Consider the following 225707-nt stretch of genomic DNA (forward strand, 5'->3'; position numbering starts at 1 on the left):
AGGTGTACAGCAGTGATGCCTAGCCGACCGGTACTAATAGGCCGAGGGCTTGTCCCACACTCATTCAACACAACCTGCAAAGGCTGTTGTTGACAGCGATTGTGTGTCTACACGCCGCACGTTTTAGCGTATGTTCGCGTCCACGAACCAGTCATGATCAGTGACATTCATAGTCTTGGAGCCCCCAAGACCGCCCTCGACGTGTGTGTTGTCGGGGTGTGTGGTGTGGGGGTGTCCGTCAGAGTTACGGCGGCCATGGCGAAAGGGAAACACCCGGTCCCATCCCGAACCCGGAAGTTAAGCCTTTCAGCGCCGATGGTACTGCAACCGAGAGGTTGTGGGAGAGTAGGACGCCGCCGGACCTACACTACGTAGAGGCCACCTTCGGGTGGCCTCTACGGCATTTCAGACCAGTTGCACCATGTGGGGCCGTGCGCCGGCCCGGAGGAGAGTGACCTCGTGGCCGAGGACCGACGCGGAAACCAGCGACCTGCCCGGAGCGGCAGCCGTCCGCAGGACCAGCGAGGCGCGTCCGCGAGCGGGTCGCGCGACGGGCGTCCCGCCCGCGGTGGCTCGTCGACCGGCGGCCGATCCGGTGCGCCTGCGAAGGCCGCGGGCAGCCGGGGCCGCTCGGACGACCGTCCCGGCCGCAAGAGCGACTGGAAGCGTCCCGCGGAGAAGCAGCAGGTGCCGCGCACCGCGACGCAGGAGGAGTACGACGGCCCGGAGCTGCCCGAGGAGGTCACCGGTCGCGAGCTCGACCGGTCGGTGGCCGCCCAGCTGAAGGGACTGCCGGAGAAGCTGGCCGCCCGGGTGGCCCGCCACCTCGCTGCCGCCGGGATGCTGCTCGACGACGACCCGGAGACCGCCTACCGGCACACCGTGGCCGCGCGTGCCCGCGCCCCGCGCATCGCGGTGGTGCGCGAGGCGTCGGGTGAGGCGGCCTACGCCGCCGGCCACTACGCCGAGGCCCTGGCCGAGCTGCGTGCCGCGAAGCGGATGAACGGCGCGACGGCGTACCTGCCGATCATGGCCGACTGCCACCGCGCCCTGGGCCACCCGGAGCAGGCCCTCAAGCTGGCCAAGAGCCCGTCGGTGGTCAACTTCTCCCCGGAGGCGAAGGCCGAGATGACGATCGTCGAGGCCGGTGCCCGTCGTGACATGGGTCAGCTCGACGCTGCCCTGCGCACCCTCGAGCTCGCCCCGCTGAACAACAAGACCCGCGCGTCGTGGGTGGTGCGGCTGCGCTACGCGTACGCCGACACGTTGGTGACCGCGGGGCGTCAGCAGGACGCGCTGCAGTGGTTCCACCGCACCCACGCCATCGACGCCGACGAGCTGACCGACGCTGCGGCCCGCGCCGACGCGCTCGAGGCCTCGCTCGGCGACTGACCACTTCGTACGCCCGGGGCCTGCCCGCCGCCTGCCGGTCAGGGCGCGACGACCTCGACCAGCACGGAGACACCGGCCGGCTGGGTGGCCCAGCGCACGCCCTCGCGGTAGGACACCCGCACCGTGTCGACGTCCACGCGGCCTGCTGCCTCGGCGGTGACGCGCAGGACGAGCGAGTCGCCGGGGCGCATCACCTCATCGTCCGGCTCGCGCAGGTCGGCGCAGAACGGCTCGGCGTCACCGGTGACCCCGACGCCGCCACCCACGCACAGCAGGGGCTCGAGGTCCACCGCCGTGGTCGCCTCCGCCCGCACGTGCACACCCGCGAGCTCCAGGGTGCGGTCGGGAGGTGCTTCGAAGAGGCCCAGGTACACCGTCTCGCCGGGGGCGGTGGTGCCGCGCACCTCCCCGCCGGTCGAGAGTGCCGGGGGACGGGTGAGGTACCACGCCACCAGCGCTGCGGCCCCGGCCACGGCGAGCACCACCAGGACGACGGCCCACCGCCGGTCGAGGCGTCCCAGGCGCAGCGCCGGTGTCGCCGGCGCAGCCGTGTCGGGTCCGGCGGGGTGCGTGGGCATGACCGGCAGCCTAGGCCAGGACGGGCGCGCCCACGCCGGAGTCCGGCAGGCCTGGTGCGGCGGTTCCCCTGGTGCTCAGGCGCCCCGTGCGCCACAATGGGACCACAACTGACACCTGTGTCATTCGTGCACCGACATCTCCTGACGAGACCGCTGGGGAAGGCGTAGCTCGCGCCGGAGATGAAGGAGACCACGGTGACCGCACACACTGCCACCCGTTCCACGACGAGGGGCGTGCTCTACGTGCACTCAGCGCCCTCGGCGCTGTGCCCGCACGTCGAGTGGGCCGTCGCCGGGGTCCTGGGATCCGAGGTGAGCCTCGACTGGACGCCGCAGCCGGCGCAGTCGGGGACCTACCGCGCGGAGCTGTCCTGGGCGGCCTCGCCCGGCTCGGCCGCGTCGATGACCTCCGCGCTCAGAGGCTGGAACCAGCTCCGCTTCGAGGCCACGGAGGAGCCGACGTCGGCCTCCGAGGGCACGCGGTTCTCCTACACCCCCGAGCTCGGCGTCTTCCACGCCGTCACCGGGCTGCACGGTGACCTGATGATCCCCGAGGACCGCCTGAAGGCCGCGGTGGTGAAGGCGGCGCTGGGGGAGACCACGGTGCTGAACGAGATCGACAAGCTCCTCGGCAAGCCCTGGGACGACGAGCTCGAGACGTTCCGCCACGCCGGGGACGGCGCTCCTGTGCGCTGGCTGCACCAGGTGGTCTGAGCACCCGCACCCGCCCGTACAGCGACGGCCGGTCTCCCCGCGAGGGGAGACCGGCCGTCGTCGTACGCGCTGTGCCGTGCCTGTCGTCAGAGCGGGATGTTGCCGTGGGCGCCGTGGCGCACCCCGACGGTCTGCACGGCCTCGTCGATCGCGCGCGCGATGGCGCTGCGGGTGCGCGAGGGCTCCACGACTTCGTCGACCACCCCGATCTCGACGGCCCTGTCGACACCGCCGGCGATGCGCTCGTGCTCGGCGGCGAGCTCGGCCTCGACGCGGGGGCGGATGTCGGGCGGCACCTCGGCCAGCTTGCGGCGGTGCAGGATGCGCACCGCAGCGACCGCGCCCATCACCGCGACCTCGGCCCCGGGCCAGGCGAACACCTTGGTGGCGCCCAGCGAGCGGGCGTTCATCGCGATGTAGGCGCCGCCGTAGGTCTTGCGCGTCACCAGCGTCACCCGTGGCACGACGGACTCACCGAACGCGTGCAGCAGCTTCGCCCCGCGCCGCACGACGCCGTCCCACTCCTGGCCGACACCGGGCAGGTAGCCGGGCACGTCGACCAGGACGACCAGCGGCACACCGAACGCGTCGCACATCCGCACGAACCGGCTGGCCTTCTCGGCCGACAGCGAGTCGAGGCAGCCTCCGAGGCGCAGCGGGTTGTTGGCGACCACGCCGACGGTGCGGCCACCGAGGCGGCCCAGGGCGGTGACGATGTTGGGCGCCCAGCGCGCGTGCAGCTCCTGGGTGGTGCCCTCGTCGAGCACCGCCTCGACCAGCGGGTGCACGTCGTAGGCCCGCTTGCGCGACTCCGGCAGCAGCGCCTCGAGGTCCTGGTCGGCGACGTCGTCGACCACCAGGCTGCCCTGGGCGCCGAGCAGCGAGGCCACGCCGCGGGCGCGCTGGAGCGCCTCGGCCTCGGAGTCGGTGAGGATGTGCACGACACCAGAGCGGCGTCCGTGGGGCTCGGGACCGCCCAGGCGGAGCATGTCGACGTCCTCGCCCGTCACCGAGCGCACGACGTCGGGGCCGGTGACGAAGATGCGCCCCTCGGGCCCGAGGATCACCACGTCGGTCAGCGCGGGGCCGTACGCGGCGCCGCCGGCGGCCGGGCCCAGCACGACCGAGACCTGCGGGATGGTGCCCGAGGCCTGCGTCATGGCGTGGAAGATGCGGCCCACGGCGTGCAGCGACAGCACGCCCTCGGCCAGCCGGGCGCCGCCGGAGTGCCAGAGCCCGACGATCGGCACCCGGTCGGTGAGCGCGCGGTGGTAGGCGTCGACCACCACGCGGCAGCCGACGTCGCCCATGGCGCCGCCCATCACGGTGGCGTCGGAGCAGAACGCCACGACCGGTGAGCCGTCGACGGTGCCGAGCGCGGACAGCATCCCGCTGTCGTCGTCGGGGCTGAGCAGCTGCATGGAGTCGTCGTCGAAGAAGGCGCGCAGCCGCAGCGCCGGGTGGCGCGGGTCCTCCTCGCGCGGGAGCCGGGCCGGGCGGGCCGGGGGCGCCTCGACGCTCACCGGTAGGTCCCGAACGCCACGGCGACGTTGGCGCCGCCGAAGCCGAAGGAGTTGTTCAGCGCCACCAGGTCGCCGTCGGGCAGCGAGCGTGCCGACGTGGCGATGTCGAGCTCGACGGCGGGGTCCTGGTCGTCGAGGTTGATCGTCGGCGGCACGGTGCGGTGGTGCAGCGCCAGGACGGTCGCGATCGACTCCAGCGCACCCGCCCCGCCGAGGAGGTGGCCGGTCATCGACTTGGTGCTGGTGACGACGACGTCGGTGGCGTGGGAGCCCATCACGGCGTGCAGCATCAGCCCCTCGGCGATGTCGCCCTGCGGCGTGGAGGTGGCGTGGGCGTTGACGTGCACGATGTCGCTCGCGCTGATGTCGGACTCGAGCACCGCGCGCTTGATGGCGCGGGTGCCGCCGCGGCCCTCGGGGTCGGGCTGGGCGATGTCGTGGGAGTCGGCGGTGATGCCGGCGCCGAGCACCTCGGCGTAGATCCGGGCGCCGCGCGCGAGCGCGTGCTCCTCCGACTCCAGCACCAGGACGCCGGCGCCCTCGCCGAGCACGAACCCGTCGCGGCCGGTGTCCCAGGGCCGCGAGACCGTGGTGGGGTCGCCACCCTCCTCGCTGCCGGTCTTCGACAGCGCCATCATGTTGGCGAACGCGGCCATCGGCAGCGGGTGGATCGCCGCCTCGGTGCCGCCGGCGACGACGACGTCGACGCGGCCGAGCCGGATCTGGTCGATGGCCAGCGCGATCGACTCGCTGCCGGAGGCGCACGCGGAGATGGGGGTGTTCACCGCGCCGCGCGCGCCGACGTACAGGCTGATGTTGGCGGCGGGGGCGTTGGGCATGAGCATGGGCACGGCGAGGGGGGAGACCCGGCGCGGGCCCTTCTCCTTGAGCACGTCGTAGTTCGACAGCAGGGTGGTGACCCCGCCGATGCCGGAGGCCATGGCCACGCCGAGGCGGTCGCGGTCGACCTCGACGGCGTCGAGGCCGGAGTCCTTCCAGGCCTCCATGGCGGCGACCATCGCGAACTGCGAGGAGCGGTCGAGACGGCGCGCCTTGACGCGCTCGAGCACCTCGGTGGGCTCGACGGCGACGCGGCCGGCGATCTTGACCGGCATCTCCGCGGCCCAGTCGTCGGTGAGGGCGCGGACGCCGGAGCGTCCGTCGACCAGGGCGGCCCACGTGCTGGCGACGTCGCCGCCGACGGGGCTGGTGGTGCCGAGACCGGTCACCACGACTCGGGTACGGGCTGTTGACATGGACGAGCCATCCTCACGTGCAGGTGGTGGACGCGCCGGGCGGGGATCGCCCGCCCGGCGCGGGGTGCTGCGGGAGTGCCGCCGGGAGCCCGGCGGCGGGGGGTCAGGCGGAGGCGCGCTCGATGAAGGCGACGGCGTCGCCGACGGTCTTCAGGTTCTTCACCTCGTCGTCGGGGATGGACACGCCGAACTTCTCCTCGGCGGCCACCACGACCTCGACCATCGACAGGGAGTCGACCTCGAGGTCGTCGACGAAGGACTTGTCGAGCTGCACGTCGTCGGCGTCCACGCCGGCGACCTCGTTGACGATCTCGGCGAGGTCGGAGCGGATCTCTTCGGTGGTGGGCATCGTGTGCTTCCTTCTTTCTGGGTGGGTCCTCGGGGGATGACCCGAGGGGGGTGCGGGTCGGTCTGGGGGCCGGGCGGCCGGGGCGGCCCGGGGTCAGGGGACGACGACGACCTGGGCGGCGTACGACAGCCCGGCGCCGAACGCGATGACCAGGGCGAGGTCGCCGGAGCGGGCGTCGCCCTCGGCGACCATGCGGTCGAGGGCCAGCGGGATCGAGGCCGCGGAGGTGTTGCCCTGCTCGGCGATGTCGCGGGCGATGCGCACCGTGCCGGGCAGCTTCATCGCCCGTGCCATCGCGTCGGTGATGCGCATGTTGGCCTGGTGGGGCACGAAGCAGTCCAGGTCGTCGACGGTGATGCCGGCGCGCTCGACGGCCTCCAGACCGGTCTTGGCCATCTGGAAGGAGGCCCAGCGGAAGACGGCGTTGCCCTGCATGACCAGGTGCGGCGTGCGGGGCTCGTCGGAGGCCAGCACGTCGCGCCAGTCCTGGCGGGTGCGGATCAGGTCGTACTGCTCGCCGTCGGAGCCCCAGACGACCGGGCCGATGCCGGGGGTCTCGCTCGGCCCCACGACGACCGCGCCGGCGCCGTCGGCGAAGATGAAGGCGGTGCCGCGGTCGGTGGGGTCGGTGATCTCCGAGAGCTTCTCGACGCCGATCACCAGGACCTGGGTGGCGCTGCCGCCGCGCACCAGGTCGGAGGCCAGGGCGATCCCGTGGCAGAAGCCGGCGCAGGCCGCCGAGATGTCGAACGCCGGGGCGTGGTCGGTGCCGAGCTCGTGGGCCACGGCGGTGGCCAGCGACGGGGTGGCCAGGTGGTGGCTCACGGTCGCGACGATGACGCAGTCGACGTCGGTGGCCTGCAGGCCGGAGCGCTCGATCGCGGTGCGGGCCGCGGCGACCGCCATGACCTGCACGGTCTCCTCGTCGGTGGCCCAGCGGCGCTCCTTGATGCCCGAGCGCTGCTGGATCCACTCGTCGGAGGAGTCGATGCCGCCGACGACCTCGGAGTTGGGCACCACGCGGGAGGGCCGGTAGCTGCCGACGGAGCGGATGGCGGCGTGGGCGGCGCCCTGGGGGGTCACCAGCGGCATCAGGAGCCGCCTCCCTCGGGGTGCAGGCGCACCAGCGGCTGGCCGGGGGAGACCAGGTCGCCGTCCTCGACGAGCCACTCGACGACCTGGCCGCCGTGGGCCGCGGTGACGCCGACCTTGTCGCGCGAGCTGGCGACGTCGCCGATGGGGGCGCCGGCCGCGAGCACGGCGGAGTCGGCGGCCTGGGCGTCGAGGTGGAACGTGCCCTTGCTCGGCGAGACCACGAGGCGCCACGTCGGGCTGGTGTCCATCTGCGACGACTCGCCGTGCTTGTCGCAGAACGCGCGGGCCTCGTCGAGCTGGTCGAAGGTCTTCAGCGCGAAGGTCTCGACGCCCTTCAGCGCCCGCTTCGCGATGCCGGTGAGCGTGCCGGCCGGCGGCATCTCGAGGATGCCGGTGACGCCGAGGTCCTCCATGGTGTCGAGGCACAGGTCCCAACGCACGGGGTGGGCGATCTGGCCCACGAGGCGACGCAGCACCTCGCGGCCGTCGTGCACGACCTGGCCGTCGCGGTTGGAGATCACGCGGGTACGCGGGTCGTGGGTCGACACCGCACGGGCGAGGTGGGCCAGGCGCCCGACGGCGGGCTCCATGTGGTGGGTGTGGAAGGCGCCGGCCACCGGCAGCGGGATCAGCCGGGCCTTGGCGGGCGGGGCGTCGCGGAACGCCGCGAGCTGCTCGAGCGTGCCCGCCGCGACGACCTGGCCCGGGCCGTTGTCGTTGGCCGCGGTGAGGCCGTGCGCGACCAGCGAGGCCAGCACCTCCTCGCGGTCACCACCCAGGACCGCGGTCATCCCGGTCGGGGTGGTCGCGGCGGCGTCGGCCATGGCGTTGCCTCGCTCGCGCACCAGCACCATCGCCTGCTCGGCGGTGATCACCCGGGCGCCCGCGGCCGCGGCGATCTCGCCGACCGAGTGCCCGGCGACGGCCCCGATGCGCTCGAAGCCGTCGGACGGGTGGGGGAAGAGGGCCAGCGCCGTCACCAGGCCGGTGGCGACCAGCAGCGGCTGCGCCACCTTGGTGTCACGGATGGTCTCGGCGTCCGAGGTGGTGCCGTGGGCGACCAGGTCGATGTCGGCGACCGTCGAGAGCCACTCGAAACGAGCGGCGAACGCGGGGTCCTCCAACCAGGGGGTGAGGAATCCGGGCGACTGGGCTCCCTGACCGGGAGCGACGATGACGAGCACGGGCTCCACTGTGCCGTGGTCGGCGCCCCGACCCCACCACAGGCGCGCACGAGAAGACCCGGGGAACTTTGTCGGGTTCCTACAAGTTCGGTCGTGGCTCGGGGGGGCGGGTGCGACCCGACTGGCGACCCAGGACCAGGGCCACCTCGAGGGTGAAGGCGTCGCGCGGCTCGGAGGGGGAGTAGCCAGTCAGGTCGCCCACCTGGCGCAGGCGGTAGCGCACCGTGTTGGGGTGCACGAACAGGGCCCGCGCCGCGCCCTCCACCGACCCGCCGCCGGCCAGGAACGCCGCGAGGGTCTCGATCAGGGTGCCGCGCGCGCCGACGAGGCGCAGGTAGACGTCCTCGACGAGGTGGCGGCGAGCGTGGCCGTCACCGACCAGCACCCGCTCGGGCAGCAGGTCCTGGGCCAGCACGGGACGCGGGGCGTCGGGCCAGCCGCTCGCGGCGCGCTGGCCGGAGACGGCCGCGCGCGCCGAGACGTGGGCCCCGCCGAGGCTGTCGGTGGCCGGGCCGACCACCACGGGGCCGTCCCCGAACAGGTCGACGACCGCGTCGGCCGCACGTCGTGGCTCGGTGACGCCACCGAGGATCACCACCAGCCGGTCGCCCTGCACCGCGCACAGCGCGTCCATGCCCGCGGCCCGGGCACCGCGGCGGGCCTCCTCGAACAGGTCGGTCTCCGCGCGGCGTGCGGGGGCGGGGCCGAGCACCACGACCACCTGGCCGCGCGCGGTCCAGCCCAGCGCGCTGGCGCGCGACAGCACGGTCTCGTCGGCCTCGGCGCGCAGCACCGAGTCGACGACGAGGGCCTCGAGCCGCGCGTCCCAGGCACCGCGCACCTCCGCGGCGCGGGCGTACACCTCGGCGGTGGCGAAGGCGATCTCGCGGGCGTAGCGCAGCAGCGCCGCGTGGACGTCGGCGGCCTCCTCGGGCTCGAGCACCGAGTCGACGTTGCTCTCGACGACCTCGATGGAGAGCCGCACGAGGTCGACGGTCTGGCCCAGCGTGATCACCCCGGCCAGCGTGCGGGGCGCGGCCTCGAACACCGACCCCGCCAGCGCGGGCCCCGAGCCCGGCGTGCCGCCGTCCTGGCCGTACCACTCCACGAAGCCGCGGACGCCGGCCTGCACGATCAGGCCCACCCAGGACCGGTCCTCGGCGCTGAGCTCGCGGAACCACGGCACGGTGTCGTCCATGCTCGTGGTGGCGGCCGTGGCCAGGGTGCCGGTGGCCCGCAGCAGACGGGCCGCGGCCCGGGCGCGGGGCGTCTCGTCGGGGGGCACGCCACGAGGCTAGGACATGACGAGCCGCGCACGGATCCGGCCGGTCGCCCGCGCCGCGGCCCGGGGTCTGCTTCAATCAGTGACAGGTCCGCGACGTCGGGAGGCACCGGTGACAGCACCGCACGAGGTCCAGCACCTCACCATCCACGGCTACCGCCGGGCGTTCGTCAAGGTCGGCCAGGGGCCTGTGGTCCTGCTGCTGCACGGCCTGGGCTGCGACCACACCACGTGGTCGGGGGTCATCGACGAGCTCGCCGAGCGCTACACCGTGCTCGCGCCCGACCTGCTCGGCCACGGGGCCTCCGACAAGCCGCGCGCCGACTACAGCGTCGGCGGCTACGCCAACGGGATGCGCGACCTGCTCACCCTGCTCGGCATCGACAAGGTGACCGTGGTCGGCCACAGCTTCGGCGGCGGGGTGGCGATGCAGTTCGCCTACCAGTTCCCCGAGCGCACCGAGCGGCTGGTGCTGGTGGCCTCCGGCGGCCTCGGCCCCGAGGTGTCGCCGGCGATCCGCGCCGTGAGCACCCCGGGCTTCCACCAGCTGATGGGCGTGCTGACCCTTCCCGGCGTGCGGCACGTCGGGGTCGTCGGCCTGCGGGCCGTCGCGGCCACGCCGCTGCGGGCCACCCGCGACCTCGACGAGGTCGCGGCCATCTTCGACTCGTTCAAGGACCCGCACACCCGTTCCGCGATCCAGCAGGTCGTGCGGGCCGTGGTCGACTGGCGCGGCCAGCTGGTCACGATGGCCGACCGCGCCTACCTCACCGACGCGATGCCGATGTGCGTGATCTGGGGCGCCGACGACCGGGTCATCCCGGTCTCCCACGCCGCCAACGCCGCCGAGCTGGCACCCAAGGCCCGGGTGGAGGTGCTGGAGCGGGCGGGGCACTTCCCGCACAAGGACGACCCGGTGCGGGTCGCCGCCGTCCTCGACGAGTTCGTGCGCACCACCCGCCCGGCGGTCTACAGCCGCGCCCGCTGGCGCCGGCTGCTCGACGCCGGGCCGGTCACCCCGTCGGGCCGGGCCCGCCCGGTGCCGGCCCCGGTGGCCGCCGACGCCACCGCCTGACCGACGTCACCCGCGCGACGACGAACGCCCCGGCTCGACCGCACGAGGTGCGGCCGCGCCGGGGCGTCGTGGCGTCGAGGCGGGGCCTCAGGCGTCGCCGCCCTCCTGCTTGCGTCCGGCGACCGCGGTCGGGTCGTCGATGCGGTACTGCGCGAACGCCTTCTCGACCTGCGCCGGCTCGATCTCACCGGCGTCGGCGAGCGCCTGGAGCGTGCGCACCACCAGCGACTCGGCGTCGATGTTGAAGAAGCGGCGTGCGGCCGGGCGGGTGTCGGCGAAGCCGAACCCGTCGGCGCCCAGCACGCAGTAGTCACCGGGCACCCAGCGCGCGATCTGCAGCGGCACCGCGGCCATGAAGTCCGAGACGGCGAGGAACGGGCCCTCGGCGCCGGCGAGCTTGTCGGTGACGTACGGCGTGCGCGGCGTCTCGCCCGGGTGCAGCAGGTTCCACTGCTCGGCGGCGAGGGCGTCGCGGGACAGCTCGTTCCACGAGGTGACCGACCAGGTGTCGGCCTGCACGCCCCACTCCTCGCGCAGCATCCGCGCGGCCTCGGTGACCCAGGGGAAGCCGACGCCGGAGCCGAGCAGCTGCACCCGGGGACCCTCGCCCTCGGAGCTGTCGACGCGGTGGATGCCCTTGAGGATGCCCTCCACGTCGACGTCGGCGGGCTCGGCGGGCTGCTTGACCGGCTCGTTGTAGACGGTGAGGTAGTAGATGACGTCCTCGCCGTGCGGGTGCTCCTCGGTGGAGCCGTACATCTGCTGCAGACCGGTCTGCATGATGTGGCTGAGCTCGTAGGCGAACGCGGGGTCGTAGTGCTTGACCGCCGGGTTGCTGCTGGCCAGCAGCGGGGAGTGCCCGTCGGCGTGCTGCAGGCCCTCGCCGGTCAGCGTGGTGCGTCCGGCGGTGGCGCCGATGAGGAACCCGCGCGCCAGCTGGTCGGCCATCGCCCAGATGGAGTCGCCCGTGCGCTGGAAGCCGAACATCGAGTAGAAGATGTAGAACGGGATCATGTGCTCGCCGTGGGTCGAGTACGCCGATCCCGCGGCGGTCGCCGAGGCCATCGCGCCGGCCTCGGAGATGCCCTCGTGCAGCATCTGGCCCTGGGTCGACTCCTTGTAGGAGAGCAACAACTTGCGGTCGACCGACTCGTACTGCTGGCCGCCCGGGTTGTACACCTTCGCGCTCGGGAACATCGCGTCCATGCCGAAGGTGCGGTACTCGTCGGGCGCGATCGGCACGAGGCGCTGGCCGATCTCCGGGTCCTTCATCCAGTCCTTGAGCAGGCGCACGACGGCCATCGTGGTGGCCACCGAGTTCTTGCCCGAGCCCTTCTTCAGGTCGGCGTAGAGCTTGTCGGCCGGCAGCGTGAGCGGCTTCGCGCGCACCAGGCGGCGCGGCACCGAGCCACCGAGCTGGCGACGGCGCTCGAGCATGTACTCGATCTCCGGGGACTTCTCGCCGGGGTGGAAGAACGGCGCGGCGCCGGTCTCCTCGTAGGACCGCTCGAGGTCGCGGTCGGAGATCGGCAGGTAGAGCCGGTCGCGGAACTTCTTGAGGTCCTCGGGGGTCAGCTTCTTCATCTGGTGGGTGGCGTTCTTGCCCTCGAGGGCGTCGATCGTCCAGCCCTTGACGGTCTTGGCCAGGATCACCGTCGGCTGGCCGACGTGCTTGGTGGCGGCGTCGAAGGCGGCGTACACCTTGCGGTAGTCGTGACCGCCGCGCGGCAGCTTCTGGATCTGCTGGTCGCTCATGTGCTCGACCATCTTGCGCAGGCGCGGGTCGCCGCCGAAGAAGCTCTCCCGCACGTAGCCGCCGTCCTCGACGGAGTAGGTCTGGAACGCGCCGTCGGGGGTGGCGTTCATCTTGTTGACCAGGACGCCGTCGACGTCGCGGGCGAGCAGCTGGTCCCACTCGCGGCCCCAGACGACCTTGATCACGTTCCACCCGGCGCCGCGGAAGTTGGCCTCGAGCTCCTGGATGATCTTGCCGTTGCCGGTGACCGGGCCGTCGAGCTGCTGGAGGTTGCAGTTGATGACCCAGGTGAGGTTATCGAGCTCCTCACGTGCGGCGATGCGGATGGCGCCGAGCGACTCGGGCTCGGCCATCTCGCCGTCGCCGAGGAACGCCCACACGTGCTGGTTGCTGGTGTCCTTTACGCCGCGGTTGTGCAGGTAGCGGTTGAACCGGGCCTGGTAGATCGAGTTGATGCCGGTCAGGCCCATCGAGACGGTGGGGAACTCCCAGAACTCGGGCATCAGGCGCGGGTGGGGGTAGGACGGCAGGCCCTTGCCGGCGCCGTGCTGCACCTCCTGGCGGAAGCGGTAGAGCTGCTCCTCGCTCAGCCGGCCCTCGAGGAAGGCACGCGAGTAGATGCCGGGGGAGGCGTGGCCCTGGATGTAGATCTGGTCGCCGCCGCCGGGGGCGTCCTTGCCCTGGAAGAAGTGGTTGAAGCCGACCTCGTAGAGGCTGGCCGACGACTGGTAGGTCGCGATGTGCCCGCCGACCTCGAGGCCCTTGCGGTTGGCGCTGGACACCATCACCGCGGCGTTCCAGCGGATGAAGGCGCGGATGCGGCGCTCGGCCTCCTCGTCGCCGGGGAACCACGGCTCTCGCTCGGGCGGGATCGTGTTGATGTAGTCGGTGCTGCGCAGCGCGGGCACACCGACGTTCATCTCGCGGGCGCGCTCGAGCAGGCGCAGCATCACGTAGCGCGCGCGCTCGCGGCCGCGCTCGTCGACGAGGGAGTCGAACGACTCGATCCAGTCGTGGGTCTCGTCCGGGTCGATGTCGGGCAGCTGGGTGGGCAGCCCCTCGTGGATCACCGCAGGAGCAGGGCCCGAGCGTGCGGCGCCGGTGGTGGTGGCGCCGGCCGCGTCGGGGGACTTGTCGGCGGTCCCGTCAGCGGTCGAGGTGGTGCCGGACGGGGTGGATGAGTCATCGGTCACTCCCTCATCGTGGCACGCGCTCCCGGCCCACGGAATCTACCCGCGGGTAGCGTGCGGAAGGGTTCGCTGAGCGCCGCCGGGCGTCCGATCACCGGACCGACGACGCTCCCGGGGTGGGCATCGGCTTGCGCCGGGGCCGGTACTCCGCTGGACTATCCACAGCCGAGGTCCGTCCGAGGACCCTGGTGCACGGCGACTGGAGGACTCAGTGAGCTCGACCGCGGGTGGCGGGTCCACCCAGACAGGCCCCACGACCACCACCGATCCCGACCGCCCGAGCGGCGCGGCCGCCACCCCGGCGGGGCGGCTCGGCCTCACCGCGGGCATGGTCGTGCAGGAGCTGGGCTGGGACGACGACACCGACGACGACCTGCGCGTCTCCATCGAGGACACCATCGACGCCGACATGGTCGACGGTGACCACGGCAACGTGGTCGACGCGGTCCTGCTCTGGTGGCGTGCCGACGACGGCGACCTCGTCGACGGCCTGGTCGACTCCCTCACCGACCTCGTCGGCGGCGGCTCCATCTGGGTGCTGACGCCGAAGGTGGGACGCCCCGGTGCGGTCGACGCCGCCGACATCGCCGAGGCCGCGCCGGTCGCCGGGCTCGCGCTGACGACCACCGCCGCGGTGAGCAAGGACTGGGCGGCCACGCGGCTGCTCGCCCCGAAGACCCCGGCCTGAGGGCCGCACCCTCCGGTCCACCGGCCGGTGGGGTGACCCGGGGGCGCGACCTGACGTCGTACGGTGCCCCCCATCCGCCCGCCGGCACGGCGCCGGCCGGGGCCTCGACGCAGACAGGAACCGCCCGTGCTCCAGAAGATCCTCACCGGCGTCTCGGCCGCCGGCACCTCCGTGAAGGTCCTCGGGCGCGCAGGCGTCATCCGCCCCTACTCCCCGCGCGTGCTGGCCGGCCTCGCCCTCACCCTGCGCCGGTGGGGCCCGGGTCCCGCGGGCGGCTTCGCCTCGGTGGCCCTGCGCGACCCCGACGGCACCGGGATCGTCGACGAGCTCGGCAGCCTCACCTGGAGCCAGATGCACCGCCGCTCCAACGCCCTGGCCCGGGCGTTGTCCGAGCGCGGGGTCGGCGAGGGCGACGCCGTGGCGATCATGTGCCGCAACCACCGCTTCTTCCTCGACGCCACGGTCGCCGCGGCCAAGCTCGGCGCCGACGCGCTCTACCTCAACACCGCCTTCGCCGGTCCGCAGCTCGTCGAGGTGCTCGAGCGCGACCGGCCCGCGGCGCTGGTGCACGACGAGGAGTTCACCGGCCTGGTCGCCGACGCCGACGTCGACCTCACGGTGGTGGCCTGGACCGAGCCCGACGGGCCGGACGACAGCCCCGTCGACCCCGCCACCCCCACCGTGGAGGGCCTGCTGGCCGGCGCCGACGACACCGACCTCGACCCGCCGGGGCGCCACGGCCGCATCGTCATCCTCACCTCGGGCACCACCGGCACCCCGAAGGGCGCCCCGCGTAGCGAGGCCGGCATCGACGCCGGTGTCTCGCTGCTGTCGGGCCTGCCCCTGCGCAGCGCCTGGCGCACCCACATCGCCGCGCCGCTGTTCCACACCTGGGGCTACGGCCACATGGCGATGGCGATGCTGCTCGGCACCACGATGGTGCTCACCCGCCGCTTCGACCCCGAGGCGGCGCTGGCCACCCTGGAGCGCGAGCGCTGCGAGACGTTCGTGGTGATCCCGGTGATGCTGCAGCGCATCCTGGCCCTGCCCGCCGACGTGCTCGAGCGCCACGACCTGCGCCACGTCGAGGTGGTGGCGTCGTCGGGCTCCGCGCTGCCCGGCGACCTCGCGCTGACCTGGATGGACCGCTTCGGCGACAACCTCTACAGCACCTACGGCTCGACCGAGGTGGCCTACGCCAGCATCGCCGGCCCCCGCGACCTGCGCGCGGCGCCGTCGTCGGCCGGCCACCCGCCGTACGGCACGGTGGTGCGGATCCTCGACGACAAGGGCGCGGCGGTGGCGCCGGGAGAGGCCGGGCGCATCTTCGTGGGCAACGGGCTGCTGTTCGAGGGCTACACCGGCGGCGGGCACAAGGAGGTCGTCGACGGCCTGATGTCCACCGGCGACGTCGGGCGCTTCGGTGACGACGGCCGGCTCTACGTCGAGGGCCGCGACGACGAGATGATCGTCTCCGGCGGCGAGAACGTCTTCCCCAAGGAGGTCGAGGACTGCCTCGCGCGCCACCAGCACGTGGTGGAGGCCGCTGCCGTCGGCGTGGACGACGACGACTTCGGCACCCGGCTGCGGGCCTTCGTGGTCGTCGATGACGACAGCGTCGGCGCCGACGACCTCAAGGACTGGGTCAAGCAGAACCTGGCGCGCTACAAGGTGCCGCGCGAGGTGGTGCTCCTCGACGAGCTGCCGCGCAACGCCACCGGCAAGGTCCTCAAGCGCGAGCTCGCCGAGCGGGAGTCGTGAGCACCGGCGAGACCCAGGTGACGGGGACGTGCGGCCTGGCCCTCGGCTCCGCCGCGCCCGACTTCACCTTGCGCGACCAGTTCGGCCAGGACATCACGCTGTCGCACTACCGCGGCTCCAAGGCCGTGGCGATCCTGTTCTACCCCTACGCGTTCTCGGGGGTGTGCACCGGCGAGATGGCCGGCGTGCGCGACCGCCTCGCCGAGTTCATGACCTTCGACACCGACGTCGTGGCCGTCTCCTGCGACCCGACGTACGCCCTGCGCGCCTTCGCCGACGCCGACGGCCTGAACTTCCCGCTGCTCTCCGACTTCTGGCCCCACGGCGCGGTCACCCGCGCCTACGGCGTCTTCGACGAGCGGAAGGGCTGCCCCCGGCGCTCGTCGTACGTCGTCGACAAGCAGGGCGTGGTGCGTTGGGCGGTGCACAACGCCGACCCCGAGGGCCGCGACCTCGACGAGCACCTGCGCCGGCTGCAGGCCCACGCCTGAGCGTGCGCGGCCCCCGTGGGGCGGTCGCGCACCTGACGGGAGGGCAGGGTGGTGGGCGCAGAGGGGTTCGAACCCCCGACCACCTCGTTGTAAGCGAGGTGCTCTACCGCTGAGCTATGCGCCCGCGCCTCGGTGTCGCGAGGCGGGCACAGACTAGACGAGGCGGGGCCGCGCCCGTCCCCGGCGGTCCCGGGAAAAAAGTCGTCGTGTCGTGCCATCCGTCGCAGCGAGCCCTCCGAACACCCTGTGGTCCGCCTCACACGAGGTGGCTTGACCCTATGGAGGGGTACACGAGCATGAGCGACACCAGCAGAAGGAAGTTCATCGCGGCTGCCGGCGCCGGCACCGCAGCGACCGCCGTCGCGGGCACCGTCAGCCTCGCGACCGGCGCCAGCGCCGCCAGCGCGGCGCAGCCCAGGCCCGGCACGGCCCGCGAGGCCGTCGTCGCGCACGTCGCGGACCACCGCACCGACCAGGTCACGCTGCTCGTCGGCGAGCGCGAGGTCGTCGTGCGCGACCGCGACCTGGTGACCCGCATCCTCAACGCAGCAGGGGGCAACTGATGTCGTCACACCGCGAAGCACCGGAGATCGCCAAGGACCCGGTGGCCGACGGCACCGACACCTACGCGTTCGTGAGCAAGGAGAACCCCAACAAGGTCGTCCTGATCGCGAACTTCATCCCCCTCCAGCAGCCCAACGGCGGCCCGAACTTCTACGAGTTCGCCGACGACGTGCTGTACGAGATCCACATCTCCAACAAGGGCACCGCGCAGCCCGACATCACCTACCGGTTCCGGTTCCGCACGCAGATCCGCAACCCCAAGACGTTCCTGTACAACACCGGGCCGATCAACGACATCTCCGACCAGGCCTGGAACCGGCCGCAGTTCTACACCGTCACCAAGGTCGTCGACGGCAACGAGAAGATGATCGGCCGCAACCTGCCGGTGCCGCCGGTCAACGTCGGCGTCCGCAGCACCCCGAACTACGCCAAGCTCGGGGACCAGGCCGTCCACCGCCTCGCCAACGGCCGCAAGGTGTTCGCGGGCCAGCGCGCCGACGCGTTCCACGTGGACCTCGGCAGCATCTTCGACCTCGGCGCCCTGCGCCCGTTCAACGAGAACCACCTGATCCCGATGGCCAACATGGACGGCATCAACTCGGTGCAGTCCTACAACGTGCACTCCATCGCGCTGCAGGTGAACATCAGCGAGCTCACCCGCGACGGCTCCAAGCCCGACGACGTGATGGACCCCAAGTCCGTCATCGGCGTCTGGGCCACTGCGAGCCGCCGCAAGTCGCGGATGTGGAACAAGGAGCAGGGCCGCTACACCGGCATGGGCCCGTGGCAGCAGGTCTCGCGCCTGGGCAACCCGCTGTTCAACGAGGTCATCGTGCCGATGGCCGAGAAGGACGAGTGGAACGCCCTGCCGGTCTCGGCCGACAAGCGCTTCGCCAAGTACGTCGACAAGCCCGAGCTCGCCGGTCTGCTGCCGGTGCTCTACCCCGACGTGTTCCCGAACCTCGCGGCCTACGACAAGCCGCGCGCCGACCTCAACGCGATCCTGCTGACCGGGATCCCGGAAGGTGTCGTCGACGGCTTCCAGAACTACACGGGCCCGGTGGAGGCCGACATGCTCCGCCTGAACGTGGCGGTGCCGCCCTCGCAGCGGGAGAACCCGATCGGCCTGGTCGCCGGCGACGCCGCGGGCTTCCCGAACGGACGCCGCATCGGCGACGACGTGGTGGCCATCGAGCTCAAGGCGGTCGCCGGAGCGACCATCCCGCTGGTCGACCCGTCGTACACCCCCGACGGCGCCGCCGGTCAGCTGACCGACGGCACCAGCAACACCAACGCCCCGCTGCTCGACACGTTCCCGTTCCTCGGGCTGCCGGGCGGGGGCTACCAGACCGTCCCGGGCACCACCGAGGCGTCGTGACCACCCCCGCGTCGGTCGAGAACCCGCACGCCGGGCAGGGCGCGGTCCTGCTCGACATCGGGGGCGACGTCGGCGCGCTGGTCGTGACCATGCCGGCGGCGATGCTCGACACCGAGGTGGAGATCAAGCCCCTCGGGGCCGACTTCGACACCGCTCCGGCCGGCGAGCACGGGCACGGCCACGGGCACGGGCACGACCACGGGCACGACCACGGTCACCACTCCCACCACCCGCACGTCGCGGTGGTGAACCGGCCTGTGGGCCCGGAGATGGTGCCGTCGCTGGTCTACCCCGAGCTCACCGAGGGCTCCTACGAGCTCTACGTCAAGGAGACCACCGACGTCCGGCTGACCGTGCAGGTCACCGGCGGCGAGGTCACCACGACGCAGTGGCCCGAGGCCGCCGCCGGCTGAGCCCGGCACCGCACCACGCACACCGACGACGGTCGTCCCGGCACAGCCCGGGGCGGCCGTCGTCGTCGTGCGCAGGGCGACCCCCGATGGCCCTGCCGTCGCCGCACGGTGCACAATCGCCACCCAGGACGGCCGGTCACGGCCGGTCACGCACCCGCCGCCCGGCGCCGCCGGCCACTGAGGAGGACGCATGGTGAACGCCGCACCGGGACCTGGTGTCGCCGCCCGCCTCGCCGGGCAGCGGGTCCTGCTGACCGGCGTCACGGGGTTCGTCGGCGAGGCGCTGCTGCACCTGCTGCTGGCGCGCGTGCCCGACGTACGGGTGGTGCTGCTGGTGCGGCCGAAGGGGTCGACCACGGCCGCCACCCGGGTGGCCCGCCAGCTCGGCAAGCCCCTGATGGCGCAGGTCGTGGAGGCCGCCGGTGGCGTGGAGCGGCTGATGGCCGAGCGCGTCGAGGTGCTCGAGGGCGACCTGTCCGACGTGCCGGTGCTGCCGCTGGGGCTCGACGCCGTGGTGCACTGCGCCGGCGACGTGTCGTTCGACCCGCCGGTGGACGCCGCGTTCACCACCAACGTGCTCGGTGTGCGCGAGCTGCTGGCCCGCGTCGTGGAGGCCGAGGAGGCCGAGGGCCGGGCCGGGGTGCGCCCGATCCACTACGTGCACATCTCCACCGCCTACGTGTCGGGGCGCCGCAGCGGTGTCGTCCCGGAGGCGCCGGTGGAGCACGCCGTCGACCTCGAGGCCGAGCTGGCCTGGGGCCTGGCCCAGCGCCACGACGTCGAGCACCGCTCCCGCAGCAGCGACCGGCTCGAGGCGGAGCGGCGCAAGGCCGAGCGCGAGCACGGCCGTGCCGGCCTGCTCACGGCCGCCGCCGCCAGCGAGACGGCGCGCGTGAAGTGGGCCAAGGACGAGCTGGTGCGGGTCGGCCTGGAGCGGGCCCGCAGCCTCGGCTGGACCGACTGCTACACCTTCACCAAGGCGCTCGGCGAGCGGGTGGTGGAGGCCCACGCCCGCACCCACCCGGTGTCGGTGGTGCGCCCGAGCATCATCGAGTCGGCCCTGGTCACGCCCCACCCGGGCTGGATCGAGGGCTTCAAGATGGCCGAGCCGCTGATCCTGGCCTACGGCCGCGGCGAGCTGCCGGAGTTCCCCGCCTCCGCCGACACGGTGGTCGACATCGTCCCGATCGACCACGTCGTGGCCGCGATCGTGGCGGTGCTGGCCCACCCGCCGGAGCCGGGGGAGGCGGCGTTCTTCCACGTCGCCTCGGGCTACCGCAACCCGCTGACGTTCCGCGAGCTCTACGGCCACGTGCGCGGCTACTTCGACGAGCACCCCTTCCGCGGCACCGACCGGGGCGCGCACCGCCTGCCCGACTGGCGCTTCCCCGGCGCCGGCGCGGTGGAGCGCCTGCTCACCACCTCCGAGCGCGCCCACCGCGTCGCCGAGACCGTGGTGGGTCACGCCCCGCGCAGCGACCGCGCCCGGGAGGTGGCCCGCCGCCTGGAGCGGCAGGGGCGCCGCCTGGAGTTCCTGCGCCGCTACCTCGACCTCTACCAGGAGTACGCCCGGGCCGACCTGCGCTTCGCCGACGACCGCACGAGTGCCCTGCGCACGTCGCTGTCGGCCGAGGACCAGGAGCAGTTCGCCTTCGACACCGCCGCGGTCGACTGGGCGGTCTACCTGCGCGACATCCACTGCCCGGCCGTCACCCAGCCGATCCGCGACCTCGACGACGTGCGTGCCCAGCGCAAGCGGACGTCGTCCACCGGGCTGCGCACCGTGGTCGCCCCGGACGACGGCGCCGCGCCGGTCGCGGCGTTCTTCGACATGGACGGCACGCTGCTGTCGTCGAACGTGATCGAGACCTACCTGTGGATGCGCCTGCAGGACCTCTCCGGCACCGAGCGGGCCGCCGAGCTGGGGCGGGTGCTGGGCCGGGTCCCGGGGCTGCTGCGCGCCGAGCGGCGCCAGCGCAGCGACTTCCTGCGCGCGGTCTACCGCGACTACGAGGGCGCCGACCGCGCCGCGCTCGACCAGGTGGCCGACGAGCTGCTCACCGACCACGTGCTGGCGCGCCTGGCCCCCGACGCCGTGCGCCGCATCCGGGAGCACCGCCGCGCCGGGCACCGCACGGTGCTGATCACGGGTGCCGTACGGCCGCTGACCCGTCCGCTGGCACCGCTGTTCGACCACGTGGAGGCCGCCGACCTCGGCGTCGACGAGCACGGCCGCTGCACGGGCCACCTGTCGTCGTCGCCGCTGGTGGGGGAGTCGCGCGCGGCCTGGATGCGCGCCTACGCCCGCGACCACGGCATCGACCTGACCCGCTCCTACGCCTACGCCGACTCGCTGTCCGACCTGCCGCTGCTCGCGGCCGTCGGCAACCCGGTCGCGGTGCGACCCGACGTCCCGCTGTTCCGCCACGCCCGGCGCCAGCGCTGGACCATCGTCGACTGGGCCAGCCCCGACTCCGCCAGCCGCACCCTGAACCCCGCCGGGAGCCGACGATGATGCTCGCGCTCGAGATGTTCCGCTCGCTGCCCCGCCACGTCGCGGGACGCGCGGTCGGCGGACGCTGGCCGGGCGTGCTGTCGGGCTTCGCCGCGCCGCTGCGCCTGGTGAGCCGCGAGGCGCCGCGCGTCGACCGCCCGGGCTGGGTGCGCCTGCGCACCCGCACCTCCGGTATCTGCGGCTCCGACCTCGGCGCGCTCTCCGGACGCACCAGCCTGTACTTCTCGGCGCTCACGTCACTGCCGTTCGTGCCGGGCCACGAGGTCGTCGCCGACCTGCTCGACGACTGCGAGGACCTGCCCGCCGGCACCCGCGTGGTCGTCGACCCCGTGCTGGCCTGCGCCGCGCGCGGGCTCGAGCCGTGCGCGGCGTGCGCGGTCGGCGCGACCAACCGCTGCGCCCACGTCACGGTCGGCCACCTCTCGCCGGGGCTGCAGACCGGCTTCTGCCGCGACACCGGCGGCGGCTGGGGTCAGCAGCTGGTCGCCCACCGCAGCCAGCTGCACGTCGTGCCTGCCGGGCTCACCGACGAGCAGGCGCTGCTGCTGGAGCCGCTGGCGTGCGCCGTGCACACCGCCCTGCGCGCCGGCGTCACGCCCGGCGACCGGGTGCTGGTCAGCGGGGCCGGTGCGGTGGGCCTGCTCGCGACGCTGGCGCTGCGCCGGATGACCCCGGCCGGCGACATCACCGTCGTGGCCAAGCACCCCCTGCAGCGCGAGCTCGCCGCCGCGGCCGGGGCGACCGACGTGGTGGCGCCCGGTGAGGTGCTGCGCCGCGTGCGCCGCACGACCGGCGCCCTGACCGTGCGTCCCGAGATGCACTCGCCGTTCCTGCTCGGGGGCGTCGACGTCGCCCTCGACGCCGTCGGCAGCCGCTCGTCGCTGGAGACCGCGCTGCAGGCGACCCGCGCCGGCGGGCGGGTGCTGCTCTCGGGCATGCCCGCGCCCGCCGACCTGTCGGCCGCCTGGTTCCGCGAGCTCGAGGTGGTCGGCACCTACGCCTCCGCCCACCGCGAGCCGGTCGCCGACGGCCGCCCGGCGTTCGCGATCGCCGCCGAGCTGGCCGCCGAGCTGGCCGCCGAGCCCGACGGGGTGATCGCCCGCCTCGCCGGTGCGGTCGCGACGTACCCGCTCCACCGTTGGCGCGAGGCCCTCGACCACGCCCACTCCGCCGGCCGCCTCGGAACCGTCAAGGTGGCCTTCGACCCGAGGAGAACTGACTAGTGCCACGCCCTGGATTCGTCCTGGAGGTCGACGACCGCACGCCGCCCCTGCTCGTCCACGAGGGCCTCGGCTTCCGGCTCGAGGACTTCCCGCAGGGCACCCGCGTCATCTACCCGCCGGAGTCGCTGCCGGCGGTGCCGGACGCCGACGCGGCGATCCTCGACGCCCTGCTGCACCCGGTGGACTCCGACCCGCTGCCCGAGCGGCTGTTCCCCGGCATGCGCCTGACGATCGCCTTCGACGACGTGTCGCTGCCGCTGCCGCCGATGCGGGCGCCCGACGTGCGCCAGCGGGTCATCGAGCAGGTCCTGACGATGGCCGCGGAGGCCGGCGTCGACGACGTCGAGATCATCGCCGCCAACGCGCTGCACCGCCGGATGACGCCCGCCGAGCTGCGCCACATCGTCGGCGAGCGGGTGTTCCGGTCGTTCCACCCGCAGGGCAAGCTCTACAACTTCGACGCCGAGGACCGCGACAACCTCACCCACCTCGGCACGACCGACCAGGGCGAGGACATCGAGATCAGCAAGCGGGCCGCGGAGTCCGACCTGCTGGTCTACGTCAACGTCAACCTCGTGGCGATGGACGGCGGCCACAAGTCGGTGGGCATCGGGCTGGCGTCGTACCGCTCGCTGCGCCACCACCACAACCCGCACACGATGGTGCACTCGCGCTCGTTCATGGACCACAAGAAGTCGGCGATGCACCAGTCGGCGTGGCGCATCGGGCGGGTCATCAAGGACCACGTGGCGGTGTTCCAGGTGGAGACCACCCTCGACAACGCGGTGTTCCCCAAGCCCTACGACTTCCTGATGAAGCGCGAGTGGGAGTGGTCGCTGCGCGACCAGGCCTCGATGCTGGCCGCCCGGCGCGGCCTGGCGCTGGCGCCGCAGAAGCTGCGCCACCGGCTCTTCCACGACATGCGCGCGCCGTACGGCCTGACCGGCATCACCGCCGGCGAGGTCGAGGCCGTGCACGAGCAGACCCTGGAGCGGGTGCACCGCCAGCAGCTGGTCGAGGTCGACGGTGCCTCCGACGTGCTGGTGATGGGGGTGCCGTTCCTGGGGCCCTACAACGTGAACAGCTCGATGAACCCGATCCTGGCGACCTGCATGGGGCTGGGCTACTACTTCAACTCCTACCGCAACCACCCGGTGGTGCGGCGCGGGGGAGCGGTGATCCTCTACCACCCCCTCGACGAGGGCTTCAACCAGCTGCACCACCCCTCGTACGTCGACTTCTACGAGGAGGTGCTGGCCGAGACCACCGACCCGGCGGTGATCGCCCAGACCTACGAGAAGCAGTTCGCCGAGGACCCGTGGTACCGCCACCTCTACCGCACCTCGCACGCCTACCACGGCGTCCACCCGTTCTACATGTGGTACTGGGCGGCGCACGCGATGGACCACGTCGGTGACGTGGTGTGGGTGGGCGGCGACCGGCGGGCCGCGGCGCGGCTCGGCTTCCGCGCGGCGTCCACGCTGGCCGACGCGCTGGAGATGGTGTCGGGATCGGTGGGCTCCAGCCCGTCGATCACCTACCTGCACAACCCGCCGCACCTCGTCGCCGACGTGCGGGTCTGAGGGGCCGGGACGTGGGGTTCTTCAGCGAGGGCGCCGACGACGTGCGCCGCGTCTCGCGCGGGTGGCGCTGGGGACGGCGAGCGCAGGTGCCGCGCTCGGCGGAGGCGTTCGTGCCGCCGCCGCGCCCGCGGACGATGGGATCGGACTGGGCGCGCCGGCCCGCCGGCGTGGCCGCGCGGGAGGTGGCCCAGAAGGCCGCCCTGGAGCCGCTGTTCCGCTCGCAGGTGCGCACCCGGGTCGAGGGCCTCGACGTGCTGGAGCGGGTGCAGGGGCCGGTCATCTTCGTGGCCAACCACGCCTCCCACCTCGACACCCCGCTCATCCTGCTGTCGCTGCCCGACGCGTGGCGGCGGCGTACGGCGGTCGCCGCGGCGGCCGACTACTTCTTCGACACGTGGTGGCGCGCGGTGGGCTCGTCGCTGGTGTTCAACACGTTCCCGATCGACCGTCGCGGCGGCACGATGACGGCGACGCCCGGCGAGGTGCTGGCCGACGGCTGGAGCCTGGTGATCTACCCCGAGGGGACCCGGTCGACCGACGGCTGGACGTCGGGGTTCCGCATGGGCGCCGCCTGGCTGGCCCACGAGCACCGCGTGCCGGTCGTGCCGGTGGCCCACCGCGGCACGTTCGCGGCGATGCCACGGGGCCAGGGGTGGCCGGGGCGCGGGCGCCGGCAGCTGACCGTGCGCTTCGGCGAGCCGGTGGTGCCGCGCGAGGGCGAGACCGTGCGCGAGCTGGCGCCGCGGGTGCGTGACGCCGTGGCCGCGCTGCTCGACGAGGACTCCTCCACGTGGTGGGAGGCCCGGCGTCGCGCCGCGCAGGGGCGCACGCCCGACCCCGCCGGCCCCGACGTGGCGGTGTGGCGCCGGGTGTGGGCGCAGACCGAGTCGCCCCCGGCGCGGTCGTCGGCGGAGCGCCGCCCGGCGGTGTGGCGGCGCTGACCCGCGTCGCGCGCCGGCGTACCTAAGGGGGCTCTCACGCCGGGCTCACCCGGGGCTCACCCGGGGCCGTCAGAGTCCTTCTCGTCACCCCCACGGCCGCCGCCCGGCGGCCAACGACGAGAGGTCATCCCATGCACAAGATCGCCACCATCGCCTCCCTCGGTCTCGCCAGCGCCCTCACCGGCGGCCTCCTGGCGCTGCAGGCGCCGGCCACCGCCGACGACGTGTTCGCCAAGCGCGACGACGACACCTCCGACGTCGTGACGACCGTCGACGACGAGGACGACGACGACACCGGCGCCCGTGACGACGACGACACCAACGACGACACGACCAACACCGGAGTCAGCCGCTCCACCAACGACGGCACCAACAGCCGGTTCACCAAGGTCACCCGCGACCGCGACGCCAGCCGCTCGGACCTGACCCGCGACATGACCCGCGACGGCAAGGGCGGCCCGCAGCGCGACCTGTCGGCCAACCTCACCAACGACCGCTCGCGCAACGACACGCGTCGCTGAGCGACGAGCCCGGACGAGACGGCGGCGGTGGAACGATGACGAGCACGAGCTGGGACCTGCACGAGGGCGACGCGATCACCCCTGAGCTGACCGCGATGCGACTGCTCGGCGGCGGGTCGTCGTACGAGGCCTACCTGGCCTTCGACGAGCTCACCTACGGCCCGGTGGTGGTCAAAGTGGTGCGGCCCGCGATGGTCGAGGACCGCTCGAGCCTGCGCGGGCTGCGCCGCGAGGTCGAGGCGCTCGCCACGGTCAACCACCCCGCCGTCGTCCGGGGGCTGCGCCACGAGCTGGACGGCCCGCGGCCCCACCTGGTGCTGGAGCACCTCGACGGGCCGCGGCTCTCGACGCTCGTGCGGCGCCACGGACCGCTGCAGGAGGCGCAGTACCTGCCGCTGGCCATCGAGGTGGCCTCGGCACTGCACTACCTGCGCCACCTCGGCTGGACCCACCTCGACGTGAAGCCCAGCAACATCATCATGGGCGCTCCGGCCCGCCTGATCGACCTGTCGGTGGCGCGCCCGGTCGAGGACGCCGCCCGCCTCGACCACGTCATCGGCACCGACGCCTACCTGTCCCCGGAGCAGGCCGACCCGGGCGCAGGCCACGCCCCGGGCCACGCCAGCGACGTGTGGGGGCTGTGCGCCACGCTGTTCGAGGCCGTCGCGGGCTACCGCGCCTTCGACAGCGGCGACGTCGACGCCCCCGACGCCGCTGCCCGCCACCCGCAGGTCGCCGAGGACCCCTACCGGTTGCCCGACCGCGTACCGGCCGACGTCGCCAAGGTCGTGTACGCCGGTCTCGAGAAGCGCCCCGACGACCGGCCCCTGCCCCACGAGGTCGCCGAGGCCCTCGAGCCGGTCCTCGCCCGCCAGGCCCGCCCCAAGCTCGCCGGCTGGAAGGTCCGCTGACCCTGCCCGTCGGGCCCTGTGCTCCGGTGGGTGAGGTGTGCCGAGACCGCGCGGCTGTCCGCTGGGACTCGACGGAGGCAAGTCCCACGCGGGCTGCGGGGGTTCCGACACGGGCCCCAGCGCGCCCTGCCGACCAACGAACCTCGCCTCGGCGATCGAGTGCCGAGGAGCGCCAGCGACGAGGTGTATCGAGACCACGGAACCCTCCGCTGGGACGCGCCCAGGACAGGTCCCAGCGCGGGCTGCGGGGGTTTCGACACGGGCGCTAGCGCGCCCTGCCGACCAACGAGCTGACTTCGGTGGTCGAGTGCCGAGGAGCGCCAGCGACGAGGTGTATCGAGACCACCCGACCCTCCGCGGGGGCTGTCCCCAGGCAGGTACCAGCGCCGGCTGCGGGGGTTTCGACACGGGCGCTAGCGCGCCCTACCGACCAACGAGCTGACTTCGGTGGTCGAGTGCCGAGGAGCGCTAGCGACGAGGTGTATCGAGACCACCCGACCCTCCGCGGGGGCTGTCCCCAGGCAGGTATAAGCGCTGGCGGCGGGGGTTTCGACACGGGCGCTAGCGCGCCCTGCTCAACCAACGGGTCGGACCGTCTCGGTGGACGAGGTGTATCGAGACCACGGAACCGTGCGCTCGTACACGCCTCGGGGCAGGTTCCTGCGCGGGCGGCGGGGGTTTCGACACGGGCGCTGCGCGCCCTGCGGACCAACGATCGGCGGAGGGCGCGGTCAGGTGAGGTGGGCGGTGCCGCGCTGGTCGACGGCGTACCGGTGCCCGTGGGGGCTGATCCATTCGTACGCAGCTGCGGCGGTGCGGGTGTAGGTCCAGCCGTCGTGGGTCTTGGCCCGGTGGTGGCGTCTGCACAAGCAGGCGAGGTTGGCAGTGGACGTCTGGCCGGGTGGGCCGCCGTCGGCGCGTGCTCGGTACGGGGTGATGTGGTCGACGTCGGATGACCGGGCTGGGCGGGTGCAGTGGGGGAAGCGGCAGGTGTCGTCGCGCTGCACAATTTGCTCGCGCATTCGGTCGGGGACCTCGTAGGCGTCGGTGTGCCGCTGCTCGGTGAGGTCGAGGACGGGCCGGACCGTCACGCCGGTGGCGCTGCTGGCGCACCAGGTCTTGACCTGGTCGGCGGAGACGAAGCTTCGGGTCCTCTCGACCCGGGCCAGGTGCAGGTCCGACGTGGCTTCGGTGAGGGCGGCTTCGCTGAGGTGGACGTGCAGCACGACCTGCCGGGCCGGACGCCGCCGCTGCGGCATGGGCTCGGGCTCGGGCTCGGTGTCGTCGCGGGTCAGGTCGAGGGCGGTCTGGGCACGGGCGATCTCCCCGACCGCCATCGCCCGACGCGCGTCCAGCGACACGGCGCACCCCAGCTCGGCCAGCTGCGCCGCACAGTGCGCGACCGCGGCATCCAGGTCCAACGCGTCAGCGCGGTCGAGGTCGCCCTGCACGTGCATCGTTCCGAACACCGACACCTGCGAGGTGTCCACGTCGAAGCACCGGTCGTCCGCGGCCTTCGCCGCTCGTGCTCGCGCCTGCTGCGGGTCGTGACGGGCGATCGCCTCATCGATGAGCCGATCGAGCGCACGGAAGCCGATCTTCGAGGCCACCGGGGCCACGTGGCGGTCCACGAACGCCGCCGCGTCCGGGCTCAGCGCCAGCGTCTGCTCGGCTACCCGACGGGCGCGCCACACCTGCACCTCGCCCGCGGTGACCCGCGACCACAGCCGCGGCAGACGGTGGGCGATCTCGAGAGCGTGACCGACATACCGCATCCCGGCGTCGCTGCCCATCCCCAAGACGGCGGCGAGCTCCACCACCGCGAACTCCGAGACCAGTGGCGAGCCATCGCCGGCGACCACCAGCTGGCGGTCGGTGCCCGGCACGGTCGCTGCGTCCTCGAGGACGTCGTCGTACGGCGGCAGCTCGTTGGCTGCCGCCCACTTCACCGTGGTCACCATCAGGGCCGTCTCTGCCGCGTCCGCGGCCCGGCGGTGGCCCAGCGCCTCGGTCAGGAGCGCGTCGGTCGACACGTCCTGACGGCGGTGGCGGAGGGGGATGGGCATGCCCTCATCCTACTCGAACATATGTTCGAGTGCAGTGGTTCTCCACCGGCCGACCGGCCCGGTTGCGGGGTCTCGATACACCTCGTCGCTGGCGCTCCTCGGCACTCGACCAGCGAGGGGCCGGGCGCTCCTCGGCACTAGACCAACGATCGGTCGGGCGGGTCCCAGCGCTGGCTGCGGGGGTCTCGATACACCTCGTCGCTGGCGCTCCTCGGCACTCGACCAGCGAAGGCTCGGCGCTCCTCGGCACTCGACCGACGAGGGGCTGGGCACTCCTCGGCACTCGACCAGCGAAGGCTCGGCGCTCCTCGGCACTCGGCCAGCGAGGGGCCGGGCGCTCCTCGGCACTCGACCAGCGAGCCGGGTCAGGGCTGGAAGCGGTAGCCCATGCCGCGGACGGTCTCGATGGCGTCGGCGCCGAACTTGCGGCGCAGGTAGCCGACGTAGACGTCGACGACGTTCGAGCCGGGGTCGAAGTCGAAGCCCCAGACGTGGTCGAGGAGCTGCTCGCGGGAGAGCACCTGGCCGGCGTTGAGCATGAAGATCTCGGCGAGGGCGAACTCGCGGGCCGACAGGTCGACCTGCTGGTGGCCCACGCGGGCGCGGCGGGTGCGGATGTCGAGGGAGACCCCGCCGGCCTCCACCACGTCGCCGGTGGGGCCGGCGCCCTCGTTGCCCGGGGCCTGGCGCAGCCGCAGCCGGATGCGGGCCTGCAGCTCGGCGAAGCGGAAGGGCTTGGGCATGTAGTCGTCGGCCCCGCCCTCGAGTGCCGTGACGGTGTCGCCGACGGAGTCGCGGGCGGTGAGCACGATGACGGGCATCCGCGAGCCCTGCGAGCGCAGGGCGTCGAGCACCTCGAAGCCGTCCATGCCGCCGGGCAGGCCGATGTCGAGCACCATCAGCTCGTAGTCGCCGCTCAGGGCGTGGTCGAGCCCGCCGGGCCCGTCGCCGACGACGGTGGCCTGGTGGCCGTCGGCCTTGAGGCCCTTGGCGACGAACGACGCGATGCGCGCCTCGTCCTCGACGATCAGGATGCGGGCCACGGGTCCTCCTGGTGGACGGGGTCGACGGGCTGCACGGGCTGCCCGGGGTGGACGGGGTGGGCGGGCAGGGTCAGCACGAACAGGGCGCCGGGGGGGTCGGCGTCGGACACCGAGGCGGTCCCGCCGTGGGCCTCCGCGATCGCGGTGACGATGGAGAGACCCAGCCCGAAGCCCTCGTCGCCCTCCGGCACGGCGCTGCGCCCGAACCTGCGGAACACCAGCTCGCGGTCGGCGGCCGGCACCCCGGGCCCGGTGTCGCGCACCCACAGCCGCACGCTGCCGCCGTCGTACGACGAGCCGATCGCGACCTCGTCGCCGGGCTGGGTGTGCTTCACGGCGTTGTCGGCGAGCTGCAGCACCGCTTGGGTGACGCGCTGCTCGTCGAGCTCGACGGCGACGGCTGCGGCGACGTCGAGCAGCCAGGTGCGGTCGCCGAGCGCGGCGGCCTTGGTCAGCAGGTCCTCGGTGAGGCGGCCGAGGTCGACGGGGCCCGGGGAGACGAAGTCGGGGCGGTCGCTCTTGGCCAGCAGCAGCAGCTCGCCCACCAGCCGCGCCATCCGGTCGATCTCGTCGAGCAGGAGCTTCCTGGTCTCCTCGACGTCGTCGGTGTCGTGCGGGTCGAGGAGCTCGAGGTGCCCGCGCAGCACGGTGAGCGGCGTCTTGAGCTCGTGGCCGGCGTCGTCGAGGAAGCGCCGCTGCTCGGCGAACGACCCCTCGAGCCGGTCGAGCATCCCGTTGACCGTGAGGGTCAGGGCGGTGATGTCGTCGTTGCCCTGCACCGGCACCCGGCGCGAGAGGTCGGAGTCGCCGATCTCGTCGGCGGTGCGACGCAGGACGCGCAGGGGTGCCAGCAGGCGCCCCGACTGCCAGGAGGCGAAGCCGATGACCACGAGCAGCGACAGCACGGCCACGACCGCGTAGGTGCGCATGGTGTCGAGGAGCAGCGCACGGTCCTCGGCGAGGAAGACGACCACGACGAGGGCACCGGTCGCGTCCCCGTCGTCGAGGCGCACCGGCTGGGCCGCGACGAGGAGGGGCCCGCGTGGGCTGTCCACCACCTGCGACCCGCCGTCGCGCACGAGCGGGGCGGCGGCCTCCAGGAACGCGGGGTCCTCGGGGAGCGGGTCCTCGCGTGGCGACTGCAGCTTCGGCGCCGCGTCGAGCCAGGCGACCAGCAGCTCGTCGTCGTCGGGCACGTTGCGGTCGAGGAAGAGACGCAGCAGGCGTCGGATGGAGGTGAACGGCTCACCGGTCGCGGGGTCGAGGCCGCTCTCCAGCGCGACGAACTCGTCGAGCTCCTGGTCGACCTCCTGCATGGTCTGGGCGTCGATGCGGGCGCTCTCGACGGCGTGGACGATGAACCCGGCGCCGGTCAGGGCCAGCGCGACCAGCAGCGCCATCGCCGCGGTGATCCGCACCCGCACCGAGAGGCCGGAGCGGCGCGTCCGCCGGGGGGCGGGGACGGGACGCACGTCAGTCGTCGTCGTCTCCGTCGTCCCCGTCGTCCCCGTCGTCGTCACCGTCGTCCCCGCCCTCGTCGTCGTCCTCCCCGTCGCTGTCGTCATCATCGTCGTCGTCGTACACCGGCGCACCACCGCCACCCACGTCACCCGGACGTGGCACGACGACCTCGACCCCGTCGTCGTCCCCGACGTCGCTGTCGTTCCCGTCGTCCCGGTCGTCGCGCTCGTCGTCGTCCCGCACGGGGCGGTCGTCGCGCACCGGTCGGTCGGTGGGCGACGGCGCGGGCGTCGGTGACGGCGCCTCGATGACGATGGGCGCGCGCGGCGCCGGGTCGTCGGGCGAGCCGCCGGCGGCCAGCGAGCCCGCGACGAAGCCGCCCATCGGCAGCAGGAGCGCGAGGGCGGCGACGACCTTCAGCAGGGTGCGCATGCGCCCACGGTGCGCCACGTACATGGACGTGGTGTGAGACCCGCGTGAGAGGACTCTCATGTGGCTCGGACCGGCACGGGCTGCCCGGCGCGGCGGCCGGCCTGCTCGACGAGCTCGGCGGTGCGGCGCCCGTCCTCCTCCTCGCCCGTCGCAGAGGTCACCGAGGCCGGCGAGCCGGGCCGGGCCGGGCGAGCTGCTCGTCGGAGGTCTCGGGCTGGCGGTGCAGGGCGGCGGGGTCGGTGGTCTCGGGCTGGTGGTCGCTCGCGGCGTGGCCGCTCCGGGGTGGGGTGAAGGTCGGCGGTGCGCCGGTGCCCCCGGCGCCTGGTGCCGGCGCGCCCGGCACGGGCGTCACTACAGTGGCCCAGGTCACCGCCCCCAGGAGGTCAGATGTTCGTCCCGTTCAGCGCTGCCGACTTCATCCAGCGAGCCGAGGCGGTGTACGCCGACCGCGTCGGTGTGGTCGACGAGCCCGACCAGCCCGCGTCCCCGCTCGGCACCGACGGGCGGCTGACGTACGGCGAGATGGCCGACCTCGCCCGCCGCCAGGCCGCCCACCTCGACACCCTCGGCATCGCGCCGGGCGACCGGGTGGCGGTGGTCAGCCACAACAGCGCGCGGCTGCTGACCAGCTTCTTCGGGGTGGCCGGGCACGGCCGGGTGCTGGTGCCGGTGAACTTCCGGCTGCGCCCGGACGAGGTGGCCTACATCGTCGAGCACTCCGGGGCCCGGGTGCTGTACGTCGACCCCGAGCTCGACGAGCAGCTCGCCGGGGTGCACGCCGAGCACCGCTTCGTGCTGGGAGTCGACGAGCACCTGTACGCCCCGCCCGGAGCCGCGCCGGTGCCGTGGGAGCACGACGAGTCGGCCACGGCCTGCATCAACTACACCTCCGGCACGACCGCGCGGCCCAAGGGCGTACAGATCACCCACCGCAACCTGTGGACCAACGCGGTGACCTTCGCGATGCACGTGACGCTCAGCGACCGCGACGTCTACCTGCACACCCTCCCCATGTTCCACGCCAACGGCTGGGGGATGCCGTTCGCCACCACCGGCCTCGGCGTCCCGCAGGTGGTGCTGCGCAAGGTCGACGGCGCCGAGATCCTGCGCCGGGTGGCCGAGCACGGGGTGACCGTGATGTGCGCGGCCCCGGCGGTGGCGGCGGCGGTGCTCGACGCCGCGCAGGACTGGGAGGGCGAGATCCCCGGACGCGACCGGGTGCGGATCATCATGGCCGGCGCCCCTCCGCCGACCCGCACGGTGGCGCGGGTCGAGGAGGAGCTGGGCTGGGAGTTCATCCAGATCTACGGGCTCACCGAGACCTCCCCGCTGCTCACCGTCAACCGCTCGCGCGCCGAGTGGGACCACCTCGACGCCCAGGAGCGAGCCGGGCTGCTGACCCGCGCCGGTGCGCCGGCGCTCGGGGTGACCCTGCGGGTCGACGCCCCCGGTGAGGGGTCCGGCGAGGGAGCCGGCGGAACCTCGGGCGAGGTGCTGGCCCGCTCGAACGTCGTGCTCGAGGGCTACTGGGAGCAGCCGGAGGAGTCGGCGCGGGCGCTGGCCGACGGCTGGTTCCACACCGGTGACGGCGGGGTGATCGGCGACGACGGCTACCTGACGATCAGCGACCGGAAGAAGGACGTGATCATCACCGGCGGCGAGAACGTGTCGTCGATCGAGGTGGAGGACGTGCTGTTCTCCCACCCGGCGGTCGCGGAGGTCGCCGTGATCGGGGTGCCGAGCGAGAGGTGGGGCGAGACGATCACGGCCCTGGTCGTGCTCGCTCCCGGGCAGCAGGCCACCGAGGCCGAGCTGGTGGCGTGGTGCAAGGACAAGGCGGCCGGCTACAAGGCGCCGACCTCGATCGAGTTCCGCGACGAGCTGGCCCGCACGGCCACGGGCAAGCTGCAGAAGTACAAGCTGCGGGCGCCGTACTGGGAGGGCCGCGACCGGCAGGTCAACTGACCGGCAGGCCAGCTCGGTCCCCTCAGACCGACGGCCACACGTCGAGCACGAGCTCGAACTCCAGCAGGTCGGCCCCCGACGACACGGGGTCGCGCCGCTCGCCGCCGTGCACGGCGGCCGCCGAGCCCTCCCGCCACGCGGTGAACGACAGGTCGTCGAGCCAGTGGGTGACCACGAAGTAGCGTTCCTCGCCGGCCACCGGCCGCAGCAGCTGGAAGCCGAGGAAGCCCGGCGTGCCGTCCATGCGGTGGGCGGCGGCGCCGAAGCGCTTCTCGAGCTCGGGGCCGGCCTGCGGCGGGACGCTGATGGCGTTGATCTTCACGACGGACATGCCGCGAGCCTAGACGCGCCCGTCGGCGTCGACGCCGGGCTCCGGCCGGGAGCGGCTGCTCACGGCCCGGACGAGCAGTCGCCACGTGACGGCGTGCAGCACGACGTTGCCGGCCGCGGAGGCGACGACGAGGGCGACCGTGCCGGGGTCGGTCACGTCGCCGGCACCCCACGAGACCCACGACCAGGGACTGCCGAGGGCGCCGAGGGCCGCCAGGGCGATCGCCGCGCCGAGCAGGGTGTCGGGCATGCCGGGGTCGGCGCCGACGAGGGCGACGACGAACCAGCAGGCCAGCAGCACGACGAGGCCGGCGTGGACGCCGACGACGGCGCGGGCGGTGGAGCGGAGGGTGACGCCGGGGGAGGAGGTCATGCTCCGAGCCTGGCGGCGCGGGCGCCGCGGCGGATGCGTCGTCGTACTCAGGTCGGCGCCGGGTTAATCTCGCGGCCATGCCCACGCCCGTGCCTCCGACGCCAGCACCACCGCCGCACGCACCGACGACGTTGGGTGACGTGGTCGACCTGGTCCACGGGTGGTACCCGCCGGGCACCGCCGACGACTGGGACGCCGTGGGGCTCGTGCACGGCGACCTCGAGGCGCCGGTGCGGCGGGTGATGCTGGCCGTCGACGCCACCGGGGCCGTGGCCGACGAGGCCGCAGCGTGGGGCGCCGACCTGCTGCTGGTGCACCACCCGCTGTTCCTGAAGCCGGTGCACGGGTTCACCACCGCGACCCCCAAGGGCCGCACGCTCACGACGCTGGCGCGCGCGGGCTGTGCGCTGCTCACCGCCCACACCAACGCCGACCAGGCGGAGGGCGGGGTGTCGGAGGCGCTGGCCGCCGCCATCGGCCTCACCGGCTGCGCCCCCCTGCGCCCGGCCCCCTCGACGCCGCTCGACAAGCTCACCGTCTACGTGCCGGCCGACGACGCCGACCGCGTGCGGGCCGCGCTGGCCGCGGCCGGCGCGGGTTCGGTGGGCGACTACGAGCACGCGTCGTTCTCCTCGGTGGGCGAGGGACGCTTCCGGCCGTTGCCGGGGGCCAACCCGGCGATCGGCACGGTGGGGGAGTTCGAGATGACCTCCGAGGTCAACATCGAGGTGGTGATGCCCCGCGAGCTGCGCACCCCCGTGGTGCGGGCGATGCTCGCGGTGCACCCCTACGAGGAGGTGGCCTTCGACGTCGCCGAGATCGCCGACGCCGGTGTCGCCACCACCGGCACCGGGCGCATCGGGTCCCTCGCCCCGACGACGCTGGCCGACCTGGCCCGCGCGGTGGCCTCGGCGCTGCCCCCCACTGCGCAGGGCGTGCGGGTGGCCGGCGACCCCGACCGCGTCGTACGACGGGTGGCGGTGTGCGGCGGCTCGGGCGACTTCCTGCTCGACGACGTGCGCCGCACCGACGCCGACGCCTACCTCACCAGTGACCTGCGCCACCACCCCGCGTCGGAGTTCGTGGAGCACGGCGGCCCCGCGCTGCTCGACGTCGCCCACTGGGCCGCGGAGTGGACGTGGCTGCCCGTGGTGGAGGAGCGTCTGCGCACGGCGCTGGGCGATAGGATCACCACCCGCGTCAGCACCACCTCGACCGACCCCTGGACGTTCCGCAGCGACCGTCCCGACCCCACCGGGAGCACCCCCTGAAAGCCGACCCGTCCGCCCAGCTCCGGCTCCTCGACGTCCAGGAGCTCGACTCCCGGGCCGACCTGCTGCGCCACCAGCGCGACCACCTCCCCGAGCTCGCCCAGATCGACCTGCTGCGCGCCCAGCGCAAGGAGGTCGACGACCAGGCCCGCGACGCCCGCATCCTGGTCAGCGACCTCACCACCGAGCAGGTGAAGGTCGACGCCGACGTGGAGCAGGTGAAGGCCCGCCGCACCCGCGACCGCGACCGGATGGACCAGGGCCTGGTCGGTGCCAAGGACCTGGAGCGGATGAGCCAGGAGCTGGTCTCCCTCGAGCGGCGCATCACCAGCCTCGAGGACGACGAGCTCGAGGTGATGGAGCGGCTCGAGGCCGCCCAGGGCATGCTCGACGCCTTCACCGCGCAGCTCGACGAGATGGACGGCCGGCTCGCCGGGCTCGGTGCCACCGCCCAGGAGAAGACCGGCGCGATCGAGGCCCAGCTCGTCGACGTCGAGGCCCAGCGCGGTCCCTCGCTCGACGGCATCCCCGAGGACCTGCTGGCCCTCTACGAGAAGCTGCGGGGGCAGAAGAACGGCGTGGGCGCGGCCGCGCTGCGCCAGCGACGCTGCACCGGCTGCCAGCTCGGCATCGACAACGCCGAGCTCGCCGTGATCGCCTCCTCACCGGCCGACACCGTGGTGCGCTGCGAGGAGTGCTCGCGCATCCTCGTGCGCACCCCCGAGTCGGGGCTGTGAGCACCGAGCCCGAGACGGGCTCCGGCACGGCGCCGCGACGCGTCGTCGTCGAGGCCGACGGCGGCTCGCGGGGCAACCCCGGCCCGTCGGCGTACGGCGCGGTGCTGAAGGACGCCGAGACCGGCGCGGTGATCGCCGAGGACGGCACGGCCATCGGTCACGCCACCAACAACGTGGCGGAGTACTCCGGGCTCATCGCCGGGCTCCGCCTGGTGGCCGACCTGGCGCCGGGCGCCGAGGTCGAGGTGCGGATGGACTCCAAGCTGGTGGTCGAGCAGATGTCGGGGCGCTGGAAGATCAAGCACCCCGACATGCGACCGCTGGCCGCCGAGGCCGGGCGGCTGGCACCGGCGGGCACGACGTACACGTGGGTGCCGCGCGAGCGCAACGGGCACGCCGACCGGCTGGCGAACGAGGCGCTCGACGGGCTCCGCGACGGGGTCACCTCCGCGGACGGCGCCGGCAGCGGCGACTCGCTGGTGGAGGAGCTGGAGAGCCCGGCGCCGCCGGCGCGCGGGTGGGCCGGGGCCGGTGGCCCGCCGACCACGCTCGTGCTGGTGCGCCACGGGGTGACCGTGCACACCGCGGCCAAGCGGTTCTCCGGCGGGCTCGGTGGCGACAACCCGGGGCTGAGCGACGAGGGCCGCGCGCAGGTGCGCGCCGCCGCCGACTGGCTGGCCGCCCTGGGCGACCGCGTCGACGCCGTCGTGGCCTCGCCGGTGCGACGCACGCAGGAGTCGGCCGCGATCGTCGCGGAGCGGCTGGGCCTGGCTGTCGAGGACGAGCCGGGCTTCGCCGAGATGGAGTTCGGCGCCTGGGACGGGCTGACGTTCGCCGAGGTGGCGCAGCGCGACCAGGTCGGGCTCGACGCCTGGCTCGGGTCGCTCGACGTCCCGCCGCCGGGCGGGGAGTCGTTCGCCGCGGTGCAGGAGCGGGTGCTGGCCGGGCTCGGCCGGGTGCTGGCGCGGCACGCCGGTCGCACGGTGGTGGTGGTCAGCCACGTGACGCCGATCAAGACGCTGGTGGCCCACGCCCTCGACGCGCCGCTGGGTGCGGTGTTCCGCATGGAGCTCTCGCCCGCGTCGGTCTCGGTCGTCTCGTTCTACCCCGGTGACGCCCCGGGGGCCGCGCCCCGCGGCTCGATGCGCCTCTACAACACGCTGCCGCCCGGTGACGGCGGCGGGGCGCTCGACCCCGCGCACTGGTAGCCCCACGGTTCCGCCCGCAGCGGACGGACACCCCGGCGGCGTCGGCGGCCCCTACGGTGACGGGCATGAGGATCGACGACGTCCGCCGTCTCCCGCTGGGCACCTTCGTGCGTCCCGCCGAGGAGACCGGCACCGGCCGGCCCCGCGTCGAGGCCGTGCTCGCCTACGTCGTCCGCACGTCGGCCGGGGTGCTGCTGCTCGACACCGGGATGGGCGAGGCCGGGGCCGAGGTCGAGGCGCACTACCGCCCGCGGCGGGTGCCCCTGCCGCAGGCCCTGGGGCGCGTCGGGCTGAGCGTGGCGGACGTCGACCTGGTCGTGAACTGCCACCTGCACTTCGACCACGTCGGCGGCAACCGCCAGCTGGCCGGACGTCCGGTGCTCTGCCAGCGCGCCGAGCTCGAGGCGGCCCGCACGGAGGGCTACACGGTGCCGGCCCTCGTCGACTTCCCGGGCGCCACCTACGAGCTGCTCGACGGTGAGGCGGAGCCGGCCCCTGGGGTCCTGGTGGTCCCGACGCCGGGTCACGTGGCGGGCCACCAGAGCGTGGTGCTGGTCTGCGACGACGGCACGGTGGTGCTGGCCGGGCAGTCGCACGACGCGGCGTCGGACTGGTCGGCCGACGTCCTGGCCGCCCGTGCCGTGGCCCTGGGCCACCAGGAGCCGCTGCCCCGCCCGAGCCCGTGGATGACGCGCCTGCTCGAGCTCGACCCGCGGCGGGTGCTCTTCGCCCACGACGCCGCGGTGTGGGTGCCCTAGGTCTCAGGTCTGTGACACCACGACGTCGAGCCGGGTGCCCTGGGCGCCCGGGTCGGCCACCTCGACGGTCCAGCCGAGGTCGCGCAGCGCCTCGGCGAGGCGGGCCGGGGTGCGGGGGCGGGCGCCGTCCTCGAGCAGGGCGCGCACGAGGCGGCCCTTGGTGGCCTTGTTGAAGTGGCTCACCACCGTGCGGACGCCGCCGCCCGACTCGTGCAGCACCCGCACGGTCGCCACGCGGGGGGCGAGGTCGGCGCCCGGGCGCCAGAAGGCGGCGTAGGTGGAGGAGCGCAGGTCGACCAGCAGCCCGCCGCCGACCGCCTCGGTGACCGCGGGCCCGAGGGCCGCACGCCAGGTGGCGGCGATCGACCCGAGGCCCGGCAGGGTGGCGTCGCCGGAGAGCCGGTACGCCGGGATGCGGTCGGTCGGGCGCACCATGCCGAAGACGCTGGAGACCACCGCGAGGCGGGTGGCGGAGCGGCGTCGGGCGGCCGACGACAGGGTGGCGACGTCGAGGGCGTCGTACACGACCCCGGCGTAGACCCGGTCGGCGCGCGCGGTGGGGGAGTCGCGCAGGCGGCGGTCGAGGTCGACGAGGTCGAGCTGGGTGGGGCCGAGGCCGAGCACGCCGGCGGCCACGGCGGGGTCGCCGGAGCACAGGTCGACCACGGCGTCGACGACCCGGCGGCGGGTCTCGGTCAGCGAGGGTGACGACAGCCCGGAGAGGTCGAGCGGGGCGCCACGGCGCGGGGCGGTCTTGCCCTCGCTGGGCGGCAGCAGCATCAGCACGCCGCTATGGTGCACGCATGCCGAGCAACCGCGTGGTCCGGGTCCGATCCAGCGACGACGGGGTGGCCGCCGCCCAGCTGCGCAGCGGCATCGAGCAGGTGCGCGCCGAGCTCGAGGTGGTCGCCGAGTTCCCGCCCGAGGTCGAGGCGGCCGCCGTGGCCGCCGCCGCCGCGCCCCGCCTGCCCACGCTCGACCGCACCGACCTCCCGTTCGTCACCATCGACCCCGAGGGGTCGCGCGACCTCGACCAGGCGCTCCACCTCGAGCGCGGCGACGACGGCGGCTTCGTCGTGCACTACGCGATCGCCGACGTCGCCGCGTTCGTCACCCCCGGCGACCCGGTCGACCTCGAGGCCCACCGCCGCGGCGAGACGCTCTACGGCGCCGACTCCAAGATCCCGCTGCACCCCAAGGCGATCAGCGAGGACGCCGGCTCGCTGCTGGCCGACCAGGTGCGCCCGGCGCTGCTGTGGACGATCCGGCTGACCGCCGAGGGCGAGCGCACCGACGTGGTGGTGGAGCGGGCGCTGGTGCGCTCGACCGCCCAGCTCACCTACGAGCAGGCCCAGACGATGATCGACGACGGCAGCGGCGTGGAGTCGCTGCGGCTGCTCGCCGAGCTGGGTCCGCTGCGCCTCGCGCGCGAGGCCGCCCGCGGCGGGGTGTCGCTGCCGCTGCCCGAGCAGGAGATCGACGTCGACGGCGACACGTGGCGCCTGGAGTTCCGCGAGCTGCTGCCGGTGGAGGAGTGGAACGCCCAGCTGTCGCTGCTCACCGGCTTCGCGGCGGCCGCCCTGATGGTCTACGGCCGCGTCGGGCTGCTGCGCACCCTCCCGCCGCCCGACCCGCGGGACGTGCAGCGGCTCCACCGCACCGCTCGGGCGCTCGGGATCGCCTGGCCGGCCGAGCAGCTCTACCCCGACTTCATCCGCTCGCTCGACCCGTCGGTGCCGGCGCACGCCGCGATGGTGGTGGCGAGCACCCGGCTGCTGCGCGGCAGCGGCTACGTCGGCTTCGACGGCGAGGTGCCGGCGATGCCGCAGCACGCCGCGCTGGCCTCGGAGTACGCCCACGTCACGGCGCCGCTGCGCCGCCTCGGTGACCGGTACGCCGGCGAGGTGTGCGTCGCGCTGTGCGCGGGTGAGGACGTGCCGGAGTGGGTGCTGGCCCGCCTCCGCGAGCTGCCCGCCACCCTGAAGCGCTCGGCGACGCAGGCCAACCGCTACGAGCGGGCACTGGTCGACCTGGTCGAGGCCGGGGTGCTGGCCGGCCGCGTGGGCGAGGAGCTCGCCGGTGTCGTGGTGGCCGTCGACGAGGAGCAACCGACCCGCGGCACGGTCGTCGTGGCCGACCCCGCCGTGGAGGCGCGGGTCACCGCGACCGGGCCGCTGCCGCTGGGCGCCGACGTCCGCGTGCGGTTGGTCGAGGCCGACCTGGCGACGCGGCGGGTGGCCTTCGAGCTGGTGGAGTGACGCGGCCGGGGTCCGGGCCCGCGGCGGGCTGACGTGCGCCGACCCCCGGGGCCCGCGGCGGCCATGGCCGGGGGGTGCTGGGCCGCGCGGCGGGCCCCTGGGGGTCGTCGCCCCCACGATGGCGCGGCGCGGCGTGGCCGCGGAATCCTCCGATCGGACATTTCCGGGCGTGGTCGGGCCAGGGGTGCACCGGCCCGCCCCGGGTCACGCCCGGGGCGGGCTGCTCGGTGTCCGGCCAGGACCGGTCAGGGCCGCACCGGGGTCACACCTCGCGCGGGGGGCGGGTGTAGTCGTCCGGCTCGCTGTCGATCATGAACGACCGGTCGGCCTTGAGCTTCTCGATCATCCGCTCGAGCCAGGCCTCGTCGGCGGTCTCGATGTCGCGCTCGGCCAGCTCGTTGCGCAGGTAGGTCAGCAGGTCGGTCTCGCCGATCGCGTGGGCGACGGACGTCGCGTCCACGGCTGCCTGCAGGTCGGCGTCGTAGGTGGCCACGGTGGGGTTCCTCTCGTCGGTGGGGCCGTCGGACGACGGCTCCGGGGGGTGGTGCACGGGCTGGTCGGTGCTGATCGGGGGTGGTGCGGGGGCGTGGTGCTCAGGCGGTGGTGCCGGGTTCGAGCCGCGACCCGGGCTCCAGGGTGACGCCGGGCCCGACCGTGCAGTCGCGGCCGATGAGCGTGACGTGGTCGGGGTGGGGGTCACCGGGCCGGGGGGTGCCGACGACGGCGTCGGCGCCGACGATGGTGCCGGTGTCGACGATGGCGCGGTGCACCTGGGCGCCGGCCTCGACGGTGACGTCGCGGAAGACGACGCTGTCGGCCACCAGGGCGCCGGCCTCGACGACGACGCCGGGGCCGAGCACGCTGCGGTGCACGGCACCGGCGACCCGGGCACCGGGGCTGACCAGGCTGTCGCGGACGTCGCAGCCCTCCAGCAGGCGGGCGGGGGAGCGCTGGGGCTGCCGGGTGAGGATCGGCCAGTCGTCGCGGCCGAGCACGTCGAGGTCGTCGGTCAGCAGGTCCTGGTGGACCTGCAGGTACTTGTGCGGCTTGCCGAGGTCGCGCCAGTAGCCGTCGAGGGCGAACGCGCGCGTGCGGCCGCGCTCCACCAGGCGGGGCACGAGGTGGTCGCCGAAGTCGTCGAGCCCGCTGTCGCCGGCGGGGCTGTCGGCGCCGACCTCGCGGTGCAGCTCCTCCAGCACCTCCACGAGCACCACGGGGTCGTAGGCCACCACCTCGGTGGCGACCACGTCGCAGGCCGGCTCGTCGGGCTTGTAGGCGAAGCCGGTGACCAGGCCGTCGTCGTCGGCCTCGACCACCGCGTGGTCGCCGGCCTCCTCGATCGGCACCGTGCTGGTCACCAGGGTGCACTCCGCGCCGGCGGCGAGGTGGGCGTCGACGACGTCCATGTAGTCGAGGGTGTAGACGTGGTCGGCGCTCATCACCAGCACGACGTCGGCGCCGAAGTCGGCCACCTGACGGCGGATGCGGAAGAGCCCGTCGGCGTTGCCGCGGGCGAAGCCCTCCTCGTCGAGGCTGCCGGTGCCCTCCTCGGGCAGCAGCAGGCGCAGCCCGCCCTTGCTGCGGTCGAGGTCCCAGGGGCGGCCGTTGGCCACCTCCTCCTCGAGCGTGGAGCCCTGGAACTGCAGCGAGAGCCACACGTCGCTGATGCCGCTGTGGGTGAGGTTCGACAGCGGGAAGTCGACGAGCTGGAAGACGCCCCCGACGGGCAGCGCGGGCTTGGCGCGCTCCCGCGTGAGGACGTCCATGCGACCGCCGGCTCCACCGGCCTGGACGATCGCGAGGACCCGGCGCCTGCTCATGCCTCATCCAAGCACGTCGTGGGCCCGGTCACGGGGGCGGGCGCGGGGGGAAGCAAGGTCACGGGGTCTCCCTGGACGTGCGTCGGTGGGCCGGTGGTCCACCGGCGGCGCCCCGGTACCCCGCGCGGCTGCTCGCCACCGCGGACACCGTGGTCGTCGTGGTCGTTGCCCCCGGGGCCGGACCCGGGCTCAGTCGACGTCGTCGGGGTCCGCCGGCCTCGGCAGCTGCGGCAACGAGCCGTCGTTGACCAGGGCCTCGGCCACGTCGCGCACCTTGGTCTCCGTCTGCCCCGCGAGGCGCACGAGGACGCCGAACGCACGGTCGGGCGAGAGCCGGTAGCGCTCCATGACGATCCCGGTGGCCTGACCGAGGACGGTGCGCGAGGCCAGCGCGGAGCTGAGGTTGTCGAGCTTGTGCACCGCCGTCACCGCGATCGCCATGTGGGCCGCCAGCGCCAGCCCGTCGAGCCGGTCCTCCTCGGCGAAGGCGTCCTTGGGCCGGCCGAACAGGTTCAGCACCCCGAGGACGTCCTTGTGGGTGAACAGCTGGAACGACAGGGCGCTGCGCATCCCCGTCTCCTCGACGACGCGGGGACCCCAGACCGGCCACCGGGCGTCGTGGGCGAGGCTGGGGCTGTAGATGGTCGTGCGGTCCCACAGGGAGTCGAGGACCGGGCCCTCCTTGAGCTCCTGCTGCAAGTTGTCGGCGACCAGCACCGCGGGGTCGCTCGGCGCGTGCGACTCCACCCGGCCGCGGCGACGCGCGATGGTCAGCCCGGCGGCGTCGCAGCCGGGGATGTGGGTCAGCGCCAACGAGACGGCGGTCTCGTAGGTCTCCTCGGGAGCCTGCTGGTCCTCGAGGTCGCGGGCGGCTGCCGACATCCACTCCGAGATGTTCTCGCTGTCGAGTCCGTCAGTCATGGCGCCAGCATCCCACTGCGCGGCCCGGACGTGGCACACCCGGCCGAGGGGGACCCGGGCGCGGCCGCGGCCGCACGGCGCGGACCCCTGACACCTGTCACCCCGAGACCGTGACGCGCGAGCGAGGTGCCGGCCACGCGTCGCGGCCACGGTGGAGGCATGACGACCACCACCCCGGCCGACGCCCGACGGCCCTCCCTCGCGCCCGGCCCACCCGCCCTGCTCCTCTCCGGCGTCACCCGCAGCTTCGGCGGCGTCCAGGCCGTGCGCGGCATCGACCTGCGGGTCGAGCCCGGCGAGGTCGTGGCGTTCCTCGGGCCCAACGGGGCCGGCAAGACCACGACCCTCGACCTGGTCCTCGGGCTGGGCCGCCCCACGAGCGGCACGGTCGAGGTGGTGGGCCTCCAGCCGCGCGACGCGGTGGCCCGCGGGCTGGTGTCGGCGGTCATGCAGTCCGGCGGCCTGCTGAGCGACCTCACCGTGCGCGAGACCGTGCAGTACGTCGCGAGCCTCTTCCCGCACGCGCTGCCGGTCGAGGCCGTGATGGCGGACGCCGGCGTCACCGCCCTCGCCGACCGCGTCGTCGCCACGTGCTCGGGCGGCGAGCAGCAGCGGCTGCGCGTGGCCCTGGCCCTGCTGCCCGACCCGGCCCTGCTGCTGCTGGACGAGCCGACCACCGGGATGGACGTCGAGGCCCGGCGGTCGTTCTGGTCCACCGTGCGCCGCGACGCCGAGCGCGGCCGCACCGTGGTCTTCGCGACCCACTACCTCGAGGAGGCCGACCAGTACGCCGACCGCATCGTGCTGGTGAGCCAGGGGCTGGTCGTCGCCGACGGCACCAGCGCCGAGGTCAGGGCGCTGGCCTCGGGGCGCGTCGTCCGCGCCACCCTGCCGGCCCCGTCGTCCGCCGTGCTCGCGGCCATCGCGGACGTGCCCGGCGTCGAGTCCGTGGAGGTCCGCGGCGAGCACGTCCTGGTCGGCACCGACGACAGCGACGCCGTCGCCCGTCACCTCTACACCCGCACCACCGCCCACGACCTCGAGATCACCGCGCGTGGCCTCGAGGACGCCTTCCTCGACCTCACCACGGAGCGTGCCCGATGACGACCGCCACCAGCCCCCGCCCGACCGGCGACCCGACCGGAGACCCGACCGGGCGCCGGGCTGATCGTGACGTCCCCTCGATGGGCGGGTTCAGCCCGACCGTCCTGCGCCTGGAGCTGCGTCGGATGCTGCGCAACAAGCGCACCCTGTTCTTCAGCCTGGTCTTCCCCGCGGCGCTGTTCCTCTCCTTCGGCAGCCAGTCTGACTGGGACCACTCGGTCGGCAACGGCAACGTCGCCGCGTACGTCATGGTGTCGATGGCCCTGTACGGCGCTGCGCTGATCGCGGCGACCGCCGGCGCGTCGGTGGCCACGGAGCGGGCGCTGGGCTGGTCGCGCCAGCTGCGGCTGACGCCGCTGCACCCAGCGGCGTACGTCGTGACCAAGGCGCTGGTCGCCCTCGCCCTCGGCACCGTCGCGATCACCGCGGTCAACCTCGTGGGGGTGGTGCAGGGCAAGCCCTCGATGTCGCTCGGCACGTGGCTCGCGTGCGCCGTGCTCACGTCGTCGTGCGTCCTGGTGTTCGCGGCGCTGGGGGTGTTCGTCGGCTACCTGGTGCCCGGGGAGAACGCGATGCAGGTGCTCAGCCCCGGGCTGGCGATCCTGGCCTTCCTCGGCAACGTGTTCGTCCCGATGGACGAGGGCTCGGTCGTCCACCGGATCGCGGAGTGGACGCCGATGTTCGGGGTGGCCGAGATCAGCCGCGCCCCGCTGACCGGCGACCTGGCGTGGGGCGCGGTGCCGAACGCGGTGGCGTGGCTGGTGGTCTTCCTGCTCGGCGCCGCGTGGTGCCTGAGCCGCGACACCGACCGCGTCTGAGCGGCACTACGGTGACCAGCGTGAGCAGCAGGACCGACCAGGCGCCCCCCGGCGGCACCGTGGCCCGGGCCGCGCCGTTCCTGGCCGGCATCTGGCTGTTCTTCCTCCTCGAGCCCCTCACCGACGCCTGGGCCGACCGTGCCGAGCTGCGCGGGCTGCTCGGGATCGCGACGACGCTGGTGTTCGCCTGCGTGTACCTGTCGTTGTGGCTCGGCGAGCGTGGGCGGGAGATGCGGGACCGTCCTGAGCGGTCCCGGGCGCTCGCCCACCTCGGGGTGCAGACCGCGCTCGGCGCGGCGACGGTCGTGCTCGTCGGCCCCTCCGGTGCCGCGTGCTCGCCCTTCATCGCGGTCGGCGCGGTGATGGTGCTGCCGGTGCGGCTGGCAGGGCCCGTGGTCGCCGTGCTCGTCGCGGCCGACGTGGTGCTCTACCGGGCCACCGGCTCCGGCAGCCCCGTCGGCCTCGTCTTCGCCGTGCTGGCCGCGTCGGTGGCGGTGCTCAGCGTGCGCGCCGTCGTCTCGCGCAACCACGAGCTGCTGCGGGCCGAGGAGGAGAACGCCGACCTCGCGGTCGAGAACGAGCGCAGCCGCTTCGCACGCGACCTGCACGACATCCTGGGCCACTCCCTGACCGTGATCACCGTGAAGGCCGAGCTCGCCGGGCGGCTGCTCGACGCCGGAACGCCCGAGGCCGCCGCGCGCGCCCGGGGGGAGGTCGCCGACCTCGAGCGGCTCAGCCGCGACGCGCTCGCCGACGTGCGCCGCGCGGTGACGGGCTACCGCACCGTCACCCTGCCCGAGGAGCTGGTCCGCGCGCGGATGGTGCTGGAGGCCGCCGGCATCTCGGCCGTGCTGCCCGGCTCGGTCGACGATGCGCCCTCCGAGGCCCGCGAGCTGTTCGCCTGGACGGTGCGCGAGGGCGTCACCAACGTCGTGCGGCACTCCCGCGCCCGCACGTGCGAGGTGCGGCTCTCCGCGGTGGCCGCGGAGGTGCGCGACGACGGCGTCGGCGCGGGGTCGGCGTCCGACGACCTCGGGTCGGGGCTGCTGGGCCTGCGGGAGCGCGCGGCCGCAGCGGGTGCGACGGTCGTGACCGAGCGGCTCTCACCCGGCTTCTCGCTGCGGGTGGTGCTCGGATGAGCGCCGGCCCGATCCGGCTGCTGCTCGCCGACGACCAGGCACTGGTGCGCGGCGCGCTGTCGGCCCTGCTCGGCCTCGAGCCCGACCTGACGGTGGTCGCCGAGGTGGGCGCGGGCGACGAGGTCGTCCCCGCCGCCCTGGCGCACCTGCCCGATGTCGCCCTGATCGACGTGGAGATGCCGCGCATGGACGGCATCGCCGCCACGGCCGCCCTGCGTGCCGCCCTGCCGGCCACGCGGGTGCTCGTCGTGACGACGTTCGGGCGGCCCGGCTACCTGCGGCGGGCGATGCAGGCCGGCGCCTCCGGGTTCGTCGTCAAGGACACCCCCGCGGCGCAGCTGGCCGACGCCGTACGGCGGGTGCACGCCGGCCTGCGCGTGGTCGACCCGACGCTCGCGGCCGACAGCCTGGCCGCAGGGGAGTCGCCGCTGAGCCCCCGCGAGACCGAGGTGCTGCGAGCGGCCCGCGGCGGCGCGCCGGTGGCCGCACTGGCGCGGCAGCTGAGCCTGTCGGAGGGCACGGTCCGCAACCACCTCTCCGCGGCCATCGGCAAGACCCTCGCTGCCAACCGGGCCGAGGCGCTCCGGGTCGCCGAGGACAACGGCTGGCTCTAGTCGGTCGACTGCCGCGCGGCTCGCCGCAGCAGTTGTCGCCAGTTTCGCACCCACAGCGGGGAGGGGGCGAGAGCATCCTCCGCCCCGCCGCCCGTGCGGTCGTCCAAGCTTCGCGTCACCGGCTCGTCATCCGCTTGAGTGGCGCGGGTGTCGATGCCCAGGTACCACCGCCCCGAGCAGGGGCGGGGTCGTCGCACTCACGGCGATCGCCCTCTCCTTGCCTGGCAGACTCACGCCGACAGGCGGCGCAGTGACGCACCTACTCTCGATGAGGCCTGCTTGTGAGTGATCGGTTGGCAGCCTCGCATTCGACCGAGGCCGTTGCTATGTCATTGAGGCGACCTTCCCGGGCCGCGGCCCGGATGGTGGATCTGAGCCGCCGAATGTAGAACTCGGAGTCCTCTGAGAACATCCAGAAGCCGAGGTCGACGCTTCCTCGCCACCGACTGGTGCTTCGTTCCCATCGATCGAGGTCTCCGTGCAGATACGAGCCGTAAATCAGGTCTTCGAGGACTTCGGTCAGACTTCGCCGCGCGTCGCCGCCCTCATCAACCTGCACTTTGGTGCCGATCGCTCGAAAGTCATCAGACCACCGCTCGAGGGCAACCGCGTCCACTGGGTCCCTTAGGCAGTTCCGGAACGCGACCAGCACCTTGTCGGCTCGGACGTGATCGTGCCGTCCGAGCACGAACTTGCGGAGCGCCATCGCTCTGACAATGCGGTGCCATCGCTCGGTATCGTTAGCAGGGTTCTCCGGGAGCAACTCGAACGAGGTAACCGAGACTGGGAACGCGGCACCCAGACGGTCGTACTCCTCTACGAGTTGGCAAAACAAGCCGAGCAGTTGGGGGTCTGGAGGCGTTGGCCGCCCAGCGCTGGCGGTGCTTCGGTCAGCCATCAGCGAATCCTCCTTACTCCCTCAGCGGATAGTCGGCTCGTGGTGACGCTCGGAGCCAATCACTTGCCCTGCGAGGATCGGCAGTTCGATCCGCAGCCCCTCAACGTTATTCTTCACGCAAGCCTTCACGACGAGCAGTCCGGCGCTACCGTGCGCCAGCTCGCGGAGGAAGTACGCTACAGCGACTTTGCCGAGGGTGCGGTCGCTACTGGACTCGCCATCTACGAAGCATCAATCGGCGCGTGCGTTAGCGCGACGGACGCGGCCACTCGGTCCGATGCGGAATACCTTCTGCGCTGATGAACGAGACGGACGCAGTCGTCGCATGGAGGTTGCCGTCTGCGTCGGCGTATCGCATGCGCAGGGTCCGCCCCCAACGTCGCTGGTCGGCTCCCGCTAGCACCGGATGGACCATCTCGAGATGACGCGTGGGCCCTTCGAGATGTTGGCCACGAACCCGCCGCACGTCGACTGGAAAGACAACATCCAGTTCGATCGAACTGATTGGGAAACGGCCAGGATTGTCGACGAAGAAGTCGTACCGCCAGAGGGCGAATCCGTCGGAATCAGCTTCGCCCGGCCTAGGAGCTTCTAATGGATGCCAGGACGCACATACTCCGGCGCTCTCCAGTTTGCGTTGCTGAGCGGCATCCACGCTGCCCTGTCGCAACTGCCATGCCGTGGCCATGAGGCCGACTCCAGCGAATGCGGCGGAAGCGGTTGCTGGCCAGTCCGTCATCGTGGCTCCTCCGTGTTTGCGCCAACAGACCGTAGCGTGCTCGAGGGAGGCACGCGCCCGCCGGTCGTTCTCGCCCTATCTCACTCGCGGCGGAATGTCCCGCTGGAAGATGCGGCGGCGACTCGCCCCCTGCGGTCCGGTCCGCGGGGCGATCTCGCGCAGTTGTGGCCCTCATCCATCGCGACCCGACGCGTCTTCCGCGTCTTCCGCGTGGAGTTTGTTTCTGATCCTCTGCATGGGGTCCGCCTCGGCGATGCCCCACGCCTGGAAGATGGGTCGGTACGACATCAGCGCCATCTGGTCATACGGCTCGTATTCCGGCTCCCCTATGACGATCGCGCCGTCGGCGTCGCGTGTGAAGGGCGCGAGGGCTGTCAGGGTGCGCCCATCGCGCGTGAGGCCCGTGACCTGAAGAGCCTCGCCGCGGTCGGGCTGGTTGCGGGCAGCCACATACTCGCCGGAGAGAAACTGCTCCTTCGTGGGGCCCTTGCCCGTCCACATCTCGCTGATGTACAGGAAGCCGTCCGCGTTGCGCATCCGTACGCGGTTCGCCATCTCGCGCATCGAGAGCATCTTCCCGGCCTGATCGCCGTACGACGTTGCCTGCATGTCGACCACATCCTTGCCACGGAAGAACCAGGCAACCTGCGCCGCATCGCCGTCCTTCACCAGCATGCGAGAGGCCAGCCGGAAAAGTCCGGGCACACGCGCGATAGCGTCACCATCCGGGTGGTCCTTCAGGTCCACCCCGTACTTCTCCGCGGCCTTCTCCGCCTTTTCGCGATTGAGCTCGATGCGTCGGAACTCGCGCGTGTAGGGCGTCAAGGAGCCGAGGTCAAAGTCAGCGCTCCGAGTGTCGACGCCCGTCCAGGTGCAGTCGAGCGGGTACTCCAGGGCGGCGACGACGCAATCGCGCTTACGGGCGTCGAGGTTGCATTCGGTGACCCCTGCGGCAGCGTGCGCGGCGCCGAGCACCTCCACGAGTTCGCCGTACGCATGATCCGCGGCGTCCAGCAGTTCCCAGTCCGGGAGCAGCCGGTCGACCCAACGACGCTCGATCGTGAGTGTCGATTCGCCTTCCGGGTAGGGCGGCACGCCCTTGCGAAGCAGCATCGCCGCGATGTCCACGGGGCGCTCACGGGGTGGGACGTGGAGGACCTGCTCCCCGCCATTCAGCCAGTCGAAGGTCATGGTCAGTCGCGCAGTTGAGAGCAGTTCGAGGTCCGCCTCTTTAACAATCCGGTTGCGTGCCTTGACGACCCAGCCCATGACCGGGTCCGGCTTCACCGCGGCCTGCCACTTCGGGTACCAGGCGTCGAAGTCTGGGAGGTCGGCCTTCTGCTTCTGAAGGAGCCACGTGACGTTGCGGAGGGCTTGGATCAGGGCGTTCAACGCGAGGCGAAAGCCCTCGGGCTCCATGTAGTCGTCGAGCGCCGCGTGCCAGTGATCGTGACAGTCCATCAGCCGTCGGTGTGCTGAGGGCACCGGGCAAGAGGAGGAAAAGGAACTCACCGAGCGACCCTACGCCGTCGGCCGGCGTACGACCTCGCGGGTTTCTTCTCGCTCGGTAAGGCTGGGTTGAGACTTGTCGTCGTCCAACTAGTTCCCAATGTTCGGCGCCTAAGTCATCGGGGCCCGAAGGCAATCTGTGCGTGGCGAGTCGTAGAGGGGGGATGCGGCGCTCGCTGCGTGACCGGCACGCCGGAGGGCGTCCGTACACCGTTGGCGGTGCGCGCGCGGCCCGAGCCCACCGTATCGGCGCCGGGCTTCTTGGCGGATCAGGGTGTGACCCGGAACCACGGTTGATTCGCGATGAGGCTTGAGCTGCGGACCCGGCGCGGACGCGGACTGCGGCGATGTCACAACCTCGCATCTGCAGGCCTAGCCCGGGTGCGGACGGGCTGGCCTGTAGGCCGGGTTCTGTCCCGGAGCCTCGCGGCCCCGGGGGCGACCATCCATCTACGACTGCCGTTGCCGACAGCCTCCAGCGGTCTACCCGCGCACTCGGGCGGGTCACCCTCGAACGTGCGCGCATGCGGGGCCGTGGCCCTGCACTTCTTGACCTTGCTCCAGGTGGGGTTTGCCGAGCCAGCCCGGTCGCCCGGGCCGCTGGTGGTCTCTTGCACCACCGTTTCACCCTTGCTCCGCCCGGCCGAGGCCGGTCGGGGCGGTCTGTTCTCTGTGGCACTGTCCCGCGGGTCACCCCGGGTGGGCGTTACCCACCACCTCGCCCTGTGGAGCCCGGACCTTCCTCGGCGCCTCCCGGAGGAGACGACGCGGTCGCCCGGCCAGCCCGTCCGCGAGGAGAACGTACCGTGGCGGGGTGCCCGACGACGAGCTGAAGCCCCCACCCCTCGTGTTCCCCGGCCAGACCGGCGCCGAGTCCGCCTACCGCGTCGCCCACGACCTGCTCGCGCGCCGAGCGCCGGTCGAGGCGCTCGCGGTGCTCGAGCCGGCGCTGGAGCTCGACCCGCGCAGCTCCGGCCTGCGGTCGCTGCGGGCGTGGGCGTACCTGATCCGCGCCCAGCTCGGCCGGGCCGAGGCCGACCTGCGCGAGCTGGTGGAGGAGACACCCGACGACATCTGGGCGCGCCACGCCCTCGGCCGGGCGCTCGAGCGGCAGAGCCGGCTCTCCGACGCGCTGCCCCACCTGCGGCTCGCGGCGGTGATGTCGGGCGACCCCGAGCACGAGGTCGCCGTGCTCCGCGTCGAGCGGCGCCTCGCCGAGACCGGCGAGCGGTCCTTCGACGACCTCACCTGACCTCGTCGAGCCCCTGGCCGCAGGGGTGGGTGGGCCGGTGAGGGTGGTCTCGACGACGCTCGCTGGCGCTCGCTGCTCGACCGGCGGGCGGCGCGGACGGCGCTCGCTGCTCGACCAACGGGGCGGCGCCCGACCGGCGGGTGGGTCAGGGGTGGGTGAGCACCTCGGCGCCGTCGGGGGTGACCAGCAGGGTGTGCTCGAACTGCGCGCTGCGGCGCTTGTCGCGGGTGGTGACCGTCCAGCCGTCGTCCCACATGTCCCACTCGTGGGTGCCGAGGTTGAGCATCGGCTCGATGGTGAAGGTCATCCCGACGTTGATCACGTCGTCGTGGTGGGGGTCGTCGTAGTGGGGGACCACTAGGCCGGAGTGGAAGTGGGTGCCGATGCCGTGGCCGGTGAACTCCCGCACCACGCCGTAGCCGAACCGGCGGGCGTAGGTCTCCACCACGCGGCCGACCACGTTGATCCGGCGTCCGGGCCGCACCGCCGCGATCGCCCGGTCGAGGGCCTCGCGCGTGCGCTCCACCAGCAGTCGCGACTCCTCGTCGACGTCGCCGGCGAGGAACGTGGCGTTGGTGTCGCCGTGCACGCCGTCGAGGAAGGCGGTGATGTCGATGTTGACGATGTCGCCGTCCTCGACGACGCGGGAGTCGGGGATGCCGTGGCACACGACCTCGTTGACGCTCGAGCACAGCGACTTCGGGAACCCGCGGTAGCCCAGCGTCGAGGGGTAGGCGCCGTGGTCGCAGAGGAACTCGTGACCGAGGCGGTCGAGCTCGTCGGTGGTCACCCCCGGCGCCACCGCGGCGCCCACGACCTCCCGGGCCTGCGCGGCGAGCCGGCAGGCCGCACGCATCCGCTCGATGGTGTCGGCGTCCTTGACCTCGCTGCCCTCGAACGGTGCCGGGGCCGGCCGGTCGACGTACTCCGGGCGGGGGATCGACGCCGGGACGGCGCGGCGGGGGCTGATGGACGCGGGAGCCACGGGAGTCACGGGGGACGAGTGTAGTTTCGCCCCCATGGCCGACGAGGAGTACTGGTACAACGTCAAGCAGCGCCGGGTCGAGACGTCCGCGGACCTCAGCCCCAGCAAGGACCGGCTCGGGCCGTTCGCCAGCCGGGCCGAGGCCGAGCGGGCCCTGGAGCGGGCCCAGGAGCGCAACGAGGCCTGGGACGGCGACCCCGCCTGGAACGACGACGCCCCGGGCGCCGCACCCGACGCGGACCGCTGAGCGTGGTCCGGCCGGGCCGGCCGGTGCGCCGCGACGACGCCGCCTCGCCGTGGCCCTTCGTCGGCATGGCCGGCATGGCCGCGGTGTTCTTCCTGTACGCCGCCTCGGGCCCCGTCACGCCGTGGTGGGCGCAGGTGCTGCTGCTGGGCGTCTGGGCCCTCCTGCTGCTGGTGGCCGCCGCGTGGTGGACCCTCCACCCCACCTGGGTGCCGTGGGTGCCGGTGGTGGGGTTCGTGGTGCTGTTCCTCACCGTCGTCGCCGGGGCGGCCTGGTGGGGCTGGGCCGACTGACCGGCCGGCTCAGCCCGCAGCGGGCCGCACCCGCAGCACGACGTCGCGACCGTCGCCGTTGTCGGTGGTGAGCAGCAGCGCGCCGCCCGGCGCCTGCACCACCTGACGGATGCGGCCGTGGCGCTGCAGCGACTCAGGGGCACGCACCCGCTGCAGCCGTCCGTCGGCGTCGAAGGTCAGGAACAGCACCTCGGTGTCCTTGAGGACGCCGACCGCGAGGGCGCCGCGCAGGGCGCCCCACTGCTGCCCGGCCACGAACGACGCGCCGCTGGTGGCCACGGTCGACGACCCCGAGCGCCAGCGTGCCGCGACCTGGCGCCCCGGCAGCGACCGGTCGGTCATCGGCACGCTCTCGTCGTAGCCCGGCACCGGGTTCCAGCCGTAGTCGCCGCCGGCGCGCAGCCGGTTGACCTCGTCGTCGCGGTAGCTGCCCTGCTCCACCGACCACAGCGAGCCGTCGCGGCGCTGGGCCAGGCCCTGCACGTTGCGGTGGCCGTAGGTCAGGAGGTAGCGCTTGCGCACCGAGTCGCTGCGCACGAAGGGGTTGGCGGGCCACGGCTCGCCGGTCATCCGGTCGAGGCGCAGCGTCTTGCCGCCCAGGGAGCGCAGGTCGCGCGGGTTGGTGCCGACCGCGGCGTCGCCGGTGCCGACGACCAGGGAGCCGTCGCGGGCCACCAGCAGCCGGCAGCCGCCGTGGCGACCCGACGTCGCGGGCAGCCCCCGCAGCAGCACCCGGGCCCGGGTCGCGGTGGTGGCGGCGTCGTCGAGGCGCCACGCCACCACCCGCACGTCGTGCCCGCCGTCGCCGGTGGTGCCGCCCTGGCAGGTGTAGAACCGGCCGTTGTCGGCGAACCCGGGGTCGACCTCGAGGCCCATCAGGCCGGTCTCGCCGGAGACCCACACGTCCTCGGAGGGGAAGTCGACGTCGCGGGTGACGCCGTCCTCGACCACCGTCAGGGCCGCCCGGTCGCGCTGGGTGACCAGCAGCCGCCCCTGGCCGATCGAGCGCACGTCCCAGGGGTGGTCGAGGCCGCCGGCCACCTCGGTGACCCGGAGCCGCGGCACGGCCCGCGCCGGCGCCGTGTCGGTGTCCGGCGCCGCGGTGCGGACGTCGGTCGCCGATCCGGTCGGCACGTGGGTGGCGGCGCCGGCCGGGCCGGCAGGGCCTGTCGGCCCGACCAGCGTGGCGGCGAGCAGGGCGGTGGCGCCGGTGGCGAGCAGCCGTCGGGCGCGGGGGGTGCGGGGTCCGGTGCGCATGCGGCCACGCTACGTCGGCGCGTCGACTTCGAGGAGGGGCCGGTCGGCCAGAACCGGCCGGCTCAGAACGTGTGCTCGGGCCCCGGGAACGCGCCGGACCGCACGTCGTCGGCGTACGCCCGCGCGGCCTGCAGCATCACGTCGTGCAGGTCGGCGTACTGCTTGACGAAGCGCGGCATCCGCCCGGTGCGCAGGCCCATGGCGTCCTGCCAGACCAGCACCTGGCCGTCGCAGCCGGCGCCCGCGCCGATGCCGATGGTCGGGATGCGCAACGTGCGGGTCACCTCGGCGGCGACGTCCCCGGGCACCATCTCCATCACCACCGCGAACGCGCCGGCATCCTCGACCGCGCGGGCGTCGGCCAGCACCCGGGCGGCGGTGTCGCCGCGGCCCTGCACGCGGTAGCCGCCGAGGGTGTGCTCGCTCTGGGGCGTGAAGCCGATGTGGGCCATCACCGGCACCCCGCCACGGGTCAGCAGCTCGATCTGGGGCGCCATCTCGGCGCCGCCCTCGAGCTTCACGCAGTGGGCGCCACCCTCCTTCATGAAGCGCACCGCGGTGTCGTAGGCCTGCTGCGGCGAGCCCTGGTAGGACCCGAACGGGAGGTCGCCGACCACGAGCGCGCGCCGCGTGGAGCGCGCGACCGCGCGGGTCAGCGGCAGCAGCTCGTCGACGGTCACCGGCAGCGAGGTCTCGTTGCCGAAGACGTTGTTCGAGGCGCTGTCACCGACGAGCAGCACCTCGATGCCGGCCTCGTCGAAGGTCTGCGCGGCGTACTGCTCGTAGGCGGTGAGCATGCTGAAGCGCTCGCCGCGCTCCTTCATCTCGCGCAGGTGGTGGGTGCGCACCCGCCGCGCGGGGGCCGGCGCGGGGGCGGTGGGGCCGGCGCCGTACGGCGCGGGCTCCTCGGGGGTCGGCTGCGTGCTCATGGTCGAGCTCCTGGTGACGGGATCTCGCGGCTCCCTGGTGGAGTCCACGGACTGCTCCCAGGCTAGGGCCGGGCGGGGGTGCCGGCGGTGTGGCGGTCCTCACCCGCCGGCGGTCCCGGCAGGGGCGTCGGCGGAGGCACCGGCAGGGGTGCCGGTCGCGGCGTCGGCGGCGGCCTCGAGGTCGGCGACCACGATGCGGCGCATGCCGAGCATCGCCTGCGTGGCCGCCGCGGCACGCGCCGGGTCGGGGTCGGTGACCAGCTCGTAGAGCCGGTCGGGGACCACCTGCCACGACAGGCCGAACCGGTCGCGCAGCCACCCGCACATCGACTCCTGGCCCCCCTCGGCGAGCCGGTCCCAGTAGTGGTCGACCTCGGCCTGGTCGCGGCAGGCGATCGCGAACGACACCGACTCGGTGAAGCCGGCGTGGGCGGGGCCGCCGTTGATGCCGCGGAAGGTGAGGCCGTCGAGCACGAACTCGCCGGCCATCACCGCGCCGGGCTGCCCGGGACCGGCGTCGGGGTAGCGGGCGAGGTGGCCGATGCGCGAGCGCGGGAAGACGTCGACGTAGAAGGTCGCGGCCTCCTCGAGGTCGTCGTCGAACCACAGGCAGGGGCTGATCGATCCGCTGGCGGATCCGGGGGAGAGGGTCATGCTGCTCCGACCGGCCCGGCGCCTCGGACTCATCGCCCGGCGCCGATAAGGTCGCCGCCATGCGCGTCCTCGTCTCCGGCGGTGCCGGCTACATCGGGTCCCACACCGTCCTCGCCGTGGTGGAGGCCGGCCACGACGTGGTGGTGGTCGACGACTTCTCCAACTCCAAGCCCACGGTGGTGGCGCGGCTCGAGGCGCTGACCGGGCGGCACGTGCCGGTGCACGCCTTCGACCTCACCGACGTCGACAAGACCAGCCACCTCTTCGAGCTCGAGCACATCGACGCCGTCATCCACTTCGCCGGGTTCAAGGCGGTGGGGGAGAGCGTCGAGAAGCCGCTGGAGTACTACCGCAACAACCTCGACTCCACCTTCGCGCTGGCCGAGGCGATGCGCCGCCACGACGTGCGCCGGCTGGTGTTCTCCTCCTCGGCCACCGTGTACGGCGACCGCGCCACCCTGCCGTTCCGCGAGGACCACCCCGACATCTCCTGGGTCAGCCCCTACGGCAACACCAAGATCATGATCGAGCAGGTGCTCACCGACGTCGCGCGGGCGACCCCGGGCCAGAAGGTGGCGCTGCTGCGCTACTTCAACCCCGTGGGGGCGCACCCCTCGGGCACCCTCGGCGAGGACCCCCAGGGCATCCCGAACAACCTGATGCCGTTCATCGCGCAGGTCGCGGTCGGGCGGCGCGACAAGCTCAGCGTCTTCGGCGACGACTACCCCACCGCCGACGGCACCTGCGAGCGCGACTACATCCACGTGATGGACCTCGCCGCGGGCCACGTGGCCGCGCTCGAGCACCTCGACGACATGGCCGAGCCCGCCCGGGCCTTCAACCTCGGCACCGGCACCGGCACCAGCGTGCTGGACCTCTTCCACGCCTTCGAGCGCGCGGTGGGCCACGAGCTGCCCTACGAGGTGGTGGGCCGGCGCGCCGGCGACCTGCCCCGCATGTACGCCGACCCCACCCGCGCCCGCGAGGAGCTCGGCTGGGAGGCGACGCGCACGGTCGAGGAGATGTGCGCCGACACCTGGCACTGGCAGCAGCTCAACCCGCACGGCTACCCCGACGGCACCGAGGCCTGAGCGCCCGCGCCGCCGGGGTGCGGCGTCCCTAGACTGGCGGCGTGGACTTCTACTCCGCCTACGCCCACGGCTTCGCCCGGGTCGCGGCCTGCACCCTCCCGGTCGCGCTCGCCGACCCGGCCGCGAACGCCGCGCGGGTGGTGGAGCAGGTGCGTGCGTGCCACGACGACGCCGTGGCCGTGGCGGTGTTCCCCGAGCTCTGCCTGACCGGCTACTCCCTCGACGACCTGTTCCTCCAGGACACCCTCCTCGACGCCGCGCGCGCCGCCCTCGAGACGGTGGTGGCGGCCACCGCCGACCTGACGCCGGTCGTCGTGGTCGGCCTGCCGCTGGAGCACGGCGGCCGGGTGCTGAACGCCGCCGCCGTCGTGCACCGCGGCCGGGTGCTGGGCATCGCGCCCAAGGCGCACCTGCCGACGTACCGGGAGTTCTACGAGCGCCGGTGGTTCGCCCCCGGTGACGACGTGACGGGCACGGTGGTGCTCGGCGGGGCGCTGGGCGACGACGAGGTGCCGATCGGTGTCGACCTGCTCTTCGAGGCCACCGACGTGCGGGGGCTGGTGCTCCACGTCGAGGTCTGCGAGGACATGTGGGTGCCGGTGCCGCCCCACGCGCGCGCCGCGCTGGCCGGCGCGACCGTGCTGGCCAACCTCTCGGGCAGCCCGATCACCGTCGGCCGTGCCGACGACCGGCGGCTGCTGGCGAGCTCGGCGTCGTCGCGCTGCCTCGCCGCCCACGTGTACGCCGCGGCCGGCCAGGGCGAGTCGACCACCGACCTGTCGTGGGACGGCCAGACGATGGTGCACGAGATGGGCGAGCTGCTCGCCGAGACCGAGCGCTTCCCCGACGGCCCGCGCCTCGCGGTGGCCGACGTCGACCTCGACCGGCTGCGCCTCGAGCGGCTGCGCACCGGCACCTTCGACGACAACCGGCGCGCCGAGGCCGGTGTGCGCCCCGGGGCCGCGGCGGCCCGGCGGGTGCGGTTCCGCCTCGAGCCGCCGTCCGGCGACGTCGGGCTGCGGCGCAAGGTCGACCGCTTCCCGTTCGTGCCCGACGACCCGGCCCGCCTGGCCCAGGACTGCTACGAGGCCTACCACATCCAGGTCGCCGGCCTGGAGCAGCGGCTGCGCGCGATCGGCGGCGGGACCTGGCACCCGAAGGTCGTCATCGGCGTCTCGGGCGGGCTCGACTCGACCCACGCCCTGCTGGTCGCGGCCCGGGCGATGGACCGTCTCGGTCGGCCCCGCAGCGACATCCTGGCCTTCACGCTGCCCGGCTTCGCGACCACCGAGACCACCAAGGGCAACGCCGTCGCGCTGATGGAGGCGCTCGGCACCACCCACGAGACCATCGACATCACCCCGGCCGCCCGGCAGATGCTCGCCGACCTCGGCCACCCCTTCGCCCGCGGCGAGGAGGTCTACGACGTGACGTTCGAGAACGTGCAGGCCGGGCTGCGCACCGACTACCTGTTCCGCGCCGCCAACCAGCGTGGCGGCATCGTGCTCGGCACCGGCGACCTCTCCGAGCTCGCGCTGGGCTGGTGCACCTACGGCGTGGGCGACCAGATGTCGCACTACACCGTCAACTCGGGCGTGCCGAAGACGCTGATGCAGCACCTCATCCGGTGGGTGGTGGCCAGCGGCCAGCACGACGACGAGACCAACGGCGTGCTGCTGGAGATCCTGGCCCAGGAGATCAGCCCCGAGCTGGTGCCGGCCCGCGAGGGCGAGCGGCCGCAGAGCACCGAGGACGCCGTGGGGCCCTACGCCCTGCAGGACTTCACGCTCTTCCAGGTGCTGCGCTACGGGCTCGGCCCGGCCCGCGCCGCGTTCCTGGCGTGGCACGCCTGGCGCGACGCCGACGCCGGCGAGTGGCCCGTGGGGCTGCCCGAGGACAAGATGGTGGCCTACGACCTGCCGCAGGTGCGGCACTGGCTCGAGGTGTTCGTGCGCCGCTTCTTCGCCAGCCAGTTCAAGCGCTCCGCGCTGCCCAACGGGCCGAAGGTGAGCGCCGGCGGCACGCTGTCGCCGCGCGGTGACTGGCGGATGCCCTCCGACGCCTCGCCCGCGGCCTGGCTGGCCGAGATCGAGGCGAAGGTCCCGCGCTGAGCCCCACGGGGCGCTCCTGGGCTCGTCCTGCTGGTGCGGCTAGTGCACCGCGCCGAGCTCGACCAGCAGCACGCCGCTGATGATGAGGGCGATGCCACCACCCATCAACGGGGTGAGCGGCTCCCCGAACAGGACCCGGGAGGCGACGGCGGTCAGCGCCACCCCGGCCGCGGCCCAGGTGCCGTAGGCGACGCCCAGGCCGAGACCGCCGTCGAGAGCGAGGGCCAGGCACCCGAAGGCCAGGAGGTAGCCGACGGCGACAGGGACGTAGAAGGCGCGCCGCCCGGCGGCGGTCATGCGCAGGGAGAGCGTGCCGATCACCTCGAAGACGATGGCGCCGGCCAGGAACAGCCACGGCGTCACCCGGCCTCCTCCTGCCTCGCGTGGGCCCGTTGCGAGCCGAGCTCGACGGTCAGCACGCCGGCGACGATGAGCCCGATGCCGACGCCCATGACGGCGGTCAGCGCCTCCTCGAACAGCAGCGACGACAGCACCGCGGTGGCCGCGACCCCTGACGCCCCCCAGATGCCGTACGCGACGCCGAGGGGCATCCCGCGGCGCAGGACCATCGAGAGGAGGACGAACGACACGACGTAGCCCACGGCGACCACGGCGTACAGGGCCGGTCGGTCGAGCGCGCCCTTGAGCGACAACGAGGCGGTCACCTCGCTGGCGATGGCGACCACCAGCAGCAGCCACCTCGTCACGGGCGCCGACCCTACCGACCGGGGCGGGCGCTCGCCCGGTGCGCGCCGCCGCCACCGGCCACCCGTCGCCGGTGGGCCGGTCCCCACGCCCTGCCGCGCGGCACTAGGCTCCGCTGCATGGGCAAGCAAGAGGACTTCGTACTCCGCGCTCTCGAGGAGCGCGACGTCCGCTTCGTGCGGCTGTGGTTCACCGACGTGCTGGGCTCGCTGAAGTCCGTCGCGGTGGCGCCCGCCGAGCTGGAGGGCGCCTTCGCCGAGGGCATCGGCTTCGACGGCTCCGCGATCGAGGGGTTCGCCCGGGTCTACGAGGCCGACATGCTCGCCAGGCCGGACGCCTCGACGTTCCAGATCCTGCCGTGGCGCACCGGTGACGGCCCGGCCACCGCACGGATGTTCTGCGACATCCTGATGCCCGACGACTCCCCGTCGTACGCCGACCCGCGGTTCGTGCTGAAGCGCACCCTGGGCAAGGCCGCCGACAAGGGCTTCACCTTCTACACCCACCCCGAGATCGAGTTCTACCTGTTCAAGGACATGCCGGGCCGCGGCGAGGAGCCCGTGCCGGTCGACCGCAGCGGGTACTTCGACCACACCGCCCAGTCGGAGGGCGCCGACTTCCGCCGCGAGGCGATCACGATGCTCGAGGCGATGGGGATCTCGGTGGAGTTCAGCCACCACGAGGCCGGCCCGGGCCAGCAGGAGATCGACCTGCGCTACGCCGACGCGCTCTCGACGGCCGACAACATCATGACGTTCCGCACCGTGATCCGTGAGGTCGCGCTGGGCCAGGGCATCTGGGCCACGTTCATGCCCAAGCCGTTCACCACCCACCCCGGCTCGGGGATGCACACCCACGTCTCGCTCTTCGAGGGCGACGAGAACGCCTTCTACGAGGCCGGCGCGCAGTACCAGCTCTCGCGCACCGGGCGGCAGTTCATCGCCGGCGTGCTGCGCCACGCCCCGGAGATCTCGGTGATCACCAACCAGTGGGTCAACTCCTACAAGCGGATGATGTTCGGCGGCGAGGCGCCCTCCTACATCTGCTGGGGCCACAACAACCGCTCGGCGATGATCCGGGTGCCGATGTACAAGCCCAACAAGGGCCCGTCGACCCGCATCGAGCTGCGCACCGTCGACGCCGCCTGCAACCCCTACCTCGCCTACGCGGTGGTGCTGGCGGCCGGCATGAAGGGCATCGAGCACGACTACGAGCTGCCCCGCGAGGCCGAGGACGACGTCTGGTCGCTCACCGAGCGCGAGCGCACCAGCCTCGGCATCGCCCCGCTGCCGAAGAACCTCAACGACGCCATCTCGATCGCCGAGGACTCCGAGCTGCTCGCCGAGACGCTGGGGGAGACCGTCTTCGACTTCTTCCTGCGCAACAAGCGCGCGGAGTGGGACGAGTACCGCGGCCAGGTGTCGGCCTTCGAGCGCGACCGGATGCTGCCGGTCATCTGAGCCCGATGACCCCCGCCACCGCGCCCGGCCCAGCCGGGGACCCGTCGGCGCCCCGCGCACCGCGCGGGGCCCGGGTGCTCGTCGTGCAGCACCAGGACGACTGTCCGCCGGCCCACGTCGGCACGTGGCTGGAGGAGGCCGGCGCGGAGCTCGACGTGCGCCGGCCGTACGCCGGTGACGCGCTGCCCGAGGGGCTCGACGACCACGACGCGCTGCTGGTGCTGGGCGGCTCGATGGGCGCCGACGACGACGCCGAGCACGCGTGGCTCGGGCCCACCAAGGCGCTGGTGCGCGCGGGCGCCGAGGACGGCACGGCGGTGCTCGGCATCTGCCTGGGCCACCAGCTCGTCGCCGCGGCCCTCGGCGGCGCCGTGGACCGCAACCCGCGGGGCCAGCAGCTCGGCCTGCTCCCCACCGGCTGGACCGACGCCGCGGGCGCCGACCCCGTCTTCGCCGAGGTGGCGCCGGGCGCCGGGCGCGGCGTGCACTGGAACGACGACCTGGTGGTGCGGCTGCCCCCTGGCGCGGTCGTGCTGGCCCGCACCCCCGCCGACGAGCCGCAGGTGGTGCGGCACGCGCCCCGCGTGTGGGGCGTGCAGCTGCACCCCGAGGTGGACGCCGGGCACGTGCGGGCCTGGGCGGTCGGCGACGCCGAGCGCCACGCCGCAGCCGGCATCGACCAGCCCGCGGTGCTCGCACAGGTGGACGCCGCCCGCGCCGAGCTGGACGCCGCCTGGCGCCCGCTCGCCGTCGCCTGGGCCCGGGTCGCCGCCGACGGGGGCGCGGGCGCGTGAGCCGCACCCCCGTGACCACCGGGATGCTCACCCGGCTGGGGTTCCTCGACGCGCCGGCGGCCCTGGAGCGGCTCGGCCGGCTCGGTGAGGCCGGCGAGCCGCTGCTCGCGCTGCTCTCGCGCACCGCCGACCCCGACGAGGCCCTCGACGGGCTGCTGCGTCTCGTGGAGGCCCAGGACGACCCCGCGCCGCTGCTGGGCGAGCTCGTCGACGACGAGGGCACCGCGATGCGCCTGCTCAGCGTGCTGGGCGCCAGCCCCGCCCTGGGCGACCACCTCGTGCGCCACCCCGAGCAGTGGGTCGAGCTGACCGATCCCGCGCTGGGGTGCACGCGGCCGCCGGCGTACCTGCTGCGCCACGACATGCTGCGCGTGGTGGGCGCCGACCCCGACGACCCCGAGCCGACGGCCACGGTGGCCGACGCCGCGGCCGTCGACGCGCTGCGGGTGGAGTACCGCCGGGTGCTGGTGCGCCTGGCCGCCCGAGACCTGTCGCACCACCTCGGCGTCGACGACGTCGCCGCCGAGCTCGCCGACCTCGCCGCGGCCACCCTCGAGGGCGCGCTCGCCGTGGCCCGCCAGCGCGTGGGCGAGGCGGCGGGACGCTGCCGGCTCGCGGTGGTGGCGATGGGCAAGTGCGGCGGTCACGAGCTCAACTACGTCTCCGACGTCGACGTCGTGTTCGTCTACGAGCCCGCGGAGACCGCGTCCGGCCCGGCCTCCGACACCGCCGCCAACCGGGCGGCCACCCAGCTGGCCTCCCACCTGATGCGCATCTGCTCCGACCCCACCGGCGAGGGAGAGATCTGGCCGGTCGACGCCGGCCTGCGGCCCGAGGGCAAGTCGGGCCCGCTGGTGCGCACCCTGGCCAGCCACGAGGGCTACTACCAGCGCTGGGCCCGCACCTGGGAGTTCCAGGCGCTGCTCAAGGCCCGCCCGGTGGCCGGCGACGCCGCGCTGGGCGCGGCCTACGTCGCCGCCATGGCGCCGCTGGTGTGGACGGCCGTGGAGCGCGACGGGTTCGTGGAGGAGACCCAGACCATGCGCCGCCGCGTGGTTGAGCACATCCCGGCCCGCGAGGCCGAGCGCCAGCTCAAGCTCGGCTCGGGCGGCCTGCGCGACGTGGAGTTCGCCGTGCAGCTGCTGCAGATGGTGCACGGGCGCAGCGACGAGGCGATCCGCCCGCCGACCACGCTCAGCGCGCTGGCCGAGCTCGCCCGCGGCGGCTACATCGGCCGCGAGGACGGCGAGGCGCTGCACGAGGCGTACACGTTCCTGCGCACCCTCGAGCACCGCATGCAGCTGCACCGGCTGCGCCGCCTGCACGTCGTGCCCGACGACGAGGCGTCGCTGCGCCGCCTCGGGCGCAGCATGGGCTACTACAAGGACTCCGCGCGCGCCCTCGACAAGGAGTGGCAGCACCACCGCCGCGAGGTGCGCCGGCTGCACCAGAAGCTGTTCTACCGGCCGCTGCTGGCGGCCGTCGCCCAGCTGCCCGGGTCGGAGGCACGGCTCTCGCCGCAGGCCGCGCGGGTGCGGCTCGCCGCGCTCGGGTACGCCGACGCCGAGGCCGCGCTGCGCCACCTGGAGGCGCTGACCGGCGGGGTCTCCCGCGCCGCCACGATCCAGCGCACCCTGCTGCCGGTGATGCTGCAGTGGTTCGCCGAGGGCCCCGACCCCGACGCCGGCCTGTTCGGCTTCCGCCGCATCAGCGAGCGGCTGGGGGAGTCGCCGTGGTACCTCAAGACGCTGCGCGACGAGGGCCAGGTCGCCGAGCGCCTCGCCAGCGTGCTCTCCACCTCCCGCTACGCCACCTCGCTGCTCGAGCGGGAGCCGCAGGGGGTGCGGATGCTGGGGGAGCCGCTGGTGCCGCTCGACGCCGAGGCGCTGACCGAGGAGATGCTCTCCGCGGAGGGGCGCCGCGACGACGCCGACCGGGCGGTGCGGGCGGTGCGGGCCATCCGCCGTCGCGAGCTGTTCCGCATCGCCGCCGGCGACCTGCTCGGCCTCACCGACGTCTCCGACGTGGGTGCCGCGCTCTCCCGGCTCACCGACGCCACCCTGGAGGCCACGCTCGCCGCAGCCGGCGCCGCCGTACGCCGCCAGCGGCACCTCGAGGCCGCCCCGACCCGCCTGGCCGTGGTCGCGATGGGCCGCTACGGCGGCTTCGAGCTGTCCTACGGCAGCGACGCCGACGTGATGTTCGTGCACGAGCCGGAGCCCGGCGCCGACCCGCACACCGCGGCGTCGTACGCCCAGGCGGTGGCCCACGAGGTGCGCCGACTGCTGGCCGCGCCCGGGCACGACCCCGCCCTGGTCGTCGACGCCGACCTGCGCCCCGAGGGCAAGCAGGGCGCGCTGGTGCGCACGCTGTCGTCGTACGCCGCCTACTACGCGAAGTGGTCGGCGGTGTGGGAGTTCCAGGCGCTGCTGCGCGCCGACGCCGTCGTGGGCGACCTCGACCTGCGCACCCGCTTCGAGGCGCTGGTCGACCCGCTGCGCTACCCCGCCGACGGCCTGTCGCCCGAGGACGTGCTGGAGGTGCGCCGGATCAAGGCGCGCGTCGACCAGGAGCGGCTGCCTCGCGGCGCCGACCCGTCGACCCACCTCAAGCTGGGCCGCGGCGGGCTCGCCGACATCGAGTGGACCGTGCAGCTGCTGCAGATGCGCTGGGCCGGCCAGGTGCCGGGGCTGCGCACCTCCCGCACCCTGCCGGCGCTGGCCGCCGCGCGCGCCGCAGGTCTGGTCGCCGCCGACGACGCGGCCGTGCTCGACGCCGGCTGGCGCCGGGTCAGCCGGGTGCGCAACGCCGTGACGCTGGTGCGCGGCACCCCCTCGGACCAGCTGCCGCGCGACCCCCGCGAGCGCGCCGCCGTCGCCAGCATCCTGGGCTACCCGCCGGGCGGCTCGGAGGAGATGCTCAACGACCACCTGCGCGCCACCCGCCTGTCGCGCGCGGTCGTCGACCGGGTGTTCTGGGAGGACCCGGTCGCACCCCCTGGCTAGCGTCGGGTCCATGACCTCCGACACCAGCACCTCCGACACGGGCACCGGCGGCACCGCCGACCGGGCCACCCGCCTCCTCGACCTGCACCGCGACCCCGAGCTCCTGACCGTGGTCAACGTGTGGGACGCGATCACCGCCACCGTCGTCGCGCAGACCCCCGGCACCCGCGCGCTGGCCACCGCCAGCCACTCCATCGCGGCCTCCCACGGCTACGCCGACGGCGAGAACATCCCCCTCGACCTGATGCTGACCGCCGTCGGCCGCATCGTGGCCGCCACCGACCTGCCGGTGAGCGCCGACCTCGAGGGCGGGTACGGCGACGCCGCCGAGACCGTGCGGCGCGCGATCGGCGTCGGCGTGGTCGGTGCCAACCTCGAGGACCAGCTGCGCCCGGCGGCCGAGGCCGCCGCGCAGGTGGAGGCCGTGGTGGCGGCGGCCGCGGCCGAGGGCGTCGACGACTTCGTGCTGAACGCCCGCACCGACGCGTTCGTGCTCGGCGGCGACCGCGACCCCGCCGAGGTGCTGCGCGACGCCGTGGAGCGCAGCCGGGCCTACCTCGACGCCGGCGCGCCGGTGGTCTTCGTGCCCGGCCCGCTCACCGAGGAGCAGGTCGTCACCCTCGTCGACGCCCTGGGCCCGCAGCGGCTCACCACGATCGGCCTGCCCGGCACGCCGCCGCTGGCCCGGCTCGCCGAGCTCGGCGTCGCCCGGGTCTCCTACGGCCCGCTCTCGCAGCGGGTCGCGCTCACCGCGCTGCAGGAGCTCGTGGAGGAGGTGCACCGCGGCGGTGGCGTGCCGGCGTCGGTGCGCCCGCTGAACTGAGCCCTTCCCGGGCCGTCGTCACCGACGGCCCGGGGCCGGGGCAGCGCGGGTCAGCGCGGGTCAGCGCAGGGTGTCGGCGGAGCCGACGCGCCACACCGCGACGCCGTGCAGGCCGAGGTCAGTGGCGAGGTCGCGACGCAGGTCGTAGGAGCGGGCGTCGGACCACCACAGCCGGGTGCCGTTCGACAGCCGCGCGGTCCACTCGCCCTCTTCGGCGCGCCACTGCGCCGTGGCGCCGTCGTCGGCCACCAGCGCGCGGGCCCGGCGCACCGGCACCGAGTGGCCGGTGCCGCGGCGGGGCCAGGTGTAGCCGTACCCCGCGACGCCGAGGTCGAGCTGGGCGGCCGGCACGGCCTCCAGGGCGGCCGCGACGCTGCGCCGCTGCGACTCGAGTGCGCCGATCGGTCCGGGGCCCGACCAGGTGGGGCCGTGCTGGTCGTAGGTCATCAGCTGCACCAGGTCGACGCTGGCGGCGATGCCGCGCAGCCGGTAGCCGCCCTCGCGGTAGGCCTCCAGCGACCCGCGGGCCGACACGTCGATCGACAGCGCCGCCGTGGGGGGCAGCACGCGGTCGAGCTCCTGCAGCAGGGCCACCATGCCGGCGCCGTCGCGGCGCGACATGGACTCCAGGTCGACGTTCACGCCGTCCCAGCCCTCCTCCTTGACCACCTCGGCGAGGCGACCGGCGACGCGGCGGATGTTGTCGGCGCTGGCCAGCAGCCGGCTCGCGGCGCGGGGGTCGAACCCGCCGACGGCATCGCGGTAGTTGCTGAGCAGGATCTCGGCGCGCAGGCCCTCGGCGTGGGCGGTGGCGAGCAGCCGCCGGGCCTCGGCGGTCGGCCGGGCCACCCGGCGTCCGTCGCCGCTGATGGGGACCGCCGCCACCGTGAGGGTGTCGAGGCCGGGGGCGTTGCGCTCCAGGACGCGGTCGGAGGTGCCCTGCAGCGCGTAGCCGGTGATCACCAGCGGCTCGGCGCGGGGCGCCGCGTCGTTGGCGGGGGAGGCCCCGGCGGGGGTCAGGGTCAGCAGCCCCGCGGCGAGGGCGGCGGTCAGACCGGCGGTCAGGCCGGCGGTCAGGCCGGCGGTCAGGGTGGTCAGGGGCACGAGGGCGTGGGGACGGCGCACCCTGGAAGCCTCCCACGTGGCTAGGTTGGGTCCGTGAAGCGATTCGGCTGCGTCGTGCCCGTCGACCGCCGGGGCCGCCTGCTGCTGCAGGAGCGCGACGAGCACCCGGTCATCGACCCCGGGAAGTGGGGCATGTGCGGGGGCCACCTCGAGGACGGTGAGGACTTCCTCGACGGCGCGCTGCGTGAGCTCGAGGAGGAGACCGGCATCCGCTGCGAGCCCGGCGACCTGCGGCTGCTGCGCGTGCTCGACGTCGTGCACGCCGCCTACGGCACCCTCGACCAGGTCGCGGTGTTCCTCACCGCGGTCGACCTCACCGACGACGACGTGGTGTGCGGCGAGGGCCGGCGCATCGTGTTCGTCGAGCCCGCGGTGGCCCGTGGCCTGCCGCTGACCGGGTCGCTGGACCTGGTGCTGTCCGACCTGCTCGACTCCGACCTCTACCAGGAGCTGCTCCCGTGACCCGACCCCCGACCCGGCCCGCCACCCGCCCCGCGCCCGTCGTCCACCCCGTGCCCGGCCCCGGCGCCGAGGACGTCGTCGTCGTGCCCGACGGGCCCCGCGCCGGCGGGGTCTACACCGGCACCGCCGACGGCGCGGTGTGGTGGGTCTCCCACGACGGCGCCCGCCTCGAGCGGGTGGCCCGCACCGGCGGTCGCCCGCTGGGCATCGAGCTGGAGGCCGACGGCCGGCTGCTGGTGTGCGACGCCCACCGGGGTCTGCTGCGCATCGACCCCGCGAGCGGCGGCGTCGAGCCCGTCGTGGACACCGTGGACGGGCGCCGCATGGTGTTCTGCAACAACGCCGCGGTCGCCGCCGACGGCACGGTCTGGTTCACCGACTCCTCCACCCGCTTCGGCATCGAGCGCTGGAAGGACGACCTGGTGCAGGACACCCGCACCGGTCGCCTGCTGCGCCTGGCCACCGACGGCACGCTGAGCGTCGTCGAGCAGGGCCTCGCCTTCGCCAACGGCGTCGCCCTGGCCGCCGACGAGTCGTACGTCGCCGTCGCCCAGACCGCCGGGCGCAGCGTCGTGCGGCACTGGCTCACCGGCCCCCGCGCCGGCACGCGCGACGACCTGGTCAGCGACCTGCCCGGCTACCCCGACAACATCTCCCGAGGCAGCGACGGCCTGGTGTGGGTGAGCATCGCCAGCCCCACCGACCCCGTGGTGACCCGGCTGCAGGGCGGACCGGGATGGCTGCAGCGCGGCGTGACGCGGGTCCCGGACGCCGTGCAGCCCCGGCCCAAGCGCACCGTGCGGGTGCAGGCCTACGCCGACGACGGCCGCCTGGTGCACGACCTCGACGCCGACGCGTCGGGCTACCACATGGTCACCGGTGTGCGGGAGCACGAGGGCCGGGTGTGGCTGGGCAGCCTGCACGAGGCGGCGGTGGCGGTGCTCGACTTGTGACCGCTGGCGCGGGGTCGGGCCGTAAACTGCCCGGCATGGCCATCCTCGAGTCGATCCACGGCCCCCGTGACCTGCGCGGCCTCGCCGACGACCAGCTCGACGCCCTGGCCACCGAGATCCGCGACGTGCTGGTGGCGACCTGCTCCCGCACCGGCGGCCACCTCGGCCCCAACCTCGGCGTCGTCGAGCTGACCCTCGCCATCCACCGCGTCTTCGACAGCCCGCGCGACCGGGTGGTCCTCGACACCGGCCACCAGAGCTACGTGCACAAGATGCTCACCGGCCGCGCCGGCGACTTCGCCGGGCTGCGCCAGGAGGGGGGCCTGTCCGGCTACCCCAGCCAGGCCGAGTCGGAGCACGACATCGTCGAGAACTCCCACGCCTCGACCGCGCTGTCCTACGCCGACGGCCTCGCCAAGGCCTACGCCATCCGCGGCGAGGAGCGCCACGTGGTGGCCGTGATCGGCGACGGCGCCCTGACCGGCGGGATGGCCTGGGAGGCGCTGAACAACATCGCGGTCGCGCGCGACAGCCGCCTGGTGATCGTGGTCAACGACAACGGCCGCTCCTACACCCCGACCATCGGCGGGCTGGCCACGGCCCTCACGTCGCTGCGCACCGACCCCCGCTACGAGCAGGTGCTCGACCTGGTGAAGAAGCGGCTCAACGCCGTGCCGGGCGTCGGGGCGCCGGCGTACGACGCGCTGCACGCGATGAAGAAGGGCGTCAAGGACGCGCTGGCGCCGCAGGGCCTGTTCGAGGACCTCGGCCTGAAGTACGTCGGCCCCGTCGACGGCCACGACCGCGCCGCGATGGAGCACGCGCTCGGCCAGGCCAAGAAGTTCGGCGGCCCGGTCATCGTGCACGCGCTGACCCGCAAGGGCTTCGGGTACGACGCCGCCGAGCGCCACGAGGCCGACCAGTTCCACTCCCCGGGGCCCTTCGACGTCGACACCGGCGAGGAGACCCCCAAGGGCCGCATCTGGACCGACGTGTTCGCCGACGAGATGGTGCACGTGGGCCGGCGCCGCAAGGACGTCGTCGCGATCACCGCGGCGATGATGCACCCGGTCGGCCTCGACCACTTCCAGGCCCACTTCCCCGAGCGCACGTTCGACGTCGGCATCGCCGAGCAGCACGCCGCCACCTCCGCGGCGGGGCTGGCCATGGGCGGGCTGCACCCGGTCTTCGCGGTCTACGCCACCTTCCTCAACCGGGCCTTCGACCAGGTGCTGATGGACGTGGCGCTGCACCGCTGCGGCGTGACGTTCGTCCTCGACCGCGCCGGGGTGACCGGCGACGACGGCGCAAGCCACAACGGCATGTGGGACATGTCGATGCTCCAGCTCGTGCCGGGGCTGCGCCTGGCCGCGCCCCGCGACGCCACCCGCCTGCGCGAGCTGCTGAACGAGGCCGTCGAGGTCGACGACGCCCCCACGGTGGTGCGCTACCCGAAGGGCCCGCCGCCCGAGGACCTGGAGGCCGTCGACACCGTCGGCGGCGTCGACGTGCTGGTGCGCGAGGGCCGCCGCGACGTGCTGGTCGTCGGCGTCGGGTCGATGGCCACCACCGCCGTGCAGGTCGCCGACCGGCTGGTCGCCCAGGGCATCGGCGTGACCGTGGTCGACCCGCGCTGGGTCAAGCCGGTCGCCCCCGCCCTGCTCGACCTCGCCCGCGAGCACCGGCTCGTGGTGAGCGTGGAGGACAACGGTGTCGTCGGCGGCTGCGGGGCGGTGCTGCAGCAGACGCTGGCCGCGGCCGGGGTCGAGACGCCGGTGCGGGTGCACGGCGTGCCGCAGGAGTTCCTCGGCCACGCCAAGCGCGCGGTGATCCTGGAGCGCATCGGGCTCACCCCGCAGGCGCTGGCCCTCGGCATCGTGGAGAGCATCTCGGCCCTCGACGGGTCCCCACCGGTGGACCAGCCCGTTGAGCGGCAGCGCTAGGCGCCCTGGGGAGGGAGCAGCGCCCACCGCACGACCGGCACGAGGAGCACCGCAGCACCAGCACGGCCCGGGGAGGGGCCGTCGCGCACGGCTGGCCGCCGTCGTGCTCACCGTGCTCACCGTGGTGGTCGCCGGCTGCTCCGGCGCCGACGAGCCGCCCGCACCCGAGCGCCGCGGCGAGCGGCGAGCGGCGGACGCCGGCGGTAGCGGTGGCAGCGCCGGGGCAGCCGGTGGCGGCCAGGGGAGCGCAGGCGGTGGTGCCCGTGGCAGCGACGCCGCTGCCTCGGCGCGGCTGCTGGTCGCGCTCGAGCGCACCCTCGACGACCGGGAGGCGGCGCTGCGGGCGGGCGACCGGGCGGCGTTCGCGCGCACCGTCGGCGGCGGCCGGGTGTCGCGGGCGCGGCAGCTGACGACGTACGACAACCTGCAGCGGCTCCCGGTGGGCGAGCTCACGCTGGGCCTGGACGCCGGCGCCCTCGTGCGCGACGGGCGCGGCTACCGGGTGGTGGTGCGCACCGACCTGCGCCTCGACGGCTACGACCGGGCCCCGGTGACCACCCACGACCGGTGGCTCCTGGTGCCGGTGGCGGCCGGTCATGGTGACGACCGGCGCTGGGTGGTGGCCTCGGCGCGCGACGCCGCGTGGGAGCGACGTGCGGAGGTCACCCCGCCGCCGTGGGAGACCGGGCCGCTGGTGGTGCACGAGGGCGACGGCGTCCTGGTCGTCACCTCCGGCGCCGACGGGCCCGGCACGGCGCAGGCGCTGGTGCGCGAGGCCGCGCAGGCGCGCGACGAGGTGGCGGGCGTGGTGCCGTACGCCTGGGACGGCACGGTGGTGCTGTGGGCCCTGCCCGACACCCGGGTGCTCGACGGGCTGGCCCGCACCGGCGACCTGCCGGGCGGTGACCCCGACGACGTCGACGCGGTCACCGTGCGGCTCGGGGCGCCCGACGACCCCGCCGCCGTGCGGGTGGTGCTCCACCCGCGGGTGGTCGAGGCCGTGACGGCCGGGGGCGACGGGGGCGACGACGCGGACGGGCGTGCGCGGCTGCTGCGCCACGAGCTCACCCACGCCGCGCTGAGCGGCCACGACGCCGGTGGGCCCGCCTGGCTCACCGAGGGCGTGGCCGAGTGGGTGGCGGTACGGTCGCTGGCCCCGCTGGAGCGGCGGCTGCCCGCGGGCGCGGTGGAGCAGGCCCGCGCCGGCCTCGACGGCGTGCCCCGTCGCGCCGACCTGGCGGGCGAGGGCGCCGAGGCGGCGTACGGCGTGGCGTGGTGGGTGTGCGAGCACCTGGCCGCGACGTACGGGGAGGCGGAGCTGTGGCGCCTGCTCGACGCCTGGGAGGGCGGACCCCGGGCCGGGGAGGCGCGGCTGCGGGCGCTCACCGGCGGCCCCGCCGACGCCCTCGCCCGCCCCGCCGGCCGGCTGCTGCTGGCCGCGGCCGCCGAGCAGCAACGGGCGGAGGCGCGGGCAGGAGCGCGGGCAGAGGCGCGGGCGGAGCGGGCCGCGGAGCGCGCCGAGCGGGCCGAGGACCGGCGGTCCGACGCGCGGGCGGAGCGGCGCCGGGGGAGCCGTGGGGACGGCCCCGGCGACCGGCGGCAGTGACCGACCGGTGACCGCACGGTGGACGTCGGCCGCCGGGGTCGCCGTCCGGGGCCCCGGTGCCTTAGGTTCGCCCGATGAGCCGGTCCACAGGTCTCCTGCGCACGAAGTCCGTCGAGCAGTCGCTGGCCTCGGGTGACGACCCCGAGTTCGCGCTGAAGCGCAACCTCAGCGCCCTCGACCTCACCGTCTTCGGGGTCGGGGTGGTGATCGGTGCGGGCATCTTCACCCTCACCGGCCGGGTGGCCGCCGAGTACGCCGGCCCGGGTGTGGTGTTCTCCTTCGCGATCGCCGCCCTCTGCTGCGCCCTCGCGGCGCTGTGCTACGCCGAGTTCGCCTCCACGCTGCCGATGTCGGGCTCGGCCTACACGTTCTCCTACGCCACCCTCGGCGAGCTGGTGGCCTGGATCATCGGGTGGGACCTGCTGCTCGAGCTGATGCTCGGCGCGAGCGTGGTGGCGCAGGGGTGGAGCACCTACTTCGTGACGCTGCTCGACCAGCTGGGGGTGACCTGGCCCGAGCAGCTCGGCCCCGACGCGACGTTCAACCTGGCGGCGTTCCTGCTGGTCGCCGTGCTCGGCGCCCTGATCGCGTTCGGCATCAAGGAGAGCCTGCGGGTCAACCTGGTGCTGGTGGCGGTCAAGCTGTTCGTGGTGCTGTTCGTCATCGTGGCCGGGCTGTTCTACGTCGACGGGTCGAACTACAGCCCGTTCCTGCCCGAGTCGGCCGGCACCGCCGGCGGCGAGGGCGGCTGGCTCACCGCGCCCCTGGTGCAGCTGATGTTCGGCATCGAGCCCCAGGTGTACGGCGTGCTGGGCGTGGTCTCGGCCGCGTCGGTGGTGTTCTTCGCCTACATCGGCTTCGACGTGGTGGCCACCACCGCCGAGGAGGCCCGCAACCCGCAGCGCGACCTGCCGCGCGGCATCCTGGGCTCGTTGGCCATCTGCACGGTGCTCTACATCGCGGTGGCCCTGGTGATCACCGGGATGGTCAACTACCGCGACATCGACCCCGAGGCGGCGCTGGCGCGGGCCTTCATCGACCGCGGCCAGGACGGCATCGGCACCCTGATCTCCGCCGGCGCGGTGGCCGGGCTGACCACCGTGGTCATGACGCTGATGATCGGCGCCGTGCGGGTGTTCTTCGCGATGGCGCGCGACGGGCTGCTGCCGGTGCGCCTGGCCCGGGTCAACCCCCGCACGGGCACGCCGCTGACCCTCACCGTCGGCATCGTCGTGGTGGTGGCGCTGGTGGCGTCGCTGACGCCGATCGGCAAGCTCGAGGAGATGGTGAACATCGGCACGCTGACGGCATTCCTGCTGGTCTCGCTGGCCGTGCCGGTGCTGCGGCGTCGGCGTCCGGACCTCGAGCGGTCGTTCCGGGTGCCGCTGTCGCCGGTGCTGCCGGTGGTCTCGGCGCTGATCTGCTTCTACCTGATGCTCAACCTCAGCGTCGAGACGTGGCTGCGGTTCCTGGTGTGGATGGCCCTGGGCTTCACGCTCTACTTCGTCTACGGCCGGCGCCACGCCCGGCTGGGGGCCGAGCCCGCCGGGTCCGCCGCGCGCGACTGACGGCCCGGCTGCGGGGTCGACTGCGGGGTCGACTGAGCGGTCGGCTGGGCGGTCGGCGGGGCGTCGAGGCGCCCGGCGGCGCGGGAGGCCACCGCGGCGGTGGCCACGCCGGCGAGCGCGAACAGCGCGGCCAGCGCCGCCCAGCCGGGGGTGCCGTGGTCGACGGCGGTGGCGGTGACCACGAGCGGCGCGAGCATCGAGGCGACGGCGTACCCGGTCTGTGACACGCCCTGGTAGGCACCCGCGCTGCGGGGGTCGGCGAGCTCGAAGGACAGGCCCCAGCCGCCGGCCTCCGACAGCACCTCGCCGGCGGCCCCGGCCACGGCGCCGAGCAGCAGCACGACGACGGCGGTGGTGGCGTCGCCGTACGCCGCCGCGGCGAACAGCCCGCACGACAGCGCGAGCAGCGCGCCGGCGCGTCGTACGGCCCGACCGGCCGCGCGCACCTCGTGGGTGCCGCGGGCGGCGGGCACCTGCAGCAGCGCGACCAGGACGGTGTTGACCACCATCAGCGCCGAGATGACGACGGTGGGCGCCTCGGTGTGCCCGGCGACCCACAGCGGCACGCCCACGGTCTGCAGGCCGAACTGCATGGCGAGCACCGCGCTCATCGCGGTGGAGGCCAGGTAGGTCGGGTCGGTCAGCGGCGAGCGCCCGGCCGGCTCACCGGGTGCGCCGACGGGCCGGGCCCGCACCCGCGCGGCCAGCTCCGGCCGGGCGCGCCCGAGGCGCAGCAGCGGCACGACGGCGACCAGCACCAGCAGTCCCGAGAGCAGCATCGTCGTGCGGTAGGCCGCGGCCGAGCCGACGAGCAGGGCCGCGCCGGCCAGCACCGTGCCGAGGCCGATGAACACGTTGGTCACCACGCGCAGCCGGGCGCGCACCCCGACCCGCTCGGGGCCGGTGTACCAACGGGCCAGCAGTGCCTGGCGCGCCGTGCCCTGCACCGAGCGCAGGGCCACCGCGACGCAGGCGACCGCGACGAACCAGCCGACCCCCTGCACCAGCGCGTAGGCGAGCAGCGCCGCGCCCCAGCCGAGCAGCGCGACCACCTGCACGCGGTCGGCGCCGAGCCGGTCGCTGGCGCGGCCGGCGGCGTACGACGCCACGACGCCGCAGGCGCCGGCGACCGTGAGCCCGAGGCCCACGGTGGTGGCGGAGAGGCCGACGACGCGGGTGAAGTAGAGGGCGCTGACGCTGTAGAAGAGACCGGTCGACAGCGAGGCCGCCATCGTGGCCACGGTGAGGGCCCGGGTGACCGGGTCTCGGGGCAGCAGGGTCTCGCGCACCGCCCCAGTGCAGCGCACCGGCAGCGACAGGGCCAATCAGGCGCCGTGGTGCCGCGGCCCCCTCGCCGTCCACCCAGGCGCGTCGGCGTCGACGCCGGGGAATATCGTGGGCGCTCGCGGTGGTGAACCACCGTGCGCGGGCGCCCGCCCGCCGCGAACGAGAGGATCCGCGTGGCTGCCGAACGTCTGGTGCACATCGTCGACGACGTGCCCGAGCTCGACGGCTCGCAGGAGCGCGCCCTGACCATGGTGCTGGTGCTCGACGGGTTCCTCGACGCCGGCAACGCCGCGGCCCGCGCCGCGCGCCACCTCGTCGACGTCGCCGTGCAGGGCACCGACACCCCGGTCGAGCGGTCCCTCGACGGCGCTGACGGTGACGAGACCCCCGCCGAGGTCACCGCCGGCGACGGCGACGGCACCGGCCGGGTCGTGGCGACGTTCGACGTCGACCAGTTCCACGACTACCGCGCCCGGCGTCCCGCCATCTCGTTCGTGCGCGACCACTACGCCTCCTACGACGCCCCGCGGCTCGTCGTGCGGCTGCTGCGCGACGGCGGCGGCACGCCGTACCTGCTGCTGCAGGGCCCCGAGCCCGACAACCGGTGGGAGGCCTTCGCCCGCGCCGTGCGCGAGGTCGTCGAGCGCTTCCGCGTCACCCGCGTGGTCTCGATGGGCTCGGTGCCGATGGCCGTGCCGCACACCCGCCCGGTCGCGGTCACCCACCACGCCAACGACCCCGAGCTGCTGCTGGGCGCCACCAGCCCCTGGCGCGGCGAGCTGCGGGTGCCGAGCAGCGCCCAGGCGCTGCTCGAGGTGCGGCTGGGGGAGTGGGGACACCCCGCGCAGGGGTTCGTCGCCCACATCCCGCACTACCTGGCGCAGATGGACTACCCCCGCGCCGCCGCGGCGCTGCTCGAGCAGGTCGAGCTGGCCGGCCGGCTCACCGTCGACCTCTCGGTGCTGCACCGCGAGGCGGAGCGCGGCGAGGAGGAGGTGCGGCGCTACCTCGCCGACAACGACGAGGTCGACGACGTGGTGCAGGCCCTCGAGCGGCAGTACGACGCCTTCGAGCGCTCCGAGGAGTCCGGCAGCAACCTGCTCGCCCAGGACCAGCCGCTGCCCACCGGCGAGGAGCTCGGCCAGGAGTTCGAGCAGTTCCTCGCCGGGCTCGAGGGCGACGGTCCAGGCGACGAGCCGACCGGGCTCGGTGACGGGCCGGGCGGGCCCGACGGCCCGCGCGGCGGCTGAGCCCCGTGCCTCGCGACGCCGACGAGCTCGGCGCCCTCCTCGACCTCGAGACCATCGACGACAACCTGTTCCGCGGTGCCGTCGAGCCCTCCGCGCTGCCCCGGGTGTTCGGCGGACAGGTCGCCGCCCAGGCGCTGGTCGCGGCGCGACGCACCGTCGACCCGGCGTACGTCGTGCACTCGCTGCACAGCTACTTCCTGCAGCCCGGTGACACCGGCGCGCCGATCGTCTACGACGCCGAGACGCTGCGCGACGGCCGGTCGTTCGCGACCCGGCGGGTGCTGGCGCGTCAGCACGGCCGCCCGGTGTTCGCCCTGACCGCCGACTTCCACCGCCCCGAGCCCGGGCGTGAGCACCAGTCGCGGATGCCCGACGCGCCTCCGCCCGAGGACTGCCTCGACCCGCGCACGCTGCTGCGCGACGGGGACACCAGCCTCGACCAGTTCCGCGTCGCGGAGATCCGCTACGTCGGCAGCTCGCAGGACCTGCTCCCGCACGACCCCGCCCACCCGGCCCGGCAGCGGATGTGGATGCGGGTGGCCGGCACGCTGCCCGAGGACCCGTTCGCCCACGCCGCGGCGTTCACCTACCTCTCCGACATGAGCCTGATGGGTGCAGCGCTCGCGCCCCACGGGCTGCGCCTCGGCGGGCCCGGCACGCTCGTGGCCTCCCTCGACCACGCCGTGTGGTTCCACCGCCCGTTCCGGGCCGACCAGTGGTGGCTGTTCGACCAGGTCTCGCCGGTGGCGAACGCCGGTCGCGGGCTGGTCACCGCCCAGGTGTTCACCCCCGACGGCGCCCTGGTGGCCTCGGTCGCGCAGGAGGCGCTGCTGCGACCGACGTCCGACGACCGGGCCGGGTCGTGAGCGACCCCGACGCCGTGACGGGGCGCGACACCGAGGCGCTGGTCGGTGAGCTGCTCGGGCTGCTCGACCTCGAGACGATCGACGTCGACCTGTTCCGCGGCTCCACGATCGACTACGGGCGCCCTCGGGTGTTCGGCGGGCAGGTGGCCGCGCAGGCGCTGATCGCCGGCACCCGCACCGTGGGCGAGGAGTTCCACGTGCACTCGCTGCACTCCTACTTCCTGCTGCCGGGCGACCCGCTGGCCCCGATCGTCTTCGACGTCGAGCGCATCCGCGACGGCCGGTCGTTCCTCACCCGCCGGGTCGCCGCACGCCAGCACGGTCGGCCGATCTACTACCTCACCGCCAACTTCCACCGCGAGGAGGACGGCTTCGACCACCAGGACGCGATGCCGGTGGTGCCGCCTCCGGAGGCCGGGACCGACCTCCTGGCTCGGATGGCCACCGACGGCGTGGGGGAGGGCACCCAGCTGGCCCGCGAGTGGGGTGCCCTGGACGCCCGGGCGCTCGGCACCTCCCGCGAGGGGCTGCCCGACGACCCGGCGCACCCGGCGCGGGCGCAGCTGTGGTTCCGCATCGCGGCGCGGCTGCCCGACGACCCCCGGCTGCACCTCGCGGCGTTCACCTGGGCCAGCGACGTGAGCCTGCTCGGGGCCACCATGGCCGCCCACGAACGTCCCGACGAGCTGCAGATGGCGTCGCTCGACCACACCGTGTGGTTCCACCGGCCCTTCCGGGCCGACGAGTGGTGGCTCTTCGACCAGTGGTCGCCGTCGGCGCACGGCGCCCGCGGGCTGGCGATCGGGCGGGTGTTCACCGCCGGGGGCCTGCTCGCCGCGACCGTGGCGCAGGAGGGGCTGATCCGGCCCCCGCGCCGGTGACCGACCCCGGCGATCCGGTGGGCTTGTAGCACTACACCGGTGTAGTTCGTGACAGACACGCCGGTGGCGTGGTTACGTGTGCTCACTCGTGTGACGCAAGTGTCCTCGTGTTGTCGATGAGCCGGCTGGTGCTGTGCGCCCCGGTGGTCCGACGACCGAGGGTGGCCGGCCGTCCTCGGGCGCACCCGACCCAGCCGACCCAGCCACCAGGATCTCCTTCATGTCCCGTGCTCCCTCGCGCCGCCGTACGTCCCGCACCACCTCCGCCGTGCTCGTCCGTGGCCTCGCCGCCGGGCTCGGCCTCACCCTCGCGACCGGGCTCGCCGCCGGTGCCACGCCCGCCGCGGCCGCGCCGTCCGACCGGGACGACCGGGACGGCCGGGTCACCCGGATCGACCACGGCGACGGGCCCGCACCGGTCGAGCTGACCCCGCGGCAGGAGCGGCGCGAGGCCGCCCGGGCCGCCGTGGCGCCGGTGACGCCGTTCGAGGTGCCGTTCCCCTGCGGGCAGACCTGGACGGGCACCACCCGCTCCACCCACAGCCCCAGCGTGCGCTCGGTCGACTGGAACCGCACCGACGACGTCGACGACCCGGTGGTGGCCGCTGCGGCCGGCACCGTGACCACCGCGGTGACCAACGGCACCTCCGGCTACGGCCGCTACGTCGTCATCGACCACGGCAACAGCGAGTCGACCCTCTACGCCCACCTCAACTCGGTGGTGGTGCGTGTGGGTCAGCGGGTCGACGGGGGCGTGCAGATCGGCACCCTGGGCTCCACCGGCAACTCGACCGGGCCCCACCTGCACTTCGAGGAGCGCCGCTCCGGCACGGTGCTCGAGGCCTACTTCCACGGCAAGCCGTTCGTCTACGGCAGCACGGTGGCCTCCCAGAACTGCGCCGACGAGCCGGAGGTGCCCGAGGTTCCGGCGGAGCCGGACGTGCCGCTCGCAGGCAACTTCGCCGGTGAGGCACCCGCCGAGCTGGCGATGTACCAGCGCTCGGAGCCCTCGCAGTTCCGCATCCAGCGGCCGAACGCCAAGCCCCGCGTCGTGGAGCTCGGGACGCCCACCGACGACCCCGTGGTGGGCGACTGGGACGGCGACGGCCGGGTCAGCCCCGGCGTGCGCACCTCCTCCACCAAGACCTTCGCCCTGAAGACCGGCACCACGACGACCTCGGTCGTCTTCGGCTGGGTCAAGGACGAGCCCGTGGCCGGCGACTGGGACGGCGACGGCGTCTGGGAGATCGGGGTGTGGCGCGCACGCGCCGCCGAGTTCCGCCTGCGCGCTGCTGACGGCAGCGTCACCGTCGTACCGGTCGGCGACCTCGACGACCTGCCGGTCACCGGCGACTGGAACGGCGACGGCACCACCGACCTCGGTGTCTACGACCAGGAGACCGCGACGTTCACCCTGCACCGCATCGACGAGGACGGGCTCGCCTGGACCGCGCAGGTGCAGTTCGGGGAGCCCGGCGACCTGCCCGTCGTCGGTGACTGGGACGGCAACCTGCGCACCGACCTCGGCGCCTGGGACCCCGAGACCGAGACGCTGTCGCAGCGCCGGGCCGCCCGCCCCGCGGCGGAGCGCTCCACCACCCTGGACGTCGACCACGACCGGTCGCTGCGCAGCAGCAGCTGACCTGCAGCACCGTCGCACGCCACGACGCCGGCCCCGTTGGACGGGGCCGGCGTCGTGGCGTTCGTGGTGTCCGGGCGTGGACCTGCCAGGACGGTCAGAGCGCGGTGGCGCGGCCCGCGAGGTGCGGGGCGCCGGTGCGCGGGTCGCTCAGGGCGAACGCGATGCCGTCGTCGAGCACGCTGGTGCCGAGCTCGACCTTCCCGGGCAGCACGATCGGCTTCTTGAACGAGGCGTCGACGCGTACGGCGTCGGGCAGCCGGTTCTCCACAGCGGCCACCGTGCGGGCCAGGCTCCACATCCCGTGCGCGATCTGGCGCGGGAACCCGAGGGCCTTGGCGGTCAGCGGGTAGAGGTGGATCGGGTTGTGGTCGCCCGAGACCGCGGCGTAGCGACGTCCGAGGTCGCCGGGCAGCGCCCACACGGTGCCGCGGGGCGGCGCCTCGGGGTAGGTCTCGCCGGCCGGGGCCGAGGCGTCGCCGCGCCCACGGCGCAGGTACGTCGAGGTGCTCTCCCACACGACCTCGTCACCGACGCGGGCCTCGGCCACGAAGTCGTACAGGCTGCCCTTGGGGTGGGGGCGGGCGGCGCCGACCCGCACGCCCACCGCCAGGCTCTCCCCGATCGCCACCGGCCGGTGGCTGGTGATCGAGTTGGCCAGGTGCACCGTGCCGACCGCCGGGGCCGGGAACGCGGGCTCCGTCATGATCGCGAGGTGCAGGGGGAAGGCCAACAGGTGCGGGTAGGGCAGGGGCGCGACGTCCTTGGTCGGGAAGCCGCAGACGGCGGCGTACGCCTCGACGTGCTCGCGGCGCACCTCCATCGGCGGCCGGCTCAGCGCGAGACCGGTGAACCCGTCGGCAGGGGCCTTGCGGATGCCCGGCAGCAGCCCCACGACCGGCAGGGAGGGCAGGGCCGCGCGCAGCAGCGTCGCGGGCCCGCCCCCGGGGGTGACCTCGGTGGGAGCCGGCACGTCAGGCCCCCAGCATCATCTGGCCGCAGACGCGGACCACGTTGCCGTTGACGGCGCTGGAGGCGGGGTCGGCGTACCAGGCGACGGTCTCGGCCACGTCGACGGGCAGGCCGCCCTGCGACATGGCGTTGAGCCGCTGGCCGACCTCGCGGGTCGCGAACGGCACGGCCGCCGTCATCTGGGTGACGATGAACCCCGGGGCGACGGCGTTGACGGTGATGCCGTCGGTCAGCTCGTCCTTGAGGGAGTCGACGAGGCCGATGACACCGGCCTTCGAGGCGGCGTAGTTGGTCTGGCCGACGTTGCCGGCGATGCCGGCGATGCTGGCCACCCCGATGATCGAGCCGTTGGCGTTCACCACCCCCTGGTCGAGGAGCTCGCGGGTGATCCGCTCGGGGGCGGTGAGGTTGACCGCGATGACGGAGTCCCAGCGGTCCTCGCCCATGTTGGCCAGCTTCTTGTCGCGGGTGATGCCGGCGTTGTGCACCACGACGTCGACGCCGCCGTGCTTGTCGGCGAGGTGCTGCGCGATGCGCTGCGGGGCGTCCTTGGCGGTGATGTCGAGGGTCAGCCAGTCGCCCTCGAGCTCGCCCATGAGCGTGACCAGCGCGTCGGCGGCCTGGGGCACGTCGACCCCGACCACGGTGGCCCCGTCGCGGTGCAGCACGCGGGCGATCTGCTCACCGATGCCGCGGCTGGCGCCGGTGACGAGGGCGACCTTGCCGGCCAGTGGCGACGCGACGCTTCCGACCGACGGCGCCTCGAGGGTGCCGGTCGCTCCGATGCGCACGACCTGGCCCGAGACGTAGGCCGACTTCGGCGACAGCAGGAAGCCCAGGGTGCTGGCGAGGCTCGCCTCCGCGCCCTCGGCGACGTACGCGAGCTGGACGGTGCCGCCGCGGCCGATCTCCTTGCCGAGGCTGCGGGTGAAGCCCTCCAGTGCGCGCTGGGCGACCCGCTCGGATCCCTCGAGCAGCTCCGGGGGCGTGCCGACCACCACGACATGGGGGCACGGCAGCAGGCTGCGCATCAGCGGCGTGAAGAACTCGCGCAGGGCGGAGAGCTGCTCGGAGGAGGTGAGGCCGGTGGCGTCGAAGACGAGGCCCTTGGCGCGCTCGCCGTCAGCGAGGGTGTCGGTGGTGGCGATGCCGAGCTGGTCGAGCAGGCCGGGCAGCGACTCCACGACCCGGCCGGTGCCGCCGACGACGACGGAACCGGTCACCAGGGGAGCTCCCTCGGTGTACCGGTCGAGCCTCATCGGGGCGGGCAGGCCGAGGTTCTTGACCAGCAGCTTGCCGAGCGGCGAGGTGGTGAAGCTCTGGTACTTGTCGCTCATGCGGGTGCGTCCTCCGTGGTGGGTGGTGCGGGGTGGGCCTCGTTCATGTAACAAGAGGTGTAACTCAGTGTCCACCTTTCGTGACGTGGCCCTCACAGCCTTCCCGTGCTGCCGCTCGGGCGCAAGGATGGGGGTATGCAATCCACCACACGGCGCGTCGCTGTCATCGGCGGCAACCGCATCCCGTTCGCCCGGTCCAACACCGTCTACTCCACGGCGTCGAACCAGGACATGCTCACCGCGGCCATCGACGGCCTGGTCACCCGCTACGGCCTCGAGGGCGAGCGCCTCGGCGAGGTCGTGGCCGGGGCCGTCCTCAAGCACAGCCGCGACTTCAACCTGACCCGCGAGTCGGTGCTCGGCTCGAAGCTGTCACCGGAGACCCCGGCCACCGACATCCAGCAGGCCTGCGGCACCGGCCTGCAGGCGGCCATCCAGGTCGCCAACAAGATCGCGCTCGGGCAGATCGAGGTGGGCATCGCCGGCGGCACCGACACGACGTCCGACGCCCCGATCGCCGTGGGCGAGGGCCTGCGCAAGGTGCTGCTCGAGGCCAACCGCGCCAAGGACCTGAAGGGCCGGCTGACCGCCCTGGCCAAGGTGCGCCCCGCCGACCTGGTGCCGAGCATCCCCCAGAACGGCGAGCCCCGCACCGGGCTGGCGATGGGTGACCACGCCGCGCTGACCGCGCTGGAGTGGCAGGTCGGCCGCGAGGAGCAGGACGAGCTCGCGGCGACGTCGCACCGCAACCTGGCCAAGGCCTACGACACCGGGTTCCTCGACGACCAGGTGACGCCGTTCCGCGGCCTCGAGCGCGACCAGAACCTGCGCCCTGACTCGTCGGTGGAGAAGCTGGGCAAGCTCAAGCCGGTCTTCGGCAAGGGCGCCGCGGCCACGATGACCGCGGGCAACTCCACGCCGCTGACCGACGGCGCATCGGTGGTGCTGCTGGCCTCGGAGGAGTGGGCGGCCGAGAGGGGCCTGCCCGTGCTCGCGTACCTCACGGCCTACGAGACCGCAGCCGTCGACTACGTGCACGGCGGCGAGGGCCTGCTGATGGCGCCGGCGTACGCCATGGCGCGCATGCTGCAGCGCGAGGGCCTGTCGCTGCAGGACTTCGACTACTACGAGATCCACGAGGCGTTCGCCTCGCAGGTGCTGTCGACCCTGAAGGCCTGGGAGGACCCGGTGTTCTGCAAGGAGCGGCTCGGTCTGGACGCACCGCTGGGTTCCATCGACCGCAGCAAGCTGAACGTCAACGGCTCGTCGCTGGCCGCGGGTCACCCGTTCGCCGCGACCGGTGGGCGCATCGTCAACGTGCTCGCCAAGCTCCTGGCGGAGAAGGGCAGCGGCCGGGGCGTCATCTCCGTCTGCGCGGCCGGCGGGCAGGGCGTCACCGCCATCCTCGAGCGTCCCTGACCCGGAGCCCGACCTCGACGGGTCCCGCCCGGCCGTCGGCCGAGCGGGGCCCGTCGTCGTACGTGCGGCCGGTGGTTGCTAGCCCCGGGTGACCGCCATCGCCAGCGCGGAGGCGACGAGGTACTCACGGACCTGCTCGCTGGAGATGGCCCCGACCGTCGGGATGCCCGGCGCGGCCTCCTTGACCAGGATGCCGACTCGGGCCAGCTGGAGCGCACCGAGCCCGCTGGCGTAGAGCGTGTTGGCCAGCAGGTCGGGATCGCCGACAGCGAAGGCGCCGCGGTCGTTGCCGTCCTGGAGGGCCTGCGCGAGCACGGCGAGGCAGCTCGAGATGCCTCGGCCCAGCCGGAACAGGGCGCCTTCCGAGATCTCGTCGAGCAGCTCGGGGCCCGAACGGCGCATCAGTGACTGGGCGCAGTCGACGAACGCCGGGTGGGCCAGGCCGTAGTCGACGAATGCGCCCACGATGGCCTCGATGCGCCGTGCAGGGTCGTCCTCGCCGGCAGCAGCGGCCTCGAGGTCGGCCCGCAGCTCGTCGAGGTAGCCGACCAGGGTGAGTGCGAACAGCTCTTCCTTGCCGGTGAAGTGCCGGTAGACGATGGCGCGGTTGATGCCGACCGCCTTCGCGATGTCCTCGATCTGGGCGTCTCGCACCCCGCGCTGGTCGAAGAGCGCGCGGGTGGCAGCGATGATGTCCTTCTCGCGGGCACGGCGACGTGCCGCCGCCGCCGATCGGCGCCCGTCGGTCTGCGTGGTCGATGCCATGGCGTCATCGTACGACTGTGCAACTCACAGTTGCACGGATGTGACGCACCTGTCGTCGACGTGCTCAGCCGCCCGGCGGGCCCGCACCGACCCGAGGGTCCCGCTCCGGCGACCCGCGTCGCGGCCGGTGGCGCACCCACGATCCGTCGTCGTCCTCCTCGGCCGTGGGCGGCAGGAACTCGGGTCGCCCGTCGGTAGCCGTGAGGCGGATGCGCCACGGGCTGTCGTGCACCCGCCGGTGGTGGATGCCGCACAGCAGGGCCAGGTTGTCCAGGGACGTCGACCCGCCGTCGGCCCAGTGCACGACGTGGTGGGCGTGGCACATCACCGGCGGCCGTCCGCAGCCCGGGAACGTGCAGCTGGTGTCCCGGGCGACCAGCGCTCGCCAGATCCCCGCGGTGACCAGCCGCGACTCGCGCCCGACGTCGAGCACCGTGCTGTCGGCGCCGAGGACGACCGGGACCACCGACGCGTCGCACGCCAGGCGGCGCACCGCTCCCGCGGTGAGCGGCAGCCCGTCGTCCGTGGCGCCGCCGCCGGTCGCCGCGTCGCCAGCAGTGAGCTGCTCGAGCGGGACGGTCACCGTCACCCGGGTCGGTTCCGCGTGGGAGTGCGGCGGGAGCGAGGTGTCCAGGGCGTGCTGCCCGACGCGCACCAGCGCGTCCCACATGCGTACGCCGTGGTCGCGGGGGTCGGGCAGCGGCGCACCCGTGTCGGTGTCGACCCCGGCGGCCGGTGCGGTGAGCGGCAGCAGGGCCTGCCGGAGCACCGCGGCGTCCTCGATGCTGCCGCGACCTCGCAGCCTGACCCCGCCGGCGCCGTCCTCGCTGATCGTCAGGAAGCGGCGCAGGTGTGCGGCGCGGGCCAACCGGTCGCGACGCCGCTCGCGCAGCCGAGCGCCCCCGTCGGGGTCGACCTCGTCGATCACCCGCTCGGCGGAACGGGCCAGGTCGGTGGCGTGCAGCCGGCCGGCCTGCTCGACCAGCAGCACCTCGGCGCGCTCACGCAGCCCGGCGTCACCGGGGAGGTCGTCGACGCCGTCGAGGACCACCACCGCCTGCTCGGGGCTCACGTCGCCCCGGGCCAGCGCGGCGAGGGTGACGGGCCGTTGCTCGACCAGGTCGCGCGACTGCTCCACCGTGCGCCGCCCGTGGCCCACCCGGACCCCGGCGAGGTGGGTGTACCAGTCGGCCGTGGAGGCCCAGCCGAGGGTGCGCCGGGGCAGGTCCCGGTCGTCGACGGCGACGAGGGCGCCGGCCTCGACCGCCCGCAGCGCCGCCCGGGCGGCCTGCACCTGCGCCACGACCTCGAGCAGCTCGCCGTCGCCCACCGCCGCCCAGTCGTGGGCCGTCAGCCCGCCCAGGAGCGAGGTCACCTCGCCCAGCACCGAGCACGCCCGGGGGAGGACCGGGGGCAGGTCGGGGATCGCCGTCATCACCATGCCCCCACCCAACCCCGCCGCCGGCCGGCGGCGGGCGGCTCGACCCGGCGGCTGTGGACAACCACGCGGGCGGGCCGCCCTGTGGACGGCACGTGGCCGCGGCCGCCGCCGTCAGGTGGGGAAGAGGCGTCGCACCGTCTCGAGGGTGTCCGCCTCGGCTGCGGACTTGTCGTCGCGGTAGCGCAGCACGCGGGCGAAGCGCAGCGCCAGGCCGCCGGGGTAGCGCGTCGAGCGCTGCACCCCGTCGAGCGCGATCTCGACGACCTGCTCCGGGCGCACCTCGACGACGTGGCCGTCGCGGCCCGTCTGCAGGCCCAGGAAGCGCTCGGTCTGCCAGGCCAGCACCTCGTCGGTCATGCCCTTGAACGTCTTGCCCAGCATCACGAACCCGTCGCCGTCACGCGCGCCGAGGTGGATGTTGGAGAGCAGGCCCTGTCGCCGCCCGGAGCCCCACTCGACGCCCAGCACCACCAGGTCGAGGGTGTGCACGGGCTTCACCTTCACCCACGCGGCACCGCGCCGCCCGGCGTCGTACGGCGACGCGAGCGACTTCACCACCACGCCCTCGTGGCCGTCGGCGACCACCTGCCGCGCGAACGCCTCGGCCTCCGCCACCCCCGGGTCGACCAGCCGCGCCACCCGGTGCGCCGCCGGCACCAGCGCGTCGAGCCGGTCGAGCCGCTCGGCGAGCGGCACCTCGAGCAGGTCGTCGCCGTCGAGGTGCAGCACGTCGAAGAAGTACGGCGTGACCCGGACGCCGTCGGCCTGCGCCGCGGAGGCCGTGCGTGACGCGGTCTCCTGGAACGGTCGCGGCCGACCCCGCTCGTCGAGCGCCAGCGCCTCGCCGTCGAGGACGAAGCGGCTGGCCGACAGCGCCAGCGCCACCTCCACGACCTCGGGCAGCCGTGCGGTGATGTCCTCCAGGGTGCGGGTGGCGACGAGCACCTGGTCGCCGTCGCGGTGCACCTGCACCCGGATGCCGTCGAGCTTCGTGTCGACCGCCACCGCGACGCCGTCGGCACCTGCGGCGCGCACCAGGCCCGCGGCGACGTCGGGAGCCGACGACGCCAGCATCGGCAGCACCGGACGTCCGACCTCGAGACCGAACGCGCCGAGCGCCTCCTCGCCGCCGGTGAGCGCGGCCACCGCGACCGCCACCGTCGACCCGGCGAGCATCGCGGCGCGACGCACCGCGGCCAGGGGGACGCCGGCCGCCGCCGCGACGGCCTCCTGCACCAGGGCGTCGAGGGCGCCCTGCCGCACCTCGCCGGTCACCGCCGCCCGGAGCCACGCCTGCTCCGCCGCGGTGGCCCGCGCGAACAGCTCGGCGACGGCCCGCGCGCGGGCGGCCTGCGACCCGGCCCCGGCCAGGCCGGCGAGGTCGGTGAACGCCGCGTCGACCTCGGCCACGCCGAGGGCGGCCTCCTCGGCCGGCTCGGGCAGGTCGGTGAGCGAGCGCCACCCCAGGCCCGTGCGGCGCTGTCGCAGCGACCCCGCGACGTAGGAGGTCACCGTCTCCACCAGCGCCGGGTCGTCGCCGCGCACCTCGCCCAGCAGCGCCGCGATCGCGGCCACCTTGGCCTTGCGCGAGCGGGTCGCGGCGACGGCCTGCGAGGTGGTGACGACGTCGGCGAGCAGCATGCGCCCATCCTGCAGCAGACCACCGACGCCGCACCGCCGCGCGCTGTCCACCGACGGGGGGCCGCTGCCGCGCTCCCGGTACGTCGGCACGCTCACGTACCGTCTGGACCATGAGCGACGGCGGGGGAGCAGGCGCGAGCCGCGCCTGGCGGCCCGACTGGCCGTGCCCGGCGGCGCGCATCCTGCGGCTGCACAAGCGCGGCGGCGGCGACCCCACCTACCGCGTGGACGGCGAGCGGCTGTGGCGCGGCATCCGCACCCCGGAGGGGCCGGCGACCATGCTGCTCGAGCCGCGACCGCACCTGGGCGAGGTGCACGCCGAGGCGTGGGGGCCCGGTTCCTCCTGGGTGCTCGACGCGGTGCCGGCCATGCTCGGCGCCCACGACGACTGGTCCGGCTTCGACCCGCGCCACCCCGTCGTCGCCGAGGCCCACCGCCACCACCCCCACCTGCGGCTGGGGCGCACCGGCCTGGTGATGGAGGCGCTGGTGCCTGCGGTCCTGGAGCAGAAGGTGACCGGTCAGGAGGCCTTCGGGGGGTTCCGGATGCTGGTGCACCGCTACGGCGAGCGCGCGCCCGGACCGGGCGCCGCGCTGGGGCTCTGGGTCCAGCCGACCGCGCAGACGGTGCGCAACGTCCCGTCGTGGGAGTGGCTCGCCATGCACGTCGACCCGCAGCGCTCGCGCACCGTGGTCACCGCGGCGAGGGTCGCCGACGCCCTCGAGCGCACCGCGGCGCTCCCGCCCGAGGAGGCCGACCGGCGCCTGCGCAGCCTGCCCGGCATCGGGGTGTGGACCAGCGCCGAGGTGCGCCAGCGCGCCCACGGCGACGCCGACGCGGTGTCGTTCGGCGACTACCACGTGGCCAAGGACGTCGGGTGGGCGCTGACCGGCACCCCGTTCGACGACGCCGAGATGGAGGCCTACCTCGAGCCCTGGCGGCCCCACCGCGGCCGGGTCACCGCGCTCCTCGCGGCGGCGGGCCTGCGCCGCCCGCGCCACGGTCCGCGGATGGCCCCCCGCACCCACCTGCCGGCCCGGGTCACCCGGCCCTGACCGGGGCGGTCTCGTCAGAGCAGCGGCCGCAACGGCCGCAGCACCAGCTCGGTGAACTTGCGGTGCAGGTCCCGGGCCTCCCACTCACCCCGGGTGAGCTCCAGGGAGTTCGACTCGTCGACCATCCAGATCTCCTCGAGGGTCTTGGCCAGCGCCTCGTCGATGACCTCGACGTTGATCTCGAAGTTGCCCGACAGGCTGAGCCGGTCGATGTTGGCGGTGCCGACCGTGGTCCAGGTGCCGTCGACGGTGGCGGTCTTGGCGTGCACCATCGCGTCGCGGAAGCGGAAGATGCGCACCCCCGCGTCGAGCAGCTGGGAGTAGTAGCCGCGCGAGAGCCAGTCGGCCACGATGTGGTTGGACTTCAGCGGGACCAGCAGCCGGACGTCGACGCCGCGGCCGGCCGCGAACACCAGGGAGTCGACGAAGTCCTGGTCGGGGATGAAGTAGGCCTGCGTGATCCACACGTTGCGGCTGGCCCGGTTGATCGCCTCGAGGTACATCGAGCGGATGGGGAACATCCACAGCCGCGGGACGTTGCGGTGGATCCGGATCCGCGGCTCCCACACCGAGCTGGTCTCCAGCAGCAGGGGCCGCTCGCTGGGCCCCAGCAACCGGCGACGGTTGAGGTTCCAGAAGTCGGCGAACGCGCGCTGCAGGTCCCACACGCCGGGCCCGGTGATCCGCACGTGGGTGTCGCGCCACTCGGTCTCGTAGGCGTCGCCGATGTTGTAGCCGCCGACGAAGCCCACGGTGCTGTCGACGACGAGGATCTTGCGGTGGTCGCGGCCGTAGCGGCGCAGGTCGAAGAACCGCCAGCCGGCGGCGTACACGGGGTAGCGCAGGACCTTCATGCCGCGCGGGAAGCGCTTGAAGACCGGCGAGACCACGAGGTTCGCGAACCCGTCGTAGATGCAGTAGACCTCCACGCCGCGGTCGGCGGCCGAGGCGAGCGCGCGCTTGAACCGCTCGCCGGTGCGGTCGCCCTTCCAGATGTAGGTCTCGAACAGGACCTGGCGCTGGGCGCCCTCGACGGCGGCCACCATGTCGTCGTAGAGGTCCTGGCCGTAGGTGTAGGTGGTGACCGTGCCGTCGCCCACCCGCACCTCGCGCGGCGGGGTGGTCGGGAACGGCTTCGACTGCTTGCCGCGACGGCGGTAGGAGTCGACGACCGACATCGCCACCGCGATCAGCACAGGGATGCCGAACACGGTCATCACGACCCGGCGCACCAGGGTGACCGTGCGGTCGGCGACGCTGGGCGGGCGCGGTCTCACGTGCACAACCTAGCGCCCCTGCGCTGCCCGTGCCGGTTGTCGGTGGAGCGCCGTACGCTCGAGTCATGCGCCCCGTCACCGATCTCGAGCGCCGTGTCGCGCCGTTCACGGTGGTCTCCGACTACCAGCCCTCGGGCGACCAGCCGAGCGCGATCAAGGAGATCACCAAGCGGATCCGCGGCGGCGTCGAGGACGTCGTGCTCCTCGGCGCCACCGGCACCGGTAAGACCGCCACCGTCGCCTGGGTGGCCGAGCAGGTGCAGCGCCCGCTGCTGGTGCTGCAGCCCAACAAGACGTTGGCCGCGCAGTTCGCCAACGAGCTGCGCCAGCTGTTCCCCGACAACGCCGTCGAGTACTTCGTGAGCTACTACGACTACTACCAGCCCGAGGCCTACGTCCCGCAGACCGACACCTACATCGAGAAGGACTCCTCGATCAACGAGGAGGTGGAGCGGCTGCGCCACTCCGCGACCAACTCGCTGCTCACCCGGCGCGACGTCATCGTGGTCTCCACGGTCTCGTGCATCTACGGCCTCGGCACCCCGCAGGAGTACGTCGACCGCATGCTGCGGCTCAAGGTGGGCGAGGAGCGCGACCGCGACTCGATCCTGCGCCAGCTCGTCGAGATCCAGTACACGCGCAACGACATGTCCTTCACCCGCGGCACGTTCCGGGTGCGCGGCGACACCCTCGAGATCTTCCCGGTCTACGAGGAGCACGCCATCCGCATCGAGTTCTTCGGCGACGAGATCGAGCGGCTGATGAGCCTGCACGCCGTCACCGGCGAGGTGCTCACCGAGGACACCGAGCTCTACGTCTTCCCCGCCACCCACTACGTCGCCGGCCCCGAGCGCATGGAGCGGGCGATCAAGGGCATCGAGCTCGAGCTGGAGGACCAGCTGGCCGCCTTCGAGAAGCAGGGCAAGCTGCTGGAGGCGCAGCGGCTCCGGATGCGCACCACCTACGACGTCGAGATGATGCGCCAGGTGGGCTCCTGCTCGGGCATCGAGAACTACTCGATGCACATGGACGGGCGCACCCACGGCTCTGCGCCGAACTGCCTGCTCGACTACTTCCCCGAGGACTACCTGCTCGTCGTCGACGAGTCCCACGTCGCGGTGCCGCAGATCGGCGGCATGTACGAGGGCGACATGTCCCGCAAGCGCAACCTGGTCGACCACGGCTTCCGGCTGCCCAGCGCGATGGACAACCGCCCGCTGACGTGGGAGGAGTTCCTGGAGCGCGTCGGGCAGACGATCTACCTCTCGGCGACGCCGGGCAACTACGAGCTCGACAAGGTCGGCGGCGACACCGTCGAGCAGATCATCCGCCCGACCGGCCTGATCGACCCCGAGGTCGTGGTGAAGCCCACCAAGGGCCAGATCGACGACCTGATCCACGAGATCCGGCTGCGCGCGGAGAAGGACGAGCGCGTCCTGGTCACGACGCTGACCAAGAAGATGTCGGAGGACCTCACCGACTACCTCCTCGACGCCGGCATCCGCACCCGCTACCTGCACTCCGAGATCGACACGCTCAAGCGCATCGAGCTGCTGCGCGACCTGCGCCTGGGCGACTACGACGTGCTGGTCGGGATCAACCTGCTGCGCGAGGGCCTCGACCTGCCGGAGGTGTCGCTGGTCTCGATCCTCGACGCCGACAAGGAGGGGTTCCTGCGCTCCGACAAGTCGCTCATCCAGACCATCGGCCGTGCCGCACGCAACGTGTCGGGCCAGGTGCACATGTACGCCGACAAGATCACCCCGTCGATGGAGTCGGCCATCGAGGAGACCAACCGGCGCCGTGAGAAGCAGGTGGCCTACAACACCGCCCACGGCGTCGACCCGCAGCCGCTGCGCAAGAAGATCGCCGACATCACCGAGATGCTGGCCCGCGAGGACGAGAACACCCAAGCGCTGCTGGAGACCTGGGCCGGCACCGCCGCCAAGGGACGCGCGGGTGGCGCCAAGGCCCGCCAGCCCACCCCGGTGCTGGGGGAGAAGGCCGCGGGCCACCACGCCCCCGACGTCTCTGGCATGCCCAGCGCCGACCTCGCCCAGCTCATCCAGGACCTCACCGAGCAGATGCGCAACGCCGCCGCCGAGCTGCAGTTCGAGGTCGCCGCCCGCATGCGCGACGAGATCTCCGACCTCAAGAAGGAGCTGCGCCAGATGATGGAAGCGACGAAGTGAGGAGCGTCGCACGCCGAGGAACGAGGCGGTGCGTGAGGGACGAGCGAGGAGCTCCGCGAGCGCAGCGAGCGGTGGCGACCAAGTGAGCGGCAGCGCCGAGCGAGGGTGGGAACTCGCTACCCGGCCCTTCACCTGCCGTGGAGCGTCTAGCGGGCCACGCCGCGGCCAGCTCGGAACCGGTCCCGGCGAGCGTCGGCCTCGCGGGACTGCCGCGAACCGGCACCGGAACGTGTCTGCTCGTGCCGAAGTGCGTGCGCAGTGGGGGAACCAGGTCGAGCGGCACTGCGTCTGACGGGGGTGCGCATGACATGTCTGCTGGCTGCTGCATCCGCCGCCGTGCTGTTCGGATGTGCGTCCGGGCCCGGCGCGGTGGAGGAACCAGGGCCGTGGCCGGCCTCGTCATCGCCCGGCGAAGCAGTGTCGATGACACCGGCGCAGGGAGAAGACGTGACGCTGAGCGTCGGGCACTGCTTCGTCGAGCCGGTTCGCGCGGCGGGCCGTGCGTGGGTGACTCGGCGCACGTATGTGGGCTACGGCGGCGGACTTCCCAGAGGATTCACCGAGGAGGGCGACTTCTTCGTGGTGTCTGGGACTGAGGCCGAGTTCGTCGCCGATGGAGGGGCCAACCTGCGATTCAAGGTCGCGCCTGATCCTCTGCGCCTGCACGTCTGTCGTTAGGGACGAACCCGTCCGCTCGTGCCGCCAGCGTGCACCGACCAGCACCGCAGGCGGCCGGTGCGCGCGCGCCGACCTACCCTGGTGCGATGAGCAGCCCCCACCACACCGTCGGCGAGGTGGCGGTGCTGCTGGTGCTCGTCGTCGCGACGGCCGCGGCGGTGTTCCTGGCCGTCACGGCCCTGGTGACCGACGTCGAGCTGGACCTCCTCGGCGTGGGTGCCGCGGCGCTGGTGCTCGGGGCCTGCACGGCCGTGGTGTGGGGCGACGGCCCGGCGGCGCCGCTGGCCCGGCTGGTGGGCCTGCTGGCGGTGGTGGTGACCGCGGCCGACGTCGGTGCCGTCGTGCTGGCGGTGCCCGGTGCGGTGCTGCTGCTGCACGAGGTGGTCGTCCAGGCCCGTGGCGCGTGGGCTGCCGGACCCGGCGCGTCGGCACCGCCCCCCACGACGGGCCGGGCGGCACGACGCGGGACGATAGGGGAGTGAGCACCACCCTCGCGCCGTCGTTGCGCGCCGCCCTCCCGGTCTGGCTGGTGGGTCTCGCCATCTACGTGCTCGCGGTGTTCCACCGCTCCTCGCTGGCGGTGGCCGGCCTCGTGGCCACCGAGCGCTTCGACATCACCGCCTCCCAGCTGGCGGCGTTCACCATGCTCCAGCTGCTGGTGTACGCCGGCATGCAGGTGCCGGTGGGCCTGCTCATCGACCGCTTCGGCTCGCGCAGCGTGCTGCTGGTCGGCGTGTTCCTGATCTCGGGTGCACAGATCGCCTTCGCGCTGGCCGAGACGTACCCCGTGGCGCTGCTCGCCCGGGTCTTCGTCGGCCTGGGCGACGCGATGACGTTCATCTGCGTGCTCCGCATCCTGGCGGCGTGGTTCCCGGCTCGCCGGGTCCCGCTGTTCACCCAGCTCACCGGCACCCTGGGCCAGCTCGGGTCGGTGGCCGCCGCGGTGCCGATGACGTGGGCGCTGGGAACCTTCGGCTGGACCCGCTCCTACCTCGCCACGGCGCTGCTCGGCCTCCTGCTCGGCCTGGTGGGGCTCGTGGTCCTGCGCGACGGCCCGGGGGTGCGCCACCTGCGCGGCACCACCTTGTCGTTCACGGCGGTGCGGGCGAGCCTGGCGGCGTCGTGGGCCCACCCCGGCACGCGGCTGGGGTTCTGGATGCACTTCTCGAGCCAGTTCAGCGCCACCACGCTGGGGCTGCTGTGGGGCTACCCCTTCTTCGTGCGCGGCGAGGGCCGTACGCCGACCGAGGCCGGGCTGCTGCTGACCCTGGTGGTCGTCGCGGTGGTCGCGTCGGGGCCCGTGCTGGGGTGGCTGATCGGGCGCCACCCGTGGCACCGCTCGACGATGGTCATCGGCGTCGTCGTGGCGATCGTGTCGGCGTGGACGGTCGTCCTTGCGTGGCCGGGCCCGGCGCCGTTCGGGCTGCTGGTCGTGCTGGCGCTGGTGTGCGGCGTCGGTGGCCCGGCGTCGATGATCGGGTTCGACGTCGGTCGCACCTCCAACCCCGCCGAACGCCTGGCGAGCTCCACCGGGATCATCAACGTGGCAGGCTTCGTGGCGTCGCTGGCCCTGGTCGTGGCCATCGGCCTGGTGCTGGACTGGCGCACCCCGGGCGACAGCACCGCCTACTCGCCGAGCGCCTTCCGCTGGGCGATGTGCACCCAGTACGTGCTGTGGGCCCTCGGCCTGGTGCAGCTGTTCCGCTACCGGGCGCGGGCCCGCCGCGTCATCGACCGCGCCGCCCTGCAGGCAGGGGTGCCGGCATGACCCGCGACACCCCGCCGGAGCTGACCCCCGACGGCCACCACGTCGTCATCGACGGTCGACGCTGGCGGGCCACCGACCCCGCCATCCCGCCGGAGCGGCGCGCCGAGCTGCAGAAGGTGCTGATGGCATGGCGCCGCGACGTACGACGCACCCGCGGCAGCGACGAGGAGGCCACGTCGCGCGCCGGTGTGCAGGCCGCCAAGGTCGCCCTCGGGGAGCGCGGCGACCCCTGGTGGGAGCAGGACGACGAGACGCGCCGCCGCCGGTGGGAGGCCGAGGTGTCCGGGCCGGGGTGACCCGCCCGGCTCAGGCCCAGGCACGGGCCCGTGCCCAGGCCCGGGCCCCACGGGGGGACAGGCTCAGCGCAACCAGGGCGGACGCATGCGGCGACGCCGCACCGACAGCGCGACGGCGGCCGCCGCGAGGACCACGACCAGGGTGGCGAGCACGCCGAGGGCCAGCGGCGGCACCCCGCCCTGGTCGCCGGCCGCGGCCTCCTGGCCGCCGTCGTCGCCGGAGGTGCCCGGGTCGGCGGCGTCCAGCGACGACCCCGCCGACGGCGACGCCCCCGACGGACCGATCCCCTCGACCGGGGCGACGGTGAACGAGCCGGCCTCCAGGTCGTCGACGTAGGCCCGCGACAGCGCAGGCGTGCGGCTGATCCGCCAGTCCACGGGGGCGCCGGTCTCCGACTCGTCGCGACGCCGCTCCAGCCACATCACGGCGGCCAGGCGCGGTCGCTCGACGGGGGCGGCGAGCACCTGGCGCCACCAGGCGCGCTTGACCGCCAGCTCGGCGGCACCGCCGGCACCCGGGGTCCACAGCGCACCCGTGGTCAGCAGGAACGGCTTCTTGCTCGGACCGGAGAACCGGACGTAGAACGTCTTGCGGAACACGTCGTCGCCGTAGCCGAAGCGCTCCTTGAAGCGCTCCTCGAGCTCGTCGGCCGGCGGCACGGTGTTCTCGCCGAACCGCTCCTGGCTGGTGCCGAAGCGGTAGATCGTCAGCCCCACCCAGTCGGCGGCCTCGTCGCCGGGGTAGTACGGCCCGTAGGGGTCGTCGGTGTCGGTGACCCGGCCGTCGCCGTCGGTGTCGAGCAGCCGGCGGGTCGCCCCGGAGATGCGCTGCGGTGCGAGCCGGGTCGTCGTCGTGTCGTCCACGACCTGGCCGAAGGGGTAGCCCGCGCCGTAAGAGGGCGCCCACACCATGGCCGCCTCGTCGGTGGCCTCGTGCACGGCGTCGGCCACCGTGCGGAAGGCCTCCACGTACTCGCGCGGCTGCTGCCCCCACAGCGTCCAGTTGCCGTTCATCTCCGGCCCGAAGCGTACGGCGAAGTAGCTGCCGTCGACCATGGCGAGCTCGGCGAGGTCGCCGGCCAGCATCGCGGCGTCGTCGTCGGTGAGCGCGTCGAGGTCGGCGGGCTCGAGGGTCACCACGGCCAGGGCGCCGGCGCCGGCGGCCTGGTCGGAGAGGTCGGCGAGCGCCTCGCGGCCCTCGGTGTCGAGCGGGTAGGCGAAGGAGCGGCCGAACAGCGAGGCGTCGGCACCCAGCCGGTCGGCGTACGCCGACGCGGAGTCGTCGCTCCAGTCGAGGTCGGGCCCCCACCAGGGCGACCCGGGCACCGGCTCGGGCACGGAGACGGCCGGGGCGGCGGGCCCAGCGGACCGGGCGGAGGCGGACTCCGCGCCGACCAGGGGCAGCGCCAGGGCCGCGACGAGGGTCACCAGCGAGGTGCGACCGCGCCCGGCCGAGGTCAGCCGAGGTCGCATCGCATGCTCCAGTGGTTGCGCCCGTCGACGCGCTCGAAGGTCAGGTCGCTGAGCGAGGCCAGCGCGAGCGCCAGGCCGCGCCCGGTCTCCGCCTCGTCGTCGTCGGGCATGGTCACGCTGCCGAGGTCGATCGCCACGGGCTGGCCGTTGTCGGCGAGGTGCACGTGCACGGCGCTGTCGGAGACGCCGAGCCCGATGCAGAACCGTCGCCCGCGGGCGGCCTGGTCGGCGGCGAAGGCGTGCTCGATGACGTTGGCCACGATCTCGATGACCGACAGCTCGACACGCATCCGCTCGGCCGGCGGCACCTGCTCGTGCTGCAGCCACAGGTTCTCCAGCAGCACGTGCACGAGGTCCAGCATCTGCTCGTCGGCGGGCGCCGAGAGCTCGAGCCGGTCGGGCAGCTCGGCCAGGGCGGCCTCAGTCATCGAACGCGCCCTCCACGTCGTCGCGCGGGCGCAGGATGCGGGTGAGGTTGGTCAGGTCCAGCACCGTGAGCACGGCCTCGGTCGGGCGGGCGATCCGCAGGTCGCCGCCCTGCTGCCGGGTCGACTTGACGCCCCCGATGAGCGCGCCGAGGCCGGAGGAGTCGATGAACGCGGTGTCGACGAGGTCGACCACGATGCGGTGGGTGCCGCCCGCCACGAGCTCGGCGAGCACCTGCTTGAGCTGGCGCGCGGCCACCATGTTCAGCCTGCCCTCGGGGCGGACGACACCGATGCCGGCGGCGGTGGTGTCGACGTGGAACTCGGTCATGCTGCTCCCTCTGCGTGGTCCCTGCCGGTGGCCGTGCGGTCACCGGGGGTGTCGGTCGTGGTGGGTGGTGCGGCGTCCGGCTCGAAGCCGCGGTAGCGGGCGGCCTTGATGATGACGGAGAAGATCGCCAGGTCGAACGCCACCCAGGCGATGTTCAGGACCGTACCGACCCCGTCGGCGTACCCCAGGGTGAGGCGCACGACGCCGATGATGCTCGCCACGACCAAGGTGGCCATCGCGAACAGCTGCGGGCGCACGAGGTGCCAGGCAGGTCCGGTGGGGCTGCGCTTCTCCTTGGGGGTGACGGCGAAGTCGAGGGGGCGGCCGAGCACGACGTTGCCGAACGCCGAGGTGAACGCCCTGATCCACGTCGGGAACAGCGCCAGGGAGTACTGCTGGCCCCGCCAGGTCCGGCGGCCGTTGGCAACCACCAGGAACAGCAGCTGGTTGACCACCAGGAACGGCACGAGGCGGATGAAGAACTCCGAGCTGAGCGCCTCCACCGGCAGCACCCCGAACACCAGGTAGATCACCGGCGCGGCGAGGTAGACGATCGCGGCGAAGCCCGAGAGGTAGCTCCACATCGTGGAGAAGTACATGAGGCGCTGGCCCCAGGAGAGCCGCTTCTGGGTCAGCGGGTTCTCCCGCAGCATCACCTGCATGGTGCCCTGGGCCCAGCGCAGCCGCTGGGTGAGCATGGTCTCCAGGTCCTCCGGCGCGAGGCCGAAGGCCAGGTTCTCGTCGTGGTACGCCGACTTCCAGCCCAGCCCGTGCATCCGCATGCAGGTGGCCATGTCCTCGGTGACCGAGATCGTCGCCATCGGCATCACCGCCTGGGCCTCCCCGCGCCGGTCGACGTTGACGGAGTCGACGAGCGCCTGCACCGAGTCGATGGCGCCCAACGGCGACCAGTCGCGCCCGGCCATGTGCTCGAGCACCTCGGTGTGGTCGACCAGGCTGCCGTCCCCGGCGTCCGACTCCGCCTCGAGCTCGGCGATGGCCTGCAGGTCGGCGGCCATCACCTCGAGGTCGGCGGCGACCAGGCGTCGGCGCACGGCGTCGACGGTCTGCTGGAAGTCGTAGGTGACGTCGAACATCGCCTCGCCGACCCCGAGGCGCTCGCGCGCCGCGATGACGGCCTGCTCGACCTCGAGCAGCGCGGCACGCACCACCACCTCGTCCTTGGGCGTGCGGCGCCGCGCCTTGCGGATCACCGACTGGCCGAAGTACAGGTTGCGCCAGACCTTCAGCGCCATCTCGTCGGCGTAGCGCACCACGCCGATCTGCATCAGGGCGTCGCGCCGCAGCACGGCGTTGGAGCCGCAGAAGAACGCCGCGTTCCAGCCGTCCTTGCCGGCCTGGATGGGGCCGTAGAACAGCGGGGCCTGGCTGCCCAGCGGGTCGTCGTCGGGCACGTTGACGAAGAACTGGTTGGTCTGCACCAGCCCCATCCGCTCGTCGCGGAAGTAGCCCAGGGTGCGGTCGAGGATCTGCGGCTCGGGGATCTGGTCGGCGTCGAGGATGAGGATGAACTCGCCCTCGATCTGCTCCAGCGCGTTGTTCAGGTTGCCGGCCTTGGCGTGACGGGGCATGTCGACCCAGTCGGTGGAGCGGGTGATCCAGCCGATCTGCGCGGCCTCGGCGGCCGCGCGCATCTCGGGGCGGTTGCCGTCGTCGAGGATCCAGGTCTGGTGGGGGTAGCGGATGCGCTGGGCCGCGAGCGCGGTGGCCATCACCAGCTCGATCGGCTCGTTGTACGTCGTGATGAGGACGTCGACCGTGAGGCCCTCCTCCGGCTCCGGCGGGTCCCCGCGCTCCTTGAGCCGCCACATCCCGATGCCGAACAGCAGGGAGTCGACCAGGCTGTAGGTCTCCGCCAGCACCAGCGGGACCGCCAGCCACCAGGCGTCCCAGTTGATCGAGACCAGCCAGCGCCAGGCGACGTAGTTGATGCCCAGGATGGCCGTGACGAGCACCACCGTGCGCACCAGCAGCAGGCGACGCGTCACCGCAGGCCTTCCTCGGGGCGGCGGTAGACCGCGACGGCCGTGACGTCGTCGAGCGCGGTGCGGGCCCGGGTCAGGTCGGCGATCGCGGCGAGCAGCGAGGTGGGGTCGGGGTGCGCGGCGACGAGCGCCCCGATCGGCTTCCACCACTCCACCTGCTCGTCGACGAGGTCGAGGAGACCGTCGCTGAACATCAGCACCCGGTCGCCCGGCGCGACCGCCGCCTCCAGCTCGTCCCAGTGGTCGTCGGGCAGCACGCCGATGGGGGTGCCGGGGCCGTTGAGCCGTTCGATCTCGCCGTTCGAACGCACCAGCAGGCACAGGCCGCTGCCGGCGTCGACGTAGCGCAGGAAGCCGTCCTCGAGGTCGACGGCCGCCTCCATCAGCGTCACGAACGACTCGGTGCGCTCGAGGTCGGCCATCAGGCTGCGCGCCACCTGGGTGACGGTCACGCCGAGGTCGACCCCGGCGACCACCGCGGAGTGGGTGCCGCGCACGGCGGCGCGCACGCCGGCGCCCACCAGGGCGGCACCGGTGCCCTTGCCCATCACGTCGCCCAGGGTGAGGTGGGCGACGTCCTGGTCGACGGCGAAGTCGTAGAAGTCGCCGCCGACGCCGAGCGAGGGCAGGCAGATGCCGTTGATCTCCCAGCCGCCCGTCGAGACGGCCTGGTCGGGCAGCATCGAGGCCTGCACCCAGGTGGCCTGGGTCATCTCCGAGTTCGACACCAGCTCCTGCTGCGCCCACGCGGCCATGTCGTCGAAGGCGCCCGCCAGCTCGCCGTCGAGGGTGCGCGGGCGGGTGTCGTAGATGGCGAAGACACCGACGGCGTTGCCGGCGGCGTCGAGCAGGGGGCTGGCGGCGTAGAACCTGAGGCCGAGGGCGCTCACGGACTCCAGGTCGCGGTAGCGGACGTCGGTGGTCATGTCCTCGACCACGACGCCGGTCCCGGTGGTGATGCACTGGTCGCAGGGCACCTGGTCCCGCACCGACTCGCGCAGGGCACCGAGGCCGTACTGGCCGACGTGCAGGGCACGGTCCTCGTCCATCACCGTGATCGTGGCGGCAGGCACGTCGAAGACCAGGTGGGCCAGGCGGGTGATCCGGTCGAAGCGCTCCTCGGGCCGGTCGACCTGCACGCCGAGGGACTCGACGGCGCGTTGCCGGCGCTCCTCGCGGGTGGCGGCGGACAGGGTCGGGCCGTCCGGGTCGGTCCCCACGTCGATCCCCATGTCGCTGTCGCCTTCCGCCGCGGTGTCGTGTGCTGTGGCGCAGTCGTCTCGACGGGGTGCCGTCAGACGCCGGGGAAAGCCTCGCACGTCCCAGCCGCCCCGCGGACCACAACCGGGGAAGAGGCCGGCCCCGCCGCGCCCGGCCGGGATCGCCACGAGCGGTCCACAGCCGTGCCACAGGGGGGCCACGCGACGTCCACGTACGGCGCGATAGCGTGGCGGCGACTCCAGGAGGGGACGACGTGACAGCTGCACAGCGCGTGGTGGTCGTCGAGGACGACCCCGACATCCGCGAGACCCTCGTGCTGGTCCTGCAGCGCACGGGGCTCGAGGTGCACGCCACCGACAGCGGCACCGACGCGATCGAGCTGGTGCGCGAGCTGTCACCCGACCTGGTGACCCTGGACCTGACGCTGCCCGACCTCGACGGCACCGAGGTGTGCCGCAGGCTGCGGGAGTTCAGCGACTCATACATCATGATGATCACCGGGCGCAGCGAGGAGATCGACCGCCTGGTCGGGCTCGAGGTGGGCGCCGACGACTACATGGCCAAGCCGTTCTCCGCGCAGGAGGTGCGGGCCCGGGTGGCCGCCCTGCTGCGCCGTCCGCGGGCCTCGGCCGCCGCCCCGCCGCCGCCGGTCGACGCCGGCGGCGGGCTGACGCTGCTGCCCGGTGAGCACACCGCGGAGCTCGACGGCGTGCCGCTGCCGTTCACCCCGGCCGAGGTCGACCTGATGGCCGCCTTCGCCGGTCGCCCGGGCCAGACCTGGACGCGGGCCGACCTGGTCCGCACCGTGTGGCAGGGCGAGTTCATGGAGTCCGACTTCCTCGTCGACGTCCACGTCGGCAACCTGCGGCGCAAGCTCCGCCGCGCCGGGAGCGCCCGCGCCTGGATCCGCACGGTGGAGGGCTCGGGCTACGTCTTCGACCCGTCCTGACCGCGCACGGTGAGCCCCACCAGGCGGGCCACCACCAGCGCGACGTAGAGGACGCCGGCGACCATCTCCACCATCACCACCGAGCGGGCGTGCGGCTCCACGGGCACCACGTCGGAGAGCCCGACGCTGGTGAGGGTGGAGAACGACAGGTAGAGCAGCTCGAACCAGGCCCGGTCCTGGTCGGGACCGGTGCCGACGAACGACCCCGGCACGGCGACCTGCACGGCGGCGAAGAGGTAGGCGAAGCCCCAGGCCACCACCGTGAACGCCGCGCCGGTGGCGAACAGCTCGTCGCGGGTGACCCGGTCGTCGTGGAACAGGTAGCGGATCATGCTGTAGGAGACGTAGAAGTAGAACGGCGCGTGCGCCATCGCCGAGGCGAGCACGATCCACCCGGTGTCCGGGGACGTCGCCTCCAGCACGGTGAACACGATCGCGGGGCCGCCCAGCAGCAGGGCCAGCCAGCTGAGCGCCGGGGTGCGCCGCACCGCCCACAGCGCCAGGCCCACCACCCCGATCTGCACGACACCGAGCACCGCCCGGCCGGGCACGCTGTCGTCGAGGAACGGGTAGGCCAGCACGGCCACCAGCTGCGCACCCAGCAGGACGGCCGAGGGCTGGCGGCCGAGCACGGGTCGCAGCCGCTGCTGGTGACCGCGCTCGTGGTCGCCGTGCCGGCCGGTGGGCGACACCGGTGGCACCGGAGCGCCCGCGGGAGTGGCAGCGTCGGTCATGCGCCGCATCCTAGGGACACCGCAGGGGGCTGGGGCACCAGGCGCGGCGCACGCGGTGCGGTGGGCCGACGAGTCCCGACCGGACGACGCACCCGCCCGGGCCGACGGGGGGAGGCCGCGGTGCGACCCTTAGGCTACCGACGCGTAGCCCACCCGGGCTGCCTCGACGTGGAGAAGGGTGCGGACCACCGATGCGGGTCGCGATGCTGTCCTACCGCTCCAAGCCCCACTGCGGCGGACAGGGCGTCTACGTGCGTCACCTCTCTCGCGAGCTGGTGGCCCTGGGGCACCAGGTCGAGGTGTTCTCCGGCCAGCCCTACCCCGAGCTCGACGAGGGGGTCGGGCTGACGAAGGTGCCGAGCCTCGACCTCTACCGCGAGCCCGACCCGTTCCGGGTCCCGGGCCTGCGCGAGTTCCGCAACCTCGTCGACGTCGAGGAGTTCGCGACGATGTGCACGGCGGGCTTCCCGGAGCCCAAGACGTTCAGCACCCGGGTGGCCCGGCTGCTGCGCGAGCGCGCCGACGAGTTCGACGTCGCCCACGACAACCAGGTGCTCGGCTACGGCATGCTCGAGGTCGAGCAGCTGATGCCGCTGGTCACCACGGTCCACCACCCCATCACCTTCGACCGCCGCATCGACCTGGGCAGCGCCACCGGCCTGCGCCGGCGGGCCGCGCTGCGCCGGTGGTACGGCTTCCTGCGCATGCAGGGCCGCGTCGCGCGCAGCGCCCGACGCATCGTGACGCCGTCCGACGCCTCGCGCCGCGACATCGCCACCGACTTCGGGGTCGACCCCGCGCGCATGCAGACGATCCTGCTCGGCGTCGACGACGTGTTCGTGCCGCCCACCGAGCCGCGGGTGCCGGGAAGGATGCTGGCCATGGCCAGCGCCGACGCCCCGGTCAAGGGCATCTCCACCCTGCTGGAGGCCTTCGCCAAGCTGCGCACCGAGCGCGACCTCGAGCTGGTGCTGGTCACCCGCCCGCAGCCCGGGGGGCGCACCGAGCAGCTCATCGAGCGCCTCTCCATCGGTGACGCGGTGCGCTTCGTGCACGGCGTCAGCGACGAGGAGCTGGTGCGCCTGATGGGCTCCGCCGAGCTGGCCTGCGTGCCGTCGCTCTACGAGGGCTTCTCGCTGCCGACCGCCGAGCTGATGGCGTGCGCCACCCCGCTCGTCGTGTCGCGCGCCGGCGCCATCCCGGAGGTCGTCGGCCCCGACGGCGAGTGCGCCGACCTGGTCACCCCCGGCGACGTGGGGCAGCTGGAGGCCGCGTTGGCCTCGCTGCTCGACGACCCCGAGCGTCGCGCCCGCATGGGCGCCGCCGGTCGGCGCCGCGTGGAGGAGCTGTTCAGCTGGCGGGCGGTCGCCGTCGCGGTGGCCGCCGTGTACGACGAGGTCGTCACCAGCTGGCGGGCCGAGGGGCCCATGCCGTCCGCCGGCCGCAAGGGCCGCCGCAGCAGGAGGAGCACGAGTGCTGACCGTTGACTTCGACCGCCTGGGCCTGGTGCCCGGCGACCGGGTGCTCGACATGGGGTGCGGCGCGGGTCGCCACGCCTTCGAGATGTACCGCCGCGGGGGTGACGTCGTCGCCTTCGACCAGGACGCCGACGAGCTCGCCGGGGTGCGCGAGCTGTTCGCGGCGATGCGCGAGGCCGGTGAGGTGCCGGCCGGCGCGGAGGCCGACGTCAAGGAGGGCGACGCGCTCGCGCTGCCCTTCGCCGACGGCGAGTTCGACCGGGTGGTGGCCGCCGAGATCCTCGAGCACGTCCCGGCCGACATCCAGGCCATCGGCGAGCTCGTCCGGGTCCTGCGACCCGGCGGGACGCTCGCGGTGTCGGTGCCGCGGTGGTTCCCCGAGCTGGTGAACTGGAAGCTGTCGGAGGACTACCACGACGTGCCCGGTGGCCACATCCGCATCTACTCCGACAAGGAGCTGATCGGCAAGCTCACCACCGCCGGCCTGGAGCTGGAGGGCAAGGACTACGCCCACGGGCTGCACTCGCCGTACTGGTGGATCAAGTGCGCGGTCGGCGTGCGCAACGACGACCACCCGCTGGCCAAGGCCTACCACCGGCTGCTGGTGTGGGAGATCGTGGAGCAGCCGCGCGCCCTGCGCCTGGCCGGCAAGGTGCTCGACCCGCTGATCGGCAAGAGCATGGTGCTGTACCTGCGCAAGCCCGTGGCGGCGCATGTCTGAGCGGCCGGCGCCGGCCCAGCCGTCGGTCCTGCCGTCGGTGGCCGGCGTCCTGAGCGCCGCGCAGGTCGCCCGCACCGCCGCGGCGATCGCGGCGATGCAGGAGCCCAGCGGGGCGGTGCCGTGGACGACCGGGGAGCACGTCGACGTGTGGAACCACGTCGAGGCGGCGATGGCCCTGCTGGTCGGGGGCGAGGTCGAGGCCGCCGAGGCGGCGTACGCGTGGGTGCCGACGGTGCAGCACGCCGACGGGTCGTGGCCGATGAAGGTCGTCGGCGGCGTGGTCGAGGACGACCGCCCCGAGGTCAACATGAGCGCCTACCTCGCCGTCGGGGTCTGGCACCACTGGCTGGTGCGCCACGACCACGGGTTCGTCGCCCGGATGTGGCCCTCGGTGCGCGCCGGCCTCGACTGGGTGGTGTCCCAGCAGCTGCCCTTCGGCGGGATCAACTGGACCCCCGGCGACGACGGTGCGCTGCTGGCGGGCTCCTCCAGCATCTACCAGTCGCTGCGCGCCGGCATCGCGCTGGCCGACCTGCTCGACGAGCCCCAGCCGGGCTGGGAGCTGGCCGGCGGGCGCCTCGGCCATGCGCTGCGCCACCACCGCGACCTGTTCCTGGACAAGTCGACCTTCTCGATGGACTGGTACTACCCGGTGCTGGGCGGGGCCGTGCGCGGCGACGCGGCCCGGGCGCTGCTCGACTCCCGCTGGGACGACTTCGTGGTGCCGGGCCTCGGCATCCGCTGCGTCGACACCAACCCGTGGGTGACCGGGGCCGAGACCTGCGAGCTGGTGCTGGCCCTCGACGCGATCGGTGACCACGACCGCGCGCTCGCGCTGCTGCGCGACGTGCAGCACCTGCGCCACGACGGCGACGGCTACTGGACGGGCTGGGTCTTCGGCGACGACGTGTTCTGGCCCGGTGAGCAGACCACCTACACCGCCGCGGCCGTCGTGCTCGCCGTGGACGCGCTGGGGGAGGAGCACGGCACCGCCACCCCCGGCTCCGGCATCATGCGTGGCACGTCGCTGGCGCCCCACCCCGCCGAGCTGGGCCTGGAGTGCGGCTGCCCGTCGCCGTCAGCCGACCGGGTCGCCGGCCCCGCCTGAGGTACGGCGCAGCACCCGCATCGAGCCCACGGTCTCCACCTCGCTGAACGCGCCACCGGCCAGCGCGCGCTGCCAGACGTGGTACGGCGCCTGGCCGCCGTCGGCGGGGTCGGGGAACACGTCGTGCACCAGCAGCACCCCCCCGGGCCGCACCCAGGGCGCCCACCCGGCGTAGTCGGCCTGGGCGTGCTCCTCGGCGTGCCCGCCGTCGATGAACAGCAGGGCCAGCGGCGTGCGCCAGTGCCGCGAGACGGTGGTGCTGGCGCCGACCACGGCGACGACGTGCTCCTCGAGGCCCGACTCCTCCAGCGTGCGGCGGAACACCGGCAGGGTGTCCATCCGCCCGGTGCGCGGGTCGACCAGCGAGGTGTCGTGGTGCTCCCAGCCGGCCTGGTTCTCCTCCGAGCCACGGTGGTGGTCGACGGTGAACACGACGGCCTGGGGACCGCCCACCTCGCGCGCCGCGGCGGCGAGGTGGAGCGCCGACTTCCCGCAGTAGGTGCCGACCTCGAGCGCAGGGCCCTCCGCCAGCGCGGCGAGCGCGTGGCGGTGGAGCAGGAGGCCCTCGTCGGTGGGCAGGAAGCCCTTCGCCGCCCGGGCGTGGGCCTGCCAGTCGGTGCGCTCGCTCGTGGTCACGGCGCCGACCCTAGGTGCACCCGGCCGGGGCGCGGGTCGCCGGTGTCGGTCGCCGGTGTCGGTGGCCGGTGGTGGCGGGGTGGTCAGGCCGGTGCGGCGAGCATCTCCTCGACGCGCTGGCTGAGCTCGCCGATGCTGAACGGCTTGGTGACGTAGGCGTCGGCGCCGGCCGCGAGACCGGCCTCGATGTCGGCACGCGACGAGCGCGCGGAGACCATGAGGATGCGGGGCGCGGGGCTGGGCTGCTGCTTGAGCAGCCGGGCCAGCTCGAGGCCGTTGAGCCCGGGCATGCTGACGTCCATCACCACCAGGTCGAAGGAGCGCTCGGTCACCTCGACCATGGCGTTCCACGACTCCGGCACCGACTCCACGTGGTGCCCTGCCATCTCCAGCACCGTCGCGAGCAGCTCGCGCACGTCGTTCTCGTCCTCGACCACCAGCACCTTGGCCATGCAGCCCTCCTCGTACGTCGATCCGGCGGAAGACCGCCCCCTGCACCAGCATGACACCCCCACCCCGGCCCGGGCGACCAACCCCGCGTCGAGCTGTGAAGACGTCGTGAAGACCCGGCCGGTGCCCGAGCGGACGGTCAGGGCCCGGCCGCGACGCCCACCGTGCCCGCCTGCGCGTCGAGCCCGGCGCGGTAGCGGCCCCAGTGCCAGTGCAGGTAGCGGTCGACGGCGCGCACGACGTGCACGGAGCGGATCGAGGGCAGCACGTCGAAGGCGTGCTGGGCGCCGGGCAGCTCGGCGTAGACCACGCTGCGGCGCGACACCCGGCGCAGCGCGTCGACGAACTGCCGGGCCTGGTCGAGCTCGACCACCGTGTCGCGGGTGCCGTGCACGACGAAGAAGTCGGGGGCGTCGGGGCCCACCCGCAGCAGCGGGGAGGCCGCCTCGAACGCGTCGGGGTCGCGGCGCCAGCGCCGGCGCAGCACGACCGGGCCGAGGAACCGGTCGCGCATCTGCACGGCGCTGCGCAGGCCGGTGGCGCCGGTGAAGTCGTAGACGCCGTAGTGGGGCACGGCGACCTGCACCGAGGTGTCGGCGTCCTCGAACCCGGGCTGCCACACGGGGTCGCCCGGGGTCAGCGCCGCCAGGGCGGCGAGGTGGCCGCCGGCCGAGCCGCCGGTGATCACGACGTACCCGGGGTCGCCGCCGTAGGCCGCGACGTGCTCCTTGACCCAGGCCAGCACCTTCTTCACGTCGACGACCTGCGCCGGGAACGGGTGGCGCGGGGCGAGGCGGTAGTTGGGGGCGACGCAGACCCAGCCCTTGGCGGCGAGGTGCTGCATCAGCGGGATGCCCTGGGTGTCCTTGGCGCCGAGCGTCCACCCGCCGCCGTGCACCTGCACCAGCACGGGCGCGCCGCCCGCGGGTCGCTCGCGGGGGGAGTACACGTCGAGCAGGCCGCGGCGGCCGGTGGCGTCGTCGTAGGCGATGTCGCGCTCCACGTGCACCTGCGGGTCGCTCATCCGCAGCGGGTTGGCCAGCCGCCGCCACGGCACCGCCACGTCGGCCGGTGCGGGCGCCTGGAGCTGGTCGGCGTCGACGCCGAGCCCGTCGCGCAGCGCCTGGTCGACGACCCGGCGCGCGGACAGGCTCTCGCGCACCAGGACCGCCAGGCCGGCGGCGCCGAGGCCGGCGAGGGCCAGCCCCACGGGGTCGCGGCGGCGTCCGCGGCTGTGGGCCGCGGCGTCGAGGGCGGTGAGGGCGAGCAGGTGGGGCGCGAGCTCGCCGACGCCCCACCCCGCGGCGAACGACGGCAGGCCGGCACCGATGCCCGGCACCGGACGCAGCGCGTTGGCGACGAGGGCGGTCGTGGCGACCTGACGCAGCCGGAAGAACATGGCCCCCATGTTAACCGGTCGGTAACCTTCCGGGGGTGTGTGAGCGCGGCCGGTTCGCCGACCGGTGCCGACGGGGCCTCGGGTGCGGCCCGGCTGTCTAGGCTCGCCGGCATGGCCACCACGACGCAGGACGAGGCGCGGCCGGTGCGTCTCGTGCTGCCCCACCAGCTCTTCCTCGCCCACCTGCAGGCCGAGGCCGGCACGGTGTTCGTGCTGCTCGAGCACGACCTGCTGTTCCGCCAGTACCGCTTCCACACCCAGAAGCTCGTCCTCCACCGCGCCTCGATGGTGCGCTTCGCCGAGCGGTTGCGCGAGGCCGGCTTCGCCGTCGAGCACCTGGAGACCTCCGCCGAGCGCCGCAGCCACGACCTGCTGGTGGAGTGCCTCGACCGGCTGCGGCCGAGCCGGGTCACCGTGTACGACGTCGTCGACGACTGGCTCTCCCGCGACCTCACCGCGGCGCTGGCCGCCCACGGCTACCGGCTCAGCGCCGACGACGTGCTCGAGACGCCGATGTTCCTCACCACCCGTGCGCAGGTGGCCGAGCAGATCGGCGGCGGCGGGCGCACCGCGCGCATGCAGCACTTCTACTCCTGGCAGCGCCGGCGCCTCGACGTCCTGATGGACGGCGACCAGCCGCAGGGCGGCAAGTGGTCCTTCGACGAGGACAACCGCAAGAAGCTGCCCCGCGCCCACCCGGTGCCGGCGGTGCCGCGCCCGGGCGACGACGGCCGGCAGCACCCGGCGGTCGCCGCGGCGGTGGCGTGGGTCGGCGGGGAGTTCCCCGACAACCCCGGCGACGCGGCCGGCTTCGCGTGGCCCACCGCCCACGAGGAGGCCGAGGAGATGCTCGAGGTCTTCCTCGCCGAGCGGTTCCACGAGTTCGGGCCCTTCGAGGACGCCATCTCCGCCGAGCACCCGTGGGTCTACCACTCGCTGATGACCCCGGGGCTCAACACCGGGCTGCTGACGCCCGAGCACGTGCTCACCCGGGCCCTCGCGGTCGGCGCCGCCGACGACGTGCCGCTGGCGTCCCTCGAGGGGTACGTGCGCCAGGTGATCGGCTGGCGGGAGTACATGCGCGCCACCTACGTCGTCCACGGGCGGCGGATGCGCACCGGCAATCGGCTCGAGCACGCCCGCCCGCTGGCCGAGGGGTGGTGGACCGCCGAGACCGGGCTGGCGCCGGTCGACCTGGTGCTGCGCCGGGTGCTGGCCCACGGCTACGCCCACCACATCGAGCGGCTGATGGTGCTCGGCAACGCGATGTGCCTGCTGCGCACCGACCCCGACGCGTCCTACGAGTGGTTCATGGAGATGTTCGTCGACGCCTACGACTGGGTGATGGTGCCCAACGTCTACGCGATGAGCCAGTTCGCCGCCGGCGAGGCGGTCACCACCAAGCCGTACGTGTCGGGGTCGAACTACCTGCGCAAGATGTCCGACCTGCCCGCCGGGGAGTGGCGCGACGACTGGGACGCCCTCTACTGGACGTTCGTGCGCGACCACCAGGAGGTGTTCGCCGGCAACCCGCGCTCGCGGATGATCGCCAACCTCTACGACGCCATGGAGCCGCCGAAGAAGGCCGCCCACAGCCGCCGCGCCGCTCGGTGGCTCGCCTGATGCCGCGCCTCCACGCGCTCGAGCTGGTGCCCGACGACGCCGGGCAGGCCGCCCTGCGCGCCCAGTGGCAGGCGCTGCGCGACGCCGGGTTGCCCTCCCAGCTCGACCACCGCGGCGCCACCAACACCCCCCACGTCAGCGTCGTGGAGGCGCCCGCCATGCCGTCGGAGGCCCTCGACGTCGCCACCGCACGGCTCGGCCCGCTGCTGCCGGTGACCGCGCTCGTCGGCGGCGTCCTGCTGCTGGGGGCCGGCCGGGTCACCCTGGCGCGACCGGTGCAGCTCGCCGACGACGTCGTACGACGGGTGCTGGCCGTGCGGGTGCAGGTGCCCGAGCGGCGCCACCTCGGCTGGGTGCCCCACCTGACGCTGGCGCGTCGCCTGGAGGCCGCCGACGTCCCCCGCGCGCTGGAGGCCCTCGCCGCGCACGACGCCGACGGCCTGGAGCTGCGCCTCACCGGGCTGCGGCACTGGGACCCCGAGGCCGAGACGGTCACCGCCCTGGTGCCCTGAGGCTGGTGCCGCCGCCGACCGGTCATCTGGTGCGGTGCCGCCGTACTGGTGCGGTGCTGCGGCACCGCACCAGCACGGTGGACACCGCGTGACAGGGGCTAGAGGACGGCGCCGGGGTTGAGCAGGCCCTGGGGGTCGAGGGTGCGGCGCAGCGAGCGCTGCACCTCCAGCGACACCGGGTCGAGCTCGCGGGCGAGCCAGTCGGCCTTGAGCCGGCCCACGCCGTGCTCACCGGTGACGGTGCCGCCGAGGTCGAGCGCGGCGGCGGTGACGGCGTCGAACGCCCGCCGGGCGGCGGCGCGGCCGGCGTCGTCGTCCGGGTGGAGGATCGTCGGGTGGAGGTTGCCGTCGCCGGCGTGGCCGAAGACGCCGATGGTCAGGCCCACCTCCTCGGCCACCGCCTCCACCGCGGCCACCAGGTCGACCACCCGGGCGCGCGGCACGCACACGTCGTCGAGCAGCCAGCCGCCCCCGCGCTCGGTGGCGAGGCGCTCCAGGGCCGGCAGCGCCTGCCGGCGGGCCTCCATCAGCGCAGCGGCCTCGGTGGCGTCGTCGCTGCGGGCGACGTCGACAGCCCCGGCCCGCTCGCAGGCGGCGGCCACCAGGTCGAGGGTGGCGGTGGCGTCGGCGTCGTCGGCCTGCACCAGCAGCAGGGCCGCCACCCCGCCCAGGCCCATGCCGGTCGCGGCGTCGACGGCGGCCACGGTGGTGCGGTCGAGCAGCTCCAGCAGCGACGGCACCACGCCGGCCGCCACCAACGCCTGCACGGTGGCCCCGGCCGCGGCGAGGTCGTCGTAGGACGCCACCAGGGTCTGCGCCGGGGGAGGGGCGGGCAGCAGCCGCACCGTGACCTCCGTGACCACGCCGAGGGTGCCCTCGGAGCCCACGAACAGGCTGGTCAGGTCGTAGCCGGCCACGCCTTTGACGGTGCGGGTGCCGGTGCGCAGCACCCGGCCGTCGGCCAGCACGACCTCGAGGGCCTCCACGAAGTCGCCGGTCACGCCGTACTTCACGCAGCACATGCCCCCGGCGTCGGTGGCGACGTTGCCGCCGACCGTGCACCACGCCAGGGAGCCCGGGTCGGGCGGGTAGAACAGCCCGGCCTCCGCCGCCACCTCACGCAGCCGGGCGGTCACCACGCCGGGCTGCACCACCGCGAGCCGCTCGACGGGGTCGACCTCCAGCACCCCGTCCATCCGGTGCAGGGAGAGCACCGCGCTGCCGGCCGGCGCGTTGGCCCCGCCGGCCAGGCCGCTCCCGGCCCCACGGGGCACCACCGGCACGCCCGCGGCCGACGCGGCCCGCAGGCAGGCCTGCACCTCCGCCGTGGAGCGGGGCGCCAGCACCACCGCGGGCAGGGCCCGGTCGGTGAGCCGGGACTCGTCGTGGGCCAGGCCCGCGACCAGGTCGGGGTCGTCGATCACCACACCGGCCGGCAGCTGCTCCCAGGGCGACATGACCGCGACGCTACCCCCGGTTCGGGTGCGGCGCGTGACCCCGCGGGCCGGGCCCGCACCTGACTAGGGTCGCCCCATGGCCGACCCGTCCCACCCGCTGACCGACCCGCTGACCGACCTGCCGTCGCCGACGTCCGGCCCCGCCCTGGACCCGCCGCTGACCCCGGAGGAGCAGCGGGTGCTCGGGTCGCTGCTGGAGAAGCAGGTGACCGTGCCGGCGTCGTACCCGCTCTCGCTGCACGCGCTGCGCACCGCCTGCACCCAGACCAGCAGCCGCCACCCGGTCCTCGACCTCGACGAGCAGACGGTGGAGGGGACGGCGCGCGGGCTCAAGGACCGCGGCCTGCTGCGCGTGGTGTGGACCGACACCGGTCGCCGCACCCTGCGCTACCACCAGCTGCTCGACGAGCACCTCGGGCTCGCCCCCGACGAGCGGGCGCTGCTCACGGTGCTGCTGCTGCGCGGGCCCCAGGCGCCCGGCGAGCTGCGCACCCGCACCGAGCGGCTGCACGCCTTCGCCGACCGCGACGCCGTGGACGCCTGCCTGGCTGGGCTCGCCGCGCGCGAGGTGCCGCTGGTCGAGGAGGTCTCGCCGCGCGCCGGCCGGCACGACAGCCGCTGGGCCCACCGCCTCGGGGAGCCGGCGCCTGCCGCTCCCGCTGCGGCGGTGGCCGCGACGCCACCGGCCGACCGCGAGCGCACGCTGGTCGACGGCCCCGCTGCCCGTGACGCGCGGGTGCGGGCGGCGTACGACACCGTCGCGACCTCGTACGCCGCGGCGCTGGCCGGCGAGTTCGACGGCGACGGGCCCGAGCAGGGGCTCGGCTTCGAGCGGTGGCTGCTCGACCGGGTGGCCGCACTGTCCGGCGGGGCGCCCGTGGTGGAGGTGGGCTGCGGCCCGGGCCACACCACCGCCTACCTGGCCGCGGCGGGCGCCGACGCCCACGGTCTGGACCAGTCGCCCGCGATGGTCGCCGAGGCCCGGCGGCGCTTCCCGGGGGGCAGCTACGAGGTGGGTGACCTGCGACGGCTGGTGCGCCCCGCCGCCGGCCCCGGCTGGGCCGCGGTGCTGGCGTGGTACTCGCTCATCCACCTCGCCGCCTCCGAGCTGCCCGACGCGGTGGCCGCGCTCACGCGCCCGCTGGTGCCCGGTGGCCACCTCGTGGTGGCCCTGCAGGCCGGCGCCGGCACCCGCCGCCACGAGCGGTGGTTCGACCACGACATCGAGCTCGACTTCGTGCTGCACGACCCCGACGAGGTGCGCGCCGCGGTGGAGGCGGCGGGGCTGGTCGACGTGGAGACCTACCTGCGCAGCCCCCACCGGCACCGCGGTGAGACCACCGAGCGGTGCTACGTGCTGGCCCGCCGTCCGGGGTAGCCGCCCGGGCGGCTCGGCGGTGGGTGGGCTGGTTAGCGTGGGGGCATGGCCGGTGCACCCCTCGACCCCGACGCCGGCCCGCCCGGGCCGGTGGTGCCGGCCCGCGAGCCCGACCTGGAGTACCACCTCGCCGACGCGGCGCGGGACGTCGACGTCCCGCTCAGCACCGGCGACGGGCCGGCGCCGTTCACCGCGGGGGCGTTCCGCGACGTGCTGGGCCGCTTCGCCTCCGGCCTGACGGTCGTAGCCGCGGTGGGCCCCGACGGACCGGTCGGGCTGACCTGCCAGTCGTTCGCCAGCGTCTCGCTGGAGCCGCCGCTGGTGCTGTTCGTGGTGGCGCGCACGTCGCGGTCGTGGCCCACGATCCGCACCGCCGGCGTCTTCTGCGCCAACGTGCTCGCCGACGACCAGGTGGCCCTGTCGCACCGGATGGCCACCCGTGGCGCCGACAAGTTCACCGGCCTCGACTGGCACCCCGTCGGGTCCGGGTCGCCGCGGCTGCCCGGGGTGCTCGCCTGGGTCGACTGCGCGGTCGAGTCGGTGCAGCAGGCCGGTGACCACGACGTGGTGGTCGGGCGGGTCCTCGACCTCGGCCCGGGCGACGGCGGCGCGCCGCTGCTGTTCTACCGCGGCCGCTACCGCTCGCTCACCGACGCGGGGCCTGCCCCGGACGAGCGGCCGGGCCGGGCCTAGAAGGCGTAGCGCACCCGGCAGTACGGCAGCTCGCGGGCCACCATCTTGGTGAGCTGGTCGACCCACCGCCGCTTCCACGGCGTGCGGTAGCGCAGGTTGACCTGACCGCTCTCGCTGCGCTTGACCTCCTGCAGGTCGGGGCGCCACAGCTGCTCCTCGCCGCGGGGGTGCCAGCCCAGGTTGACCTGGTGCAGGGCCTCGTTGTGGGTGAGGAAGACGATCTCGCAGGCCAGCTGGGCCTTGGCCGCCGCGCCGATGCCGGCGTCCACCTGGCGCAGCAGCTCGGTCCACTCCTCCACCCAGCCCTCGTGCACGATCACCGGGCTGAAGTTGAGGTGCACCTCGTAGCCGGCCTCGACGAAGTCGTCGATGGCGGCGATGCGCTCGGCGACCCGCGACGTGCGCAGGTCGACCACCTTCGCCATCGGCTCGGGCATCAGCGAGAACCGCACGCGCGTGCCGCCCCGGGGGTCGAGGTCGAGCAGGCCGCGGTTGACCAGCTTGGTGGCGAAGCTGGCCTTGGCGTGGGGGAGCCGGGCGTAGAGGTCGACCAGGTCGCGCACGTTGTCGGAGACCAGCGCGTCGACCGAGCAGTCGCCGTTCTCGCCGAGGTCGTAGACCCAGTCGACGGGGTCGACCTGGTCGGGGCGCGGCTTGACGCCCTGCCGGCCGGCGTGGCGCTCGAGGTAGCCCAGGATCTTCTCGATGTTGACGTGGACGGTGATCGGGTTCGCGTAGCCCTTGCGGCGCGGGACGTAGCAGTAGGAGCAGGCCATCGCGCAGCCGTTGGAGGTGGAGGGCGCGATGAAGTCGGCGGACCGGCCGTTGGGCCGGGCGGTGAGGCTCTTCTTGACGCCCAGCACCAGCACCTCGCGCTTCAGGCGCACCCAGTCGGCGACGTTGTCGGCATCGCCGTGCAGCGCCGGCACCGCCTGGTGGCTGAGGATCTCGACGAGCTCGGCGTCGGGGTGGCGGGCCAGGATCTCGGCGCCGCGGGCGTGGGAGGCAACGTCGGGCTCGTGGTAGATGCGGGCGACGTCGAGCAGCCGCTCGGCCCGGGTCGGCCGGTGGGCGGGGGCGATGGTGTCGGGGTCGGCCACGCCCTGAGGCTAGGTGCCGCCACCGACAGCGCGGAGCGGGTAGGTTCTCCCACGATGATCGCCCTGCCCGGCCACGGCTTCGTGATGCTCTCGATGCCCAAGTGCGCCTCCACCACGCTGGTGACGAGCCTGATGGGTCGCGCCGAGGTCGTGATGCGGGTCAACCCCCGCCTCAAGCACATGACCGCGCGCACCTTCACCAACCGCATGGTGCCGGTGCTGCAGAGCGCCGGCTACGAGCGCGACGACTACGAGCTGGTCTCGCTGTTCCGCGAGCCGGTGGCGTGGCTGGAGTCGTGGTGGCGCTACCGCCAGCGCCCGGCCCTGCAGGACGGCGAGAACAGCCGGGCGGCCAACTCCACGGCCGACGTCTCGTTCGAGGAGTTCGTGGGCGCCTACCTCGACGGTGCCCCGGGCGCGCTCAAGGGCCGCCAGGCGCGCTTCGTGTCGCTCTCCCCGCGCCTCGACATCGGGGTCGACCGGATCTTCGCCCTCGAGCGCCCCGACGTGTGGGAGGGCTGGATCGCCGAGCGGATGGGCGAGCCGCTCAAGGTCACCACGAAGAACTGGTCCACCTCGCGGGTGGCACCGGAGCTGAGCGCGACCATGCGCGCCCGCCTCGACGAGCACTACCGCCCCGAGCACGACATCTACGAGCACCTGCGCGCCGAGGGCCAGTGGACCCCGCCGCGCGGGTACGTGCCGGGCGGCGGCTGACCGACGCGCACCGCCGGCCGGCCCCCGGCGGCGCTGGGCGGCGTCGGGCGGGCCCCGGTCAGCCCCGGGCGGTGAGGACGACGGGGCCGTCGTCGGTGATCGCCACGGTGTGCTCCATGTGCGCCCCGCGCGAGCCGTCGACGCTGCGCAGCGTCCACCCGTCGGGGTCGGTGACGATCGTGTCGGTGGTGTGCAGGAACCACGGCTCGATGGCGATCACCAGGCCGGCGCGCAGCTTGACGCCCCGTCCGGCGCGGCCGTCGTTGGCGATGTGGGGCTCGCCGTGCATGGTGCGCCCGACGCCGTGGCCGCCGAACTGGGTGTTGATCGACAGCCCGGCGCCGCGGGCGACCGCGGCGATCGCGGCGGAGATGTCACCGACCCGGCCGCCCACGCGGGCGGCGTCGATGCCGGCCTCGAGCGCCTGGCCCGTGACGTCGATGAGGCGCAGGTCCTCGGGCCGCGGGGTGCCGACCACCAGGCTGAGGGCGGAGTCGGAGACCCAGCCGTCGACGCTGGCCGCGAAGTCGACGCTCAGCAGGTCGCCGTCGGCCAGCGTGTAGTCGTGGGGGAGCCCGTGCAGCACGGCGTCGTTGACCGACGTGCACAGCACCTTGCCGAACGGCGAGGCGCCGAACGAGGGGTGGTAGTCGAGGTAGCAGGACTCCGCGCCGCGCTCGCGTATCATCTCGTGCGCCACCGCGTCGAGCTCGAGCAGGTTGACGCCCACGTCGGCCACCTCGGCCAGGCGCGTGACGACATCGGCGACGAAGCGCCCCGCCGGGCGCATCTGCTCGATCTGGGTGGGGGTGCGCAGCTCGATCACACCGCCCAGCCTAGGCGGCGGCGCCGGGGAGCGACCGAGCGCCCTCAGGCGGCCCGGCAGAGCGGGTCCGCCGTGCGCGGCAGCGGGGCGGCCACGGGGGCGGGCACCACCGGCGGCACCGGCGCGGCGGGCGTGGCGGTCGCGGCGAGGCTGCGGGTGGCGCGGGCGGTGAGGTCGACCAGCCGCAGGCCCAGGGTGCCGGTGACGGCACCGAGGATCTCCGAGCTGGGCTCCTTCAGCCCACGCTCCACCTCCGACAGGTGCTGCACCGAGACCCCCGCACGCCGCGCGACGTGGGCCAGCGTGCGCTGCTGGGCGTGCCGCTCCGTGCGCAGCTCGCGCCCCACCACCTCACGCCACAGCGGCTCGGGGCCGGTCGTCGCAGGTCTTCCCGGCAGCCGTGCCACGTCACCCATGACCCGAGGCCAGGTCGCGCACGGCACCTGCGGAACGGCGTTCGCGGAGGGCGAACGACGCGGTGGGGCGGGCCGTGGGGGTCCGGTACCGTGGGAGACCGGCGCCGCGACCTCCTCGTCGCCGGGCACGTCGCGCCGTCCAGGCGCCGACGGCCCCGGCGAGGACGGAGACGACGTGGTGGACCAGGTGCGAGGCTCAGCCGGCGTGACGGCACGACCCGCGGGTCGGCCGGTGGCCCCGGTGCGACCGGTGGTCGAGCCGACCAGGACGCGGGCGCGGGCCGCCGCCCCGAGTCGTACGTCGCCGCCCGCCACGGGCGTGCGGCGCGACGTGTGGCTCCACACGGTGTCGGCCGACCCGTCGGGCATGGGTCAGCACCTGCTCGACCTCGCCGAGGTGCTGGCGCGGCAGGGCTGCCGGCTGACCCTCAGCTACTGGCCCACCGCGAAGGCCGAGCACCTGCTGGCGCGCGCCGCCGACCACGGCGTCCGCCTGGTGCGCACCCCCCACCCGCGTGACCCCGCCTACTCCTCGGCGCTCGTGGAGGCGTTCACGCGCGCCCGCCCCGACGTCGTGCACCTGCACACCGGCACCGGTCGCGAGGACTTCGACGGCGCGCGCGCCGCGGCCGCCGCCGGGGTGCCGGCGATCGTGCAGACCCTCCACCTGCCGTGGCTGCTGCGCAGCAAGCACAAGCGGGTCTCGCTGGTGCACGCCCTGAAGCCGGTGCACCGCGTCGTGACCGTATCGGCGGCCCAGCGCGCGACCTACGAGCGGATCGGCCTCGACCCGGCCCGGCTGGTGACCGTGCCGAACGGCGTGCGCCCGCGCACCGACCGACCGGGCCGGCGGGCAGCGCGCGCGGCCCTGGGCCTCGACGCCGAGCAGCCCGTGGTGAGCACCGTGGGCCGGCTCACGGTGATGAAGGGGCAGCGCCACCTCGTCGACGCCCTGCCGACGCTGCTCGAGCGCTTCCCCGACCTCGTGGTCGTGGTCGTGGGCGACGGGCACCTGCGCGCCACCCTGACCCGCCAGGCCGCCGACCTCGGGGTGGGTGGCGCGCTGCGGCTCGTGGGCCACCGCGCCGACGCCCGGGCCCTGCTCGACGCCGCCGACGTGTTCGTCCTCCCGTCGCTGCACGAGGGCATGCCCCTGGCGCTCCTCGAGGCGATGGAGGCGGGGCTGCCCGTGGTCGCCACCCGGGTGATCGGCAGCAGCGAGGTCGTCGTGGACGGCGAGACCGGCCTGCTGGTGCCGCCCGCCGACCCGGCCGCGCTGGCCGACGCGCTGGGGCGGCTGCTCGCCGATCCCGACGCCCGCAGCGAGGCCGGCCGCGCTGGTCACCGCCGCTTCCTGGCACGCCACACCGCCGCCCTCATGGGCGAGCAGACCCGGGCGGTCTACGAGGACGTGCTGGCCGCCTCCGCGCTGGGGGGACCGGGCGCCGCGGGTCGGGGTGCGCCCCGGCGTGCCGTCCCGGCGACGGACGCGTCCGGCGGCGAGAGCGGCACGGACTGAGCCCGCGTCGTCGGGCCCGGGGTCAGAGCACCAGCTTCATCCGCGGGGCGGTGGTCAGCACGAACCCCAGGCCGGCGTAGAGGCGCTGCCCGTCGGCGCTCGCGCTCAGGTCGACCCGGTCGGCCCCGGCGCGACGCGCCCAGGCGACGACGTCGGAGGTGAGGGCCGTCGCGCAGCCGTGCCCCCGGTGAGCGGGCCGGGTGTAGACGTTGGCGAGCCGCACGGTCCGCCCGTGCGGGCAGTGCGGGTTGGGGACGCCGGTCTCGAGGGTGCCGACGGCCGTGGCGACGAGCCCGCCGTCGACCTCGACCACGACCAGACGGGTGGTGTCGACCTCGTCCACGGCGCGCACGAACCACTCCTGAGCACGACGGCGCCACGACGGGTCGGCCGTGGCGTCGCCCTCGAAGAGGTCGGACCAGAGCCCGAGGACCTCGACGGCGTCGTCGGGCCGCGCGGTCCGGACCTGCTCGACCGGGCTCGTCACCAGCCCCGCTCGCGCCACTCGTCGAGGTGGGGGCGCTCGGCGCCCAGCGTCGAGTCGCCGCCGTGGCCGGGGTAGAACCAGGTGTCGTCGGGCAGCCGGCCGAAGACCTTCGTGGTCACCTCGTCGTGCAGCTGCACGAAGGCCGCGGCGTCGCCGAAGGTGTTGCCGACGCCGCCGGGGAACAGCGAGTCGCCGGTGAAGAGGTGGGGGTGCCCGCCGTGGGGGCGGTCGTCGTAGAGCAGCGCCACCGAGCCCGGCGTGTGGCCGGCCAGGGGCACCACCTCGAGGGTGCAGCGACCCACGGCCACGGTGTCGCCGGCGCCCACCCGGCGGGTGACCGGCACGCCCGTCTGCTCGGCCACGGCGTCGGCGTCGGGCGCCCCGACCACCACGTCGGCGCCGGTGGCGGCGACCACGTCGGCCAGCGCGCGGTGGTGGTCCCAGTGCTGGTGGGTGGTCACCACGGTGGCGAGGCCCCCGGCACCGACCAGGTCCAGGAGCGCGGGGGCGTCGGCCGCGGCGTCGACGAGCAGCTGCTCGCCGGTGCTCCGGCAGCACAGCAGGTAGCAGTCGTTCGACATCTCGGGGTCGACGGCGACCTTGGTGATCGTGAGGTGGGCCAGCTCGCGGGTCTGCGCGGGCCCGCCGGGCCGCACGTCGCCGTCGTAGGTGTCGGTGGTCATGGCGCCATCCTGCCCGGCGCCATCCTGCCTGGCGCCGTCCGGCCCGGCGCCGGCGTCCGCGGCGGCGCCACTGTCGGTGGTGCGTGGCAGGGTGGACGGTGACGTCTGGGATTGCCGGCGCGCCGGGCCGGCGCCGTACGATCGCGAACGTCTGTTCGACCTCGCCGGGCGCCGCAGCCGCCCATTCTCCAGCCGACCAGGACGGGATCACGTGCAGGACCAGCTCATCATCCGGGGTGCCCGCGAGCACAACCTGAAGGACGTGTCGCTCGACCTGCCCCGCGACTCGCTGATCGTCTTCACCGGCCTGTCCGGGTCGGGCAAGTCGTCGCTCGCCTTCGACACGATCTTCGCCGAGGGCCAGCGTCGCTACGTCGAGTCGCTGTCGGCGTACGCGCGTCAGTTCCTCGGCCAGATGGACAAGCCCGACGTCGACTTCATCGAGGGCCTCTCGCCCGCGGTCTCGATCGACCAGAAGTCGACCTCGAAGAACCCCCGCTCCACCGTCGGCACCATCACCGAGGTCTACGACTACCTGCGCCTGCTCTACGCGCGCGCCGGGCGCCCGCACTGCCCGACCTGCGGCGCCCCGATCGAGCGGCAGACGCCCCAGCAGATCGTCGACCGCGTGCTGGGCCTCGAGGAGGGCCGGCGCTTCCAGGTGCTCGCCCCCGTCGTGCGCGGTCGCAAGGGGGAGTACCTCGAGCTGTTCCGCCAGCTGCAGACCCAGGGGTTCTCCCGCGCCCGCATCGACGGCGAGACCCACGCCCTCGACGCGGTGATCGCCGACGGCCCCCGCCTCGACAAGCAGAAGAAGCACACCATCGAGGTGGTCATCGACCGCCTCGCCGTGAAGGAGTCCTCGAAGCGGCGGCTGACCGACTCGGTCGAGACCGCCCTCGGCCTGGCCGGTGGCCTGGTCGTGCTCGACTTCGTCGACCTCGACGCCGGCGACCCCGGGCGCGAGATGCGCTTCAGCGAGAAGATGTCGTGCCCCAACGACCACCCCATCGACACCGACGACCTCGAGCCGCGCTCGTTCTCGTTCAACTCCCCGTTCGGTGCCTGCCCGGCCTGCAGCGGTCTCGGCACCAAGCTGGAGGTGGACGCCGAGCTGGTCGTGCCAAACCCCTCGGCCACCCTCGGCGAGGGGGCGATCTCGCCGTGGGGCGCCGCCCACGTCGCCGACTACTTCCTGCGCCTCATGGGGGCCCTCGGCGAGGAGCTCGGGTTCGACCTGAACACCCCGTGGGAGGACCTCGCCCCGCGCGCCCAGAAGGCGCTGCTCGAGGGCCACGGCACCAAGGTGCACGTCGTCACCCGCAACCGCTACGGCCGCGAGCGGGCCTACTACGCCGACTTCGAGGGCGTGCGGCCCTACGTCGAGCGCCGCCACCGCGAGGCCGAGTCCGACACCAGCCGCGACCGCTTCGAGGGCTTCATGCGCGAGGTGCCCTGCCCGACCTGCAAGGGCAGTCGCCTCAAGCCGGTCTCGATGGCCGTGCTGCTGGGCGGGCGCAACATCGCCGAGGTCTGCGCGCTGCCGATCAACGAGGCCTCCGAGTTCCTCGGCCACCTCGAGCTGTCGGAGCGCGAGCGCCAGATCGGTGAGCGGGTGCTCAAGGAGATCCAGGAGCGCCTGCAGTTCCTGCTCGACGTCGGCCTCGACTACCTCTCCCTCAACCGCCCCTCGGGGTCGCTGTCGGGCGGGGAGGCCCAGCGCATCCGGCTGGCCACCCAGATCGGCGCCGGCCTGGTCGGCGTCCTCTACGTGCTCGACGAGCCGTCGATCGGCCTCCACCAGCGCGACAACCAGCGGCTCATCGAGACGCTGGTGCGGCTCAAGGAGCTCGGCAACACCCTCATCGTCGTCGAGCACGACGAGGACACCATCAAGGTGGCCGACTGGGTGGTCGACATCGGCCCCGGGGCCGGTGAGCACGGCGGTCAGGTGGTGCACAGCGGCACCGTCGCCGACCTCTACACCCACCCCGACTCGATGACGGGCCAGTACCTCTCCGGCCGGCGCGAGATCGCCGTGCCGGCGGTGCGCCGTCCGCGCACCGTGGGTCGCGAGCTGACGGTGCTCGGCGCGCGCGAGCACAACCTGCGCAACGTCGACGTGACCTTCCCGCTGGGGGTCTTCGTGGCCGTCACGGGCGTCTCCGGCTCGGGCAAGTCGACGCTGGTCAACGACATCCTCTACACCTCGCTGGCCAAGCAGCTCTACAACGCCCGCACCCTGCCGGGCCGTCACCGCGCCATCACCGGCCTCGAGCACGTCGACAAGGTCATCCACGTCGACCAGTCACCGATCGGGCGCACCCCGCGGTCCAACCCGGCCACCTACACCGGGGTCTTCGACCACGTCCGCAAGCTGTTCGCCTCGACCCCCGAGGCCAAGATGCGCGGCTACCTGCAGGGCCGGTTCTCGTTCAACGTCAAGGGCGGGCGCTGCGAGGCGTGCTCCGGCGACGGCACCATCAAGATCGAGATGAACTTCCTGCCCGACGTCTACGTGCCGTGCGAGGTGTGCCACGGCGCCCGCTACAACCGCGAGACGCTCGAGGTGCACTACAAGGGCAAGACCATCGCCGAGGTCCTCGACATGCCGATCGAGGAGGCCGTCGACTTCTTCGCCGCGGTGCCCGCGATCGCGCGGCACATGAAGACGCTGGTCGAGGTCGGGCTCGGGTACGTGCGCCTGGGCCAGCCGGCCACCACGCTGTCGGGGGGCGAGGCCCAGCGCGTCAAGCTGTCGGCGGAGCTGCAGAAGCGCTCCACCGGCCGCACCGTGTACGTGCTCGACGAGCCGACGACCGGGCTGCACTTCGAGGACATCCGCAAGCTGCTGCTGGTGCTCGGCCGGCTGGTCGACCAGGGCAACACCGTGCTCGTCATCGAGCACAACCTCGACGTCATCAAGACCGCCGACTGGCTGGTCGACATGGGCCCGGAGGGCGGCTCGCGCGGCGGGGTCGTCGTCGCCCAGGGCACCCCGGAGAAGGTGGCCACCGTGGCCGAGAGCCACACCGGCCGCTACCTCGCTCCGCTGCTCGAGGGCAAGCACGCCCGCCAGCCCAAGGGCCGCCTCGCGGCGTCCGAGGCGCCGGCGCCGGCGCGGGCCACCCGCCGCCAGGCCGCCACCCAGCAGGCCAACGACCGGGCCGCCGCCCGGTCGACCCCGGCCCGCCGCAAGGCCGCGGCGAAGACCCGGAAGTCCTAGGGGCCACCGCCGGCGTCCGCCCACGGGTCGGGCGCCGGTGGTGTTCTCAGGCCCCTCTCACCCGCGTGGGCAAGGCTGCGGGGGAGCGGTCGCTACTGTCGCACCCGACGACCGCCGTCACCCCCGAGAGGACGACGTCATGACCGCCACGCCCGCCCCCACCCCTGCCCCCGAGGGCACCACCGACGGCACGACCGCCGGACGTGCCCTGACCGACGCGAGGTCGGGCCTGTCCCGGCGCCGGGCCCTGACCGGGTTCGCCGGCCTGGGCGTGGCCCTGCCCGTCCTCGCCGCCTGCAGCGGTGGCGACGAGACCGCAGCCGACACGGGCGGCACCGGCGGGTCCTCGAGCGGCTCGCCCGACGCCGGCGGCTCGGGCGGGGCGTCGGCCGGACCGCTCACCACCACCGCCGACGTGCCGGTGGGCCAGGGGGTCATCCTCGCCGACCAGGAGGTCGTGGTGACCCAGCCGACCGAGGGCGAGTTCAAGGCGTTCTCCTCGATCTGCACCCACCAGTCGTGCGCGGTCTCGCAGGTCAGCACCGACGGCATCCTGTGCGCCTGCCACGGCAGCGTGTTCGCCCTCGACACCGGCGAGCCGACCTCCGGCCCGGCCACCGCACCGCTCGGCGAGGTCGCCATCGACGTCTCCGGCGACTCCATCACCCTGGCCTGAGCACCCGGCCCCCGACGGGTCCGGCCGGGCGCCGGAGCGTCGGTGGCCGACCGTAGGGTTGAGGGGTGCCGTCGCGATCCGCCCGGGCCGCCCGGGGCCCGCTGTCCTACCGTCCGGAGCCGGGGTCCATCCCGACCCGTCCGGGGGTCTACCGGTTCCGCGACGCCGCTGGACGCGTCATCTACGTCGGCAAGGCCAAGAACCTGCGGGCCCGGCTGTCGTCGTACTTCCAGGACATCGGCAACCTCCACCAGCGCACCGCCACGATGGTCACCACCGCCGCCGGGGTCGAGTGGACGGTGGTCAACACCGAGGTCGAGGCGCTGCAGCTGGAGTACTCCTGGATCAAGGAGTTCGACCCCCGGTTCAACGTCAAGTACCGCGACGACAAGTCCTACCCCTGGCTGGCGGTCACCGTCGGCGACGAGTTCCCGCGGGTGATGGTGGGCCGCGGGGCCAAGCGGCGCGGCACCCGCTACTTCGGCCCCTACAGCCACGCCTGGGCCATCCGCGAGACCGTCGACATCTTGCTGCGGGTCTTCCCGATGCGCTCGTGCAGCAACGGCGTCTTCAAGCGCTCCTCCCAGATCGGGAGGCCCTGCCTGCTCGGCTACATCGACAAGTGCGCCGCGCCGTGCGTCGGCAACGTCTCGCCCGAGGACCACCGCGCGATCGTCGACGACTTCTGCGACTTCATGGGCGGCCAGACCCGCCCCTTCATGCGCCGCATCGAGAAGGAGATGTACGCCGCCTCCGAGGCGATGGACTTCGAGAAGGCCGCCCGCCTGCGCGACGACCTCGGCGCCATGGAGCGGGCGCTGGAGAAGCAGGCCGTCGTGCTCGGCGACGGCGCCGACGCCGACGTGATCGCGCTGGCCGAGGACCCCCTCGAGGTGGCGGTGCAGATCTTCTACGTGCGCGGGGGGCGCATCCGCGGCCAGCGCGGGTGGGTGGCCGACCGCGTCGACGAGGGCGGCACCCCCGAGCTGGTCGAGGACTTCCTGCTGCAGCTGTACGCCGGCACCGACCGCGACTCCCAGGGCGACTCGATCCCGCGGGAGATCCTGGTGCCGGCGCTGCCGCCCGACGTCGACACCTTCGAGGAGCTGCTCGGCGACCTGCGCGGCAGCCGGGTGCAGATCCGGGTGCCGCAGCGGGGCGACAAGAAGACGCTGCAGGAGACCGTGGCCAGCAACGCCGCGCAGTCGCTGGCGCTGCACAAGACCAAGCGCGCCAGCGACCTGACCACCCGCAACCGCGCGCTGGAGGAGATCCAGGACGCCCTCGACCTCGACGACGTGCCGCTGCGCATCGAGTGCTACGACGTCTCCAACCTCCAGGGCACCGAGGTGGTCGCCTCGATGGTGGTCTTCGAGGACGGCCTGAGCCGCAAGGGGGAGTACCGCCGCTTCGTGATCAAGGGCGTGGACGGGCAGAACGACGTCGCGTCCATGCACGAGGTGATCACCCGGCGCTTCCGCCGGCTCCTCGACGAGCAGGCCCGCTCCACGCTGAAGCCCGGCGACCCCGGCGACCCGTCGAGCGGCCCGATGCTGGTCGACCCCGAGACCGGTCGCCCGCGCAAGTTCGCCTACGCCCCGGGGCTGGTCGTCGTCGACGGTGGCCCGCCCCAGGTGGCCGCCGCCCAGCGCGCCCTCGACGAGCTGGGCATCGTCGACATCCCGGTGTGCGGCCTGGCCAAGCGGCTCGAGGAGGTGTGGCTGCCCGCCCAGGAGGACCCCGTCATCCTCGCCCGCTCCTCCGAGGGCCTCTACCTGCTCCAGCGCATCCGCGACGAGGCCCACCGCTTCGCGATCAACCACCACCGGTCGCGCCGCTCGAAGTCGATGGTGGAGAGCACCCTCGACGAGGTGCCCGGGCTGGGCGAGGTGCGCCGCAAGACGCTGCTCAAGCACTTCGGGTCGCTGAAGAAGCTGCGTGACGCCACCGTGGAGGAGATCGCCACCGTGCCGGGCATCGGCACCCGCACCGCCACCTCGATCAAGGACGCGGTCACCGCGGCCAGCCCGGGGTCGACCACCCGCACGCCCACCTTCACCGTCAACACCGCCACCGGAGAGATCGAGGAGTCCTGACGTGGATGACGAGACCGCATCCCCGCTCGAGGCCTCGCCCGCCGCGCCCCGCGAGGGCGAGCTGGTGGTCGTCACCGGCATGACCGGTGCCGGCCGCAGCACCGTGGCCAAGGAGCTCGAGGACCTCGGCTACTACGTCGTGGACAACCTCCCGCCCAGCCTGGTGCGCGAGGTCGTGCGCCTCGTCGACGAGAGCCGCGGGACCGACCAGCCAATCGCGGTCGTCGTCGACGTCCGCTCGGGCTCGTTCTTCCAGTCGCTGCAGGCCAACCTCGCCCGGGGCGCGGTGGGCCGGCGCACCACCCTGGTGTTCCTCGAGGCCACCGACGAGGTGCTCGTGCGCCGCCAGGAGGCCGCCCGGCGTCCCCACCCGCTCCAGGGCAGCGGGCGCCTCCTCGACGGCCTGCAGCGCGAGCGGAGGGTGCTGGCCGAGCTGCGCGGCGAGGCCGACCTGCTCATCGACACCTCCACCCTCAACGTCCACCAGCTCACCGACCGCGTCGCCGACGCGTTCGGTCGTCCCGACACGACTGCGCTGCGCATCCGCGTGATCAGCTTCGGCTTCAAGTACGGCATCCCGGTCGACGCCGACTTCCTTGCCGACATGCGGTTCCTGCCCAACCCGCACTGGATCCCCGAGCTCCGCCCCCGCACCGGGCAGGACGGCGAGGTCTCGCAGTACGTGCTGTCCCGCGACGGCGCCGCCGAGTTCGTGGACGCCTACGTCCCCCTGCTCGACGGCGTCGCCGCCGGCTACCTGCGCCAGGGCAAGCGGTTCATGCGCGTCGCGATCGGCTGCACCGGCGGCAAGCACCGCAGCGTCGCGATGACCGAGGAGATCGTGGCGCGCCTCGTCGCGCTCGGCCACGACGCCTCGCCCACCCACCGCGACCTGGGCCGCGAGTGACCCCGCCGCCCCCGCCGCCCGTGGCGCCGGCCCCGCCCGAGCAGCACCGCGACCTCGACCGCGCCCAGTCCGTGGTCGCCCTGGGCGGCGGTCACGGGCTGAGCGCCACGCTGCGGGCCCTGCGGCGGCTGCTGGCCGACCTCGTGCTCGACGACCTCACCGCGGTGGTCACCGTCGCCGACAACGGCGGCTCGTCCGGACGGCTGCGCGGCGAGTTCGGCGTGCTCCCGCCCGGTGACCTGCGGATGGCCCTGGCCGCGCTGTGCGGCGACGACGAGTGGGGCGTGACCTGGTCGAAGGTGCTGCAGCACCGCTACGCCGGCGACGGCGACATGCGGGGCCACGTCACCGGCAACCTGCTGATCGTGACCCTGTGGGAGCTGCTGGGCGACCACGTGCAGGCCCTCGACTGGGTCGGTCGACTGCTGGGTGCCTCGGGGCGGGTGCTGCCGATGGCGCTGACGCCGATGGACATCACCGCCCGGGTGCGGGGGCACGACCCCGCCGACCCCGAGGCGGTGTCGCTGGTGCGCGGGCAGGTCGAGGTCGCCACGACCCCCGGCGTGATCACCTCCGTCGACCTCGACCCGCCGGCCCCGCAGGCCTGCCCTGAGGCCGTCGCCGCCGTGCGCGCCGCCGACTGGGTGGTGCTCGGCCCCGGGTCGTGGTTCACCTCGGTGATCCCGCACCTGATGGTGCCCGACCTGCGCCTGGCCCTGGTGGAGACCGAGGCCAAGGTCGTGGTGGTGCTCAACCTGGCCGAGCAGCCGGGGGAGACCGGCGGCTTCGGGCCGGCCGACCACCTCGCCGTCCTCACCGAGCACGCCCCCGAGCTGCGCATCCACACCGTGGTGGCCGACACCGCGACCGTGCAGCGCGGCGGCGACGACGGCACGGAGCAGGCCCTGCGCCGAGCGGTGGCGGCCCACGGCGCCCGCCTGGTGGTCGCCGACGTCGCCGACGACGACGGCTCGCCGCGCCACGACGCCGCCAAGCTCGCGGCCTGCTTCGAGGCGGTCGTGGCGGGCTCCTGACCACACCCGCACCGTGCGTCACGGACGTGCGACGGGCCCGCGGCGGGCCCACAGGGAGCCCACAGCAGGGCCCGATCCCGGTTCGATCGGTGATTGACTCGCGTGCGAAGATCCCTCTCATGGCGATGACGGCACAGGTGAAGGCGGAGCTGTCCAGCACCCAGATCACCAAGACCTGCTGCCGCAAGTCCGAGGTCGCCTCGATGCTCCGCTTCGCCGGCGGCCTGCACATCGTCAGCGGCCGCATCGTGGTGGAGGCCGAGCTCGACACCGGCGCCGCCGCGCGCCGGCTGCGCAAGGACATCGCCGAGGTCTACGGCCACGCCTCCGACGTCGTGATGGTGCAGGGCAACGGCATCCGCAAGGGCAGCCGCTACATCGTGCGGGTGGTCCGCGACGGCGAGTCGCTGGCCCGCCAGACCGGGCTGCTCGACCAGCGCGGGCGTCCCGTGCGCGGCCTGCCGCCCGCGGTCGTCGCCGGCGGGGGCTGCGACGCCGTGGCGTCGTGGCGCGGGGCGTTCCTGGCCCACGGCTCGCTCACCGAGCCGGGCCGCTCGTCGTCGCTCGAGGTGACCTGTCCCGGCCCCGAGGCCGCGCTGGCGCTCGTCGGGGTGGCCCGCCGCCTCGGGATCCAGGCCAAGGCGCGCGAGGTGCGCGGCGTCGACCGCGTGGTCATCCGCGACGGCGACGCGATCGGCCAGCTGCTCACCCGTCTCGGCGCCCACGAGTCGCTGATGGCGTGGGAGGAGCGCCGGATGCGCCGCGAGGTGCGTGCCACCGCCAACCGACTGGCCAACTTCGACGACGCCAACCTGCGCCGCTCCGCGCGCGCCGCGGTGGCCGCCGGCGCCCGCGTCGACCGGGCGATGGAGATCCTCGGCGACGAGGTGCCCGACCACCTGAAGATGGCCGGCACGCTGCGCCTGGAGCACAAGCAGGCCTCGCTGGAGGAGCTCGGGCAGCTGCACGAGCCGGTGCTCACCAAGGACGCCATCGCGGGCCGCATCCGGCGCCTCCTGGCGATGGCCGACAAGCGCGCCGAGGAGCTCGGCATCCCCGACACCGAGGCGTCGCTGACGCCCGACATGCTGGCCGACGAGGCCTGAGCCGGCTCCTCGCGGGGCCGGTCCGACCACGGTTGCGGCCGTGACGCCCGTTACCGGCACGTACGCCGGGACGAGCCTCGGCAGCGGTCGGCGCACCCGCTAGGGTCGGTCGCGGCCGTCGTCCCACGGGACGGGCCGTGCCCCCAACGACCTCTCCAGAGCAGGAGCACCACTCGTGACCGTTCGCGTAGGCATCAACGGTTTCGGCCGCATCGGCCGCAACTTCTTCCGCGCCGTCCGCGCCTCGGGCGCCGACGTCGAGATCGTGGGCGTCAACGACCTCACCGACAACGCGGTGCTGGCCCACCTGCTGAAGTACGACTCGATCCTCGGCCGCCTCGACGCCGACGTGTCCAGCTCCGAGAGCGCCATCCTCGTCGGCGGCCAGGAGATCAAGGCGTTCTCCGAGCGCGACCCCGCCGCGCTGCCCTGGGGCGAGCTCGGCGTCGACGTCGTCGTCGAGTCCACCGGGTTCTTCACCGACGCCACCAAGGCGCGCGCCCACCTCGACGCGGGCGCCAAGAAGGTCATCATCTCGGCGCCGGCCTCGAACGAGGACATCACCGTGGTGATGGGGGTCAACCACACCGACTACGACCCCGCGCAGCACCACGTCATCTCCAACGCCTCCTGCACCACCAACTGCCTCGGCCCCATGGCGAAGGCGCTCAACGACGACCTCGGCATCGTCAAGGGCCTGATGACCACGATCCACGCCTACACCGCCGACCAGAACCTGCAGGACAACATCCACAAGGACCTGCGTCGCGCCCGCGCCGCCGCGCTCAACGTCGTCCCGACCTCCACCGGTGCGGCCAAGGCCATCGGCCTGGTGCTGCCCGAGCTCAAGGGCAAGCTCGACGGCTACGCGCTGCGGGTGCCGGTGCCGACCGGCTCGGCCACCGACCTGACCTTCGAGGCGGGTCGCGAGACCACCGTCGAGGAGGTCAACGCGATCATCGAGAAGGCCGCCGACGGCCGCTTCCTCAAGTACTCCACCGACCCGATCGTCTCCTCCGACATCGTCACCGACCCGGCGTCCTGCATCTTCGACGCGCCGCTGACCAAGGTCATCGGCAACCAGGTGAAGGTCGTCGGCTGGTACGACAACGAGTGGGGCTACTCCAACCGCCTCGTCGACCTCATCGCCCACGTCGGCGAGACCCTCTGACGTGGCCGACTCCTCCACGGTGGCGACCCTCGTCGAGCAGGGGGTGGCCGGGAAGCGCGTGCTGGTCCGCTCCGACCTGAACGTCCCGCTCGACGGCACCACGATCACCGACGACGGGCGCATCCGCGCCAGCGTCCCGACCATCCGGGCGCTGGCGCAGGCCGGTGCCCGGGTGGTCGTCACCGCCCACCTCGGCCGCCCGAAGGGCGCCCCCGAGGAGCGCTACTCGCTGCGTCCGGTGGCCGACCGCCTCGGTGAGCTGCTCGGCGCCGACGTGGCGTTCGCCACCGACACCGTCGGCGAGAGCGCGCGCAGCACCGTCGAGGGGCTCGCCGACGGCGACGTCGCCGTGCTGGAGAACGTCCGCTTCAACTCCGGCGAGACCAGCGAGGACGACGCCGAGCGGGCGGAGTTCGCCCGGCAGCTGGCCGACCTCGCCGACGTCTTCGTCAGCGACGGCTTCGGCGTGGTGCACCGCAAGCAGGCCAGCGTGTACGACGTGGCCACGCTGCTGCCGCACGCCATGGGCGACCTCGTCGCCACCGAGATCGGGGTGCTGCGCCGCCTCACCGAGTCGCCCGAGCGGCCGTACGTCGTCGTGCTGGGCGGCTCGAAGGTCTCCGACAAGCTCGGCGTCATCGACAACCTGCTCGGCAAGGCCGACACGCTGCTGATCGGCGGCGGCATGGTGTTCACCTTCCTCGCGGCCCAGGGCCACGAGGTGGGCCGCAGCCTGCTCGAGGAGGACCAGCTCGACACCTGCCGGGAGTACCTCGCCCGCGCGGCGGAGACCGGGGTCACCATCCTGCTGCCGGGCGACGTCGTGGTCGACACGACGTTCCCCTCCGGTGACGCCGAGCCGCAGCCGCGGGTGGTGCCCGCCACCGAGATCCCGGCCGACTGCCTGGGTCTCGACATCGGTCCGGCCTCGGCCGCCGACTTCGCCGCGGCCCTCGCCGGGGCCCGCACCGTGTTCTGGAACGGCCCGATGGGCGTCTTCGAGGTGCCGCAGTTCGCCGACGGCACCCGCACCGTCGCCGAGGCCCTCACCCGCGTCGACGGCCTCACCGTCGTCGGCGGCGGCGACTCCGCCGCCGCGGTGCGCCGGCTCGGCTTCGACGACGAGGCGTTCGGACACATCTCCACCGGAGGCGGGGCCAGCCTGGAGTACCTCGAGGGCAGGACCCTGCCCGGCATCGACGTCCTGGAGGACTGACCCATGGCCACGACCCGCACGCCTGCCCGCACGCCGCTGATGGCGGGCAACTGGAAGATGAACCTGAACCACCAGGAGGCGGTGGTCCTGGTGCAGAAGCTCGCCTGGACCCTGCAGGACAAGCGCCACGACCCCGCGCGCGCCGAGGTCGTCGTCGTGCCGCCGTTCACCGACCTGCGCTCGGTGCAGACCCTGGTCGACGGCGACCGGCTGTCGGTGCGCTACGGCGCCCAGGACGTCTCCACCGAGGAGTCCGGCGCGTTCACCGGCGAGGTCTCGGCCACGATGCTGGCGAAGCTCGGGTGCTCCTACGTCGTCGTCGGCCACTCCGAGCGTCGTCAGCACCACGCTGAGACCGACGAGGTCGTCAACGCCAAGGCCCACCGCGCGCACGCCGCCGGCATGGTGCCGATCGTGTGCGTGGGCGAGGGCCTCGAGGTGCGCCAGGCCGGGGAGCACGTCGCCCACACGCTGGCGCAGGTCGACGGCTCCCTGGCCGGCTTCACCGCCGAGCAGGTCGCCGGGCTGGTGGTCGCCTACGAGCCGGTGTGGGCCATCGGCACCGGCGAGGTCGCCACCCCCGACGACGCGCAGGAGGTCTGCGCCGCCGTGCGGGCCCGGGTGCGCGAGGTGCACGGTGACGCCGCCGCAGACGGCGTCCGGGTCCTGTACGGCGGCTCGGTCAAGGCCTCCAACGTCGCCGGCATCATGGCGAAGGACGACGTGGACGGCGCTCTTGTGGGCGGCGCGAGCCTGCAGGTCGAGGAGTTCAGCGGTATCTGCCGCTTCTACGACATGCCTGTCCTGTGAGCGGGCGGGCGTGACGTAGGATCCCGCCTGTGGATCTAGTCTTCACCATCGTCCTGGTCGTCACGAGCGCGCTGATGATCCTGCTCGTCCTGCTGCACAAGGGACGGGGAGGCGGCATGTCCGACATGTTCGGCGGCGGCGTCTCCAGCTCCCTGGGCGGGTCGTCGGTCGCCGAGCGCAACCTCGACCGGCTCACGGTCGGCATCGGTGTCATCTGGTTCGCCACGGTGATCGCCCTCGGCCTGCTCCTGGCCTACCAGGGCTGACGAGCGAGAGACGAGAGGACACGACATGGCTGGAGCAGGAAACGCCATCCGCGGCAGCAGGGTCGGCGCCGGACCCATGGGCGAGGCCGAGCGGGGCGAGGCGGCACCGCGACAGGCGGTGACATACTTCTGCTCCCACGCCCACAGCTCGGTGGTCACGTTCTCGGTCGAGGCCACCGTGCCCGACTCGTGGGACTGCCCGAAGTGCGGGCTGCCCGCGGGCCGCGACTCCGAGAACGCCCCGCCGGCGACCAAGGTGGAGCCGTACAAGACCCACCTGGCCTACGTGAAGGAGCGGCGCTCCGACAAGGAGGCCACCGAGATCCTCGACGAGGCGCTGGCGCTGCTGCGGCGGCGTCGCAAGTCGGGCGACCTGATCTTCTGACGGGCCGCGGCCCGCGACGCACGACGGCCGGTCACCTCCACTGAGGTGACCGGCCGTCGTGCTCTCGTCCCGGCAGGGACGGACGGGTCAGAGCCGCGAGGCGGCGTCGCGGTCGAGGAACCAGGTGGTCTCCTCGCGCCCGGCCACCCCGGCGGCCGGGACGTCGTGCACGTCTGCGCCGCCGAGGGCCCGGCCCACGGCGTCGGCCTTGCCCTCGCCGCTGACCATGAACCACACGGCGCGCGCGCGGTTGAGCGCCGGGAAGGTGAGCGAGATGCGCTCGGGCGGCGGCTTGGGCGAGTCGTGCACCGCGACGGTCAGCACGTCGTCGACGTCGAGCTCGGGGCGCCCGGGGAACAGCGACGCCACGTGGCCGTCGGGGCCGAGGCCCAGCATCACCACGTCGAGGTCGTCGGCGCCGTGGCGGCGCAGCTCCTCGGCGTAGGTGACCGCCCCGGCCTCCACCGTCTCGGTGTCGGCGGCCGAGGCCATCTCGTGCACGTGGTCAGCGGGCACGCCGACGGCGTCGAGGACGTCGCGACGCACCGCACCGGCGTTGCGGTCGGGGGAGCCGGGCGCCACGAAGCGCTCGTCGCCCCACCACACGTGCACCCGGGTCCAGTCGACCGGCGAGGCCGCGGCCTGGCGGGCCAGCACCTCGTGCACGGCCTCCGCGATGCCACCGCCGGTCAGCACGACGTGCGGCTCGCGCCCGGCGTCCTGCGCCTCGGCCAGGCGCTGCAGCAGCGCACCGGCGACGGTCGCCGCCAGCGTCTCGGCGTCGGGGTGCACCTCGACGCGCGGCTCCGGGCTCACCGCAGCGCCTCGAGCACGTCGGCGAGCCGGTCGGGCCCGGTGACGTGGAGCCGCAGCACCGGACGGCCCTTGTCGGCCAGCACGCTGGCGTCGCCGACGGCCTGGGCGGTGAGGAACTCGTGGAACGTGAACGGCCGGTCGGGCACCGCGAGGTCGGCCAGCGGGTCGCCGGTGACCTGGAGGTAGATCCCGGTGTCGGGCCCGCCCTTGTGGTACTGACCGGTGGAGTGCAGGAACCGCGGTCCCCACCCGAAGGTCACCGGTCGCCCGGTGCGCTCGGCGAGAGCGTCGCGCGCACCACCCAGGGCGGCGTCGCGGTGGCGGTCGAGGTAGGCCTGCACGGCGAGGTAGCCGTGGGCGTCGTCGAGCTGGTCGAGCAGCGCGGCCACGGCCTGGGCGACCGAGGTGGTGCCGGCCGGCAGCCAGCCCTCGGAGGCGTAGACGGTGACGCCGCCGGCGACGAAGACCGGCGTCGGCGAGGAGCCGCCGCCGTCGAGCATCTCGCGGGCCGCGGCCTTGGCGCTCTCGACGTCGGGCTGGTCGAAGGGGTTGATGCCGATCAGGCGACCGGCGACCGCGGTGGCGTACTCCCACAGCAGCACCTGACCGCCCAGCGTGCCGTCGACCCGCGCGCCCCAGCCGGAGGCCGGGACGACCCCGTCGCCGAGCACGTGGTCGGGGCCGATGGTCACCAGCACCTCGTCGGCGCTCGAGGCGGCGAAGTTGGGCGAGCCGGGACCGGCGACGACCACGGGCAGGATGCCGCGGCCCTGCTTGCCGGTCGACTCCGCGACCAGCTGCTCGGCCCAGTCGCCGAACCCGGGGAAGGGCGACCCGCCGTCGGCGAGCACCATCTTGTCCGCACCCGCGAGGTTGGCGGCCCCGAGCAGCGCGCCCAGGCGCAGCCCGGGGTTGTCCACGTCGTCGGCCTCGAGCGCGGGGCGCAGGGCCTCGGCCTCGTCGAGGAGCCGGGCCACGTCGGCACCGGCCAGCCCGCTCGGCACCAGGCCGAACGCCGTGAGCGCGGAGTAGCGCCCGCCCACGGCGGGGTCGGCGAGGAACACGCGGTAGCCGGCGTCGCGGGCCGACTGCTCGAGCGGGGAGCCCGGGTCGGTGACGACGACGAACCGCTCGGCGGGATCGATGCCGGCGTCGCGGAACGCCTTCTCGAAGGCGCGGCGCTGGCTGTCGGTCTCCACGGTGCCGCCGGACTTCGACGACACCACGACGACGGTCTCGGCCAGGCGGTCCTCCAGCGCGGTGCGCACGAAGTCGGGGTCGGAGGAGTCGAGGACGACCAGCTCGACGCCGGCCGCGCCGCAGACGACCTCGGGTGCGAGGGACGAGCCGCCCATGCCGCACAGCACGACGCGACCGAGCCCGGCCTCCTGGTGGGCCGCGCGCAGGGCGGCCACCTCGTCGACCAGCGGGCGCGAGGCGCTCGACAGCGCCACCCAGGCGAGCCGCTTGGCGGACTCCTCCTCGGCCTCAGAACCCCACAGGGTCGGGTCCTGGCGGGCGATCGCCCCGGCCACGCCGTCGGCCACCAGCTGCTCGACGGTGGCGGCGTACGCCTGCTCGTCGGGCACCAGCAGCGTCAGGTCGTGGCCCTCGCCGGACACCGCGCCCCAGGACGTCACTTCGAGGCCGCCTGCCGGGCCTGCTCCATCTGGCCCTCGACGGTCTCGACCAGCTCGAACCACGACTTCTTGAACTTGTCGACGCCCTCGTGCTCCAGCACCTGCAGCACGTCGAGGAAGTCGATGCCGACGCCGGCGAGGTCCTCGAAGACCTGCTGGGCGTCGGGCACCCGGCCGCTGACCTGGTCGCCGTGCACCTCGCCGTGGTCGGCGAAGGCGTCCATGGTCTTCTCCGGCATGGTGTTGACCGTGCCGGCCACCACCAGGTCGGTGACGTAGAGGGTGTCGGGGTAGTCGGGGTTCTTCACCCCGGTCGAGGCCCACAGCGGGCGCTGCGTGGTGGCGCCGGCCGCCGCGAGCTGCGTCCAGCGGTCCTCGGCGTGCACCTCCTCGAAGGCGCCGTAGGCCAGGCGGGCGTTGGCCACGGCGGCCTTGCCGCGCAGGGCCAGGGCCTCGTCGGTGCCGATGGCCTCGAGCCGCTTGTCGACCTCGCCGTCGACCCGGGAGACGAAGAACGACGCCACCGACTGGATCTGCGACAGGTCGAGCCCGGCGTCGCGGGCCTGCTCCAGGCCGGTGAGGTAGGCGTCCATGACCTCGCGGTAGCGCTGCTCGCCGAAGATCAGCGTCACGTTGACGCTGATGCCCTGGGCGACCACGGCGGTGATCGCGGGCAGGCCCTCGAGGGTGGCCGGGATCTTGACCAGGGCGTTCGGGCGGTCGACGGCCGCCCAGAGCGCCTGGGCCGAGGCGATGGTGCCGGCGGTGTCGTTGGCGAGGTCGGGCTCGACCTCGATCGAGACGCGGCCGTCGGCGCCGGTGCCGTCGGCCACGGGGGCCAGCACGTCGCAGGCGTTGCGCACGTCGTCGGTGGTGAGGGCGAAGATGACGTCGTCGACGGGGGTGTCGTCGGCCACCAGGCCACGCACCTGCGCGTCGTAGCGCTCGCCGTCGGCGATGGCGCCGGCGAAGATGGTCGGGTTGGTGGTGACCCCGACCACCGAGCGCTCGGCGACGAGCTCGGCCAGGTTGCCGGACTCGATCCGCTCCCGCGAGAGGTCGTCGAGCCAGATGGACACCCCTGCGTCGGCGAGGGCCTTCAGACGGTCACTCATGTTCTCTCCCTGCTGTGGGTCGTGCGGCGGGTGCAGCGGCGTGGGGCCGGTGCTGGTGGTCGTGCGAGCGGTGGCTCAGGAGCCGGTGACCGTGCGGAAGCTGTCGCGGGCCGCGTTGGCCACGGCCTCGCCGGTGATCCCGTACTCCTGGTAGATGCGCTGGTAGTCGGCGGAGGCGCCGTACCGGTCGATGGAGACCATGCGGCCGTGGTCGCCGACGTACTCGCGCCAGCCCTGTTTGACGCCGGCCTCGACCGAGACGCGCGCCTTGACCGTGGTCGGCAGGACCTTCTCGCGGTAGGCGGGGTCCTGCTCCTCGAACCACTCGATGCACGGCATCGAGACCACGCGGGCCTTGATGCCGTCGGCGGCGAGCAGGTCGCGGGCGGCGACGGCCACCTGCACCTCCGAGCCGGTGCCGATGAGCACGACGTCGGGGACGCCGCCCTCGGCCTCGAGCAGCACGTAGCCACCGCGGGCGACGCCCTCGGCGCTGCCGTAGCCGTCCTCGCCGCGGGGGAAGACCGGCACGTTCTGCCGGGTCAGCGCCAGCGCGGCCGGGGTGTCGGTGCGGGTGAGGATGTGGGCCCAGGCGGCCGCGGTCTCGTTCGCGTCGGCCGGTCGGACGACGTCGAGGCCGGGCATGGCGCGCAGCGCGGCGAGGTGCTCGATCGGCTGGTGGGTCGGGCCGTCCTCGCCGAGGCCGATGGAGTCGTGGGTCCACACGTAGGTGACGGGCAGGCCGCTCAGGGCCGCGACGCGCACGGCACCGCGCATGTAGTCGGAGAACGTGAGGAACGTGCCGCCGAAGACGCGGGTGAGCCGGTCGGCCGCGATGCCGTTCATGATCGCGCCCATGCCGTGCTCGCGGATGCCGAAGTGGAGCACCCGGCCCTGGTAGGGGTCGGCGGTCCAGTCGTCGGTGCCGCGGTCGGCCGGCAGGAACGACGGCGCGTCGGTGATCGTGGTGTTGTTGGAGCCGGCGAGGTCGGCCGAGCCGCCCCACAGCTCCGGCATCACTGCGGCCACGGCGTTGATGACCTTGCCGGACGCCGATCGGGTGGCCACGCCTTTGGGGTCGGCCGGGAACGTCGGGATGGCCTCGACGAGGCCGTCGGGCAGGCTGCGCGACTTCAGCCGGTGGAGCAGGGCGGCCGACTCCGGGTGGGTGGTCGACCAGGCGTCGTAGGCCTCGTCCCACTCCGCACCCCAGGCCGCCCCGCGCTCGCGCAGCGACCGGGTGTGGGCCAGCACGTCGGCCGGCACCTGGAAGCGCTGCTCGGGGTCCCAGCCGAGGATGCGCTTGGTGGCGGCGACCTCGTCGTCGCCCAGCGCGCTGCCGTGGGCCTTCTCGGTGCCCTGCGCCGACGGGGCAGGCCAGGCGATGATGGTGTTCAGCACGATCAGGGACGGCTGGTCGGTGACCTCGCGGGCCGCGACGACCGCGTCGTGCAGCGCCGGCACGTCCTCGACGTACTCCGCGCCGTCATTGGTCCAGTCGACGGTCTGCACGTGCCAGCCGTACGCCTCGTAGCGCTTGGCGACGTCCTCGGTGAACGCGATGTCGGTGTCGCCCTCGATCGAGATGCGGTTGCGGTCGTAGATGACCGTGAGGTTGCCGAGCTTCTGGGTGCCGGCGATCGAGGAGGCCTCGCCGCTGACGCCCTCCTGCAGGTCGCCGTCGCTGCACACGGCGTAGACGTGGTGGTCGAAAAGGCCCTCGCCCGGGGCCGCGTCGGCGTCGAGGAGGCCGTGGATGCGGCGACCCGACATCGCCATGCCGACGGCGTTGGCCACGCCCTGGCCCAGCGGGCCGGTGGTGACCTCGACGCCGGCGGTGTGGCCCAGCTCGGGGTGGCCCGGGGTCTTCGAGCCCCAGGTGCGCAGCGCCTTCAGGTCCTCGATCTCGAGGCCGAAGCCGCCGAGGAAGAGCTGCGTGTAGAGGGTGATGGAGGAGTGGCCGCAGGAGAGCACGAAGCGGTCGCGGGCCACCCACTCGGGGTCGGCGGGGTCGTGGCGCATGACCTTCTGGAACAGCAGGTACGCCACCGGGGCCAGGCTCATCGCCGTGCCGGGGTGACCGTTGCCCACCTTCTGCACCGCGTCCATCGCGAGGACCCGCGCGGTGTCGACCGCCTTCTCGTCCAGCTCGTTCCAGTCCAGGGCGGGGGAGGTGCTCACAGGGGTCCTTCCGGTGGGGAGAAGAGGGCGTCCACGGCACAACAGCACCGGCGGGCGGGCGATTCCGAGCCTACTCATGCCCGGCGCTAGACTCGCAGTGGCTCCAGCGCCGGTGGACCAGTAGCCCGTGGGCCCCGACCCACACACCGCGTACCCACCCACTTCGAGGACGTCCCTTGACCCATGTCGGCCAGTCGGCCTCCGCTGCCGGGCAGCAGGGGTCCGGCCCCGGGACGGGGTCCGACGAGCGCGCGACCTGGCGCGACGTGGTGGCGGCGTACGTCGGCCTCACCAAGCCGCGCGTCATCGAGCTGCTGCTGCTCACCACCGTGCCGGTGATGTTCTTCGCCGCGCGCGGGGTGCCCGAGCTCGGTCTCGTGGTCGCCACGGTCGTCGGCGGGACGTTCTCCGCCGGCTCGGCGTCGGTGTTCAACTGCGTCTATGACCGCGACATCGACGAGCAGATGCGCCGCACCCGGCGCCGCGCCCTCCCGCGCCACATCGTCAGCCCCGTCTCCGCCCTCGTCTTCGGCGTCGTCCTGGGCGTGCTGTCCACGGTGGTGCTGGCCGTCTGGGTCAACCCGCTGTCGGCGGCCCTGGCAGTGGGCGCCAACGCGTTCTACGTGTTCGTCTACACGATCCTGCTCAAGCGCCGCACCACCCAGAACATCGTGTGGGGCGGCCTCGCCGGCTGCTTCCCGGCCCTGATCGGGTGGACGGCGGTCACCGGCGAGCTGGCGTGGACCCCGGTCGTGCTGTTCGCGGTCGTCTTCTTCTGGACGCCGCCGCACACCTGGGCGCTGGCCATGCGCTACCGCGAGGACTACGCCAACGTCGACGTGCCGATGCTGCCGGTCGTGGCCTCCGCCGCCGAGGTGGGCCGCCAGATCGTCCTCTACAGCTGGGTGATGGTCGCGACGTCGCTGCTGCTGTGGCCGGTCGCCGGCACCGGCCCGGTCTACCCCGTCGCCGCGGTCGTGCTCGGTGCGGTGTTCCTCGTCGAGGCCCACCGCATGTGGGGCCGGGCCCGCGGCACCGAGGACCTCAGCGTCATCCAGCCGATGCGGCTGTTCCACTCCTCGAACCTCTACCTGTCGCTGCTCTTCGTCGCCGTCGCGCTCGACCCGCTGCTCACCCGCTGACGCTGCCCCGCTCGCTCCCGTCGCCGAGCCGGGGGAGCGAGCGCCGGCGGGTCTCTGGGTCGCTGGCCGTGGCCGGGACTCAGCCGACCGTCCCCGCGGTGCGTCCCGGTGGCCCCTCCGTTCCGGGCCTGCCAGGGGTCAGCGGTCGGAGGCGACGGGGTGGCGGACGGCGGGAGCGGCGCCGTCGGCGGCGTCACCGGGGGTGCCGGGGTGGCGCACGGTGAGCAGCGCCCAGGTGGCCGAGGCGGCGATCAGGCCGGCGCCGAGCACGTGCAGCGCGACGAGCACGACCGGCAGGTCGGTGAAGTACTGGACGAACCCGATCAGCCCCTGGGCCAGCTCGACCACCAGCAGCGCGGCCACCGCGCGGCGCACCCGGGCGGGGGCGTGGGTGGCGAGCACGGCCACGAGCAGGCCGACGGTGAGGCCGATGAGCAGGAACACCAGGTCGGCGTGAAGCTGGCTCACCGACTCGGGGTCGAGGCCGTTGCGCTCGGCGTCCAGGTCGCCGGCGTGCGGGCCGGAGCCGGTGACGACGGTGCCGACGTACAGGGTCGCCCAGGCCGCGGCGAACGTCGCCCAGGCGAGTCCCACCACCGGACCGCGGGCCACGGGGGCGACGCCGTCGACGACCTGGAGGAAGCGGACCGCCAGGCACACGATGGCCAGCGACAGCAGCAGGTGGAGGGAGACGATCCACGGGTTCAGGCCGGTCAGCACCGTGATGCCGCCGATGACGGCCTGGGCGGGGATGGCCAGCCCCATGACCAGGGCGAGGTTGCGCAGCCGACGGTCGCCGCTCTGCAGCGCGGCCACGAAGGTGGCGATCGCGATGCCGGCCAGCACGAACGTGAGCAGGCGGTTGCCGAACTCGATCGCGGCGTGCAGCGTCAGCTCGCCGTGGGGGCTGTAGGAGCCCTCGAAGCACTCGGGCCACGTGGGGCAGCCCAGCCCGGAGGCGGTGAGGCGCACGGCGGCGCCGGTCACCACGAGCACGATGTTGGCCACCAGCGAGGCCCAGCCGAGCGCGCGGACGTGGCGGCCCAGACCGCGGGGACGGGGCGGTGCGGCGGTCTCGGTCATGCCTGGCTCACTCCCACGTGAAGGTCCTAGCGGTGGCCACGGTGCCGACCGCGGCCCAGGCCGCGAGCACCAGCAGGGCGGGCCAGTCGACCCGGCCGTCGATCAGGGCGGCGCGCATGGCCTCGCCGAGCGCCCCGGAGGGCAGCCATCGCACGACGTCCTCGAGGGAACCGTACGCGGTGGCCGGGAGGACGACGGCTCCGCCGGCCATCAGCAGCAGGTAGACCAGGTTGGCCGCCGCGAGGGTCGCCTCGGCGCGCAGGACGCCGGCGACGAACAGCCCGAGCGCGGCGAATGCGGCGGTGCCGAGCGCCACGGCCAGCACGGCGCCGACGAGGGTGCCGACAGGCGTGCCGGGCACGCCGGTGGCAGGACGCCAGCCGAGCGCCAGGGCCACCGCGCCGATCACCACGACCTGCAGCGCCTCCACCAGCAGCAGGGCGAGCACCTTGCCGGCCAGCAGCCCCGAGCGGGGCAGGGGGGAGGTGCCGAGGCGCTTGATGACGCCGTAGCGGCGCTCGAAGCCGGTGGCGATGGCCAGCGAGGTGAACGCCGTCGACATCACCGCCAGCGCCAGCACCCCGGGGGTGAACACGTCGACGGCGCGGTGGTCGAGGTCGAGACCGACGCGGTCGGCGGCCAGGACGCCGCCGACCAGCACCAGCACGGGGATCACCACCGCCAGCAGCAGCTGCTCGCCGTTGCGCAGCGTGAGCCTGGCCTCCATGCGGGCCTGGGCCAGCACCTGCCGGTGCAGCGGGGCCGCGCCGGGGCGGGGGGCGAAGGCGCCGGTGCCGACGGCGGGAGTGGTGCTCACGAGGCCAGCTCGCGGCCGGTGAGGTCGAGGAAGACGTCCTCCAGCGAGCGGGTGCCGAGGGTGAGCGACTCGGGCAGCACGCCGTTCTCCTCGCACCACCGGGAGACCCGGGCGAGCGTGGAGGCGTCGGCCGGGCCGGTCACCTGCAGGCTGAGGGAGTCGAGGAGGCGCACCTCGGTGCCGGGGCCGAGCGCGGCGGTCAGCGACTCCGGTGCGCCGGGCGGGAACGGCCGGGTCACCACCAGGCGGATGGTCGACACGGTGCCGCCGCGGGTGAGCTGCAGCGGTGAGCCGGAGACGACGAGGCGGCCGTGGTCGATGATGTGCACCAGGTCGGCGAGGCGCTCGGCCTCCTCCATGTAGTGGGTGGTCAGCACCACCGTCACCCCGTCGCGGCGCAGCTCGTCGAGCAGCTCCCACACCGTGCGGCGCACCGCGGGGTCCATGCCGGCCGTGGGCTCGTCGACGAACACCAGCTCCGGGCGGCCGACGAGCGCCATCGCCAGCCCGAGGCGCTGCTGCTGGCCACCGGAGAGCCGCCGGTACGGCGTGCGCCCGCAGTCGTGCAGGCCGAGCCGGTCGGCGAGCACGCCGACGTCGAGGGGGTGGGCGTGCAGCGCCGCGACGTGGCCGAGCATCTCCAGGGCGCGCACGCTGCTCCAGGCGCCGCCGCCCTGCAGCATCACGCCGATGCGGGGGAGCAGGTCGCGCCGGTCGGCGACCGGGTCGAGCCCCAGCACCCGCACGGAGCCCGCCTGCGGCCGCCGGTAGCCCTCGCAGGTCTCGAGCGTGGTTGTCTTGCCGGCGCCGTTGGGGCCGAGGACCGCGGTGATCGTGCCACGCGGCACCACCAGCGAGAGCCCGTCGACCGCCACCTTGCGGCCGTAGCGCATCACCAGGCCGTCGACCTCGACAGCCGGGGCGTCGAGGGGGTCGGCGACGGGCACGCGCCCAGTCTAGGAAGGCGGGCCGCACGGCGACGAGCCGAGGTCGTCGTGCGACCGGCGGGGCCCTACCGTGGACCGCTGTGAACCCCCTCGTCCTCGGTGCGGTCGTCGTGCTGTGCCTCGCCGTCGCCGCGCTCGGCGCCCTGCTCGTGGTGCGCGACGTGCCGGTGCGCGACAGCGACCTGCTCTTCGGCCTGGTCGCGCTGCTCGAGGTCGCCCTCGTGGTGCGCCTGGTGACCGGCTCGGTCGCGCTGGCCGGCACCGAGCGCGACGTGGAGGGGGTCACCTTCGTGGCCTACCTGCTGACCAACGTGCTGGCGGTGCCGGTGGGTGCGCTGTGGGCGCTCACCGACAAGACCCGCGTGGGCGGTGCCGTCGTCCTGGTCACCATGCTCACCGTGCTGGGCCTCGAGCTGCGCCTGCACACGATCTGGGCCGGCACCGGTGCCTGACTCCCGGCTCTCCAGCGGTCCGGGGCGGGTGCTGGTGGCGGTGTACGCCGTGTTCGCGGTGGCCGCCACCGGGCGCTCGCTGCTGCAGCTGCTCACCGAGCCCGGCCGCGCCCCGCTGGCCTACTCCCTGTCGCTGCTCGCCGCGGTGCTCTACGTCGTCGCCACCGCCTGCCTCGTGGTCGGCGGCGACCGGGCCTGGCGCCTCGCCGTGGCCGCCTGCTCGGCGGAGGCGGTGGGCGTGGTCACGGTGGGCGTGCTGAGCCTGGTGGCCACCGACCTCTTCCCCGACCGCACCGTGTGGTCGCACTTCGGGCAGGGCTACGGGTTCCTGCCGCTGGTGCTGCCGTTCGTCGGCCTGGCCTGGCTGCGCACCACCCGGCCCGGGGTCGCCGGGGGCCGCCCGCGCGCGTGAGCCCGGGCCGTGCGCGCAGGTAAGGGTGGCCTTGCTTGAAGGGCGCTCGGCAATAACGGCACACTGGTGTTGTGGAAATCGAGAGCACGGTGCGCAGCGGCGATCAGCCGCGCGCCGCCGACAGCACGACGCGCCAGCGCGTCGTGCGCTCGATCCTGGTCAACGGGCCCTCCACCGCCGCCGCACTGGCCGAGCGGCTCGACCTGACGCCTGCCGCGGTGCGCCGCCACCTCGACCAGCTGGCCGAGGAAGGTGCCGTGGAGCCTCGCGACGCCCGACCGGCCACCCGCGGTCGCGGCCGGCCCGCCAAGGCCTTCGCCCTCACCGAGCGCGGCCGCGACGGCTTCGACCAGCAGTACGACGACCTCGCCGTGCAGGCGCTGCGCTTCCTGGCCGAGACCGGCGGCGACGACGCCGTCCGCGGCTTCGCCGAGCGCCGGGTGGCCTTCATCGAGGAGCGCTTCGGCGTGGTCGAGCAGGCCCACCCCGAGCTGTCCCCGGCCGAGGTGCTGGCCCGGGTCCTGACCGACCAGGGGTACGCCGCCGCCGTGCGCTCGATGCCCGGGTCCGGCACCGCCGCGGGCGCCGCGGGGGAGCAGCTGTGCCAGCAGCACTGCCCGGTGTCCCACGTCGCCCACGAGTTCCCCCAGCTGTGCGAGGCCGAGACCGCGGCGATCAGCCGCGTCCTCGACCGCCACGTGCAGCGACTGGCCACCATCGCCCACGGCGACGGCGTCTGCACCACCTGCATCCCGGGTGTCCCCGGGACGCCCCTCCAGCTCTCACCCCCGCAGTCCGCAACCATGAAGGAGCAGGTCAGCTCATGACGACCATCGACGAGCGCAACCCCGAGCTCGCAGGCATCGGGCGCTACGACTTCGGCTGGGCCGACTCCGACGTCGCGGGTGCGACGGCGCAGCGAGGCCTGAACGAGGGCGTCGTGCGCGACATCTCCGGCAAGAAGAGCGAGCCGCAGTGGATGCTCGACCAGCGCCTCAAGGGCCTCAAGCTCTTCGGCCGCAAGCCGATGCCGAGCTGGGGCTCTGACCTGTCGGGCATCGACTTCGACAACATCAAGTACTTCGTGCGCTCCAGCGAGAAGCAGGCGGCCACGTGGGACGACCTCCCCGAGGACATCAAGAACACCTACGACAAGCTCGGCATCCCCGAGGCCGAGAAGCAGCGCCTCGTCTCCGGCGTCGCCGCGCAGTACGAGTCGGAGGTCGTCTACCACTCGATCCGCGAGGACCTCGAGGAGCAGGGCGTCATCTTCGTCGACACCGACACCGCGCTGCGCGAGCACGAGGACCTGTTCCGCGAGTACTTCGGCACCGTCATCCCCGTCGGTGACAACAAGTTCTCGGCGCTGAACACCTCGGTGTGGTCGGGCGGCTCGTTCATCTACGTGCCCAAGGGCGTCCACGTCGACATCCCGCTGCAGGCCTACTTCCGGATCAACACCGAGAACATGGGCCAGTTCGAGCGCACGCTGATCATCGTCGACGAGGACGCCTACGTGCACTACGTCGAGGGCTGCACCGCGCCGATCTACTCCTCCGACTCGCTGCACTCCGCGGTCGTCGAGATCATCGTCAAGAAGGGCGGCCGCTGCCGCTACACGACCATCCAGAACTGGTCGAACAACGTCTACAACCTCGTCACCAAGCGCGCGACGTGCGACGCCGGCGCGACGATGGAGTGGGTCGACGGCAACATCGGCTCCAAGGTGACGATGAAGTACCCCGCGGTCTACCTGATGGGCGAGCACGCCAAGGGCGAGACCCTGTCGATCGCCTTCGCCGGCGAGGGCCAGCACCAGGACGCCGGCGCCAAGATGGTGCACGCCGCCCCGCACACCTCGTCGTCGATCCTGTCGAAGTCGGTGGCCCGCGGCGGTGGCCGCACCTCCTACCGCGGCCTGATCCAGGTCAACGAGGGCGCCCACGGCTCGAAGTCCAACGTGCTGTGCGACGCGCTGCTGGTCGACCAGATCAGCCGCTCCGACACCTACCCGTACGTCGACATCCGCGAGGACGACGTGTCGATGGGCCACGAGGCCAGCGTCTCGAAGGTCTCCGACGACCAGCTGTTCTACCTGATGTCGCGCGGCATGGAGCAGGACGAGGCCATGGCGATGATCGTGCGCGGGTTCGTCGAGCCGATCGCCAAGGAGCTCCCCATGGAGTACGCCCTCGAGCTGAACCGGCTCATCGAGCTCCAGATGGAAGGCGCTGTGGGCTGACGCCGTCGCGCGTCGCTCCACGCTGCACCTCGCCTGACCGTCCTGCTGGTGCCCTTCGCACCTCGACCCACTGAAAGTGAACATGACTGCGACCGACACCGCCCGCGAGAGCGTGGCGCAGGCCCTCGAGGTCGACCCCGGCGGCACCCCGCTCACGTCCCACCTGAACCCGCCGCCGTCGTACGACCTCGCCGACCACCCGCTGCCCACGGGCCGCGAGGAGATTTGGCGGTTCACACCGCTCAAGCGCCTGCGCGGCGTCCTCGACGGCACGCCGTCCGACGACTGCCTGACCTGGGACACCACGCTCCCGGCCGGTGTCACGCTGTCGACGATCACCACCGAGGAGGCCCGCGGCCTCGGCGAGCTCGCCCCCAACGACCGGCCCTCCGCCCTCGCGGTCGCGAACTCCGGCGGGGCGGCGCTCCTCGACGTGCCGGCCGAGCTGGAGGCCGACGGCCCGGTGATGGTCGGGCTGCACGGCGAGTCGGCCGAGCAGCTGGTCTGGGGTCACCTCGTCGTGCGTGTCGGTGCCTACGCCAAGGTCACCGTGGTGATCACCCACACCGGGTCGGCGCGCTACTGCGCCACCACCTCGGTGATCGTGGGCGAGGGCGCCCAGGTCAACGTGCTGACGCTGCAGGACTGGGACGACGACGCGGTCCACCTGGGCCGCGACGCCATCCGGGTCGGTCGCGACGCCACCGTGCGGCACACGGCGGTCTCCTTCGGCGGCGACCTCGTCCGGCTGCACGCCAACGTCGAGTACGACGGGCCCGGCGGCTCCGCAGAGCTCCTCGGGCTCTACTTCGCCGACGCCGGCCAGCACCTCGAGCACCGCCTCTTCGCCGACCACAACGCCCCGAAGACCAAGAGCAACGTGGTCTACAAGGGCGCGCTGCAGGGCGAGGGCGCCCACGCCGTGTGGATCGGCAACGTGCTGATCCGCAAGGTCGCCGAGGGCATCGAGACCTACGAGGAGAACCGCAACCTGGTGCTCACCGACGGCTGCCAGGCCGACTCGGTGCCCAACCTCGAGATCGAGACCGGCGAGATCGAGGGCGCGGGCCACGCCTCCGCCGTCGGCCGCTTCGACGACGAGCAGCTGTTCTACCTGCGCTCGCGGGGGGTCTCCGAGCCCGAGGCGCGCCGCCTCGTCGTGCACGGGTTCTTCAACGACCTGGTGCGCAAGGTCGGCGTGCCTGCGCTCGAGGAGAAGCTGATGGCCACGGTCGAGGAGGAGCTGTCGAAGAACGTCCTTCGAGACGCCCCGACCGCCCCCGCGTTGGACGCCGCCTCGCTCGACGTGTCCGCCATGGTCGGCCAGGAGCTGACCTGATGGGCTTCGAGCGCGCCTGCGGCCTCGACGACGTCCCCGTCGACGAGGGCCTGGCGGTGACCGTCGGCGAGGTCGACGTCGCCCTGGCCCGCGACGGTGCGGAGGTCTTCGCCCTGCAGGACCTCTGCTCCCACGCCTCGGTCGCCCTCAGCGAGGGCGAGGTGGCGCCGGGCGCCGACGGGCAGTGCCAGATCGAGTGCTGGCTCCACGGGTCGCGCTTCGACCTGCGCTCGGGCAAGCCCACCGGATTCCCGGCCACCGAGGCGGTCGCCACCTTCCCGGTCGAGGTCCGCGACGGCGACGTCTACGTCGACGTCTCCACCACCCTCAACGGCGTCACGCCGGGCTGACCGCCCGCCCGGCCCGCCACCCCCGAACCCGCACACAGACAAGGACCACCGCATGAGCACGCTGGAGATCAAGGACCTGCACGTCTCGGTCAGCACCGAGGACGGTCCGAAGCCGATCCTCAAGGGCGTCACGCTCACCATCGGTGACGGCGAGACCCACGCGATCATGGGCCCCAACGGCTCGGGCAAGTCGACGCTGGCGTACTCCATCGCCGGTCACCCGAAGTACGACATCACCGGCGGCACCGTCCTGCTCGATGGCGAGGACGTCCTCGCGATGTCGGTCGACGAGCGTGCCCGCGCCGGGCTGTTCCTCGCGATGCAGTACCCCGTCGAGGTGCCCGGCGTCTCGGTGTCGAACTTCCTGCGCACCGCGAAGACCGCCATCGACGGCGAGGCCCCCAAGCTGCGCACCTGGGTCAAGGACGTCAACGGCGCCCTCGAGCGGCTCAACCTCGACCCGTCGTTCGGCACCCGCTCGGTCAACGAGGGCTTCTCCGGCGGCGAGAAGAAGCGCCACGAGATCGCCCAGCTCGAGCTGCTGGCCCCCAAGGTCGCGATCCTCGACGAGACCGACTCCGGCCTCGACATCGACGCGCTGAAGATCGTCTCGGAGGGCGTCAATCGCTTCCGGGCCCAGGAGGGCAAGGGTGTCCTGCTGATCACCCACTACACCCGCATCCTGCGCTACATCACCCCTGACTTCGTCCACGTGTTCGTCGACGGCCAGATCGCCGACCAGGGCGGCCCCGAGCTCGCCGAGACCCTTGAGGCCGAGGGCTACGACAAGTACGTGTCGGCGCTGCGATGAGCGGTCCGGGGCGGCGTTGTCGTCACTCGACGGCCCGCTCCGCTCCAAGGCCGCCTTCGCTCCTCCGCCTTGCCCCGCACCACACCTCGCAACGCCGACCAAGGAGAGCGCCATGACGACGACCCCCGTCCAGCTGTCCGGGCTCCTCCCGGAGCTGGAGGTGATCCGCGCCGACTTCCCGATCCTGCAGCGCACCCTCGCCGGGGGCGTGCCGCTGGTCTACCTGGACAGCGCGAACACCTCCCAGAAGCCGCAGTGCGTGATCGACGCGATGGTCGACCACCTCGAGCGGCACAACGCCAACGTGGCCCGGGCGATGCACCAGCTGGGTGCGGAGTCCTCGGAGTCCTTCGAGGCGGCGCGCGACAAGGTGGCGGCGTTCATCGGCGCCCCGAGCCGCGACGAGGTCGTGTTCACCAAGAACGCCTCCGAGGCGCTCAACCTGGTGGCCAACACCCTCACCTGGGCCCGCGGGCCGCTGCAGGTCGGTGAGGGCGACGAGGTCGTCATCACCGAGATGGAGCACCACTCCAACATCGTGCCGTGGCAGCTGATGACGCAGCGCACCGGCGCGGGCCTGCGCTGGTTCGGCCTCACCGAGGACGGCCACCTCGACCTCGACGGCATCGACGACCTGATCACCGAGCGCACGAAGGTCGTCGCGCTGACCTGGGTGTCGAACATGCTGGGCACGATCAACCCGGTCGCCGAGATCACCCGCCGCGCCCACGCGGTCGGCGCAATCGTGGTCGTCGACGCCTCGCAGGCCGCGCCCCAGCTGCCGATCGACCTCGCGGCGATGCCGGTCGAGGAGCGCCCCGACGTGCTCGTCTTCACCGGCCACAAGGTGGTCGGCCCGACCGGCATCGGCGTCCTGTGGGGCGCGCGGGCGCTGCTCGACGAGCTGCCCCCGTTCCTCGGCGGAGGCGAGATGATCGAGACCGTGCGGATGGAGTCGTCGACGTACGCCGGCATCCCGCACAAGTTCGAGGCCGGCACCCCGCCGATCGTCGAGGCCGTCGGCCTCGGCGCGGCCGTCGACTACCTCTCCGCGGTCGGCATGGACGCCGTGCACGCCCACGAGCAGGCGCTGACCGGGTACGCCCTCGACGGCCTGGCCACCGTGCCCGGCCTGAAGGTGCTCGGCCCGCTCGACCCGCGGCAGCGCGGCGGGGCGATCTCGTTCGAGATCGACGGCGTGCACCCCCACGACGTGGCGCAGGTGCTCGACGTGCGCGGCATCGCCGTGCGCGCGGGCCACCACTGCGCCCGCCCGGCGCACGCCCGCTACGGCGTGCAGAGCTCGACGCGGATGTCGTCGTACCTGTACACGACACCGGCGGAGATCGACGCGCTCGTCGAGGCGCTGGAATACACCCGTTCGTACTTCGGGTTGACCTGAGGACGGACGGAGACCGATGAGCGCCGAGCTGGACTCGCTGTACCAGGAGATCATCCTGGACCACTACAAGCACCCCCACCACAAGGGCCTGCGGGACCCCTTCGAGGCCGAGGTGCACCACGTCAACCCGACCTGCGGTGACGAGGTCACCCTGCGGGTGCACGTCGCCGACGGCGTCGTGCGCGACGTGTCCTACGACTCCGTGGGGTGCTCGATCTCGCAGGCCTCCGCGTCGGTGATGACCGACCTGGTCATCGGCAAGCCGGTGGCGCAGGCCATGGAGGTGCACGAGGCGTTCCTCGCGCTGATGCAGGGCAAGGGCACCGTGGTGCCCGACGAGGACGTGCTGGAGGACGGCATCGCCTTCGCGGGCGTGGCCAGGTTCCCGGCCCGAGTGAAGTGCGCCCTGCTGTCGTGGATGGCATGGAAGGACGCGACCAACCGATCCCTGGAGGAGACCCATGGCTGAGCAGACCCCCACCGACCACTCCGACCTGCCCGACGTGCCGGAGGCGGCCTTCGGCGGCGGCACCGCCACGGTGACCCGGGAGGACGTCACCGAGGCGATGAAGGACGTCGTCGACCCCGAGCTCGGCATCAACGTGGTCGACCTCGGCCTGGTCTACGACCTGCACCTCGACGAGGGGTCGAACCTGGTCATCGACATGACGCTCACCTCGGCGGCCTGCCCGCTGACCGACGTCATCTCCGACCAGACCGACGCCGCCCTCGAGGGCCTGGTCAACGACGTCGCGATCAACTGGGTCTGGATGCCGCCGTGGGGCCCGGACAAGATCACCCCCGACGGCCGCGAGCAGCTGCGCGCCCTCGGCTTCAACGTCTGAGCCGAGGTAGGAGGAGCGCAGCGACCCCTGCCTCGACGCGAAGAGGGCGAGGGAGCCCCGCGGCCGAGCCTGCGAGGCCGCGACGGGCGGCTCGAGACCCGAGCCGATGCGAGGACGACCAGCCTCGCTGCGCTCGACCCCGAGGCCGCGACGGGCGGCTCGAGACCTGAGTCGCCATGAGGACGACCGAGCGCGGGCGCCGACACTTAGGCTGAGCGACATGACCGACCACCAGACCCCCGGCCGACCCGACCGCGAGGCGGGGGCACGCGGCCCGGTGGAGGTGTTCTGGGACCTGGCGCGGGTGCACGGCAGGTTCAACATCGTGCCGGCGTACTTCGGCCCGACCACGCTCGAGGTGGTGACCCCGCCGACCTGGTCGTTCGGCGCGACCCCGGACCAGGCCGACGAGCTCCTCGCGCTGGTGCTGGCCGGCACGAAGACGGCGACGGCGAGTGCGCTGGGCGACTACGGCGACGAGCCGCTGCCGGAGCCCGGCACCCTCGGCATCGTCGTCGACGGGCGCGGCCACCCACGGGCGCTGCTCGAGACGACCCACGTGGAGGTGCGCCCCTTCGACGAGGTGGACGCCGACCACGCCCGCCGCGAGGGGGAGGGCGACCGGAGCCTCGCCCACTGGCGCGAGGCCCACGAGAGGTTCTTCCGCGAGACGGCGTCGCCCGGGCGCCCGTTCGACCCGACGATGCCGGTGGTGCTCGAGCGGTTCGTCGTGGTCCACCAGGACGCGTGAGCGTGGCCGACGCGGGCGCAGGGACCGACGCCGTGGCGGTGCCGGCGGCCCGCCTGGTGCGCTGGGTCGACAACTTCCGTCTCCGCCACGGCGAGACGACGCTGACGGTGGCCGGCGGTGCGCTGCGCGGGGAGGCCGTCGACGGGTCGACGTTCGCGGCGCGCCCGCCGTTCGACGCGGCGTACGTCGGCGGGCCCGACCCGGCCGCGCTGGCCGCCGAGGTGGTGCCGCCCGAGGACTGGGGCGTGCTGCTGGTGCGCAAGGGCGGCTTCGCCGTGGCCCGGATGTCCGGCGTCGCCACCACCGCCTCGAAGGTGGGCCAGCGCCACGTGCAGGGCCGCACCAAGGCCGGCGGCCAGAGCCAGCAACGCTTCGCGCGCCGCCGCGGCAACCAGGCCCGCCAGGCCTACGAGGCGGCCGCCGACCACGCGGCGCGCCTGCTCGGTGACCTGCGTGGTCCGTTGGTCACCGGCGGCGACCGGTCGGCGGTCGAGGAGGTGCTGGCCGACGTCCGCCTGCGACGGCTCCAGGTCGTGGGGCCCTGGCTGGACGTGCCCGACCCCCGGCGCGCGGTGCTGGAGCAGGCGGCCCGCGACGCCGCCGCGCTGCGCATCGACGTGCGCAACGCCCCCGAGACCGACCCCGCCACCGACCCGGAGGAGCAGGCCCCGTGACCACCCGGCTGCTGCTGATCGCCGACACCCACCTGCCGAGGCGGGCGCGCGCGCTGCCCGAGGCGGTGTGGGCTGCGGTGGACGCCGCCGACCTCGTCGTGCACGCCGGTGACTGGGTGGAGGAGGCCCTGCTCGACGACCTCGAGCAGCGCAGCCGCCGGCTGGTGGGGGTCTGGGGCAACAACGACGGTGCGGGCCTGCGCGCGCGCCTGCCCGAGGTGGCGCGCGTGGACGTCGAGGGCTTGCGCGTCGCGGTGGTGCACGAGACCGGCGCCTCCACCGGCCGGGAGGCGCGCTGCGAGCGCGACCACCCGGACGTCGACGTGCTCGTCTTCGGCCACAGCCACGTGCCGTGGGACACCGTGACGCCACGGGGCATGCGCCTGTTGAACCCCGGCTCGCCCACCGACCGGCGCCGCCAGCCCCACTGCACCTACCTCACCGCCACCGCCGACGACGGCGCGCTGCACGACGTCGTCCTCCACCGGTTGCCGCCCCGCACGCGCTGAGCACGGCTCGGTTGCGGCCCTGGCGGCCTCCGGTGGGCTACTTTCGGCTCATGTGGCAGCCCGAGGCCGGCTGGCATCGGCTCCCCGGAGGCTCCGGCACCTCCACGGTCGGCGTGTGGCGCACCACCGACGGCGTCCGTCCGCTGGTGGTGAAGCGCCTCGCGTCGCCCGGCGCCGACGACCCCGCCGAGCTCGACGACCCCCACCACTTCGCCTGGTGGCGGCGCGGCGCCGACGTGGTGGAGTCGCGAGTGCTCGACGGCGTGCCGGGGCTGCGGCCCCCGCCCGGCTGCTCGGCCACCGCCGACGCCGAGGGCGTCACCCTCGTGCAGGAGTGGGTGGAGGACGCCGCGGTGAACGGGCTCTTCGCCGCCCACGCGCTGGGCCGCTTCGCCGGCGCCGACCTGGGCGATGCGGGGTGGCTGGCCCGCGACCAGCTGCGTGACCGGCTGCACCGCACCGAGCGCCGCGGCGGCTGGCGCACCCTGGCGCGCACCACCGTCGCCGACGTGGCCGACCACCTGTGGTCGCGGCGCACGACGTACCTCGACGCGCTGGACGCGCTGCCGCAGGTGGCGCAGCACGGCGACCCGACCCCGGCCAACCTGCCGGGCCGCGACGGCGACGACGTGGTGGCCGTCGACTGGGACACCCTCGGCACCGGCCCGGTCGGCGCCGACCTCGGCTACTACCTGCTCTCGGCGCGCGAGGAGTTCGAGCCGCTGCTGGAGGCCTACCTGATGGGGCTGCCGGCCGGGCTGGCGACCCGCGAGCAGGCGGCGCTCGGCGCCCGGGTCACCGCCGTGTTCACCGCCCTCAGCCGTGCGGAGTGGGCACTGGCCCGCGTCGCCGGGGGAGAGGGGGCCCTGGCGGGCAAGTTCAGCCACCCCGCCGTGGCGCCGCACCTGCGGGCGCTGCAGCGCCAGGTGCCCCTGGTCGAGGCCCTGCTCCGCCGCTGAGCCCGCCGGTCAGCGGCCCGCTCAGAGCTCGCTGGCGGCGAACGTGTCGCAGTCGTCGAGCGTGCCGCCGCCGTAGCCCACGGAGAACCACTTCTGCCGCGACGCCGCGGACCCGTGGGTCCAGCTCTCCTCGTCGACGGTGCCCTGGGCCTGCTGCTGGATGCGGTCGTCGCCCACGGCGGCCGCCGCCTCGAGGGCCTGGGTGATGTCGTCGTCGGTCAGCTCGGTGAACAGCACCTGGCCGTCGGCGTCCTCGGTGGTGGTGGCGGCGCGGGCCCACATGCCGGCGTAGCAGTCGGCCTGCAGCTCCAGGCGCACGGCGTCGGACTCCGGGCCCTGCTGCGTGCGCACCTGCCCCATGGTGCCCAGCAGGTTCTGCACGTGGTGGCCGTACTCGTGGGCCAGCACGTACGGCTCCACGAACCCGCCGTCGGGCCCACCGAGCTGGTCCTCCAGCACCTGGTCGAAGAACGTGGTGTCGAGGTAGATCGTCTCGTCGGCCGGGCAGTAGAACGGCCCCGTGGCCGAGCTGGCCTCACCGCAGCCGCCGGTGGAGACCGACCCGGTGAAGGTGACCAGCGCCTTCTCGGCGCGGAACCCGTCGCCGAGCTCGTCGGTCCAGAAGTCGGTCAGCGAGTTCTCGACCGCCACCCGGGCGCAGTCGGTGGACTCGTTCGCGTCCTCGCCGGTCTCGCAGGACGCGTAGCGGTCGGTGCCGCTCGCGCTGTCGCCGGCACCGGTGATGCGGCTGGTGTCGAACACCGACGACGTGCCGCCGCCGCTGTCGAGCAGGCCGGTGCACTGGGTCAGCACGAGGAACAGCACCACGACGACGATGCCGGCCACGCCGCCGCCGCCCGCGACGCCGCCGGGGATGGGCATCCCCCCGCCGCCGAGCGACCCGCCACCGCCCATCGTGCCGCCGCGCGAGCGACCGCGCCCGGTGTCGCGGGTGCGACGGGTGTCGAGGCGGGCCTTGGGGTTGAATCGCATGGGGGCTCCTGTGTCGCATCGCACGGGCTCGTGGTCGGGAAGGGCGCTGAGCGCGCCTAGACTAGTGACCCTGATGATCACCGCCCACCAGCTCGAGGTCCGTGCCGGCGCGCGACTGCTCATGGAGAACGTCAGCTTCCGGGTCGCCGCGGGCGACAAGGTCGGACTCGTCGGCCGCAACGGCGCCGGCAAGACCACGCTGACCAAGATCCTCGCCGGCGACGCCGCACCCGCAGCCGGCTCGGTGACCAGCACCGGCGACGTCGGCTACCTGCCCCAGGACCCGCGCACCGGCGACCCCGAGGTGCTCGCCCGCGACCGGATCCTCAGCGCCCGCGGGCTCGACGACGTCGTGCGCCGCCTGCGCGAGGCCGAGGAGCTGATGGCCTCCGCCGACGGCGACGTCGCGGAGAAGGCGATGAAGCGCTGGACCCGTGCCGACGCCGAGCTGCACGCCGGCGGCGGGTACGCCGCGGAGTCGGAGGCCGCGACCATCGCGGCCAGCCTCGGCATCCAGGAGCGAATCCTGGGCCAACCGCTGAAGACGCTCTCGGGCGGGCAGCGTCGCCGCGTCGAGCTGGCCCGCATCCTGTTCTCGGGTGCGGAGATCCTCATCCTCGACGAGCCGACCAACCACCTCGACGCCGACTCCATCGCCTGGCTGCGCGACTTCCTCAAGGCGCACCGCGGCGGGTTCATCGTGATCAGCCACGACAACGCGCTGCTCGAGGAGACCGTCAACAAGGTCATGCACCTCGACGCCAACCGCACCGCGATCGACGTCTACAACATGGGCTGGCACCACTACCTCACCCAGCGCGAGACCGACGAGAAGCGCCGGCGCCGCGAGCGGATGAACGCCGAGAACAAGGCGAAGACCCTCACTGACCAGGCCAACAAGATGCGCGCCAAGGCCAGCAAGGCCCAGGCGGCGCAGTCGATGCTCAAGCGCGCCGAGAAGATGATGTCCGGGCTGGAGAACGAGCGCGCCGCCGACAAGGTCGCCCGCATCACGTTCCCGGCCCCCGCGCCGTGCGGCAAGACGCCGCTCACCGCCGAGGAGCTGTCGAAGGCGTACGGCTCGCTCGAGGTCTTCACCGGCGTCGACCTCGCCATCGACAAGGGCTCCCGCGTGGTCATCCTCGGCCTCAACGGCGCGGGCAAGACCACCATGCTCCGCATCCTCGCCGGCGTCGACCAGTCCGACACCGGACGGGTGGTGCCCGGCCACGGCCTCAAGCTCGGCTACTACGCCCAGGAGCACGAGACCCTCGACACCGACCGCACGGTGCTCGAGAACATGCAGAGCGCCGCTCCCCAGCTCTCCGACACCGAGACCCGCAGCGTGCTCGGCTCGTTCCTCTTCTCCGGCGACGACGCCAACAAGTCCGCCGCCGTGCTCTCCGGTGGGGAGAAGACCCGCCTGGCCCTGGCCAGCCTGGTGGTCTCCAGCGCCAACGTGCTGCTGCTCGACGAGCCGACCAACAACCTCGACCCCGCCTCGCGCGAGGAGGTGCTCGCCGCGATCCGCAGCTACCAGGGCGCGATCATCCTGGTGACCCACGACGAGGGCGCGGTGCGGGCCCTGGAGCCCGACCGGGTGCTCCTGCTGCCCGACGGCGACGAGGACCTGTGGAACGACGGGTACGCCGACCTGGTGTCGCTGGCCTGACCGGCCCGGTCCGGGCACGTCGCCGTCGGTGGGGGTTCCTACACTCGGCCCATGACCGCACCGGACCCCGACCTCCTCGCCGCCGCGCACCTGCGCCTCGACCGCACCGGCCCGGTGGTCACGGTGACCCTCGACCGCCCCGAGGCCCGCAACGCGCAGACCCCCACGACCTGGCGCGCCCTGGCCGCGATCGGCGACTCCCTCGACGACGAGGTCCGCGTCGTGGTGGTGCGCGGGGCCGGGGGCAGCTTCTCGGCCGGTCTCGACCGGGCGATGCTCGACCCCACCCGCGCGCAGGACGGGGTGGAGAGCGTGGCCGACCTCCTCGGCCTCAGCGACGCCGAGATGTCGGCCACCATCGACGACTACCAGCGCGGCTTCACCTGGCTGCGCGACCCGCGGTGGGTGTCGGTGGCCGCGGTGCAGGGCCACGCCATCGGCGCCGGCTTCCAGCTGGCGCTGTCGTGCGACCTGCGGGTGCTCGGCGACGACGCCCAGCTGTGCATGAAGGAGTCGGCGCTGGGTCTGGTGCCCGACCTCACGGGAACAAAGCCGCTGGTCGAGGCGGTTGGCTACAGCAGGGCGCTGGAGATCTGTGCGACCGCCCGGGTGGTGCCGGCCGACGAGGCCGTCGCCATCGGTCTCGCGCTGGCGGCCGTGCCGACCGACCAGCTCGACGACACGGTCGCCCACCTCGTGGCCGCCCTGGTCGCGCCGATGGTCGGTGCGGTCCGCGAGACCAAGCAGCTCCTGCTCACCGCGTCCTCCGCCACCCTGGACGAGCAGCGGCGCCTCGAGCGCGAGGCGCAGGGGCGCCGCTTCCGCGAGGTGGCGCAGCTCCTCGGTGGCTGAGCACGACGAGAGAAGGCGAGCGTGTCGGGAATGATGGGAGCAGGCGCCTCGTGGCGCACCCTGCGCACCGACCGCAGCGTGGTCGACAACAAGATCGAGCGCCACACGGTGCGTCGGGTGCTGGGCTTCGCCCGGCCGCACCGCCGCCTGATCGGGGTGTTCCTCGCCTTCACGGTGATCGACGCCGCCACGGTCGTGGTCGTCCCGCTGCTGGTGCAGCGCATCGTCGACGACGGCATCCTGGCCGGTGACCGGTCGCTGGTGACCGTGCTCGCCCTGGCGATGGGCGGCTTCGCGGTGTTCAGCGCCGTGCTGAGCGTGCTGAGCGCGTGGTTCTCCTCGCGAATCGGCGAGGGGCTGATCTTCGACCTCCGCACCCAGGTGTTCGCCCACGTGCAGCGCCAGTCGATGGCGTTCTTCACCCGCACCCAGACCGGTGCGCTGGTCTCTCGGCTCAACAACGACGTGATCGGTGCGCAGCGGGCGTTCACCTCCACCCTGTCGAGCACCGTGTCCAACACCATCGCCGTGCTCGTCGTCGGCATCACCATGCTGGCCCTGAGCTGGCAGGTCACGCTGCTGTGCCTGACCCTGTTCCCGCTGCTGTACGCCGCGTCGCGGTGGGTCAGCGGCCGGCTCGCCGGGATGACCCGCCAGCAGATGGACGGCAACGCCAGCCTCGGCAACGTGATGACCGAGCGGTTCAACGTCAGCGGCGCGATGCTGCTGAAGCTGTTCGGCCGGCGCCGCGAGGAGGATGTGCTGTTCGCCGAGAAGGCGGCGGTGGTGCGCGACCTCGGCGTCCGCATCACGCTGGTCACCCGGGTCTTCGGCGCCACCATGATGCTGGTGCCGGCGCTGGCCACCGCGCTGGTCTACGGCGTCGGGGGACAGCTGGCGATCTCCGGCACGCTGAGCGTCGGCACGCTGCTCGCCCTCGCCACCCTGCTGCTGCGCCTGCTCGGACCGCTGCAGGGGCTGTCCAACGTCCGCATCGACGTGATGACCGCGCTGGTCAGCTTCGAGCGCGTCTTCGAGGTGCTCGACCTCCCGTCGCTGATCGTCGAGAAGCCCGGGGCCCACGCGCTGGCGCCGTCGGCGTCGCGGGTGGAGTTCGACCACGTCGACTTCACCTACCCCGGCGGTGACACGGTCTCGCTGCGCTCGCTCGAGGCGGTCTCCCGCGTTGAGCAGCATGAGCCGGTGCAGGTGCTCCACGACCTGACCTTCACCGCCGAAGCCGGACGCATGGTCGCCCTGGTCGGCCCGTCGGGGGCCGGCAAGACCACGGTGACCCACCTGGTGGCCCGCCTCTACGACGTCGACTCCGGCGTGGTGCGCGTCGACGGGCGCGACGTGCGCGACGTGACCCTGCAGTCGCTCGAGGACGTCGTCGGCTACGTCACCCAGGACGCCCACCTCTTCCACGAGACCATCCGGGCCAACATGGTCTACGCCCGCCCCGGGGCCGACGACGACGAGATCTGGGCCTCCCTGGAGGCCGCGCAGATCGCCGGCCTGGTGCGGCGACTGCCCGACGGGCTCGACACCGTGGTCGGCGACCGCGGCTACCGCCTCTCCGGAGGCGAGCGACAGCGCCTCGCGATCGCCCGGCTGCTGCTGAAGGCACCGTCGGTGGTGGTGCTCGACGAGGCCACCGCCCACCTCGACAGCGAGTCGGAGGCTGCCGTGCACCGCGCGCTCGACGCCGCGCTCGAGGGCCGCACCTCGCTGGTGATCGCCCACCGGCTCTCCACCATCCGCCAGGCCGACCTCATCCTGGTGCTCGACGACGGCCGCATCGTCGCCTCCGGCACCCACGAGGAGCTGCTGGCGCAGGGCGGCCTCTACGCCGACCTCTACCGCACCCAGTTCGCCGCCGAGGGCCACCGCGAGGCCCTCGCCTGACGGAGGCGACTGGTTCGTTGGTCGAGCAGCCGAGGAGCGTCAGCGACGAGGCGACTGTTCGTTGGTCGAGTAGCCGAGGAGCTCCAGCGACGAGGCGTATCGAGACCCGCCCGCAGCGGCAGCCGCGTCAGGCGTCCTCGTGGGCCCGCTCGCGCTCGGCCGCCTCGCGGGCCTCCGCCTCGGCGCGCATGCGGGCGTAGGGGTGGTTGGTCTGGCGCACCTTCTTCTCGCGCGGGGGCCGCGGGGCCGAGGGCACCCGGGGCCCGCCGCGACCAGCACCCCGCCACTCGTCGTAGACGAGGTAGAAGAACCCGAAGAGCGCCAGCGCGCCGAAGAACCACCACTGCAGGCCGTAGAAGAAGTGCGGCCCGTTGTCGAGCTCGGGCAGCTCGACGGGCTCCAGCGCGGTGGCCGGCTCGGGGTCCTCGCTGCGCAGCTCGACGAACCCGTCGTACACCTCGCGCTGCTGGGCCTCGCCGATGGCCTCGGCGGAGACCGCGCGGGTGGCGTTGTCCACCACCTGGGTGCTTTCGCCGGTGCCGTCGGCGCGCACGTAGCCGGTGACGGTGACCTCGCCCGCCGGGGGAGCCGGCACGTCGGCGGTGTCGACGCCGCGGTTGTCCGACGGCATCCACCCGCGGTCGACCAGCAGCGAGGTGCCGTCGGCGGTGACCAGCGGCACGACGACGTCGAGGCCGGAGGCGCCGTCGCGGGTGCGGTAGCGCACCAGCACGGTGTCGTCGGTGTCGTAGGTGCCGGTGGCGGTGACGACCCGCCACTCGTCGTCGGCGCCGACCTCCTGGTCGGGGGCCAGCACGTCGGCCACCGGGGCCGGTGCCTGGTCCTCGTTGGCCCGCACGACCGCGTTGCTCTCCTTGCGGTCCTCGAGGCGGTGGAACTGCCACTGCCCCAGCCACCACGTGGCCACGGCGACCGTCACGACGGCGAGGGCGAAGAGCAGCCACCGCCGGCTGAGGAGGAACCCGAACGAGCGCACGCTCCGAGGCTATCGGGCACGGCCAGCCCGCACGCCTCCCGCCGACGTCGTCACCGGGCGCGGGTGACGGGCCCCACGTAGAGTGGGGTCATGGGAATCATGCCGCTCGCTGACAGGTACGGCAGGGTGGCCACGGACCTGCGGGTGTCGTTGACCGACAAGTGCAACCTGCGGTGCACCTACTGCATGCCGGAGGAGGGCCTCGACTGGCTCGCCAACGACAAGCTGCTCACCGACGACGAGATCGTGCGCCTGGTGCGCATCGCGGTGGAGCACCTCGGTGTGAAGGAGGTCCGGTTCACCGGTGGCGAGCCGCTGGTGCGCCGTGGGCTCGTCGACATCGTGCGCCGCACCCGCGAAGTGGGGCCGGCCCTCGGGCTCTCGATCACCACCAACGCGCTGGGCCTGGCCCGCAACGCCGAGGCGCTGGCCGCCGCCGGTCTCGACCGGGTCAACGTCAGCCTCGACACCGCGCGCGCCGACACCTTCGCCCGGATCACCCGGCGCGACCGGTTCCACGACGTGGTGGCCGGCCTCGAGGCCGCGCAGCGTGCGGGGCTGGGCCCGGTCAAGGTCAACGCCGTGCTGCTGCGCGGGGAGAACGACGACCAGGCGGCCGAGCTGCTGGCGTGGTGCCTGGAGCGCGGGTACGAGCTGCGGTTCATCGAGCAGATGCCCCTCGACGCCCAGCACAACTGGACGCGCGACGCGATGATCACCGCCGACGAGATCCTGGCCATGCTGGAGGCGTCGTTCACGCTGACCCCGGCCAGCGAGCCCCGTGGCAGCGCCCCCGCCGAGCTGTGGACCGTCGACGGCGGCCCCGGCACCGTGGGCGTCATCGCCTCGGTCACCCGCCCGTTCTGCGGCGACTGCGACCGGGTGCGGCTCACCGCCGACGGCCAGGTGCGCAACTGCCTGTTCGCGCGCGAGGAGTCGGACCTGCGCCTGGCCCTGCGCAGCGGCGCGAGCGACCGCGAACTCGCGGACCGCTGGGTGGTCGCGATGTTCGGCAAGCTGGCCGGCCACGGCATCGACGACACCACGTTCCTGCAGCCCGACCGGCCGATGTCGGCCATCGGCGGCTGAGCCGGACCGCTGGTCAGACCGACTGGTGCGGCTCGACGTCGCGCAGGAAGCCGCGCGCGCCGAGGAAGTCCGACAGCGAGGTGCGGTGCTCGTCGCAGGCCAGCCAGGTCTTGCGACGCTCGGGGGTGTGCAGGCGCGGGTTGTTCCAGAGCAGCGCCCACGCCGCCGGGGTGCGGCAGCCCTTGGCCGAGCAGGTGTCGGGCTCGCTCACAGCTGGCGGTGGCTGCCGGACTCGAGCTCGGGGGCGCCGAACGCCGTCCCGCGCAGCTCGAAGCCGTCGGAGCGGATGCCGCTGGCGTTGGCCAGCACGACCGCGAGGTAGGGAAGGATCAGCGCGCCGGCGATCAGGAACGGCCACAGCCAGTCGATGCCGGCGAGACCGGCGACCACGGCGCCGACGAAGCACAGCGAGCGCAGGCTCATCGACAGCAGGTAGCGCTTCTGGCGCAGCGCGATGTCGGCGTCGCGGCTCTCGGCTGCCGTGGTGATGCGGACGACGTCCTCGGTGCGCGTGCGGTCCCTGGCCATGTCTCCATTCTACGGGGGCGGGGGTAGGCGCCCGGGGCGGTGCGCAGGCCCTAGCATCGGCCCACGGCGTGGCGCAGCCAGCCCGCCGCCGACCGTCCCGCCGAGCCACGGAGGCCTCCCATGACCAACCGCACCTACCGCGTCACCGAGATCGTCGGCACCTCGCCGAACGGCATCGACGAGGCCATCCGCAACGGCGTCGAGCGCGCCGGCAAGACCCTGCGCCACCTCGACTGGTTCGAGGTGACCCAGGTGCGCGGCCAGGTCAAGGACGGCCAGGTCGAGCACTTCCAGGTGGGCATGAAGGTGGGCTTCCGCCTCGAGGACGAGTGACCGGGACGGCGCGGCTTGGGGCTACCTCCCGGTAATCGCTAGCGTCGCGGGGGTGAGCGACACCGACACCCCCGCGCCCCGTTCCGTCCTCGTCACCGGTGGCAACCGCGGAATCGGCCGCGCCATCGCCGAGGCGTTCCTCGCCCAGGGCGACAAGGTCGCGGTGACCACCCGCAACGGGGGAGCGCCCGAGGGCGCCCTGGACGTGCGCTGCGACGTCACCGACACCGCTGCCGTCGACGCCGCGTTCGCGCAGGTGGAGGCCGCCCACGGTCCCGTGGAGGTCCTGGTCGCCAACGCCGGCATCACCGCCGACACGCTGCTGCTGCGCATGTCGGAGGACGACTGGTCCTCGGTGGTCGACACCAACCTCACCGGCTCGTTCCGCCTGGTGAAGCGGGCCGCGAAGGGCATGCTTCGGATGCGGCGCGGGCGGATCATCCTGGTCTCCTCGGTGGTCGGGCTGCTCGGGTCGCCCGGCCAGGCCAACTACGCCGCCTCCAAGGCCGGCCTCGTCGGCCTCGCCCGCTCGCTGGCCCGCGAGCTGGGCTCGCGCTCGATCACCACCAACGTCGTGGCGCCGGGGTTCATCGAGACCGACATGACCGCGGGACTGCCCGAGGAGCAGCAGGCGGAGTACCGCTCGCGCATCCCGCTGGGCCGTCTCGGCGCCGCCGAGGAGGTTGCGGCCACCGTCACCTGGCTCGCCGGCCCGGGGGCCGCCTACGTCACCGGCGCGGTCATCCCCGTCGACGGCGGTCTCGGCATGGGCCACTGAGCCCACCCCACGCACGCACCACCCGCGCACCCCTGCGCCCCACCCAGCACCCAAGGAGCACACGATGGGCATTCTCGACGGCAAGCGGATCCTGGTGGCCGGGGTGACGATGGACAGCTCCATCGGCTTCGCCACGGCCAAGGTCGCCCAGGAGCAGGGCGCCACGGTGCTGATCTCCAACTTCGGCCGGGCGCTGAACATCACCAAGCGCATCGCGAAGCGGCTCCCCACCGAGCCGCCCGTGCTCGAGCTCGACGTCACCGACCCCGACCACCTCGCCCGGTTGCCCGAGCTGGTCGGCGAGCACGTCGACGGCCTCGACGGGGTCGTCCACTCGATCGCCTACGGCAACCCGGCGACCCTGCTCGGTGGCAAGTTCATGACCGGGCCGTGGGACGACGTGGCGCAGGCGGTGCAGGTGTCGGCGTACTCGCTGATGTCGCTGACGCAGGCCTGCCGGCCGATGATGTCGCCCGGAGGGTCGGTGGTCGGCCTGACCTTCGACGCGACCGTGGCGTGGCCGGCGTACGACTGGATGGGCGTGGCCAAGGCGGCGCTGGAGTCGTGCTCGCGCTACCTGGCTCGCGAGCTGGGTCCCGAGGGCATCCGGGTCAACCTGGTCTCGGCGGGGCCGCTCAAGACGCTCGCGGCCAAGGCCATCCCCGGCTTCGAGGAGCTGGAGCAGATGTGGTCGACCCGTGCACCGCTGGGCTGGGACAACACCGACCAGGACCCCACCGCGCGCGCCGTGGTGGCCCTGCTCTCCGACTTCTTCGGTGCCACCACCGGCGAGATCGTGCACGTCGACGGCGGCCTCCACGCGATGGGCGCCTGACCGGGCGCAGCCGGTAGCGTCGCGCCGGTGACCTCCCTCGTCGAGCTCCGGGTCCTGGAGGGGCCGAACCTCTACTTCCCCCGCGCGGCGGTGAAGCTGACCCTGGACGTCGGCGCGCTGTCGGCCGCACCGGAGGCGACCGCGGCGCGGTTCGCCCGTCGCATCGGCCTGCGCGAGGCGCGCCCCGGCGCGCCCGGCACAGGATTCCGCCAGCGCTTCGCGCTGCGGGCGGTGGGCCGCTTGTTGCGCGCCGTCGCGGTCGAGGGCGGTACGTCGCGCCTCGCCGTGCGGGTGCGCCCGACCAACGACCCCCACCAGGTGGTGGTGGCCTACCCGTGGGCCCACCGCGAGCGGGCCCAGGAGATGGGCCGGGCGGTGGCCGACGTGCTGGACGCCCTGCCGGGCGCCGACTCGACGGTCGACCTCGAGGAGGCCGTGAGCGCCGCGGCCCGGCGGGTGGCGGCGAGCGAGCCCGGGGCGGCGCCCCACACGATCGTGCCGCAGGTGCCGGTGGTGGCCGTGACCGGCACGAACGGCAAGACCACGACCTCGCGGATGGTCGCCCACATCGGGCGCACCCACGGCTGGCGGGTCGGCTGGTCGAGCACCGACGGCGTGTACGTCGACGGCGTGCTGGTGGAGCCCGGTGACTACTCCGGGCCCAGCGGCGCCGGGCGGGTGCTGGCCCACGAGGGGGTGGAGCTCGCGGTGACCGAGACGGCGCGCGGCGGCATCCTGCTCAAGGGCATCGGGATCACCCGCAACGACGTCTCCGTGGTCACCAACGTCTCCGCCGACCACCTCGGGCTCCAGGGCATCGACACCCTCGACCAGCTGGCGGAGGTCAAGGGGGTCGTCCCCCGGATCACCCGCCGCAGCGGCTGGGCGGTGCTGAACGGCGACGACCCGCGGGTGCTGGCGATGCGCCACGACCTGCGGGCCCGGCCGTGGGTGTTCTCCCGCGACCCCGACGCCCCGGCGATCCGGGAGGTGCTGGGAGCCCGCGGGCGGGCCACCACCGTGATCGACGGCTGGCTGTGCGTGCTCACCCCCCGCTCCGACCCCGACCCGCTGGTCGAGCTGGTCGACGTGCCGATGACGCTGGCCGGGCTGTCGCGGTTCAACGTCGAGAACGCGCTGGCCGCGGCGTCGGCGGCCCTCGCCGTCGGGGTGCCGCGTGACGTGGTGGTGGAGGGGCTGCGCTCGTTCCGCCCCGACGCCGAGCACAACCCGGGCCGGATGAACTGCTTCACGGTCGCCGACGTCACGGTGGTCGTCGACCTCGCCCACAACGAGGCGGGCCTGGAGGCGCTGCTGGAGGTCATGGGCGGCCTGCGCCGCCCGGGTGCGCGGCTGCTGCTCGGCCTGGGCGTCGTGGGCGACCGCCAGGACGACCTCATCACCACCCTCGGCGAGGTCGCGGCCCGCGACAGCGACGTGGTGGCCATCGGCCACAAGGAGCACTACCTGCGCGGGCGCACCCCCGACGAGCTCGACGCGCTGATGCGGGAGGGTGCGGCCCGGGTCGGAGTCGCCCACGTGCCGGCGTACCCGACCGAGGTGGCGTGCCTCTCGGCCCTGGTCGGCCAGGCGCTGCCGGGTGACGTCGTGGGCCTCATGTGCCACGCCGAGCGCGCCGAGGTCTACGCCTGGCTCGCCGCCGCCGGCGGCACCCCCGACGGCCCCGAAGTGCTGGCGGCCAAGGTCCGCGCCGCGACCCCGTAGCCCTGCCCGACCCGGTGGTCGAGTACAGGTACCCCGCGCTGGCGGCGGTGTCGACACGCGCGCTGCGCGCCCTGCCGACCACGAGTCGGACTTCTTCTCGGTGGTCGAGTGCCGAGGAGCGCCAGCGACGAGGTGTATCGAGACCATGGAACCGTCCGCTGGGACTTGCCCGGGCAGGTCCCGGCGGCGGGTTGCGAGGGTTTCGACACGGGCGCTGCGCGCCCTGCCGACCACCGAACCGTCGCCAGCCTCGGTGGTCGAGTGCCGAGGAGCGCCAGCGACGAGGTGTATCGAGACCACGGAACCGTCCGCTGGGACTTGCCCGGGCAGGTCCCGGCGCGGGCTGCGGGGATTTCGACACGGGCGCTAGCGCGCCCTGCCGACCACCGAACCGTCGCCAGCCTCGGTGGTCGAGTGCCGAGGAGCGCCAGCGACGAGGTGTATCGAGACCACGGAACCGTCCGCTGGGACTTGCCCGGGCAGGTCCCGGCGCTGGTTGCGGGGGTTTCGACACGGGCGCTAGCGCGCCCTGCTCGACCAACGAAACGGGAGACGGGCGCGGTCAGGTGAGGTGGGTGGTGCCGCTCGGGTCGACGGCGTACCGGTGTCCGTGGGGACTGGTCCACTCGTACGCCGCGGCCGCGGTGCGGGTGTAGGTCCAGCCGTCGTGGGTCTTCGCCCGGTGGTGGCGTCTGCACAGGCACGCCAGGTTGTCGGTCGACGTCTGGCCTGGCGGGCCGCCGTCGGCGAGTGCCCGGTACGGCTTGATGTGGTCCACGTCGGCCGTCCTGGCGGGGCGGGTGCAGTGCGGGAAGCGGCAGGTGCCGTCACGCAGGACGACCTGCTCGCGCAACCGGTCCGGCACCTCGTAGGCGTCAGTGGCGATCTGCTGGGTCAGGTCGAGGACCGGGCGGACGGTCACCGCGGTACCGCTGCTGGCGCACCAGGTCTTCACCTGCTCGGCGGTCACAAAGCCGCGGGTCTTCTCTACCCGGGCCAGGTGCAGGTCGGTGTCGTCGTGAAGGGCAGCGTCGCTGAGGTGGACGTGCAGCACGACCTGCCGGGCCGGTCGTCGACGCGGCGTCCGGTCTGCCTCGGTGTCGTCGCGAGTCAGGTAGAGAGCGGCCTGGGCGCGGGCGATCTCCCCGACCGCCATCGCGCGGCGCGCGTCGAGCGACTCCTGACATCCCAGCTCGGCCAGCTGAGCGGCGCAGTGCGCCACCGCGGCGTCGAGGTCCAACGCGTCGGCGAGGTCGAGCTCGCCCTGCACGTGCATGGTTCCGAACACCGACACCTGGGAGGTGTCGACGTCGAAACAACGGTCGTCGGCCGCCTTCGCCGCCCGTGCCCGGGCCTGCTGCGGGTCGTGACGGACGATGGCCTCATCCATCAGCCGGTCCAGCGCGCGGAAGCCGATCTTCGACGCCACCGGGGCCACGTGGCGGTCCACGAACGCCGCAGCGTCCGGAGACAGCGCCAGCGTCTCCTCGGCCACCCGACGCGCCCGCCACACCTGCACATCGCCCGCGGCCACCCGGGACCACAGGCGCGGCAACCGGTGGGCGATCTCGAGGGCGTGACCGACGTACCGCATGCCGGCGTCGCTGCTCATCCCGAGAGCGGCGGCGAGCTCGACGACCGCGAACTCCGAGACCAGTGGCGCACCGTCACCGGCGACCGCGGGCTGCTGATCGGTCCCGGGAACGGCCGCGGCGAGGTCTCGGTCGTCGGTCTCCAGCTCATTGGCCGCAGCCCACTCCACCGCCGTGGTCAGCAGACCCACCTCGGCGGCGTCCGCAGCCTGCCGGTAGCACCTCGCGCGCTCCAGCAGCGAGCCTGCTGCGGGCCCCTGGCGGCGGGGGCGGAGGGCGGTCGAGGTCATGACCTCATTCTAGTCGAACACGTGTTCGGGTGCAGCAGTTCTCCACTGGTGCGCCAGCACGTTGCGGGGTCTCGATACGAGCGCTAGCGCGCCCTACTCGACCAACGAGGGGACCGGCGCTGGCGCGCCCTCCTCGACCAACGAGGGGCGGTCGCTAGCGCGCCCTGCTCGACCAACGAGGGGCGGTCGCTGGCGCGCCCTGCTCGACCGGCAAGGGGATCGGCGCTGGCGCGCCCTGCGGGACCAACGGAGAGGACGGCCGCTGCGTGCCCGGCTCGACAAACGAACGCGTCCGCCGTCGGTGGTCGAATGCGGAGACGCCCTTCGAGATGCTCGCCGCGGTCGCTCCTCGAGAACCACACCGGCGACGAGGTGCGTCGAGACCACCCGGCTGTCCGCCGGGACCGGCCGGGGCAGGTACGAGCGGCTGCGGGGTCTAGACACGAGCGCTGGCGCGCTCTGCTCGACCAACGAGGGGCGGTCGCTGGCGCGCCCCGCGTGAGCGACGGAGAGGACGGGCGCTGCGCGTCCTGCCCGACCGACGAGCTCCCCTGGTCGGTCTCGACAGGAGCGCACCGCGCCCGGGGTCAGGCGTCGGCGGGCACGTAGTCGGGGTCGGCGGCGGGGGCATCGGAGGTGACGCCGGATCCGGCCTGGGCCTGGGGGGCCCAGTTCTCGAGCTCGGTCATCACCGCGCCGTGGGTGTCGACGCAGATGACGACGAGGTCGCCCCGGTTGGCGCGGCTCATCGCGTGGCGCACGGCCTCGATCTCGTCGAGCACCTCCTCGACCTGCTTGCAGCGCGCGCCGTCGGCCATCGCCGAGCGGACCCCCTCGATGACCAGCGCGGACACGTCGCCGCGCGCACGTCCGCGCAGCTGGGTGTCCTCGCGCACGATGACGACGTCGAAGTGCTGCGCGGCGATCTCGCCGAGCTCGCGCATGTCCTGGTCACGACGGTCGCCGGCGGTGGCGATGACGCCGATGCGCGAGGACCGGGCCAGCTCGTGGGTGCCGGCCATCGAGTCGCCGACGCGGTCGACGAAGTCGCCGAGGGCGCGCATGCCGGGGGCGTTGTGGCAGTAGTCGACGATGACGTTGACGCCGTTGACCTCGACCTCGTTGAGCCGGCCGGGGGAGAGGTAGTAGTTGGTGGAGAACGTGCGCAGCCCCTGACGGATGTCGTGCAGCGGGGCTCCGGTGGCGAACGCCGCCGCGGCGGCCCCCAGCGCGTTCTGCACGTTCATCCGGGCCCGGCCGTTGAACGTGGCGGGCAGCAGGTGGGTCCAGGCGAGCTGCATCTCGCGGGGGCCGTGCTTCACCACGATCATCTCCCCGCGCTCCGAGGGGTTGAGCACCAGCGCCTTGCCGCCCCGGCGGCAGTGGGCGTCGATCATCTCGCGCACCTCGCTGCCCGGCTCGTCCATGGAGATCCACACGACCTGGCCCGAGCAGCGCCGGCGCATCTCGCGCACCAGCGGGTCGTCGGCGTTGAGGACGGCGTGCCCGTCGCGCGGGACGGCCTCGACGAGCACCGCCTTCACCTCGGCGAGCTGCTCCACGGTGTCGATCCCGCGCAGCCCGAGGTGGTCGGGTTGCACGTTCAGCACCACCGCGACGTCGTTGCGCTCGTAGCCCAGGCCCTCGCGCAGGATGCCGCCGCGGGCCACCTCGAACACCGCGAGGTCGACGCGCGGGTTCTGCAGCACCATCCGCGCCGAGCGCGGCCCGGAGGCGTCGGAGCGGATCAGCAGCCGCTCGTCGATGACGACGCCGTCGGTGGAGGTCATGCCGACCTTGCGGCCCATGCCCTTGAAGATGTGGCTGATCATCCGGGCGGTGGTGGTCTTGCCGTTGGTGCCGGTCACGGCCACGATCGGGATGCGCGCCTGGCTGCCGGGCGGGAACAGCATGTCGACGACCGGCTTCGCGATGAACTGCGGCTCGCCGATCGTGGGGTGAGTGTGCATCCGGAACCCCGGCGCGGCGTTGACCTCGCAGATCGCGCCGCCGGTCTCGCGCACCGGCTCGGTGATGTCGGGGCAGATGAAGTCGATGCCGGCGATGTCGAGGCCCACCATCTGGGCGGCCTCCTCGGCGATCTCGACGTTCTCGGGGTGGGCCTCGAAGGTGCGGTCGATCGAGATGCCGCCGGTCGACATGTTGCCGGTGAGCGCCAGCTTGACCACCGTGCCGTCGGGCGGGACGTCGGTCATCTCGAAGCCCTGCTCGCGCACGAGCGCCACCGCGGCGTCGTCGACGCGGATGCGGGTGAGCACCTTCTCGTGGCCCACGCCGCGGCGGGGGTCGGCGTTCGCGGTGTCGACCAGCTGCTCGACGGTGGCCGCGCCGTCGCCGGTGACCGACGCCGGCACCCGCTCGGCGATCGCGGCGACCCGGCCGTCGATGATCAGGCAGCGGTAGTCCTTGCCGGTGATCTGCGACTCCACGATGATCACGCCGCGCCGCGACTCCGCGCGCGCCACGTCGTACGCCGCGCGCACGTCCTGCTCGTCCTGCAGGTCGAGGCACACCCCGCGGCCGTGGTTGCCGTCGAGCGGCTTGACCACCACGGGATAGCCGATGCGCTCCGCGGCGCGCACGCACTGCTCCACCGTGCGCACCGACTCCTGCTTCGGCACCGGCAGCCCCGCGGCGCCCAGCAGCGTGGTGGTGAGGTCCTTGTCGGAGGCGATGTCGACGGCGATCGCGGAGGTGGCCGAGGTCATCGTGGCGCGGATGCGCTTGGCGTGGACGCCCTGGCCCAGCTGCACCAGGGAGTGCTGGTTGAGCCGGATCCACGGGATGTCGCGGGAGACCGCCTCGTCGATGATGGCCTGCGTCGAGGGCCCGAACGCCGTGCGCTGGGCGCGGCGGATGAACTCCTCCAGCTCGGCGTCCCAGTCGAACTCCGGGTCGGCCTCGACGAGGTGGTTGACCAGGCGGACGGCCAGCCGGCCGGCGGCCAGGCCGACCTGCTCGTCGATGTAGCCGAAGACCACGTTGTAGAGGCCCGTGGACCCCTTCACCTGGCGGGTCTTGCCCCGTCGTACGTCGTGGCCGACGACCTGCTGCAGCGCGAGCGCGCAGTGCTCGGCGACGTGGCCCAGCCAGGTGCCCTCGGTGAGGCGCTCGACGAAGCCGCCGCGCCGGCCCCGCGAGCAGGAGTGCTCGCGCAGCCCGGGCAGCATCTGCAGCAGGGTGTCGGTGAAGCCGGGCAGGGTGTTGGTGGGGAACTTCTCCAGCACGCCGAGGTCGACCACGAGGTGGATCGCCTTGTCGTAGGACCAGATGTTCGCCCCGCGGTAGACCCGGGTCTCGGTGGTGGTGAGGTCGGGGGTGGGGCGTTCGGTCATGCGGGGTCTCCGTCCTGGTCGGGCGCGCTGGTGGGGAGGTCGGCGTCGGCGGGGCGACGTGAGCGGGCGGCCTCGCGGGCCTGGCGGCGCTTGAGCGTGGACGGCGAGGCGTCGCCCGCCGCGATGTCGCGCGCGAGGCGGCGCAGGTCCTGGCCGGCCTCCACCAGCTCGGCCTCCTCGGTGGGGTCGACGGCGGCGACGTGCGGCACGAGCTCGCGGGTGGTGATGTCGAAGGCGGTGCCGGCGGGCAGGACGTGCAGCACGACGCCGCTGGCCAGCAGCGGCGCCGAGCGCTTGGCCTCGTAGGCGTTGGTGACGATGCGAGAGCCGTCCATCACGGTCACCGCGCCCCGCCCGAGCACCCGCAGCACCTCGCGGTCGGTGCCTGTGGCCTCGTCCAGCTGGTGCTCCACGACGGCCGCGGTGTCCTCGTCCACGCCGATGCCGAGCAGCTGCGGCGACTGGGCCACGATCATCAGCAGCCGGCCGTAGCGGCTGCGCTGCTCGAAGTGCTGGTCGATCACCACCGACTGCAGCAGGCCCAGGCCCGCCGCGACCTGCGTCATCCGCTGCTTCGGGGTGGTGCCGCCGACGCCGAACGCCACCATGTGGCTCGACTGGATGCTGGCGCCGGCCGACGTGCCGGCCACCACGGTCCCGGCGAGGTGGGCCGCCACGATGGCGTCGCCGACCGGCGTCCCGCAGACCATCGACGACAGCTTGAGCTGGTTGCCCCCGGTCATGAAGATGCCGGTGGCCTTGCCGAGCGCCTCGACGAGGTCGGGGTCCTGGGCCTCCTCGCGCGACTCCGGGCGCACCGTCACCACCTCGGCGGCGCCCTCGCGGCGGAACAGCGCGTCGTAGACCTCGACGACCTCCGGGCCCAGCGACGACGCCGTCGGGATCACCGCGATCCGCGCCTGGGGACCGCCGGCGGCGGCGACGAACTCCCGCAGGATGGTGCGTCGGCGCAGCTTGTCCTCGGCTCCGCCGATGATCATCAGGGGTCCACGGGGCATGGGCGCAACGCTAGGCCATCCGCAGTTGAGCCCGGTTGCCGCGCCTGTCAGGCTGGCGGCGTGGCAGACAGCAGCACCGAGACGAGCCCCGCGCGCCGCCGCATCGTCGTGATGCGGCACGCCGAGGCCGAGCCGACCGGCCCCTCCGACGTCGAGCGGCGCCTCGCGCCCCGGGGGCTCGAGGATGCCCGTGCGGCCGGTCGCTGGCTCGCGGGGCTCGGCGTCGAGCCCGACCACGTGCTGGTCTCCGCGGCCCTGCGCACCCGCGAGACGTGGGAGGCCGCCGCGGAGAGCGCCGGCTGGAGCGGCGACGCGACGTACGACGAGGGCCTCTACCTCGCCGGCCCGGAGACCGCGCTCGACCTGGTGCGCGAGACGCCCGCCGACGCGGTCACCCTCGTCGTGGTCGGGCACAACCCCACCGTGGCGACCGTGGCGCAGATGCTGGACGACGGCGAGGGCGACGACGAGGCCAGCAACGAGCTCGCCGGCGGCTACCCGCCGTGCGCGCTCGCGGTCTTCGACCTCGACGGGTCGTGGCGCGAGCTCGACGAGCAGTCGGCGCGCCTCGTGGCCTTCCACGTCGCCCGTGCCTGACGCCCGTACCGGTACGACGCGGCCGGCCGCGCCGCGGCGGCCTCAGACGGGCGGGGCGGGGGTGACGATGCCGGCGGCGGCGTCGGCCGCCTCGACCTCCTCGCGGCTGATGCCGAGCAGGTACATGATCGCGTCGAGGTAGGGCACGCTCACCGCGGTGTCGGCGGCGTCGCGCACCAGGGGCTTGGCGTTGTAGGCGATGCCGAGCCCGGCCGCGGCCAGCATGTCGAGGTCGTTGGCGCCGTCGCCGATGGCGATCGTGGCCGCGACGTCGACGCCGACCTCGGCCGCGAACTCCCGCAGTGCGCGGGCCTTGCCGGCGCGGTCGACGACCTCGCCGACGATGCGCCCGGTGAGGCGGCCGTCGACGACCTCGAGCTCGTTGGCGCGCGCGAAGTGGATGCCGAGGTCGGCCGCGAGCCGGTCGGTGACGTGGGTGAACCCGCCCGACACGATCGCGAACCGGTAGCCCAGCCGGCGCAGGGTGCGCACCATGGTGCGGGCGCCGGGGGCCAGCTCGACGGCGTCGTACACCTCGGCCAGCGCCGTCTCCGGCACCCCCTCGAGCAGGGCGACCCGGGTGCGCAGCGACTCCTCGAAGTCGAGCTCGCCGCGCATCGCGCGCTCGGTGACCTCCCGGACCTCGGCCTCGCAGCCGGCGTGCGCGGCCACCATCTCGATCACCTCGCCCTGGATCAGCGTGGAGTCGACGTCCATCACGATCAGGCGCATGCCGTGGCGCAGCAGGTCGGCCGGTTGCACGGCGACGTCGACGCCCTGGGTCGCCGCCTCGGTGGCGAGCTCACGGCGCAGCTCGCGCGGGTCGGCCCCGGAGACGTGCAGCTCGAGAGCGGTGACGGGGTAGCGCGCCATTCGCACGATGCGGTCGATGTTGGCGCCCGAGGCGGCGATGCGCCCGGCGACCGCGGCCATCGCGGTGGCCGTCAGCGGCGCGCCGATGAGGGTGACGTGCACGCGCCCGGCGCCGCGCGACGGGTTGTCGCCGGTGCCCTCCTCGAGCTCCACCGTCATGCCCAGCTCGGCGGCGGTGCGGGCCACGGCCTCGCGCAGCCGGCGGGCGTCGCGCGGCACGGTCACCAGCACGCCCAGGACGAGGCGGTGGCGCAGCACGATCTGCTCCACGTCGACGACCTCCACCCCGGCGCGGGCCAGCGTGTCGAAGATCGCCGAGGTGACCCCCGGGCGGTCGAGGCCGGTGAGCGTGAGGAGCAGGGTCTCGGGGCGCGGCGGGGTCATGGCGGGTCGAGGCTATCGCCGTGGGCGGGGCTGTCGGTGGCGGCGTCCATGCTGGTGCCCGTGACCCCCGACACCCCGGACGCCGTCCCCGCCCCCGACGCCGGCGCGGTGGTGCGGCGCCTCGCGACCGTGCTCGACGAGCGCGACTGGGCCGCGCTCGCCGACCTGCTGGCCGACGACCTGGTGGCGCGCTACGTGCACACCGGCGAGACGTTCGACAAGGCCGGCTTCGTCGCGGTCAACCGCGACTACCCCGGCGCGCCGCGGGTGGTGTGCGAGGACGTCGTGGCCAGCGGCCGGCGGGCGGTGCTGCACGCCCGCGTGGGCGACGCCGACGCGACCTACCACGTCGCGTCGTTCGCCACCCTCGACGACGACGCACGGGTGCGCGAGCTGGTGGAGGTGTGGACCGACGAGGTGGCCGTCGCGCCGCCGGCCCACCGCGCCGCGAGCGGCCGGCCTCCCGCCCACTCAGGCGGGGGCTAGCCCTCCGGGGGCCAGACCTCGGGGGAGCACGCCGCCACCAGCGCCCGGCGTCCGGCGCGCTCGAGCGGGGTGAGCGCGGCACGGCGGGCCTGCACGTCGTGCAGGCTCAGGGCGCCGCCGTCGTCCTCGAGCGCCACCCGCACCAGCGACACGGCCTGCTGCCCGCGGGCGGCCAGGTCGACACAGCGCGCCGGCACGCCGTCGGGAGCGGCGGGGGAGCGGCGGTGGCGCAGGTTCATCAGGGTGTCGGCCACCTCGGGGCGCCAGCGGGCCACGTCGAGGCGCGCCAGCGCCTCGGCGGCGGCGAGCAGCTCGTGGCGCAGCGCGCGGTCGGCCTCGCCCACGTCGGGCAGCTGGCGGCGGGCCGCGCGGTGGGCCACCCAGGTCGTGGCGGCGCCGACGCTCACCGGCACCAGCCCGACGTCGGCGCCGGCCACCACCACGGCCTGCCCGGCCTCGACGGCCTCGGTGTTGAACGGAGCCGGTCCACCCAGGCCGACCAGGTCGCCCTCCACCGGGAACGCCGCACCGAACGACGTCGCGCCCTCCGCCCGCAGCCGCGCCAGGCCGCCGAGCAGCGTCTCGGTGGGGGCGTCGCCGCCCAGACCGAGGTCGGCCAGTCCCGAGACGGCGTGGGTGGCCTCGCCGCCGATCACGGCGTCGAGCACGAGGTCGGTGACGACGCGGCCGCGCAGCCAGGCGGTGCCCCACCACGCGAGCCGCACGGCGGCGGGAAGGTAGTCGTCCACGTCGGGCGAGGCTACGCCGCCGCGCCCGCCGGCCCGGGCGGTGGGCTCGCTAGGGTGGCGCCATGGCTGCAGTGCTGGAGTTCGCCGACGTGACCGTCACCCGCGGCCGGGCCACCCTGCTCGACGAGGTCAGCTGGACCGTCGAGGAGGACGAGCGCTGGGTGGTGCTCGGACCCAACGGCGCGGGCAAGACCACGCTGCTGCAGGTCGCCTCGGCCCAGATGCACCCCACCGCCGGGGTCGCCGGCATCCTCGAGGAGGTGCTCGGCACCGTCGACGTCTTCGAGCTGCGCCCCCGCATCGGGCTGACCAGCGCCGCCCTCGCCGAGCGCATCCCGCGCGGCGAGCTGGTGCGCGACGTCGTGGTCTCGGCGTCCTACGGCGTCCTCGGGCGCTGGCGCGAGGTGTACGACGAGCTCGACCACGGCCGGGCGGCCGACCTGCTGACCGAGCTGGGCGCGGCCCACCTCGCCGAGCGCACCTTCGGCACCCTCAGCGAGGGCGAGCGCAAGCGGGTGCAGATCGCCCGGGCCCTGATGACCGACCCCGAGCTGCTCCTGCTCGACGAGCCCGCGGCCGGCCTCGACCTCGGTGGGCGCGAGGACCTGGTGTCGACGCTGTCGGTGCTGGCCCACGACCCCGACTCCCCGGCCACGGTGCTGGTCTCGCACCACGTGGAGGAGATCCCGCCGGGCTTCACCCACGCGCTGCTGCTGCGCGGCGGTCGGGTCGTGGTCAGCGGCCTGCTCGAGCACGTGCTGACCGAGGAGCACCTCTCGGCGGCGTTCGGCATGCCGCTCACCGTCACCAGCAGCCCCGACGGCCGTTGGGCGGCGCGGCGACGCACCCGCGCCCACTGAGCCCCGACCGGTGCCGACCACCCGCTAGGGTCGGCGCATGGACTGGTTGGGTGACCACGCATGGGCGGCCTGGCTGGGTGTCGCCGCCCTCCTCGGCGTGGCCGAGCTGGCCAGCCTCGACCTGATCTTCCTGATGCTCGCCGTCGGGGCGCTCGCCGGTGGGGCGACCGCCGCCCTCGACGCACCCGTGGTGCTGCAGGTGCTGGTGGCGGCAGGTGCCGCCCTGGCCACCCTCACCCTCGTGCGACCCCCGCTGGTCAAGCGGCTGCACGCCGGCCCCGACCTCGCGCTCAGCCACACCCGGCTCGTGGGCAGCCAGGGCCGGGTGACCGAGAAGGTCAGCGCCCTCGACCACGGCCGGGTCAAGCTCGGCGGCGACGTGTGGTCGGCCGCTCCGTACGACGAGACGCTGGTGATCGAGCCCGGCGAGACCGTCGAGGTGCTGGAGATCCGCGGTGCGACCGCCTACGTGCACCCCGTGCCGGCCCTCGACCCCTGACCCCGCCCCACCCCTCTGAAGGAGACCCCATGGGAGTCGCCATCCTGGTGCTGCTCGCGCTGGTGCTGCTCTTCGTCGTCGTGACGCTCGCCAAGACGGTGCGGATCGTGCCGCAGGCGCGCGCCGGCATCGTCGAGCGCTTCGGCAAGTACAAGCAGACGCTGCCGGCCGGCCTCAACATCGTGATGCCGTTCATCGACAAGGTGCGCTACCTCATCGACATGCGCGAGCAGGTCGTGAGCTTCCCGCCGTCGTCGGTGATCACCGAGGACAACCTGACCGTCGACATCGACACCGTCATCTACTTCCAGGTCATCGACCCGGTCGCGGCGACGTACGAGATCGCCAACTACATCCAGGCCGTCGAGCAGATCACCCAGACGACGCTGCGCAACATCGTCGGCGGCATGGACCTCGAGCAGACGCTCACCAGCCGCGACTCGATCAACTCCGGGCTGCGCGGGGTGCTCGACGAGGCCACCGGCAAGTGGGGCATCCGGGTGGGTCGCGTCGAGATCAAGAGCATCGACCCGCCGGCCTCCATCAAGGACACGATGGAGAAGCAGATGCGCGCCGACCGTGACAAGCGCGCCGCGATCCTCACCGCCGAGGGCCAGCGCCAGGCGTCGATCCTGACCGCGGAGGGCCAGAAGCAGTCGGCGATCCTCTCGGCCGAGGGTGACCGCGAGTCGCAGATCCTTCGCGCCCAGGCCGACCGGGAGGCCGCGATCCTGCGCGCCCAGGGTGAGGGCCAGGCGATCCAGACGGTGTTCCAGGCCATCCACGACGGTCGCCCCGACCAGTCCCTGCTGGCCTACCAGTACCTGCAGATGATGCCGAAGATCGCCGAGGGCGACGCCAACAAGGTGTGGATCGTCCCGAGCGAGATCGGCAAGGCCCTGGAGGGCCTGGGCTCGACGATGAACGAGCTGCGCGGCATCCCGCAGGAGGTCGACGGCCCCGTCACCCGCGTCGACATGGGTCCCCGCGAGCCCCAGGTGCCGGCGGCCGGTGCCAGTGTCGACAGCCAGGCCGCCAGCGCCAACGCCGACGTGCAGGCCGCGATCGCGGCCGCCGCCGAGGCCGCGGCCCCGCGCTCGGCGCGCGTCGCCAAGGCGGCCGACCCGTCGCCCGCCCCGGTGGTGGACCAGGCGCCGGTGACGCCGACCGACCGTCCGGCCTCGCCGGAGGCCCCGCCGGTCTCGTGACGCACACGTGATGCTGCTCGAGGCGGCCGCGATCCTCCTGGCGGGGGTCGCGGCCGGCGCCATCAACGCGGTGGTCGGGTCGGGCACGCTCGTCACCTTCCCCACCCTGCTGGCCCTCGGCGTCCCGCCGGTCACCGCGAACGTCTCCAACAACATCGGGCTGGTTCCCGGCTCGGTCTCGGGCGCCATCGGCTACCGCCGCGAGCTGCGGGGCCAGGCCGGGCGGGCGGTGCGCCTGGGCTCGGCGTCGCTGGTGGGCGGCGTGGTCGGTGCGGTCGCGCTGCTGCTGCTTCCCGAGGACGCCTTCTCGGCCGTGGTGCCGGTGCTGATCCTGCTCGGGGTGGTGCTGGTCGTGGTGCAGCCCGCCCTCACCCGGCGCGTCGCCGCCCACCACGCCCGCGCCGGCACCGAGCGCCCCGCCCGGGCGTGGTGGGTGTGGCCGGCCGTGCTCGGCACCGGGGTGTACGGCGGCTACTTCGGCGCCGCCCAGGGCGTGCTGCTGCTCGGCGTCCTCGGCACCGGGGTCGACGACGACCTGCAGCGGCTCAACGGCCTGAAGAACGTGCTGGCCGCCCTGGTCAACGCCGTGGCCGGCCTGGTCTTCGTGGTCGCCGCGGACGTCGACTGGCGCATCGTGGCCCTCCTCGCGGTGGGCTCGACCGTCGGCGGCGTGCTCGGCGCCCGGGTGGGCCGCCGGCTGCCGTCGTGGGTGCTGCGCAGCGTCGTCGTGGTGGTCGGCCTCACGGCGCTCACCGTGCTGCTGCTCGGCTGAGCGACCGGCCGCCCGCCCTCAGCCGCGCTGCAGGACGTACGTCGACCCGACGGGCACCGCCCGCACGCGGTCGGTGCGCACCGGGGCGGGCTGCGGTACGTCGACCACCTCGCCCGTCACCTCCACCGGCTCGGCCGGCTCCTCCGCGGGGCCGGGGGCCACGTGACGGGGACCGACCACCGGCGCGAGCGACCCGTCGGTGCGGGCGGCACCCCACGCGTCGGAGAAGTAGGCGCCGTCGTTCCGGCCGCGCCAGGTCTCGACGCCGGCCCGCACCCACTGCGGCGTGCGCAGGCAGCGCCGCGGCAGCGACACGCGCACCAGGTCGTCCTCGGTCGACATCCGCGCCGTGCCGCAGCTGTGGGAGGGGTAGGCGATCCAGAAGCCGCACTCGCCGGCGTCCTCGGCCTCCTGCACCAGGGCGTCCCAGTCGGGCTCGCGGTAGACCGACGTCTCCAACTGCCCGCCCCGGCGGAAGTCGTCCACGTCGACGGCCCAGTCGCCCCGCGAGGTCGCGAGGTGGAAGGTCACCGCCGGTGCGCGCCTGCCCGTGGTGTCGGTGAGGTCGGCCAGGCCGGCGGTGAGCACCACGCGCTCCCGGGTGTGGCGCACCGTGAGCCGGGTGAGGTCGACCCCGGTCTCGGCGGCGGCGTCGACCGGGGTCGACGTGGCGCACTCCGGGAAGGAGGTCCACGTCCAGGTCGCCCCCTCGACGTCGTCGACCGGGTCGCCCGCCGTCCAGGCCTCGGCCGAGGCGGTGGGCGGCAGCAGCGCCGCCACCATGGCGGCGGAGGCCGCGGACGCGGCGAGCAGGGCGGGCAGGGCACGGGTCACGAGGCGGGTCCGATCTCGGGGCTTGGCGGGGGCCGGGCTGGGCTGAGCCGGGCCGAGGAGGAGGCGGGTGCCGTCACGCGGCGGCCCAGCCTAGGGGCGGCGGACGCGCTCGCGCAGGAGGACCCGCGACCTGGCCGCCCGCCGGCGTGGATAGGCCGACCGCACGGCCAGCGCCAGCTCGGGCACGTTGCTGGTGACCAGCCACGCCCGCCCGGGACGCATCCAGTAGTGCAGCGACTCCTCGGTGTCGACGGTCCACACCAGCAGCGGCAGGCCCCGCCGCCGGGCGTACGCCGCGGCGCCGAAGCGCGCGATGGTGTGCTTGGCCACGACCAGGTTGGCCCGCGACGACAGGTAGCGCGAGCGGGGGCGCAGCTCGGAGAGCCGGATCCGCAGCTGGCGTCCCAGGGGCAGGCCGGCCACCCGTCGCCCGAGGGACAGGCCCACCAGCAGGTCGTGGCCGGCCTCGTCGGCCCAGTCGCGCACCGCCCGCACCGCCGTGTCGTCGAGGGTGGTGACGATCAGGCGGTCGGCGCCGAGCACCTCGACGGCCTGGCGGGTGGCGGCCACCTCGTAGGTCGCCGACGGGTGGGCGTACGCCGCCGACGGCGAGGTGAACTTGAGGTCGATGTGGGCCCGCGCACGGCCCACCAGCGAGGCCAGCACCTCGTCGTAGCGCAGGAAGTGGGGGGCGCGGGCGGCGAACTCGTCGAAGGTGAGCTCACCGACCCAGCGGCGCCGGCCGTCCACCCACAGCCAGTCGTCGTGGAACAGCACCAGTGTCCCGTCGGCGCAGCGCTGCACGTCGAACTCCACGAAGTCGACGTCGGAGGCCAGCGCCCGCTCCAGGGCGGGACGGGTGTTCTCCAGGTCGGTGTCGCCCCCGGCGCCGCAGCGGTGGGCGCTGACCAGCACCGGCTCCCGTGACCTCACCCCGCCAGCGTCCCAGCCCGCAGGTCCCGGTCGGTCGGCGACCCGCGGTGCGGCGACGTCCGCGATCCGCGCCGACGGGAGCCGGGGTCCCCTACGGTGGTGCCGTGCCCGACGTCCGCGACCTGGTGAGCAGCTGGCGCTCGGGCACCGGACGCAGCCAGGTGCTGGTGCTCGGCGTGCTGCTGGGCCTGGTGGTCGTGTCGTTCGCGGTCTCGACCACGGCCTACGTGCTGATGCCGCTGAGCACCTACTTCGTGTGGCTGCTGCTCGGCATGCTGCTGCTGCGCTTCCGGCCGCTCGTGGTGCTCACCGGCGCCACGGTCGCGGCGGCCGTGCTCGCGGTCCTGCTCGACGGCGGGTTCGACACCGTGCGGGCCTCCGGCTGCCTGGCGCTGGTGCTGGCCTCGGCCCTGGTGCTCTACCAGTCGAGCCAGCAGCGCAGCGGCCTGCCGGGACCCCTGGGCGAGGCCATGCTGGCCGACCTGCGCGACCGCTTGCAGGCCCAGGGCACGGTGCCGCCCCTGCCTGCCGGCTGGCGCTGCCAGACCGCGATGGTCGCGGCCCACGGCGTCGGCTACGCCGGCGACTTCATGGTGGCCGACCTCAGCGAGGACGAGCGCCACCTCGAGATGGTGCTCGTCGACGTGTGCGGCAAGGGTGTCGCGGCCGGCACGGCCGCGCTGCAGTTCGCCGGGGCGCTGGGCGGGCTCATCGGCGCGTTGCCCCCGCAGGCCATGCTCGGCGCCGCCAACGACTTCCTGCTGCGCCAGGGCTCCGACGAGACGTTCGCGACCGCCGTGCACGTGCGCGTCGACCTGGTCACCGGCGACTACAGCGTGCTCAGCGCCGGCCACCCGCCGGCGCTGCACTGGCTCGCCGCGGAGCACGCCTGGGTCGTCGACAACGCCCGGGGCATGGCCCTCGGCATCGACCGCAGCCCCTACCTCGAGGCCAGCACGGGGACGCTGGGACCGCGCGATGCGCTGATGTTCTACACCGACGGCGTCGTGGAGTCGCGCGACGTCGGGCTCGACGAGGGCATCGCGTGGCTGCAGCGTGTGGCCGGCGAGGCTGTGGCCGGCGGGTTCGAGGGCGCGGCGCGCCGCGTGCTGCGCCGCGTCGAGCGCGGCGACGACGACCGCGCCGTGCTCGTCCTCGACCGCCGCGACGCCGCGACCGGCTGACCCGCTCTCGCCCGTCGGGGTGTGTCGTCACGCCACGTGGGGCGCAGGTCCGGGTCCGGGCACCGCTGCTGGTCTAGACCGCCAAGAATTGACGTTTCACGTGGGCACTCCGTGGCAACCGTGGCCCGACGGTCCGATCGGGCGGGGCGTCGTCCGCTCCCTCCGACACCGCCCGTGGCGGTGCTGTCCCGCACCAGGAGAGTCTCATGTCCCACCACGCCGTTACCCGACCCGTCCACCGGCGCCTGGCGCTCGCCGCCGCGACGGCCCTCGCCTCGACCTCGGTGGCGCTCGCGCCTGCCGGCGCCGCCGAGGCCGCCTCGAACCAGGACTCCGGCCGCGAGCGCGCCGCGTCCACCCAGGCCGCCAAGCCGAAGCCCGGCAAGCCCGGCAACCCTGGCAAGCCGAGCAACGCCGGCAAGCCGAGCCCCGGGAAGCCGGGCAACCCCGGCAAGCCGAGCCCCGGCAAGCCGAGCAATCCCGGCAAGCCGAGCAACCCCGGCAACGCCGGTCAGGGCAACGGTGGCGAGAACGCCAACGGTGGCCAGGGCGTCGGCCAGGGTGTGGGCGGCGGTCGGGACAACGTCCCCGGTGAGGGCCAGCGCGGCGGCCAGGGCAACGGTGCGGGCACCGGTACCGGCCCCGTCCAGGACCCCGGCACCGGCGAGGACCCCGGCACCGGCGAGGAGCCCGGCACCGGCGGTGGCGGCGAGGACCCCGCCGGCAACAACGGCACGGTGAAGATCGCCCCGCTGGGCGAGCTGGACGGCATCCCGCAGAACTCGCCGCACCCCGGCTGCACGTTCCAGGTCGAGTGGTACGGCTTCGACGAGGGCGCGGACATCATCTCGACGGTCTCCTTCGCCATGCAGGCCCCGACGTCCGACGTCGGCCTCACCGTCGAGGGCGACCCCACCGTGTTCGTCGGCGGCGACCCCGCCAGCGGCGCCGGCACCGAGACGGGCCTCGACGGCTCGCAGGAGTACACGCTGTCCTTCGACGGTGAGCCGCACCCGAAGCAGGGCTACCACGTCAAGCTCACCGTGGCGACGCCCGACTCCCTGGGCAACGACACCAAGACCAAGGTGTTCTGGGTCGAGGACTGCGAGAGCGGCGTCGCGCCCGGCGAGGACGACGAGGACGACGAGGCCGCGGTCGGCGGCACCACCGCCGAGGCCGACACCGACGCCGGCGTGCTCAGCGGCAGCCTCAGCGCGGGCGACGCGGGTGAGGCGGACGTGGCGCAGGACGCCGCGGACGGCACCACGGTCGACACCGAGGCCTCCGTCGGCGCCGGGACCGACGCCGCCGTCCCGACCGCGGTCGACGCCGGAGCCCAGGGGCCCCTGGCCTCCGCCGTCGACTGGGTCCGCTCGCCCCTGCCGTTGCTGGTGATCGGGCTCGGGGCGCTGCTGGCCGCCGCCGGCGTCGTGGCTGCGCGACGCACGCGTGCCCGGGGCTGACCGACGTCGCTCGCCGCGCCTGCTGGGGCCCTTGCTGGCCCTGGCAGGCGCGGCGCTGGTCGTCGGTGGGACGGCCGCGTGGCTGACGACGCCCCCGGAGGCACGGCCGACTGCGAGCGTCGCGGACGCACCCGGGTCCTCGGCGGGACCCACCACGAACGGTGCCGGGCCGGCGGACGGCACCGGGGCGGGCGCGGCGCTCCGCGAGGCCGTCCCCGCACCCTCGCGTCCCGGCGCGCCCCTGGTGCTCCGGGTGCCCGCGCTCGGCGTGTCGGCCCCGGTGGACCCGGTGCGGGCTCCCGGCGGGACCCTCGTGCCGCCGGCGGACCCGCAGCGTCTCGGGTGGTGGGCCGGTGGCGCCGAGCCCGGTGCCTCCCGGGGCAGCGCACTGGTGGCGGGCCACACGGTGAGCACCGGCGGCGGCGCCCTCGACGACCTCGAGACGCTGCGTGGCGGCGACCTGGTGCGCGTACGCACCGATCGCGGCGCGGTGGGCTACCGCGTCGTCTCCGTCGAGGTCTTCGACAAGGGCCGGCTGGCGCGGGAGTCGGCCCGGCTGTTCAGCCAGGAGGTGGGCGGTCGGCTGGTGCTGCTGACGTGCGAGGACTGGGACGGCACGCGGTACCTCGCGAACGTCGTCGTCGTGGCCCGGCCGGAATAGCGCGGGTGACCCACGGGTTGGACGAAGCAGTTCGACTTTCAACTACGTGTGAGGAGCTCGATCACCATGGAGGCATCCGTGACGTCCGCGGACCGCAGGGCGCCGCAGGTCCAGCTCGGCATCTTCAGCGTCGGTGACGTCACCACCGACCCCACCACCGGTCGCACGCCCAGCGAGCACGAGCGCATCAAGGCCCAGGTGACGATCGCCCGCAAGGCCGAGGAGATCGGCCTCGACGTGGTCGCCGTCGGCCAGCACCACAACCCGCCGTTCGTGGCGTCGTCGCCGACGACCACCATGGCCTACATCGCGGCGCAGACCGAGCGGATCATCCTGTCGACGTCCACGACCCTGATCACCACCACCGACCCGGTGCGCATCGCGGAGGACTACGCCACGCTGCAGCACCTCTCCGACGGTCGGATGGACCTGATGCTCGGCCGCGGCAACACGGGCCCGGTCTACCCGTGGTTCGGCAAGGACATCCGCCAGGGCATCGACCTCGCGGTCGAGAACTACGCGCTGCTGCACCGGCTGTGGCGCGAGGACGTCGTCGACTGGCAGGGCCGCTTCCGCACCCCGCTGCAGGGCTTCACCGCCACCCCGCGCCCGCTGGACGGCGTCGCGCCGTTCGTGTGGCACGGCTCGATCCGCAGCCCGGAGATCGCCGAGCAGGCGGCCTACTACGGCGACGGCTTCTTCCACAACCACATCTTCTGGCCCGCCTCCCACACCCGCCAGATGGTCGCGCTCTACCGCCGTCGCTTCGAGCACTACGGTCACGGCCGCGCCGACCAGGCCGTCGTCGGGCTCGGCGGGCAGGCCTTCATGGCGCGTCGCAGCCAGGACGCCGTGACGCAGTTCCGGCCGTACTTCGACAACGCGCCGGTCTACGGCCACGGCCCGTCGATGGAGGACTTCACCAGCCAGACCCCGCTCACCGTCGGCTCCCCGCAGCAGGTGCTGGAGCGCACCCTCGGCTTCCGCGAGTACGTCGGCGACTACCAGCGCCAGCTGTTCCTGCTCGACCACGCCGGCCTGCCGCTGGCGACGGTGCTGGAGCAGCTCGACCTGCTCGGCGAGATCCTGCCCGACCTGCGCGCCGGCTTCGCCTCGATGCGCGGCACCGACGTCCCCGACGCGCCCACCCACGCCTCGCTGGTCGCGGCCCGCGACGCCGCGGCTGCTGACGGCACCACCGCGACGGCCGACCACCCGGCCGAGGTGTCGGCGTGACCCGCCTCGCCGTGGTGAGCGCCGGGCTCTCCACGCCGTCGTCGACCCGGCTGCTGGCCGACCGGCTCGGGGCTGCCGCCGTCTCGGCGCTCGAGACCGGCGGCACGGGCGGGCCGGTGCAGCTGGACGTCGTCGAGCTGCGCCCGCTGGCCCACGCGCTGGCCGACCACCTGCTGACCGGGTTCCCCTCCGGCGACCTGGCCGACGCGGTCGACACCGTGGCCCGCGCCGACGGCCTGGTCGTGGTGACACCGGTCTTCTCGGCGTCGTACTCGGGGCTGTTCAAGACGTTCGTCGACGTGCTCGAGCCGGGGCTGCTGACCGGCACCCCGGTGCTCGTCGCGGCCACCGCCGGCACCGCGCGCCACTCGTTGGTGCTCGACCACGCGCTGCGTCCGCTGTTCTCCTACCTGCGCGCCGTGGTCGTGCCGACCGGGGTGTTCGCGGCCAGCGAGGACTTCGGGCAGCCGGGCCTGCAGGAACGGGTGGAGCGTGCCGGCGGTGAGCTCGCCGACCTCGTGGGCGGACGCCGTGGCCTGCGGCTGGTGACCGACGCGGGGCGCGACGAGCTGGCCGACCCCACGCCGTTCGCCGAGCGGCTGCGCGCGGCCGGCCAGCTGCCCCGGGACTGACCCCGGGGCCGCCGACCGGCTCCACCGGCCCGACGGGCCTGGCGTCAGTGCTGGTAGGTGCCGGTCACGATCGCCCGGCCCGCGGTCTTGAACGCCAGGTTGAACGACACCACGGCCGGGGTGGCGTCGGAGTCGACCCCGAGGGCCTCCTCGGTGACGGCGTGCACCACGAACATGTAGCGGTGCACCTGGTCGCCGGGCGGCGGGGCGGCCCCGGTGAAGGCCTTGGTGCCGACGTCGTTGCGACACATGAACGCCCCGCCCGGCAGGTCGGCGCCCTCGCGGCCGAGGCCCGTCGGCAGCTCGGTGCAGTCGGCCGGCAGGTCGACGAGCACCCAGTGCCAGAAGCCGCTCGGGGTGGGGGCGTCGGGGTCGAAGCAGGTGACGGTGAAGCTCTTGGTGCCCTCCGGCACGCGCTCCCAGGACAGGTGGGGCGAGGTGTCGCCGGCGGCGGCGACCTGGGCGTCCTTCAGGGGTGCGCCGTCGCTGAGGTCGTCGCTGGTGACGACGAACGCCGGCACGGCCGGCAGCAGCTCGTAGGGATCGGGGGTCACCGGTCGGTCGAGGGACATGGGGCTCCTGTTCGTAGGGGTGGTCGCAGGTGGTCCTCGCCGAACGTAGTCCGGCCCCCGAGCCCAGGTCACCGCCCCGGAGGGGGGAGCGGGGATGATGGGCCGGTGGACGACTTCCCGACCTACCTCTCCGCGCTGCGCCTGCAGGGCCGCCGCGTCGTCGTCGTGGGTGGCGGCCACGTCGCCCAGCGCCGGATCCCCCTGCTCATCGCGGTCGGCGCCCGCGTCGTCGTGGTCTCGCCCGAGGTGACGCCGGCGGTGGAGGGACTGGCGGGGGGCGGCGAGGTGGAGTGGCACGCCCGCGGCTTCCGGGCCGCCGACCTCGACGACGCGTGGTACGCCGTCGCCGCCACCGACGACCCGGCGGTCAACGAGGCGGTCTCGGCGGCCGCCGAGGAGCGCCGGGTGTTCTGCGTGCGCGCCGACGACGCCACCCGTGCCACGGCGTGGACGCCCGCCGTCGGGCGCCACGACGGGGTGACCGTGGCCGTGCTCGGCCAGCGCCAGCCGCGCCGCTCGGCGGCCGTGCGCGACGAGATCGTGGAGGCCCTGCAGGACGGCACCATCGGTGCCGACCAGGTGCGCGACCGCACCCCGGGCGTCGTCCTGGTCGGCGGCGGCCCCGGCGACCCCGACCTGGTGTCGGTGGCGGGCCGCAAGGCGCTGATGAGCGCCGACGTCGTGGTGGCCGACCGGCTGGCCCCCCGCGAGCTGCTGGGCGACCTGCCGCCCGACGTCGAGATCATCGACGTCACCAAGCTGCCCCGTGGCCGCTCCGCGGCGCAGGACGAGATCAACCGGGTCATCGTGGAGCGTGCCCTGGCCGGGCAGCGCGTGGCGCGCTTCAAGGGCGGCGACAACTTCGTGTTCGGCCGCGGCTACGAGGAGGTCATCGCCTGCCGCGAGGCCGGGGTGCCGGTCACCGTGATCCCCGGGCTGAGCAGCTCGATCTCGGTGCCCGCCGTCGCCGGCATCCCGGTCACCCACCGCGGGGTGGCCCACGAGTTCGCGGTGGTCTCGGGCCACCTGCCGCCGGGCCACCCCGAGTCGCTCACCGACTGGAGCGCGCTGGCGCGCCTGCACGGCACGATCGTGGCGCTGATGGCCGTGCAGAACGCCGGGGCGATCGCGGCCGCGCTGGTGGCCGGCGGGCGCCACCCCGGCACGCCGGTCGCGGTGGTCTGCGACGGGACCATGCCGGGGGAGCAGACCGTGCTCAGCCGGCTCGGCACCCTGGGCGACGACCTCGCCGCCCGCGGCGTCAAGCCCCCCGCCATCATCGTGGTCGGCCCCGTGGTCGCGGTGGCGTTCCCCGAGACCTACCCCGACGTGCCGCTCAGCCTCGACCGCCCCGACGCCCACACGGTCGCGCCCCGCGGCGACGGGCTCGTCTGATGGCCACCGTGGTGGAGGTCGGTCCCGACGACCCCCGCCTCGGCGACTACCGCGACCTGCGCGACGTCGAGCTGCGCAAGACCCTGGAGGCCGAGCACGGGCTGTTCCTCGCCGAGGGCGAGAAGGTGGTGCGTCGTGCCGTGGAGGGCGGCTGCACGCCGCGCTCGTTCCTGATGGCACCGCGCTGGCTCGACGGGCTCGCCGACGTGCTCGCCGCCACCGACGCACCCTGCTACGTGCTGCCCGAGGCCCAGGCCGAGCAGGTCACCGGGTTCCACGTGCACCGCGGGGCGCTGGCCTCCCTCGAGCGGCGCCCGCTGCCCTCTCTCGACGAGGTGCTCGACGGCGCGCGCTCGGTGCTCGTGCTCGAGGACCTCGTCGACCACGCCAACGTCGGGGCGGTGTTCCGCTCGGGGGCCGCGATGGGCTTCGACGCCGTGCTGCTCGCGCCCCGCTGCGCCGACCCGCTCTACCGCCGCGCGATCAAGGTGGCCATGGGCGCGGTGTTCACCCTGCCCTGGACCCGGCTGCCCGACTGGGCCGACGCCCTGCCCGACCTGTCGGCACGGGGCTACACCACCGTCGCGCTCACGCTGGCCGACGACGCCGTCGACGTGGAGGACGCCGTGGCCGGCCTCGACCGGGTGGCCCTCGTGCTCGGCTCCGAGGGCCACGGGCTCTCGACCCGCTGGGAGCGCACCGCCGACCGCCGTGCGGTGATCCCGATGCGCGCCGGCATCGACTCGCTCAACGTCGCCGCGGCCAGCGCGGTGGCGTGCTACGTCACCGCCCGCCGGTCCTGACCGATCCGCCGGTCGGTGGTTGCTCAGCTGGCGCGATCGCGCCGGACGGGTGGGCGGTGCGGCTGGTGGTGGTCGGGTCGCGGATCGCGCTGCCTGCCACGTCCTGGCCCGCGGCGCCCCGGCGGTGGGGGAGGATGGGGAGGTGAGCACCCCGTCGACCGTCGCCCCGCGGCGATGAGCGCCGCCGGCGTGCCCGCCGACCGCGCCGCCGCGTCGGCGAGCCAGGTCGAGGCCCACCAGGACCGGCTCGACAGCCTGACCCGGCTGGCCTGCGCCGCCTTCGGCGTGTCGATGTCGACGATCGCCGTGGCCAGCGGCGGGGTCGACTACTTCGTCAGCGAGCAGGGCACCGGCATGCTGGCCAACCCCGCCGAGGAGACCTTCTGCCAGTGGGTGCACCGCCTCGACGACGCCGTCGTCATCTCCGACGCCCCGCTCGACCCGCGGGTCAGCGAGCTGGCCGTCGTGCGCGCGGGGATGGTGCGCTTCTACGCCGGTGTGCCGCTGCGCGACCGCGGCGGCAACGTGGTCGGCACGTTCTGCGTCTACGCCCCCGAGCCCCGCACGCTCGACGGCGGCGAGCTGCAGCTGCTCACCGACCTCGCGCTGTGGGCCGAGCACGAGGTCTCCGAGCTCAGCGAGCTGCTCGGTGCCCGGCGCGTGCAGGCCTCGCTGCTGCCGGTGGGGCCGGTGGCCGTGGGCGGCTGGAGCGTGGCCGGCAGCTGCACGCCCGCGCTCGCGGTGGGCGGTGACTTCTTCGACTACCGCAGCGACGGCACGGTGCTCGACGTCGTGGTCGGCGACGTGATGGGCAAGGGCACCGGGGCCGCCCTGCTCGGCGCCGGGGTGCGCGCCGCCGTGCGCAGCACGTACGCCGCCGTCGGCGACGACCTCGGCACCGCCACCACCCGCGTCGCCCAGGACCTGCTGCCCGACCTGGAGCGCGCCCGCTCCCTGGTCACCCTGTTCCGCCTGAGCGTCGACCTCGCGACCGGCGACGTGTGCTGGGTGGACGCCGGGATGGGCTACTGCCTCCTGCTCGCCCCCGACGGCACCCGCACGACGCTGCAGGCCGGCGAACCGCCGTTCGGGGTGTTCCCGGCCGACCGCTGGCGCACCCACCGCACCACCGTGCCCCCGGGCGGGCGCCTGCTGGTGTTCTCCGACGGGCTCCTCGACCTGCTCGACCCGTCCGGCGACCCGTCCGGCGACCCGACCGACTGGGAGCCCGCGGTGGCCGCCCTGCTGGGCGCCCACCGCAGCGCCGAGGAGGTCGTGCTCGCCGTCGACGCCCTCGCCGACGGCCGCGCCCTCGGCGACGACGTCACCGCGGTCGCGCTCTTCCTGGAGCCGTGAGCACCCGGCCTCAGGCCGGCGGGCCCACCGGGAGCTCCCAGAGCAGCTCGAGGCCGTCCTCGTCGTCCCACTGCTCGCCCACGTGCACGAACGGGTGGTCGCGGATCAGCGCCAGGCTGGCGGCGTTGTCGGGGGAGATCGAGGCACGCACCGTGCGGACGTCGGGCTCGCGGCGGGCCCGCTCCACCAGCGTCGCGAGCACCGCGCGGGCGTACCCGCGCCGCCGGTGGGCCGGCTCGATGCCGTAGCCGACCTCGACCATGCCGTCGGCGTCGGGGGCGGCGTGGAACCCGCCCTGGCCCACGCACAGGCCGCGGTCGACGTCCCACACCGCGCCGGTGATCCAGGGCAGGTCCTGGGGCGACTCGACGGCCTGCACGGTGCGGAAGCGCCACGTGCTCCGCGCCGCGTCGGAGACCAGCCACGCGCTGAGCGGCACCGGCGAGGTGGCCTGGGCGCGCGGGAGGTCGCCGTCGGCGAGCGCCGCGATGGTGGCGGGGTCGAGCTGCACGAGGCGCACGTGGGGGAGGGCTGGCCGGTCGTCGGTGGTCACCGGGCCAGTCTCGCCGACGAGGCGGCTCCGCGGGTCGCTACGAGCCCGCGGGCCAGTCCAGCGGGAAGTCCTCGGCGGCCCGGTCGTGCTCCTTCTGCAGCCGCTTGCGGGCCTTGGTGGGCAGCCGGTCGCCGAAGACGGTGCCGTGGGTGTGGTCGGTCTCGTGCTGCAGGCAGCGCGCGAGCAGGCCGTCGCCGCTGAAGGTCACCGGCTCGCCGTCGAGCCCGGTGCCGACGACCGTGGCCTGGTCGGGGCGGGGGCACTCCTCGAAGGCGCCCGGGAACGACAGGCACCCCTCGTCGGAGTCGTCGAGGCGGCGCTCCCGGCCCTCGGGGAGCACGACCTGCGGGTTGCAGACCACCCCGGCGGTGCGCTCGCCGCTGGCGTCGGGGCAGTCGAAGACGAACACCGCGACGTCCTCGCCGACCTGGCACGCCGCCAGGCCCACGCCGTCGGCGGCGTACATGGTGGCGACCATGTCGGCGACCAGCGCCCGCAGGTCGTCGTCGTAGGCCGTCACCGCTCGCTGCGGGCGGTGCATCACCGGGGTGCCCCAGCGGGTCACCGGGCGCACCGTGCCGCCGGTCGGCAGCGGGCCGTGGGGCAGGTGCTGCGGCGGTGACGGCTGCTCGGGCGACGCGGGGGACGTGGTCTCGGACATGGCGACGATCCTAGGAGCCACCCGGCCACGGGCCGCAGCCGAGGCGTGTGACCGGACCCTCGGCACGAGCTGTAGCCGCGGTTGTAACTGACAGTTACAGTTCCGCCATGGACCTCACGAAGAGCCTGCGCCCCGGTGGGAAGCACGGTGTCTCCTCGCAGGAGACCCGCGACCCCATCGGCCTCGCCGTGGCCGCCCTCAACAAGCTCGCCCAGAGCGAGATCATCGACCGCTTCGGCCTGCGCAAGCCGGCCGAGCAGGCGGTGTTCACCGCCACCCGCAGCGGCTTCAAGACCGCCACCGCGGCCGGCCGCACCTTCTCCCGGGCGGGCTCGCGCCGCACCACCGGGGTGCGGGTGCCGACCGCCGCGCCGCGGGGCGTCTTCGACCTGACCCCCACCGACGACGAGCAGATGCTGGTCGACGTGGTGACCGAGTACGCCGCCGACGTGCTGCGTCCCGCCGCCACCGAGGCCGACGACCTGTGCGCCGCCCCGGAGCCGGTGCTGAAGGCCAGCCTCGAGATCGGGCTGCCCATCCTGGGCGTGCCCGAGTCGCTCGGCGGGATCTCCGAGGAGCGCTCGGCGATGGCCGGCACGCTGGTGGCCGAGGCGCTCGCCCACGGCGACATGGGCCTGGCCGTCGCGGCCCTGGCGCCCGGCGCCGTGGCCACCGCCCTCGGGCTCTGGGGCACCGAGGAGCAGCAGCAGACCTACCTGCCCGCGTTCGCCGGCGACGACGTGCCGGCTGCGGCGCTCGCCCTCACCGAGCCCACCGTGCTCTTCGACGTGCTGAGCCCGGCCACCACCGTCCGGCGCATCGCCGACGGCTTCGTGCTCGACGGCGTCAAGAGCGCCGTCGTGCGCGGCGCCGAGGCCGAGCTGTTCGTCGTCGGTGCCGACCTCGACGGCTCGCCCGCGCTGTTCCTGGTGGAGTCCTCGACCGCGGGGCTCACCGTGGAGGCCGACCCCTCCATGGGGGTGCGCGCCGCCTCGCTCACCACGCTGCGCCTCGACAGCGTCGCGGTGCCCGAGGGCGCCTTGCTGGGTGCCGCCGACGGCACCACCTACACCGAGTGCGTGCGGCTCTCGCGGCTCGCGTGGTGTGCTCTCGCCGTCGGCACCGGCCAGGCCGTGCTCGACTACGTGACGCCCTACGTCAAGGAGCGCGAGGCGTTCGGCGAGCCGATCGCCCACCGTCAGTCGGTGGCGTTCATGGTCGCCGACATCGCCATCGAGCTGCAGGCGATGCGCCTGCTCACCTACAAGGCCGCCGCGCGCGCCGCCGCCGGCAAGGACTTCTCCCGCGAGGTCGCCCTGGCCCGGCGCTCGTGCACCGACCACGGCATGCGGATCGGCCTCGACGGCGTGCAGCTGCTCGGCGGTCACGGCTTCGTCAAGGAGCACCCGGTCGAGCGGTGGTACCGCGACCTGCGTGCGGTCGGCGTGATGGAAGGCAGCGTGCTGGTGTGAGCGCGCCGCCGCACGTGGTCACCGCCGCCACCGCCCTGCGCCCCGCCGCCACCGCCGTGCGCCCCGCCCCCTCGACCAGGAGGACCCGATGATCAACCTCGACGACCCGAAGAAGTTCCGACCGCTCGCGGGCCAGGCCCACCAGGTCGCGATGAACATGCTGCGCCCCATCTCGCGCAAGTACGACCGCGCCGAGCACGAGTACCCCACCGAGCTCGACATGCTGGCCTCGATGATCGACGGGCTCTCGGAGTCCGGCGCCAGCTCGGGCGCCGGCGCCTCCGGCGTGCGTCGCGACGAGAGCGAGGAGGACACCGGGGTCAGGAACGGCACCAACCTCGCCTCGGTGATGTCGATCCAGGAGATGTGTTGGGGCGACGTCGGGCTGCTGCTGTCGATGCCGCGCCAGGGCCTGGGCAACTCCGCCATCGCCAGCGTGGCCGACGACGAGCAGCTCGAGCGCTTCGGGGGCGTGTGGGCCGGCATGGCCATCACCGAGCCCGGCACCGGCTCCGACTCCGCCAACATCCGCACCACCGCGGTCCTCGACGGCGACGAGTACGTGCTGAACGGCGAGAAGATCTACGTCACCGCTGGCGGCCGTGCCGACCACGTCGTGGTGTGGGCGACCCTCGACCGCGACCTGGGCCGGGCGGCCATCAAGTCCTTCGTGGTGCCCAAGGGCACCCCGGGCATGCGGGTCGACCGCCTCGAGCACAAGCTCGGCATCCGGGCCTCCGACACCGCCACGATCATCCTCGAGGACTGCCGGGTGCCGAAGGAGAACCTCCTCGGCTCACCCGACGTCGACGTCAAGCAGGGCTTCGCCGGTGCGATGGCGACCTTCGACAACACCCGCCCGCTGGTGGCCGCCATGGCCATCGGGTGCGCCAAGGCCGCTCTCGACCTCACCCGCGACCTGCTCGAGCAGGCCGGCGTGGTCATCGACTACGACCGCCCGGCGCTGGCGCAGTCGGCCGCGGCGGCGAAGTTCCTGCAGATGGAGGCCGACTGGGAGGGCGCACGGCTGCTCACCCTGCAGGCGGCGTGGCTGGCCGACAACCGGCGTCCCAACAGCCTGGAGGCGTCGATGGCCAAGGCGAAGGCCGGCCGGGTCGGCTCCGACATCACGCTGAGCTGCGTCGAGCTGGCGGGCTCGGTGGGCTACAGCGAGACCGAGCTGTTGGAGAAGTGGTCGCGCGACTCGAAGATCCTCGACATCTTCGAGGGCACCCAGCAGATCCAGCAGCTGATCGTCGCGCGCCGGGTGCTGGGCCTCAGCAGCGCCCAGCTGAAGTAGCGGCCCCGCGGGCCCGCCGCCGGCCCGCGGACGACGGAACGCCGCGGCCCGGTCGACATCTCGTCGACCGGGCCGCGGCGTTCGTGCGTCGCAGCGGTGCTCAGTCGCCCGCGGGCGCCTTCGGGGTGGGCAGCTTGTCGCCCGGGGTCGAGCCCGGCGTCGGCGAGCCGGCGTCCGAGGCGGCCGGGGCGTCGTCGCCGTCGGTGCTGATCGTCGTGGCCGCGGCCGGCGGCTTGCTGGCCGCGGCGCGCGCGAGGTCGGCGGGGGTGACGCTGACGGCGGAGACGTCGGCCGAGGCGTCGATCGAGTTGTCGATCGCCGAGTCGATGGCGTTCTCGACGGGGGCCGCGCTCTTCTTGGCCGGGGCCTTCTTCGCCGCCGGAGCCTTCTTGGCCGCCGGGGCCTTCTTGGCGGCCGGGGCCTCGGGAGCGGCCGGCGCAGGTGCGGCGTCGGTGCCCACGGCCTTGGTGGGCTGCGCGGCCTTGGTGGGCTGCGCGGCCTTGGTGGGCTGCGCGGCCTTGGTGGGCTGCGCGGCCTTGGTGGGCTGCGCGGCCTTGGCGGGAGCGGCCTTCGCGGGGGCGGGCGCTGCGGGGTCGGGCGTCGGCGTCGCCGCCGGGGCCTTCTTGGCCGCGGGCACCTTCTTCGCCGGCTTCTCGACGGGTGCCTTCTCGGCGGGTGCCTTCGCCGCCGGTGCCTTCTTGGCGGGGGCCTTCTTCGCCGCAGGCGCCTTCTTCACCGGGGCGACCGGGTCGCCGGCGACCTTGCCCGACTCCTCCGAGGAGGGCGCCGGTGCGGGCTCGGGGGCGTCGGTCGGAGCCGGGGCACCGGCCGAGCCCTTGCCACCCGGCACCAGCGCGGTCACGGTGCCGGCGGCGCCGCCGGCGGCCCTCCCGGCGAGGTGCGTCGCCTTGCCGGCGACGTCCAGGGGCAGCCGGGCCGCCCCGCCTGCGATGCTGCGGATCTTGCCGATCGGGTTCTTGCGGGCCACGTCGTGTCCTCCTGTGGACGCCAGGCGTCCGTTGGGCTATCGGTAGTCGGATTCCAGCAAAGCACGTGGACGGGCCGCTGGGGCCCGCGACCACGTGGAGGACACCACGGTGTGGTACTTCCCACGTCGTGTCCCACGTCCGAGGCGACTGACCGGGGTGCACCGGGGCACACTGCTGGCATGGCCGCCTCGAAGTCCCCCGGTACCCCGGACCGCACCGACCTCATCGTCTCGACCCTGGGTGATGCGTTCGCGCCGCTGATGGAGGCCGACCCCACGGCGTTCCGGGGCAAGTACCGCAAGATGGCCTCCGACCCCCACGCGTTCTACCGCGGCACGGCCTGCCTGTTCTACGCCGACGTCACGGGGGACGGCGAGCACGGGGGAGACCCCTACAGCGACGAGCGCAGCGGCGCCATCTGGGTGCACGGCGACCTGCACGTCGAGAACTTCGGCACCTACCTCAACTCCGACGGCCGCCTGGTCTTCGACGTCAACGACTTCGACGAGGCCTACCTGGGCCGTTTCACCTGGGACCTCCAGCGCTTCGCGGCGTCGCTGGCGCTGGTCGGCTGGCAGAAGGCCCTGCCCGAGGACGACGTGCGCCGCCTGGTCGGGCGCTACCTGCGCGGCTACCTCAGCCAGGTCGACGAGTACTGCGCCAGCGAGACCGACGACGACTTCGCGCTGCACCTCGACAACACCGAGGGCCCGGTGCACGCGGCGCTGGTCGACGCGCGCCAGCGCCGCCGCGCCGAGCTGCTCGACGCCAACACCCACCGCGTCGACGGCAGCCGCGAGTTCCTCGACGACCGCTCGGTGCGCCGCCTCGGCAAGACCGAGCGGCGCAAGGTGGAGAAGGCCTACGCCGCCTACCTGGAGTCGATCCCCGAGGACCGCCGCTCCGACCGCGAGCTGTTCTACGACCTGCGCGACGTCGTGGGCAAGTCCGGCTTCGGCATCGGCAGCGCCGGGCTGCCGGCGTACAACCTGCTGATCGAGGGCCACAGCCAGGCCCTGGACAACGACGTGGTGCTGTCGATGAAGCAGGCCAACATCCCGGCCATCAGCCGCTTCGTCGACACCTCGCGGGTGGAGCAGTACTTCCTGCACGAGGGCCACCGCACCGTGGTCAGCCAGCGGGCCCTGCAGGTGCACACCGACCCGCTGCTGGGTCACACCGAGATCGACGGCACCGGCTACGTCGTGGCCGAGGTGTCGCCCTACGAGGTGGACCTCGACTGGGGCGACCTCACCGAGCCCGCCGACATCGCCGCCGTGGTCGACCTCCTCGGCCGCGCGACCGCGAAGATCCACTGCGCCTCCGACGAGGACAGCGACCAGGACCTGGTGACCTTCCAGGTCGAGAAGGCGATCGCTGCCTCGGTGGAGGGTCGCCGCCGCGAGTTCACCACCTGGGTCGCCGACTTCGGCCTGTCGTACGCCGAGCGCGTGCGCGCCGACCACGCGCTGTTCGTGGGCGCCTTCCGCGAGGGCCGCATCGGGGTGTCGTCGACCTGAGACCGCCCGGTCGGCCGAGCCCGACAGGCGCGGCCCGGCTGTGCCGTCAGCCGACGACGCCGGCTCCGGCCGACGGCGTGGCGACCAGGTGGGCCGGTGCGGTGAAGCCCTCCAGCACGAAGCGGGCGTCGATCGCGCGCACGACCGCGGCCACCCGCTCCTGCGGCACCAGCGCCACGCTGGAGCCGCCGAAGCCGCCGCCGGTCATCCGCGCGGCCAGCGCCCCGGCCTCCACCGCGGTCTCCACCGCGGCGTCGAGCTCGGGGCAGGAGATCTCGAAGTCGTCGCGCATCGAGACGTGGGAGGCCAGGAACGACCGGCCCACCTGGGGCCAGTCGCCGCGGCCGAGGGCGTCGACCACGTCGGTGACCCGGGCGATCTCGCTGACGATGTGGCGCGCCCGGCGCCGCAGCCGCTCGTCGGCCAGCCCCTCGACCTGGCCCGGCTCGGCCTCGCGCAGGCTGGCCACGCCGAGGCGGCGCGCGGCCTCCTCGCAGTCGTCGCGGCGCGCGGCGTAGCCCCCGTCGACCAGGGCGTGGCTGACGCGGGTGTCGGTGACCAGCAGCACCAGCCCGGCGGCGTCGAGGTCGAGGTCGACCGCGCGCGACGAGCCGTCGGCGAAGTCGACGAGCAGGGCCCGGTCGGCGGTGGCCAGCACCGAGACCGTCTGGTCCATCCCGCCGGTCGGCGCCCCGACCACGTCGTTCTCGGCGCTGATCGCCGCCGCCACCAGCCGGCGCCGGCCCGCCTCGTCGTCGGGCAGCCCCAGCAGGGCACCCAGCGCCACGCCCACCGAGCACTCCAGCGCCGCGGAGCTCGACAGCCCGGCTCCCAGCGGCACGGTGGAGTCGACCAGGACGTCGACGCCGGTGGGGGAGAGGCCGTCGCGGCCCAGCGCCCACAGCACACCCACGGCGTACGCCGCCCAGCCGGCGTCGGTGCCGGGGCCGGTGTCGTCGAGGCCGCCCTCCCACTCGGTGTCGACCTGCCGGCTCCCCACCCGCACCCGGTCGTCGTCGCGGGGGCGCACCGCGGCGTAGGTGGCGTGGGGCAGCGCCACGGGCAGCACCAGCCCGGCGTTGTAGTCGGTGTGCTCCCCGATCAGGTTGACCCGGCCCGGGGCGCGCCCGACCACGGCCGGGGCGGCGCCGTAGCGCTCCTCGAAGGCCGTGGCGAGGGCGGCGGCGAGGTCGGCGGGGGCACCCGGCTCGAGGAACGGCATGCACCCCACCCTAGGAGGGTGACGCCCCGCGGCCCGTGGCGGGCGACCGCGTGCGTCGGTGCGTAGCATCGCTCCTCGTGCGTTTCCTCCACGGCGCCAGCGCGCCGCACGACCTGACCTACGACGACGTCTTCATGGTGCCGCGGTCCTCTGCGGTCGCCAGCCGCTACGACGTCGACCTCGCCACCAGCGACGGCACCGGGGCTACCCTGCCGCTCGTGGTGGCCAACATGACCGCCGTGGCCGGGAAGCGGATGGCCGAGACCGTCGCCCGGCGCGGGGGGCTCGTGGTGATCCCGCAGGACATCCCGATCCCGGTGGTGGCCGACGTGGTGCGCCACGTCAAGAGCCGCCACCTGGTCTTCGACACCCCCATCGAGCTGACCCCCCACCAGACCGTGGCCGAGGCGCTCTCGCTGATCCCCAAGCGGGCCCACCGCGCCGCCGTGGTCGTCGAGGACGGCCGTCCCGTCGGCGTCGTGTCGGTCGACGACTGCACCGACGTCGACCGGTTCGCCCAGGTCGGCCAGGTGATGACCACCGCGCTGGTGACGATCACCGCCGACACCGAGCCGCGCGCTGCCTTCGAGGCCGTCGACCGCGCCCACGCCGCCCTCGCGGTGGCGGTGCACCCCGACGGCACGCTCGCCGGCGTGCTGACCCGCACCGGCGCGCTGCGCGCGAGCGTCTACACCCCCGCCGTCGACGCCTCCGGCGGGCTGCGGGTGGCGGCGGCGGTCGGGGTCAACGGCGACGTCGCCGGCAAGGCGGCCGAGCTGCTGGCCGCCGGCGTCGACTGCCTGGTCGTCGACACCGCCCACGGCCACCAGGACCGGATGCTCGAGGCGCTGCGCGCGGTGCGGGCGCTCTCCCCGCAGGTGCCGGTGGCGGCGGGCAACGTGGTCTCCGCCGAGGGCACCCGTGCGCTGGTGGAGGCCGGCGCCGACATCGTGAAGGTGGGGGTCGGCCCGGGTGCGATGTGCACCACGCGGATGATGACCGGCGTGGGGCGCCCGCAGTTCAGCGCCGTCCTGGAGTGCGCCGAGGCCGCCCGCGCCCTGGGCGCTCACGTGTGGGCCGACGGCGGGGTGCGCCACCCGCGCGACGTCGCGCTGGCCCTGGCCGCCGGGGCCGCGAGCGTGATGGTGGGCTCGTGGTTCGCCGGCACCCACGAGTCGCCCGGCGACCTGGTCACCGACGCCGACGGCCGCTCCTACAAGATCTCGTTCGGCATGGCGTCCGCGCGCGCGGTGGCGCGCCGCACCGCCACCGAGTCGGCCTTCGACCGCGCCCGCAAGGGCCTCTACGAGGAGGGCATCTCGTCGTCGCGGATGTACCTCGACCCCGCCCGCCCCGGCGTGGAGGACCTGATCGACCAGATCTGCTCGGGGGTGCGCTCCGCCGCGACGTACGCCGGCGCGTCGTCGCTGGAGGAGCTGCACGAGCGGGCCGTCGTGGGTGTGCAGTCGGCGGCCGGCTACCACGAGGGGCGCCCGCTGGCCACCAGCTGGTGACCTGCGGGCGCCCCTCGGCGGCCGGCGTGGGAGCCGTCCGGCTCAGCGCACGGTCGGGGTGGACCCCGTCGTGGGGTCCTTCTCCACGCTCAGCACGAAGTCGTCGCCGTGCTCGGTGACGCCGGTGACCACGGCGTTCTCCACCGCCTCGCGGGCGTACTTGCGGCGCACCACGAGCGGGTCCTGGTTGAGGTCCTTCACCAGCGAGACGGCCAGGCCCACCATCACCACCACGAAGGGCAGCGCGGCCACGATCGTGATGGTCTGCAGCCCGCTCAGGGCGTCGGCGCCGCCCACCAGCAGCATGACCGCGGCCACCGCGCCGGTGGTGACGCCCCAGAAGACGACGGTGAGGCGACGCGGCTCGGTGGTGCCGCGCTCCGACAGCGTGCCCATCACGATCGAGGCGGCGTCGGCGCCGGAGACGAAGAAGATCGCGATCAGCACCATCACCACGACGCTGGCCACGGTGGCCAGCGGGAACTGCTCGAGCATGCCGAACAGCTGCGACTCGGCGGCGCCGCCGCCGGCCCCGGCGATGTCGACGCCGCTCATCTGGAGGTCGATGGCGGTGCCGCCGAAGATGGCGAACCAGACCAGGCTGACCGCGCTCGGCACCAGCAGCACGCCGGTGACGAACTGGCGGATGGTGCGGCCGCGGGAGATGCGGGCGATGAACATGCCCACGAAGGGCGTCCACGAGAGCCACCAGGCCCAGTAGAAGATCGTCCAGCTGCCCAGCCACTCGCTGGTGGCCTCGCCCTCGGCGCCGGTGCGGGCCGCCATCATCGGCAGGTCGCCGACGTAGCTGCCGATCGAGGTCGGCACCAGGTTGAGGATGAAGATCGTCGGGCCCACGACGAACAGGAACAGGGCCAGGCCCACGGCGAGCACCATGTTGATGTTGGACAGCCACTGGATGCCCTTGGCCACCCCGGAGACCGCCGAGAGCACGAAGGCGACGGTGAGGACGGCGATGATCGCGACCAGCACGCCGTTGCCGAGGTCGCCGAGACCGCCGACGATCTCGAGGCCACTCTGGATCTGCAGGGCGCCGAGGCCCAGCGAGGCGGCGGAGCCGAACAGCGTGGCGAAGATGGCCAGCATGTCGATCACCTTGCCGCCGGCGCCGTGGGCGTGGCGGCCCAGCAGCGGCTCGAAGGCGGCGGAGATGAGCTGCACGCGGCCCTTGCGGTAGACGCCGTAGGCGATCGAGAGGCCCACGACCGCGTAGATCGCCCAGGGGTGCAGCGTCCAGTGGAACAGCGTCGTGGCCATCGCGGTCTCCGCGGCCTGCGGGGTGCCGGCCTCGCCGGTGCCCGGCGGGGGCGTGGTGAAGAAGGTGAGCGGCTCACTGACGCCGTAGAACATCAGGCCGATGCCCATGCCGGCGCTGAACATCATCGCGACCCACGAGACGGTCCGGAACTCCGGCTCCTCGTCGTCGCGACCCAGCGGGATCCGCCCGAAGCGGCCCAGCGCGAGCCACAGCACGAACACCACGAAGCCGCTGGAGGTGAGCACGAACAGCCATCCCGCGCTCTCCAGCACCCAGGCGAGCGCGTCGCCGGAGACCCGGGCCAGCGAGTCGGTGCTGACGAACCCCCAGACCAGGAAGACCACCGCGAGCGCGGCGGGCACGCCGAACACCCACCAGTCCATGCCCCGTCGGCCCGGGCCGCCGCCGTCGACGGCGCGGTCGAGCGCCGGGTGCGGGATCACGTCGTCCACGGGGGAGGCCATCGCCTGGCGCACCCGTCCGCGGGCGCCGCGGGACGGCGGTTGCGAGCCGGGCTGCGCACCGGGCGGGGACGTGGGCTGGCTGTCGGGCTGGGGGCGATCCTGCTGTGTGGTCACTGGTGTCGGCGCGTCGCGCCGCCTCCTTCGTCGGTGGGAGCCGCGGGGCCGGGTGAAGGCGACCATGTCACCGCACCGAGGCCGACCACAACTCCCACACCTCCGGACGGGTGGTGTGCGCGGGTCGCGCGTGTGGCTCAGCCGCGCGAGCTGCGCTCGGTGCGCCCGCGCACGACGCCGATGAACTCCTGCACCCGCGGGTCGTCGTCCTCGGTGCGCCAGGCCAGGCCGACCCGGGTCGGCGGGAGGTCCACGACCGGACGGAACGTCGTGTCGCGACGGCGCACGAGGCGGGCCACCGACATGGGGACCAGCAGCACACCGGTGCCCGAGGCCACCACCTCGGCGGCGTCGCGCAGCCCCATCGGGGGCCAGTCGAGCTGCGGGGCGGTGGGGGTCCACCCGCTGGCGTGGGGGCGCACGAGCTGCTCGTCGGCGAGGTCGGCCAGCTCGACCTCGTCGACGGCCGACACCACGTGCTCGGCACCCACCACCACCACGGCGGCCTCGTCGTAGAGCGGGATGCAGTGCAGCCCCTCGCGGTCGACCGGGAGGCGCACCAGCGCCATGGCGAGGCTGCCGTCGCGCAGGCCGGCCTCCTGCTCGTGCTCCTCGACGGGCACCAGCTCCAGCGGCACCCGCGAGCGGCGCCGCCAGGTGTCGGCCCACTTGTCGGGGGTGGCCCCGGTCACGAAGCCCACGCGGAACGCCGTGGCGCCCGCCGGGCGCTCGCTGCTCACGAGGCGGCCTCGCGGTGACCGGTGGCGCCGAACTGCTCGACGCGCACCACGTCGCTGCGCACCCCGGCCTCGCCGAGCAGCCGGGTCGCGAACGACGCGAACCCCACCGAGCCGCAGACGTAGGCGCGACCGACGTCGGGCGCGCCGGGCAGCGCGGCGAGCACGTCGCGCAGCTCCTCGACGTACGGGGGCGCCGCCACGCGGCTCGTGCCGTCGGCCAGGGGGGTGTTCTCCCGGGTCAGCGCCACCATCGCGCCGGCCTCGGTCAGCTCCGTCGCGTAGGGCAGCTCCGCGAGGGTGCGCCCGACCGCGACGACCTGCAGCAGCTCGGGCACGCCGAGCCGGGCGCCGTGGCGCAGCATCGCCACGGCCGGCACCACACCGGTGCCGCCCACCACGCACACCGCGGGCACCAGGTCGTCGGGGGCGCCCCAGGTGAACCAGCCACCGATGGGGCCGCGCAGCTCGAGCTCGTCGTCGGGCTCCACCACCTCGTGCAGGAACCCCGACACCTCGCCACCGGGCAGCGCCTCCACCATCAGCTCCAGCAGGGGGTCGCCGGGGTCGGAGGCCACCGAGTAGGAGCGCTGGGCGGTGTAGCCGTCGTCGGCGCGCAGCCGCACGACGTAGTGCTGGCCGGGCAGGTGGTCGACCCGGTCGGCGACGTCGAGGCGCAGCCGCACGAGACGGGTGCCGAGCCGGTCGACCTGCGCGACCCGGCCGGTGGTCCAGCGCCCGACCGGGGCGGCGCTCACGGGTCGCCCTGGTAGCGCTGCTCCAGCCACGGGTCGCCCCGGTCGTGGTAGCCGTTGGTCTCCCAGAAACCGGGGCGGTCCTGCTCGAGGACCTCGAGCCGACTCACCCACTTCGCCGACTTCCAGAAGTACAGGTGCGGGACCAGCAGCCGCACGGGGCCGCCGTGCTCCTGCGGGAGCGGTCGCCCCTCGTGCTCCCAGACCAGCCAGGCCTTGCCGCCGACGAGGTCGGCGAGGGGCAGGTTGGTGGTGTAGCCGGTGCTGGCGTGGGCGACGACGTAGGCCGCCTCCGGGCGCGGTCCGGCGGCGTCGAGCAGCACGTCGACGCTCACGCCGGTGAAGGAGGTGTCGAGCATCGACCAGGTCGTGACGCAGTGGATGTCGCCGTCGTAGGTCGAGCGCGGCAGCGCCTGCACGTTGTCCCACGACCAGGTGGTCGGTCGGTCGACGGCGCCGTCGACGGTGACCGACCACTGCTCGGGGGCGAGGTGGGGCGCCACCTCGGCGGTGAGCACGGGCCAGTCACGACCGGTGTCGTACTGCCCCGGCGGGAGCCGGTCGGGCCGGCCGCGACGGGCACGGCCGGTGAAGCCACGGGTGACGGGCACAGGAGACCTCCGGTGTCGGCGAGTCGGGAGCGAGAAGAGGGGGCGAGAGAGGGGCCGTCGAACGGGGGACATCCTGCCCCAGGGCCGGGCTCAGCCCGGCAGCACCTCGCGCACCCGCGGGGCGACCTGGGTGCCGAGCAGCTCGATGCCGTGCAGCAGGTCGTCGTGGGCCAGGCGCACGTTGGTCATCTGCAGGGCGACCCGGTCGACGCCGCCGAGGTCCTCGTGGAGGCGGACCATCTTGTCGGCCACGGTGGTGGGGGAGCCGATGAGGAACGCCCCGCCGGGGGCGATGGTGGCGTCGTACTGCGCGCGGCCGGGGGCGGCGAAGCCGCGCTCGCGGCCGATCTTGGTGAACATCTCCTGCCACCCGGGGTAGAAGTCGTCGGCGGCCTGCTGGTCGGTGTCGCCGACGAACCCGAAGCAGTGCAGGCCGACCTTGAGCGTGGCCGGGTCGTGGCCGGCGCGGCGCCCGGCCTCGCGGTAGAGCTCGACCAGCGGGGCGAACCGGGCCGGCTCGCCGCCGATGATGGCCACCATGAGAGGCAGCCCCAGGGCGCCGGCCCGCACGAACGACTGCGGGGTGCCGCCGACGCCCACCCAGATCGGCAGCGGGTCCTGCACGGGCCGGGGGTAGACGCCCTGGCCGGTCAGCGGGGCGCGGTGGCGGCCCGACCAGGTGATCTCGGGCTGCTCGCGCAGGCGCAGCAGCAGGTCGAGCTTCTCGGCGAACAGCGAGTCGTAGTCGTCGAGGTCGAGCCCGAACAACGGGAACGACTCCACGAAGCTCCCGCGGCCCACGACGAGGTCGATGCGCCCGCCGGAGACCAGGTCGAGGGTCGCGAACTCCTGGAACACCCGCACCGGGTCGGCGGCGCTCAGCACGGTGACCGCGCTGTTGAGCCGGATCGTGCGGGTGCGGGCGGCCGCCGCGGCCAGCAGGACGGCAGGCGCCGAGTCGAGGTACTCGCTGCGGTGGTGCTCGCCGATGCCGTAGCTGTCGAGCCCCACCTGGTCGGCGCGCTCGACCTCCTCGAGCAGGTGGGCCACCCGCTCCTCGGGTCCGACCTGGCGGCCGGTGTGGGGGTCGGTGACGACCGAGACGAAGCTGTCGATGCCGATCTTCATGGCGGGTGTCCTCCGGGGTCCGCACCGGCGGTCCCGGTGGTGGGTCCGAGCATGCCCGACGCCCGGGCCGGCCACGAGGGCCGACCCGGGCGTCGGGGTCGCACAGGTGCTGCTTGTCGTGCGGTGGTGCTGCCGGCGGGTCAGGCCAGGTCGAAGCGGTCGAGCTCCATGACCTTCGTCCAGGCGGCGACGAAGTCCTTGACGAACTTCTCCCGGGCGTCGGCGCTGGCGTAGACCTCGGCGAGGGCGCGCAGCTGGGAGTTGGAGCCGAAGATCAGGTCGACCGCCGTGGCGGTGTAGCGCACCTCGTCGGTGGCGACGTCGCGGATCTCGTAGACGTGCTCCTCGGTCTCCGAGGCCTTCCACCGGGTGCCGGGGGAGAGCAGGTTGCCGAAGAAGTCGTTGCTCAGCACGCCCGGGCGCTCGGTGAGCACCCCGTGGGTCGACCCACCGATGTTGCCGCCGAGCGCGCGCAGCCCGCCGACCAGCACGGTCATCTCCGGCGCGGAGAGGTCGAGCATGTAGGCGCGGTCGACGAGGAGCACCTCGGGCTGGGTCTTCTCGCCCTCGCGCAGGTAGTTGCGGAACCCGTCGGCCCGCGGCTCGAGCACCTTGAACGAGTCGACGTCGGTCTCCTCGAGGCTGGCGTCGGTGCGACCGGCCCGGAAGGGGACGGTGACCTCGACCCCGCCGTCGGCGGCGGCCTTCTCCACCGCGGCGGAGCCGGCCAGCACGATCAGGTCGGCCAGCGACACCTGGGCACCGCCGGCGGCGTTGAACTCCTGCTGCACGCCCTCGAGCACGCCGAGGACGCGCTCCAGCTGCTCGGGCTGGTTGACCGCCCAGCTGCGCTGGGGCTCGAGGCGGATGCGGGCGCCGTTGGCGCCGCCGCGCTTGTCGGTGGAGCGGAAGCTCGCGGCCGAGGCCCACGCGGTGGAGACCAGCTCGGAGACGGTGAGGCCCGAGGCCAGCACCGCGGCCTTGAGCGCGGCGACGTCGGCGTCGCCCACCAGCTCGCCCTGCACGGCCGGCACGGGGTCCTGCCACAGCTGCGGCTCGGCGACCTCGGGGCCCAGGAAGCGGCTGACCGGGCCCATGTCGCGGTGCAGCAGCTTGTACCAGGCCTTGGCGAAGGCCAGCGCGAACTCGTCGGGGTTCTCCAGGAAGCGCCGCGAGATCTTCTCGTAGGTCGGGTCGACGCGCAGGGCGAGGTCGCTGGTCAGCATCGTGGGACGACGCTTCGGCGCGTCGGGCGTCGGACCGGGCACCACGGCCTCGGCGTCCTTGGCCACCCACTGGTGGGCACCGGCGGGGCTCTTCTCGAGCTCCCACTCGTAGCCGAAGAGGAACTCGAAGTAGTCGTTGCTCCACTGCACCGGGGTGCGGGTCCAGGTGACCTCGAGGCCGGAGGTGATGGCGTCGACGCCCTTGCCGGAGCCGAAGCCGCTGCGCCAGCCGAGACCCTGCTCCTCGAGCGGGGCGCCCTCGGGCTCGGGGCCGATCAGGTCGGCGTCGCCGGCGCCGTGGGTCTTGCCGAAGGTGTGGCCACCGGCGATCAGCGCGACGGTCTCCTCGTCGTCCATCGCCATGCGGGCGAAGGTCTGGCGGATGTCGCGGGCCGAGGCCAGCGGGTCGGGGTTGCCGTTCGGGCCCTCGGGGTTGACGTAGATCAGGCCCATCTGCACCGAGCCGAGCGACTCGTGGAGCTCGCGCTCGCCGGAGTAGCGCTCGTCGCCGAGCCAGGTGTCCTCGGGACCCCAGAAGATCTCCTCGGGCTCCCACACGTCCACGCGGCCGAAGCCGAAGCCGAAGGTCGGCAGGCCCATCGACTCCAGCGAGACGTTGCCGGCCAGCACGAGCAGGTCGGCCCAGGAGACCTGCTGGCCGTACTTCTGCTTGACCGGCCACAGCAGGCGGCGGGCCTTGTCGAGGTTGGCGTTGTCGGGCCAGCTGTTCAGGGGCGCGAAGCGCTGGCCCCCGTCGCCGGCGCCGCCGCGACCGTCGTAGATGCGGTAGGTGCCGGCGGCGTGCCAGCTCAGGCGGATCATCAGGCCGCCGTAGTGGCCGAAGTCGGCGGGCCACCAGTCCTGGGAGGTGGTGAGCACCTCGGTGACGTCGCGCTTGAGGGCGTCCACGTCGAGCTGGCGGAAGGCCTGGGCGTAGTCGAAGTCCTCACCGAGGGGGTTGCCCTTGGAGGAGTGGGCGTGGAGGACCGAGAGGTCGAGGGAGTTGGGCCACCAGTCCTTCAGCGAGTGCGGGCGGCCTCCCGTCTTCGGCGTGGGGGAGTCGATGGCCGGGTTCTCGCTCTCGCTGCCGCTGGCGGCGGCGGAGTCGTGCATGACCGGGCACCCTGCCTCGGCCTTCCGGTCGACCCCCTGGGGGCTCACGGGGGCGTTCGGGTCGTGGCTGTCGCTCATCTGGTTCCTTCCGAGGTGGCGGGTCACTGAGGGGTGTGGGCGGCCGCGCACGAGGGGCAGGTGCCCCAGTACACGACCTCCGCCTCCTCGACCACGAAGCCGTGGTCGTCGGAGGCGGTGAGACAAGGGGTGTGACCGACGGCGCAGTCGACGTCGGCGATCGCGCCGCAGGTGCGGCACACCGCGTGGTGGTGGTTGTCGCCCACGCGGGACTCGTAGCGCGCCACCGACCCCGAGGGCTGGATGCGGCGCACCAGCCCGGCGGCGGTCAGCACGCGCAGCGCGTCGTAGACGGCCTGGTGCGACACCTCGCCGAGGTCGTCGCGCACCGCGCCGGTCACGGTGTCGGTGTCGGCGTGCGGGTGGTCGAACACAGCGGTCAGCACGGCGACCCGCGGGCGGGTCACGCGCAGCGAGGCCGACCGCAGGAGGGTCTCGACGTCGGGTGCGGTGGTCACCCACCGAACCCTGCCCCCTTTTCTTGAACAATTCAAGACAAGGTTCCGCCGGGCCCGTCGCGGGTGGTGCCCGTCGGGACGTCGAGCGGGCCACCAGGCTCCGTCGACCGGCCGGCGCGAGGGGCCGGAAATGACAGAAGGCCCCGTGGAGCCGGGGCCTTCTGAGTGTCCGAGGGGGGACTTGAACCCCCACGCCCTAATACGGGCACTAGCACCTCAAGCTAGCGCGTCTGCCAATTCCGCCACCCGGACGAGTGCGGACGGAACACTAGCAACACGACGCCGGAACCTCCGCATCGGGCCCCGCCCCGGGGAGGGGTCGGAATCGTCGTCGCCCGGTGCCATGCTGGCGCCATGGCTGACACCACCTCCTCGCCGTCGGGCCCCTCCCAGCCGAGCGGCGCGCGCCCGACGTACGACCCCGCCGGCGAGGTGGTCGAGCTGTGCCGCGACCTGATCCGCATCGACACCTCCAACTACGGCGACGCCGAGGGCCCGGGGGAGCGCAAGGCCGCCGAGCACGTCGCGACACTGCTCGACGAGGTCGGCATCGAGAGCCGGATGATCGAGTCCGAGCCCGGTCGCACGAGCGTGGTCGCCCGGTGGGGCGGCTCGCAGGGCGACGCGCTGCTGCTGCACGGCCACCTCGACGTCGTGCCGGCCGCGGCGGAGGACTGGCAGGTGCACCCGTTCTCCGGCGAGGTGCAGGACGGCTACGTCTGGGGCCGCGGCGCGGTCGACATGAAGGACTTCGACGCGATGCTGCTCAGCGTGGTGCGCGCCCGGGCCCGCGCCGGACACGTGCCCGAGCGCCCGGTGGTGCTGTGCTTCACCGCCGACGAGGAGGCCGGCGGCCACAAGGGCGCCGAGGTCATCGTGCGCGACCACGCCGACGAGCTCGAGGGCGTCACCGAGGCGGTCGGCGAGGTCGGCGGGTTCTCCACCACCGTGCGCGGGCGCCGGGTCTACCTCATCGAGGCAGCCGAGAAGGGCATGGCCTGGATGCGGCTGACCGCCCGCGGCCGCGCGGGCCACGGCTCGATGCTCAACCCCGACAACGCCGTCACCCGCCTCTCGGCGGCGGTGGCCCGCATCGGCGCCCACCAGTGGCCCGTGCGGCTCACCCCCACCATGCAGGTGCTGCTCGCCGCGGTGGCCGACCTCGCCGGCACCGAGGCCACCCCGGAGAACGCCCCCGCCCTGATCGAGGAGTTCGGCGGGGCCGCCCGGATGCTCGGCGCGGTGATCTCCCACACCACCAACCCGACGATGCTCTCGGGCGGCTACAAGGTCAACGTCATCCCGACCGAGGCCACCGCCCACGTCGACGGCCGCTTCCTGCCGGGCTTCGAGGACGAGTTCTTCGCCACCCTGGCCGAGCTGACCGGCGAGGGCGTCGAGGTGGAGATGCTGTCGCACCAGCAGCCCTGGGAGACGCCGTACGACGGCGACCTGGTGGACGCGATGACCCGCTCGCTGCTGGCCGAGGACCCCGACGCGATCGTCGCGCCCTACCTGATGAGCGGCGGCACCGACGCGAAGCACTTCCGCCGCCTCGGCATGCGCTCCTACGGCTTCGCCCCGCTGCGGCTGCCCGACGACCTCGACTTCACCGCGCTCTTCCACGGCGTCGACGAGCGCGTGCCGGTCGACGCGCTGGAGTTCGGCGCCCGGGTCTTCGACCGGTTCCTCGACGACGTCTGAGCCGGGCGGGCAGTTTCCCCGCTCGAGCGGGGAAACTGCCTCTGGGTGGGGGAAATTTCAGCCACCCAGTGCCAGTTTCCCCGGCCGGCCGGGGAAACCGCCCGGCGGCGCCGCGCCCAGCGACGGGGGTCAGGCGGTACGGACGGCCTTGATGATCTTGCGGCGCAGCACGACGCGGCGGGTGCCGTCGGCGCCGATCCGCACGCGGTCGAGCTCCCAGCCGCCGTGCTCGGCGCGCTCGACGAGCAGCTTGGTGACCACGTTGCGGGAGAAGTGCCGGTCGAAGGTGACCTTGTCGAACTCCCACTCGACCGGCGACCAGGTCGCACGGGACTGCGGACGGCTCACGGTGCCTCCCCGGCTCGACGGTGCTGCGGTGCTGCGGTGCCTGCGGTCCTTCTCTGACGCCGGACCGGCCCGTGCGACGTGGTGCTCAGTCGGCCGACACGTCGTCGAGGGCCTCGGCGATCTCGACGGGCAGGGCGAGCTCCTCGACGCTGAGGGCTCCGCGCAGCTGCGCCGCCGTACGTGCTCCCACGATAGGCGAGGTGACCCCGGGCCGGTCGCGCACCCACACCAGGGCGACCTGCAGCGGCGTCCAGCCGAGGCCGTCGGCGGCCTTGGAGACCGCCTCGACGACACGGGCGGCCCGGTCGTCGAGGTAGGGGTCCATGAACGCGGCGTACTCCTCCACCGCGGCACGGGAGTCGGCCGGGATCCCGGTGCGGTACTTGCCGGTCAGCACGCCGCGCGCCAGCGGCGACCACGGCAGCACGCCGAGGCCGAGCGCGGCCGCCGCCGGCAGCACCTCGTCCTCGACGTCGCGGTGGAGCAGCGAGTACTCGACCTGGGTGGAGGCCAGCGGCACGCGGCCGGGCCCGGTCTCCTGCCAGGTGGCGGCGCGGGCGGTCTGCCAGCCGGAGTAGTTGCTGATGCCGACGTACGACGCGCGCCCGGAGGTGACCGCGAGGTCGAGGGCGTGCAGCGTCTCCTCCAGCGGGGTGCCGTCGTGCCAGGTGTGCACCTGCCACAGGTCGACGTGGTCGACGCCGAGGCGGCGCAGCGACGCGTCGAGCCCGGTCAGCAGGGCCCCGCGCGACGTGCTGACCCGCACCTCGCCGCCGCGCGCCTCGAGCCCGCCCTTGGTGGCCAGGACGACGTCGTCGCGCGCGACGACGTCGCCGAGCAGGGAGCCGAGCAGCTGCTCGGCCCGTCCGCCGGTGTAGACGGGGGCGGTGTCGAGGAGGGTGCCGCCGGCCTCGGTGAACGCGACGAGCTGGTCGCGCGCCTCGTGCTCGTCGGTGTCGCGGCCCCAGGTCATCGTGCCCAGGCCGAGCCGGGAGACCAGGAGGCCGGTGCGTCCCACGGTGCGCTGCTGCATGCGCGTCACCGTAGCGACTGCGCGCGCCGTCGGCGGGGTGCCACCCCGGCCGGCGGGGGGCGCCCTAGAGTGCTCCCCCGTGTGGGACCTCCTCCAGGCCGTCGTGCTCGGCACGATCCAGGGACTGACCGAGTTCCTGCCGATCTCCAGCAGCGCCCATCTGCGCATCTTCCCCGAGCTGTTCGGCTGGGGTGACCCGGGCGCCGCGTTCACCGCGGTCATCCAGATCGGCACCGAGCTGGCCGTGCTGATCTACTTCCGCCACGACATCTGGCGCATCGCCTCCACCTGGCTGCGCTCGCTGGTGCGCCCCCAGCTGCGCGACCACCTCGATGCCCGCATGGGGTGGTTCATCATCATCGGCTCGCTGCCGATCGTGCTGCTCGGCATCGCGCTGAAGGACCTGATCGAGCGGGACTTCCGCAGCCTGTGGGTCATCGGGACGACGCTGATCGTGCTCGGGGTCGTGCTGGGGCTGGCCGACCGCCTGGGGCGCACCGACCGCCGCATCGAGCAGATGACCCTGCGCCACGCGGTGCTGATGGGCCTGGCCCAGGCCTGCGCGCTCGTGCCGGGGGTCTCCCGCTCGGGGGCGACCCTGTCGATGGGCCGGCTGCTCGGCTACGACCGCGAGGCCGCCACCCGCTACGCCTTCCTGCTGGCCATCCCCGCGGTGGTCGGGGCGGGGCTCTTCGAGCTCAAGGAGATCCCCGGCGGCGACAACCCCTACGGCTGGGCCCCGACGCTGGTGGCCACCGTGGTCTCGTTCGTCGTCGGGTACGCCGCGATCGCGTGGCTGCTGCGCTACGTCTCCACCCGGTCCTACACGCCGTTCGTGGTCTACCGCGTGGTCCTCGGCACGCTGGTGCTGGTGCTGGTCGGCACCGGCGTCCTCGCCGCCTGAGCCCTCCGAGCCCCTCCGAGCCCCTCAGGTCGCCGGGGTCACAGCCAGCCGGAGCGCTTGAACAGGGCGTAGACCGCGGTCGACGACAGCACCATGAACAGCAGCGCCATCGGGTAGCCGAACATCCAGTGCAGCTCGGGCATGTGGTCGAAGTTCATCCCGTAGATGCCGGCCACCAGGGTCGGCGCGGCGATGAGCCCGACGCCGGCGGAGATGCGGCGCATGTCGTCGTTCTGCTGCACCGAGATCTGCGCGACGTGGGCGTCGAACGCCGTCGAGAGCAGCCCGTCGAGGGTGTCCACCGCCTCCGCGGCCCGCACCAGGTGGTCGTCGACGTCGCGGAAGTACGGCGCTGCCTCCTCGGGCAGGCCCTCCACGTGGCGGGTGGAGAAGCGCCGCATCGGCTCGCGCAGCGGCATCACCGCGCGGCGCACCTCGGCGATCTCGCGCTTGAGCGTGTAGATGCGCGCCGAGTCGTTGGTGCGCACCGGCGCGAAGACCGAGGCCTCGACCTCGTCGACGTCCTCCTGCAGGGAGTCGACGACGTCGATGTAGGCGTCGACCACGCGGTCGCACACCGCGTAGACCACCGCCCACGGCCCGTGGGTCAGCACCGACTCCTCCGACTCGAGGTGGCCCCGCGCCGACTGCAGCTCGGAGCCCTCGCCGTGGCGCACCGTCACGATGAAGTCGGGGCCGACGAAGAGGCTGATCTCGCCGGTCTCCACGGCGTCCTCGGCGTCGACGTACCAGAGCGACTTGAGCACCAGGAAGTGGCTGTCGCCGTAGCGCTCGAGCTTGGGACGCTGGTGGGCCTTCACGGCGTCCTCGACGGCCAGCGGGTGGAGGCCGAAGGTGTCGGCCACCTCGCTCAGCTCGGCGGTGGAGGGCTGGTGCAGGCCGACCCAGAGGAAGTCGCCGGGCTGCGAGGGCTGCTCGCGCATCGCGCGCAGGTCCTGCGGGCGGCAGTCCACCGGCACCCGGCTGCCGCGGCGGTAGAGCGCGCTGTCGACGATCACCGGCACACCGTAGCCAGCAGCAGCCGCCCCGCGGCGTGCGTGGTGCGCGGACGGCGGGCCCCCGGCGTGGCGGTGGTGCCTAGGCTCGGGCCCATGGCAACGGTGATCCTGGTCCGGCACGGTCGTACGACGGCCAACGCCTCGGGCGTCCTGGCCGGGCGCACCCCCGGTGTGAAGCTCGACGAGACCGGGCGGGCCCAGGCGGCGCGGGCCGGTGAGCGCCTGGCGCCGGTGCCGCTGGCGGCGGTGGTGAGCAGCCCGCTGGAGCGCTGTCGCCAGACCGCCAGGGCGCTGGTCGACGCGCGGACCGAGCCGGTGCCGGTGGCGACCGAGAAGGGCCTCAGCGAGTGCGACTACGGCGAGTGGCAGGGCCGGGCGCTGAAGGACCTGGCCAAGGAGAAGCTGTGGAAGGTGGTGCAGGCCCAGCCGTCGGCCGTCGCGTTCCCGGGCGGGGAGTCGATGGCCACGATGCAGGCCCGCTCGGTGGCCGCGGTGCGCCGCCACGACGCCGCCGTGGAGGCCGAGCACGGCCCCGGCGCGGTGTGGGTGGCCGTCAGCCACGGCGACATCATCAAGTCGGTGCTCGCCGACGCCCTCGGCATGCACCTCGACCTCTTCCAGCGCATCACCGTCGACCCCGCGTCCCTCTCGATCGTGCGCTACTCCGAGACCCGCCCCTACGTGCTCGCGACCAACACGCACGCCGGTGACCTGGGGTGGCTGGCGCCCCCGCGCACCGGCCGCCGCGGGCGTCGTACGGCGGACGCCGCGGTCGGCGGGGGAGCAGGCCCCGAGGCCGTTGCTCCCCGCCCCTAGGGTGGTGCCATGCCTGTCGTCCACGGATTCGACCCGCCCGAGCGGTTCGTCACCGGCACCGTCGGCCCTCCCGGGGCCCGCACCTTCTTCCTCCAGGCCCGCAGCGGCTCCCGCGTCGTCAGCGTGGCGCTGGAGAAGCAGCAGGTCGCGGCCCTCGCCGAGCGCATCGACGAGCTGCTCGACGACGTGATGGCCAGCGACCTCAGCGAGGCGCTGGTGCCGGCCGTGGCGCCGATGGGCCTCGAGGACACCGCGCCGCTGGAGCAGCCCATCGACGAGGAGTTCCGCGCCGGCACGATGACGCTGTCGTGGGACCCCGACGACGAGCGGGTGGTCATCGAGGTCTTCCCGTTCATGGAGGCGGCGGTGGTCAGCCCCGACCAGGTCGACCAGGACTTCGAGGAGCCGGAGCCCGACGAGGTGCTGCTGGTGCGCCTCGCTGCCGGCCCGGCCCGGGCGTTCGTGCAGCGCACCGAGCAGGTGCTGGAGGCCGGCCGGCCCAGCTGCCCGTTCTGCGGCGGCCCGATGGACCCCGACGGCCACCTGTGCGTGCGGGCCAACGGCTTCAAGCGGCGCGACCCCTGACCCGGTGGTGACCCGCGCGCAGGACCCCGACCCGGCCGAGGTGCTCGAGCAGGCCGAGCTGGTCCTGGAGGGCCGCATCATGCCGGCCTCGAACGCGACGTTCCTGGCCACGGTGGGCTCCACCCGGGTGGTGTACAAGCCGATCGCCGGCGAGAAGCCGCTGTGGGACTTCCCCGGCGCCACGCTGGCCCACCGCGAGGTGGCGGCGTACCTGGTCTCGGAGGCCTTCGGCTGGTCGGTGGTGCCCCGCACCTGGCTGCGCGGCGGCCCGCACGGCACCGGCATGGTGCAGGAGTGGCAGGAGCCCGACCCTTCGCAGGAGGCGGTCACCCTCGTGCCCGAGGACGAGGTGCCCGAGGGCTACCTCCACGTCGTCGACGGCCTCGACGCGGGTGACCGGCCGATCTCGCTGGTGCACGAGGACACCGCCGCGCTGCGGCGGATGGCCGTCTTCGACGTGGTGGTCAACAACGCCGACCGCAAGGGCGGCCACGTGCTGGAGATGACCGACGGCCACCGCTACGGCGTCGACCACGGCATCGCCTTCCACCACGAGCACAAGCTGCGCACGGTGCTGTGGGGCTGGCTCGGCGAGCCGCTGAGCGCGGAGGAGGCCGCAGCGGTCCGCAGCGTGCGCGAGCAGCTCGGCGGCGACCTCGGGGCCGCGCTGGCGCCCCTGCTCGACGACCTCGAGATCGACTGCGTCGCGCGCCGCTGCGACCGCCTGCTGCACCGCGGCCGGCTCCCGGCGCCGCGGGGCGAGCACCCGGCGATCCCCTGGCCGCCCTTCTGAGGTGGACGCCCGAGGCGACTGGCTAGAGTCAGCGCCATGCGTGCCTGGCCTGCCCCGGAAGTCCCGACCCACCCCGCCGTCGGACCCGAGGTGGCGCTCCACGACACCGCGACCGGCCGCCGGGTCGTCACCTCGCCCGACGGGCACGCCCGGCTCTACGTCTGCGGCATCACCCCGTACGACGCCACCCACATGGGCCACGCCGCGACGTACGTCGCCTTCGACCTGCTCCACCGCGCCTGGCGCGGCGCGGGCCACCAGGTCACCTACGTGCAGAACGTCACCGACGTCGACGACCCGCTGCTCGAGCGGGCCACCAAGGTCGGGATCGACTGGACCGCGCTGGCCGAGCGCGAGACCGAGCTGTTCCGCCAGGACATGACGGCGCTGCGGGTGCTCCCGCCCGACCACTACGTCGGCGCGGTCGAGTCGATCCCGCTGGTGGTCGAGCTGGTCGAGCGGCTCCAGGGCCTCGGCGCGGTCTACCGCGTGGAGGACGACCTCTACTTCTCCGTCACCGCCGACCCGGCGTTCGGCGCCGAGTCGGGCCTCGACCGCGAGGCCATGCTGCGGCTGTTCCCCGAGCGCGGCGGCGACCCCGCGCGCCCCGGCAAGCGCGATCCGCTCGACTGCGTCGTGTGGCGCGGCGAGCGCGCGGGGGAGCCGGCCTGGCCCAGCCCGTTCGGCCCCGGCCGGCCCGGGTGGCACGTCGAGTGCACCGCGATCGCGAGGCACCACCTCGGCGGCGACTTCGACGTGCAGGCCGGCGGCAGCGACCTGGTCTTCCCCCACCACGAGATGTGCGCGGGGCACGCCCAGGTCGCCGACCCCGGCGCCCGGTTCGCGCAGGTCTACGCCCACGCCGGCATGGTCGGCTACGACGGCGAGAAGATGTCGAAGTCACGCGGCAACCTGGTCTTCGTCTCGGCGCTGCGCAACAGCGAGGTCGACCCGATGGCCATCCGGCTCACGCTGATGCGCCACCACTACCGCAGCGACTGGGAGTGGACCGACGCCGAGCTGTTCGACGGCGTCGACCGGCTCGCCGAGTGGCGCAAGGCGCTGTCGCTCGGCTCCGGCGCACCCTCGGCGCCGCTGGTCACCGAGGTGCTGGCCGCGCTGGCCGACGACCTCGACGCCCCGCGGGCCCTCGCTGCGGTCGACGCGTGGGTCGACGCCACGCTCGGCACCCACGGCCTGGCCGACACCTCCGACCCCGACGCCGCCCTCACCGTGCACGGGCTGCTCGACGCGGCCCTCGGCCTGGCCGTCTGAGCCGGGCAGGGGCCGCTCGGGTCCCCTGCGCGGCCCGGGTGGGTCTCAGTCGCCGTCGGTGCGCCGCTTGAGGTAGCGCTCGAACTCGCGCGCGATGGCCTCGCCGGAGGCCTCCGGCAGGTCGGTGGTGTCGCGGGTCTCCTCGAGCGAGCGCACGTAGTCGGCGACGTCCTCGTCGTCCTCGGCGAGCTCGTCGACGCCGCGCTCCCAGGCGCGGGCGTCCTCGGGCAGGTCGCCCAGCGGGATCGAGACCTCGAGCAGGTCCTCGAGCTGGCCGATCAGGGCCAGCGTGGCCTTGGGGCACGGCGGCTGGGCGACGTAGTGCGGCACCGCCGCCCAGTAGGAGACCGACGGCATGTCGACACGCACGCACGCGTCCTGGAACACCCCGACGATGCCGGTGGGCCCCTCGTACGTCGACTGCTCCAGCTTGAGCCGGTCGACCAGCTCGGGCTCGGTGGCGGTGCCGGTGACCGGGATGGGCCGGGTGTGCGGGGTGTCGGCGAGCAGCGCCCCCAGGGTGACCACGAGGTTGCCGCCCAGCTCGTCGCAGGCCGCCAGCAGCTCGGCGCAGAACTGGCGCCAGCGCATGTTGGGCTCGATGCCGCGCACCAGGATGACGTCGCGGTCGAGGTCGGGCGGCGAGGCCACCGCGATCTGGGTGGTGGGCCAGGTGAGCCGGCGGTGGCCGTGGTCGTCGACGCCGACCAGGGGGCGGTTGACCTGGAAGTCGTAGAAGTCCTCCGGGTCGATGGCCCCCACGACCCGGGCGTTCCAGACGGTGATCAGGTGGTCGACCACCGAGGAGGCGGCGTCGGCGGCGTCGTTCCAGCCCTCGAAGGCCGCGATCACGATGGGGTCCACCAGCTCGGAGCCGTCCTGGATCTCGATCATCTCCCCAGCGTAGGAGACGCCCCAGGATTTCGTCCGCTCCGCGGACCGGTGCCACGATCTGGGAATCCTGTCCGGCCTCCGGACGCTTGCACCAGTGTTGCTGCAGGCGCCGCCGATGGGCGCCGGAGCCGGCGCCACCGGCCACCGGCAGGCGGCGCGAGCAGGTGCCCCGAGAAGGAGATGCGTTGACGCAGTCGACAGTCCCGTCCACCGCGTGGCGGCCCGACGCCACGCAGGCGCTGACCCGAGCCTTCCAGGAGCGCATCCTGGTGCTCGACGGCGCCATGGGCACCGCGATCCAGCGCGACCGCCCCGACGAGGCCGGCTACCGCGGGGAGCGCTTCGCCGACTGGCCCAGCGACCTGCAGGGCAACAACGACCTGCTGACCCTCACCCAGCCCGACATCATCGCGGGCATCCACCGCGAGTACCTCGTGGCCGGTGCCGACGTGGTGGAGACCAACACCTTCAACGCCAACGCGGTCTCGCTCGCCGACTACGGCATGGCCGACCTGGCCTACGAGCTGAACGTGGAGGCCGCGCGCCTGGCCCGGCGGGTCGCCGACGAGGTGTCGACCCCGGAGCGTCCGCGCTACGTCGCCGGCGCGCTCGGTCCGACCACCCGCACCGCCTCGATCAGCCCCGACGTCAACGACCCCGGAGCCCGCAACGTCTCCTTCGACCAGCTCGTCGAGGCCTACCTCGAGGCGGCCCGGGGCCTGGTCGACGGCGGCAGTGACCTGCTCTTCGTCGAGACGGTCTTCGACACCCTCAACGCCAAGGCCGCGGTCTTCGCCCTCGAGACGCTCTTCGAGCAGACCGGGCGCCGCTGGCCGGTGATCATCTCCGGCACCATCACCGACGCCTCGGGCCGCACCCTGTCGGGCCAGGTCACCGAGGCGTTCTGGGACTCCGTGCGCCACGCCCGACCGATCGCCGTCGGGCTCAACTGCGCGCTGGGCGCGCGGGAGATGCGGCCCTACATCGCCGAGATCTCCCGGGTGGCCGACACCTTCGTCTCCTGCTACCCCAACGCCGGGCTGCCCAACGCCTTCGGCGAGTACGACGAGTCGCCCGAGGAGACCGCCGCGGTGGTCGCGGAGTTCGCCGAGGCCGGCTTCGTCAACCTGGTCGGCGGCTGCTGCGGCACCACCCCCGACCACGTCGCCGCGATCGCCCGCGCCGTGGCGGGCCACCCGCGCCGCGAGGTGCCGACGCGGCCCTCGGCGCTGCGCCTGGCCGGCCTGGAGCCGTTCGCCGTGGACAACGCCAGCCTGTTCGTCAACGTCGGCGAGCGCACCAACATCACCGGCTCCGCGAAGTTCCGCAACCTGATCAAGGCCGGCGACTACGACACCGCGCTGTCGGTCGCGGTGCAGCAGGTGAAGAACGGCGCGCAGGTCATCGACGTCAACATGGACGAGGGCATGATCGACGGGGTCGCGGCGATGGACCGCTTCACCAAGCTGATCGCCAGCGAGCCCGACATCAGCCGGGTGCCGGTGATGGTCGACTCCTCCAAGTGGGAGGTCATCGAGGCCGGGCTGAAGAACGTGCAGGGCAAGCCGATCGTCAACTCGATCTCGATGAAGGAGGGCGAGGACGCGTTCCGCGCCCAGGCACGCCTGTGCCGCAAGTACGGCGCCGCCGCCGTGGTCATGGCCTTCGACGAGGACGGCCAGGCCGACGACCTGGAGCGGCGCAAGGCCATCTGCGAGCGGGCCTACCGGATCCTGGTCGACGAGGTCGACTTCCCGCCCGAGGACATCATCTTCGACCCCAACGTCTTCGCCGTGGCGACCGGCATCGAGGAGCACGCCTCCTACGGCCGCGACTTCATCGAGGCCACCCGCTGGATCAAGGAGAACCTGCCCGGCGCGAAGGTCTCGGGCGGCATCTCCAACGTCAGCTTCTCCTTCCGCGGCAACAACCCGGTGCGCGAGGCCATCCACGCGGTCTTCCTGTTCCACGCCATCAGGGCCGGCCTCGACATGGGCATCGTCAACGCCGGCGCCCTGGTGGTCTACGACCAGGTCGAGCCCGAGCTGCGCGAGCGCATCGAGGACGTCGTGCTCGACCGCCGTCCCGACGCCGCCGAGCGGCTGCTGGAGGTCGCTGAGGCCCACAACCGCGTCGGCGAGGTGGCCGAGGCGGTCACCGAGGAGTGGCGCACGCTGCCCGTCGGCGAGCGGATCACCCACGCCCTGGTGAAGGGCATGGACGCCCACGTCGAGGCCGACACCGAGGAGCTGCGCCAGGAGATCGCCGCGCGCGGTGGTCGTCCCATCGAGGTCATCGAGGGGCCCCTGATGTCCGGCATGGACGTCGTGGGCGACCTGTTCGGCGCCGGCAAGATGTTCCTGCCGCAGGTGGTGAAGTCGGCGCGGGTGATGAAGAAGGCCGTGGCCTACCTGATCCCCTACATCGAGCAGGAGAAGCTGGACAACCCGTCGCTGGCCACCGCCAAGGAGACCAACGGCACGATCGTGATGGCCACCGTCAAGGGCGACGTCCACGACATCGGCAAGAACATCGTCGGCGTGGTGCTCCAGTGCAACAACTACGAGGTGATCGACCTCGGCGTGATGGTGCCCGCGCAGAAGATCCTCGACACCGCCCGCGAGGTCGACGCCGACATCATCGGGCTCTCCGGCCTGATCACGCCGTCGCTCGACGAGATGGTCACCCTGGCCAGCGAGATGCAGCGCCAGGGCCTGACCATCCCGCTGCTCATCGGCGGCGCCACGACGTCCCGCGCGCACACCGCGGTCAAGGTCGACCCCCGCTACGACGGCCCCGTGGTGTGGGTGAAGGACGCCTCGCGCTCCGTGCCGACCGCCTCGGCGCTGCTGCACGACACCCGGCGCGAGAAGCTGCTCGCCGACGTCCGCGACGACTACGACGCCCTGCGCGCCCGGCACGCCGGCAAGACCCAGCGCAAGCTGCTGCCGTACGCCGAGGCGCGGGCCCGGGCGACCGCCGTCGACTGGGCGGGCTACGACGTCCCGGTACCGCGGGCCCCGGGCGTGCACGTGCTCGAGGACTACGACATCGCCGAGCTGCGCGAGTACATCGACTGGCAGCCGTTCTTCAACGCGTGGGAGATGAAGGGGAAGTTCCCCGACATCCTCAACAGCCCCACCACCGGGGAGACCGCACGCCGGCTCTACGACGACGCCCAGGAGATGCTCGACCGCATCGTCGCCGAGAAGTGGCTGACCGCCACCGGCGTCCTCGGGTTCCTCCCGGCCGCCGGTGACGGCGACGACACCCTGGTCTACGCCGACGAGGAGCGCACCGAGGTGCGCGCGGTGCTCCACCACCTGCGCCAGCAGGGCGAGCACCGCGACGGCGTGCCGAACCGGTCGCTGGCCGACTACGTCGCGCCGGTCGGCAGCGGGCTCGCCGACCACGTCGGCGGGTTCGCGGTGACCGCCGGGATCGGCCTGCCCGAGCGGGTGGAGGCCTACAAGGCCGCCCACGACGACTACAACGCGATCCTCATCGAGTCGCTGGCCGACCGGCTGGCCGAGGCGTTCGCCGAGCGGCTGCACCAGCGCGTGCGCACCGAGCTGTGGGGCCACGTGCCCGACGAGCAGCTCAGCAACGACGACCTGATCGCGGAGAAGTACCGCGGCATCCGGCCGGCGCCGGGCTACCCCGCCTGCCCCGACCACACCGAGAAGCTCACCCTCTGGGAGCTGCTGGACGTCGAGAAGACCACCGGCATCACCCTCACCGAGTCGATGGCCATGTGGCCGGGCGCCTCGGTGTCGGGCTGGTACTTCAGCCACCCGCAGTCGCAGTACTTCGTCGTGGGCCGGCTCGGGCGCGACCAGGTCGTCGACTACGCCGAGCGCAAGGGCTGGAGCCTCGCCGAGGCCGAGCGCTGGCTCTCGCCCAACCTGGGCTACGACCCCGATGACTGAGCCGCACGCCACCCGCCCGCCCCGCGACGGGGTCGCGCTGCCGGCGGGGGTGCTGTTCGACATGGACGGCACCCTGGTCGACACCGAGCCGTACTGGATCGCCACCGAGCACGCCCTGGCCGACGAGCACGGCGCCACCTGGACCCACGACGACGCGATGGCGCTGGTCGGCAACGCCCTGATCGACTCCGGGCACTACATCCGCCGCCGCATGGGCCTCACGATGAGCGCCGAGGACGTCGTGGAGTACCTGCTCGACGGCGTGGTGGAGCGGGTGCGCGAGCACGTGCCGTGGCGTCCCGGAGCACGCGAGCTGCTCGCCGCGACCCGGGCGGCCGGGGTGCCGACGGCGCTGGTCACGATGTCGTGGACGCGCTTCGTCGACCCGATCCTCGAGCACCTGCCGGCCGACACGTTCGGCACGGTCGTCACCGGCGACCAGGTGACCCACGGCAAGCCCCACCCCGAGCCGTACCTGGTCGCCGCGCGGCGGCTGGGGCTCGACCCGCGCGACTGCGTGGCGGTGGAGGACTCCGGCCCGGGCGCCACCTCGGCCCAGGCGGCCGGCTGCACCGTGCTGGTGGTGCCCCACCACGTGCCGGTGGCGCCGGGGGAGCGGCTGGTCTTCCGCGACAGCCTCGTCGGGCTCGGACCGCGCGACCTCGCCGGGCTCGCCGACGAGGCCCGCGCCGCCGACGGCGCCGTGCGTTCCTGAGCGGTCAGGCCTGCGGCGCCGACGCGGGCTCGGGCAGCGGCGGGGGTGTGCCGCCCCACGCGGGGCACAACGCCTTGTGGGCGCACCAGTCGCACGGCCGGCCGCGGTTGGGCTGCCAATCCCGCGTCTCCTGGGCGGTCCGGATCGCGGCCCACACGGCCTCCACCTTGCGCTGGGTGGCCAGCAGGTCGTCCTCGTCGGGCTCGTAGCGCACGATCTCGCCGCTGCCGAGGTAGACCAGCTGGAGCACCCGCGGCACGATCCCGCGGGTGCGCCACAGCACCAGGGCGTAGAACCTCATCTGGAACAGGGCCCGGGCCTCGAACCCCACGCCCGGGGCCCGGCCGGTCTTGTAGTCGACCACCCGCAGCGCCCCGTCGGGGGCCACGTCGACACGGTCGACGAACCCGCGCAGCAGCAGCCGCGAGTCGAGGACGGTCTCCACGTAGAGCTCGCGCTCGGCCGGCTCCAGGCGGGTGGGGTCCTCCAGGGTGAACCAGCGCTCCAGCACCGTGCGGCACGAGGCCAGCCACGCGGCCGCCTGCGGGCCCTCCTCGTCGTCGAACAGCCCGCCCAGGGCTGGGTCGGCCTCCTGCAGCGCCTCCCAGGTCGGTGCCAGCAGGTCACCGGCCCGCTCGGGGGTGCGGGTGGGGGCCGGCAGGTCGAAGAGGTCCTCCAGCACCTTGTGCACGAGCGTGCCGCGCAGGGCGTCGAGGCTGGGCGGCTCGGGCAGCTTGTCGATGGTGCGGAAGCGGTAGAGCAGGGGGCAGGTGAGGAAGTCGCCGGCCCGGCTCGGCGAGAGCGCCCCGAGCACGTCGACGCCGTCCACCGGCGTGGACACCCGCTCCGCCGGGGAGGCGTCGGCGAAGACGGTCGCGGGCGCGGCCGGCGGGACGGTGGGGCTCATGCGCTGCACCCTAGGAGACGGCGGGGACAGTCGGCGCCGTCGGATAGCCTCGGGGTGTGTCCGACAGCGGCCCGCGGCCCGACCCCGATCCGGGCCGACCCGCGCCCGCGCGCGCCCGGCCCGCCGGCACCTTCAAGATCGGCACCGTGGCCGGCAGCGACGTCCTCGTGTCGTCGTCGTGGTTCCTGGTCGCCGCCCTGATCGCGGTGGTCATGGCCCCCTCGGTGGAGCGGGTGCAGCCCGGGCTCGGCACGCTGAAGTACGTCGCGGGCCTGGTCTTCGCCGTGGTGCTCTACGGCTCGGTGCTGCTGCACGAGGCCTCCCACGCCGTGGTGGCCCAGCGCTTCGGGTACCGGGTCACCTCGATCACGCTGCACTTCCTGGGCGGGATGACCGCCATCGACAAGGAGTCGCGACGCCCCCGCGAGGAGTTCTGGATCGCGGTGGTCGGGCCCCTGACGTCCCTGGCGGTGGGGGTCGCCGCCGGTGCGCTCTGGCTGGTGATGCCCGACGGGCTGCTGCGCCTGGCCGTGGCGACCCTCGCCGCGGCCAACCTCGTCGTCGGCGTCCTCAACCTGGTGCCGGGCCTCCCGCTCGACGGCGGACGTGTGCTGAAGGCCGCCGTGTGGGGCCTGACCGGCAACCAGCACCGCGGCACCATCGTCGCCGGCTGGGGCGGGCGGGTGACCGCCGTCCTCGTCATGTTCTGGCCGCTGGCCCAGGAGCGCTGGACCGAGGTGCCGCCCGATGTCATCGACTGGGTGCTCGCCTTCGTCGTCGCGGCCTTCCTCTGGGGCGGGTCGAGCGCCGCCATCGCCCACGCCCGGCTGCGCCGACGGCTGCCCGCCCTGGTGGCCGGCGACCTCGCCCGACGCGCGCTGACCGTGCCGGCCGACCTGCCGCTCTCGGAGGCGGTGCGCCGTGCCCAGGAGGCCCAGGCCGGCAGCATCGTCACCACCGGCGCTGGCGGCGACCCGGTCGGCGTGGTCAACGAGGCCGCCCTGCTGGCCACCCCGGAGGACCGCCGCCCGTGGGTGCCGACCTCCAGCGTCACCCGCTCCCTCGACACCGGTCTGCGCCTGCCCACCGACCTGCGCGGCGAGGGCCTGCTCGACGCGATCGGCCGGCGTCCGGCCTCGGAGTACGTCGTGGTCACCGCCGACGGGGCGCTCTGGGGCGTGCTGGCGACCGTCGACCTCGAGGCGGCGTTCCGCGCCACCGCGTGAGTGCGCCCCGGCGCGGGCCCCGCCCCGGTGACGAAGCCGCCCCGGCGGCGGTGATGGCCTAGGGTCGCGGCCGTGCCCGACCAGCCCGCCGACCAGCCCGCCCCCGCGACCGACGAGCGCGTCCCGGCCGAGCAGCCGGCCGAGCAGCCGGCCCAGCAGCCGGCCCAGGCGACCGGCCAGCACATCGACTACCCCGACGTGCCGCCCGAGGCGTGGTCGGGCGTGCACCGCGGTCCGCTGCGTGCGGGGGAGTGGGTCCGCCTCACCGACACCAAGGGCCGCCGGCACAACTTCGAGCTGGTGCCGGGCAAGCGGTTCTTCTCCAACCGCGGCCACCTCGAGCACGACGACCTGATCGGTCGGGAGGAGGGGTTCACCCTCGCCTCCTCGGCCGGTGGGGAGTACCTGGTGTTCCGTCCGTTGCTGGCCGAGTTCGTGGTGTCCATGCCCCGCGGCGCCGCGGTGGTCTACCCCAAGGACGCCGCGCAGATCGTGGCGCTGGCCGACATCTTCCCGGGCGCGCGCGTCGTGGAGGCCGGCGTCGGCTCCGGGGCGCTGACCTGCTCGCTGCTGCGTGCGGTGGGCCCCTACGGCCGGGTGCTGTCGTTCGAGCGGCGCGAGGAGTTCGCCGAGGTGGCCAGGCGCAACGTGGGCCAGTTCTTCGGCGCCCCCGACGGCGCCACCCACCCGGCGTGGGAGCTCACGCTGGGCGACCTCGCCGAGGCGTTGCCGGCCTCGGGGGAGCGCGTCGACCGCGTCATCCTCGACATGCTCGCCCCCTGGGAGTGCGTCGAGGCCTCCGCCTCCGCGCTCGTGCCCGGCGGCATCGTGTGCGCCTACGTCGCCACCACCACGCAGCTCTCCCGCTTCGTCGAGACGCTGCGGGCCCACGGCGGGTTCACCGAGCCGCAGGCGTGGGAGTCCCTGGTGCGCGACTGGCACGTCGAGGGGCTCGCCGTGCGCCCGGGCCACAAGATGATCGGGCACACCGCGTTCCTGGTGACCGCACGCCGGATGGCCCCCGGCGAGCGCCCGCCACGCAAGACCCGCCGTCCGGCGCCCGGCGCCTACGGCCCCGACTACGCCGGTCCGCGCCCGCCCGACGTGCTCGCCGACGACACCTACCTCGCTCCGCCGGAGGCCGACGCACCCGCGACCGAATCGTGACCGACACCGTGGGATCCGCCCTTCCCTGACGCGCCGCCGCGGGTAGTGTCGCCACCAGATGGAGGTGCGCTGATGACGTCCGATCACCAGTCGAGTTCGAGTCCGTACGGCACGGGTGGCGCGAGCCCCGAGGAGCTCGTGGGCCAGGTGCGCTCCTTGGAGCGCGAGGTCGCCGACCTGCGCCGCCGGCTCACCGACAGCCCCGGCAGCGCCCGCGGGCTCGACCTGCGCCTCGCCGACACCCAGCGCTCCCTGGCCGCGGTGACGTCGCAGAACGAGCGCCTCGCCCAGACGCTGCGCGAGGCCCGCGACCAGATCCTCAAGCTCAAGGAGGAGGTCGACCGGCTCGCGCAGCCGCCGGCCGGCTTCGGCACGTTCCTCTCCCGCAACGACGACGACTCGATCGACGTGTTCACCGGAGGGCGCAAGCTGCGGGTGACCGTGAGCCCCGACGTCGACCTCGACGAGCTGCGCCGCGGCCAGGAGGTCATGCTCAACGAGGCCCTCAACGTGGTGGCCGCCCTCGACTTCGAGGACGTCGGCGAGGTCGTGATGTTCAAAGAGCTGCTCGCCGACGGCGAGCGCGCGCTGGTCATCGCCAACGCCGACGAGGAGCGCGTCGTGCGCCTCGCCGAGCCGCTGCTGCGCGACACCATCCGCGCCGGCGACTCGCTGCTGCTCGACTCCCGCGCCGGCCACGTCTACGAGAAGGTGCCGAAGTCGGAGGTCGAGGAGCTCGTCCTCGAGGAGGTGCCCGACATCGCCTACGAGTCGATCGGCGGCCTCGGCGGTCAGATCGAGATGATCCAGGACGCCGTCGAGCTGCCCTACCTCCACCCCGAGCTGTTCAAGGAGCACGAGCTCAAGCCGCCCAAGGGCGTGCTGCTCTACGGCCCGCCCGGCTGCGGCAAGACGCTGATCGCCAAGGCGGTCGCCAACAGCCTGGCCAAGAAGGTCGCGGCCCGCACGGGCCAGGAGGGGAAGTCGTACTTCCTCAACATCAAGGGCCCCGAGCTGCTCAACAAGTACGTCGGCGAGACCGAGCGCCACATCCGCCTGGTGTTCCAGCGGGCCCGGGAGAAGGCCAGCACCGGCACGCCGGTCATCGTGTTCTTCGACGAGATGGACTCGCTGTTCCGCACCCGCGGCTCCGGCGTCTCCTCCGACGTCGAGAACACCATCGTCCCGCAGCTGCTCAGCGAGATCGACGGCGTCGAGCTGCTGGAGAACGTCCTGGTCATCGGGGCCTCGAACCGCGAGGACATGATCGACCCCGCGATCCTGCGTCCCGGCCGCCTCGACGTGAAGATCAAGATCGAGCGTCCCGACGCCGAGTCGGCGCGCGACATCTTCAGCAAGTACCTCAAGACCTCGCTGCCGCTGCACGCCGACGACCTCGCCGAGTTCGGCGGTGACCGCGACGCCTGCGTGGCCGGCATGATCCGGGCCACCGTGGAGCGGATGTACACCGAGACCGAGGAGAACCGCTTCCTCGAGGTCACCTACGCCAACGGTGACAAGGAGGTCCTGTACTTCAAGGACTTCAACTCCGGCGCGATGATCCAGAACATCGTCGACCGCGCCAAGAAGATGGCGATCAAGGACCTGCTCGACCACGACCAGCGCGGCCTGCGGGTCTCGCACATGCTCCAGGCGTGCGTCGACGAGTTCAAGGAGAACGAGGACCTCCCCAACACCACCAACCCCGACGACTGGGCGCGCATCTCCGGCAAGAAGGGCGAGCGGATCGTGTTCATCCGCACCCTGATCACCGGCAAGCAGGGCACCGAGCCGGGTCGCTCCATCGACACCGTCGCCAACACCGGGCAGTACCTGTGACGCGCCAGCGGCACAGGTGCGGGTGGTCGAGCGAGCGGCACGGCTGAGCCTGCGAGGCCGTGACCCGCGTGTAGAGACCCCTGTGACGCGCCAGCGGCACAGGTGTGGGTGGTCGTCGAGTGAGCGGCACGGCTGAGCCTGCGAGGCCGTGACCCGCGTGCCCAGACCCCTGTGGCGCCCCCGCCCGACGTCCCCCGCCGGGTCGTCGGGCGCGACTTGGCCGAGAGTTGCCACACGGTGGCTGAAGTTTCCGCTGCCATGTTCCGGTTTCCCCGGCCGGCCGGGGAAACCGCCCGCTCCCACCTGGCACCCACCCCTCGACCGGTTCCAGGCTCGCGGACACGGCCCGACGTTCCCGGGTGGGAGCCCGGCGGTCACGCAGCGGTGACATGGCGGCGGAAACTGCCACTCGGCGGCTGAAATTTCCGCCGCCATGTTCCGGTTTCCCCGGCCGGCCGGGGAAACCGCCCGCTCCCGCCACCCCACCGGCGGGTCGTCCGGCGCCGTGAGGCGGTGCCGGCGGGGGTGGGGGGCCGTAGGCTCGGAGCATGAGCGTGCGACGGGTCATGGGCACCGAGGTCGAGTACGGCATCGCGGTGACCGGCCAGCCCCACGCCAACCCGATGGTGGCGTCGTCGCAGGTGGTGAACGCCTACGCCTCGGCCACGGTGCGGGCGCGCCGCGCCCGGTGGGACTTCGAGGAGGAGTCGCCCCTGCGCGACGCCCGCGGCTTCGACATGTCGCGCCAGGTGGCCGACGCCTCGCAGCTCACCGACGAGGACCTCGGCCTGGCCAACATCATCCTCACCAACGGCGCCCGGCTGTACGTCGACCACGCCCACCCGGAGTACTCCACCCCCGAGGTCACCACCCCGCTCGACATCGTGCGCTGGGACAAGGCCGGCGAGCAGGTGATGCTCGACGCCCAGCGTCGCGCCGCCCAGCTGCCCGGCGGGTCGCCGATCCTGCTCTACAAGAACAACACCGACGGCAAGGGCGCCTCCTACGGCGCCCACGAGAACTACCTGATGCGCCGCTCCACGCCGTTCGCCGAGATCGTCAAGCACCTCACGCCGTTCTTCGTCAGCCGCCAGGTCGTCACCGGCGCCGGCCGCGTCGGGATCGGCCAGGACGGGCGCCGTCACGGCTTCCAGGTCAGCCAGCGCGCCGACTTCTTCGAGGTCGAGGTGGGCCTCGAGACCACGCTGAAGCGCCCCATCATCAACACCCGCGACGAGCCCCACGCCGACCCCGAGAAGTACCGCCGGCTCCACGTCATCATCGGCGACGCCAACCTCGCCGAGGTCTCCACCTACCTCAAGATCGGCACCACCTCGCTGGTGCTGGCCATGATCGAGGACCGGTTCATCGACCGCGACCTCGCCGTCGACGGGCCGGTGGCCGCGCTGCGGGCCGTCTCCCACGACCCCACGCTGCGTCACCTCGTCACCCTGCGCGACGGGCGCACCCTCACCGCGGTGCAGCTGCAGCTGGAGTACCTCGACCTCGCCCGCAAGTACGTCGAGGACCGCTGGGGCGCCGACGCCGACCCGCAGACCGTCGACGTCCTCGCCCGGTGGGAGTCGGTGCTCGACCGCCTCGAGCGCGACCCCATGCTGTGCGCCGGCGAGCTCGACTGGGTGGCCAAGCTGAAGCTGCTCGAGCAGTACCGCTCACGCGACGGCCTCGATTGGGACGACGCCAAGCTGGCCCTGATCGACCTGCAGTACTCCGACATCCGCCCCGAGAAGGGGCTCTACCAGCGGTTGCTGGCCGCCGGGCGCATCGAGCGTCTGCTCGACCAGCCCTCCGTCGACGACGCGATGCACGACCCGCCCGTCGACACCCGGGCCTACTTCCGCGGCCGCTGCCTGGAGAAGTACGCCGAGCACGTCGCCGCCGCCTCCTGGGACTCGGTGATCTTCGACCTCCCCGGGCGCGACTCGCTGCAGCGGGTGCCGACCATCGACCCGCTGCGCGGCAGCCGCGCCCACGTCGGCGAGCTGCTCGACCGCTGCGACACCGCCGAGGCCCTGTTCACCGCCCTCACCCGGGGCTGACCCTCGCTCGGTGGTCGGGAGCGAGCGCCGCGCCCCCGGTGGTCGGGAGCGAGCGCCAGCGAGCGTCTCGAAACCACCCCCGCACGCGGCGTTCCTGCCCTCGGCCCGGTCCCGGCGCCGGCTGCGGTGGTCTCGACCCGCCCGTCGCGACCTCGTTCCTCGGTCGCGGGGCTTGCTCGACCTTCGCTCCCCACGCGTCGGCTCGTCCCTCGCCGCCGCTGCTCGCTCGCTCGCTCGGCTAG

209 protein-coding genes, 2 tRNA genes, 1 rRNA gene and 1 other RNA gene are annotated in these 225707 nt (G+C 73.8%); 126 read left to right on the plus strand and 87 right to left on the minus strand.

The window, feature by feature from the left end; genetic code table 11:
- Window positions 1–245 precede the first annotated feature (245 nt).
- Together rrf and AC4OR8_RS15190 are read left to right on the plus strand one after the other, a co-directional pair.
- Window positions 246–362: ribosomal RNA gene (gene rrf / locus AC4OR8_RS15185) — 5S ribosomal RNA — on the plus strand.
- Window positions 363–687: 325 nt separating this feature from the next.
- Window positions 688–1392 carry a tetratricopeptide repeat protein gene (locus AC4OR8_RS15190; RefSeq protein WP_492166430.1) on the plus strand — a complete coding sequence of 235 codons (705 nt, stop codon included), beginning with the start codon at window positions 688–690 and terminating at the stop codon, window positions 1390–1392.
- Between the two features lie 38 nt (window positions 1393–1430).
- Here AC4OR8_RS15190 and AC4OR8_RS15195 read toward each other — a convergent pair whose 3' ends face one another.
- A complete protein-coding gene (locus AC4OR8_RS15195) occupies window positions 1431–1970 on the minus strand; it encodes a hypothetical protein (RefSeq protein ID WP_492166431.1) in 540 nt (179 codons plus the stop codon).
- A gap of 195 nt (window positions 1971–2165) precedes the next feature.
- Between AC4OR8_RS15195 and AC4OR8_RS15200 the strand changes: the two genes are divergently transcribed.
- Window positions 2166–2684: a DUF3145 domain-containing protein gene (locus AC4OR8_RS15200; RefSeq protein ID WP_492166432.1), complete on the plus strand. Its 519-nt coding sequence runs from the start codon at window positions 2166–2168 to the stop codon at window positions 2682–2684.
- Between the two features lie 86 nt (window positions 2685–2770).
- Here AC4OR8_RS15200 and AC4OR8_RS15205 read toward each other — a convergent pair whose 3' ends face one another.
- The 6 genes from AC4OR8_RS15205 to AC4OR8_RS15230 all read right to left on the minus strand — a co-directional run bounded on the left by AC4OR8_RS15205 (window position 2771) and on the right by AC4OR8_RS15230 (window position 9376).
- On the minus strand, window positions 2771–4207 hold the full coding sequence (locus AC4OR8_RS15205; protein ID WP_492166433.1) for a carboxyl transferase domain-containing protein: 1437 nt from the start codon (window positions 4205–4207) through the stop codon (window positions 2771–2773).
- Window positions 4204–5463, minus strand: coding sequence for a beta-ketoacyl-[acyl-carrier-protein] synthase family protein (locus tag AC4OR8_RS15210; RefSeq protein ID WP_492166434.1), 1260 nt, complete (start codon window positions 5461–5463; stop codon window positions 4204–4206). Before AC4OR8_RS15210 ends, AC4OR8_RS15205 begins: the two co-directional genes overlap by 4 nt.
- Before the next feature lie 103 nt (window positions 5464–5566).
- Window positions 5567–5812, minus strand: a complete 246-nt coding sequence (locus AC4OR8_RS15215) for an acyl carrier protein (protein ID WP_492166435.1) — start codon at window positions 5810–5812, stop codon at window positions 5567–5569.
- Window positions 5813–5905: 93 nt separating this feature from the next.
- A complete protein-coding gene (locus tag AC4OR8_RS15220) occupies window positions 5906–6904 on the minus strand; it encodes a beta-ketoacyl-ACP synthase III (protein ID WP_492166436.1) in 999 nt (332 codons plus the stop codon).
- Window positions 6904–8091, minus strand: coding sequence for an acyltransferase domain-containing protein (locus AC4OR8_RS15225; RefSeq protein WP_492166437.1), 1188 nt, complete (start codon window positions 8089–8091; stop codon window positions 6904–6906). The genes AC4OR8_RS15220 and AC4OR8_RS15225 overlap by 1 nt, the downstream gene beginning before the upstream one ends.
- Window positions 8092–8170: 79 nt before the next feature.
- Window positions 8171–9376, minus strand: a complete 1206-nt coding sequence (locus AC4OR8_RS15230) for a PucR family transcriptional regulator (RefSeq protein ID WP_492166438.1) — start codon at window positions 9374–9376, stop codon at window positions 8171–8173.
- Between the two features lie 109 nt (window positions 9377–9485).
- Here AC4OR8_RS15230 and AC4OR8_RS15235 point away from each other — a divergent pair, with 109 nt between their 5' ends.
- The gene (locus AC4OR8_RS15235) at window positions 9486–10448 is read left to right on the plus strand and encodes an alpha/beta fold hydrolase (protein WP_492166439.1); all 963 of its coding nucleotides are present in this window, start codon (window positions 9486–9488) and stop codon (window positions 10446–10448) included.
- An 87-nt stretch (window positions 10449–10535) separates the two neighbouring features.
- Here the strand turns inward: AC4OR8_RS15235 and aceE are convergent, their stop codons facing one another.
- Entirely contained in the window at window positions 10536–13274 is a 2739-nt protein-coding gene (gene aceE, locus AC4OR8_RS15240) for a pyruvate dehydrogenase (acetyl-transferring), homodimeric type (protein WP_492166793.1), read from the minus strand.
- A gap of 331 nt (window positions 13275–13605) precedes the next feature.
- On the opposite strand from aceE, the gene AC4OR8_RS15245 reads away from it, so the two are divergent.
- The 3 genes from AC4OR8_RS15245 to AC4OR8_RS15255 all read left to right on the plus strand — a co-directional run bounded on the left by AC4OR8_RS15245 (window position 13606) and on the right by AC4OR8_RS15255 (window position 16334).
- Window positions 13606–14082 (plus strand): DUF3052 domain-containing protein, encoded by a 477-nt coding sequence (locus tag AC4OR8_RS15245; RefSeq protein ID WP_492166440.1) that lies wholly within the window; start codon window positions 13606–13608, stop codon window positions 14080–14082.
- A 126-nt stretch (window positions 14083–14208) separates the two neighbouring features.
- A complete protein-coding gene (locus AC4OR8_RS15250; protein WP_492166441.1) occupies window positions 14209–15843 on the plus strand; it encodes an AMP-binding protein in 1635 nt (544 codons plus the stop codon).
- Window positions 15840–16334, plus strand: coding sequence for a peroxiredoxin (locus AC4OR8_RS15255; RefSeq protein WP_492166442.1), 495 nt, complete (start codon window positions 15840–15842; stop codon window positions 16332–16334). The genes AC4OR8_RS15250 and AC4OR8_RS15255 overlap by 4 nt, the downstream gene beginning before the upstream one ends.
- 49 nt (window positions 16335–16383) lie before the next feature.
- On the opposite strand, the gene AC4OR8_RS15260 is transcribed toward AC4OR8_RS15255, so the two are convergent.
- Window positions 16384–16458: transfer RNA gene (locus AC4OR8_RS15260), tRNA-Val, on the minus strand.
- 172 nt (window positions 16459–16630) lie between these two features.
- Between AC4OR8_RS15260 and AC4OR8_RS15265 the strand changes: the two genes are divergently transcribed.
- The 9 genes from AC4OR8_RS15265 to AC4OR8_RS15305 all read left to right on the plus strand — a co-directional run bounded on the left by AC4OR8_RS15265 (window position 16631) and on the right by AC4OR8_RS15305 (window position 26383).
- Window positions 16631–16897 carry a hypothetical protein gene (locus AC4OR8_RS15265; protein WP_492166443.1) on the plus strand — a complete coding sequence of 89 codons (267 nt, stop codon included), beginning with the start codon at window positions 16631–16633 and terminating at the stop codon, window positions 16895–16897.
- Entirely contained in the window at window positions 16897–18276 is a 1380-nt protein-coding gene (locus AC4OR8_RS15270; protein WP_492166444.1) for a DUF4331 domain-containing protein, read from the plus strand. The genes AC4OR8_RS15265 and AC4OR8_RS15270 overlap by 1 nt, the downstream gene beginning before the upstream one ends.
- Window positions 18273–18689: a hypothetical protein gene (locus AC4OR8_RS15275; RefSeq protein ID WP_492166445.1), complete on the plus strand. Its 417-nt coding sequence runs from the start codon at window positions 18273–18275 to the stop codon at window positions 18687–18689. The genes AC4OR8_RS15270 and AC4OR8_RS15275 overlap by 4 nt, the downstream gene beginning before the upstream one ends.
- A 190-nt stretch (window positions 18690–18879) precedes the next feature.
- A complete protein-coding gene (locus tag AC4OR8_RS15280; protein ID WP_492166446.1) occupies window positions 18880–21204 on the plus strand; it encodes an HAD-IB family hydrolase in 2325 nt (774 codons plus the stop codon).
- A complete protein-coding gene (locus tag AC4OR8_RS15285) occupies window positions 21201–22427 on the plus strand; it encodes a zinc-dependent alcohol dehydrogenase (RefSeq protein ID WP_492166447.1) in 1227 nt (408 codons plus the stop codon). Before AC4OR8_RS15280 ends, AC4OR8_RS15285 begins: the two co-directional genes overlap by 4 nt.
- Window positions 22427–24010, plus strand: a complete 1584-nt coding sequence (gene larAH, locus AC4OR8_RS15290) for an NPN-dependent hydroxyacid isomerase, LarAH14/15/16 family (RefSeq protein WP_492166448.1) — start codon at window positions 22427–22429, stop codon at window positions 24008–24010. The genes AC4OR8_RS15285 and larAH overlap by 1 nt, the downstream gene beginning before the upstream one ends.
- Before the next feature lie 11 nt (window positions 24011–24021).
- The gene (locus tag AC4OR8_RS15295) at window positions 24022–24951 is read left to right on the plus strand and encodes a lysophospholipid acyltransferase family protein (RefSeq protein ID WP_492166449.1); all 930 of its coding nucleotides are present in this window, start codon (window positions 24022–24024) and stop codon (window positions 24949–24951) included.
- Between the two features lie 131 nt (window positions 24952–25082).
- Complete coding sequence (locus AC4OR8_RS15300; protein ID WP_492166450.1) at window positions 25083–25472, plus strand: hypothetical protein; 390 nt, start codon at window positions 25083–25085, stop codon at window positions 25470–25472.
- A 35-nt stretch (window positions 25473–25507) separates the two neighbouring features.
- Window positions 25508–26383 carry a serine/threonine-protein kinase gene (locus AC4OR8_RS15305; RefSeq protein ID WP_492166451.1) on the plus strand — a complete coding sequence of 292 codons (876 nt, stop codon included), beginning with the start codon at window positions 25508–25510 and terminating at the stop codon, window positions 26381–26383.
- Window positions 26384–27114: 731 nt separating this feature from the next.
- Here the strand turns inward: AC4OR8_RS15305 and AC4OR8_RS15310 are convergent.
- The 4 genes from AC4OR8_RS15310 to AC4OR8_RS15325 all read right to left on the minus strand — a co-directional run bounded on the left by AC4OR8_RS15310 (window position 27115) and on the right by AC4OR8_RS15325 (window position 31385).
- On the minus strand, window positions 27115–28449 hold the full coding sequence (locus AC4OR8_RS15310) for an HNH endonuclease signature motif containing protein (RefSeq protein WP_492166452.1): 1335 nt from the start codon (window positions 28447–28449) through the stop codon (window positions 27115–27117).
- A 365-nt stretch (window positions 28450–28814) separates the two neighbouring features.
- Complete coding sequence (locus AC4OR8_RS15315) at window positions 28815–29492, minus strand: response regulator transcription factor (RefSeq protein WP_492166453.1); 678 nt, start codon at window positions 29490–29492, stop codon at window positions 28815–28817.
- Entirely contained in the window at window positions 29477–30964 is a 1488-nt protein-coding gene (locus AC4OR8_RS15320; RefSeq protein ID WP_492166454.1) for a sensor histidine kinase, read from the minus strand. Before AC4OR8_RS15320 ends, AC4OR8_RS15315 begins: the two co-directional genes overlap by 16 nt.
- A 1-nt stretch (window position 30965) precedes the next feature.
- Entirely contained in the window at window positions 30966–31385 is a 420-nt protein-coding gene (locus AC4OR8_RS15325; RefSeq protein ID WP_492166455.1) for a hypothetical protein, read from the minus strand.
- A 387-nt stretch (window positions 31386–31772) separates the two neighbouring features.
- Here AC4OR8_RS15325 and AC4OR8_RS15330 point away from each other — a divergent pair, with 387 nt between their 5' ends.
- Window positions 31773–33350, plus strand: coding sequence for an AMP-binding protein (locus tag AC4OR8_RS15330; RefSeq protein WP_492166456.1), 1578 nt, complete (start codon window positions 31773–31775; stop codon window positions 33348–33350).
- Between the two features lie 22 nt (window positions 33351–33372).
- On the opposite strand, the gene AC4OR8_RS15335 is transcribed toward AC4OR8_RS15330, so the two are convergent.
- Both AC4OR8_RS15335 and AC4OR8_RS15340 read right to left on the minus strand, forming a co-directional pair.
- Entirely contained in the window at window positions 33373–33681 is a 309-nt protein-coding gene (locus AC4OR8_RS15335; protein WP_492166457.1) for an antibiotic biosynthesis monooxygenase family protein, read from the minus strand.
- A 9-nt stretch (window positions 33682–33690) separates the two neighbouring features.
- Entirely contained in the window at window positions 33691–34053 is a 363-nt protein-coding gene (locus AC4OR8_RS15340; protein ID WP_492166458.1) for a hypothetical protein, read from the minus strand.
- Between the two features lie 140 nt (window positions 34054–34193).
- Between AC4OR8_RS15340 and AC4OR8_RS15345 the strand changes: the two genes are divergently transcribed.
- The 4 genes from AC4OR8_RS15345 (at window position 34194) to AC4OR8_RS15360 (ending at window position 38027) form a co-directional block, all read left to right on the plus strand.
- Window positions 34194–35324: a Nif3-like dinuclear metal center hexameric protein gene (locus tag AC4OR8_RS15345; RefSeq protein WP_492166459.1), complete on the plus strand. Its 1131-nt coding sequence runs from the start codon at window positions 34194–34196 to the stop codon at window positions 35322–35324.
- Window positions 35321–36061 carry a zinc ribbon domain-containing protein gene (locus AC4OR8_RS15350; RefSeq protein WP_492166794.1) on the plus strand — a complete coding sequence of 247 codons (741 nt, stop codon included), beginning with the start codon at window positions 35321–35323 and terminating at the stop codon, window positions 36059–36061. The genes AC4OR8_RS15345 and AC4OR8_RS15350 overlap by 4 nt, the downstream gene beginning before the upstream one ends.
- A complete protein-coding gene (locus AC4OR8_RS15355; protein WP_492166460.1) occupies window positions 36058–37269 on the plus strand; it encodes a bifunctional RNase H/acid phosphatase in 1212 nt (403 codons plus the stop codon). The genes AC4OR8_RS15350 and AC4OR8_RS15355 overlap by 4 nt, the downstream gene beginning before the upstream one ends.
- Window positions 37270–37334: 65 nt before the next feature.
- The gene (locus AC4OR8_RS15360; RefSeq protein ID WP_492166461.1) at window positions 37335–38027 is read left to right on the plus strand and encodes an MBL fold metallo-hydrolase; all 693 of its coding nucleotides are present in this window, start codon (window positions 37335–37337) and stop codon (window positions 38025–38027) included.
- A 3-nt stretch (window positions 38028–38030) separates the two neighbouring features.
- Here AC4OR8_RS15360 and yaaA read toward each other — a convergent pair whose 3' ends face one another.
- Window positions 38031–38807: a peroxide stress protein YaaA gene (gene yaaA, locus AC4OR8_RS15365; RefSeq protein WP_492166795.1), complete on the minus strand. Its 777-nt coding sequence runs from the start codon at window positions 38805–38807 to the stop codon at window positions 38031–38033.
- 23 nt (window positions 38808–38830) lie between these two features.
- Here yaaA and AC4OR8_RS15370 point away from each other — a divergent pair, with 23 nt between their 5' ends.
- On the plus strand, window positions 38831–40285 hold the full coding sequence (locus AC4OR8_RS15370; RefSeq protein ID WP_492166462.1) for an RNB domain-containing ribonuclease: 1455 nt from the start codon (window positions 38831–38833) through the stop codon (window positions 40283–40285).
- Between the two features lie 262 nt (window positions 40286–40547).
- Here the strand turns inward: AC4OR8_RS15370 and AC4OR8_RS15375 are convergent, their stop codons facing one another.
- The 3 genes from AC4OR8_RS15375 to AC4OR8_RS15385 all read right to left on the minus strand — a co-directional run bounded on the left by AC4OR8_RS15375 (window position 40548) and on the right by AC4OR8_RS15385 (window position 43026).
- A complete protein-coding gene (locus AC4OR8_RS15375) occupies window positions 40548–40835 on the minus strand; it encodes a hypothetical protein (RefSeq protein WP_492166463.1) in 288 nt (95 codons plus the stop codon).
- A gap of 43 nt (window positions 40836–40878) precedes the next feature.
- The gene (locus tag AC4OR8_RS15380; RefSeq protein ID WP_492166464.1) at window positions 40879–42105 is read right to left on the minus strand and encodes a glucose-1-phosphate adenylyltransferase family protein; all 1227 of its coding nucleotides are present in this window, start codon (window positions 42103–42105) and stop codon (window positions 40879–40881) included.
- Between the two features lie 189 nt (window positions 42106–42294).
- Window positions 42295–43026: a GAF and ANTAR domain-containing protein gene (locus AC4OR8_RS15385; protein ID WP_492166465.1), complete on the minus strand. Its 732-nt coding sequence runs from the start codon at window positions 43024–43026 to the stop codon at window positions 42295–42297.
- Between the two features lie 159 nt (window positions 43027–43185).
- Here AC4OR8_RS15385 and AC4OR8_RS15390 point away from each other — a divergent pair, with 159 nt between their 5' ends.
- Genes AC4OR8_RS15390 through AC4OR8_RS15405 form a run of 4 tightly spaced genes read left to right on the plus strand, consistent with a single transcriptional unit; the run spans window position 43186 to window position 46701 of the window.
- On the plus strand, window positions 43186–44130 hold the full coding sequence (locus tag AC4OR8_RS15390) for an ABC transporter ATP-binding protein (RefSeq protein WP_492166466.1): 945 nt from the start codon (window positions 43186–43188) through the stop codon (window positions 44128–44130).
- Window positions 44127–44948: an ABC transporter permease gene (locus tag AC4OR8_RS15395; protein ID WP_492166467.1), complete on the plus strand. Its 822-nt coding sequence runs from the start codon at window positions 44127–44129 to the stop codon at window positions 44946–44948. The genes AC4OR8_RS15390 and AC4OR8_RS15395 overlap by 4 nt, the downstream gene beginning before the upstream one ends.
- Window positions 44949–44968: 20 nt before the next feature.
- Window positions 44969–46087 carry a sensor histidine kinase gene (locus tag AC4OR8_RS15400; protein ID WP_492166468.1) on the plus strand — a complete coding sequence of 373 codons (1119 nt, stop codon included), beginning with the start codon at window positions 44969–44971 and terminating at the stop codon, window positions 46085–46087.
- Window positions 46084–46701: a response regulator transcription factor gene (locus AC4OR8_RS15405; RefSeq protein WP_492166469.1), complete on the plus strand. Its 618-nt coding sequence runs from the start codon at window positions 46084–46086 to the stop codon at window positions 46699–46701. The genes AC4OR8_RS15400 and AC4OR8_RS15405 overlap by 4 nt, the downstream gene beginning before the upstream one ends.
- Before the next feature lie 259 nt (window positions 46702–46960).
- On the opposite strand, the gene AC4OR8_RS15410 is transcribed toward AC4OR8_RS15405, so the two are convergent.
- Window positions 46961–47599, minus strand: a complete 639-nt coding sequence (locus tag AC4OR8_RS15410; RefSeq protein WP_492166470.1) for a hypothetical protein — start codon at window positions 47597–47599, stop codon at window positions 46961–46963.
- 39 nt (window positions 47600–47638) lie between these two features.
- Here AC4OR8_RS15410 and AC4OR8_RS15415 point away from each other — a divergent pair, with 39 nt between their 5' ends.
- A complete protein-coding gene (locus AC4OR8_RS15415; RefSeq protein WP_492166471.1) occupies window positions 47639–47899 on the plus strand; it encodes a hypothetical protein in 261 nt (86 codons plus the stop codon).
- Between the two features lie 610 nt (window positions 47900–48509).
- Here AC4OR8_RS15415 and AC4OR8_RS15420 read toward each other — a convergent pair.
- Together AC4OR8_RS15420 and rnpB are read right to left on the minus strand one after the other, a co-directional pair.
- On the minus strand, window positions 48510–49850 hold the full coding sequence (locus AC4OR8_RS15420) for a hypothetical protein (RefSeq protein ID WP_492166472.1): 1341 nt from the start codon (window positions 49848–49850) through the stop codon (window positions 48510–48512).
- A 381-nt stretch (window positions 49851–50231) separates the two neighbouring features.
- Window positions 50232–50634, minus strand: an RNA gene (gene rnpB, locus AC4OR8_RS15425) — RNase P RNA component class A.
- A 27-nt stretch (window positions 50635–50661) separates the two neighbouring features.
- On the opposite strand from rnpB, the gene AC4OR8_RS15430 reads away from it, so the two are divergent.
- The gene (locus AC4OR8_RS15430) at window positions 50662–51099 is read left to right on the plus strand and encodes a tetratricopeptide repeat protein (protein ID WP_492166473.1); all 438 of its coding nucleotides are present in this window, start codon (window positions 50662–50664) and stop codon (window positions 51097–51099) included.
- Window positions 51100–51244: 145 nt separating this feature from the next.
- Here AC4OR8_RS15430 and map (AC4OR8_RS15435) read toward each other — a convergent pair whose 3' ends face one another.
- The gene (map, locus tag AC4OR8_RS15435; protein ID WP_492166474.1) at window positions 51245–52093 is read right to left on the minus strand and encodes a type I methionyl aminopeptidase; all 849 of its coding nucleotides are present in this window, start codon (window positions 52091–52093) and stop codon (window positions 51245–51247) included.
- Between the two features lie 25 nt (window positions 52094–52118).
- On the opposite strand from map (AC4OR8_RS15435), the gene AC4OR8_RS15440 reads away from it, so the two are divergent.
- Together AC4OR8_RS15440 and AC4OR8_RS15445 are read left to right on the plus strand one after the other, a co-directional pair.
- Window positions 52119–52331, plus strand: a complete 213-nt coding sequence (locus AC4OR8_RS15440) for an SPOR domain-containing protein (RefSeq protein ID WP_492166475.1) — start codon at window positions 52119–52121, stop codon at window positions 52329–52331.
- A gap of 23 nt (window positions 52332–52354) precedes the next feature.
- Window positions 52355–52621, plus strand: a complete 267-nt coding sequence (locus tag AC4OR8_RS15445) for a hypothetical protein (RefSeq protein ID WP_492166476.1) — start codon at window positions 52355–52357, stop codon at window positions 52619–52621.
- Between the two features lie 9 nt (window positions 52622–52630).
- Here AC4OR8_RS15445 and AC4OR8_RS15450 read toward each other — a convergent pair whose 3' ends face one another.
- The 3 genes from AC4OR8_RS15450 to AC4OR8_RS15460 form a co-directional block, all read right to left on the minus strand.
- Window positions 52631–53878 carry a PQQ-dependent sugar dehydrogenase gene (locus AC4OR8_RS15450; RefSeq protein ID WP_492166477.1) on the minus strand — a complete coding sequence of 416 codons (1248 nt, stop codon included), beginning with the start codon at window positions 53876–53878 and terminating at the stop codon, window positions 52631–52633.
- Window positions 53879–53940: 62 nt separating this feature from the next.
- Complete coding sequence (panB, locus tag AC4OR8_RS15455; RefSeq protein ID WP_492166478.1) at window positions 53941–54807, minus strand: 3-methyl-2-oxobutanoate hydroxymethyltransferase; 867 nt, start codon at window positions 54805–54807, stop codon at window positions 53941–53943.
- Window positions 54808–54906: 99 nt separating this feature from the next.
- Window positions 54907–55461 (minus strand): VOC family protein, encoded by a 555-nt coding sequence (locus AC4OR8_RS15460; protein ID WP_492166479.1) that lies wholly within the window; start codon window positions 55459–55461, stop codon window positions 54907–54909.
- Between the two features lie 59 nt (window positions 55462–55520).
- On the opposite strand from AC4OR8_RS15460, the gene galE reads away from it, so the two are divergent.
- Window positions 55521–56552, plus strand: a complete 1032-nt coding sequence (gene galE / locus AC4OR8_RS15465) for a UDP-glucose 4-epimerase GalE (RefSeq protein WP_492166480.1) — start codon at window positions 55521–55523, stop codon at window positions 56550–56552.
- Between the two features lie 41 nt (window positions 56553–56593).
- The gene (locus tag AC4OR8_RS15470) at window positions 56594–58663 is read left to right on the plus strand and encodes an NAD(+) synthase (protein ID WP_492166481.1); all 2070 of its coding nucleotides are present in this window, start codon (window positions 56594–56596) and stop codon (window positions 58661–58663) included.
- Between the two features lie 39 nt (window positions 58664–58702).
- On the opposite strand, the gene AC4OR8_RS15475 is transcribed toward AC4OR8_RS15470, so the two are convergent.
- Together AC4OR8_RS15475 and AC4OR8_RS15480 are read right to left on the minus strand one after the other, a co-directional pair.
- Window positions 58703–59026, minus strand: coding sequence for a DMT family transporter (locus AC4OR8_RS15475; protein WP_492166482.1), 324 nt, complete (start codon window positions 59024–59026; stop codon window positions 58703–58705).
- Complete coding sequence (locus AC4OR8_RS15480; protein WP_492166483.1) at window positions 59023–59370, minus strand: DMT family transporter; 348 nt, start codon at window positions 59368–59370, stop codon at window positions 59023–59025. Before AC4OR8_RS15480 ends, AC4OR8_RS15475 begins: the two co-directional genes overlap by 4 nt.
- 117 nt (window positions 59371–59487) lie before the next feature.
- Here AC4OR8_RS15480 and AC4OR8_RS15485 point away from each other — a divergent pair, with 117 nt between their 5' ends.
- From AC4OR8_RS15485 to AC4OR8_RS15500, 4 genes are read left to right on the plus strand one after another with little or no spacing between them, the layout of a single operon-like run.
- Window positions 59488–60828 (plus strand): glutamine synthetase family protein, encoded by a 1341-nt coding sequence (locus AC4OR8_RS15485; protein WP_492166484.1) that lies wholly within the window; start codon window positions 59488–59490, stop codon window positions 60826–60828.
- 5 nt (window positions 60829–60833) lie between these two features.
- Window positions 60834–61622, plus strand: coding sequence for a type 1 glutamine amidotransferase (locus AC4OR8_RS15490; RefSeq protein ID WP_492166485.1), 789 nt, complete (start codon window positions 60834–60836; stop codon window positions 61620–61622).
- A 23-nt stretch (window positions 61623–61645) separates the two neighbouring features.
- Window positions 61646–64627, plus strand: a complete 2982-nt coding sequence (locus AC4OR8_RS15495) for a bifunctional [glutamine synthetase] adenylyltransferase/[glutamine synthetase]-adenylyl-L-tyrosine phosphorylase (protein WP_492166796.1) — start codon at window positions 61646–61648, stop codon at window positions 64625–64627.
- Window positions 64628–64637: 10 nt separating this feature from the next.
- The gene (locus AC4OR8_RS15500; RefSeq protein ID WP_492166486.1) at window positions 64638–65450 is read left to right on the plus strand and encodes an isocitrate lyase/PEP mutase family protein; all 813 of its coding nucleotides are present in this window, start codon (window positions 64638–64640) and stop codon (window positions 65448–65450) included.
- Between the two features lie 60 nt (window positions 65451–65510).
- Here the strand turns inward: AC4OR8_RS15500 and AC4OR8_RS15505 are convergent, their stop codons facing one another.
- Window positions 65511–66575, minus strand: coding sequence for a glycosyl hydrolase family 18 protein (locus AC4OR8_RS15505; protein ID WP_492166487.1), 1065 nt, complete (start codon window positions 66573–66575; stop codon window positions 65511–65513).
- Between the two features lie 33 nt (window positions 66576–66608).
- Here AC4OR8_RS15505 and AC4OR8_RS15510 point away from each other — a divergent pair, with 33 nt between their 5' ends.
- The 5 genes from AC4OR8_RS15510 (at window position 66609) to AC4OR8_RS15530 (ending at window position 73107) form a co-directional block, all read left to right on the plus strand.
- Complete coding sequence (locus AC4OR8_RS15510) at window positions 66609–67037, plus strand: NUDIX domain-containing protein (protein WP_492166488.1); 429 nt, start codon at window positions 66609–66611, stop codon at window positions 67035–67037.
- Window positions 67034–67990 (plus strand): SMP-30/gluconolactonase/LRE family protein, encoded by a 957-nt coding sequence (locus tag AC4OR8_RS15515; protein WP_492166489.1) that lies wholly within the window; start codon window positions 67034–67036, stop codon window positions 67988–67990. Before AC4OR8_RS15510 ends, AC4OR8_RS15515 begins: the two co-directional genes overlap by 4 nt.
- 35 nt (window positions 67991–68025) lie before the next feature.
- On the plus strand, window positions 68026–69933 hold the full coding sequence (gene dxs, locus AC4OR8_RS15520) for a 1-deoxy-D-xylulose-5-phosphate synthase (protein WP_492166490.1): 1908 nt from the start codon (window positions 68026–68028) through the stop codon (window positions 69931–69933).
- A 103-nt stretch (window positions 69934–70036) separates the two neighbouring features.
- Window positions 70037–71539 carry a hypothetical protein gene (locus AC4OR8_RS15525; protein ID WP_492166491.1) on the plus strand — a complete coding sequence of 501 codons (1503 nt, stop codon included), beginning with the start codon at window positions 70037–70039 and terminating at the stop codon, window positions 71537–71539.
- A 74-nt stretch (window positions 71540–71613) separates the two neighbouring features.
- The gene (locus AC4OR8_RS15530) at window positions 71614–73107 is read left to right on the plus strand and encodes an amino acid permease (protein ID WP_492166492.1); all 1494 of its coding nucleotides are present in this window, start codon (window positions 71614–71616) and stop codon (window positions 73105–73107) included.
- Here AC4OR8_RS15530 and AC4OR8_RS15535 read toward each other — a convergent pair.
- Window positions 73047–74396 (minus strand): MFS transporter, encoded by a 1350-nt coding sequence (locus AC4OR8_RS15535; RefSeq protein WP_492166493.1) that lies wholly within the window; start codon window positions 74394–74396, stop codon window positions 73047–73049. The genes AC4OR8_RS15530 and AC4OR8_RS15535 overlap by 61 nt on opposite strands.
- A 171-nt stretch (window positions 74397–74567) precedes the next feature.
- Between AC4OR8_RS15535 and AC4OR8_RS15540 the strand changes: the two genes are divergently transcribed.
- From AC4OR8_RS15540 to AC4OR8_RS15555, 4 genes are all read left to right on the plus strand, one after another.
- Entirely contained in the window at window positions 74568–75644 is a 1077-nt protein-coding gene (locus AC4OR8_RS15540) for a proteasome assembly chaperone family protein (protein ID WP_492166494.1), read from the plus strand.
- A gap of 5 nt (window positions 75645–75649) precedes the next feature.
- Window positions 75650–76510: an acyl-CoA thioesterase gene (locus tag AC4OR8_RS15545; protein ID WP_492166495.1), complete on the plus strand. Its 861-nt coding sequence runs from the start codon at window positions 75650–75652 to the stop codon at window positions 76508–76510.
- On the plus strand, window positions 76507–77391 hold the full coding sequence (locus AC4OR8_RS15550) for an acyl-CoA thioesterase (RefSeq protein ID WP_492166496.1): 885 nt from the start codon (window positions 76507–76509) through the stop codon (window positions 77389–77391). Before AC4OR8_RS15545 ends, AC4OR8_RS15550 begins: the two co-directional genes overlap by 4 nt.
- A 220-nt stretch (window positions 77392–77611) precedes the next feature.
- On the plus strand, window positions 77612–79033 hold the full coding sequence (locus tag AC4OR8_RS15555; RefSeq protein ID WP_492166497.1) for a M23 family metallopeptidase: 1422 nt from the start codon (window positions 77612–77614) through the stop codon (window positions 79031–79033).
- A gap of 94 nt (window positions 79034–79127) precedes the next feature.
- On the opposite strand, the gene AC4OR8_RS15560 is transcribed toward AC4OR8_RS15555, so the two are convergent.
- Both AC4OR8_RS15560 and AC4OR8_RS15565 read right to left on the minus strand, forming a co-directional pair.
- The gene (locus AC4OR8_RS15560) at window positions 79128–80003 is read right to left on the minus strand and encodes a MaoC/PaaZ C-terminal domain-containing protein (protein WP_492166498.1); all 876 of its coding nucleotides are present in this window, start codon (window positions 80001–80003) and stop codon (window positions 79128–79130) included.
- A gap of 1 nt (window position 80004) precedes the next feature.
- Window positions 80005–81339, minus strand: a complete 1335-nt coding sequence (locus AC4OR8_RS15565; protein ID WP_492166499.1) for a 3-oxoacyl-ACP reductase — start codon at window positions 81337–81339, stop codon at window positions 80005–80007.
- Between the two features lie 135 nt (window positions 81340–81474).
- On the opposite strand from AC4OR8_RS15565, the gene AC4OR8_RS15570 reads away from it, so the two are divergent.
- Window positions 81475–82758 (plus strand): acetyl-CoA C-acetyltransferase, encoded by a 1284-nt coding sequence (locus AC4OR8_RS15570; protein ID WP_492166500.1) that lies wholly within the window; start codon window positions 81475–81477, stop codon window positions 82756–82758.
- A gap of 78 nt (window positions 82759–82836) precedes the next feature.
- Here the strand turns inward: AC4OR8_RS15570 and AC4OR8_RS15575 are convergent, their stop codons facing one another.
- The 3 genes from AC4OR8_RS15575 to AC4OR8_RS15585 form a co-directional block, all read right to left on the minus strand.
- Window positions 82837–83523, minus strand: a complete 687-nt coding sequence (locus AC4OR8_RS15575; RefSeq protein WP_492166501.1) for a TetR/AcrR family transcriptional regulator — start codon at window positions 83521–83523, stop codon at window positions 82837–82839.
- Between the two features lie 64 nt (window positions 83524–83587).
- Window positions 83588–84964, minus strand: coding sequence for an HNH endonuclease signature motif containing protein (locus tag AC4OR8_RS15580; RefSeq protein ID WP_492166502.1), 1377 nt, complete (start codon window positions 84962–84964; stop codon window positions 83588–83590).
- Window positions 84965–85075: 111 nt separating this feature from the next.
- The gene (locus AC4OR8_RS15585; protein WP_492166503.1) at window positions 85076–86605 is read right to left on the minus strand and encodes an ATP-dependent DNA ligase; all 1530 of its coding nucleotides are present in this window, start codon (window positions 86603–86605) and stop codon (window positions 85076–85078) included.
- Window positions 86606–86715: 110 nt separating this feature from the next.
- On the opposite strand from AC4OR8_RS15585, the gene AC4OR8_RS15590 reads away from it, so the two are divergent.
- Complete coding sequence (locus AC4OR8_RS15590; RefSeq protein ID WP_492166504.1) at window positions 86716–87660, plus strand: DNA-3-methyladenine glycosylase family protein; 945 nt, start codon at window positions 86716–86718, stop codon at window positions 87658–87660.
- Between the two features lie 14 nt (window positions 87661–87674).
- On the opposite strand, the gene AC4OR8_RS15595 is transcribed toward AC4OR8_RS15590, so the two are convergent.
- On the minus strand, window positions 87675–88937 hold the full coding sequence (locus tag AC4OR8_RS15595; protein WP_492166505.1) for a phospholipase D-like domain-containing protein: 1263 nt from the start codon (window positions 88935–88937) through the stop codon (window positions 87675–87677).
- 65 nt (window positions 88938–89002) lie between these two features.
- Between AC4OR8_RS15595 and uvrB the strand changes: the two genes are divergently transcribed.
- The 5 genes from uvrB (at window position 89003) to AC4OR8_RS15620 (ending at window position 93871) form a co-directional block, all read left to right on the plus strand.
- On the plus strand, window positions 89003–91129 hold the full coding sequence (uvrB, locus tag AC4OR8_RS15600; protein ID WP_492166506.1) for an excinuclease ABC subunit UvrB: 2127 nt from the start codon (window positions 89003–89005) through the stop codon (window positions 91127–91129).
- A gap of 447 nt (window positions 91130–91576) precedes the next feature.
- A complete protein-coding gene (locus AC4OR8_RS15605) occupies window positions 91577–91807 on the plus strand; it encodes a hypothetical protein (RefSeq protein WP_492166507.1) in 231 nt (76 codons plus the stop codon).
- Window positions 91808–91893: 86 nt separating this feature from the next.
- Window positions 91894–92289, plus strand: coding sequence for a hypothetical protein (locus tag AC4OR8_RS15610; RefSeq protein ID WP_492166508.1), 396 nt, complete (start codon window positions 91894–91896; stop codon window positions 92287–92289).
- Window positions 92286–93575: an MFS transporter gene (locus AC4OR8_RS15615; RefSeq protein WP_492166509.1), complete on the plus strand. Its 1290-nt coding sequence runs from the start codon at window positions 92286–92288 to the stop codon at window positions 93573–93575. The genes AC4OR8_RS15610 and AC4OR8_RS15615 overlap by 4 nt, the downstream gene beginning before the upstream one ends.
- The gene (locus tag AC4OR8_RS15620) at window positions 93572–93871 is read left to right on the plus strand and encodes a hypothetical protein (RefSeq protein WP_492166510.1); all 300 of its coding nucleotides are present in this window, start codon (window positions 93572–93574) and stop codon (window positions 93869–93871) included. The genes AC4OR8_RS15615 and AC4OR8_RS15620 overlap by 4 nt, the downstream gene beginning before the upstream one ends.
- A 63-nt stretch (window positions 93872–93934) precedes the next feature.
- Here the strand turns inward: AC4OR8_RS15620 and AC4OR8_RS15625 are convergent, their stop codons facing one another.
- From AC4OR8_RS15625 to AC4OR8_RS15645, 5 genes are read right to left on the minus strand one after another with little or no spacing between them, the layout of a single operon-like run.
- Window positions 93935–95344: a glycoside hydrolase family 26 protein gene (locus AC4OR8_RS15625; protein WP_492166511.1), complete on the minus strand. Its 1410-nt coding sequence runs from the start codon at window positions 95342–95344 to the stop codon at window positions 93935–93937.
- Window positions 95329–95772, minus strand: a complete 444-nt coding sequence (locus AC4OR8_RS15630) for an ATP-binding protein (protein ID WP_492166512.1) — start codon at window positions 95770–95772, stop codon at window positions 95329–95331. Before AC4OR8_RS15630 ends, AC4OR8_RS15625 begins: the two co-directional genes overlap by 16 nt.
- Window positions 95765–96100: an STAS domain-containing protein gene (locus AC4OR8_RS15635; protein WP_492166513.1), complete on the minus strand. Its 336-nt coding sequence runs from the start codon at window positions 96098–96100 to the stop codon at window positions 95765–95767. Before AC4OR8_RS15635 ends, AC4OR8_RS15630 begins: the two co-directional genes overlap by 8 nt.
- Window positions 96097–98109: a glycosyltransferase gene (locus AC4OR8_RS15640; RefSeq protein ID WP_492166514.1), complete on the minus strand. Its 2013-nt coding sequence runs from the start codon at window positions 98107–98109 to the stop codon at window positions 96097–96099. Before AC4OR8_RS15640 ends, AC4OR8_RS15635 begins: the two co-directional genes overlap by 4 nt.
- Entirely contained in the window at window positions 98106–99338 is a 1233-nt protein-coding gene (locus tag AC4OR8_RS15645; protein WP_492166515.1) for a PP2C family protein-serine/threonine phosphatase, read from the minus strand. Before AC4OR8_RS15645 ends, AC4OR8_RS15640 begins: the two co-directional genes overlap by 4 nt.
- 242 nt (window positions 99339–99580) lie before the next feature.
- Here AC4OR8_RS15645 and AC4OR8_RS15650 point away from each other — a divergent pair, with 242 nt between their 5' ends.
- Entirely contained in the window at window positions 99581–100276 is a 696-nt protein-coding gene (locus AC4OR8_RS15650) for a response regulator transcription factor (protein WP_492166516.1), read from the plus strand.
- On the opposite strand, the gene AC4OR8_RS15655 is transcribed toward AC4OR8_RS15650, so the two are convergent.
- Window positions 100255–101010, minus strand: a complete 756-nt coding sequence (locus tag AC4OR8_RS15655) for a potassium channel family protein (RefSeq protein WP_492166517.1) — start codon at window positions 101008–101010, stop codon at window positions 100255–100257. The two genes, AC4OR8_RS15650 and AC4OR8_RS15655, sit on opposite strands and share 22 nt — an antisense overlap.
- A gap of 191 nt (window positions 101011–101201) precedes the next feature.
- Between AC4OR8_RS15655 and AC4OR8_RS15660 the strand changes: the two genes are divergently transcribed.
- From AC4OR8_RS15660 to AC4OR8_RS15670, 3 genes are read left to right on the plus strand one after another with little or no spacing between them, the layout of a single operon-like run.
- Entirely contained in the window at window positions 101202–102497 is a 1296-nt protein-coding gene (locus tag AC4OR8_RS15660) for a glycosyltransferase family 4 protein (protein WP_492166518.1), read from the plus strand.
- Entirely contained in the window at window positions 102484–103209 is a 726-nt protein-coding gene (locus AC4OR8_RS15665) for a class I SAM-dependent methyltransferase (RefSeq protein WP_492166519.1), read from the plus strand. Before AC4OR8_RS15660 ends, AC4OR8_RS15665 begins: the two co-directional genes overlap by 14 nt.
- Entirely contained in the window at window positions 103202–104317 is a 1116-nt protein-coding gene (locus AC4OR8_RS15670) for a prenyltransferase (RefSeq protein ID WP_492166520.1), read from the plus strand. Before AC4OR8_RS15665 ends, AC4OR8_RS15670 begins: the two co-directional genes overlap by 8 nt.
- Here AC4OR8_RS15670 and AC4OR8_RS15675 read toward each other — a convergent pair.
- The 3 genes from AC4OR8_RS15675 to AC4OR8_RS15685 all read right to left on the minus strand — a co-directional run bounded on the left by AC4OR8_RS15675 (window position 104288) and on the right by AC4OR8_RS15685 (window position 106802).
- Window positions 104288–104953, minus strand: a complete 666-nt coding sequence (locus AC4OR8_RS15675) for a class I SAM-dependent methyltransferase (protein WP_492166521.1) — start codon at window positions 104951–104953, stop codon at window positions 104288–104290. The two genes, AC4OR8_RS15670 and AC4OR8_RS15675, sit on opposite strands and share 30 nt — an antisense overlap.
- An 83-nt stretch (window positions 104954–105036) precedes the next feature.
- Complete coding sequence (locus AC4OR8_RS15680; RefSeq protein ID WP_492166522.1) at window positions 105037–105405, minus strand: response regulator transcription factor; 369 nt, start codon at window positions 105403–105405, stop codon at window positions 105037–105039.
- Window positions 105406–105542: 137 nt separating this feature from the next.
- Entirely contained in the window at window positions 105543–106802 is a 1260-nt protein-coding gene (locus AC4OR8_RS15685; RefSeq protein ID WP_492166523.1) for an alpha/beta hydrolase fold domain-containing protein, read from the minus strand.
- 111 nt (window positions 106803–106913) lie between these two features.
- Here AC4OR8_RS15685 and AC4OR8_RS15690 point away from each other — a divergent pair, with 111 nt between their 5' ends.
- Window positions 106914–108425, plus strand: coding sequence for a cryptochrome/photolyase family protein (locus tag AC4OR8_RS15690; protein ID WP_492166524.1), 1512 nt, complete (start codon window positions 106914–106916; stop codon window positions 108423–108425).
- Complete coding sequence (locus tag AC4OR8_RS15695; RefSeq protein ID WP_492166525.1) at window positions 108425–108937, plus strand: 2'-5' RNA ligase family protein; 513 nt, start codon at window positions 108425–108427, stop codon at window positions 108935–108937. The genes AC4OR8_RS15690 and AC4OR8_RS15695 overlap by 1 nt, the downstream gene beginning before the upstream one ends.
- 98 nt (window positions 108938–109035) lie before the next feature.
- On the opposite strand, the gene AC4OR8_RS15700 is transcribed toward AC4OR8_RS15695, so the two are convergent.
- Complete coding sequence (locus AC4OR8_RS15700) at window positions 109036–110394, minus strand: FAD-binding oxidoreductase (protein WP_492166526.1); 1359 nt, start codon at window positions 110392–110394, stop codon at window positions 109036–109038.
- Between the two features lie 76 nt (window positions 110395–110470).
- On the opposite strand from AC4OR8_RS15700, the gene AC4OR8_RS15705 reads away from it, so the two are divergent.
- Together AC4OR8_RS15705 and AC4OR8_RS15710 are read left to right on the plus strand one after the other, a co-directional pair.
- On the plus strand, window positions 110471–111772 hold the full coding sequence (locus AC4OR8_RS15705; RefSeq protein WP_492166527.1) for a DUF480 domain-containing protein: 1302 nt from the start codon (window positions 110471–110473) through the stop codon (window positions 111770–111772).
- Between the two features lie 45 nt (window positions 111773–111817).
- Window positions 111818–112465, plus strand: coding sequence for a flavin reductase family protein (locus tag AC4OR8_RS15710; RefSeq protein WP_492166528.1), 648 nt, complete (start codon window positions 111818–111820; stop codon window positions 112463–112465).
- Here AC4OR8_RS15710 and AC4OR8_RS15715 read toward each other — a convergent pair.
- Window positions 112462–113565 (minus strand): spore photoproduct lyase family protein, encoded by a 1104-nt coding sequence (locus tag AC4OR8_RS15715; RefSeq protein ID WP_492166529.1) that lies wholly within the window; start codon window positions 113563–113565, stop codon window positions 112462–112464. The genes AC4OR8_RS15710 and AC4OR8_RS15715 overlap by 4 nt on opposite strands.
- A 54-nt stretch (window positions 113566–113619) precedes the next feature.
- On the opposite strand from AC4OR8_RS15715, the gene AC4OR8_RS15720 reads away from it, so the two are divergent.
- A complete protein-coding gene (locus tag AC4OR8_RS15720) occupies window positions 113620–114282 on the plus strand; it encodes a sulfotransferase family protein (protein ID WP_492166530.1) in 663 nt (220 codons plus the stop codon).
- Between the two features lie 58 nt (window positions 114283–114340).
- Here the strand turns inward: AC4OR8_RS15720 and map (AC4OR8_RS15725) are convergent, their stop codons facing one another.
- Together map (AC4OR8_RS15725) and AC4OR8_RS15730 are read right to left on the minus strand one after the other, a co-directional pair.
- Entirely contained in the window at window positions 114341–115108 is a 768-nt protein-coding gene (map, locus tag AC4OR8_RS15725; RefSeq protein WP_492166531.1) for a type I methionyl aminopeptidase, read from the minus strand.
- Window positions 115109–115152: 44 nt separating this feature from the next.
- Window positions 115153–115524, minus strand: coding sequence for a helix-turn-helix domain-containing protein (locus AC4OR8_RS15730; RefSeq protein WP_492166532.1), 372 nt, complete (start codon window positions 115522–115524; stop codon window positions 115153–115155).
- 205 nt (window positions 115525–115729) lie between these two features.
- On the opposite strand from AC4OR8_RS15730, the gene AC4OR8_RS15735 reads away from it, so the two are divergent.
- Window positions 115730–117043: a glycosyltransferase family 4 protein gene (locus AC4OR8_RS15735; RefSeq protein ID WP_492166533.1), complete on the plus strand. Its 1314-nt coding sequence runs from the start codon at window positions 115730–115732 to the stop codon at window positions 117041–117043.
- 22 nt (window positions 117044–117065) lie between these two features.
- On the opposite strand, the gene AC4OR8_RS15740 is transcribed toward AC4OR8_RS15735, so the two are convergent.
- Window positions 117066–117530, minus strand: a complete 465-nt coding sequence (locus tag AC4OR8_RS15740) for a GNAT family N-acetyltransferase (protein WP_492166534.1) — start codon at window positions 117528–117530, stop codon at window positions 117066–117068.
- Window positions 117527–118213: an MBL fold metallo-hydrolase gene (locus AC4OR8_RS15745; RefSeq protein ID WP_492166535.1), complete on the minus strand. Its 687-nt coding sequence runs from the start codon at window positions 118211–118213 to the stop codon at window positions 117527–117529. The genes AC4OR8_RS15740 and AC4OR8_RS15745 overlap by 4 nt, the downstream gene beginning before the upstream one ends.
- A 211-nt stretch (window positions 118214–118424) precedes the next feature.
- Here AC4OR8_RS15745 and uvrA point away from each other — a divergent pair, with 211 nt between their 5' ends.
- The 11 genes from uvrA (at window position 118425) to AC4OR8_RS15800 (ending at window position 131106) form a co-directional block, all read left to right on the plus strand.
- Window positions 118425–121439 carry an excinuclease ABC subunit UvrA gene (gene uvrA, locus AC4OR8_RS15750; RefSeq protein WP_492166536.1) on the plus strand — a complete coding sequence of 1005 codons (3015 nt, stop codon included), beginning with the start codon at window positions 118425–118427 and terminating at the stop codon, window positions 121437–121439.
- A 139-nt stretch (window positions 121440–121578) separates the two neighbouring features.
- Window positions 121579–122115, plus strand: coding sequence for a Rieske (2Fe-2S) protein (locus AC4OR8_RS15755; RefSeq protein WP_492166537.1), 537 nt, complete (start codon window positions 121579–121581; stop codon window positions 122113–122115).
- 65 nt (window positions 122116–122180) lie between these two features.
- A complete protein-coding gene (gene uvrC, locus AC4OR8_RS15760; RefSeq protein ID WP_492166538.1) occupies window positions 122181–124211 on the plus strand; it encodes an excinuclease ABC subunit UvrC in 2031 nt (676 codons plus the stop codon).
- A 1-nt stretch (window position 124212) separates the two neighbouring features.
- On the plus strand, window positions 124213–125118 hold the full coding sequence (gene rapZ / locus AC4OR8_RS15765) for an RNase adapter RapZ (RefSeq protein ID WP_492166539.1): 906 nt from the start codon (window positions 124213–124215) through the stop codon (window positions 125116–125118).
- Entirely contained in the window at window positions 125115–126152 is a 1038-nt protein-coding gene (locus AC4OR8_RS15770; protein ID WP_492166540.1) for a gluconeogenesis factor YvcK family protein, read from the plus strand. Before rapZ ends, AC4OR8_RS15770 begins: the two co-directional genes overlap by 4 nt.
- 119 nt (window positions 126153–126271) lie before the next feature.
- The gene (gene whiA / locus AC4OR8_RS15775; protein ID WP_492166541.1) at window positions 126272–127258 is read left to right on the plus strand and encodes a DNA-binding protein WhiA; all 987 of its coding nucleotides are present in this window, start codon (window positions 126272–126274) and stop codon (window positions 127256–127258) included.
- Window positions 127259–127433: 175 nt separating this feature from the next.
- Window positions 127434–128429, plus strand: coding sequence for a type I glyceraldehyde-3-phosphate dehydrogenase (gap, locus tag AC4OR8_RS15780; protein ID WP_492166542.1), 996 nt, complete (start codon window positions 127434–127436; stop codon window positions 128427–128429).
- A 1-nt stretch (window position 128430) separates the two neighbouring features.
- The gene (locus AC4OR8_RS15785; RefSeq protein ID WP_492166543.1) at window positions 128431–129645 is read left to right on the plus strand and encodes a phosphoglycerate kinase; all 1215 of its coding nucleotides are present in this window, start codon (window positions 128431–128433) and stop codon (window positions 129643–129645) included.
- A 3-nt stretch (window positions 129646–129648) separates the two neighbouring features.
- Window positions 129649–130455 carry a triose-phosphate isomerase gene (gene tpiA, locus AC4OR8_RS15790; protein ID WP_492166544.1) on the plus strand — a complete coding sequence of 269 codons (807 nt, stop codon included), beginning with the start codon at window positions 129649–129651 and terminating at the stop codon, window positions 130453–130455.
- Between the two features lie 29 nt (window positions 130456–130484).
- The gene (gene secG, locus AC4OR8_RS15795) at window positions 130485–130721 is read left to right on the plus strand and encodes a preprotein translocase subunit SecG (RefSeq protein ID WP_492166545.1); all 237 of its coding nucleotides are present in this window, start codon (window positions 130485–130487) and stop codon (window positions 130719–130721) included.
- Between the two features lie 25 nt (window positions 130722–130746).
- Window positions 130747–131106 (plus strand): RNA polymerase-binding protein RbpA, encoded by a 360-nt coding sequence (locus AC4OR8_RS15800; protein WP_492166546.1) that lies wholly within the window; start codon window positions 130747–130749, stop codon window positions 131104–131106.
- A gap of 87 nt (window positions 131107–131193) precedes the next feature.
- Here the strand turns inward: AC4OR8_RS15800 and pgl are convergent, their stop codons facing one another.
- The 4 genes from pgl to tkt all read right to left on the minus strand — a co-directional run bounded on the left by pgl (window position 131194) and on the right by tkt (window position 136786).
- Window positions 131194–131922, minus strand: a complete 729-nt coding sequence (gene pgl / locus AC4OR8_RS15805; protein WP_492166547.1) for a 6-phosphogluconolactonase — start codon at window positions 131920–131922, stop codon at window positions 131194–131196.
- Complete coding sequence (locus AC4OR8_RS15810; protein ID WP_492166548.1) at window positions 131919–133562, minus strand: phosphoglucose isomerase-related protein; 1644 nt, start codon at window positions 133560–133562, stop codon at window positions 131919–131921. The genes pgl and AC4OR8_RS15810 overlap by 4 nt, the downstream gene beginning before the upstream one ends.
- Window positions 133559–134677 carry a transaldolase gene (gene tal / locus AC4OR8_RS15815; protein ID WP_492166549.1) on the minus strand — a complete coding sequence of 373 codons (1119 nt, stop codon included), beginning with the start codon at window positions 134675–134677 and terminating at the stop codon, window positions 133559–133561. Before tal ends, AC4OR8_RS15810 begins: the two co-directional genes overlap by 4 nt.
- A 75-nt stretch (window positions 134678–134752) precedes the next feature.
- The gene (tkt, locus tag AC4OR8_RS15820; protein WP_492166797.1) at window positions 134753–136786 is read right to left on the minus strand and encodes a transketolase; all 2034 of its coding nucleotides are present in this window, start codon (window positions 136784–136786) and stop codon (window positions 134753–134755) included.
- Window positions 136787–137034: 248 nt separating this feature from the next.
- Between tkt and AC4OR8_RS15825 the strand changes: the two genes are divergently transcribed.
- Window positions 137035–138000: a heme o synthase gene (locus AC4OR8_RS15825; RefSeq protein ID WP_492166550.1), complete on the plus strand. Its 966-nt coding sequence runs from the start codon at window positions 137035–137037 to the stop codon at window positions 137998–138000.
- Window positions 138001–138138: 138 nt separating this feature from the next.
- On the opposite strand, the gene AC4OR8_RS15830 is transcribed toward AC4OR8_RS15825, so the two are convergent.
- Genes AC4OR8_RS15830 through AC4OR8_RS15840 form a run of 3 tightly spaced genes read right to left on the minus strand, consistent with a single transcriptional unit; the run spans window position 138139 to window position 140847 of the window.
- On the minus strand, window positions 138139–139083 hold the full coding sequence (locus tag AC4OR8_RS15830; RefSeq protein ID WP_492166551.1) for a COX15/CtaA family protein: 945 nt from the start codon (window positions 139081–139083) through the stop codon (window positions 138139–138141).
- Between the two features lie 7 nt (window positions 139084–139090).
- On the minus strand, window positions 139091–139900 hold the full coding sequence (locus AC4OR8_RS15835) for an ABC transporter permease (RefSeq protein ID WP_492166552.1): 810 nt from the start codon (window positions 139898–139900) through the stop codon (window positions 139091–139093).
- Window positions 139897–140847 carry an ABC transporter ATP-binding protein gene (locus AC4OR8_RS15840; RefSeq protein WP_492166553.1) on the minus strand — a complete coding sequence of 317 codons (951 nt, stop codon included), beginning with the start codon at window positions 140845–140847 and terminating at the stop codon, window positions 139897–139899. Before AC4OR8_RS15840 ends, AC4OR8_RS15835 begins: the two co-directional genes overlap by 4 nt.
- An 80-nt stretch (window positions 140848–140927) precedes the next feature.
- Between AC4OR8_RS15840 and AC4OR8_RS15845 the strand changes: the two genes are divergently transcribed.
- From AC4OR8_RS15845 to AC4OR8_RS15910, 14 genes are all read left to right on the plus strand, one after another.
- Window positions 140928–141299, plus strand: a complete 372-nt coding sequence (locus AC4OR8_RS15845) for a hypothetical protein (RefSeq protein ID WP_492166554.1) — start codon at window positions 140928–140930, stop codon at window positions 141297–141299.
- The gene (locus AC4OR8_RS15850) at window positions 141292–141711 is read left to right on the plus strand and encodes a hypothetical protein (RefSeq protein WP_492166555.1); all 420 of its coding nucleotides are present in this window, start codon (window positions 141292–141294) and stop codon (window positions 141709–141711) included. Before AC4OR8_RS15845 ends, AC4OR8_RS15850 begins: the two co-directional genes overlap by 8 nt.
- Window positions 141712–141782: 71 nt before the next feature.
- Window positions 141783–142538 carry a helix-turn-helix transcriptional regulator gene (locus tag AC4OR8_RS15855; RefSeq protein ID WP_492166556.1) on the plus strand — a complete coding sequence of 252 codons (756 nt, stop codon included), beginning with the start codon at window positions 141783–141785 and terminating at the stop codon, window positions 142536–142538.
- Window positions 142535–143953 carry a Fe-S cluster assembly protein SufB gene (sufB, locus tag AC4OR8_RS15860; protein ID WP_492166557.1) on the plus strand — a complete coding sequence of 473 codons (1419 nt, stop codon included), beginning with the start codon at window positions 142535–142537 and terminating at the stop codon, window positions 143951–143953. The genes AC4OR8_RS15855 and sufB overlap by 4 nt, the downstream gene beginning before the upstream one ends.
- An 82-nt stretch (window positions 143954–144035) precedes the next feature.
- On the plus strand, window positions 144036–145292 hold the full coding sequence (gene sufD / locus AC4OR8_RS15865) for a Fe-S cluster assembly protein SufD (RefSeq protein ID WP_492166558.1): 1257 nt from the start codon (window positions 144036–144038) through the stop codon (window positions 145290–145292).
- Complete coding sequence (locus AC4OR8_RS15870; protein WP_492166559.1) at window positions 145292–145642, plus strand: non-heme iron oxygenase ferredoxin subunit; 351 nt, start codon at window positions 145292–145294, stop codon at window positions 145640–145642. Before sufD ends, AC4OR8_RS15870 begins: the two co-directional genes overlap by 1 nt.
- A 52-nt stretch (window positions 145643–145694) precedes the next feature.
- Complete coding sequence (sufC, locus tag AC4OR8_RS15875; protein ID WP_492166560.1) at window positions 145695–146453, plus strand: Fe-S cluster assembly ATPase SufC; 759 nt, start codon at window positions 145695–145697, stop codon at window positions 146451–146453.
- Window positions 146454–146565: 112 nt separating this feature from the next.
- A complete protein-coding gene (locus AC4OR8_RS15880; protein WP_492166561.1) occupies window positions 146566–147855 on the plus strand; it encodes a cysteine desulfurase in 1290 nt (429 codons plus the stop codon).
- Between the two features lie 16 nt (window positions 147856–147871).
- Window positions 147872–148324, plus strand: a complete 453-nt coding sequence (gene sufU / locus AC4OR8_RS15885; RefSeq protein ID WP_492166562.1) for a Fe-S cluster assembly sulfur transfer protein SufU — start codon at window positions 147872–147874, stop codon at window positions 148322–148324.
- The gene (locus AC4OR8_RS15890) at window positions 148317–148700 is read left to right on the plus strand and encodes a metal-sulfur cluster assembly factor (protein ID WP_492166563.1); all 384 of its coding nucleotides are present in this window, start codon (window positions 148317–148319) and stop codon (window positions 148698–148700) included. The genes sufU and AC4OR8_RS15890 overlap by 8 nt, the downstream gene beginning before the upstream one ends.
- 220 nt (window positions 148701–148920) lie before the next feature.
- Entirely contained in the window at window positions 148921–149451 is a 531-nt protein-coding gene (locus AC4OR8_RS15895) for an ASCH domain-containing protein (RefSeq protein ID WP_492166564.1), read from the plus strand.
- Complete coding sequence (locus tag AC4OR8_RS15900) at window positions 149448–150125, plus strand: acVLRF1 family peptidyl-tRNA hydrolase (RefSeq protein WP_492166565.1); 678 nt, start codon at window positions 149448–149450, stop codon at window positions 150123–150125. Before AC4OR8_RS15895 ends, AC4OR8_RS15900 begins: the two co-directional genes overlap by 4 nt.
- The gene (locus AC4OR8_RS15905) at window positions 150122–150634 is read left to right on the plus strand and encodes a metallophosphoesterase family protein (protein ID WP_492166566.1); all 513 of its coding nucleotides are present in this window, start codon (window positions 150122–150124) and stop codon (window positions 150632–150634) included. Before AC4OR8_RS15900 ends, AC4OR8_RS15905 begins: the two co-directional genes overlap by 4 nt.
- Window positions 150635–150684: 50 nt before the next feature.
- Window positions 150685–151593, plus strand: coding sequence for a phosphotransferase (locus tag AC4OR8_RS15910; RefSeq protein ID WP_492166567.1), 909 nt, complete (start codon window positions 150685–150687; stop codon window positions 151591–151593).
- Between the two features lie 21 nt (window positions 151594–151614).
- On the opposite strand, the gene ypfJ is transcribed toward AC4OR8_RS15910, so the two are convergent.
- On the minus strand, window positions 151615–152586 hold the full coding sequence (gene ypfJ, locus AC4OR8_RS15915) for a KPN_02809 family neutral zinc metallopeptidase (RefSeq protein ID WP_492166568.1): 972 nt from the start codon (window positions 152584–152586) through the stop codon (window positions 151615–151617).
- Between the two features lie 73 nt (window positions 152587–152659).
- Here ypfJ and AC4OR8_RS15920 point away from each other — a divergent pair, with 73 nt between their 5' ends.
- The 3 genes from AC4OR8_RS15920 to AC4OR8_RS15930 are packed head-to-tail and all read left to right on the plus strand — an operon-like array spanning window position 152660 to window position 157018.
- Complete coding sequence (locus AC4OR8_RS15920) at window positions 152660–154258, plus strand: ABC-F family ATP-binding cassette domain-containing protein (protein ID WP_492166569.1); 1599 nt, start codon at window positions 152660–152662, stop codon at window positions 154256–154258.
- Between the two features lie 51 nt (window positions 154259–154309).
- Entirely contained in the window at window positions 154310–155110 is an 801-nt protein-coding gene (locus AC4OR8_RS15925) for an enoyl-CoA hydratase/isomerase family protein (RefSeq protein ID WP_492166570.1), read from the plus strand.
- 30 nt (window positions 155111–155140) lie between these two features.
- On the plus strand, window positions 155141–157018 hold the full coding sequence (locus tag AC4OR8_RS15930) for an ABC transporter ATP-binding protein (RefSeq protein WP_492166571.1): 1878 nt from the start codon (window positions 155141–155143) through the stop codon (window positions 157016–157018).
- Window positions 157019–157145: 127 nt separating this feature from the next.
- On the opposite strand, the gene AC4OR8_RS15935 is transcribed toward AC4OR8_RS15930, so the two are convergent.
- The gene (locus tag AC4OR8_RS15935; RefSeq protein WP_492166572.1) at window positions 157146–158015 is read right to left on the minus strand and encodes an SURF1 family cytochrome oxidase biogenesis protein; all 870 of its coding nucleotides are present in this window, start codon (window positions 158013–158015) and stop codon (window positions 157146–157148) included.
- Window positions 158016–158114: 99 nt separating this feature from the next.
- Here AC4OR8_RS15935 and moaA point away from each other — a divergent pair, with 99 nt between their 5' ends.
- Window positions 158115–159104 (plus strand): GTP 3',8-cyclase MoaA, encoded by a 990-nt coding sequence (moaA, locus tag AC4OR8_RS15940; RefSeq protein ID WP_492166798.1) that lies wholly within the window; start codon window positions 158115–158117, stop codon window positions 159102–159104.
- Window positions 159105–159117: 13 nt separating this feature from the next.
- Here moaA and AC4OR8_RS15945 read toward each other — a convergent pair whose 3' ends face one another.
- Window positions 159118–159315, minus strand: a complete 198-nt coding sequence (locus AC4OR8_RS15945) for an acetone carboxylase (RefSeq protein ID WP_492166573.1) — start codon at window positions 159313–159315, stop codon at window positions 159118–159120.
- On the minus strand, window positions 159312–159632 hold the full coding sequence (locus AC4OR8_RS15950; RefSeq protein WP_492166574.1) for a DUF3099 domain-containing protein: 321 nt from the start codon (window positions 159630–159632) through the stop codon (window positions 159312–159314). The genes AC4OR8_RS15945 and AC4OR8_RS15950 overlap by 4 nt, the downstream gene beginning before the upstream one ends.
- Before the next feature lie 120 nt (window positions 159633–159752).
- Here AC4OR8_RS15950 and AC4OR8_RS15955 point away from each other — a divergent pair, with 120 nt between their 5' ends.
- The 4 genes from AC4OR8_RS15955 to AC4OR8_RS15970 all read left to right on the plus strand — a co-directional run bounded on the left by AC4OR8_RS15955 (window position 159753) and on the right by AC4OR8_RS15970 (window position 163303).
- Complete coding sequence (locus AC4OR8_RS15955) at window positions 159753–159965, plus strand: dodecin (protein ID WP_492166575.1); 213 nt, start codon at window positions 159753–159755, stop codon at window positions 159963–159965.
- A gap of 52 nt (window positions 159966–160017) precedes the next feature.
- Window positions 160018–160743 carry a beta-ketoacyl-ACP reductase gene (locus AC4OR8_RS15960; protein ID WP_492166576.1) on the plus strand — a complete coding sequence of 242 codons (726 nt, stop codon included), beginning with the start codon at window positions 160018–160020 and terminating at the stop codon, window positions 160741–160743.
- A gap of 64 nt (window positions 160744–160807) precedes the next feature.
- Window positions 160808–161578, plus strand: a complete 771-nt coding sequence (gene fabI, locus AC4OR8_RS15965; protein WP_492166577.1) for an enoyl-ACP reductase FabI — start codon at window positions 160808–160810, stop codon at window positions 161576–161578.
- A gap of 27 nt (window positions 161579–161605) precedes the next feature.
- Window positions 161606–163303, plus strand: coding sequence for a Mur ligase family protein (locus tag AC4OR8_RS15970; protein ID WP_492166578.1), 1698 nt, complete (start codon window positions 161606–161608; stop codon window positions 163301–163303).
- Window positions 163304–163865: 562 nt separating this feature from the next.
- Here the strand turns inward: AC4OR8_RS15970 and AC4OR8_RS15975 are convergent.
- The 3 genes from AC4OR8_RS15975 to AC4OR8_RS15985 form a co-directional block, all read right to left on the minus strand.
- Window positions 163866–165185, minus strand: coding sequence for an HNH endonuclease signature motif containing protein (locus AC4OR8_RS15975; protein ID WP_492166579.1), 1320 nt, complete (start codon window positions 165183–165185; stop codon window positions 163866–163868).
- A 587-nt stretch (window positions 165186–165772) separates the two neighbouring features.
- The gene (gene cphA / locus AC4OR8_RS15980; protein ID WP_492166580.1) at window positions 165773–168541 is read right to left on the minus strand and encodes a cyanophycin synthetase; all 2769 of its coding nucleotides are present in this window, start codon (window positions 168539–168541) and stop codon (window positions 165773–165775) included.
- Complete coding sequence (locus AC4OR8_RS15985; RefSeq protein WP_492166581.1) at window positions 168538–169560, minus strand: cyanophycinase; 1023 nt, start codon at window positions 169558–169560, stop codon at window positions 168538–168540. The genes cphA and AC4OR8_RS15985 overlap by 4 nt, the downstream gene beginning before the upstream one ends.
- Before the next feature lie 60 nt (window positions 169561–169620).
- On the opposite strand from AC4OR8_RS15985, the gene AC4OR8_RS15990 reads away from it, so the two are divergent.
- A complete protein-coding gene (locus tag AC4OR8_RS15990; protein WP_492166582.1) occupies window positions 169621–170157 on the plus strand; it encodes a SixA phosphatase family protein in 537 nt (178 codons plus the stop codon).
- Between the two features lie 42 nt (window positions 170158–170199).
- Here AC4OR8_RS15990 and serB read toward each other — a convergent pair whose 3' ends face one another.
- Window positions 170200–171414, minus strand: a complete 1215-nt coding sequence (gene serB / locus AC4OR8_RS15995) for a phosphoserine phosphatase SerB (RefSeq protein WP_492166583.1) — start codon at window positions 171412–171414, stop codon at window positions 170200–170202.
- Window positions 171415–171474: 60 nt separating this feature from the next.
- Between serB and AC4OR8_RS16000 the strand changes: the two genes are divergently transcribed.
- Window positions 171475–171900 (plus strand): nuclear transport factor 2 family protein, encoded by a 426-nt coding sequence (locus tag AC4OR8_RS16000; protein ID WP_492166584.1) that lies wholly within the window; start codon window positions 171475–171477, stop codon window positions 171898–171900.
- Here the strand turns inward: AC4OR8_RS16000 and AC4OR8_RS16005 are convergent.
- Window positions 171897–172649, minus strand: a complete 753-nt coding sequence (locus AC4OR8_RS16005) for an Rv1486c family protein (RefSeq protein WP_492166585.1) — start codon at window positions 172647–172649, stop codon at window positions 171897–171899. The genes AC4OR8_RS16000 and AC4OR8_RS16005 overlap by 4 nt on opposite strands.
- A gap of 62 nt (window positions 172650–172711) precedes the next feature.
- On the opposite strand from AC4OR8_RS16005, the gene AC4OR8_RS16010 reads away from it, so the two are divergent.
- The 4 genes from AC4OR8_RS16010 to AC4OR8_RS16025 are packed head-to-tail and all read left to right on the plus strand — an operon-like array spanning window position 172712 to window position 175988.
- Complete coding sequence (locus tag AC4OR8_RS16010) at window positions 172712–173509, plus strand: ABC transporter ATP-binding protein (protein ID WP_492166586.1); 798 nt, start codon at window positions 172712–172714, stop codon at window positions 173507–173509.
- Window positions 173510–173546: 37 nt separating this feature from the next.
- Window positions 173547–174008, plus strand: a complete 462-nt coding sequence (locus tag AC4OR8_RS16015) for an NfeD family protein (protein WP_492166587.1) — start codon at window positions 173547–173549, stop codon at window positions 174006–174008.
- 29 nt (window positions 174009–174037) lie between these two features.
- Entirely contained in the window at window positions 174038–175216 is a 1179-nt protein-coding gene (locus AC4OR8_RS16020; protein ID WP_492166588.1) for an SPFH domain-containing protein, read from the plus strand.
- Window positions 175217–175226: 10 nt separating this feature from the next.
- Window positions 175227–175988, plus strand: coding sequence for a sulfite exporter TauE/SafE family protein (locus AC4OR8_RS16025; RefSeq protein WP_492166799.1), 762 nt, complete (start codon window positions 175227–175229; stop codon window positions 175986–175988).
- Window positions 175989–176006: 18 nt separating this feature from the next.
- Here AC4OR8_RS16025 and AC4OR8_RS16030 read toward each other — a convergent pair whose 3' ends face one another.
- Together AC4OR8_RS16030 and AC4OR8_RS16035 are read right to left on the minus strand one after the other, a co-directional pair.
- A complete protein-coding gene (locus tag AC4OR8_RS16030) occupies window positions 176007–176822 on the minus strand; it encodes a hypothetical protein (RefSeq protein ID WP_492166589.1) in 816 nt (271 codons plus the stop codon).
- 90 nt (window positions 176823–176912) lie between these two features.
- Window positions 176913–177755, minus strand: a complete 843-nt coding sequence (locus AC4OR8_RS16035; RefSeq protein WP_492166590.1) for a glycerophosphodiester phosphodiesterase — start codon at window positions 177753–177755, stop codon at window positions 176913–176915.
- Between the two features lie 104 nt (window positions 177756–177859).
- Between AC4OR8_RS16035 and AC4OR8_RS16040 the strand changes: the two genes are divergently transcribed.
- The 5 genes from AC4OR8_RS16040 to AC4OR8_RS16060 all read left to right on the plus strand — a co-directional run bounded on the left by AC4OR8_RS16040 (window position 177860) and on the right by AC4OR8_RS16060 (window position 182931).
- The gene (locus AC4OR8_RS16040; protein ID WP_492166591.1) at window positions 177860–178939 is read left to right on the plus strand and encodes a PP2C family protein-serine/threonine phosphatase; all 1080 of its coding nucleotides are present in this window, start codon (window positions 177860–177862) and stop codon (window positions 178937–178939) included.
- A gap of 206 nt (window positions 178940–179145) precedes the next feature.
- Window positions 179146–180402, plus strand: coding sequence for a hypothetical protein (locus tag AC4OR8_RS16045; RefSeq protein WP_492166592.1), 1257 nt, complete (start codon window positions 179146–179148; stop codon window positions 180400–180402).
- 253 nt (window positions 180403–180655) lie between these two features.
- Entirely contained in the window at window positions 180656–181063 is a 408-nt protein-coding gene (locus tag AC4OR8_RS16050) for a class F sortase (RefSeq protein WP_492166593.1), read from the plus strand.
- Between the two features lie 78 nt (window positions 181064–181141).
- A complete protein-coding gene (locus AC4OR8_RS16055; RefSeq protein ID WP_492166594.1) occupies window positions 181142–182299 on the plus strand; it encodes an LLM class flavin-dependent oxidoreductase in 1158 nt (385 codons plus the stop codon).
- Window positions 182296–182931, plus strand: coding sequence for an FMN reductase (locus AC4OR8_RS16060; RefSeq protein ID WP_492166595.1), 636 nt, complete (start codon window positions 182296–182298; stop codon window positions 182929–182931). The genes AC4OR8_RS16055 and AC4OR8_RS16060 overlap by 4 nt, the downstream gene beginning before the upstream one ends.
- Before the next feature lie 44 nt (window positions 182932–182975).
- Here AC4OR8_RS16060 and AC4OR8_RS16065 read toward each other — a convergent pair whose 3' ends face one another.
- Window positions 182976–183503 carry a YbhB/YbcL family Raf kinase inhibitor-like protein gene (locus AC4OR8_RS16065; RefSeq protein WP_492166596.1) on the minus strand — a complete coding sequence of 176 codons (528 nt, stop codon included), beginning with the start codon at window positions 183501–183503 and terminating at the stop codon, window positions 182976–182978.
- 105 nt (window positions 183504–183608) lie between these two features.
- Between AC4OR8_RS16065 and cobA the strand changes: the two genes are divergently transcribed.
- From cobA to AC4OR8_RS16080, 3 genes are all read left to right on the plus strand, one after another.
- The gene (gene cobA, locus AC4OR8_RS16070) at window positions 183609–184898 is read left to right on the plus strand and encodes a uroporphyrinogen-III C-methyltransferase (protein ID WP_492166597.1); all 1290 of its coding nucleotides are present in this window, start codon (window positions 183609–183611) and stop codon (window positions 184896–184898) included.
- Window positions 184898–185701 carry a TrmH family RNA methyltransferase gene (locus tag AC4OR8_RS16075; RefSeq protein WP_492166598.1) on the plus strand — a complete coding sequence of 268 codons (804 nt, stop codon included), beginning with the start codon at window positions 184898–184900 and terminating at the stop codon, window positions 185699–185701. The genes cobA and AC4OR8_RS16075 overlap by 1 nt, the downstream gene beginning before the upstream one ends.
- A gap of 174 nt (window positions 185702–185875) precedes the next feature.
- On the plus strand, window positions 185876–187057 hold the full coding sequence (locus AC4OR8_RS16080) for a PP2C family protein-serine/threonine phosphatase (RefSeq protein ID WP_492166599.1): 1182 nt from the start codon (window positions 185876–185878) through the stop codon (window positions 187055–187057).
- Window positions 187058–187067: 10 nt separating this feature from the next.
- Here the strand turns inward: AC4OR8_RS16080 and AC4OR8_RS16085 are convergent, their stop codons facing one another.
- Both AC4OR8_RS16085 and def read right to left on the minus strand, forming a co-directional pair.
- Window positions 187068–187610: a GNAT family N-acetyltransferase gene (locus AC4OR8_RS16085; protein ID WP_492166600.1), complete on the minus strand. Its 543-nt coding sequence runs from the start codon at window positions 187608–187610 to the stop codon at window positions 187068–187070.
- 37 nt (window positions 187611–187647) lie between these two features.
- Window positions 187648–188271, minus strand: a complete 624-nt coding sequence (gene def, locus AC4OR8_RS16090) for a peptide deformylase (RefSeq protein ID WP_492166601.1) — start codon at window positions 188269–188271, stop codon at window positions 187648–187650.
- Window positions 188272–188378: 107 nt separating this feature from the next.
- On the opposite strand from def, the gene AC4OR8_RS16095 reads away from it, so the two are divergent.
- Window positions 188379–189743, plus strand: a complete 1365-nt coding sequence (locus tag AC4OR8_RS16095) for an acyl-CoA dehydrogenase family protein (RefSeq protein ID WP_492166602.1) — start codon at window positions 188379–188381, stop codon at window positions 189741–189743.
- A gap of 88 nt (window positions 189744–189831) precedes the next feature.
- A complete protein-coding gene (locus AC4OR8_RS16100) occupies window positions 189832–191043 on the plus strand; it encodes an acyl-CoA dehydrogenase family protein (RefSeq protein ID WP_492166603.1) in 1212 nt (403 codons plus the stop codon).
- Window positions 191044–191143: 100 nt separating this feature from the next.
- Here the strand turns inward: AC4OR8_RS16100 and AC4OR8_RS16105 are convergent, their stop codons facing one another.
- Window positions 191144–192031 carry a hypothetical protein gene (locus AC4OR8_RS16105; protein ID WP_492166604.1) on the minus strand — a complete coding sequence of 296 codons (888 nt, stop codon included), beginning with the start codon at window positions 192029–192031 and terminating at the stop codon, window positions 191144–191146.
- 180 nt (window positions 192032–192211) lie between these two features.
- On the opposite strand from AC4OR8_RS16105, the gene AC4OR8_RS16110 reads away from it, so the two are divergent.
- Window positions 192212–193552: a DUF2252 domain-containing protein gene (locus AC4OR8_RS16110; RefSeq protein ID WP_492166605.1), complete on the plus strand. Its 1341-nt coding sequence runs from the start codon at window positions 192212–192214 to the stop codon at window positions 193550–193552.
- A gap of 46 nt (window positions 193553–193598) precedes the next feature.
- On the opposite strand, the gene galK is transcribed toward AC4OR8_RS16110, so the two are convergent.
- Window positions 193599–194774 (minus strand): galactokinase, encoded by a 1176-nt coding sequence (galK, locus tag AC4OR8_RS16115; protein WP_492166606.1) that lies wholly within the window; start codon window positions 194772–194774, stop codon window positions 193599–193601.
- Between the two features lie 77 nt (window positions 194775–194851).
- On the opposite strand from galK, the gene AC4OR8_RS16120 reads away from it, so the two are divergent.
- Entirely contained in the window at window positions 194852–196288 is a 1437-nt protein-coding gene (locus AC4OR8_RS16120; protein ID WP_492166607.1) for a GuaB1 family IMP dehydrogenase-related protein, read from the plus strand.
- A 42-nt stretch (window positions 196289–196330) separates the two neighbouring features.
- Here AC4OR8_RS16120 and AC4OR8_RS16125 read toward each other — a convergent pair whose 3' ends face one another.
- The 8 genes from AC4OR8_RS16125 to AC4OR8_RS16160 form a co-directional block, all read right to left on the minus strand.
- Entirely contained in the window at window positions 196331–198031 is a 1701-nt protein-coding gene (locus AC4OR8_RS16125; RefSeq protein ID WP_492166608.1) for a BCCT family transporter, read from the minus strand.
- A gap of 251 nt (window positions 198032–198282) precedes the next feature.
- Window positions 198283–198885: a LysR substrate-binding domain-containing protein gene (locus tag AC4OR8_RS16130; protein ID WP_492166609.1), complete on the minus strand. Its 603-nt coding sequence runs from the start codon at window positions 198883–198885 to the stop codon at window positions 198283–198285.
- Window positions 198882–199640 carry an FAD-binding oxidoreductase gene (locus tag AC4OR8_RS16135; protein WP_492166610.1) on the minus strand — a complete coding sequence of 253 codons (759 nt, stop codon included), beginning with the start codon at window positions 199638–199640 and terminating at the stop codon, window positions 198882–198884. The genes AC4OR8_RS16130 and AC4OR8_RS16135 overlap by 4 nt, the downstream gene beginning before the upstream one ends.
- Window positions 199637–200248, minus strand: a complete 612-nt coding sequence (locus AC4OR8_RS16140) for a sulfite oxidase-like oxidoreductase (RefSeq protein ID WP_492166611.1) — start codon at window positions 200246–200248, stop codon at window positions 199637–199639. The genes AC4OR8_RS16135 and AC4OR8_RS16140 overlap by 4 nt, the downstream gene beginning before the upstream one ends.
- Window positions 200249–200338: 90 nt before the next feature.
- Entirely contained in the window at window positions 200339–201376 is a 1038-nt protein-coding gene (locus AC4OR8_RS16145) for an LLM class flavin-dependent oxidoreductase (protein WP_492166612.1), read from the minus strand.
- Between the two features lie 140 nt (window positions 201377–201516).
- A complete protein-coding gene (katG, locus tag AC4OR8_RS16150; RefSeq protein ID WP_492166613.1) occupies window positions 201517–203793 on the minus strand; it encodes a catalase/peroxidase HPI in 2277 nt (758 codons plus the stop codon).
- A gap of 23 nt (window positions 203794–203816) precedes the next feature.
- A complete protein-coding gene (locus AC4OR8_RS16155) occupies window positions 203817–204251 on the minus strand; it encodes a Fur family transcriptional regulator (protein ID WP_492166614.1) in 435 nt (144 codons plus the stop codon).
- A gap of 166 nt (window positions 204252–204417) precedes the next feature.
- Window positions 204418–204503: transfer RNA gene (locus AC4OR8_RS16160), tRNA-Leu, on the minus strand.
- A 102-nt stretch (window positions 204504–204605) separates the two neighbouring features.
- On the opposite strand from AC4OR8_RS16160, the gene AC4OR8_RS16165 reads away from it, so the two are divergent.
- A complete protein-coding gene (locus tag AC4OR8_RS16165; RefSeq protein WP_492166615.1) occupies window positions 204606–205955 on the plus strand; it encodes a M20/M25/M40 family metallo-hydrolase in 1350 nt (449 codons plus the stop codon).
- Between the two features lie 129 nt (window positions 205956–206084).
- Here the strand turns inward: AC4OR8_RS16165 and AC4OR8_RS16170 are convergent, their stop codons facing one another.
- The gene (locus tag AC4OR8_RS16170; protein ID WP_492166616.1) at window positions 206085–206303 is read right to left on the minus strand and encodes a DUF5703 family protein; all 219 of its coding nucleotides are present in this window, start codon (window positions 206301–206303) and stop codon (window positions 206085–206087) included.
- Between the two features lie 85 nt (window positions 206304–206388).
- Window positions 206389–207336, minus strand: a complete 948-nt coding sequence (locus AC4OR8_RS16175) for an aldo/keto reductase (protein ID WP_492166617.1) — start codon at window positions 207334–207336, stop codon at window positions 206389–206391.
- Between the two features lie 79 nt (window positions 207337–207415).
- Here AC4OR8_RS16175 and AC4OR8_RS16180 point away from each other — a divergent pair, with 79 nt between their 5' ends.
- Window positions 207416–208240: an undecaprenyl-diphosphate phosphatase gene (locus AC4OR8_RS16180; protein WP_492166618.1), complete on the plus strand. Its 825-nt coding sequence runs from the start codon at window positions 207416–207418 to the stop codon at window positions 208238–208240.
- 38 nt (window positions 208241–208278) lie between these two features.
- Here the strand turns inward: AC4OR8_RS16180 and corA are convergent, their stop codons facing one another.
- Window positions 208279–209259: a magnesium/cobalt transporter CorA gene (gene corA, locus AC4OR8_RS16185; RefSeq protein ID WP_492166619.1), complete on the minus strand. Its 981-nt coding sequence runs from the start codon at window positions 209257–209259 to the stop codon at window positions 208279–208281.
- 93 nt (window positions 209260–209352) lie between these two features.
- On the opposite strand from corA, the gene AC4OR8_RS16190 reads away from it, so the two are divergent.
- The 4 genes from AC4OR8_RS16190 to mshC are packed head-to-tail and all read left to right on the plus strand — an operon-like array spanning window position 209353 to window position 212728.
- On the plus strand, window positions 209353–210075 hold the full coding sequence (locus AC4OR8_RS16190; RefSeq protein ID WP_492166620.1) for a histidine phosphatase family protein: 723 nt from the start codon (window positions 209353–209355) through the stop codon (window positions 210073–210075).
- Window positions 210076–210084: 9 nt separating this feature from the next.
- Entirely contained in the window at window positions 210085–210660 is a 576-nt protein-coding gene (locus AC4OR8_RS16195) for a DUF3090 domain-containing protein (RefSeq protein ID WP_492166621.1), read from the plus strand.
- 7 nt (window positions 210661–210667) lie between these two features.
- Entirely contained in the window at window positions 210668–211453 is a 786-nt protein-coding gene (locus AC4OR8_RS16200) for an SCO1664 family protein (RefSeq protein ID WP_492166622.1), read from the plus strand.
- 36 nt (window positions 211454–211489) lie between these two features.
- Complete coding sequence (gene mshC, locus AC4OR8_RS16205; protein WP_492166623.1) at window positions 211490–212728, plus strand: cysteine--1-D-myo-inosityl 2-amino-2-deoxy-alpha-D-glucopyranoside ligase; 1239 nt, start codon at window positions 211490–211492, stop codon at window positions 212726–212728.
- A gap of 45 nt (window positions 212729–212773) precedes the next feature.
- On the opposite strand, the gene AC4OR8_RS16210 is transcribed toward mshC, so the two are convergent.
- A complete protein-coding gene (locus AC4OR8_RS16210) occupies window positions 212774–213622 on the minus strand; it encodes a PAC2 family protein (protein ID WP_492166624.1) in 849 nt (282 codons plus the stop codon).
- A 185-nt stretch (window positions 213623–213807) separates the two neighbouring features.
- Between AC4OR8_RS16210 and metH the strand changes: the two genes are divergently transcribed.
- The gene (gene metH / locus AC4OR8_RS16215) at window positions 213808–217551 is read left to right on the plus strand and encodes a methionine synthase (protein ID WP_492166625.1); all 3744 of its coding nucleotides are present in this window, start codon (window positions 213808–213810) and stop codon (window positions 217549–217551) included.
- Complete coding sequence (locus AC4OR8_RS16220) at window positions 217544–218266, plus strand: HAD family hydrolase (protein WP_492166626.1); 723 nt, start codon at window positions 217544–217546, stop codon at window positions 218264–218266. Before metH ends, AC4OR8_RS16220 begins: the two co-directional genes overlap by 8 nt.
- 4 nt (window positions 218267–218270) lie before the next feature.
- Here the strand turns inward: AC4OR8_RS16220 and AC4OR8_RS16225 are convergent, their stop codons facing one another.
- Window positions 218271–219173: a RecB family exonuclease gene (locus tag AC4OR8_RS16225; protein ID WP_492166627.1), complete on the minus strand. Its 903-nt coding sequence runs from the start codon at window positions 219171–219173 to the stop codon at window positions 218271–218273.
- 56 nt (window positions 219174–219229) lie between these two features.
- Here AC4OR8_RS16225 and AC4OR8_RS16230 point away from each other — a divergent pair, with 56 nt between their 5' ends.
- The 4 genes from AC4OR8_RS16230 to dop all read left to right on the plus strand — a co-directional run bounded on the left by AC4OR8_RS16230 (window position 219230) and on the right by dop (window position 225465).
- Window positions 219230–220399 carry a site-2 protease family protein gene (locus AC4OR8_RS16230; RefSeq protein ID WP_492166628.1) on the plus strand — a complete coding sequence of 390 codons (1170 nt, stop codon included), beginning with the start codon at window positions 219230–219232 and terminating at the stop codon, window positions 220397–220399.
- A gap of 222 nt (window positions 220400–220621) precedes the next feature.
- Window positions 220622–221566 (plus strand): tRNA (adenine-N1)-methyltransferase, encoded by a 945-nt coding sequence (locus AC4OR8_RS16235; protein ID WP_492166800.1) that lies wholly within the window; start codon window positions 220622–220624, stop codon window positions 221564–221566.
- Between the two features lie 72 nt (window positions 221567–221638).
- Complete coding sequence (gene arc, locus AC4OR8_RS16240; protein ID WP_492166629.1) at window positions 221639–223405, plus strand: proteasome ATPase; 1767 nt, start codon at window positions 221639–221641, stop codon at window positions 223403–223405.
- Between the two features lie 548 nt (window positions 223406–223953).
- Window positions 223954–225465 (plus strand): depupylase/deamidase Dop, encoded by a 1512-nt coding sequence (dop, locus tag AC4OR8_RS16245; protein WP_492166630.1) that lies wholly within the window; start codon window positions 223954–223956, stop codon window positions 225463–225465.
- The last annotated feature ends 242 nt before the right edge of the window (window positions 225466–225707 follow it).

The sequence above is a fragment of the Nocardioides sp. FY1077 genome (assembly GCF_058681775.1).

Excerpts from the sequence above, each read along its gene's own strand:
- AC4OR8_RS16065 (WP_492166596.1), bottom strand. The coding sequence starts at position 183,503 with ATGTCCCTCGACCGACCGGTGACCCCCGATCCCTACGAGCTGCTGCCG.
- sufC (WP_492166560.1), top strand. The coding sequence starts at position 145,695 with ATGAGCACGCTGGAGATCAAGGACCTGCACGTCTCGGTCAGCACCGAG.
- AC4OR8_RS16210 (WP_492166624.1), bottom strand. The coding sequence starts at position 213,622 with ATGATCGAGATCCAGGACGGCTCCGAGCTGGTGGACCCCATCGTGATC.
- AC4OR8_RS15555 (WP_492166497.1), top strand. The coding sequence starts at position 77,612 with ATGTCCCGTGCTCCCTCGCGCCGCCGTACGTCCCGCACCACCTCCGCC.
- AC4OR8_RS15220 (WP_492166436.1), bottom strand. The coding sequence starts at position 6,904 with ATGCCGCTGGTGACCCCCCAGGGCGCCGCCCACGCCGCCATCCGCTCC.
- AC4OR8_RS15610 (WP_492166508.1), top strand. The coding sequence starts at position 91,894 with ATGAGCAGCCCCCACCACACCGTCGGCGAGGTGGCGGTGCTGCTGGTG.
- AC4OR8_RS15755 (WP_492166537.1), top strand. The coding sequence starts at position 121,579 with ATGACCGCCACGCCCGCCCCCACCCCTGCCCCCGAGGGCACCACCGAC.
- AC4OR8_RS15685 (WP_492166523.1), bottom strand. The coding sequence starts at position 106,802 with ATGTTCTTCCGGCTGCGTCAGGTCGCCACGACCGCCCTCGTCGCCAAC.
- tpiA (WP_492166544.1), top strand. The coding sequence starts at position 129,649 with ATGGCCACGACCCGCACGCCTGCCCGCACGCCGCTGATGGCGGGCAAC.
- AC4OR8_RS15660 (WP_492166518.1), top strand. The coding sequence starts at position 101,202 with ATGCGGGTCGCGATGCTGTCCTACCGCTCCAAGCCCCACTGCGGCGGA.
- sufD (WP_492166558.1), top strand. The coding sequence starts at position 144,036 with ATGACTGCGACCGACACCGCCCGCGAGAGCGTGGCGCAGGCCCTCGAG.
- AC4OR8_RS15210 (WP_492166434.1), bottom strand. The coding sequence starts at position 5,463 with ATGTCAACAGCCCGTACCCGAGTCGTGGTGACCGGTCTCGGCACCACC.
- AC4OR8_RS15310 (WP_492166452.1), bottom strand. The coding sequence starts at position 28,449 with ATGCCCATCCCCCTCCGCCACCGCCGTCAGGACGTGTCGACCGACGCG.
- galE (WP_492166480.1), top strand. The coding sequence starts at position 55,521 with ATGCGCGTCCTCGTCTCCGGCGGTGCCGGCTACATCGGGTCCCACACC.
- AC4OR8_RS15300 (WP_492166450.1), top strand. The coding sequence starts at position 25,083 with ATGCACAAGATCGCCACCATCGCCTCCCTCGGTCTCGCCAGCGCCCTC.
- AC4OR8_RS15450 (WP_492166477.1), bottom strand. The coding sequence starts at position 53,878 with ATGCGCACCGGACCCCGCACCCCCCGCGCCCGACGGCTGCTCGCCACC.
- AC4OR8_RS15700 (WP_492166526.1), bottom strand. The coding sequence starts at position 110,394 with ATGTCGCCCTGGGAGCAGCTGCCGGCCGGTGTGGTGATCGACGACCCC.
- AC4OR8_RS15500 (WP_492166486.1), top strand. The coding sequence starts at position 64,638 with ATGACCTCCGACACCAGCACCTCCGACACGGGCACCGGCGGCACCGCC.
- dop (WP_492166630.1), top strand. The coding sequence starts at position 223,954 with ATGAGCGTGCGACGGGTCATGGGCACCGAGGTCGAGTACGGCATCGCG.
- AC4OR8_RS16095 (WP_492166602.1), top strand. The coding sequence starts at position 188,379 with ATGGACCTCACGAAGAGCCTGCGCCCCGGTGGGAAGCACGGTGTCTCC.
- AC4OR8_RS15910 (WP_492166567.1), top strand. The coding sequence starts at position 150,685 with ATGTGGCAGCCCGAGGCCGGCTGGCATCGGCTCCCCGGAGGCTCCGGC.
- AC4OR8_RS15380 (WP_492166464.1), bottom strand. The coding sequence starts at position 42,105 with ATGAGCAGGCGCCGGGTCCTCGCGATCGTCCAGGCCGGTGGAGCCGGC.
- AC4OR8_RS15485 (WP_492166484.1), top strand. The coding sequence starts at position 59,488 with ATGGGCAAGCAAGAGGACTTCGTACTCCGCGCTCTCGAGGAGCGCGAC.
- AC4OR8_RS16075 (WP_492166598.1), top strand. The coding sequence starts at position 184,898 with ATGGCCACCGTGGTGGAGGTCGGTCCCGACGACCCCCGCCTCGGCGAC.
- serB (WP_492166583.1), bottom strand. The coding sequence starts at position 171,414 with ATGACCCCGCCGCGCCCCGAGACCCTGCTCCTCACGCTCACCGGCCTC.
- AC4OR8_RS15265 (WP_492166443.1), top strand. The coding sequence starts at position 16,631 with ATGAGCGACACCAGCAGAAGGAAGTTCATCGCGGCTGCCGGCGCCGGC.
- AC4OR8_RS15925 (WP_492166570.1), top strand. The coding sequence starts at position 154,310 with ATGACCGCACCGGACCCCGACCTCCTCGCCGCCGCGCACCTGCGCCTC.
- AC4OR8_RS15620 (WP_492166510.1), top strand. The coding sequence starts at position 93,572 with ATGACCCGCGACACCCCGCCGGAGCTGACCCCCGACGGCCACCACGTC.
- AC4OR8_RS15710 (WP_492166528.1), top strand. The coding sequence starts at position 111,818 with ATGGCCGGTGCACCCCTCGACCCCGACGCCGGCCCGCCCGGGCCGGTG.
- AC4OR8_RS15670 (WP_492166520.1), top strand. The coding sequence starts at position 103,202 with ATGTCTGAGCGGCCGGCGCCGGCCCAGCCGTCGGTCCTGCCGTCGGTG.
- AC4OR8_RS15340 (WP_492166458.1), bottom strand. The coding sequence starts at position 34,053 with ATGACCTCCTCCCCCGGCGTCACCCTCCGCTCCACCGCCCGCGCCGTC.
- AC4OR8_RS15385 (WP_492166465.1), bottom strand. The coding sequence starts at position 43,026 with ATGACTGACGGACTCGACAGCGAGAACATCTCGGAGTGGATGTCGGCA.
- AC4OR8_RS15305 (WP_492166451.1), top strand. The coding sequence starts at position 25,508 with ATGACGAGCACGAGCTGGGACCTGCACGAGGGCGACGCGATCACCCCT.
- AC4OR8_RS15690 (WP_492166524.1), top strand. The coding sequence starts at position 106,914 with ATGGCCACCACGACGCAGGACGAGGCGCGGCCGGTGCGTCTCGTGCTG.
- AC4OR8_RS16175 (WP_492166617.1), bottom strand. The coding sequence starts at position 207,336 with ATGCAGCAGCGCACCGTGGGACGCACCGGCCTCCTGGTCTCCCGGCTC.
- yaaA (WP_492166795.1), bottom strand. The coding sequence starts at position 38,807 with ATGCTGCTGCCGCCCAGCGAGGGCAAGACCGCCCCGCGCCGTGGCGCC.
- arc (WP_492166629.1), top strand. The coding sequence starts at position 221,639 with ATGACGTCCGATCACCAGTCGAGTTCGAGTCCGTACGGCACGGGTGGC.
- AC4OR8_RS15370 (WP_492166462.1), top strand. The coding sequence starts at position 38,831 with ATGCCGAGCAACCGCGTGGTCCGGGTCCGATCCAGCGACGACGGGGTG.
- AC4OR8_RS15285 (WP_492166447.1), top strand. The coding sequence starts at position 21,201 with ATGATGCTCGCGCTCGAGATGTTCCGCTCGCTGCCCCGCCACGTCGCG.
- AC4OR8_RS15440 (WP_492166475.1), top strand. The coding sequence starts at position 52,119 with ATGGCCGACGAGGAGTACTGGTACAACGTCAAGCAGCGCCGGGTCGAG.
- AC4OR8_RS16110 (WP_492166605.1), top strand. The coding sequence starts at position 192,212 with ATGGCCGCCTCGAAGTCCCCCGGTACCCCGGACCGCACCGACCTCATC.
- AC4OR8_RS15410 (WP_492166470.1), bottom strand. The coding sequence starts at position 47,599 with ATGGCTGACCGAAGCACCGCCAGCGCTGGGCGGCCAACGCCTCCAGAC.
- AC4OR8_RS15565 (WP_492166499.1), bottom strand. The coding sequence starts at position 81,339 with ATGAGCGACAAGTACCAGAGCTTCACCACCTCGCCGCTCGGCAAGCTG.
- whiA (WP_492166541.1), top strand. The coding sequence starts at position 126,272 with ATGGCGATGACGGCACAGGTGAAGGCGGAGCTGTCCAGCACCCAGATC.
- galK (WP_492166606.1), bottom strand. The coding sequence starts at position 194,774 with ATGCCGTTCCTCGAGCCGGGTGCCCCCGCCGACCTCGCCGCCGCCCTC.
- katG (WP_492166613.1), bottom strand. The coding sequence starts at position 203,793 with ATGAGCGACAGCCACGACCCGAACGCCCCCGTGAGCCCCCAGGGGGTC.
- AC4OR8_RS15215 (WP_492166435.1), bottom strand. The coding sequence starts at position 5,812 with ATGCCCACCACCGAAGAGATCCGCTCCGACCTCGCCGAGATCGTCAAC.
- AC4OR8_RS15625 (WP_492166511.1), bottom strand. The coding sequence starts at position 95,344 with ATGCGACCTCGGCTGACCTCGGCCGGGCGCGGTCGCACCTCGCTGGTG.
- AC4OR8_RS16010 (WP_492166586.1), top strand. The coding sequence starts at position 172,712 with ATGGCTGCAGTGCTGGAGTTCGCCGACGTGACCGTCACCCGCGGCCGG.
- sufB (WP_492166557.1), top strand. The coding sequence starts at position 142,535 with ATGACGACCATCGACGAGCGCAACCCCGAGCTCGCAGGCATCGGGCGC.
- fabI (WP_492166577.1), top strand. The coding sequence starts at position 160,808 with ATGGGCATTCTCGACGGCAAGCGGATCCTGGTGGCCGGGGTGACGATG.
- mshC (WP_492166623.1), top strand. The coding sequence starts at position 211,490 with ATGCGTGCCTGGCCTGCCCCGGAAGTCCCGACCCACCCCGCCGTCGGA.
- AC4OR8_RS15895 (WP_492166564.1), top strand. The coding sequence starts at position 148,921 with ATGACCGACCACCAGACCCCCGGCCGACCCGACCGCGAGGCGGGGGCA.
- AC4OR8_RS15870 (WP_492166559.1), top strand. The coding sequence starts at position 145,292 with ATGGGCTTCGAGCGCGCCTGCGGCCTCGACGACGTCCCCGTCGACGAG.
- cphA (WP_492166580.1), bottom strand. The coding sequence starts at position 168,541 with ATGACCGAACGCCCCACCCCCGACCTCACCACCACCGAGACCCGGGTC.
- AC4OR8_RS15890 (WP_492166563.1), top strand. The coding sequence starts at position 148,317 with ATGGCTGAGCAGACCCCCACCGACCACTCCGACCTGCCCGACGTGCCG.
- AC4OR8_RS15975 (WP_492166579.1), bottom strand. The coding sequence starts at position 165,185 with ATGACCTCGACCGCCCTCCGCCCCCGCCGCCAGGGGCCCGCAGCAGGC.
- def (WP_492166601.1), bottom strand. The coding sequence starts at position 188,271 with ATGTCCGAGACCACGTCCCCCGCGTCGCCCGAGCAGCCGTCACCGCCG.
- uvrB (WP_492166506.1), top strand. The coding sequence starts at position 89,003 with ATGCGCCCCGTCACCGATCTCGAGCGCCGTGTCGCGCCGTTCACGGTG.
- AC4OR8_RS15330 (WP_492166456.1), top strand. The coding sequence starts at position 31,773 with ATGTTCGTCCCGTTCAGCGCTGCCGACTTCATCCAGCGAGCCGAGGCG.
- AC4OR8_RS15880 (WP_492166561.1), top strand. The coding sequence starts at position 146,566 with ATGACGACGACCCCCGTCCAGCTGTCCGGGCTCCTCCCGGAGCTGGAG.
- AC4OR8_RS16165 (WP_492166615.1), top strand. The coding sequence starts at position 204,606 with ATGGCTGACACCACCTCCTCGCCGTCGGGCCCCTCCCAGCCGAGCGGC.
- AC4OR8_RS16220 (WP_492166626.1), top strand. The coding sequence starts at position 217,544 with ATGACTGAGCCGCACGCCACCCGCCCGCCCCGCGACGGGGTCGCGCTG.
- moaA (WP_492166798.1), top strand. The coding sequence starts at position 158,115 with ATGCCGCTCGCTGACAGGTACGGCAGGGTGGCCACGGACCTGCGGGTG.
- AC4OR8_RS16020 (WP_492166588.1), top strand. The coding sequence starts at position 174,038 with ATGGGAGTCGCCATCCTGGTGCTGCTCGCGCTGGTGCTGCTCTTCGTC.
- AC4OR8_RS15830 (WP_492166551.1), bottom strand. The coding sequence starts at position 139,083 with ATGACCGAGACCGCCGCACCGCCCCGTCCCCGCGGTCTGGGCCGCCAC.
- AC4OR8_RS15930 (WP_492166571.1), top strand. The coding sequence starts at position 155,141 with ATGATGGGAGCAGGCGCCTCGTGGCGCACCCTGCGCACCGACCGCAGC.
- AC4OR8_RS15580 (WP_492166502.1), bottom strand. The coding sequence starts at position 84,964 with ATGGTGATGACGGCGATCCCCGACCTGCCCCCGGTCCTCCCCCGGGCG.
- AC4OR8_RS16225 (WP_492166627.1), bottom strand. The coding sequence starts at position 219,173 with ATGAGCCCCACCGTCCCGCCGGCCGCGCCCGCGACCGTCTTCGCCGAC.
- AC4OR8_RS15335 (WP_492166457.1), bottom strand. The coding sequence starts at position 33,681 with ATGTCCGTCGTGAAGATCAACGCCATCAGCGTCCCGCCGCAGGCCGGC.
- AC4OR8_RS15495 (WP_492166796.1), top strand. The coding sequence starts at position 61,646 with ATGCTCACCCGGCTGGGGTTCCTCGACGCGCCGGCGGCCCTGGAGCGG.
- AC4OR8_RS15270 (WP_492166444.1), top strand. The coding sequence starts at position 16,897 with ATGTCGTCACACCGCGAAGCACCGGAGATCGCCAAGGACCCGGTGGCC.
- AC4OR8_RS15950 (WP_492166574.1), bottom strand. The coding sequence starts at position 159,632 with ATGGCCAGGGACCGCACGCGCACCGAGGACGTCGTCCGCATCACCACG.
- AC4OR8_RS15680 (WP_492166522.1), bottom strand. The coding sequence starts at position 105,405 with ATGGCCAAGGTGCTGGTGGTCGAGGACGAGAACGACGTGCGCGAGCTG.
- dxs (WP_492166490.1), top strand. The coding sequence starts at position 68,026 with ATGGCCATCCTCGAGTCGATCCACGGCCCCCGTGACCTGCGCGGCCTC.
- AC4OR8_RS15575 (WP_492166501.1), bottom strand. The coding sequence starts at position 83,523 with ATGGCATCGACCACGCAGACCGACGGGCGCCGATCGGCGGCGGCGGCA.
- AC4OR8_RS15635 (WP_492166513.1), bottom strand. The coding sequence starts at position 96,100 with ATGACCGAGTTCCACGTCGACACCACCGCCGCCGGCATCGGTGTCGTC.
- AC4OR8_RS15395 (WP_492166467.1), top strand. The coding sequence starts at position 44,127 with ATGACGACCGCCACCAGCCCCCGCCCGACCGGCGACCCGACCGGAGAC.
- AC4OR8_RS16125 (WP_492166608.1), bottom strand. The coding sequence starts at position 198,031 with ATGGCCTCCCCCGTGGACGACGTGATCCCGCACCCGGCGCTCGACCGC.
- AC4OR8_RS15490 (WP_492166485.1), top strand. The coding sequence starts at position 60,834 with ATGACCCCCGCCACCGCGCCCGGCCCAGCCGGGGACCCGTCGGCGCCC.
- AC4OR8_RS15530 (WP_492166492.1), top strand. The coding sequence starts at position 71,614 with ATGAGCCGGTCCACAGGTCTCCTGCGCACGAAGTCCGTCGAGCAGTCG.
- AC4OR8_RS16145 (WP_492166612.1), bottom strand. The coding sequence starts at position 201,376 with ATGAAGATCGGCATCGACAGCTTCGTCTCGGTCGTCACCGACCCCCAC.
- AC4OR8_RS15955 (WP_492166575.1), top strand. The coding sequence starts at position 159,753 with ATGACCAACCGCACCTACCGCGTCACCGAGATCGTCGGCACCTCGCCG.
- AC4OR8_RS15405 (WP_492166469.1), top strand. The coding sequence starts at position 46,084 with ATGAGCGCCGGCCCGATCCGGCTGCTGCTCGCCGACGACCAGGCACTG.
- AC4OR8_RS16080 (WP_492166599.1), top strand. The coding sequence starts at position 185,876 with ATGAGCGCCGCCGGCGTGCCCGCCGACCGCGCCGCCGCGTCGGCGAGC.
- AC4OR8_RS16045 (WP_492166592.1), top strand. The coding sequence starts at position 179,146 with ATGTCCCACCACGCCGTTACCCGACCCGTCCACCGGCGCCTGGCGCTC.
- tkt (WP_492166797.1), bottom strand. The coding sequence starts at position 136,786 with ATGGACGCGGTGCAGAAGGTGGGCAACGGTCACCCCGGCACGGCGATG.
- AC4OR8_RS15360 (WP_492166461.1), top strand. The coding sequence starts at position 37,335 with ATGAGGATCGACGACGTCCGCCGTCTCCCGCTGGGCACCTTCGTGCGT.
- AC4OR8_RS15590 (WP_492166504.1), top strand. The coding sequence starts at position 86,716 with ATGAGCGACGGCGGGGGAGCAGGCGCGAGCCGCGCCTGGCGGCCCGAC.
- AC4OR8_RS15745 (WP_492166535.1), bottom strand. The coding sequence starts at position 118,213 with ATGACCACCGACACCTACGACGGCGACGTGCGGCCCGGCGGGCCCGCG.
- AC4OR8_RS15920 (WP_492166569.1), top strand. The coding sequence starts at position 152,660 with ATGATCACCGCCCACCAGCTCGAGGTCCGTGCCGGCGCGCGACTGCTC.
- AC4OR8_RS15460 (WP_492166479.1), bottom strand. The coding sequence starts at position 55,461 with ATGACCCTCTCCCCCGGATCCGCCAGCGGATCGATCAGCCCCTGCCTG.
- AC4OR8_RS15720 (WP_492166530.1), top strand. The coding sequence starts at position 113,620 with ATGATCGCCCTGCCCGGCCACGGCTTCGTGATGCTCTCGATGCCCAAG.
- AC4OR8_RS16015 (WP_492166587.1), top strand. The coding sequence starts at position 173,547 with ATGGACTGGTTGGGTGACCACGCATGGGCGGCCTGGCTGGGTGTCGCC.
- AC4OR8_RS15800 (WP_492166546.1), top strand. The coding sequence starts at position 130,747 with ATGGCTGGAGCAGGAAACGCCATCCGCGGCAGCAGGGTCGGCGCCGGA.
- AC4OR8_RS15570 (WP_492166500.1), top strand. The coding sequence starts at position 81,475 with ATGCAATCCACCACACGGCGCGTCGCTGTCATCGGCGGCAACCGCATC.
- AC4OR8_RS15325 (WP_492166455.1), bottom strand. The coding sequence starts at position 31,385 with ATGCGCACCCTGCTGAAGGTCGTCGCCGCCCTCGCGCTCCTGCTGCCG.
- AC4OR8_RS15730 (WP_492166532.1), bottom strand. The coding sequence starts at position 115,524 with ATGGGTGACGTGGCACGGCTGCCGGGAAGACCTGCGACGACCGGCCCC.
- AC4OR8_RS16100 (WP_492166603.1), top strand. The coding sequence starts at position 189,832 with ATGATCAACCTCGACGACCCGAAGAAGTTCCGACCGCTCGCGGGCCAG.
- AC4OR8_RS15390 (WP_492166466.1), top strand. The coding sequence starts at position 43,186 with ATGACGACCACCACCCCGGCCGACGCCCGACGGCCCTCCCTCGCGCCC.
- AC4OR8_RS15645 (WP_492166515.1), bottom strand. The coding sequence starts at position 99,338 with ATGGGGATCGACGTGGGGACCGACCCGGACGGCCCGACCCTGTCCGCC.
- AC4OR8_RS15630 (WP_492166512.1), bottom strand. The coding sequence starts at position 95,772 with ATGACTGAGGCCGCCCTGGCCGAGCTGCCCGACCGGCTCGAGCTCTCG.
- panB (WP_492166478.1), bottom strand. The coding sequence starts at position 54,807 with ATGAGCACGCAGCCGACCCCCGAGGAGCCCGCGCCGTACGGCGCCGGC.
- AC4OR8_RS16190 (WP_492166620.1), top strand. The coding sequence starts at position 209,353 with ATGGCAACGGTGATCCTGGTCCGGCACGGTCGTACGACGGCCAACGCC.
- tal (WP_492166549.1), bottom strand. The coding sequence starts at position 134,677 with ATGAGTGACCGTCTGAAGGCCCTCGCCGACGCAGGGGTGTCCATCTGG.
- AC4OR8_RS16025 (WP_492166799.1), top strand. The coding sequence starts at position 175,227 with ATGCTGCTCGAGGCGGCCGCGATCCTCCTGGCGGGGGTCGCGGCCGGC.
- AC4OR8_RS15705 (WP_492166527.1), top strand. The coding sequence starts at position 110,471 with ATGGCCGACCCGTCCCACCCGCTGACCGACCCGCTGACCGACCTGCCG.
- AC4OR8_RS16195 (WP_492166621.1), top strand. The coding sequence starts at position 210,085 with ATGCCTGTCGTCCACGGATTCGACCCGCCCGAGCGGTTCGTCACCGGC.
- AC4OR8_RS15695 (WP_492166525.1), top strand. The coding sequence starts at position 108,425 with ATGCCGCGCCTCCACGCGCTCGAGCTGGTGCCCGACGACGCCGGGCAG.
- AC4OR8_RS15985 (WP_492166581.1), bottom strand. The coding sequence starts at position 169,560 with ATGCCCCGTGGACCCCTGATGATCATCGGCGGAGCCGAGGACAAGCTG.
- AC4OR8_RS15655 (WP_492166517.1), bottom strand. The coding sequence starts at position 101,010 with ATGACCGACGCTGCCACTCCCGCGGGCGCTCCGGTGCCACCGGTGTCG.
- AC4OR8_RS15585 (WP_492166503.1), bottom strand. The coding sequence starts at position 86,605 with ATGCTGCTCGCCGACGTCGTCACCACCTCGCAGGCCGTCGCCGCGACC.
- sufU (WP_492166562.1), top strand. The coding sequence starts at position 147,872 with ATGAGCGCCGAGCTGGACTCGCTGTACCAGGAGATCATCCTGGACCAC.
- AC4OR8_RS15280 (WP_492166446.1), top strand. The coding sequence starts at position 18,880 with ATGGTGAACGCCGCACCGGGACCTGGTGTCGCCGCCCGCCTCGCCGGG.
- AC4OR8_RS15195 (WP_492166431.1), bottom strand. The coding sequence starts at position 1,970 with ATGCCCACGCACCCCGCCGGACCCGACACGGCTGCGCCGGCGACACCG.
- ypfJ (WP_492166568.1), bottom strand. The coding sequence starts at position 152,586 with ATGCGATTCAACCCCAAGGCCCGCCTCGACACCCGTCGCACCCGCGAC.